The organism is Streptomyces sp. NPDC089799 (genome assembly GCF_040684755.1).
Lineage (GTDB): Bacteria > Actinomycetota > Actinomycetes > Streptomycetales > Streptomycetaceae > Streptomyces.
In genome coordinates this window covers 113172-275282 of record NZ_JBFBGR010000011.1, presented here as the reverse complement: position 1 = coordinate 275282, position 162111 = coordinate 113172, and the positions used below count along the sequence as shown (strand labels likewise).

The 162111-nt window shown below is 74.4% G+C and carries 127 protein-coding genes and 3 pseudogenes (1 of these 130 cut by a window edge); 64 read left to right on the top strand and 66 right to left on the bottom strand.

Annotation, left to right across the window (positions count from 1 at the left end):
• Positions 1–155: 155 nt before the first annotated feature.
• Complete coding sequence (locus AB0O36_RS15455; RefSeq protein ID WP_365109575.1) at positions 156–1025, bottom strand: isocitrate lyase/PEP mutase family protein; 870 nt, start codon at positions 1023–1025, stop codon at positions 156–158.
• A 234-nt stretch (positions 1026–1259) separates the two neighbouring features.
• On the opposite strand from AB0O36_RS15455, the gene AB0O36_RS15450 reads away from it, so the two are divergent.
• A complete protein-coding gene (locus AB0O36_RS15450) occupies positions 1260–1934 on the top strand; it encodes a phosphoribosyltransferase family protein (RefSeq protein ID WP_365109530.1) in 675 nt (224 codons plus the stop codon).
• Positions 1935–1967: 33 nt separating this feature from the next.
• Here AB0O36_RS15450 and AB0O36_RS15445 read toward each other — a convergent pair whose 3' ends face one another.
• Positions 1968–3038 (bottom strand): methyltransferase domain-containing protein, encoded by a 1071-nt coding sequence (locus AB0O36_RS15445; protein ID WP_365109528.1) that lies wholly within the window; start codon positions 3036–3038, stop codon positions 1968–1970.
• Between the two features lie 235 nt (positions 3039–3273).
• On the opposite strand from AB0O36_RS15445, the gene AB0O36_RS15440 reads away from it, so the two are divergent.
• From AB0O36_RS15440 to AB0O36_RS15405, 8 genes are all read left to right on the top strand, one after another.
• Entirely contained in the window at positions 3274–3780 is a 507-nt protein-coding gene (locus AB0O36_RS15440) for a DinB family protein (RefSeq protein WP_365109526.1), read from the top strand.
• A 225-nt stretch (positions 3781–4005) separates the two neighbouring features.
• Positions 4006–4941, top strand: a complete 936-nt coding sequence (locus tag AB0O36_RS15435) for a TauD/TfdA family dioxygenase (RefSeq protein WP_365109523.1) — start codon at positions 4006–4008, stop codon at positions 4939–4941.
• A 96-nt stretch (positions 4942–5037) separates the two neighbouring features.
• Entirely contained in the window at positions 5038–5733 is a 696-nt protein-coding gene (locus tag AB0O36_RS15430) for an NAD(P)H-dependent oxidoreductase (protein ID WP_365109520.1), read from the top strand.
• A 123-nt stretch (positions 5734–5856) separates the two neighbouring features.
• Positions 5857–6495 (top strand): hypothetical protein, encoded by a 639-nt coding sequence (locus AB0O36_RS15425; protein ID WP_365109517.1) that lies wholly within the window; start codon positions 5857–5859, stop codon positions 6493–6495.
• 125 nt (positions 6496–6620) lie between these two features.
• On the top strand, positions 6621–6872 hold the full coding sequence (locus AB0O36_RS15420) for a ferredoxin (RefSeq protein WP_365109572.1): 252 nt from the start codon (positions 6621–6623) through the stop codon (positions 6870–6872).
• On the top strand, positions 6865–8253 hold the full coding sequence (locus AB0O36_RS15415) for an FAD/NAD(P)-binding oxidoreductase (protein ID WP_365109514.1): 1389 nt from the start codon (positions 6865–6867) through the stop codon (positions 8251–8253). The genes AB0O36_RS15420 and AB0O36_RS15415 overlap by 8 nt, the downstream gene beginning before the upstream one ends.
• Before the next feature lie 26 nt (positions 8254–8279).
• Entirely contained in the window at positions 8280–9518 is a 1239-nt protein-coding gene (locus AB0O36_RS15410; protein WP_365109512.1) for a cytochrome P450, read from the top strand.
• A gap of 112 nt (positions 9519–9630) precedes the next feature.
• Positions 9631–10467, top strand: coding sequence for a class II glutamine amidotransferase (locus tag AB0O36_RS15405; RefSeq protein WP_365109509.1), 837 nt, complete (start codon positions 9631–9633; stop codon positions 10465–10467).
• A 93-nt stretch (positions 10468–10560) separates the two neighbouring features.
• Here AB0O36_RS15405 and AB0O36_RS15400 read toward each other — a convergent pair whose 3' ends face one another.
• The 10 genes from AB0O36_RS15400 to AB0O36_RS15355 all read right to left on the bottom strand — a co-directional run bounded on the left by AB0O36_RS15400 (position 10561) and on the right by AB0O36_RS15355 (position 25242).
• Positions 10561–11187, bottom strand: a complete 627-nt coding sequence (locus AB0O36_RS15400) for a hypothetical protein (protein WP_365109506.1) — start codon at positions 11185–11187, stop codon at positions 10561–10563.
• 100 nt (positions 11188–11287) lie between these two features.
• Positions 11288–13360 carry an RICIN domain-containing protein gene (locus AB0O36_RS15395; RefSeq protein WP_365109504.1) on the bottom strand — a complete coding sequence of 691 codons (2073 nt, stop codon included), beginning with the start codon at positions 13358–13360 and terminating at the stop codon, positions 11288–11290.
• A gap of 342 nt (positions 13361–13702) precedes the next feature.
• Entirely contained in the window at positions 13703–16981 is a 3279-nt protein-coding gene (locus AB0O36_RS15390; protein WP_365109501.1) for an amidohydrolase family protein, read from the bottom strand.
• 170 nt (positions 16982–17151) lie between these two features.
• Positions 17152–17772: an L-threonylcarbamoyladenylate synthase gene (locus AB0O36_RS15385; RefSeq protein ID WP_365109498.1), complete on the bottom strand. Its 621-nt coding sequence runs from the start codon at positions 17770–17772 to the stop codon at positions 17152–17154.
• Between the two features lie 36 nt (positions 17773–17808).
• Complete coding sequence (locus AB0O36_RS15380) at positions 17809–18681, bottom strand: glycoside hydrolase family 19 protein (RefSeq protein ID WP_365109569.1); 873 nt, start codon at positions 18679–18681, stop codon at positions 17809–17811.
• A 195-nt stretch (positions 18682–18876) separates the two neighbouring features.
• Positions 18877–19569, bottom strand: a complete 693-nt coding sequence (locus AB0O36_RS15375) for a helix-turn-helix transcriptional regulator (protein WP_365109495.1) — start codon at positions 19567–19569, stop codon at positions 18877–18879.
• A 183-nt stretch (positions 19570–19752) separates the two neighbouring features.
• Positions 19753–21684: a nucleobase:cation symporter-2 family protein gene (locus tag AB0O36_RS15370; protein WP_365109492.1), complete on the bottom strand. Its 1932-nt coding sequence runs from the start codon at positions 21682–21684 to the stop codon at positions 19753–19755.
• Positions 21685–21958: 274 nt separating this feature from the next.
• Entirely contained in the window at positions 21959–22474 is a 516-nt protein-coding gene (locus AB0O36_RS15365) for a hypothetical protein (protein ID WP_365109489.1), read from the bottom strand.
• A gap of 157 nt (positions 22475–22631) precedes the next feature.
• On the bottom strand, positions 22632–23744 hold the full coding sequence (locus AB0O36_RS15360; protein ID WP_365109486.1) for an amidohydrolase family protein: 1113 nt from the start codon (positions 23742–23744) through the stop codon (positions 22632–22634).
• A gap of 124 nt (positions 23745–23868) precedes the next feature.
• Positions 23869–25242 (bottom strand): cytochrome P450, encoded by a 1374-nt coding sequence (locus AB0O36_RS15355; protein ID WP_365109483.1) that lies wholly within the window; start codon positions 25240–25242, stop codon positions 23869–23871.
• 266 nt (positions 25243–25508) lie between these two features.
• On the opposite strand from AB0O36_RS15355, the gene AB0O36_RS15350 reads away from it, so the two are divergent.
• The gene (locus tag AB0O36_RS15350) at positions 25509–26093 is read left to right on the top strand and encodes a hypothetical protein (RefSeq protein WP_365109480.1); all 585 of its coding nucleotides are present in this window, start codon (positions 25509–25511) and stop codon (positions 26091–26093) included.
• 159 nt (positions 26094–26252) lie between these two features.
• On the opposite strand, the gene AB0O36_RS15345 is transcribed toward AB0O36_RS15350, so the two are convergent.
• On the bottom strand, positions 26253–27416 hold the full coding sequence (locus AB0O36_RS15345; RefSeq protein ID WP_365109477.1) for a winged helix DNA-binding domain-containing protein: 1164 nt from the start codon (positions 27414–27416) through the stop codon (positions 26253–26255).
• Between the two features lie 140 nt (positions 27417–27556).
• Between AB0O36_RS15345 and AB0O36_RS15340 the strand changes: the two genes are divergently transcribed.
• Positions 27557–28174 carry a hypothetical protein gene (locus AB0O36_RS15340; protein ID WP_365109474.1) on the top strand — a complete coding sequence of 206 codons (618 nt, stop codon included), beginning with the start codon at positions 27557–27559 and terminating at the stop codon, positions 28172–28174.
• Between the two features lie 394 nt (positions 28175–28568).
• Here AB0O36_RS15340 and AB0O36_RS15335 read toward each other — a convergent pair whose 3' ends face one another.
• On the bottom strand, positions 28569–31202 hold the full coding sequence (locus AB0O36_RS15335) for an FUSC family protein (protein WP_365109472.1): 2634 nt from the start codon (positions 31200–31202) through the stop codon (positions 28569–28571).
• Positions 31203–31341: 139 nt separating this feature from the next.
• Between AB0O36_RS15335 and AB0O36_RS15330 the strand changes: the two genes are divergently transcribed.
• Positions 31342–32970, top strand: coding sequence for an AMP-binding protein (locus tag AB0O36_RS15330; RefSeq protein WP_365109469.1), 1629 nt, complete (start codon positions 31342–31344; stop codon positions 32968–32970).
• A 37-nt stretch (positions 32971–33007) separates the two neighbouring features.
• Positions 33008–33973: a hypothetical protein gene (locus AB0O36_RS15325; protein ID WP_365109467.1), complete on the top strand. Its 966-nt coding sequence runs from the start codon at positions 33008–33010 to the stop codon at positions 33971–33973.
• 22 nt (positions 33974–33995) lie between these two features.
• Here AB0O36_RS15325 and AB0O36_RS15320 read toward each other — a convergent pair whose 3' ends face one another.
• Positions 33996–34631, bottom strand: a complete 636-nt coding sequence (locus AB0O36_RS15320; RefSeq protein WP_365109464.1) for a hypothetical protein — start codon at positions 34629–34631, stop codon at positions 33996–33998.
• A 133-nt stretch (positions 34632–34764) separates the two neighbouring features.
• On the opposite strand from AB0O36_RS15320, the gene AB0O36_RS15315 reads away from it, so the two are divergent.
• The 3 genes from AB0O36_RS15315 to AB0O36_RS15305 are packed head-to-tail and all read left to right on the top strand — an operon-like array spanning position 34765 to position 37280.
• The gene (locus AB0O36_RS15315) at positions 34765–36060 is read left to right on the top strand and encodes a cytochrome P450 (RefSeq protein ID WP_365109462.1); all 1296 of its coding nucleotides are present in this window, start codon (positions 34765–34767) and stop codon (positions 36058–36060) included.
• A gap of 33 nt (positions 36061–36093) precedes the next feature.
• Complete coding sequence (locus AB0O36_RS15310) at positions 36094–36630, top strand: hypothetical protein (RefSeq protein ID WP_365109460.1); 537 nt, start codon at positions 36094–36096, stop codon at positions 36628–36630.
• Between the two features lie 35 nt (positions 36631–36665).
• Positions 36666–37280: a dihydrofolate reductase family protein gene (locus AB0O36_RS15305; protein WP_365109458.1), complete on the top strand. Its 615-nt coding sequence runs from the start codon at positions 36666–36668 to the stop codon at positions 37278–37280.
• A gap of 92 nt (positions 37281–37372) precedes the next feature.
• Here the strand turns inward: AB0O36_RS15305 and AB0O36_RS15300 are convergent, their stop codons facing one another.
• Together AB0O36_RS15300 and AB0O36_RS15295 are read right to left on the bottom strand one after the other, a co-directional pair.
• Positions 37373–38071 carry a hypothetical protein gene (locus AB0O36_RS15300; RefSeq protein ID WP_365109456.1) on the bottom strand — a complete coding sequence of 233 codons (699 nt, stop codon included), beginning with the start codon at positions 38069–38071 and terminating at the stop codon, positions 37373–37375.
• A gap of 113 nt (positions 38072–38184) precedes the next feature.
• A complete protein-coding gene (locus AB0O36_RS15295; protein ID WP_365109453.1) occupies positions 38185–40578 on the bottom strand; it encodes an MMPL family transporter in 2394 nt (797 codons plus the stop codon).
• Between the two features lie 266 nt (positions 40579–40844).
• Here AB0O36_RS15295 and AB0O36_RS15290 point away from each other — a divergent pair, with 266 nt between their 5' ends.
• The 5 genes from AB0O36_RS15290 (at position 40845) to AB0O36_RS15270 (ending at position 49297) form a co-directional block, all read left to right on the top strand.
• Positions 40845–41537, top strand: coding sequence for a response regulator transcription factor (locus tag AB0O36_RS15290; RefSeq protein WP_365109450.1), 693 nt, complete (start codon positions 40845–40847; stop codon positions 41535–41537).
• A gap of 4 nt (positions 41538–41541) precedes the next feature.
• Complete coding sequence (locus AB0O36_RS15285) at positions 41542–43074, top strand: HAMP domain-containing sensor histidine kinase (RefSeq protein WP_365109447.1); 1533 nt, start codon at positions 41542–41544, stop codon at positions 43072–43074.
• A 245-nt stretch (positions 43075–43319) separates the two neighbouring features.
• Complete coding sequence (locus AB0O36_RS15280) at positions 43320–44609, top strand: FAD-dependent monooxygenase (RefSeq protein WP_365109566.1); 1290 nt, start codon at positions 43320–43322, stop codon at positions 44607–44609.
• Between the two features lie 365 nt (positions 44610–44974).
• Positions 44975–48859 carry a hypothetical protein gene (locus AB0O36_RS15275; protein ID WP_365109444.1) on the top strand — a complete coding sequence of 1295 codons (3885 nt, stop codon included), beginning with the start codon at positions 44975–44977 and terminating at the stop codon, positions 48857–48859.
• 39 nt (positions 48860–48898) lie between these two features.
• Positions 48899–49297 (top strand): DUF1992 domain-containing protein, encoded by a 399-nt coding sequence (locus AB0O36_RS15270; protein WP_365109441.1) that lies wholly within the window; start codon positions 48899–48901, stop codon positions 49295–49297.
• A 3-nt stretch (positions 49298–49300) separates the two neighbouring features.
• Here AB0O36_RS15270 and AB0O36_RS15265 read toward each other — a convergent pair whose 3' ends face one another.
• Both AB0O36_RS15265 and AB0O36_RS15260 read right to left on the bottom strand, forming a co-directional pair.
• Entirely contained in the window at positions 49301–50926 is a 1626-nt protein-coding gene (locus tag AB0O36_RS15265; protein WP_365109438.1) for an amidohydrolase, read from the bottom strand.
• A gap of 118 nt (positions 50927–51044) precedes the next feature.
• On the bottom strand, positions 51045–51752 hold the full coding sequence (locus AB0O36_RS15260) for a TetR family transcriptional regulator C-terminal domain-containing protein (RefSeq protein WP_365109436.1): 708 nt from the start codon (positions 51750–51752) through the stop codon (positions 51045–51047).
• Between the two features lie 83 nt (positions 51753–51835).
• Between AB0O36_RS15260 and AB0O36_RS15255 the strand changes: the two genes are divergently transcribed.
• From AB0O36_RS15255 to AB0O36_RS15230, 6 genes are all read left to right on the top strand, one after another.
• Positions 51836–53311: a cytosine permease gene (locus tag AB0O36_RS15255; RefSeq protein ID WP_365109433.1), complete on the top strand. Its 1476-nt coding sequence runs from the start codon at positions 51836–51838 to the stop codon at positions 53309–53311.
• A gap of 111 nt (positions 53312–53422) precedes the next feature.
• Positions 53423–54385 carry an STM4015 family protein gene (locus AB0O36_RS15250; RefSeq protein WP_365109431.1) on the top strand — a complete coding sequence of 321 codons (963 nt, stop codon included), beginning with the start codon at positions 53423–53425 and terminating at the stop codon, positions 54383–54385.
• Between the two features lie 10 nt (positions 54386–54395).
• Positions 54396–55529, top strand: coding sequence for an STM4014 family protein (locus tag AB0O36_RS15245; RefSeq protein ID WP_365109428.1), 1134 nt, complete (start codon positions 54396–54398; stop codon positions 55527–55529).
• A gap of 10 nt (positions 55530–55539) precedes the next feature.
• Entirely contained in the window at positions 55540–56346 is an 807-nt protein-coding gene (locus AB0O36_RS15240; protein WP_365109563.1) for an STM4013/SEN3800 family hydrolase, read from the top strand.
• Positions 56343–57779 carry an STM4012 family radical SAM protein gene (locus AB0O36_RS15235; RefSeq protein WP_365109425.1) on the top strand — a complete coding sequence of 479 codons (1437 nt, stop codon included), beginning with the start codon at positions 56343–56345 and terminating at the stop codon, positions 57777–57779. Before AB0O36_RS15240 ends, AB0O36_RS15235 begins: the two co-directional genes overlap by 4 nt.
• 6 nt (positions 57780–57785) lie before the next feature.
• A complete protein-coding gene (locus tag AB0O36_RS15230; protein ID WP_365109422.1) occupies positions 57786–58712 on the top strand; it encodes an STM4011 family radical SAM protein in 927 nt (308 codons plus the stop codon).
• Here AB0O36_RS15230 and AB0O36_RS15225 read toward each other — a convergent pair.
• Positions 58675–59259: a TetR family transcriptional regulator gene (locus AB0O36_RS15225; RefSeq protein ID WP_365109420.1), complete on the bottom strand. Its 585-nt coding sequence runs from the start codon at positions 59257–59259 to the stop codon at positions 58675–58677. The genes AB0O36_RS15230 and AB0O36_RS15225 overlap by 38 nt on opposite strands.
• 78 nt (positions 59260–59337) lie before the next feature.
• Between AB0O36_RS15225 and AB0O36_RS15220 the strand changes: the two genes are divergently transcribed.
• Entirely contained in the window at positions 59338–60582 is a 1245-nt protein-coding gene (locus tag AB0O36_RS15220) for an FAD-dependent monooxygenase (protein ID WP_365109419.1), read from the top strand.
• Here the strand turns inward: AB0O36_RS15220 and AB0O36_RS15215 are convergent.
• Both AB0O36_RS15215 and AB0O36_RS15210 read right to left on the bottom strand, forming a co-directional pair.
• Positions 60579–61247, bottom strand: a complete 669-nt coding sequence (locus AB0O36_RS15215; RefSeq protein WP_365109417.1) for a TetR/AcrR family transcriptional regulator — start codon at positions 61245–61247, stop codon at positions 60579–60581. The two genes, AB0O36_RS15220 and AB0O36_RS15215, sit on opposite strands and share 4 nt — an antisense overlap.
• Before the next feature lie 87 nt (positions 61248–61334).
• Positions 61335–63398: a discoidin domain-containing protein gene (locus tag AB0O36_RS15210; RefSeq protein ID WP_365109414.1), complete on the bottom strand. Its 2064-nt coding sequence runs from the start codon at positions 63396–63398 to the stop codon at positions 61335–61337.
• A 440-nt stretch (positions 63399–63838) separates the two neighbouring features.
• Between AB0O36_RS15210 and AB0O36_RS15205 the strand changes: the two genes are divergently transcribed.
• A complete protein-coding gene (locus AB0O36_RS15205; RefSeq protein ID WP_365109412.1) occupies positions 63839–64342 on the top strand; it encodes a hypothetical protein in 504 nt (167 codons plus the stop codon).
• Positions 64343–64390: 48 nt separating this feature from the next.
• On the opposite strand, the gene AB0O36_RS15200 is transcribed toward AB0O36_RS15205, so the two are convergent.
• Positions 64391–64888, bottom strand: coding sequence for a GNAT family N-acetyltransferase (locus AB0O36_RS15200; RefSeq protein ID WP_365109409.1), 498 nt, complete (start codon positions 64886–64888; stop codon positions 64391–64393).
• An 87-nt stretch (positions 64889–64975) separates the two neighbouring features.
• Between AB0O36_RS15200 and AB0O36_RS15195 the strand changes: the two genes are divergently transcribed.
• Positions 64976–66259: an Nramp family divalent metal transporter gene (locus tag AB0O36_RS15195; RefSeq protein WP_365109407.1), complete on the top strand. Its 1284-nt coding sequence runs from the start codon at positions 64976–64978 to the stop codon at positions 66257–66259.
• Between the two features lie 72 nt (positions 66260–66331).
• On the opposite strand, the gene AB0O36_RS15190 is transcribed toward AB0O36_RS15195, so the two are convergent.
• The 7 genes and pseudogenes from AB0O36_RS15190 to AB0O36_RS15160 all read right to left on the bottom strand — a co-directional run bounded on the left by AB0O36_RS15190 (position 66332) and on the right by AB0O36_RS15160 (position 72078).
• A complete protein-coding gene (locus AB0O36_RS15190) occupies positions 66332–67531 on the bottom strand; it encodes an aromatic acid exporter family protein (protein WP_365109404.1) in 1200 nt (399 codons plus the stop codon).
• The gene (locus AB0O36_RS15185; RefSeq protein ID WP_365109402.1) at positions 67528–67845 is read right to left on the bottom strand and encodes a hypothetical protein; all 318 of its coding nucleotides are present in this window, start codon (positions 67843–67845) and stop codon (positions 67528–67530) included. The genes AB0O36_RS15190 and AB0O36_RS15185 overlap by 4 nt, the downstream gene beginning before the upstream one ends.
• A 59-nt stretch (positions 67846–67904) precedes the next feature.
• The gene (locus AB0O36_RS15180; protein WP_365109399.1) at positions 67905–68519 is read right to left on the bottom strand and encodes an HPP family protein; all 615 of its coding nucleotides are present in this window, start codon (positions 68517–68519) and stop codon (positions 67905–67907) included.
• Positions 68520–68744: 225 nt separating this feature from the next.
• On the bottom strand, positions 68745–69755 hold the full coding sequence (locus AB0O36_RS15175) for a glutathione S-transferase C-terminal domain-containing protein (RefSeq protein ID WP_365109560.1): 1011 nt from the start codon (positions 69753–69755) through the stop codon (positions 68745–68747).
• Positions 69756–69948: 193 nt separating this feature from the next.
• Positions 69949–70470: a hypothetical protein gene (locus AB0O36_RS15170; protein WP_365109396.1), complete on the bottom strand. Its 522-nt coding sequence runs from the start codon at positions 70468–70470 to the stop codon at positions 69949–69951.
• A 168-nt stretch (positions 70471–70638) separates the two neighbouring features.
• Positions 70639–71108 (bottom strand): annotated as a pseudogene (locus AB0O36_RS15165) (hypothetical protein).
• A complete protein-coding gene (locus AB0O36_RS15160; RefSeq protein ID WP_365109557.1) occupies positions 71101–72078 on the bottom strand; it encodes a transcriptional regulator in 978 nt (325 codons plus the stop codon). Before AB0O36_RS15160 ends, AB0O36_RS15165 begins: the two are co-directional and overlap by 8 nt.
• A gap of 223 nt (positions 72079–72301) precedes the next feature.
• Here AB0O36_RS15160 and AB0O36_RS15155 point away from each other — a divergent pair, with 223 nt between their 5' ends.
• Positions 72302–73225, top strand: coding sequence for an aldo/keto reductase (locus tag AB0O36_RS15155; RefSeq protein WP_365109555.1), 924 nt, complete (start codon positions 72302–72304; stop codon positions 73223–73225).
• 65 nt (positions 73226–73290) lie between these two features.
• Here the strand turns inward: AB0O36_RS15155 and AB0O36_RS15150 are convergent, their stop codons facing one another.
• The 3 genes from AB0O36_RS15150 to AB0O36_RS15140 form a co-directional block, all read right to left on the bottom strand.
• Positions 73291–74622, bottom strand: coding sequence for an LCP family protein (locus AB0O36_RS15150; protein ID WP_365109393.1), 1332 nt, complete (start codon positions 74620–74622; stop codon positions 73291–73293).
• A gap of 125 nt (positions 74623–74747) precedes the next feature.
• Positions 74748–76499 (bottom strand): N,N-dimethylformamidase beta subunit family domain-containing protein, encoded by a 1752-nt coding sequence (locus AB0O36_RS15145; protein WP_365109391.1) that lies wholly within the window; start codon positions 76497–76499, stop codon positions 74748–74750.
• A gap of 166 nt (positions 76500–76665) precedes the next feature.
• Positions 76666–77688: an ArsR family transcriptional regulator gene (locus AB0O36_RS15140; RefSeq protein ID WP_365109388.1), complete on the bottom strand. Its 1023-nt coding sequence runs from the start codon at positions 77686–77688 to the stop codon at positions 76666–76668.
• Between the two features lie 142 nt (positions 77689–77830).
• Here AB0O36_RS15140 and AB0O36_RS15135 point away from each other — a divergent pair, with 142 nt between their 5' ends.
• The gene (locus tag AB0O36_RS15135; RefSeq protein WP_365109552.1) at positions 77831–78994 is read left to right on the top strand and encodes an MFS transporter; all 1164 of its coding nucleotides are present in this window, start codon (positions 77831–77833) and stop codon (positions 78992–78994) included.
• A gap of 10 nt (positions 78995–79004) precedes the next feature.
• Here AB0O36_RS15135 and AB0O36_RS15130 read toward each other — a convergent pair whose 3' ends face one another.
• Together AB0O36_RS15130 and AB0O36_RS15125 are read right to left on the bottom strand one after the other, a co-directional pair.
• A complete protein-coding gene (locus AB0O36_RS15130; protein WP_365109385.1) occupies positions 79005–79229 on the bottom strand; it encodes a hypothetical protein in 225 nt (74 codons plus the stop codon).
• A 997-nt stretch (positions 79230–80226) separates the two neighbouring features.
• On the bottom strand, positions 80227–81126 hold the full coding sequence (locus AB0O36_RS15125; protein WP_365109383.1) for an MBL fold metallo-hydrolase: 900 nt from the start codon (positions 81124–81126) through the stop codon (positions 80227–80229).
• Positions 81127–81339: 213 nt separating this feature from the next.
• Between AB0O36_RS15125 and AB0O36_RS15120 the strand changes: the two genes are divergently transcribed.
• Genes AB0O36_RS15120 through AB0O36_RS15110 form a run of 3 tightly spaced genes read left to right on the top strand, consistent with a single transcriptional unit; the run spans position 81340 to position 87482 of the window.
• Entirely contained in the window at positions 81340–84342 is a 3003-nt protein-coding gene (locus AB0O36_RS15120; protein ID WP_365109380.1) for a peroxidase family protein, read from the top strand.
• A gap of 12 nt (positions 84343–84354) precedes the next feature.
• On the top strand, positions 84355–85773 hold the full coding sequence (locus AB0O36_RS15115) for a hypothetical protein (protein ID WP_365109377.1): 1419 nt from the start codon (positions 84355–84357) through the stop codon (positions 85771–85773).
• On the top strand, positions 85770–87482 hold the full coding sequence (locus AB0O36_RS15110) for a thiamine pyrophosphate-binding protein (RefSeq protein ID WP_365109374.1): 1713 nt from the start codon (positions 85770–85772) through the stop codon (positions 87480–87482). The genes AB0O36_RS15115 and AB0O36_RS15110 overlap by 4 nt, the downstream gene beginning before the upstream one ends.
• 74 nt (positions 87483–87556) lie before the next feature.
• On the opposite strand, the gene AB0O36_RS15105 is transcribed toward AB0O36_RS15110, so the two are convergent.
• From AB0O36_RS15105 to AB0O36_RS15095, 3 genes and pseudogenes are all read right to left on the bottom strand, one after another.
• Positions 87557–89662 (bottom strand): xanthine dehydrogenase family protein molybdopterin-binding subunit, encoded by a 2106-nt coding sequence (locus tag AB0O36_RS15105; protein WP_365109371.1) that lies wholly within the window; start codon positions 89660–89662, stop codon positions 87557–87559.
• Positions 89663–89689: 27 nt separating this feature from the next.
• Entirely contained in the window at positions 89690–90682 is a 993-nt protein-coding gene (locus AB0O36_RS15100) for a xanthine dehydrogenase family protein subunit M (RefSeq protein WP_365109368.1), read from the bottom strand.
• A 119-nt stretch (positions 90683–90801) separates the two neighbouring features.
• A pseudogene (locus tag AB0O36_RS15095) lies at positions 90802–91239 on the bottom strand ((2Fe-2S)-binding protein); the annotation flags it as partial.
• A gap of 202 nt (positions 91240–91441) precedes the next feature.
• Here AB0O36_RS15095 and AB0O36_RS15090 point away from each other — a divergent pair.
• A complete protein-coding gene (locus AB0O36_RS15090) occupies positions 91442–93181 on the top strand; it encodes a protein kinase (RefSeq protein WP_365109365.1) in 1740 nt (579 codons plus the stop codon).
• Between the two features lie 52 nt (positions 93182–93233).
• Here the strand turns inward: AB0O36_RS15090 and AB0O36_RS15085 are convergent, their stop codons facing one another.
• Entirely contained in the window at positions 93234–93695 is a 462-nt protein-coding gene (locus tag AB0O36_RS15085; RefSeq protein WP_365109362.1) for a MarR family transcriptional regulator, read from the bottom strand.
• Positions 93696–93785: 90 nt separating this feature from the next.
• On the opposite strand from AB0O36_RS15085, the gene AB0O36_RS15080 reads away from it, so the two are divergent.
• The 5 genes and pseudogenes from AB0O36_RS15080 to AB0O36_RS15060 all read left to right on the top strand — a co-directional run bounded on the left by AB0O36_RS15080 (position 93786) and on the right by AB0O36_RS15060 (position 97590).
• On the top strand, positions 93786–94526 hold the full coding sequence (locus tag AB0O36_RS15080; protein WP_365109359.1) for an SgcJ/EcaC family oxidoreductase: 741 nt from the start codon (positions 93786–93788) through the stop codon (positions 94524–94526).
• A gap of 99 nt (positions 94527–94625) precedes the next feature.
• Positions 94626–95123, top strand: a complete 498-nt coding sequence (locus tag AB0O36_RS15075) for an SgcJ/EcaC family oxidoreductase (protein ID WP_365109356.1) — start codon at positions 94626–94628, stop codon at positions 95121–95123.
• A gap of 12 nt (positions 95124–95135) precedes the next feature.
• A complete protein-coding gene (locus AB0O36_RS15070) occupies positions 95136–95876 on the top strand; it encodes an SDR family NAD(P)-dependent oxidoreductase (RefSeq protein WP_365109353.1) in 741 nt (246 codons plus the stop codon).
• A 52-nt stretch (positions 95877–95928) separates the two neighbouring features.
• A pseudogene (locus AB0O36_RS15065) lies at positions 95929–96939 on the top strand (hypothetical protein); the annotation flags it as partial.
• A gap of 99 nt (positions 96940–97038) precedes the next feature.
• Positions 97039–97590, top strand: a complete 552-nt coding sequence (locus AB0O36_RS15060) for a GNAT family N-acetyltransferase (protein ID WP_365109550.1) — start codon at positions 97039–97041, stop codon at positions 97588–97590.
• Positions 97591–97637: 47 nt separating this feature from the next.
• On the opposite strand, the gene AB0O36_RS15055 is transcribed toward AB0O36_RS15060, so the two are convergent.
• Positions 97638–98066: a nuclear transport factor 2 family protein gene (locus AB0O36_RS15055; RefSeq protein ID WP_365109351.1), complete on the bottom strand. Its 429-nt coding sequence runs from the start codon at positions 98064–98066 to the stop codon at positions 97638–97640.
• 334 nt (positions 98067–98400) lie between these two features.
• Here AB0O36_RS15055 and dacB point away from each other — a divergent pair, with 334 nt between their 5' ends.
• Both dacB and AB0O36_RS15045 read left to right on the top strand, forming a co-directional pair.
• Positions 98401–99918 (top strand): D-alanyl-D-alanine carboxypeptidase/D-alanyl-D-alanine-endopeptidase, encoded by a 1518-nt coding sequence (gene dacB / locus AB0O36_RS15050; RefSeq protein WP_365109348.1) that lies wholly within the window; start codon positions 98401–98403, stop codon positions 99916–99918.
• Positions 99919–100346: 428 nt separating this feature from the next.
• On the top strand, positions 100347–101921 hold the full coding sequence (locus tag AB0O36_RS15045) for an MFS transporter (RefSeq protein ID WP_365109345.1): 1575 nt from the start codon (positions 100347–100349) through the stop codon (positions 101919–101921).
• Here the strand turns inward: AB0O36_RS15045 and AB0O36_RS15040 are convergent.
• On the bottom strand, positions 101861–102709 hold the full coding sequence (locus AB0O36_RS15040; protein ID WP_365109342.1) for an AraC family transcriptional regulator: 849 nt from the start codon (positions 102707–102709) through the stop codon (positions 101861–101863). The two genes, AB0O36_RS15045 and AB0O36_RS15040, sit on opposite strands and share 61 nt — an antisense overlap.
• Positions 102710–102758: 49 nt before the next feature.
• Here AB0O36_RS15040 and AB0O36_RS15035 point away from each other — a divergent pair, with 49 nt between their 5' ends.
• Complete coding sequence (locus tag AB0O36_RS15035) at positions 102759–103148, top strand: cupin domain-containing protein (RefSeq protein ID WP_365109339.1); 390 nt, start codon at positions 102759–102761, stop codon at positions 103146–103148.
• A 23-nt stretch (positions 103149–103171) separates the two neighbouring features.
• Here AB0O36_RS15035 and AB0O36_RS15030 read toward each other — a convergent pair whose 3' ends face one another.
• Entirely contained in the window at positions 103172–104203 is a 1032-nt protein-coding gene (locus AB0O36_RS15030; RefSeq protein ID WP_365109336.1) for an alpha/beta hydrolase fold domain-containing protein, read from the bottom strand.
• Between the two features lie 113 nt (positions 104204–104316).
• Entirely contained in the window at positions 104317–104880 is a 564-nt protein-coding gene (locus tag AB0O36_RS15025) for a TetR family transcriptional regulator (protein ID WP_365109333.1), read from the bottom strand.
• Between the two features lie 140 nt (positions 104881–105020).
• Here AB0O36_RS15025 and AB0O36_RS15020 point away from each other — a divergent pair, with 140 nt between their 5' ends.
• From AB0O36_RS15020 to AB0O36_RS15000, 5 genes are all read left to right on the top strand, one after another.
• The gene (locus tag AB0O36_RS15020; RefSeq protein ID WP_365109331.1) at positions 105021–105815 is read left to right on the top strand and encodes an SDR family NAD(P)-dependent oxidoreductase; all 795 of its coding nucleotides are present in this window, start codon (positions 105021–105023) and stop codon (positions 105813–105815) included.
• A gap of 199 nt (positions 105816–106014) precedes the next feature.
• On the top strand, positions 106015–106554 hold the full coding sequence (locus AB0O36_RS15015) for a hypothetical protein (protein WP_365109328.1): 540 nt from the start codon (positions 106015–106017) through the stop codon (positions 106552–106554).
• Positions 106555–106882: 328 nt separating this feature from the next.
• Positions 106883–109231 carry a PIG-L family deacetylase gene (locus AB0O36_RS15010; RefSeq protein ID WP_365109325.1) on the top strand — a complete coding sequence of 783 codons (2349 nt, stop codon included), beginning with the start codon at positions 106883–106885 and terminating at the stop codon, positions 109229–109231.
• A 71-nt stretch (positions 109232–109302) separates the two neighbouring features.
• A complete protein-coding gene (locus AB0O36_RS15005; RefSeq protein ID WP_365109322.1) occupies positions 109303–109800 on the top strand; it encodes a hypothetical protein in 498 nt (165 codons plus the stop codon).
• Positions 109801–109907: 107 nt separating this feature from the next.
• Positions 109908–111506 (top strand): hypothetical protein, encoded by a 1599-nt coding sequence (locus tag AB0O36_RS15000; protein ID WP_365109319.1) that lies wholly within the window; start codon positions 109908–109910, stop codon positions 111504–111506.
• Between the two features lie 40 nt (positions 111507–111546).
• Here AB0O36_RS15000 and AB0O36_RS14995 read toward each other — a convergent pair whose 3' ends face one another.
• Positions 111547–112140, bottom strand: a complete 594-nt coding sequence (locus tag AB0O36_RS14995; RefSeq protein ID WP_365109316.1) for a DinB family protein — start codon at positions 112138–112140, stop codon at positions 111547–111549.
• 68 nt (positions 112141–112208) lie between these two features.
• The gene (locus AB0O36_RS14990; RefSeq protein WP_365109313.1) at positions 112209–116963 is read right to left on the bottom strand and encodes a hypothetical protein; all 4755 of its coding nucleotides are present in this window, start codon (positions 116961–116963) and stop codon (positions 112209–112211) included.
• A 211-nt stretch (positions 116964–117174) separates the two neighbouring features.
• Here AB0O36_RS14990 and AB0O36_RS14985 point away from each other — a divergent pair, with 211 nt between their 5' ends.
• Entirely contained in the window at positions 117175–117390 is a 216-nt protein-coding gene (locus AB0O36_RS14985; protein ID WP_365109310.1) for a hypothetical protein, read from the top strand.
• 193 nt (positions 117391–117583) lie between these two features.
• On the top strand, positions 117584–119566 hold the full coding sequence (locus AB0O36_RS14980) for an amino acid transporter (protein ID WP_365109308.1): 1983 nt from the start codon (positions 117584–117586) through the stop codon (positions 119564–119566).
• A gap of 68 nt (positions 119567–119634) precedes the next feature.
• Here the strand turns inward: AB0O36_RS14980 and AB0O36_RS14975 are convergent, their stop codons facing one another.
• The 6 genes from AB0O36_RS14975 to AB0O36_RS14950 form a co-directional block, all read right to left on the bottom strand.
• Positions 119635–122169 (bottom strand): acyl-CoA reductase, encoded by a 2535-nt coding sequence (locus AB0O36_RS14975; RefSeq protein ID WP_365109306.1) that lies wholly within the window; start codon positions 122167–122169, stop codon positions 119635–119637.
• On the bottom strand, positions 122166–123344 hold the full coding sequence (locus AB0O36_RS14970) for an acyl-protein synthase (RefSeq protein ID WP_365109303.1): 1179 nt from the start codon (positions 123342–123344) through the stop codon (positions 122166–122168). The genes AB0O36_RS14975 and AB0O36_RS14970 overlap by 4 nt, the downstream gene beginning before the upstream one ends.
• The gene (locus AB0O36_RS14965; protein WP_365109547.1) at positions 123341–124585 is read right to left on the bottom strand and encodes a GNAT family N-acetyltransferase; all 1245 of its coding nucleotides are present in this window, start codon (positions 124583–124585) and stop codon (positions 123341–123343) included. The genes AB0O36_RS14970 and AB0O36_RS14965 overlap by 4 nt, the downstream gene beginning before the upstream one ends.
• Positions 124586–124590: 5 nt before the next feature.
• Positions 124591–125922, bottom strand: coding sequence for an MFS transporter (locus AB0O36_RS14960; protein WP_365109300.1), 1332 nt, complete (start codon positions 125920–125922; stop codon positions 124591–124593).
• Positions 125919–127223: an AMP-binding protein gene (locus AB0O36_RS14955; protein ID WP_365109297.1), complete on the bottom strand. Its 1305-nt coding sequence runs from the start codon at positions 127221–127223 to the stop codon at positions 125919–125921. The genes AB0O36_RS14960 and AB0O36_RS14955 overlap by 4 nt, the downstream gene beginning before the upstream one ends.
• A gap of 212 nt (positions 127224–127435) precedes the next feature.
• Positions 127436–127969: a putative immunity protein gene (locus tag AB0O36_RS14950; protein ID WP_365109294.1), complete on the bottom strand. Its 534-nt coding sequence runs from the start codon at positions 127967–127969 to the stop codon at positions 127436–127438.
• 93 nt (positions 127970–128062) lie between these two features.
• On the opposite strand from AB0O36_RS14950, the gene AB0O36_RS14945 reads away from it, so the two are divergent.
• Positions 128063–128884, top strand: coding sequence for a MerR family transcriptional regulator (locus AB0O36_RS14945; RefSeq protein WP_365109291.1), 822 nt, complete (start codon positions 128063–128065; stop codon positions 128882–128884).
• Here the strand turns inward: AB0O36_RS14945 and AB0O36_RS14940 are convergent.
• Complete coding sequence (locus tag AB0O36_RS14940) at positions 128835–129446, bottom strand: hypothetical protein (protein WP_365109290.1); 612 nt, start codon at positions 129444–129446, stop codon at positions 128835–128837. The genes AB0O36_RS14945 and AB0O36_RS14940 overlap by 50 nt on opposite strands.
• A gap of 54 nt (positions 129447–129500) precedes the next feature.
• Complete coding sequence (locus AB0O36_RS14935) at positions 129501–129761, bottom strand: DUF6296 family protein (RefSeq protein WP_365109287.1); 261 nt, start codon at positions 129759–129761, stop codon at positions 129501–129503.
• 389 nt (positions 129762–130150) lie between these two features.
• Between AB0O36_RS14935 and AB0O36_RS14930 the strand changes: the two genes are divergently transcribed.
• The 3 genes from AB0O36_RS14930 (at position 130151) to AB0O36_RS14920 (ending at position 132110) form a co-directional block, all read left to right on the top strand.
• Positions 130151–131464: an MFS transporter gene (locus tag AB0O36_RS14930; protein WP_365109284.1), complete on the top strand. Its 1314-nt coding sequence runs from the start codon at positions 130151–130153 to the stop codon at positions 131462–131464.
• A gap of 132 nt (positions 131465–131596) precedes the next feature.
• The gene (locus AB0O36_RS14925) at positions 131597–131872 is read left to right on the top strand and encodes a DUF6400 family protein (protein WP_365109283.1); all 276 of its coding nucleotides are present in this window, start codon (positions 131597–131599) and stop codon (positions 131870–131872) included.
• Positions 131859–132110: a hypothetical protein gene (locus tag AB0O36_RS14920; protein WP_365109280.1), complete on the top strand. Its 252-nt coding sequence runs from the start codon at positions 131859–131861 to the stop codon at positions 132108–132110. Before AB0O36_RS14925 ends, AB0O36_RS14920 begins: the two co-directional genes overlap by 14 nt.
• A gap of 12 nt (positions 132111–132122) precedes the next feature.
• Here the strand turns inward: AB0O36_RS14920 and AB0O36_RS14915 are convergent, their stop codons facing one another.
• From AB0O36_RS14915 to AB0O36_RS14900, 4 genes are all read right to left on the bottom strand, one after another.
• Positions 132123–134720, bottom strand: a complete 2598-nt coding sequence (locus AB0O36_RS14915; protein WP_365109279.1) for an FtsX-like permease family protein — start codon at positions 134718–134720, stop codon at positions 132123–132125.
• Positions 134721–134794: 74 nt separating this feature from the next.
• Entirely contained in the window at positions 134795–135688 is an 894-nt protein-coding gene (locus AB0O36_RS14910; protein ID WP_365109276.1) for an ABC transporter ATP-binding protein, read from the bottom strand.
• Positions 135689–135883: 195 nt separating this feature from the next.
• A complete protein-coding gene (locus tag AB0O36_RS14905; protein ID WP_365109273.1) occupies positions 135884–136567 on the bottom strand; it encodes a response regulator transcription factor in 684 nt (227 codons plus the stop codon).
• Positions 136564–138429, bottom strand: coding sequence for a histidine kinase (locus tag AB0O36_RS14900; protein WP_365109270.1), 1866 nt, complete (start codon positions 138427–138429; stop codon positions 136564–136566). The genes AB0O36_RS14905 and AB0O36_RS14900 overlap by 4 nt, the downstream gene beginning before the upstream one ends.
• A gap of 253 nt (positions 138430–138682) precedes the next feature.
• On the opposite strand from AB0O36_RS14900, the gene AB0O36_RS14895 reads away from it, so the two are divergent.
• Positions 138683–139720, top strand: a complete 1038-nt coding sequence (locus AB0O36_RS14895; protein WP_365109267.1) for a DUF4344 domain-containing metallopeptidase — start codon at positions 138683–138685, stop codon at positions 139718–139720.
• 37 nt (positions 139721–139757) lie between these two features.
• On the opposite strand, the gene helR is transcribed toward AB0O36_RS14895, so the two are convergent.
• The gene (gene helR, locus AB0O36_RS14890; protein ID WP_365109264.1) at positions 139758–141905 is read right to left on the bottom strand and encodes an RNA polymerase recycling motor ATPase HelR; all 2148 of its coding nucleotides are present in this window, start codon (positions 141903–141905) and stop codon (positions 139758–139760) included.
• Between the two features lie 144 nt (positions 141906–142049).
• The gene (locus AB0O36_RS14885) at positions 142050–143681 is read right to left on the bottom strand and encodes an ADP-ribosyltransferase domain-containing protein (RefSeq protein WP_365109261.1); all 1632 of its coding nucleotides are present in this window, start codon (positions 143679–143681) and stop codon (positions 142050–142052) included.
• 307 nt (positions 143682–143988) lie between these two features.
• Between AB0O36_RS14885 and AB0O36_RS14880 the strand changes: the two genes are divergently transcribed.
• Positions 143989–144666: a macro domain-containing protein gene (locus AB0O36_RS14880; protein WP_365109258.1), complete on the top strand. Its 678-nt coding sequence runs from the start codon at positions 143989–143991 to the stop codon at positions 144664–144666.
• 116 nt (positions 144667–144782) lie between these two features.
• Here AB0O36_RS14880 and AB0O36_RS14875 read toward each other — a convergent pair whose 3' ends face one another.
• Positions 144783–146144, bottom strand: a complete 1362-nt coding sequence (locus AB0O36_RS14875; protein WP_365109256.1) for an FAD-dependent oxidoreductase — start codon at positions 146142–146144, stop codon at positions 144783–144785.
• Positions 146145–146406: 262 nt separating this feature from the next.
• Here AB0O36_RS14875 and AB0O36_RS14870 point away from each other — a divergent pair, with 262 nt between their 5' ends.
• From AB0O36_RS14870 to AB0O36_RS14850, 5 genes are all read left to right on the top strand, one after another.
• Positions 146407–147345 carry an amidohydrolase family protein gene (locus tag AB0O36_RS14870; RefSeq protein ID WP_365109253.1) on the top strand — a complete coding sequence of 313 codons (939 nt, stop codon included), beginning with the start codon at positions 146407–146409 and terminating at the stop codon, positions 147343–147345.
• A 99-nt stretch (positions 147346–147444) separates the two neighbouring features.
• Positions 147445–148311 carry a CPBP family intramembrane glutamic endopeptidase gene (locus AB0O36_RS14865; protein WP_365109250.1) on the top strand — a complete coding sequence of 289 codons (867 nt, stop codon included), beginning with the start codon at positions 147445–147447 and terminating at the stop codon, positions 148309–148311.
• A 68-nt stretch (positions 148312–148379) separates the two neighbouring features.
• Positions 148380–149678 (top strand): sensor domain-containing protein, encoded by a 1299-nt coding sequence (locus tag AB0O36_RS14860; RefSeq protein WP_365109247.1) that lies wholly within the window; start codon positions 148380–148382, stop codon positions 149676–149678.
• Entirely contained in the window at positions 149642–150292 is a 651-nt protein-coding gene (locus AB0O36_RS14855) for a response regulator transcription factor (protein WP_365109245.1), read from the top strand. Before AB0O36_RS14860 ends, AB0O36_RS14855 begins: the two co-directional genes overlap by 37 nt.
• Before the next feature lie 147 nt (positions 150293–150439).
• A complete protein-coding gene (locus AB0O36_RS14850; protein WP_365109242.1) occupies positions 150440–151261 on the top strand; it encodes a class I SAM-dependent methyltransferase in 822 nt (273 codons plus the stop codon).
• On the opposite strand, the gene AB0O36_RS14845 is transcribed toward AB0O36_RS14850, so the two are convergent.
• Complete coding sequence (locus AB0O36_RS14845) at positions 151236–152654, bottom strand: MFS transporter (RefSeq protein WP_365109240.1); 1419 nt, start codon at positions 152652–152654, stop codon at positions 151236–151238. The genes AB0O36_RS14850 and AB0O36_RS14845 overlap by 26 nt on opposite strands.
• A gap of 48 nt (positions 152655–152702) precedes the next feature.
• Here AB0O36_RS14845 and AB0O36_RS14840 point away from each other — a divergent pair, with 48 nt between their 5' ends.
• The gene (locus AB0O36_RS14840) at positions 152703–154421 is read left to right on the top strand and encodes a WG repeat-containing protein (RefSeq protein WP_365109237.1); all 1719 of its coding nucleotides are present in this window, start codon (positions 152703–152705) and stop codon (positions 154419–154421) included.
• 40 nt (positions 154422–154461) lie between these two features.
• Here AB0O36_RS14840 and AB0O36_RS14835 read toward each other — a convergent pair whose 3' ends face one another.
• Both AB0O36_RS14835 and AB0O36_RS14830 read right to left on the bottom strand, forming a co-directional pair.
• A complete protein-coding gene (locus tag AB0O36_RS14835; protein ID WP_365109234.1) occupies positions 154462–155631 on the bottom strand; it encodes a PP2C family protein-serine/threonine phosphatase in 1170 nt (389 codons plus the stop codon).
• Positions 155632–155921: 290 nt separating this feature from the next.
• Positions 155922–156197 carry an isoamylase early set domain-containing protein gene (locus tag AB0O36_RS14830; RefSeq protein ID WP_365109231.1) on the bottom strand — a complete coding sequence of 92 codons (276 nt, stop codon included), beginning with the start codon at positions 156195–156197 and terminating at the stop codon, positions 155922–155924.
• Between the two features lie 291 nt (positions 156198–156488).
• Here AB0O36_RS14830 and AB0O36_RS14825 point away from each other — a divergent pair, with 291 nt between their 5' ends.
• Positions 156489–157268: a class I SAM-dependent methyltransferase gene (locus tag AB0O36_RS14825; protein WP_365109228.1), complete on the top strand. Its 780-nt coding sequence runs from the start codon at positions 156489–156491 to the stop codon at positions 157266–157268.
• Between the two features lie 270 nt (positions 157269–157538).
• On the opposite strand, the gene AB0O36_RS14820 is transcribed toward AB0O36_RS14825, so the two are convergent.
• The 3 genes from AB0O36_RS14820 to AB0O36_RS14810 all read right to left on the bottom strand — a co-directional run.
• Positions 157539–158492: a CorA family divalent cation transporter gene (locus tag AB0O36_RS14820; RefSeq protein WP_365109225.1), complete on the bottom strand. Its 954-nt coding sequence runs from the start codon at positions 158490–158492 to the stop codon at positions 157539–157541.
• Positions 158493–158710: 218 nt separating this feature from the next.
• The gene (locus AB0O36_RS14815; RefSeq protein ID WP_365109545.1) at positions 158711–160681 is read right to left on the bottom strand and encodes a hypothetical protein; all 1971 of its coding nucleotides are present in this window, start codon (positions 160679–160681) and stop codon (positions 158711–158713) included.
• An 83-nt stretch (positions 160682–160764) separates the two neighbouring features.
• Positions 160765–162111, bottom strand: partial view of a DUF5682 family protein gene (locus tag AB0O36_RS14810; protein ID WP_365109542.1) — the 3' portion only. Its footprint extends 2340 nt past the window's final position; the window shows 1347 of its 3687 coding nt (coding positions 2341–3687); the start codon falls outside the window, past its right edge; the stop codon is at positions 160765–160767.

Below are 162111 nucleotides of genomic sequence, written 5' to 3'. Positions count from 1 at the left end.
TTTCAGGTTGTGCCCCACACCCCACATTTGGGGGCGGGGGTTGTTGTCCTCGGCGCGGCGCGGCCCCCCCCCCGCCCCCGGCCCCCCCGCCGGGGGTGCTGCGGCACCCCCGGCGAGCACGGCGGCGAGCACCCCGGCGGCCGCCCCGGCCACCCTCACACGCGCACCCTCTCCCGCACCGGCACCGGACGGTGCCGCGCGATGTTCCGCGCCAGCAGCCGGGTGGACTCGCCCACCCCCACGTCGCCCCCGGACCCCGGGGCCGGCAGCCGCCCGTCGGAACCCTTGAGCTCGCTCAGGGCCGCGTCCATCGCGTGGTGCGCGGCGAACAGACAGGGCGTGCTGTAGATCGCGACGTCGACGCCCAGGTCCGCCAGCTCGCCGAGCGACAGGCGGGGCGACTTGCCGCCCGCGATCTGGTTGAAGAGCAGGGGCTTGGTGCCCGTCACCTTCCTGATCCGGCGGATCCACTCCACGCTCCGCACCCCGTCCACCAGCACCACGTCCGCGTCGGTGGCCGCCAGCCGCTCCGCGCGGTGCAGGATGTCCTCCTCGTCGGTGGCGTCGGTCCGGGCCACCACGACCAGGTCCTGCCGGGTGGCCAGCACCATCTCCAGCTTCTCCAGGTACTCCGTGAGCGGCAGCACCTGCTTGCCGTCGGCGTGCCCGCAGCGCCGCGGCCGCTTCTGGTCCTCCAGGATCACCCCGGACGCGCCGATCCGCTCCAGGCCCTCGACCACGTGGCAGGCCACCTCCGGGTCGACGTACCCGTCGTCGATGTCCACCAGCAGGTGGTGCCCGGGGAACGCACCGCGCAGCCGCTGCACGAAGGCCACCATGTCGGGCCAGGCGATGAACCCGATGTCCGGCAGCCCGTAGTAGGACGCGGCGAAGCCGAAGCCGGAGACGAACATGCCGTCGTAGTGCTCGGCGGCGATCGACGCCGAGTACATGTCGTACACCCCGATCAGGGGAGTGGTGCCCGGCCCGGCGATCTGCGCCCGGAGCTTGTTCCCGTACGTCAAAGCCGTCAAAGCGTTGCTCCTCGAAAGTAGGTTCCGCATGCACACCGGCAGAGGGGGTGCCGTGCCGACACGGCATTCCTTTACCCAAAACAGATCATTTCTAGAGTTTGGGCAGTCCATTCACATGCACACCCTTTACTCACCCGGACGGCGGAAAGTGTTCACCGAGGAAACGTCACTGGGGGTTTAGCCGGGGCGGGCCGGGACAGGTGCCGGGCGGCGGGAGGTGACGCGATGCGCACACTGCTGAACAGGCGGGCGGCCGGACGGCGGCTGGCCGAGGAGATCGGACGGGCCGGCGGCCCGATGGTGCACCCCATCGTGCTGGCCCTGCCCCGCGGCGGAGTGCCGGTGGGGCACGAGGTGGCCCGGGAGACCGGGGCGCCGCTCGACGTGCTCGTCGTACGGAAGATCGGGATGCCCGGCAACCCCGAGGTCGGCATCGGGGCCGTCGTCGGGGACGCCCCGCCGCTGTTCGACGACCGCGCCATGGAGATGTTCGGGCTGACCGAGGACGAACTCGCTGCCGACATCGCCCGGGAACGGGCCGAGGCGCACCGCCGCGAGGTGATCTACCGGCGGCACCGGCCCGAGCCGCTGCTGGCGGGCAGGACGGTGATCCTGGTCGACGACGGCCTGGCCACCGGGGTCACCGCGCGGGCCGCGGTCCGGGCGGTGCGGGCCCGCGTACCCGGCCGGGTGGTGCTGGCCGTTCCGGTGGGGGCGCGGCAGGCGGTGGCCGACCTCGGCCGCGAGGCCGACCTGGTGGTCTGCCCGTACCAGCCGTACCCGTTCCGGGCGGTGGGCCAGTGGTACGACCACTTCGACCAGGTCTCCGACCAGGAGGTGATCGACGTCCTCGACCACCAGTGGGCCGTCCACGAGACGACGGCGGGAGCGGGCATCTGACCGTCTTACGCCACGACACCCGCGGTGCCCGCCCTACGGCCTGATGTCGTAGAGCACGTTGAAGGGATCGTCCTTCGTCGACCTGACCACCTCGCCGAACCCGGCGCCCGCACACAGTTCGCGCACCACGGACTCCGGCAGCCCGCAGGTCCCGAGCCCGGCCCCGCCGTCGGCGAGCGAGGTGGTCATGCAGTAGAAGACGCTGAAGCCGTACTTCAGCGAGGCCACCGGCCCGGTGTTCTCCCCGGGCGAGTCCCCGGAGCCGATCTCCAGCATCAGGTAGTCGCCGTCGTCCCGGAGGGCGCCCCGGACGGCGGAGAGGATCCGCTCCGGTTCCGCGGAGTCGTGGATCACGTCGAAGGTGGTGATCAGGTCGTACCGGCCGGGCAGGCCCCGAGCGGCGTCCACCGTCCCGAAGGACACCCGGCCGGTGACGCCCGCCCGTTCCGCGGCCGCGCGGGCCCGCTCGACCTGGGCGGGGAAGTTGTCGAAGCCCGTGAACCGCGACCGGGGGAAGGCCCGCGCGAGCACGATCAGCGCCCGCCCGGCCCCGCAGCCCACGTCCGCGACCTCGATACCCTCCTCCAGCCGCTCGACCACGTGCGGGAAGGTGGCGAGCCACTCGTCGATCATCACGGTCTCGAACCAGCTGCCGGTGAACCGGCTCATGCCGTCCCACAGCGACGGCGGGTAGTCCTCCTGCCGGACCCCGCCGCCTTCCCGGAACGCCTCCGCCAGCCGCTCGTACGGAGCCCACAGCCCGGGCAGCATCTGGTAGAGGCCGCCCAGGAACAGGCTGCCGGAGTCGTCGGCGAGCGCCGGGACGTGCTCGGCGGGCAGCATGAACCGCCCGCTGCCGAGCTCCTCCAGGTACCCGGACGCGGTCAGGCCGCGCAGCCACTCGCGTACGTATCGCTCCTGCAGGCCCAGCCGGTCCGCGAGCTCGGCACTGGTGGCCGGCCCGTCCTCGGCCAGGCTCCGGAAGAGTCCGAGCCGGTCGCCGAGAGCGCAGAACCCCGCGGCCATCGTCCCGCTCAGGTCCCCGAGGGCCTTCTCCATGAACGCCTCGACCTTCGCACCGTCCGGTGGGGGCGGCGTCGCCATCCTGGACCTCCTGACCTCGCACCGGCCGCGAACGGCCTTGGGGACCGGACCCGGGACCGGACCCGGAGGGCTCCCGCCGCGCGACGGGGCCGGGAACCCAACCAACCACCCGGGCCGCTCTCCGCCCACCCGCCACCACCGGCGACAGCCGGAATCCACCCCCCGGGGGCGACCTCGCCCGGACACCACGGGTCGGTTGCCGCCCGGCCGCCGGCGGAACGGGCAAGCTGGGCGCATGAAGGCCACCCTCCTCCTGACCGACGGCTTCCAGCGCGTGAACGACGTGGTGCACGAGGCCGTGGACGGCCTCGCCGCGGAACAGCTCAACGCCCGCGTCGGCGCCAGGGCCAACTCCATCGGCTGGCTGGTCTGGCACCTGACGCGGATCCAGGACGACCACGTCTCCGAACTCGCCGGCCGCGAGCAGGCATGGCTCGCCGAGGGCCACGCCGACCGCTTCGCCCTGCCGTTCCCCCCGGAAGCCACCGGATACGGCCACACCGCCCGGCAGGTGGCGGCGGTCAAGGCGTCCGGCGAGCAGCTCCTGTCCTACTTCGAGGCGGTGCACGCCCGCACGGCCGCCTACCTGGCCACCCTGCCCGCCGCCGACCTCGACCGGGTCATCGACACCCGCTGGGACCCGCCGGTCACGGTGGGCGTCCGGCTGGTCAGCGTCCTCTCCGACGACCTCCAGCACGCCGGCCAGGCGGCGTTCGTGCGCGGCCTCCTCGAACCGGCCTGATCCGGGCGGCGCGCCGGCCGCGCGGCGCCTCACGCGGGACGACCCGGGCGGCACCGCAACCGGCACGATCCACGCGGCGCGGAACCCGCCCGCCCCGGGAGACCGCCGGGTACCGGCCACAGGACCCGGCAATTCCGGCCATTGCCCCGACTCCCCGCCGGCCGCTGCGGTCGGCCTGGCCATCCTGGGCGCAGCACCGGGCCCAGGAAATCGAAGGAGTCCCGCATGGCACCCATCGAGGTGAAGCCCGTCGCGGGCCACATCGGCGCCGAGATCTCCGGAGCCGACCTGGCCGCACCCCTCGCGGAGGAAGACGTCGAGACGATCCGGGCCGCGCTGCACCGCTGGAAGGTGCTCTTCTTCCGCGAGCAGTACCTGGACCACGCCGCCCACGTCGCCCTCGCCCGCCGGTTCGGCGAACCGGTCGTCCCCGGCTCCCGCGGCAGCGCCTCGCCGCCGGACCACCCGGAGGTGGAGACCACCGCCGACCGGCTGGAACTCGGCGGCCGCTTCGGCATGGACCACGCCGAATGGCTGAGCCGCCGCCGCCACACCCTGCGCCGCGGCTGGCACTGCGACCACGGCGCCCGCATCGACCCGCCCGCCGCCACCATCCTGCGCGCCGAGACCGTCCCGCCGTACGGCGGCGACACCACCTGGTCCAACCTGGCGGCCGCCTACGCGGGGCTCTCCGCGCCGCTGCGCGCCTTCGTCGACACCCTCCGGGCCGAACACCGGCTCGGGGTCGGCTACCAGCCGCGGGCCGGGGAGGACGCGTACGTACGCCACCTGCTGGCGCACCAGACCGCCACCGTGCACCCGCTGGTCCGGGTGCACCCGGAGACCGGCGAACGGCTGCTGTCCGTCAACGGCTACTACGTGGAACGGATCCTGGACCTCAGCCGCACCGAGAGCGGCCCGCTCCTGGAGCTGCTGCTCGACCAGGCGACCCGTCCCGAGTACACGGTCCGCTTCCGCTGGGAACCGGGCAGCGTGGCCTTCTGGGACAACCGCGCCACCATCCACCTGGCCCCGGGCGACACCGCCCACCTCGACCACCCCCGGATCATGCACCGGGTGATGCTCGCCGGGGAGGTCCCGATCGGCGTGGACGGCAAACCGTCCGAGCCGCTCACCGGCCCGGAGCCGCGCCACTGGTAGCCGCCCCGGCGTCCCGGCGCGTCAGCGGCCGCAGCCGAAGCCGCCTGTGCGACGCTCGGGACGAGCAACGAGGCGTACCGGCAAGGGAGACACACCATGGCCAGCCAGCCCGACGCAGCCCCCGGAGCCCCCGGTACGCCCGGGGAATCCCGCGCCTCGCTGCGCGTCCTGGTGCTCTCCGGCTCCTCCCGCGGGGGCTCCGTCAACGGCATGCTGGCCGCGCTCGTCGCCGGGCTGGTCGAGCGGGCGGGGGCGACGGCCGACCTGGCCACCCTCGGCGAGTTCCCCATGCCCGCCTACGACGGGGACTTCGAGACGGAGAGCGGGCAGCCGCCCGGCGCGGTCGCCCTGCGCGACCGGCTGGAGACGGCGCAGGCCGTGGTCATCGCCTCGCCCGAGTACAACGCGTCCGTGCCCGGGGTCCTGAAGAACGCCGTCGACTGGGTGTCCCGGTTCCGGCCGCAGCCGTTCAAGGACAAGCAGTGCCTGCTCGTCTCGGCCTCCCCGTCCATGGTGGGCGGCAACCGGGGCCTGTGGGCGCTGCGCGTCCCGCTGGAACACCTCGGCGCCCGCGTGTACCCGGACATGTTCAGCCTGGCCATGGCCCACCAGGCGTTCGCCGAGGACGGCACCCTCACCGACGAGGGCCTCGGCGAACGCCTGGGCGCCACCATCGAGGCGTTCCTCGACCTGGTGGAAGCCGACACCCGCTACCTGTGCCTGCGGCACCGCTGGTACGAGTTCCTGGGCGACCGCTCGGACGCCCCCGTCACCGCCCGCGCCCAGGACTGAGCACGCCCCTGCCCCTGCCGCAGGTGCCCCTGCCGCACGTGCCCCTGCCGCACGGGGGAGCCCGTCACCCGACCGGCCGCGCCCACGGGGCACAGTGCCTCCCGGCACGGCTTTCCTGGAGGAATGAGCGAGCGCGCACCGCGGGCGACCCCCGGCGAGGACTTCCTGACCACCCCCCGCGCCGCGGGGGTGGCCGGCATCGTCTTCGCCCTCCTGATGGCCTCGACGATCGTGCTGTCCCGGATCGCACTGCCGCACGGCACCGGCGGCGAGATCCCGCTCGACGCCGACCAGCGGCAGGCCCTCAGCTGGTCGCTGCAGATCGTCCCGTTCGCCGGGATCGCCTTCCTCTGGTTCACCGGCGCCGTACGCGCCCACACCGGCCAGGCCGAGGACCGGTTCATCGCCACCGTCTTCCTGGGCAGCGGGCTGGTCTTCACCGCCACCCTCTTCGCCTCCGCGGCAGCCGCCGGCACCGTCCTGAACAGCGGCGTCAGCTCCGAGTTCGGCCGCGGCTACGCGCACACCCTGCTGGTCACCTACGCCCTGCGGATGGCCGCCGTCTACGTCGCCTCCGCCTCCGCCATCGGCCGCCGGCTCGGGGTGATGCCGCGCCCGCTGATCGCCTTCGGCTTCCTGGTGGCCCTGGTGCTGCTGGTGGCCGCCTCCACCGTGCCCTGGCTGGAGCTCCTCTTCCCCGCCTGGGCCCTGGTCGTCAGCCTGTACATCCTCGGCTCCGCCCGGCGGCGGCCCGCCGCATGAAGCCGCCGAGGGCCGGCCGCGCGCCGGTCCCCCCGTCACTCCACCGGACCACTCGCCGCGCCCCGGCCGCCGCCCGGGTCCACGCTGGTCGGGAATGGCCGGGGTCACGAAAGGACCGAACCTTGCTGAGGCTTGTCGTCGATCTCAACCGCTGCCAGGGCTACGCGCAGTGCGCGTTCCTCGCGCCCGACGTCTTCGCGATGCACGGGGAGGAGGGGCTGCTCTACGACCCCCGGGCCGAGGAGGCCCAGCGGGCCCGTGTGAAGCAGGCCGCTGCCGCCTGCCCCGTCCAGGCGATCCTCGTGGACGAACTTGACCTGGCGGCCGAGCCGTCCGCAGCGGACGGGCCCGCCGGCGAGGAGGAGTCCGATGGCTGACACCGCCCTGGACCAGCTCAAGCGCGACGGCCGGATCGTGATCGTCGGCGCCTCGCTGGCCGGACTGCGCGCCGCGGAAACCCTCCGTGAGGAGGGCTTCAAGGGCACCCTCACCATGATCGGTGACGAGCCCTACGAACCCTACGACCGCCCGCCGCTGTCCAAGGGGGTCCTGCTCGGCCGCGGCGCCGCCGAGCACACCGCGCTGCCCCGGCGCCGGGCCGTCGATGCCGAATGGCGGCTCGGCGCGGCCGCCACCGGCCTCGACATGGCCGCCCGCAGGGTCCGCCTGGCCGGCGGGGACGAAGTCCCGTACGACCGGCTGCTGATCACCACCGGCGTCCACGCCCGGCCCTGGCCGAACCCGGCGGAGGCCGCGCTCGACGGCGTGTTCACCCTGCGCGGCCGCGACGAAGCCGCCGCGCTGGCCCGCCGGTTCGCCGAGGGACCCCGCCGGGTCCTGGTCATCGGCGCCGGGTTCACCGGATCCGAGATCGCCTCCGCCTGCCGGGAGCGCGGCATCGAGGTCACCGTCGCCGAACGCGCCTCCGCCCCCCTGGTCGGCGCCCTCGGCGGGGTGATCGGCGAGGTCGCGGCCTCCCTCCAGCGGGAGAACGGCGTCGACCTGCGCACCGGGGTGATGGTCACCGGCCTGGAGGGCGACAGCACCGGCCGGGTCCGGGCCGCCCACCTCTCCGACGACACCACGATCGAGGCCGACGTGGTCGTCGTCTCGCTCGGCGCCGTCCGGAACACCGGCTGGCTGGAAGGCTCCGGCCTCGGCGCCGGCCCCCGGGGCATCGCCTGCGACGCCGGCTGCCGGGCCTTCGACTTCCGCGGCATCGTCACCGACGACATCTACGTCGCCGGGGACGTGGCCCGCTCCCCGCACCCCCTGTTCGGCTACCAGTTCCTCTCCCTGGAGCACTGGGGCAACGCCGTCTCCCAGGCCGAGACCGCCGCCCACAACATGCTCAGCGAGAGCACCGACCGGCGCCCGCACATCTGGGTGCCCGCCTTCTGGTCCACCCAGTTCGGGGTGAACATCAAGTCCGTCGGGGTGCCCCCCATGGGCACCGAGATCATGATCACCCAGGGTTCCCTGGACGAGCGCCGATTCACCGGCGTCTACGGGTACCAGGGCCGGATCATCGCCGCCGTCACCTTCGACAACGCCCGCTGGCTGCCCTTCTACGAGAAGCAGATCGAGCAGACGGCGCCCTTCCCGCCCCCGTTCGACACCGTGGACCGGCGCGCCGACGGCCGGCACCCGATGCCCGCCGACTTCCCCGACCCCTCGGTGCCCACGCACGGCCCGACCGTCACCGTCAGCGGGTACTCCCCGGCCGACAAGCGCATCCACTTCCGTCCCGGCCGCTGACCGCCAGGCCCCCGGAGGAGCCGTCCATGACCGAGCAAGACATCCTGCGCCGCATCCTCGATCCGGCCAGCCGTCCCAACCCGTACCCGCTGTACGAGGAACTACGGAAGACCCCCGTCCACCACATGGAGGGCGGGCCGTACGCCATCAGCCACTACCACGACATCCTCGGTCTCCTCCACGACCCGCGGATCAGCTCCGACGCCCGCAACCTGGCCTCCACCGCGGGCGACCCGCTGGCCGGCGAGGAAGAGGACTCCACCACCCTGCCGCCCAGCTTCCTCAAGCTGGACCCGCCCGAACACGACCGGCTGCGGCGTATGACCAACCGGCCGTTCGGGCCGCCGCACTCCCCGCACCGGGTCGAGGAGATGCGCGGCGACCTCGACGGGATCTTCAAGGAGCTGGTCGACGGCGTCACGGACCCGGGCAACTTCGACCTGGTCGAGCAGGTCTCGTACCCCTTCCCGGTGACCGTGATCTGCCGGCTGCTGGGCGTGCCCAAGGAGGACGAGCCGCGCTTCCACGTGTGGGCGGACACCCTCGCGGCCAGCCTGGACCCGGACCCGGACGCTACCCCCGAGGAAAAGGCCAAGGTCGGGCAGGACGCCCGGATGGAGCTCGGGATGTACCTCGCCGGACTGATCGAGGAACGGCGCAAGAACCCCGGGCCGGACATGCTCTCGCAGCTCGCCGTCGGACACGGCAAGGACGAGACCATGACCACGATGGAGCTGCTCAGCACCGCGGCACTGCTGCTCATCGCCGGGCACGAGACCACCGTCAACCTGATCACCAACGGGATGCTCACCCTGCTGCGCCACCCCGAGGTGCTGCGCGACCTGCGGAAGAACCCGGATCTGGCGGTGCCGCTGGTGGAGGAGCTGCTGCGGTACGAGCCGCCGGTGCAGCTCCTGCCGCAGCGCACCACCCTGACCGAGATCGAGGTCCAGGGGGTGACCATCCCCAAGGGCGCCTCCATGTGGCTGATGCTGGCGGCCGGCAACCGGGACCCGGCGAGGTTCGAGAACCCCGAGAGCTTCGACCCGTACCGCAAGGACATCGAGCACCTCGGCCTGGGCAGCGGCATCCACAGTTGCTTCGGCGCCCCGCTGGCGAGGCTGGAGGCGCAGCTCGCCCTGGCGGAGCTGGCCCGCCGCCTGGAGAAGCCCCGGCTGATGGAGGACCCGCCGCCGTACCGGCAGAACGCGGTGCTGCGCGGGCCGCGCCACCTGCGGATCGCCTGCGACGGCATCAGGCCGTAGCCGGTCGGACGCGCCCTTTCGGGTGCCGGGGGCGTGTGCGGTCGGGCCGCACACGCCCCCGGCGCACGCTCGGAGCTACCCTCGTACGGGGGCGGGGAAGGGATGGCCCGTCATGTGCCGCTGGCTCGCCTACTCGGGATCGCCGATCCTGCTGGACTCGGTCCTGTACCGCCCTGAACACTCGCTGATCAACCAGAGCCACCGTGCCCGCATGGGCGTGGAGACGGTCAACGGCGACGGCTTCGGCATCGGCTGGTACAGCGCCGAGGGCGACGGCACCCCGGCCGTCTTCCGGGACATCGGCCCGGCATGGAACAACCGCAACCTGCAGGAACTCTCGGCGCACGTCCGCTCGCGGCTGTTCTTCGCGCACGTACGGGCCTCCACCGGCACGGCGATCCAGCAGAGCAACTGCCATCCGTTCCGGCACGGCCGCTGGATGTGGATGCACAACGGCGCCATCACCGACTTCCACCGGCTCCGCCGGGACCTGTGCATGGCCGTCGATCCGGTGATTTTCCCGTCGATGGAGGGGTCCACGGACTCCGAGGTGATGTTCTACCTGGCGGTCACCTACGGGCTGGACCAGGACGTGCCCGGGGCCGTGGCCCGGATGGCCGGGCTGGTGGAGCGGCTCGGCAAGGAGCACGGCGTCCCCCACCCGCTCCAGATGACGATCGCGGTCTCCGACGGTGAACGCACGTGGGCGTTCCGCTACTCCAGCGTCAGGAAGTCCCGGTCGCTCTTCTACAGCAGCAAGGCCGAAACGGTTCGGCAGCTGCACCCGGAGCTCGAATACCTGCGCGGGGTGTCCGACGAGACCCGCCTGATCGTCTCCGAGCCGCTGGGTGACCTGCCGGGGGTGTGGAACGAGCTCCCGGAGGCCAGCTACGCGGTCATCCCCTCCGGCACCGAGGACTACCTGCCCTTCGTCCCCGAGCCGGTATAGGGCCCGTCCGGCGGATCAGGGTCGGACAGGCCCTGGCCCGGAGCGCCGTACGGCGGGGCCCGGCCCCATGGGGGAAGGGCCGGGCCCCGCCGGTCAGGCCCCCCGCCGCGTGCGGGTGCGGCGTACGACCGCCCACACACCGGCGCCGGTCACCGCGAGCGCCGCGGCCGCGGCGGCGGTCACCGGGAGGCGGGGGGAGTCCTCCGCGTCACCGGCGGGCTCCGCCGCAAGGGCGGCCGACGCGGACGCGGAGGCGGCCGGGGGCGGGGGCGTGGCCGGGCCGGCGGCGGTCGGTCCGGCGGCGGTCGGGCCCGCCGTGGCGGGGGCCGCCGGATTCACGGTCAGCTCGCGCTCCGCGCGCCCGAGTTCGGGGAAGCCCACCTCCACGGTCACCTTCCAGGTCCCGGAGGGGAGCGCCTCGGCCGTGGTCCAGTTCTTCGGCCCGGCGGGGTCGCGCACCAGCCGCCACGGACCCGCGGTCCGGTTGCCGTCGGGGCTGACCGCGTTGACCGTGGCGGCGACCGTCTCCTCCACCGCGTCCCCGTCGTTCTCCCAGGTCACCTCGGTGACGACGTGTCCCTCGCGCTGCCCGACGACCACCACCTTCAGGCCGTCGCCGTGGGCCGCCGCGGGCAGCGCGGTGCCGAGGACGGCACTGCCGGCCAGTGCGAGGAGGAGGACGCCCGTCCTGGTGCGTCCGTAGGGAACTGCCCTGTGCATGCCAGTGCTCCGATGCATGTGCGAGGGGTGAGCGGTGGAGTGAGGGGACGGGCGGGCCGTCCGGTGGACGGCCCGCCCGCGTGCGTCGCGCGGCCGGGTGTCAGCCGGCCTTGCGGACCGCCCAGCTCTGGGCGGGGCGGCCGTCGGCGCGCTGCAGGTCGAGCAGCCGCGCACCGTAGTACGGGCGGCCGCTGACGGTCAGCGCCCAGGCGCCGCTGCGGTCGGTGACGGCCATCGAGCCGTCCTTGGAGGTCAGCTTCCAGGCCTGCGCGGCGGAGCCGTTCGAACAGGGCTGCTGGGCGACCCACATGCCCGCGCCGGGGGTGCCGCCGGGCTGGAGGCACTTGCCGGAGGCGGCGGACCGGATCCGGACCAGGCCGCTGCCCGCGTCGTCGAAGTACCACTGCTGGGGGGCGTACCCGTCGGCCTGCGAGCCGACGAGGACCGTGCCGTCGGCGCTGCGGCCGCCCCAGACGGCGGCGTTGAGCCCGGTGCTGCCGTTGGCCAGGGTGTACTTGCCGCCCGGGGCGGTGGTGGTGGTGCCCGCGCCGCTCGTCTTGAAGGTCGCGCTCTTGCCCGGACCGCTGTCACGGCCCTGCGCGTCGCGCACCGAGACCGCCACGGTGTACGAGGTGCCCGGCCGCAGGTTGTAGATCCGTACGGCGGTGCCCTGGACCCAGGTCAGGTGCTTGCCGTTGAACATCACCTGGTACCAGGCGGCCCCGGTCACCCGCGGCCAGCTGACCACGGCCGAGTCCGACTGGATCTGGCCGACGGTGACGTCCGGTCCGCTGCCGGGCTTCGGCTTGGTCGGGGACGGCGTGGGCGTCGGCTTGGGGCTCGGGTTCGGGTTGGGATTCGGGTCGGTGCCGCCCCTGTTCTTCATCAGGAACTGGTTGTTCGCGATGTTCCAGTGGGTGGCGAGGTAGCTGCCCGCCTTGGGATTGGTGTGGAAGTAGTCGTCGTGGTTGCAGTCGAGGATGTTCTCGTTCGCCTGGTCGGTGCAGACGTTCCGCATCTTCGGGTAGTACGGGGTGTCCGAGTAGCACATCACGTCCCACTCGTCCGTGCAGTGCGCACCCTTGCTGGTGTTGGGGGCGCTGTTGTTGACCGCGCCGAGGTTGTGGCCGAGCTCGTGCGCGGCGGTGTGCCCGCCCCAGCAGCCGGTGTCCGTGCGCCCGTAGGAGGGGCCGAAGTTGCTGAGGTTGTCCTGGCCGGGCCGCTCGTCCCCGTTGAAGGTGCCGATGCCGCAGTAGACCTGGGCGTCGGCGAAGAGCATGTACTTGCGGTCGCGGCGGTCCAGGCCCTTGGCGGCCAGCGCCCGGTTGGTGGCGCTGAACTCGGAGAGCGCGGAGTCCGGGAGCTCGATGTTGAGGACGGTCGGAGTGCAGTCCGCCGCCGTCACGTAGCGGATGTGGCGGACGCCGCCGGTCTGCTGGGCGCTGGTCGAGTAGATCAGGTCGGCGTCGGCGGCCCACTTGCGGAAGGACGCGGCGTACTGGGAGTACCGGTCCTTGCCGGGGCCGTGCACGTAGACGACCTGGACGCGGTTGCCGCTGCTGCCGTCACCGTCGCACTGGACGGTCTGCCCGGCGGGGCCGGCGGCCGCGCTCTGCCCGGGGGAGGGGGTGCGGGGCGGAGCGGAGGCGTCGGTCGGCGCCTTGGCGTCGGCGGCGGGCGTGGCCTGAGAACGCCCGTCGGCCGGGTCCGGGGCCGGGTCCTTGTCGGCCGGCTTGGCCGGGTCGGCCGCCGCGGCCACGGTCTTCACCGAGGGTGCGGTGTCCTTCTTGATGTCGACGCCCTTGGGCGGCTCGTCGGGGCCGTGGCTGCAGGCCCCCGCGTCCGTGCGGTACACGCCGACGCACTTGTCGCCCTTGGGGGCGGTGTTCAGTCCGTCGTAGACCATGCCCCGGGCCCGGTCGTTGGACGGCTTCTTGTCCAGCGGCTTGGGCTCCTTGTCCCGGGCCGGCGCGGAGGCCGGCGCGGTGGCTATCTCCGAGGAGTGCGCCCCGAGTTGCGCGAGCGTCGTCTCGTCCTTGGAGTTCGCGAGGCCGGCCTGGTAGGCGAAGCCTCCGGCGACCACGGCGCCCACGGCCAGGGCGGCGGTGATGCCCTTGAACCTGCCGCGGCGCGGCGGCTCCTGAGGCTCCCTCAGTTTTCGATGTCTGGACATGCGCACCTCAATTCTTTGGTCAGAAGACGGGGTGCGCGGAAGCCTGCCAGACCCTTGGGGCGGAGAATTCGGACAAAGCGGAGCCGGGGTCGGAGAATCCATTCCGTTACCTACCCGACCGTTTCTGATGAAACATCAATTCCCTTTGTTTTCAAGGGAACTACGCGCGTGGACCGCCATTGGTCCAGGCTTTTCGGCGGGACTCCGTTATCGAATCGAAATCATCTCTGAGGTTTTGAGCGCTGCCTGTTGACGGCAATTCAGTACGGGATTCACTCTTCTCTCACCTCATGAATTCCTGCGGTCACCGCCGGTGAACCGCCGGTGGCCGAGCCGGTGCGGTCACGGCACCGGGTGCTGCCCCGGGTGGCAGCAGCCGTCACGGAGCATCTGGTCGAGGACCGCCTGCCAGTGTTCCGGCGCCGCCGGGGGAGTGGCGTGTGCAGGGGCGGTGGACCGGGCGGCAGCAGGTTCGTGGAGGGTGCCGCCGCGGAGGGTGGCCCGGGTGCGGATCAGGGCGGCGAAGTCCGTGAAGGGGTCGCCGCCGACGATCGTCAGATCGGCCAGCCGGCCCGGTTCCACGGTGCCCAGGTGGTCCTCGACGCCGAAGATCCGCGCCGGGGTCCGGGTGACGGTGGTCAGGGCCTCCGCCGCGCTCAGGCCGAAACGGTGCAGGGCGCGCAGGCCCAGGTGGAGGTGGAGGCCGGTGGGCACCAGCGGGGCGTCGGTGCCCAGGGCCACCAGTCCGCCCCCGTCCAGCACGCGCCGGTACGTGGCCACCTCACGCTCCAGCAGGGCCAGTTGCTCCGTGCTCGGCGGCCGTAGCGCGGCCGCCTCGACCGCCTTCACGTCCCACGGCGGCATCAGCTCCCGCACCCGCCGGTCCGCCGCCGCCCCCGGGTCGGCGCCCAGCAGGGGCAGCGCCGTGAACGGCGTGGCGACCAGGTGGAAGCGCCCCCGCGTGTAGAGCTCCACCGTGTCCTGGTGGGTGTGGTTCTCCGGGGTGCAGCCGTGCCCGTACTCGGCGCGCTCGGTGGCCGTCAGATGGGTGGTCAGGTCCTGCCCGGACTGGATCCCGGCCGCGCACAGGTGCGAACCGGCCGTCACCCCCAGCCCGTGCGCGAACTCCGCCGCCTCCGCCATCAGCCCGAACGGGGCCCGCACGTACGTCTTGACCAGGTCCCAGTCCAGCTCCGCGGCCCGCACCAGGCTCCGGGCGAACCCCTCCCGGGTGCGGTGCGCGCGGCCCATGGTGTAGGCCACCCGGGACCCGTCCAGGAGCTCCCCGCCCGCCAGCAGCCGGGGCGCCGCCAGCCGTCCGGCCCGCACGTCCTCGCGGAGCCGGGCCTGTTCGTACGCCGACCCGCCGAAGGAGACCGCGGTGGTCACCCCGTACGCCAGCTGCAGTGCGCCGAGCCGGGCCCCGTAGGTGTAGGGGTACGAGTGCACGTGCGCGTCCCACAGGCCCGGGAGGACGGTGGCGTCCGAGGCGTCCACGGTGCGCGCCGCCCGCCGCGGCCGGCCCGCCCGGTGCGGCTCCACGGCGGCGATCCGGCCGCCGCGGACCAGCACGTCGACATCGGCGCGCGGCGGCGTTCCGGTGCCGTCCCACAGGAGTCCGGCCCGCACCACCGTGTCCACGGGCGCCGGCCGCCGGTACCCGAAGGACACCGGTACCGTACGGGCCGGCCCGGCGGGGGAGCCGTCCGCGCCCAGCCGGAGGAGCCGCAGCCGCGCGCCCGACTGGTAGAGCAGCGTCCGCGAGTCCCCGGACCAGGAGGGGTGGTCGGCCGGTTCGTCGGTCAGCCGGCGGGCCGGACCGTCCGGAGTGCCGTCGGGGCGGACCGGCAGCAGCCACAGCGCGGACTCGCTGACACAGGCCAGGTGCCTGCCGTCCGGCGACCAGACCGGGCCGGCGGCGTACCGGTCGGAGAGCGAGGCGTGCGGCGCGAGGGCGTGGAGGCGGTCCGCCCCGGTCAGGGTGTCCACGATCCGGATCAGGTTGTAGCCCTCGCGGAAGCGCCGGTTGAGCCGGTTCCGGTCGCACAGTGCGAGGTACCGGCCGTCCGGCGACCAGCTGGGCTGCCCGGGCAGGCCCCCGCCGCCGAGCGCGGGCACCAGCGGGGTGTCGGTGCCGGCCGCGGGATCGTGGACGTGGAGCCGCCCGGCCAGGTCGAGGGCGGCCAGCCGGGTGCCGTCCGGCGAGAGCACGCCGTACACCCGGCCGCCCCCGGCCAGCAGCCGGTCCCGCCCGGTGGCCGGGTCGAGGCGGCGTACGGCGTTCAGTCCGTCCCGGTCATCGGTGTACACCAGATCCCGCCCGTCAGGGGTCCACACCGGGCCCTGTACGTAGGCGGATTCCGGGCAGCGCAGGATCCGGCGCGGGGCCCCGCCGGTGACCGGCGCGGTCCACAGCGAGTTGAGGGCGGCGAAGGCCACGGTCCGGCCGTCGGGCGAGAGCCGGGGCTGGTGGATCCCGCGCACCGGCAGCGTGCGCTCCGCCTCCAGGACGTACGCCTTGATACGGCGGCGGGGCCGGCGCACCTCCAGCGTGGCGTCGAGGACGATCTCGGTGCCGGAGTCGGAGACGGACGCGGTGGGGGTGCCGGTGCCGTCCCGGTGCGGGCGGATCACCCGGAACCGGCCGTCGAGGGTGACCAGGAGCCGGTCCTCGCCGATCCAGCGCGGCGGAGCGGGGGCGAGCTCGCCGTCGAGGGCCACCCGCCGCCCGTCCACCACCAGGGTCACGGTCTCGGCGCGGCGCGGGCCGGGGAGGGCGCACAGCCAGGCCGTACGGCCGGCCGGGGACAGGGCGGGGGCCATCAGCCGGCCCTCGGTGACGGTGTGCTCCACGCGTACGGCACCCGTGGAGGCGGAGGCGCCCGCGGCGGGAACGGCCACCGAGGCGAGGGTCCGCGCGACGAGCGCGTCCCCGTCCGCGGTGCCCCGGACGAACAGCACCCGGGAGCCGTCCGCGGACCAGGCCGGGTCGTAGTCCTCCCAGGCGGAGTCCTGGCCGGGACCCGGCCGGCCCGGCAGCCCGGTCAGCCGGCTCAGCCGCCCGTCGCGCACGTCCACGGTCCAGATCCGGTACGGGCAGCCCGCCACCGGATCACCGCCGCGCTCCGAACAGAAGGCGAGGGTGCGGCCGTCGGGCGACCAGGCGGGAGCCCGGTCGTCGAAGGGGCCGTCGGTCAGCGGGCGCAGCCCCGAGCCGTCCGGCCGCATCAGCCAGATGTGGAAGCCGCCGCCCCGGTAGGCGCTCATGGCGACCCAGCGGCCGTCCGGGGAGAACACCGGGCGGCACGGCTCCAGGTCCGGCGGGGTGAGCGGGGTCGCGGCCGTGCCGTCCAGGGGGACCGACCAGAGGATGTTCTGGACCTCGGCGATGACCCGGTCGCCGGAGGAGGTCGCGGTGGCCGTGCCGTTGGTCGCGGCGGTCAGGCGCAGCCGGACGAGTTCGCCGGCACCGTCGGAGGCCCGACCGCTCCCGGCGGCGGCAGCGCCGACGGGCCCGGGGTCGCTCGCCGCGGTCCGGCCGCCGGCCGCCGCCGGGCCGGAGAGCGGGAGCGCCGCCAGCGCACCGCCCGATGCCGCCTTCAGTACCGCCCTGCGCCCCATCCGCACCGCGACCACCCGTCCCGCCCGTCCTCGTCCCGCCGACCGCCGTCAGCCCCTGAACGATCAAGGGGCCGTCCGGGCAACGGGCGACGGGGCAGGTGACGGGCGGGACGGCGGGGCGGGTGACGGGCGGGTCGCCGGCGGCACCCGACGGGACGCCGCGCCGCCGGTCATTCGAAGCGCGTGGTGTCCCCGGCCCCGTACCGGACGATCTCCGCCTCGCCGCCGGAGAAGTCGATGACGGTGGTCGGCCGGGTGCCGCAGTCCCCGGAGTCCACCACGGCGTCCACCACGTGGTCGAGCCGCTCCTTGATCTCCCAGCCCTGTGTCATGGGCTCCTCCTCGCCGGGCAGCAGCAGCGTGCTGGACAGCAGCGGCTCCCCGAGCTCGGCCAGCAGGGCCTGGGTCACCACGTGGTCGGGGATCCGGACGCCGACCGTCTTCTTCTTCGGGTGCATCAGCCGGCGCGGCACCTCCGAGGTCGCCCGCAGGATGAAGGTGTACGCGCCCGGCGTCGACGCCTTGACGGCCCGGAACACGTCGTTGTCCACGTGCACGAACCGCCCCAGCTGCGCGAAGTTCTCGCACATCAGGGTGAAGTGGTGCCGGTCGTCCAGGTCCCGGATCGACCGGATGCGGTCGATCCCGTCCTTGTTGCCCAGCTGGCAGCCCAGGGCGAAGCAGGAGTCGGTGGGATACGCGATGAGCGCGCCCGCCCGCAGACTGTCCGCCACGTTGCCGATGGCGCGTCGCTGCGGGTTCTCCGGGTGCACGTCGAAGTACTTGGCCATCCGCCGAGCCTACGCGCCCGGCGGACGGCCCACGCGTCAGCAGCCGAGGCCGGACCCCGGGGTCACTCCCAGGACCTGGGTGAACTGCTGGTACTTCGAGATCCTGCTCTGCACCTGTGCGGGGTTGCCGCCGTTGCACTCCAGGGCGCCGTTGATGGAGCGGATGGTCTCGCCGAAGCCGGCTCCGTTCACCATCGCCGCGTGCGCGGTCATGGTGCCGGGGCCGTTCTGGGTGTTCCAGTACCAGAGCGCGGTCTTCATGGCGACGGCCGGATCGCGCTCGACGAGGTAGGGGTCGGCCAGCAGGTTGATGCCGAGGGCGTCCCCGGCGGCCTTGTAGTTGAAGTTCCAGCTGAGCTGGATGGGGCCGCGGCCGTAGTAGGCGGCCTGCCCGGCCGGGCACCCGTACGGCTGGGCGGCGTCGCAGTAGTGCGGGTAGTTCGCGGTGTTCTGCTCGACGATGTGGACCAGGCCACCGGTCTCGTGGGAGACGTTGGCGAGGAAGGCCGCGGCCTCGCGGCGCCGGGTGGTGTCGTCGCCGGTGCGGGTGAAGCCGGGGTACGCGGAGAGGGCCGCGACCAGGCCGTCGTAGGTGTAGAAGGGGTTCCGGTTCGGGAACATCTGCTCGAACTGCGCCCGGCTGACGACGAAGCCGGACGGGTCGGGGTCCTGGCCGCCCCCTCCGGTGCCGCAGCTGCCCCGGTCGGCCCAGACGCCCCATTCGCCGGTGGTACCCGGGGTCTCGTTCCGGGTCCACCACTTCGCCTGCCAGTTGCGGCCGTTGTACGAGGCGGTCGCCCCTCCGGTGTACACGGCGCCCGGCGACCAGGCGGCCGCGCAGGCGTCGGCCGCGGAGGCGGGCGAGGGCAGGGTGAGGGTGAGTCCGGCGGCCAGGCCGAGGGCCGTCAGGGCGGACGCGGTCAGTGCGAGGGTACGGCGGCGGAAGGCACGTATCACGTAACTGCTCCTTGAGTGGGGGGAGTCGCGGGGCGGAGACGGCAACTCCCCCCGCAGTTCCTCCACTCAACCGAGAATGGTCTGGACCTGTCAAGGTCCAGACCATTCCGGATGTGGGCGTGTGGTGTCCCGCGGTGTGCGCTCCGGTCAGCCGCCGTGGGCGGCCATCAGCCGGAAGCGCTCGGGCAGGTCCCGCAGCCACCGGGCGCGTTCCACGGCGATCTCCTTGAGGCGTACGTCGCCGCTGCGGGCGACCAGGTGGCCCATGTAGCGCTCGTTGAAGAGGGAGTACTCCCGGTGCAGGGTGCGCAGGGCCTGCGCCACCGCGCGGTCGTCGGCCCGGGCCAGCTCCGCGAGCGGAGCCACATAGCTCTTCCAGCGGCCCTCGACGGCCTCGTGGAGCAGGGAGACCAGCTCGGCGCCCCGCTCGACCAGGCCCAGCAGGTCGTCCACCCGCATGCCGAGGGCGTCCGCCAGCATCAGGGTCTGGCGGTCGTTCCCGAACCACCGGTGCTCGGCCTCGGCGCGGGCGTAGTCGTACGGGTCCATGCCGATGCGCTGGGCCAGCCGATCGGCCGTGAACTGCCGGGCCAGCCGGTGCTCGCGCAGGGTGCTCGGCACCCGTGCCATCAGTGCCTGGACGGGGCACCACAGGGCGTCCGCGAGCGCGAAGAGCTCGATCTCGGACGGCGCGACGGTGCCCGATTCCCAGGCGTGGACCGCTTCGGGCGGCCGGTCCATGCCCAACTGCGCCATCGCGGCGACGACCTGATCGGGGGACATACCGACGCGCAGGCGGGCGGCCCTGGCCTCGGTGGGGGAGAACGGCGGTCTGGACACGGGCGGATCACCTCGGTGGGGCCCCGCGGAGCGGCGCGGTGCGGCGCGCTGCGTGCGGGGTGGGCGGGGCGGGCGGAGTCGGTGGGCCGGCCTGGCGGAAGCGCAGGCCGTGTCGTGCGGATCGTGCCGGGCCCGCGGCGTCCGGTGCCGCAGGCGGATCGGGCCTGATCCGAAGGGCACGAACTACCGGCTGCCGTCCCAGCCGTCGGGGTCCGCGCCGCGGCCGTACCCCGGGTCACCGCCGTACCCCGAGTCGCCGCCGTAGCCGGCGGTCCGGCCGGGGTCGCCGGCGTCGTTGCCTGCGCCCGGGTACACGTCCGCAGCGCCTGTGCCGGGAGCGCCGGCAGGGCTGCCGTAGCCCGGGTTGCCGGCGTACCCGGAGTACCCGCCGTGAGTGCCGTGAGTGCCGTGCGCGCCGTGCCCGCCGCCGGCCGTGTACCCGGGCTCGCCGGGGGCGGCGCCGGCATGGCCACCGCCGGAACCCGGGCGGGCTGCGTAGCCGCCCCAGCCGCTCCGGGTGCCCCGGTCTCCGCCGCGGGATGCCTGGCCTGCTGGGGCGTCCTGACCGGCGCGGCCGTCCTGGTCGTCGTAACCGGTCCGGGCGTCCTCGTCGGCGTGGGCGCCCGGCCCCTCGTGGCCGCGGGACCGGGGGGCCCAGGCGTTCCAGTCCTTGCCGTCGTCCCGGCGTCCGGTGCCGCCGCCGGCGTCCGCTGCGTCCGCGTCCGCGAGCCCGTCCCAGTCGATGTCCTCCCGGGTCCGCCGGTCGCCGAACGAGTGGAAGAACAGGTTGAGCAGCATCGCGGTGAGGCTGCCCAGCGTGATGCCGCTGCCCAGCACCGCCCGCACCTCGGTCGGCATCCGCTCGAAGAGCGGTTCCACCGTGGTGGGGAGCATGGCCGCGCCCAGACTGACCGCCAGGATCAGCGCGTTGCGCTCCTCCCGCAGGTCGACCTTGGAGAGGATCTGGATGCCGACCGTCGCCACCATGCCGAACATCGCGATGGCCGCACCGCCGAGCACCGGGTGCGGGACGGAGGCCACCACGGCGCCCGCCTTCGGGACCAGCCCCAGCAGGATCATGAAGACGCCCGCCGCGACCACCACGAACCGGCTGGTGATCCGGGAGATCCGCACCAGGCCGATGTTCTCCGCGAAGGCCACGTAGGGGAAGGAGTTGAAGACGCCGCCGAGCACGGTGGCGAGGCCGTCGGCGCGCAGGGCCCGGCCGACGGTCTCGCCGTCCACCTCGCGCCCGGTGATCTCGCCCATGGCGTACACGTCGCCGGTGGTCTCCACCATGGTGATCATCATGACCACGACCATGGCCAGCATCGGGAAGACCGAGAACTCCGGCACGCCGTAGTGGAAGGGGGTGCTGATGCCGACCCAGTCCGCCTGCTCGACCGCGCTCAGGCTGGCGTCGCCGAGCAGCCAGGCCGCCGCCGTGCCACCGATGAGGCCGATCAGCACCGCGATGCTGCGCAGGAACGGTCCGCCGAACCGGGTCACCAGCAGGATCAGTGCCAGGGTGCCGCCGGCGTAGGCCACGTGGGACGGTTCGCCGTACCCGGACTGGCCGACCAGGTCGGGGCCGCCGCCCACGTCCTGCAGGGCGACCGGGATCAGCACGATGCCGATGACGGTGAGGAGGGTGCCGGTGACGATCGGCGGGAAGTACGCGGCCAGCCGCCCGACGAACGGGGCGAACAGGAACGTGGCGATGCCGCCCGTGATCACCGCGCCGTACACCACGAGCAGGCCGGCCGTGCCGCCGCCCGCGCCCTGGCCGATGGCGATCATCGGGGAGACGGCGGTGAAGGTGGCGCCCTGGACGAGCGGCAGGCGGGCGCCGATCCGCCAGAAGCCCCACGCCTGGATGATGGTGGCGATGCCGGCCGTGACCAGGTCGGCGTTGATCAGGTAGACGAGCTCCTGGGCCGAGAGCCCGAGGCTGTTGCCCAGGATGATCGGCACCAGCACCGCGCCGGCGTAGAACGCCAGGACGTGCTGGAACCCGTACAGCGACAGCCGGGAGAGGGGGAGCACCTCGTCCACGGGATGCACGGGGTGCTCGGTGCCGGCCGGAGTCTTCCGGCGCGCGGCCAGTGGTGCCATCTCTGCCTTGCCTTCGAGGTAGGTGAATGAGAAGGAGCGCGCGACCGGGGTCGGGGGAACGCGGGGTCGCGCGGCGGGGTGGAGCCTCGAGGGAAGGCGCAAGCGGCCGGCCGCGCGGATCGGGCGGCTCGGCAGGGGCAGCTCGGCAGGATGACGGCACGGGATTACCGGTACGCGTCCGGGCGTCGAGGCGGAACGCGGCCGATACTGTCGAAGGAACCCCGGGTTCCGCAAGTGGTGAACCGTGATTTGGTTGGCAAAACCGGACGGTAACTTAGGAATCCACGGCCAGACGGGCCGTCAGCTGCGGATTTCGTTGCCGGAAGGGGCGATGGCTACGGGCTGCCCCTGACCGCTCACGCTCCTGGCGGTGAGGGACATCCTCGCCCGGCTCCATCGGGTCGGGGTATTGGGTGACCTGCTCGGGCGCGAGCACGCACGGCACGGGCACGTACTCCTCGAACTCCACCGCGACCGGTTCCGGCGGTGCCGCGAGGACGTCGGTGACGGCGGCTGCGGACCGCCAGACCAATGCGGTCCTGGGCATGTACCGATCCGGGTGGTCGAAGGGGCGCCACAGCACCTGCAGCAGATCGGCCCCGGACCGCCGGGGCGGACACAGCACGGGGACGTCGCGCACGTACAACCGGGCCAACGGCAGCATGGGGACCGGTCCGTCGGGCAGGCCGGCGTCCCGGTCGATCCCCTCCAGGACCGCTCTCTCCTCCGCGGTATACCCCGGCGCGCCCTCCGGGTGCATCGCGGTCCGCGCCCGGAGGCTCCGCTCCACCCGCAGCACCTGGAGCAAGCAGGCCCCGGCCGTGTGCGGGACCGTGCAGGGCGGCCAGGGCTCGTCGGCGGGCCACAGCAGCGGCCCGCCGACCGAACTGTCGTGCGGTGACGGATCCCCGGGGCGGGGATGCAGCCGGGTCGAGTCCGATCCGCGGTCAGACCGTCGCCAGTTGGGGAATCAGGCGGAGGGCGTTGTCGTGGTAGATCCCCTGCAGCTGCTCCGGGGTGAAGGACGGGTCCGCGTCCAGGGCCGGGAGGGCCAGGTCGAGGACGGTGTCGGCGGGGGCCGCCGGATAGTCGGTGCCGAACAGGATGTGCTCGGACGGGACATGGTCGAGCAGGGTGGCGGCCGGCGCCATCGGGCCGGCCGTGTCGTAGTAGAAGCGGCCGAGGTACTCGCGGACGGCGCCGGCGTCGACCGGCGGGTCGCAGAACCTGCCGAGGGCCTGCAGCCGGTTCGCGATGTACGGCAGGAAGCCGCCGGCGTGCGGCAGCACCACCGAGATGTTCGGGAAGCGGTCCAGCGTCCGCTTGCTGATCATGTTCACCGCGGCCCGCGTGGTGTCGAGCAGGAAGTCGCACATGAAGTTCGGGATGCCGGGGACCGTCGCCGCACCGGGCCCCGTGGCGGCGCCGGGCGGGCCGCCCGGCAGGTTGTGCGGATGGGTGTCCACCACGGCGGCGGCCTCGTCCAGCTCGTGGAACACCCGGTCGTAGGACGGGTCTCCCAGGTAGACGCCCCCATAGTTGGCCGTCAGGTTCACCCCGACCGCGCCGAGCCGGTCCAGGCCGCGGCGTACCGCCCAGGAGGAGGCGTCGAGGTCGTCCAGGAACAGCGGGACGTAGAACGAGAACCGGCCCGGATGGGAGTGGGCCGCCTCGGCCATCGACTGGAGCGTGATGGTGATCGCCTCGCGCAGCTGCGCCGAGGAGTGGTAGCGCGCGGGCAGCATCGGCTTCAGGACCGCGGTGCTGATCCCCGCACGGTCCATGAAGCGGATCGCGTCCTCCGTGTCCAGGCGTGCCCACGGCGGCAGTTGCTCCGCCCGGATCAGCTCGTGGCGCACCGCCCACTCCCGCCATTCCGGCGCGCAGTAGTGGTGGTGCATGTCGATCCGGGCATGCCCCGAGTGCGTCTCGGGCGTGCCCGGTGCGGCCGCGTCCCGCGCCGGCGCGGCGGGTACGACGGTGCCCGCGGCCGAGATCCGCAGCTCGTCCACCGGCATGCCCAGGAGGCGCAGTCCGGAGGTACTGGGAGATTCCGCCATGCCGATCCACCGTCCGTGGGGTAGGGGTGCGGGTCGCCGAGCGGTCCCGCGCTGCAGAGTGGGCCCGCGGCGGGTCCGCCGCCGCGGGGAGGGGAGAGGGAGGGGAGAGCAGTGTGTGCGGCGGTCAGTTGCCGCGGGTGGGTACGCCGGTCGGCGGCGGGGGCACCGAGGAGATCACCGAGGAGATCGTGTCCGCGGCCTGCTCCCCGGAAGGGCGCGACGGGTCCAGGACCAGCCGGAGCCGTTCCAGACCCCGGAACGCCGCCATCCGCCCCTTGACCCACGCTCCCCGGGCGTCCTCCGGGTCCTCCAGCCGCATCTCCGGGAACTCCCGCAGCAGACTGGTGAGCGCGACCTCCAGCTCCAGCCGTGCCAGCGGCGCGCCCAGGCAGTAGTGCGTCCCGTGGCCGAAGCCGAGGTGGGTGCTCTGCAGGCCCTCCCGGGTGACGTCCAGGACGTCGGGGGCGTCGAACTTCGCGGGGTCCCGGTTCGCCGAGGTGATGGCGATCTGGACGAGCGAGCCCCTGGGGATCAGCGTGCCGCCGATCTCGGCGTCCTCGGCGGCGTACCGGAAGGTCGACGTCTCCACCGACCCCTCAAAACGCACCATCTCCTCGACCGCCGCCGGGATCAGCCCCGGGTCCGCCTTGAGCCGCGCCAGCTGCTCGGGGTGGAGCAGCAGGTCCAGCACGCAGTTCCCGATCTGGTACGCGGTCGTCTTGTGGCCCGCGAAGAAGATCACCCAGAGCGAGGACAGCAGCTCGGCGTCGTCCAGTCCCTCCTCCGCCCGGACCAGGTCGCCGAGGAAGGAGTCGGTCCGGTGCTCCCGGGCGTGCGTGATCAGCCGGGCCAGCCGGTCCTGCAGCCACTCCTCGGCTGCCTTGAGCTCGCTGCGGAGCCCCGGGTCGAAGCGGGCCCGCGTCACCACCGAGAAGTGCTCCAGGATCTCGGGCCGGTCGGCCTCCGGGATCCCGATCAGCTCGCACAGCACGGCGATCGGCAGCGGGAACGCCAGTTGCGGCATCAGGTCGACGGAGTTCCGCCGCCGGCACTCCGCGAGGAGGTGCTCGGTGATCTCGGTGACCCGCGGCCGCATCTCCTCCACCCGCCGCGGGCTGAACGCGCTGCGCAGGGAACGCCGCAGCCGGGTGTGCCGCGGCGGGTCGGAGTTGAGCACGTTGTCGTCGAGGTCGTCGAAGAAGCTGCCGTACACGGCGTGGTAGACGTCGGCGCCGGCCCGCAGGTCCTTGCTGAAGCGCGGGTCGGACAGGGCTTCCCGCGCGTCCTCGTACCGGGTGATCAGATACGTGTCGACCCCGTGCGGAGGGGTCAGCCGGCAGACCGGGGCCTGCTCGCGCAGCGTCGCGTACGCGGCGTGGGGGCAGGTCCGGTACTCCGGTGCGCCCCTGGACACGGACGCCACGAGGTCGTCCAGCGATCCGCCGTACGTGCCGCCGCCGCTGCCGGCCGTCGTGTGCTGCTGGTGCTCCTGCGCCATGGTCCGCGCCCTTCCGTGTACTCGGGTTCTCGCGGTCACACCGGTTCCCCGTGCCCCGGGACGGCGAAACGGTTGGTGGGGCGTCCGGGTGACGGCGCGTCCGGGAACCCCGTCCGGGGGTCGGCCGACCGGCCGTCACCCGTCCGGGGCGGGCGGGTGGGAACACCGCCGGAACGGGGAACCGCTGCTCGTGCAGCCGGCCGCCCCCGCTCGTACCAGGCCCGTCTCCCGCTCGTCTGGCCGGCCCGCCCCCAAGGAGTCCGCGCATGGCCCGTCATCTCGCCCTGACCCTCAGCACCGCCGCCGCGCTCGCCGTGACGGCCGCGGCGGCCCCGGCCGCGGCGGACACCGCGGCCGGCCGCGCCGGCACCGACGCCGCGAACGCCGCCGTCCAGCTCACCACCGTGTACCGGGCGACCGCCCCGTACCTGCTGCACGCCAACGCGGTGAAGGCCGGCTACGTACCGGACAAGTACTGCGTCACCGACCGGGCCGGCGGCACCGGCTCGCTCGGCTACCCGCACTTCAACCACTCGCTCGACAACTCCCTGGACCCGGCCAAGCCCGCCGCCCTGTACTACGAGGACGACGGCCGCGGCGGCAAGCGCCTCGTCGGGGTGCAGTGGGTGGTCTACGACCGCGACCAGAACCCGGCGACGGACGACGACCGGCCGTCGCTGTTCGGCGTCCCCTTCAAGGGCCCGCTGCGCGGCAACTTCCCCGGGCAGCCGGTCCATTACGGGCTGCACCTGTGGCTGTGGAAGAAGAACCCCAAGGGGGTCAACGAGACCTTCAACTCGGCGGTCACCTGCCTTCCCGGCACGACCAGGCCCCTCAAGCCGGCCTCCTGACCGGGCGCGCGCGGGTCCGGTGACCCCGGCCGGCGGCCGACCCGCGCGGCGGGCCGTCGGCCGGGGCGCCGGTGCGCGGGTGTGGGCGTGGTGTGGGTGCGGGCGTCGACATCGCTGTCGGCGTCGGCTTCGGCTTCGGTGTCGGCTTCGGCTTCGGTGTCAGGGCCCGGGGAGCAGCCTGACCTCGTGGCCGTCCGGGAGCGCCGGCGGCTTGCTCCGCCAGTGGTCGTAGCGGCCGTACACCCGCGGCTCGCGGTCGGCCAGGAAGGCCGTCAGCCGCGCCGCCTCGGCGGCCAGTTCCTCCCAGACCCCGTCCGGCAGGCGGTGGAAGGCGGTCGCCTCGATCCCGCCCTCGGCCGGGCGCCACACCCCGGCCACGTACCCGTCGACCAGCAGGGCCGGCAGTACGTCCCCGTTCCGGCGGATGACCAGCGGGCGGTAGCCGGCCGGGAGGACCCGGCTCCGGTCCGCGTGGGCCAGCAGGACGCTGTCCCACATCGCCATCAGCCGGGGCGGTGCCGGTACGTCCGCGTCGGGCCGCGGTGCGCCCGGGACGTCGAACAGCTCCTCGCCGTCGGGCCCTTCCAGCCGTTCCAGCGGTGCCGGCCCTTCGGCCAGGGCCGACAGGGCCTTCCGCACCCGGCCCCGCCCGACCAGCGCGAACTGCGCCACGTCGGCGACCGAGGCAGGCCCGAACCCCTCCAGATGGCGCAGCACCAGTGCCCGCAGCGAGGCGTCCGACACCTCCGGGTCCCCGAGCGCCGGTGGCATCGGGGGAGCGACGTACGACGGGCGCTCCCCGAAGGACCACGGTGCTCCGGTGGGTGCGTGCAGCAGCGGGGTCAGGTGCCGCAGTCCCCACCAGGCCCCCGGTCCGGGCGGCGGGTCCAGACGTCGGCCGAGCCATTGCTCGTACTCCGCGTTGGTGCGCGGGCGATCGGCGAAGGCGAGCAGCTCGGGTACCAATGCGTCGGCGTCCTGCGCGGTCAGCCCGGAGGCGGTGAAGCGGTCCCCGAGCCGGGCGGCCCGCACCGTGGGGTGCACGGCCTCGCGGAACGCCCGGTAGTCGTCGGCGTGTACGGCGTGCAGCGTGATGCGCATCAGGGTGGACTTGACGACGGTGCCATCGGAGAAGGCGGCGTCGAGCTCGGCCGGATCGAACCCTGCCAGCCGGTTCCACAGCGCCAGGTAGGGCGAGGCGGGGTGTTGTGCCTGCAGCGCGACCACGCGCCGTACCGCCTCGGCGGCCCCGACCGTCTCCCGGCGGAGCAGCAACTGGCGGGCGAGCGTGGCCCGGTTGAGCTGCTGACGTGTCACCTTCATGCCCTGCCCCGCCCTGCCCGCTCCGCCCCGGAGCCCCCGCCGGTCCGGTTCCTCCGGCCGTCCGGTCACCCTAACGGCCGGGTCCGACAGCGGAGTCGGTGCCGCCGGTGCTGTCGGTGCCGCCCCGTACCGTACCGGTCATGGGCATCCACCTCACGAGTGTGGCCGGGGAGGACTGGACCGATCCCGGGGAGGGCGGCTGGGCGGAGGTGGCGGCCGCGCTGGACGCGGACCTGGTCCGGCGCGGCCTCGCGCCGTTCCGGGCGGCCGGTGCGCCGGAGCGGTTCGAGGAGAAGTCCGTCGCGGGGATGGCGGGCTTCGGCGACCTCTGCCGCAGGGTGCTGACCCGGGAGGAGGCGGACCTGGTCGGAGGCTGGACGGTGCTGGTTCCGGTGCCGCTGCCCGAGCCCCTACGGCTGCCGTTCGAGACTTCGTACGACGACGAGGCCGTGGTCGCCGGCGCCCCCGAGGTGCAGAGGGCCGCGGAGCGGCTGGCCTCGGCCATCGCCCTGCCGCCGGAGATCGGGGGGAACGGGGGGCCCGGAGGGATCGGGGGAGTCGCGGGGCCGGGAGCCGTGCCGGGGGCAGCGGGCGCGCTCCGGCTCACGGGGTGGTTCCTGGACGGCGGGGCGGAACGGGCGGCGGCCGTCCGGCCCGGCCCGTGGAGCAGGGACCGGGACACCGCGTTCCACGTGGCGCTGTACCTGCGGGCGGCCCGGCACGCGATCCGGCACGGCTGTCCGCTGGTTTACGGCTGAGACGGCGTGCGGGCGGCGCACCCGGCGTACCCGGTGTGCCCGGCGCCCCCGACGCATCGGCGTGCTCGGTGTGTCTGGCGTACCCGGTGTGCCTGGCGTGCCCGGCGTACCTGGTGTGCCCGGCGCGTCCGGCGTACCCGGCGCACCGGCGTACCTGGGGCCTCGGCCTGCCCGGCGTACCTGGCGCACCCGGCGTACCTGGCGTGCCCGGCGCGAACCGGCGGCCTGCGCACGTGAGGCAGTCGGTCCCGGTCACCCGGTCGAGGCTCCCCCCGTGCGACGGCCGGAGCCGTACCGGCGCAGGCACGGATCCGTGCCTGCGCCGGGGCCCGGGCCGGGCGCCGAAGCCGGACCGGAGCCGGGCCTGCGCCGGGCCGACGCCGGGCCGAGAGGGTCAGCCGTGGACGGAGTCCGGGCGGGTTTCGGTGGCCGTGGCGCCCGGTCCGGCCAGGTCGGCCGTGATCCGGTCCAGGTCCGCCTGCAGTCCGGCCAGCCAGGACACCGCCGCGTAGTAGCGGCGGGGCGCACCGGCGGGATCCGGCGGAGTTCCGTCCGTCCTGCCCGGCCCGTCAGCCCCCGCCTCCGCGCCGTCAGCCTCCGCGCCGTCAGTCTCGGCGCCGTCAGTCTCGGCCGCCGTGCCGCCGGCCCCGCCGTCCGCCGCCGGAGTCAGCCGCGGCACCAGTGCGTCCAGTGCGTCCGGGGCGTCGCCGAGGGGGTCCAGGACCGCCGACATCAGCAGCATGCGCCCCGCGACCCGGTCCGAGAAGGCCGTCAGCGCGGCGGCCGCCTCCGGTGCCATGGGTGGCAGGGGGGCGGACACGTCCGGCAGCCCTTCCGGGCCGCCTGCGCTCCCACCCGCCGACCCGCCGTCCGATGCGAGCTCCACGGCATCTCCGGCACTCCCGGCACCCCCGCTACCTCCGGCACTCCCGCTGCCTCCGGCACTCCAGGCACCCGCCGTACCCCCGTCGCCGGTACCTCCGCCGCCCCCGGCCGCCCCCGCCGGTGGCGCGGTCGGCGCCAGGTCCGTCGGCGGTGGCGCCAGCAGCAGCCGGTCCGCGCCCCACAGCGCGTGGTGCCCGGTCATCAGCGCGGCCTGCCAGTCCAGCGGGCGCAGCTCCCCGCCGTCCGGTCCGGCCCCGCCCGCCGTGGCGTGGAGGAACAGCCTGGGCTCGCTCTGGTACTGCGCGAACGCCGAATCGGCCAGCATCACCATGTGCCGCAGCGACCGCAGCCCGGGCGGGTCCCGCCGCTGCTTCCCCGACCCGGTGACGATGGTGGCCGTCGTGATCACCACCACGGCGGCGGCACTCCGCATCAGCTCGGCGCCCGACCGCGCCACCTCCAGGTGTGCTCCTCGCGGCCAGGCCAGCAGTGCGAACACCGAACCGATCGTGCTGCCGATCAGGACGTCCAGCAGCCGGAACTCGGCCAGCTGCCAGGTGACCGGCGACAGCTGTGCGAAGACCATGGAGATCAGCACGGTGAACAGCCCCTGTGCCCAGCCGACCCCCTTCACCGGCCCCACGGTGAACGCGACCAGCATCAGCGGCGGCAGCGCGATGGCGAACACGTCGATGTGGGTCCCGAACAGGGCGAGCAGCACCGCCGCGGCCACCGCTCCGACGAAGGTCCCGATCAGCGCCTGGCGGACGGTCGTCCGCGTCGCGCCCACCGTCGTACGGGTCAGCGTGAGCGTGGCCAGCATCGCCCAGAAGCCGTGCGGCAGGGTGTCCACGCCCGCCACCACGCGGGCGGCCGCCAGCGCCAGGCTGATCCGTACGGCGTTCTGGAAGAAGACCGACCGCCGCCCGGCGTGCCCGGCCACCCGCCGCCACCACAGCCGGGGCGCCCGCATCCGCGCGTACCAGAACCGTCCGACGGGCGGGCCCGGGGCCGCCGCCCGTCCCCGTACGCCCAGCCGGGCCGCGGTCGACAGGACCAGCGCGGAGTCCGCCAGTTCCAGCAGGGCCGCGTGCCGGCGCAGCGCCGCGGGGGCGCCGGGTCCCGCCGTGCCCGCCGAGAGTTCCGCGCGTACGCGGGCCAGGTCCGCCCGCGCGGTGGCCGCCGTGGATCCGTGCCGCAGCACCTCGGCGGTCTCCGCCGCCGACCGCTCGACGGCACGCAGGACCTCCAGGTCGATCCCGGAGTGCCGGCGGCCCGTCGCCATGACCGGTGCCCCGCCGAGTGCGCCGGCCGGTGTGTCACAAGGCGCTGCGCCGGCCGGTGTGTCGGCAGGCGGTGCGCCGGGCGACCTGGCCGGCAGCCGGGTGAGCCGGTTGAGCAGGGTCCGTGCCGCCAGCCCGGTGTGGGTCAGCCCCCGGGCCCGCACCCCCGGTCCGGACGGCCGGTCGGCCTCCGGCACACGGGTGGGGCGCAGGGCCTCGCCCGCCGCCGTCGCGGCCGCCGCCGCACCGCCGCCCAGGGCGTACGGGATCGCCGCCAGGTCGGCGGCGCAGCGGGCGGCCGTATCGGCCGCGCGGGCCGCGAGTTCCCGGTAGGGGACGGTCGGCGGATCGGGGAACAGGAAGGCTTCGGCCGCGATCAGCAGCAGCAGCCCGACGGTGGTCCCGGTCAGCCGCTCCCCGAGGGTGTCGGGAGCGTACGGCGGGAAGGAGGGCAGGATGTACAGCAGCTGCAGGCCGGGTGCAGCCCCCGCCGGGCGGGGACCGCCCACCGCGACGAAGCCCAGCGCGAAGCCGATGACCAGCATGCCGGCGACGGCGGTCCAGGTCCGTACGGCCAGGAAGGTGCCGGCCGCCACCAGCAGCCACGCCGCGGGCAGCACCCGGGCCACCACCAGGGCGCGCTGCCGGCCGGTCCCCGGGATCCGGGACAGCCCGGCCAGCGACACCGCGCCGAACAGCGCGTACGTGGCGCCGACCGGCTGGTCCAACCCGTACAGGAACAGGTAGAACCCCCCGCCGGCGGCCACCGTGCACCGCGCCGCGCGGCGTCCCGCCGCGGCGTAGGCCGCGGGCAGCCGGGGCGGGCCGCCCGCCGTGCGCCCCGCCCGTTCGGCACCCATGACACCAGCATCGTTGATCTCCCTGACCGCGCCACCCGGCGGACGGAGCCGCCAACAGCACCCCGCCGGGGTCTGGCCCGGGCCCCGCCCGGCGTGGATCATGGGCTCGGAATCCGACCGACCGACCAGGAGGTACGTCGTGCCCACCGCACCGAGCCACGCATCGGGTCCGTCCACGGTCCCGCTGCTGGGCGACACCATCGGCGGCAACCTCGACCGCACCGCGGCGGCCTTCCCCGGCCGCGACGCCCTCGTCGAGACCGCCACCGGACGGCGCTGGACGTACGCCGAATTCACCGCGGACGTCGACGCCCTCGCCCTCGGCCTGCTGGACCTCGGCATCGGCAAGGGCGACCGGGTCGGCATCTGGGCACCCAACCGGGCCGAATGGACCCTGGTCCAGTACGCCACGGCGAAGATCGGCGCGATCCTCGTCACCGTCAACCCGGCCTACCGCTCCCACGAGCTGCGGTACGTACTCAACCAGGCGGGCGTCCGCCTGCTGGTGGCCGCGGACCGCTTCAAGACCTCCGACTACGCCGCGATGATCGGGGAGGTCCGGCCGGACTGCCCCGGGCTGGAGTTCACGGTGCTGCTCGACGGGCCGCTGTGGACGGACCTCCTCGACCGCGGCCGAACCGCCGATCCGGCTGCCCTGGCCCGGGTCGCGGCCACGCTCACCCCCGACGATCCGATCAACATCCAGTACACCAGCGGCACCACGGGGTTCCCCAAGGGCGCGACGCTCTCGCACCACAACATCCTGAACAACGGCTACTTCGTCGGTGAGCTCCTCCACTACACCGAGCAGGACCGGGTGTGCATCCCCGTCCCCTTCTACCACTGCTTCGGCATGGTCATGGGGGCCTTGGCCTGCACCAGCCACGGCGCCGCGATGGTGATCCCCGCACCGTCCTTCGAACCGGCCGCCACCCTGGCCGCCGTGGAGGCGGAGGCGTGCACCTCGCTCTACGGCGTCCCCACGATGTTCATCGCCGAACTCGCCGAGCCCGGCTTCGACCGCCACGACCTGAGCAGCCTCCGCACCGGCATCATGGCCGGCTCACCCTGCCCGGTGGAGGTCATGCGCCAGGTCATCGACCGCATGGGCATGGCCGAAGTGGCCATCTGCTACGGCATGACCGAGACCTCGCCGGTGTCCACCCAGACCCGCTCCGGCGACTCCCTCGACCGCCGCGTCTCCACGGTCGGCCGGGTCGGCCCGCACCTGGAGGTCAAGGTCGTCGACCCGGCGACCGGGCGCACGGTGCCCCGGGGCGAACCCGGCGAACTCTGCACCCGCGGCTACTCGGTCATGCTCGGCTACTGGGAGCAGCCCGAACTCACCGCGGAAGCCGTGGACGAGGACCGCTGGATGCACACCGGGGACCTCGCGGTGATGGACGAGGACGGATACGTGGGCATCACCGGGCGCATCAAGGACATGGTGATCCGCGGCGGCGAGAACCTCTACCCGCGCGAGATCGAGGAGTTCCTCCACAGCCACCCCGACGTCCTGGACGTCCAGGTCATCGGCGTCCCGGACGACAGGTACGGCGAGGAGCTGATGGCCTGGCTCCGCATGCGGGACGGCGCGGAGCCCCTCACCGCGGACGCCGTCCGCGCCTACTGCGGCGGCCGGCTCGCCCACTTCAAGATCCCGCGCTACGTCCATGTGGTCGACGCCTTCCCGATGACCGTCACCGGAAAGATCCGCAAGGTGGAGATGCGCGAGATGGCGGTCCGCCTGCTCGCGGGCGAGTCCTGACCCGCCCCCGGCCCGCGGACGCGGGACAGTGGCGGACGTGGACGTGGAGAAGGATTTCGAGGCGGTGGCGCACGAGCTGTACGGGCTCCGGCCCGCGGAGTTCACGGCGGCCCGAAACACCCGCGCGGCCCGCGCCCGCACGGCCGGCGACAAGGAGCTCGCCGCGCGCATCGCGGGACTGCGCAAGCCCTCGACCGCTGCATGGGCGGCCGGACTGCTCGCCCGGCAGCGGCCGGCCGAGACGGAAGCGCTGCTCGCCCTGGGCGGGGCGCTCCGGGACGCGCACCGCACCCTGGACGGCGTACGGCTGCGGCAGCTGTCGCACGACCGGCACCGGGTGATCGCTGCCCTGGCGCGGACGGCCGGCGAGCTGGCGGCTGCGGCGGGCCAGGCGGTCGGCGGGACCGTGCTGCAGGAGGTGGAGCAGATCCTGCACGCGGTCCTCGCCGACGAGTCCGTCGCCGCGGAATGGGCAGCCGGCCGGCTGGCGAAACGGCCCGTGGCGGCAGTGGGCTTCGAAGGGCTCGAACCGGAGCCGGGAGCCGTACCGTCCCCGCCGGAGCCGGCGTCGGCGTCGGCGCCCAGGACACCGGCAGCAGACCGTCAGGACCGGGAGAAGCAGGAGTGGGAGCGGGAGCAGCAGAAGAAGCGGCGGACGGAGCAGCGGAAGGCGCAGCTGAGGCGGCTGCGGGAGGCACAGCAGGAGCAGGCCCGGACCCGGGCGGAGGCGGAAAGGCTGGAATCCGAGCTGGCAGCCCGGGCAGACCGGCTGCGCAGCACCCGCGATGCGGTCGCGGAGGCCGAGCGGGAGCTGCGCGCGGCGACCGGCCGCCTGGACGCGGCCCGCGCGGCGCACACCGAAGCCGCCACCCGCCACGACGAGGCGTCGCGGGCGGCCGCACGGGCCCGTACGCGCGCGGAGGCCGCGGACGCCGGGGAGGCCGAGGCCGGGAAGGCGGCGGAACCGGGCGGGCCGGAGGAACCGGGCGGCGTGGAGGACTGACCCCGCCGCGCGGCACGTCCGCCTACCTGCCGCCGAACGTGCCGTGGCAGAGCCGGGTGATCGCCGGGTCGGTCACCCCCTGGGAGGAGCGGCACAGCCCGGCCATGTCGATGTGGCCGGGCGACGGCGCGTGCGGCTTCGGCCCGGACCTGGTCTTGGCCTTGGCCTTGATCTGGGTCCTGGGTTTGGCCTTGGCCTTGGCCTTGGTCTTGCCCTTGTGCTTGCTGTTGCCCTGGACCGTTCCGCCGTCCCACGCCCCCCGCTTCGGCTTCGACCGCGGCGGGTGCGCGTGCCGGTGCTCGTGCCGTCCGGCATCCGCCGCCGCAGGCAGGTGGGAACCACCCTTCCGGGGCGTGGGACGGGCATGCTCCCCCTGTGCTTCCGTACCGGGCCCGGCACCGGAGGAGGCCGCGCCGTCCCCGTGCGGACCCGCCACGCCGACGGACTCCGCCTCCGGCCCCGCCCCCGGCAGCGGCGCCGACGGCAAGGACCCCCGTCCGCCCTGGCCCGTACCCGGCACGGGCCGGGCCGCGGGCGGTCTGCCGTCCCGGGGAGCTCCGTTTCCGTCGCCGCCGGCGCCGGTGCCGGACACGGAAACGCACCCCGAAACGGCCAACAGGGCGGAGAGCAGCAGGAAGAGAGCAGGTCGGCGGCGCATGCGGACACTCTGCCGCACCCGTGAGCCCGCCGGGCGGCGGGCGCGCTGCGATCACCACCCAGGGTGACCGGGCGGCCGGATGCTGACACCCCGCCCCGGGTGTGCGCGGGCGGTCGGCGGGTAGGCGCCGCCCATGCACCGGACCAAGGTCGACAGCACGGTGTTCCTGCTGGCCGAGGGCTACACCTGGGCTCCCGGGCTGCTGCGGCGCGCGGGCACCGACGCGGTCCGCACCCGCCTGACGGGCCGGCCGGCCGTCCTGATCCACGGCCGGGAGGCGGTGCGCTTCTTCTACGACGAACAGCACGTCCTGCGCCGGGGAGCGCTCCCGGGCCCGGTCCTCGACACGCTCTTCGGCCGCGGTGCCGTCCACGGCCTGGACGGATCCGAGCACCGGGCGCGCAAGCGGCTCTTCGCCTCCCTGCTGATGTCCGCGGAGGGCGTCGCCGCGCTCACCGGCCGCTTCGAGGCGGCCTGGGCCGACGCCGTACCGGGCTGGGCCGGGCGCCGGGTGGTCCTGTTCGACGAGGTCGGCACCGTACTCGCGCGGGCCGTCTGCGACTGGGTCGGCCTGCCCGTTCCGGACGACGCGGCACGCGAGATCGCCGAGGACTGCATCGCCATGGTCGACGGCTTCGCCACCCCCGGGTCCCGCCACTGGCGGGCCCGCCATGCCCGGCGGCGCCAGGAGGAAGCCCTCGCCCGCGCCGTTCTCGACGTCCGCGGAGCCGGGCCGCACGCCGACGGCCCCTTCGCGCCCTCCCGCCACCACGGAGTCGACCGGTCCGCCCTGGCGGCGGTCGCCCGCCACCGCGAAGCGGACGGCACGCTCCTGCCCCCGCACACCGCCGCCGTCGAACTCCTCAACATCGTCCGGCCCACGGTCGCCCTCGCCTGGTACACCGCCTTCGCCGCCCACGCCCTGCACCGCGATCCCGCACAGCGGGACCGGCTCCGCACCGCCGGCTTCCCGTACGCGCGGGCCTTCGCCCATGAACTCCGGCGCTTCTACCCCTTCGTGCCGTTCGTCGGCGGACTCGCCGCGCGTGACCTGCGGTTCGGCGACGTCGACATCCCGGCGGAGAGCCTGGTGCTGCTCGACGTGTACGGGCACCACCACGACCCGGAACTGTGGGAGCGGCCGAACCGTTTCGACCCCGGGCGCTTCCTCGGCCACGAGCCCGACCCGGCCGCGCTCATCCCCCAGGGCGCCGGTGACGCCCGTACCGGACACCGCTGCCCCGGCGAGGACATCACCCTCGCCCTGCTCACCGCGATCGCGCAGACCCTGGCCCACCTGGACTTCGGCGTTCCCCAACAGGACCTGTCGATCCCGCTGCACCGCATCCCCACCCGCCCGCGCAGCGGCTTCGTCATGGACGACCCGCGCCCGTCCCGCAGCCACGCGGGCCGCATCGCGGCAAGATGACGGTCCGACAACCGACCGGGCACGGGAGACCGCATGCCGAAGAGCACCACGGACAACACCAACACCAACGCCGACACTTGCACGGACTCCACGGGAGCCGGCAGCAGCTGCCTCGCCTGCGATCTGACGGCGGGGACGGCGCCCCTGCCGGGCGGCGCGATCCACCGCACCCCCCACTGGGTGGTGGAACACTGCGTCGGCCCGCTGGGCCTCGGCACGGTGGTGGTCAAACCCCTCCGCCACGTCGTGCACGTCGCCGCGCTCACCGCCGACGAGTCCGCCGAACTCGGTCCGCTGCTGCAGCGGGTCAGCGACGCCGTGACCGCCGTGACGGATCCCGAGCAGGTGTACGTCTGCCTCTGGTCGCACGCGGGGGCGGTGCCCGGCCACATCCACTTCGTGGTGCAACCCGCCCGCGCCGAGGACCTCGCCGAACACGATGCCTTCGGCCCGGCGCTGCAGATGGCCATGTTCCGCGCCGACCGCCGTCCGGCCGAGGCGGAGGTGACGGTGGTCTGCGAGCGTCTGCGCGGCGCGCTCGACTCGTCGGCGCACCGTCCCCTTGGATGAGTCCGCATCCGCACGACCGCACTTCGGGAGCCGGCATGAGGAAGATCAAGGCGCAGCTGTTCATTTCGCTCGACGGTGTCGTCGAGGCACCCGACCAGTGGCACTTCCCCTACTTCAACGACGAGATGGGCGCGGCCGTCGACGCCACGCTCGGCCGCGCCGACACCCTGCTGCTCGGCCGCCGGACCTACGACAGCTTCGCCGGAGCCTGGCCCGGCCGGGAGGCGGCCGGCGGCGAGGACGCCCCGTTCGCCAAACTGCTCGGGGACGCCCGCAAGATCGTGGCCTCCCGCAGCCGCCAGACCTTCACCTGGCGCAACTCGGAGCAGCTCGCCGGGGAGCTCGCCGACGGGGTCGCCGCCCTCAGGAACGAGTCGGGCTCGCCCGTGTGGATCAGCGGTTCGGTCTCCGTGGTCCGGCAACTGCTGGCCGCAGGGCTCCTGGACGAACTGAACCTGTTCGTCCATCCCGTCGCGGTCCGCAGCGGGACGCGGCTCTTCGACGAGGCGCCGTTGCCGCTTCCGCTGGAGCTCATCTCCTCCGACACGTTCCGGACCGGAGTGCTGAACCTGTCCTACGCCCCCGCCACCGCCCCCGGGGAGGGAACGTACGAGGACGCCAAGGCCCACCTGAAGCGGCGGGAGGAGTGAACTCTGTGCATCCCATGCATCCGGCGCATCCGCGGTGAACTCGGCCACCAGCCGCCCCCCGGCGGCCGGTGGCCGAGCAGCCGGACCCGGGGTCAGCCCCGGGGGACTTGGCCGCCGAGGCGGACGTTCCGGCCGCGGACCTCGATGTCGAGGCCCCCGTCCGTGACGTGGACGGACTCCGCCGTCATACCGGGGAGGGCGGCGTCGGCGTCCGGTGCCGACCGCTCCTGACGGTCGGCCAGGCCCTCCCGGACCGCCGAGACGAGGCGCTCCGGGGCCGGGCGGCCCAGCAGCGTGGCCTCCACGACCGTGAACGACAGCCGTCCATGGCGCAGTTCGGGCCGCAGCCGTACGGTCGCCGCGCCGCCCGGACCGACGTCGAGCCGGACCGTACCGGAGGCCGGGTCCGTGGACACCGCACTCACCGGCAGTCCGCCACCGCCCGCCGACAGTGAAGCCCGCACCGCGTCCACCGGGACGGTGATCCGGCCCTCCACCGAGTCGACGGTGCCACCGCGGCCGTCCTCGCCCGTGGCGATGCCGGTCAGGGTCAGCCGTACGGACGCCCCGGAGATCCGGCCGACTTGAGCCTCGTCCCCGCTGACCCGTGCCGTGCCGACCCGGCCCCGGGCCACCGCCAGCAGCCCCGACCCGGCCGCATCCACCTCGGTCGCCCCCAGCCGGGGTCGGAGTGCGTCCGCTATCCGGTCCTCGACCATCAGCTCCGCGGCGTACTCGGCACAGCCGGCGAGCAGCACCGCGGCCGCGGTGCCGCACGCCACGACCGTCACGAGGTTCCTGCGGCGTCGTGCGCGGGCCGCGTCGGTCGTCCGCCCGGCACCGCTCCCCGCACCGGTCCGGGGCGCGGTCGTGCGCGTCCGCCCCGTCGTTCGTGCGTCCGTGGTCATGCCCGTACCCCCGACTCCGCGCCGATCTCTCCGTGGACGTCTCCGTCCCCGCCTTCCGGGTCGAAGTGCGGCAGCAGCCGGTCCAGCCACGCGGGGATCCACCAGTTGGCCCGGCCCATCAGGTGCATCGTCGCGGGCACCAGCAGCAGCCGGACCACCGTGGCGTCCAGCACCACGCTCACCCCGAGGCCCAGTGCCAGCATCTTCACCACCGGGTCCTCCGCCAGCAGGAACGCCAGGAACACGCTGGTCATGACGATCGCGGCACAGGTGATGACCCGGGCCGTGGACGCCAGCCCGGCCGCGACGCTCTCCTGGTCCCCGTGCCCGGCCAGCCAGTGCTCCCGGATCCGCGACAGCAGGAACACCTCGTAGTCCATGGAGAGCCCGAAGACGATCGCGAACATCATCATCGGTACGTACGACTCCACCGGCACCGGCCCGTCCACGCCGAGCAGCGAGCCGCCCCAGCCCCACTGGAACACCGCCACCACCACGCCGAACGAGGCGCCGATCGACAGCAGGTTCAGCAGTCCCGCCTTCAGCGCGACCACCGGGCTGCGGAACACGATCAGCAGCAGCGCGAACGCGGCCGCCACCACCAGCCCCACGACCAGCGGCAGCCGCTCCGCCAGCACGTCCCGGAAGGTCTGCTGCGCCGCGACCTGCCCGGTCAGGTATCCGGTGGCCCCGTACGGGCCGAGGGTGTCGGGCAGCGTACGGTCCGTCAGCCGGTGGACCAGGTCCGCCGTGGCCCGGTCCTGCGGGGCACCGGCCGGTACCACCGTCGCCACCAGCAGCGTCCCGTCCGGGGTCGGCGCGGGTACGGTCGCCGAGGCCACGCCCGGCGTGCGCGCGAGCGCGTCGTGCAGGCCCCGGGCGATCTCCGTCCGCCGCTGCGCGGTCGTCCCGTCCTTGTCGAGGGTGACCACGACCGTGAGCGGCCCGTTCGCCCCCGGCCCGAACCCGTCGGAGACCAGGTCGTAGGCCCGGCGCTCGGTGGAGCCGGCAGGTGCCGCGCCCGCGTCCACATGGCCGAGGTGCATCGACGCGGCCGGTACGGCGAGCACGCCGAGCAGCAGCGCACCCGCCACCAGCGCGGTCCACGGGCGGCGGCCCACCGTCGCCGCCCAGCGGTGCCACACGTCTGCGGCCCCGTCGGGCTCGTCGACCGGCCGGCGGACGCGGAACCGGTCGATGCGCCGGCCCGCCAGGCCCAGCAGCGCGGGCGTCAGGGTGAGCGCGGCCAGGGCGCCGGTCAGCACGGTCGTGGCGGCGGCGACCCCCAGCATGCCGATGAATCCCACACCGGACGCGAACAGCCCGGCCAGCGCGACCGTCACGGTCATCGCCGCGACGAGCACGGCCCGGCCGCTGGTCGCCACGGCACGGCCCGCCGCCTCCGCCGGGGCCGCGCCGTCCCGCAGCAGCCGGCGGTGCCGGGTCACCAGGAACAGCGAGTAGTCCAGCCCCACCCCCAGGCCCATCATCACGGCCAGGGTGGGGGAGACGGCGGCGAGGCCGACCTGTGCCGCGACCAGCCCGAGGGCGGCGAGTCCCGCCAGCAGCCCGATCACCGCGCTGAGCAGGGGGAACGCGGCCGCGGCCACACTGCCGAACCCGATCAGCAGGACCAGCACGGCCGTGGCGATGCCGATGGCCTCGGACGCCCGGTCGGCGCCGCCCGACCGGGCCAGCTTGCCCAGCGGGCCGCCGTACTCGACACCGACCCCGTCGGCGCGCAGCGGTGCCACCGCCTCGTCGACCAGGCCGACGTACGACTTCTCGAACCGGGCGGGATCCGACGCGAACCGGACGGTGAAGCAGCCGGTGCGTCCGTCCCCCGTGACGGCCCCGGGCGTGGCCGTCGGATCCGCGACCGAGATCACCCCGGGCAGCGCCGCGAGCCCGGCCCGCGCCGACTCGATCGCCGTGCGGTGCGCGCCGAGACCGGCCTGCGGTCCCTGACCGCCCGGGGCGGCCGAGAGGACGATCTGCGCGGGGACGCCCCGGGCCGCCGGACCCCCGTGGGCTTCGAGCAGGTCGGCACCGGTCTGCACGGAGGTGCCGGGCAGGGTGAAGTCGTCCTCGTACGTCCCGCCCCAGGCCCGGTCCGCGCCGACGGCGGTCAGCAGGACGAGCAGCCATACGGCGATCACCAGCCAGGGCCGCCGGGCACAGCCGCGCCCGGTGCGGAACAGCAACCCGGGGCGGGATCGGGGGCGCGGACGGGGAACCCGATCGCCCCGGCCGGTCTGGTCGGCCCGGTCGGCGGGATCAGACAGGTCGGCGAGGTCGGACAGGCCGGCCTGATCAGCCCCATCGGTCTGGTCGGCCCCATCGGTCTGGTCGGCCCGGTCGGTCTGGTCGGCCTGGTCACTTCGTGTCATCGGGGAAGGTCCTTGCGGGAGGAGGCGACGGGACGCCGCACGTGGCGGGCGGCCGGCCCGCTCGTGCTCGTCCTGATCCTCGGTGCCGAATGCCAGCGGATCATGAGCGGATTGTTAGGGCTCCGTAAGGCTCCACCGGCGCCGTGCCGCGATCGGCCGTACGCCCCTCCGCGCTGGCTAGCATGTGACCGCATCCAGCCCGCCCCGCGGCTCCGTACCGCGCGCACCTTCCCCGGAGCCGTCGTGATCCCCATGAGCCGGCCGTCGTGAACCCCCGCAAGGGACTCGTCCTGATCGTCGAGGACGACCGGAACATCGCCGCCCTGCAACAGCTCTACCTGGAGCGGGACGGCTACCGCACCGAGGTGGCCGGAGACGGACCCGCCGGGTTCGACGCGGTGCGGAGGCTCGCGCCGGGCGCGGTCGTGCTCGACGTAGGACTGCCCGGCATGGACGGGATCACGTTCTGCCGGCGGCTGCGCGAACGGGGCGACTGGACGCCGGTGCTGCTGGTGACCGCCCGGGGCGAGGAGGCGGACCGGATCCTGGGACTGGAACTGGGCGCCGACGACTACCTGACGAAACCGTTCTCACCGGGCGAGCTGGTGGCCCGGGTCAACGCGGTGCTGCGGCGCGCGGCAGGCCCGGCCCGGGGCACCCCCGCCGTACACACCCGGGGCCCGCTGCGGGTCGACCCCGGGCGGCGCACGGTCCAGGTGGACGGCGTACCGGTGGAGTTCACCGCGCTGGAACTGGACCTGCTCAGCCATCTGCTCCAGCACCGCGGCCAGGTGTTCACCCGCCTGCAGCTGCTGGACCAGGTGTGGGGCGACTCGGCGCACCGCGACCCGCGGGTGGTGGACGTGTTCGTCTCCCAGATCCGCGCCAAGCTCGGCAGCGCCAGCCCGATCCGTACGGTGCGCGGCGTGGGCTACAGCGCGACCGACGACGGGGAATGAGTGCATGGCCCCCCGCCTCCGCCCCCGCTCTCGTGCCGTCGCCCGCCGTCGCCGCCGCACGCTCGCCCGCGAACTCGTCCTGTTCGGGGCCTTCGTCGCGCTCGTCGCCGTCCTGCTCAGCGGGGTCACCGCCTGGTACACGGCCCGCGGCAACGCGGAGGCCCAGGAGCGGGACAGACTGGGCCGCCAGGCGACCGTGCTCAGCCGGATCCCGAGACTCTCGGCGGTGCTCGTCGAGGGCGAGCAGCTGATCGCCGGGGCCAACGGGGTCGAGCCGGCGGTGCTCGAACCCTCCGGCACCCTCCGCGGCCCGGCCGCCCCGGCCGTCTCGAACGCCCAGCGCGACCTGCTGCTCGCCCGCAAGCCCCTGTCCGCGACGGGGACGCTGAACGGACGGGAGGTCATCATCGAGGGCCGGGCCCACCTGGCGGGCGGAGTCATCCTCACCAAATCCACCGCCGAGGTGGACGAGGCGGCCGCCCGGATCCGGCGCAACCTGGTCCTGCCGCTGTGCGCCGGACTGCTCGGGGCGGGCCTCGCCGGGCTGCTCCTCGCACGCCGCATCGCCCGCCCGCTGACCCGCGCGGCCGTTCTGGCGGGCCGCCTCGCGGCCGGCGAGCGGGGGATCACGGAGTCCGGCCGGCCGGACGGGTCCGGCGGGCCGGGAGGCTCCGGTGAGTCCGGTGAGTCCGGTCAGTCCGGCGTGTCCGGTGCGGGCGGCCCGGCGGGGCAAGGCGCGGGACCTGACCCATCGGCAGGACCCGGCCCCCTGGAAGTGGCCGAGGTGACCCGGGCCCTGGCCGTCCTGGACCGGGAACTCACCCGGGCCGAAGGCCGCCGCCGGGACTTCCTGCTGTCGGTCTCGCACGAGATCCGCACCCCGTTGACCACCCTGCGCGGTTACGCCGAAGCCCTGGCCGACGGCGTGATCCCGGCCGAGCGCGTCCCCGAGATCGGCGGCGTACTGGGCGCCGAGGCGCAGCGGCTGGACGGTTTCCTCCGCGACCTCCTGGACCTGGCCCGGCTGGAGGCGGACTCCGGGGACTTCCGTATCACCCCCACCGACACCGACCTGTCGGACCTCGTCACCCGGGCGGCCGCGTCCTGGCGGGAACGCTGCGCCCGTCACGGAGTCGAGTTCCGCCTGGAAGAAACAGAATCCGGAACTCCGGTCGTCGTCCGTACCGACTCCTTCCGGGTTCGCCAGCTGCTCGACTGCCTGCTGGAGAACGCGCTACGGGTCACCCCCGCGGGCCGGCCCGTCGTCCTGGCCCTCGCCGCCCCGCCCGCAGGCGGCGGCGCGCGCCTCCAGGTCCGCGACGGCGGCCCGGGGCTCACCGGGGAGGACGTCGAGGTCGCCTTCGAACGGGGCGCGCTGCACGACCGCTACCGCGGCGAGCGCCCGGGCGGCAGTGGACTCGGCCTCGCCATCGCCCACCGCCTCGCGACCCGGCTCGGCGGCACCCTCACCGTGCTCGGCCGCGGACCCGAGGGCGGCGCGGCATTCACCCTGGACCTCCCCGCCGCTCACCCGTAAGGCGGAAGCACCGTCAATTCCCGGCCTCTTACGGCCCATCCGGGCGCCATCTTCCGCCCGCCCCGCGCGTACCCGGTGCGCCGCCGCCGACAATGGTCCCGGCGCAACGGCCCACGGTGACCCGGATACGTCCGGCACTCCGGGCACCGGTGACAGCTCGGGCAGCTCTGGCTCTCACCGGTACTTCCGGCACCCACGGCCCTTCCTGTGCCATGGGCACTTCGGGACGGAGACACGACGTGGCGATGCGGGGCGGAACGGTCGCGGTGGTCGGCGGGAGCATCGCGGGCTGTGCGTTCGCCTCGGCCGCGGCGCGCGCCGGCGCGGACGAGGTCGTGGTCATCGAGCGCACCGGCGGACGGCTGGCGGACCGCGGGGTGGGGCTGTGCATCCACAACGACCGGGCCGCCGAGCTCGCCGCCGTCGGCACCCTGCCCCCGGGCATCGCCGCACACCGCCTGACCCGGCGCCGCTGGGTGGTCCGCGACGGTGGCGACGCGGCCGGACGGCTGTTCTGGGAGCAGCCGTTCCCCTTCCACTCCTACCACTGGGGCCTGCTCTGGCAGGGGCTGCGCGAAGCGACCCCGGCCTCCGTGGTCTACCGGCAGGGCACGGCGGTCACGGGCGTGTCCGCCCCACCGCCCGCCCCGCTGCCCGGCCCGGGATCCGCCCAGGACGCCGCCCCGGGCGGCACCCCGTCCGCCACCCCGAACGGCCGCGCGGCGGTCACCCTGGCCGGCGACTCCGTCGAGCACTACGACCTGGTCGTCGGCGCCGACGGCTACCGCTCGGTGGTCCGTGAGGCCCTCAGCCCCGGTTCCCGTCCGCACTACGCCGGCTACGTCTGCTGGCGCGGCAACTTCGACGCCCGCGCGCTGGACGGCATCGGCGAGGACCCCTGGCCGTCCGACGCGGCCATGACCGTCGGCTGGCCCGGCGGGAGTTGCGTCATCTACCGGATCCCGGGCCCGGACGGCACCCGGGTCAACTGGGTCCTCTACGCCGTGCCCCCGCAGGACGGCACCCTGCGCTTCGACGACCCCACCAGCTTCCCGCCGGGCGCCCTCACGGCCGAACTCTCCGACCACCTGGCCCTGTTGCTCGCCCGCGAGTTCCCGCCGTACTGGGCGCGGGTGCTCGGACTGACCGCCCCCGCGGACACCTTCGTCCAGCCCATCTACGACCTGGAGGTGACGCGTACCGGCGCCGGCCGCCTCCTGCTGGCCGGGGACGCCGCCACCGTGGTGCGCCCGCACAACACCAGCGGCGCGGCCAAGGCCATGCAGGACGCGACCGCCTTCGAGGCCGCCTGGCGCAACGCCGCCTCCTGGGAGCACCTGACGCACGCCTACCAGGCGGCACGGGGCCCGGTGGGCCGCGAACTGGTCGCCCTGGCCCGCCGCCTCGGCCGGGCCCAGGTGGAGCGGACCCCGGAATGGACCGCGATGGACCGGCCCGCCGCCGAGTCCTGGTGGCGGGGCCAGCTCGACGGAGCATCCGGCATCGGCGGCCAGGCCCTGCCGGGCACGCCCTGACCGGCACGCCTTGACCGACAGGCTCTGACCGGCAGGCCGCGACCATGCGCTGACCGGTACGCCCGGCCGCCGGTCCGCCCGGTGTGCGACGCCCGGTGCACGGCGCCGGCGACACGGCGCAGCCGGGCGCCGCCGGGGCGGGCCGTACCCCCGTTGACGACGGCCCGCCCCGGCAGCTGTCCGGCGCACAACCAGCTTCGGGCGCCGCCCCGTTGTTGCGCAGCCCAGGTCAGCGCACGAAACAATCCGCCGCCGACGCTCCGCCCTCCGGCCGGGTCGGCGTGAAACCTCCTTGTCACCCTCCCGCCCGGACCGGTTGGGTTCGGCTTGATCGTGATCGACAACGACCACACGGGGGGCATCGGGTGGGGCGTCAGGAAAAGCCGCTGGACCCTCTGGCAGGGCCGGTCGCGGAGTTCGCCGTGGCGCTGCGCAAGCTGCGTCGGGAGGCGGGCGGACCGACGTACGCCGCCATGGCCCGCCGTGGCCCGTACTCGGTCGCCACCCTGTCCCGGGCCGCGGCCGGCGACCAGCTCCCCACCCTCCCCGTCGTCCTGTCCTACGTCGCCGCGTGCGGCGGCGACCCCGCCGACTGGGAGGGCCGCTGGCTCGATGCCGTCGAGCGGCTCGCCCTGCACGACGCGGATGACGGCGAAGCCTCCCCGTACCGGGGACTGGCCCGCTTCGAACCCGTCGACCGGCAGCTGTTCTTCGGCCGGGAACGGCTCGTCGACGACCTCGTGTCGCTCGTCGCCGCGCACCGGATCACCACCGTGTTCGGCCCTTCCGGAAGCGGCAAGTCATCGCTGCTGCGCGCCGGCCTGGTGCCCCGGCTCCCGGAACTCCCCGAACCGCCGGCGGCGATCCGCCTGCTCACCCCGGGCCGGCGGCTGCCGGCCGGGCCCGCCGGAATCCTCCGCCCGGCGGCCGGGGACGGCGAAACGTGGCTCGTCGTGGACCAGTTCGAGGAGGTCTTCACCCTCGGCCACGACGCGGCCGACCGCGCGGCGTTCATCGCCGCGCTCCTCGCGGCCGACGATCCCGGCAGCCGACTGCGGGTGGTGCTCGGCATCCGGGCCGACTTCTACGCCCGCTGCCTGGAGCACCCGGGCCTCGCCGCCGCCGTCCGCACCGCGAGCCTGCCGGTCGCCCGCATGACGTCCGCCGAACTCCGCCAGGCGATCACCCGGCCGGCGGCGGCCCACGGCCTCACCGTCGAGCGGGCCCTGACCACCACCCTCCTGGAGGAGGTGTCGGCCCAGGCCAGTGGCCTGCCCCTGCTCTCCCACGTGCTGCTGGAGACCTGGCGGCGGCGCCGCGGCCGTGCCCTCACCCTGGAGGCGTACGAGCGGGCCGGCGGCATCCGCGGAGCCATCGCCCAGACCGCCGAGGCCGCGTACGGGCAACTGGACCCGGACCAGGCCGCGACCGCGCGGCGGATCATGCTCCGGTTGATCGCCCCCGGCGACGGGGCCCCGGACACCCGCCGCCCCACCCGAAGACCGGAACTCGAAGCCATCGGCACGGGCCACGACGCCGCGGCCGTCCTCGAACTCCTGGCCCGCGCCCGGCTGATCGCCCTCGACGGCGACACCGTGGAGCTCGCCCACGAGGCCCTCATCACCGCCTGGCCGCGGCTGCGCGCGTGGATCGAGGAGGACCGGGAGCAGCTCCGTCTGCACCGCTGGCTGACCGAGGCGGCGGATGCCTGGGACACCCTGGGCCGCGACCCCGGCGTACTCGCCCCGGCCACCCGCCTGGCCATGCTGCGCCCCTACGCCACGGGCGGCGCCCGGCGTACCGAACTCACCGTCCTGGAAGCCGAATTCCTCGACGCGAGCACCGCCGCCGAGCACCGCACCCGGCGCGGCCGGCGGACCGTACGGGCGGTGGTGTCGCTGCTGGCCGTACTGGCCGTCCTCGCGGGATCGGTGGCCTGGCAGCAGAGCCGGGCCGAGGCCCAGCGGCGGCTGGTCGGCGCCGCCCTGCGCGCCGCGGCCCTCGCCGACAGCCTGCGCGACACCGACCCCGTCACCGCCGACCGGCTGAGCGTCGCCGCGTGGGAGCTGGCGCGGACGACCGAGACCAGGGCCGCTCTGCTGGGTTCGCTGGAACCCCGGCCCCGGGTGCGGTTCACCCCCGTGCGGGGCGGCACCCGGGGGTACGGCGCCACGCTCGGCCGGGACGGGCGGACGCTCACCCTGCAGAAGGGCAACATCCTGGAGCGGTGGGACGTCGACACCGGCCGCCGCACGGCCTCCCACGCACTGCCGGGGGCGCCCGGGGCGCCGCCCCGCAACCCCGACGGAACGGTCAGCGCCCCGTCGGCCTGGCTGCGGGTGAGCCCGGACGGGCGGCGCGCCGTCGTCGCCGACGACGGCGAGATCCGCCCCGACGAGTCGGAGGTGCCGGGTACGGCGCGGGTGTGGGACGTGATCACGGGCGAGAAGCGCACGCTGCGTCCGGGCCCCGGGGGCATGAACTTCGACAGCGTCGGCTGGGGAGCGGACGGCCGGTGGCTGGTGTGGAACCTCGACGGCAACGCCGAGTTGTGGGACACCGTGAGCGGGCAGCGGGTGTTCACGGCGCAGGGCCGTTCCGACGCGCGCGCGGCGGCCGTCAGCCCGGACGGGAGCCGGATCGCGCTGTGCGGACGGGACGGCCGGATCGAGGTCTGGTCCGTGGCCGACCGGCGGAAACTCCCCTGGGGCCATCCCTACCAGCGGTGGGACGAGGGACCGCAGGCGTGCGGGGAGGACCGGTTGGCCTTCAGTCCCGACGGCAGGAAGCTTTCGGCCCGGCTCGACTCCGGAATCGTGCTCATCGACCTGGAAGCCGGCCGCGTCAGCATGGCGTCCACCGAACAGGGGGTGACCGGGCTGGTGTTCAGCAGCGGCTCCCGCTTCATCGCCGCGGTCCGCAACGGCGCGGTGGCGGTGTGGCGCACCGACGTCGTCCACCCCGACGGCACGGGCCTGTCGGAACAGCCGGTGTACACGGGGGAACTCCCGAACGAGAACCCCACCGGCCTTGCGGTGGACGAGGAGGGCCGCTCGCTCCGCTACCTGGGTGCCGACGGCGTCACGGTGTACTCCATCGACCTCGGCCCGGTCCTGGAGGCGTCCTGGGCCCCGGTCCCGGGCGACCTGGACCACCTCGTTCCCGACGGTCGGCACGTCATCCGGGGGAAGCGGGCCGGGGGCAGGATCGAACTGGCCCTGTGCGACCTCCGGACGGGGACCCCGCTGGCCTCGCTGCCCGCCCTGGGTCTGGGCGGGCGGGAGCCGGCTGCCGTGACGGGCGGGTTCAGCCCGGACGGCCGGCTCTTCGCCTACACGCTCACTTTCGGCGACGAGGACGGACGCACCGTGCACGTCTGGGACCTGGCCGAACGCCGTCCCGTCGCCGAGCTCACCGTGCCCGGACAGGTCGGGCGGGTGCCGGACCTCGTGCCGGACCGACGGGCGGGGCAGCTGCGCGTGTACGCCACCACCGAAGCGGACGGCGGGGGCCTGTGGGAGCTGTCCTCGCGCACGAACCGCGTGTCCGGGACGGAGATCGGTCCGGTCGGGATCGATCCCGCCGGTGTCCTGGCCGTGCTCGGGGACGGCTCCGTGCGGAGCCTGCCCTCCTTCGAGCCCGTCGCCATGCTGAACGAACACGGCATCACAGAGCTTGCGTTCAGCCGCGACGGCAGATTCCTCGCGGTGGCCGACGCCACCGGACGGGTGACGGTGCGCAACCGCCGCGGTGACCACGTCCTCGGAGTCCTCTCGCCGGAACGGGGCGTGGTCCCGCCGGGCAGTTCCGCGACCGTGCGGGCCATGGCCTTCTCCGCCGACGGGAGCACGCTGGCCACCGGAGACGCGCTCGGCCAGGTGCGGCTGTGGGACGTCGAGACCCTCAAACCCCTCGGCGGCAGCCTGCCGGCGGCCGGTGATCCGGTCCGCGCCCTCGCCTTCGGCGACGACGGCCTGACCCTGTGGCGGCTGGGCGAGCACACGCCGGTCCGGGCGCACGACCTCCGGCCCGAGTCGATCGTCGGGTCCCTCTGCGCACGCGCCGGCGGCCCGCTGCCGCGCGACCAGTGGCACGACCGCATCCCCGACGTTCCGTACCGCGCCACGTGCGACGCCGGGGCCGGACCGGACGGGAGGACGGGACCGGACGGGAGGACCGGACCGGACGGGAGAACCGGACCGGACGGGCGGGCCGGGAGGGACGGGCGGGCCGGGAGGGACGGGCGCTGAGCCCGCCGTACGGCTTCGCCCCTTCGGTAGGCTGGACACATGACCGAGCGCAAACCACCCGGCGTCAGCTTCGAGTCATTCGTGGAGAAGCAGATCCGCGAGGCGGAGGAACGCGGCGACTTCCGGAACCTGTCCGGCTTCGGCAAGCCGCTTCCCGACGACACCGCCCCCTACGACGACCTGTGGTGGGTCCGGCAGAAGCTGCACCGCGAGGGCGTCTCCGTGCTGCCGCCCGCCCTGGCCCTGCGCAAGGAGGCCGAGGACGCCGTCGAGGCGGTGGCCGAGGCGCGCACCGAGGCCCGGGTCCGCGAGATCCTCACCGCCGTCAACGAGAAGATCGCCGCCGCGGTCCGCCGGCCGCCGCCGGGTCCCCCGCTCAACGTCAAGCCGTTCGACGTGGACGCGGTGGTGGGGGAGTGGCGGGCCGCGCACACCTGAGGACTACACCCCCGGGTCCCGGTGCGTGGGCGCTCCGTCCACCACCGTGAGCAGGACCGGGACCTCCGGCAGCTCGGTCGCGGAGACCGCGAGGGGGTCCTCCGCGAGCACCGTGAGGTCGCAGCGGTAGCCCACGGCGATCCGCCCCGCCTCGTGCTCCTCGCCCGCCACCCAGGCGGCGTTGACGGTCATCCCGCGCAGTGCGTCGAGCGCGCCGAGCGCCTGCTCGGGGCCGTGCGGGGGTTCGCCGAGATCGCGGCTGGGGCGGCGGTGCCGGGCCCCGGCCATGACACCAAGCGGCGGGTAGGGCGCGATGGGCCAGTCGGAGCCGAGGACCAGCGTGGCGCCGGAGTCCAGCAGGTCGCGGCAGCGCCAGGCACGTGACGCGCGCTCCTCGCCGAGGCGCTGCGACCAGTTGTCGGTGTGGTCCGCCCGGGTGAAGTCGCAGCAGTGCGTGGGCTGCATGGACGCGGCGACACCGAGTTCGGCGAACCGGCGCAGGGTGTCGTCCGGCACGGTTTCGATGTGCTCGATCCGGTGCCGTACCCCGTTCCGTGCACCGGCCTGGGCCCGCTCGACCGCATCGAGGGCGTGCCGTACGGCCGCGTCCCCGATCGCGTGGGTGGCGGTGGGCACGCCCGCGCCGTGCAGCTCGCCGATGATCCGCGTGTACGCCTCGGGGTCCGGCCAGAAGGCGTGGTCGGACCGGCCGTCCCGGTCCGGCCGCTCCAGCCAGGCCGTCCCGTTGTCGATCGTGCCGTCCATGAACAGCTTCACGCCGGCGGTCCGCCACAGCCTGCCGCCCGTGCCCTGCTGCTCGATCAGCGCTCGTACGGCGTCGGCGTCGGCGCCGGGCTGGCACCAGGGCGCCACCCGCAGGCGCAGCGGAAGCTGTCCGGCCAGGTCGAGCTCGGAGTAGAAGGCGAGACTGTCACCGTTCGCGTCCATGACGTGGCCGCCGGTGAGCCCGGCCGCGGCCATGGCCCGCAGGGCTTCGGCGAGCAGGAACCGGCGGGCGGCGCGCGTGGGCTGAGGGGCGACCCGCTCCACGAGTTCGCAGGCCGCGTCCTCCAGCAGCAGCCCGGTGGGCCGGCCCGCGGCGTCGCAGACCACCTCGGCACTGGCCTGCTCGAAGGCGCGCGGTCCGTCGACACCCGCCAGTTCCAGGGCCCGCTCGCTGGCCAGCAGGGAATGGGCGTCGAACAGCAGCAGCATGGCCGGTACGCCGTCCAGGACGGGGGAGAGGGCGGCGGCCTCGACCGGGCGGTCGCCGAACACGTTCGGGTCGAGTCCCCAGCCGCGCAGCCACGCGCCGGGGCGCAGGCCCCGGACCTCCCGCGCCAGTGCCTCGCGTACGGCCGCCAGGTCCGTGCAGCCCGACAGGTCCAGGCCGTGGGTCAGCTCGGCGCCGGACACGGGGTGGAGGTGCCCGTCGGTGAGCCCCGGGGTCACCACGGCCCCCTTGAGGTCGATCACCGTGGTGTCGGGGTCCGCGAGGGCGCGCATCTCGCGGTCGTGCCCCAGCGCGAGGATCCGGCCGCCGCCGGCCGCGAGGGCGGTCTGTGGCAGCAGCCCGCCGGTGACGGGATCGAGCAGGCGGGCGGAGTGCAGGACGAGCCGGGTGCGCACGGGATTCCTCCAGAGGGCCGGTACGGGGAGGTGAAGGGAGGGGAGGTGAAGGACGACGGGACGGGACGGGAGGGGAGGGGCCGGCAAGGACCGGCGGGTGCGGCGGTGTGCCGAGGGATCAGTCGGTGGCCCGCTCGGTGGCGGCCTGCTCGGTGGCGGCCCGCTCGGCCGCGCACTGCGAGGCCGCGGCCCGCTCGGCGGCGGCCACCAGGCTGCCGGCGGGCAGACCGAGATCCTGTTCCGCCGTGGTCACGGCCATCAGGGTGACGGCCTCGGGCCGGCCGGAGGTGTCGGTGTTGGCATGGGCGCCGAGACCGTCCAGCACCACCAGGATCCGAATGGCCGTCACATACGGGTCCGCCGTGCGGAACCGGCCCTGCGCCACACCCTCGCGGACCACCTCCTCCAGCCGCCCGCGCCAGGCCGCCTCCTGTTCGGCGACCCGGTCGCGGAGCACCGGCCGGTACCGGCTGAGGTGCCGCGCGTTGATCCACAGCCGACTGATGTCGTCGTACGCGGGACCCGTCGCACGCGCGAAGAACCGGGCCAGACGGGCCTCGGCGGTGTCCCCGGCACGGTCGGCCGGAAGGAGGGCTTCGAGCTCGGAGGCCGCCGCACTGCCGAACGCCTCGGCGACAAGATCCTCCACCGCGGGGAAGTAATGGCTGATCAGACCCGGCCGGACGGTGAGCTCTTCGGCGATCCGCCGCAGGGTGACGCATTCCAGCCCCTCGGTCAGGGCGACCGAGGTGGCGGTTTCGACGATCTCCGTACGACGGGCCTCGGGAGATTTGCGAACTCGTTTGCGCTCAACGCTTGACGACATGCCGACGATGTTATTGAGTGTGCGACCAATAAGCAAGCAAGCGGGCGGGTACGACCAGCACCGACCAGCATCCGGAGGGCCTCATGGCGTCCACGAACCCCCAGCCGCAGCCACAGCCGCGCCCCGGCCCGCACCAGCCGGCCGGGGCGACCGCGGCAGGACCGGCCCCGGACACCCCCGGCCGCATCGAGGCCCACGGCATCGACCACATCACCGAGGCCGAGCGGCACGGCCGCCCCCGCGAGCTCTTCTCCATCTGGGCCGCGGCGAACGTCAACTACCTCAGCCTGGTGATCGGCGGCGCGCTCGTCCTGATGGGCCTGAGCCTGTGGCAGGCCTTCGCCGTGATCGTGGTCGGCAACCTGTTCTGGCTGCTCACCGGCTACCTCGCCATCTCCGGCCCGGCCTCCGGCACCCCCAGCGAAGTGATCACCCGGGCGATGTACGGGATCCGCGGCAACCGGGTGAACAACGCGGTCACCGGCTGGACGATCTCCGTCTGCTACTTCGCCCTCAACCTGGCCGCCGCCGCGACCGCCGCCGTCGCACTGATCGAGAAGACCGGTCTCTCCACGGGGGCGGCCACCAAGGCCGCCGTCGTCGTGGTGATCGCCGTCCTCACCCTGGCCATCAGCGTCTACGGCCACGCCACGATCGTCCGGCTCTACCTGCCGATGACCCTGGCGCTCACCGCCGCGTTCGCCGTCGTCGCGGCCGCCGTGCTCGCCCGTACCGACTTCTCCTACGCCCCCGCCGAGCCGCTCACCGGCACCGAGCTGTGGGCCACCCTGCTGGCGGGGGTCACCCTCATCGCCTCCGGCCCGCTCTCCTACACCACCAGCGCCGACTTCTCCCGCTACCTGCCCCGTACGACGCCCGCACGCGCGACGGCGGGATGGACCGCCCTCGGCGGCTTCCTGCCCGGCGTCGTCGTCTGCTTCCTGGGCGCGTGCGCCGCCACCGTCCTGGACATGAGCAACCCGCAGAGTGCGCTGGAAGGGATCCTGCCCTCCTGGTTCGGCCCCGTCTTCCTGCTCGCCCTGGTCCTCGGCACCATCGCGGTCAACGCCATGACCGCCTACAGCGCCGGCCTCGCCCTGCAGGCCGTCGGCCTGCGCATCCGCCGCTCCCTCAGCGTGATCGTCGACGGGGTGGTCGCCGTGTCCCTCACCCTGTACGCCCTGCTGGTCTCCGACTTCCTCGGCACCGTCAGCGACGTCCTCCAGCTGACCGTCATCCTGCTCGGCCCCGCCACGGCCGTCTACGCCACCGACATACTGCTGCGCCGCTGCCGCTACGACGGACGCCAACTCACCGACGAGAGCCCCGGCAGCCCCTTCTGGTACACCGGGGGAGTCAACCCGGCCGGCGCCGTCGCACTCCTGGCCGGCGCCGCCGCCGCGGCCCTGTGCGTCGACACCCTCTACACCGGCCCGCTCGCCGAAGCCCTCGGCGGCCTCGACCTCTCCCTCCCCACCGGCCTCCTCGTCTCCTCTGTCCTCTACGCCCTCCTCTCCCGCCGCACACCGCCCGCCCAGCCGACCGCGTCCGGCACCTGACCGGCGGGATACGAGCCGTGGGCCTTCCGGCCGCCCCGGCGCCAGGGCTGTCAGTGCTCCTTGCTACAACTTGCAGCGCACCGGAGACGACCGACGAGGAACGGCGGCGACATGACGTACGCGAGGCACCTGAAGGAGTCGTACGGGCTGCCCGTCTTCGACTTCCCCGGACCGGACGACGGGGACCGGACGACCCCGCTGCCCGATGCCGACGCCGTGGCGTGGCGGATCTCCTCCGACACCTACGACGCCGAGGAGTCCTGGACGGAGGCGTTCGCCCGGTTCACCGCGGCCGTCGACACCACGCGCGTGCGCGCGATCGTGGTCGGCGCGTGGGAAGAGGCGTACGACAGCGGGCCCGAGGAGATCGTCGCCGCGCTGCTCGACGCCCGTCCGCACCTCCCCGCCCTCCGGGCCCTGTTCCTCGGGGACATGGAGTCCGAGGAGTGCGAGATCTCCTGGATCAACCAAGGCGACGTCGGTCCGCTCCTCGAAGGCTTCCCGGAACTGGAGGAGTTCGGGATCCGCGGCGGAACGGACCTCGTCTTCCCTCCCTTCACGCACGGGCGGCTGCGCTCGCTGACCGTCCAAACCGGCGGCCTGAGCGCCCGGGTGGTCCGCAACATCGCAGCCAGCAACCTGCCGGCCCTGGAGCACCTCGACCTCTGGCTCGGCACGGACAACTACGGGGGCGACAGCACCCCCGACGACGTGCAGCCCATCCTCGACGGCTCCCGCCTGCCGCGCCTGCGCCACCTGGCCCTGCGCAACAGCGACGTCCAGGACGGGATCGCCGCCGCCGTCGCCTCCGCGCCGGTCGTCGCCCGGCTGGAGGGCCTGGACCTGTCCATGGGCGTGCTCACCGACGCGGGCGCGACCGCGCTGCTCGACGGTCAGCCGCTCACCCACCTCAAGAGCCTCGACCTGCACCACAACTACATCGGGGAGCCGCTGCGGCAGCGCTTCCGCGACGTGCTGGAGAGTGCCGGCGTGGCCCTCGACCTGGACCGCGGCCACGCCGACGAGGACGAGTACGACGGCCGCGTCTGGCGCTACGTCGCGGTCGGAGAGTAACGGGACGACGATGACGGGACACCACGCGCCGCCGCGCTGGGCGGTCGTCGGCAACCCGGAGAACCGTCGCGTCGGACTGTTCACCCGGGCCGTCCTCGACGCCGGACTGCCCGCACCCCGTGTGGTGCCCTGGGCCGCCGTCCTGCGCGACGGCGGCGCGGACTTCGCCGCCGACGAGCTCGTCCGGCTCGACTCACCCGGCGAGAACGCCGAGGTCGACCGGACCCTGCGGGGCCTGGACGACCCGACCCGGGTGGAGGGCGGCGCCCGCTGGCACGCGCGGTTCACCGCCGCCGTCGGCACGCTCCGCGGCGGCATCCGCCTCGACGACCCGGCGGAGCTCGCCGTCCTCTTCGACAAGCGGCACTGCCACCGAGCCCTCGACCGGGCCGGGGTACCGGTCCCGCAGTCCCCGACCTCCGGGGCCGCCGTGCCGGTGCGCGGCTGGGACGACGTACGGGCCCTCATGGCCGCGCACCGGATGCCGCGCGTGTTCGTGAAGCCCGCCCACGGGTCCTCCGCGTCCGGGGTCATCGCCGTGGAAACCGCCGGCCGGGGCAGGATCAGGGCCACCACCTCCGTGGAGACCGCCGGGGACGGCAGCCTCCACAACTCGCTGCGGCTGCGCCGCATCACCCGCGAGCCCGAGCTCGCCGCCCTGGTGGACGCCCTCGCACCCGAGGGCCTGCACCTCGAACGCTGGTGGCCCAAGGCATCCCTGGACGGGGTGACGGCGGACCTCCGCGTCGTCGTCGTGGCGGGCCGCGCCACCCACGCCGTCCTCCGCACCAGCCGCTCGCCCATGACCAACCTCCACCTCGGCGGCCGGCGCGGCGACCTGGCCGCGGCCGTCGCGGCGGCCGGCCCGCACTGGGCCGACGCCCTGCGGACCTGCGAACGGGCCGCGGCCTGCTTCCCCGGCACCCTGTGCGTCGGCGTCGACCTGCTGCCCGCCGTCGGCTGGCGGCGGTACGCGGTCGCCGAGGTCAACGCCTTCGGGGACCTGCTGCCCGGCCTGACCGGCCTGCCCGGCAGCGGGGCCGAGGGCCTCGACACCTACGCCGCCCAGATCGCCGCCGCACCCCGCCACGTACAGCAGCTCCACACGAGGAACCACCACCGTGCACCAGCACCATCCCGCTGACCAGCCCGACATGAACGAGGTCGTCGGGCGCGACGACCTGCTCCTGGTCACGCTCGACACCCTCCGCCACGACGTCGCCGCCGAACTGGCCGCCGCCGGGCGCCTGCCGAACCTGGCCCGCCACCTGCCCGGCGGCGCCTGGGAGGAGCGGCACGCCCCCGGCAGCTTCACCTACGCCTCCCACCAGGCCATGTTCGCCGGGTTCCTGCCCACCCCCGCCACGCCCGGCTCGCACCCCCGGCTGTTCGCCGCCCGGTTCGCCGGCAGCGAGACCACCGCCGGGCGCACCTACGTCTTCGACACCCCCGACCTGGTGTCCGGCCTCGCCGCAGCCGGGTACCGGACCGTGTGCATCGGCGGGGTCGGCTTCTTCAACCGGCAGGGCGCACTGGGCGGCGTACTGCCCGGCATGTTCCAGGAGAGCCACTGGGAACCCGGCTTCGGCGTGGCCTCGCCCACCTCCTTCGAGGCCCAGGTCGAACGGGCCGAGCAGGTCGTCGCCGCCCTTCCCGCCGACCGCCGGCTGTTCCTCTTCCTCAACGCCTCGGCGCTGCACCAGCCCAACTGGTTCCACCTCCCCGGCGCCACCCGCGAGGCCGGGGACACCCGCGCCAGCCACGCCGCCGCGCTGGAGTACGTCGACCGGCACATCGGCCGGCTGTTCACCGCGATGAGCTCCCGCCGCCGCTGCTTCGCCATCGTCTGCTCCGACCACGGCACCACCTACGGCGACGACGGCTACACCGGCCACCGCCTGGCCCACGAGGCCGTGTGGACCGTTCCGTACGCCCACTTCTTCCTGGAGCCGTCCGCATGACCGCCCCCGCCACCCCCGCCACCCCCGCCACTCCCACCGGCCCCACCGCCGCCGCCCCCGCCGCGCCGGCCGCCCCCGCCGCGCCGCAGCACGTCCGCCCGTACCGGAGCTACGTCTACGCCTACCCCCACAAGACGGCGTACCGCCCGCTCCCGGACCGGCCCGCCCTGCGCGACCTGTGGCGCGGCGAGCGCAAGGACGCCCTCTCGCTCTACCTCCACATCCCCTTCTGCGAGGTCCGCTGCGGCTTCTGCAACCTCTTCACCCGCATCGGCGCGCCCGACGGGCTCACCGGCCGCTACCTCGACGCGCTCGACCGGCAGGCCGCCGCCGTGCGCGAGGCCCTCGGCGACGACGGGCCGGTGCGCTTCGCCAACGCCGCCTTCGGCGGCGGCACCCCCACCTTCCTGACGGCCGACGAGCTGACCCGGCTCTGCGACATCGCCGAGCACCGCATGGGCGCCGACCTGCGCGCCGTCCCGCTCTCCGTCGAGGCATCGCCCGCGACCGCCACCGCCGACCGCCTCGCCGTCCTCGCCGAACGCGGCACGACCCGCCTCAGCATCGGCGTGCAGAGCTTCGTCGACGAGGAGGCCCGGGCCGCCGTCCGCCCCCAGCGGCGGGCCGACGTCGAGGCCGCGCTCGGCCGGATCCGCGACGCCCGCATCCCCGTCCTCAACATCGACCTCATCTACGGCATCGACGGCCAGACCCCGGCCTCCTGGCGCACCTCCCTGGACGCGGCCCTCGCCTGGCAGCCCGAGGAGCTGTACCTCTACCCGCTGTACGTCCGCCCCCTGACCGGTCTCGCCCGGCGCACCGCCCACACCGACCGGGACTGGGACGAACAGCGCCTGGACCTCTACCGGCGGGGCCGGGACCACCTCCTCGCGCACGGCTACGAACAGGTGTCGATGCGCATGTTCCGGCGCGCCGGCACCGCCCCGCAGGGCCCCGACGACCACGCCTGCCAGACCGACGGCATGATCGGCCTCGGCTGCGGCGCCCGCTCCTACACCTCCGCCCTCCACTACTCTTTCGACTACGCCGTCGACATGGGCGAGATACGCGCGATCATCGACGACTACACGGCCACCTCCGACGCCGCCTTCGGCCGCGCCGCACACGGCCGGTACGTCGACGGCGACGAGGCCCGCCGGCGCCACCTCCTGCAATCGCTCCTCCAGGCCCGTGGCATGCCGCTCGCCGACTACCGCGACCGCTTCGGCACCCACCCGCACCGGGACTTCCCCGCCGAACTCGACGCCTTCGCCGCCCGCGGCTGGCTCGAAGGCCCCGCCGACGACGCGGACGGCGGCACGGGACCTCTCCTGCGCCTCACACCCGAAGGACTCGCCCACTCCGACGCGCTCGGCCCCGAGCTGTTCTCGCCCGCCGTCCGCGCGGCCATGGCCGCCTACGAACCCAAGTAGCCGGCCGTGGACCTCACCCTGCTCTACCGCGGCCCGCTCGCCTCCTGCGACTACGACTGCCCCTACTGCCCGTTCGCCAAGCGGCGCGACACGCCGGAGCAGCTCCGCACCGACCGGGCGGCCCTGGAGCGCTTCACGGCCTGGGCGGCCTCGGCCTCCCGCACCGGGGACCGGCTCTCCCTCCTCTTCACCCCCTGGGGCGAGGGACTGGTCCGCTCCTGGTACCGGCGGGCCCTGACCGAGCTCTCGCACCGGCCGCACGTCCGGCGCGTGGCCATCCAGACCAACCTCAGCTGCCGCACCGACTGGCTGGCCGCCGCCGACCCCGGCACCCTGGCGCTCTGGTGCACGTACCACCCCGGCCAGACGCCGTACGAGCGCTTCCTGGCGAAGCTGCGCCGGCTCGACGCCCTCGGCATCCGCCACAGCGTCGGCATCGTCGGCCTGCCCGGGAACCTGGACCACGCCCGCCGGCTGCGCGCCGACCTCCCCGACCACGTCTACCTCTGGGTGAACGCCGCCGAGGGCCACACCTACACCGACGCCGAGGCGGACACCTGGACCGCCGTGGACCCGCTCTTCCCCTACAGCCGCCACCCGCACCGCTCGGCCGGACTGCCCTGCCGCACCGGGGAGTCGGTGCTGTCCGTGGACGGGGACGGCACGGTCCGCCGCTGCCATTTCGTCCCCGCCGAGCTGGGCAACCTCTACGACGGCTCCTACCGTGCCGCGCTCGCCCCGAGGCCCTGCCCGCTCGCGGTCTGCGACTGCCACATCGGCTACGTCCACCTGGAGACGCTGCCGCTCCACGACGTGTTCGCGGGCGGTGTCCTGGAACGCGTCCCCGCGTCCCTGCCGCCCGCCCCGGCACCCGCCGGACGTACCCCCCTGCCCCTCATCCGTCCAGGGCGGCGTCCAGCATCCGACGGGTGACCGCGGCCAGTTCGGCCGGGTCGGGGGCCGGCCGGGTGCGTGCCGTGGCCCCCGCGAGCCGATCGAAGAGGAGCCCTTCCGTCCAGGCGACCAGCAGGTCCGCCGAGGCTCCGGGGTCCTTCGCGCCGAGCGCGGCCAGGACGGCGGCCGCCCGGTCCCGGGAGGCCCGCCCCGCGCGGTGCAGCCCCGGCCCCAGTCCGGGATTGCGGGCGGCCTCCAGGGTGAGTTCCCAGCGGGCCAGCTGACGCTCCCGGCCCACCGTGAGCCACCGGTGCAGCAGGGCCGCGAGCGCTCCCGCGGCCGCCTCCCGTCCGGTCGGGGGGAGGGCGCCGCCGTCCGAGTCGAAGTCCGCGAGGTCGAGTGCGGCCAGCCGCTCGTAGCAGGCGTCGATCAGCGCCGTACGCGTACGGAAGTAATACGAGGTGCTGCCCGCGGGCAGCCCGGCGGCGGAGTCGACCGCCCGGTGCGTCAGCCCGCGCAGCCCCGAGGAGGCCACGAGGGCGATGGCGGAGTCGGCGATCAGGATCCTGCGGTCTGGGGTGGACATGCCCCCACTCTACAGCTGTAGAGTGCCATCCATGCGGCTCTACATCTGTAGAGCCGAGAGTGAGGAGAGGAGTGCGCCATGGCGAAGGGCACCAAGGGCCACGCGGTCATCGCGGGCGCGGGCATCGGCGGACTGACCGCGGCGGTCGCCCTGCACCGGGCCGGCTGGAGGGTCACCGTCTGCGAACGCGCCGCCGGACCGTCGGCCGCCGGCGCCGGGATCGTGCTCGCCCCCAACGCACTGCGGGCCTTCGAGGCCATCGGCTTCGGCACCGGCACCTGGGCCGGGGACGCCGTCGCCCCGGCCATGGGGACCCGGAACACCGACGGCCGCCCGCTGATGCGCGCCGACACCGACGCCCTGGCCGCCCGGTACGGCCGCCCGCCGCTGGCCGTGCACCGCGCGGCCCTCTCGGCCGCCCTGGCCGACGCCCTCCCGGCCGACGCCCTCTGCTACGGCACCCGGGTCACGGGCGTGGACCACGCCGACCCCGCCGGTCGCGTCGGCGGTGCCGGCCGCGCCGACGAGGCCCCGCGCACCGGCGCAACGGCCGGTCGGCGCCCCGTCGTGCGCACCTCCGCCGGGGACCTGACGGCCGACGTGGTGCTCGCCGCCGACGGCATCCACAGCCCGCTGCGCCGGCTCTTCTTCCCCACCCACCCGGGCCTGCGCTACAGCGGCGAGACGGCCTGGCGCACCGTGGTCCCCGGCGAGGGCCTGGCACCGGCGGAGGCCGGCGAGACCTGGGGCCGCGGCATGCGCTTCGGGGTGGTCCCCCTCGCCGACGGCCGCGTCTACGTCTACGCCACCGCCCGGGTCCCCGAGGGCACCCGGCCCGCCGACCCCAAGGCCGAACTGGCCCGCCGCTTCGGCACCTGGCACGCCCCGCTCCCCGCCCTGCTGGACCGGATCGACCCCGCGGCCCTGCTCCAGCACGACCTCTACGACCTGGCCGCACCGCTGCCCCGCTACCACCACGGACGGATCGCCTGGCTCGGCGACGCCGCCCACGCGATGACGCCCAACCTGGGCCAGGGCGGCTGCCAGGCCATCGAGGACGCCGTCGTCCTCGCCCACCTGCTGGACGCGGCCCCGGACCCGCAGGCCGTCCCGGCCGCCCTCGCCCGGTACACCGCGGCCCGCCACCCCCGGACCAACGCCATCCTGGTCCGCTCCCGCCGGGCCGGCACCGTCGCCGGCCTCACCCACCCGCTGGCCGTCGCCCTCCGCGACGCCGCCCTCCGCGCCACCCCCGCGCGCGCCGCCCACCGCGCCCTGGACGGCCTGTACGGCGGCTTCCGGCTGCCGCCGGCCGCCGCCTAGCGGGGCCCGGCCGGGCGGGACCCGAACCCGTGGGCCGCGGCGAACCCCCCGCCCCCGGCGGCCACCCCGCCCCCGGCGAACGCGGCCACCTGGTCCGTGACCATGTCGAGGATGGCCGCCGCGGCCGCCGGATCGTGGCCCAGCACCAGGAAGTTCAGGGTCAGGCCGTCCGTCACGGCGGCCAGGTAGCGGGCCAGCACGGGCACCGGCACCCGCAGCTCGACCCCCATCGTCTCGCCGAGCTGGCCGATCAGCTCCTCGTAGATCTCGGCGTACCGCTCGTACTGGCGGCGGGCCAGCGGCTCGAACCCCGGCGTGCGCAGGGCGTACTGGGTCAGCTCGTAGGTGAGCATGTGCTCACCGGGCTGCGCGCACACGTGCTCCCAGTACGCGCCGAAGCCGGCCCGCACCGTCTCCCGGAACGTGCCGCGCGGTCGCAGCGCCTCCTTCACCCGCCCCACGTAGTGGTCGGTGATCGTGGTCATGACCGACTCGATCAGGGCCTGCTTGGAGTCGAAGCAGTAGTGGAAGACGCTGAGGGACACGCCCGCCTCGGCGGCGATCGACCTCGTCGTCGTCCTGGGGACGCCGTCCCGGGTCATGGCCCGGATCGCCGCCTCGGTGAGCTGGAGGCGCCGTTCGGCGAGCGGCCTGCGGCTGGTCATCGCTTCCGTCGTTCCCTTCGTGCGCAAAACACCGCGCCCGCGCCGGCGGTCCCGTCGGACCGCCGGCGCGGACGCACGGCCGTACGGTCAGGCGCTGTACACCCCGACCTCGTGCAGTGAGTAGCCCCAGCCCGTACCGCGGACCACGCCGTGGACGCGGACGTACCGGGCCGTGGTGCCGGGGAAGGTGACGGTGTCCAGGCCACCGTCACCGGCGGTGGTGGACCACGCCGTCCGCCACGTGGAGCCGTCGTCGGACACCTCGATGCGGTACGACCTGCCGTACGCGCGTTCCCAGTCGAGGGTGACCTTGCCGACCCGCTGCGTCGAGCCGAGGTCGATCCGCAGCCACTGGTCGTCGCTCCACTCGCTGGCCCAGCGGGTGCTCCGGTCTCCGTCCACGGCCCGGCCGGACGCGTAGGAGGTGAACGGGTTCCACCACTGGGTGGTCGAGGCCGAGGTGGGCCTGCCCGCGGCGAGGTTGACCCCGGCCCGGTGCGCCTCGGAGCGGCCCCAGGTCCTCAGGTAGGACTCGGCGCCGCGGAACATGTCGTCCACCACGCCCTGTCCGCCGACGATCCGGATGTCCTCGATCCAGTCCGGGACCATGCCGTTGTGGGCGGCGCCGTCGGTGTTGAGGTCCCAGGTCCGCTGTCCGGCGGTCAGCTTGTCGATCACCGAGCCGCCGTCGGTGCTGGTGAACGGGTAGCGGACCGGATTGGGGGTGTTCGCGCCGCGCGGGCCGGGCCAGCCGCCGACGCCGTTCATGTCGGTGCCGTAGCCGTACCCCACGTCGTACTTCTCGCGGAGGGCCTTGGTGCGGTTGGCCTCCGAGCTGAAGCCCTCGGCGCCGTTCATGTACTGGGCGATGAAACCGCCCAGCTTGTAGACCCGCTCCGACCAGGCCATGTCCATCCAGCTGTGCGAGGAGATCACACCCGGGTAGTCCTGGGACTCCAGGATGTCCAGCGCGCGGCCCGCGGCCTTCACGCCCATGTGGTCGATCTCCAGCATCATCTTCCGCTGCATCATGCCGCGGACGGCGTACTCCCCGAGGTCGGTCAGCCCGCGGCTGTTGCAGCGGGCGCCGGAGGCGTACGAGGGGACGGTCACGCCGGCCGGCAGCTCCTTCTGCGCGCTCGGAGCGGCGGCCAGACCGATCGGGTTGTCCTGCTGCGGACCGGCGCACTGCTCGGTCTTCCAGAAGGTGCCGGTCGACAGGAACTGCCCCACGTTGATGGCCGTGCCGAGGGCGCCCGTGTCGAACCGGACCCCGCACAGGGCGTTGTCGAACTTGTGGCAGAGGAACATGCTGCGCACGCCCAGCCGGTACAGCTCGTCCAATCCCTTGTCGATGTCGGCCCGGCTGCACTGCGCCACGTCGAGGATCATCTTGCAGCCGAAGGGCTCGGAGGTCTCCACGCCGAGGACGACGGCCAGTTTGCCCTCCTCGACCACCTCCCGGGCCTGCGCGCTGTCGGTGACGATCCGGAACCAGCCCTTGCCCGGGCCGCCGTACATCCTGTCGACGTAGTCCTGCATCTCGTACGTCTTCTGGGCCTGCAGGCGGATCGAGGTCATCTCGTCACAGCTGCGGTCCTTGAAGAAATACACGGAGCAGATCACGCCGTTGGTGACCAGGTCGTTGACGAGCACGCGCTGGCCGCCCCGCCAGGCCCGCTCGACCCACGCGTAGTAGTTCTGCTGGTGGGTCAGCGAGTCGTGGGCGGGCCAGTCCTTGAAGGTGGGCCAGCCGGTCGGATCGTGCTTGCCGTCGCCGCCCTTGGTGATGTAGTCGAAGACGGCGAGCGTCGGGTGTTCGGGGCAGTCCTTGAGCGCGTCGGCGACACCCAGCTCGGAGAACGGCTTTCCGCAGATCAGCCGGCCGCCGAACGCCTCGTTGGACATCAGGTGGTTGTGCGCGTCGACAAAGCCGCGCACCTCGCCCTTGTCGTTGGTGCCCTTGAACGGTTCGCCGGTGACGTTCACACCGGAGTCGGGCTGCGGCCGGGCCGTCGGGTTCCACCAGTCGCCGCCGGTGTCGGCGGCCGACCCGGGCACGGGCCCGAGCAGTGCGACCAGGGTGGCGAGGAGCAGGGACAGCACGGCGAGCGGCCCGCGGCGCCGCCGCTTGTGCCTGGTACGGGTCATGGACATCACCCACGTCTTCGTCGGTGGCGGACGGCGCATTCTTGACATGCTCCGCGCAAAAGTTGTGTCAGAGAATCCCTACTGGCGCGTACGGAGTCAAGGGTCCGGGACAAGTGACCTGATGGCCCGTCGGATTTGCCCGGGCGTTTCCGGGGGTCTGCCCACGAGTGCGCGGAACCGGCCGCGGACCGGCCGAACGTGGAGAACCGGCCAATCGATTGTTCGGTACATGACAACTCAACCGGCCTGTGCGACCCTCCCTGACGTCCGGGTCCGTATCCCCGCCGCTCCGCCAGACGGTGGCAGCCGGCCCGGGCGCGCACGCTCTCTCCCCCTGCCGGCACGGCGCGCGAATCCGTCGCGGTGCGGGCGGGGCGCACTCCCGCGGAGCCCGCAGGAGCTCCGCGTCACCCCACAAGGACGTGGCAAGGAGGAGCACCATGAACCGCATCTCCCGGATGTACGGCGTCACCGCCCTGGTGGCCGTGCTGTTCGCCGGCGGGACCGCCACCGCGGCGCACGCCCGCCCGGCCGCCGAGCAGCGGCTCGACGGCAGCATCGTGGTCGCCGGCCAGACCTGTACCTGGACCAACGCCGCCACCAGCGCCAACCCGCCCGCCGCGCTGACCGTCGACCGCTCCACCATCAACGCGCCGGGCGGCAACCTGGCCTGTACCGGCGGCATCACCGCGAGCCTGAACAACAACCCCGCGTTCACCTTCGACGACACCGCGGGCACGGCCCGTACGGACGCCATCGACATCACCGGCCGGCAGAGCTTCATCTCCTGCCGCTACAAGGCCACCAACATCGCCTGGAACCGCGAGGGCACCACCCGCAAGTACGTCAACCAGGCCTTCACCGCGACCAAGACCTCCGGCAGCTTCCTCTGCCCGGGCTCGGTCACCACCCCCGCGGGCGGCGCGAGCATGCTCTTCCGCTGACCCCCGCCGTACGGCCGGTCCGCGGGCACCCCCCACCCGCGGGCCGGCTCAGGCCAGGTCGAGGTGGAAGGAGATCCGGTCCAGCCCCGGCCCGTCGTAGTCGGGCAGGACCCCCGAGGCCGTGAACCCCAGCCGGGTGTGGAAGGCGCGCGAGCCGGCGTTGCCGGGGCTGGTGATGCAGCCGACGCTCCGCACGCCCCGCGTGCGCACCTGCTCGAAGAACCCCTCGTACAGCAGCCGCCCCACGCCCCGCCCCTGCAGGGCGGGATCCACCCCGGAGAAGTGGACGTACGCCGTCCGGGGATCGGTCTGGGAGACGAAACCGATCAGGAAGCCCGCGAGCCGGCCGTCGCCGTACTCCGCCAGCGTGCTGGTGGCGGTGAAGTGCCGGAAGTACAGCCGGGGCAGCAACAGCGCCCGCTCGCGCGAGCCCTCGGCGCCCTTGAACCCGCCCCACCAGTCGTCCAGTACGGCCAGGACGCGGGCGTGGTCGGCCTCTCCGGGGCGGCGGAACGTCAGAGCGGGGTACGCGGCACGGGTGGTCATTCGACCATTCTTGCGCCCTTGCGCCCCAATGCCCCAGCCGTTTTGGTGATCACGTCACCTCAGGGGCGAACGGGAAGGCGGCCACCGATGGCGGACAGCAACCGGACCGGAACCGTGGCGGGCGGACGGGACACCCCCGCACTCCGCACGGCGGGTCGGCGGTCCATCGGCCCGGGGATCGTGGTCGCGGCGACCGGGGTCGGCGCGGGAGGCCTGGTCGCCACCCTCATCGCGGGCAGCAGGTTCGGCTACACCCTGCTCTGGGCCGCGGTGATCGGCTGCCTCGTCAAGATCTCGCTCGCCGAGGCCGCCGGCCGCTGGCACCTGGCCACCGGCCGCACCCTCTTCGACGGCTGGCGCAGCCTCGGCCCCTGGACCACCGCCTACTTCGCCGGGTACGTCGTCGTCTGGGGCTTCGTCTACGGCGCCGCCGCGATGTCCTCCAGCGCCCTGCCGCTGGCCGCGCTCTTCCCGGGCACGATGGACCTGAAGGCGTGGGCCGTGCTGTGCGGCCTGGGCGGGCTGGTCTTCGTCTGGTTCAACCGGTACGCCGTCTTCGAGAAGGCCATGACCGTCCTGGTCGGCGTGATGTTCGTGGTCACCGTCTACCTCGCGGTCCGGGTCACGCCCCACCTCGGCTCCGCCCTCGCCGGGCTGGTGCCCGTCCTGCCGGACGGCTCGCTCGTCTACACCCTGGGCCTGATCGGCGGCGTGGGCGGCACCATCACCCTGGCCGCCTACGGCTACTGGGTCAACGCCAAGGGGTGGACGGACGCCGGCTGGATGAAGGTGATGCGCCTGGACAACCGCGTCGCCTACCTCACCACCGGCATCTTCGTGGTCTCCATGCTCTTCGTCGGCGCGGAGCTGCTGCACTCCTCCGGCGTGGCACTGACCAAGGGCGACCGGGGGCTGCTCGACCTGAGCACCGTCCTGGAGGAGCGCTACGGGACGGCCACGGCCAAGCTCTTCCTCGTCGGCTTCTTCGCCACCTCGTACACCTCGCTCATCGGGGTCTGGCACGGGGTGAGCCTGATGTTCGCCGACTTCGCGGGCAAGTTCCGGCCGTCCCTCACCGCCGGGGCGCCGTGCCCGGAGAAGTCCCGGCCCTTCCGGGCCTACCTGCTCTGGCTCACCTTCCCGCCGATCAGCCTGCTCTTCCTCGACCAGCCGTTCGCGCTGGTCGTCGGGTACGGGGTGATCGGTGCGCTCTTCATGCCGTTCCTGGCCCTCACCCTGCTGTGGCTGCTCAACTCGGCGCGCACACCGGCCGAGTGGCGCAACGGGCTGCTGAGCAACGCGATGCTCGGCGCGGCCGGCCTGCTGTTCGTGGTGCTCTGCGTCCAGCAGCTGCGGGAGCAGGCCCGGTAGGGGGCGCCTTTCGGAACCGGCCCCTGGCAACGCCCCTCCCGGTGCCGGCGGCCGTTCCGGGCCCGCGGCCGGTCATCCCGGTGACGCCGGCCCGGGCCGGAGCATGCCGCGCAGCGAGCGCGGCCGGCGGCTGCGGGCGTGCCGGTCGAGCTCCTCCATCAGCCGTTCGGTCCGCTTCTCCACGCCCAGTTCGTCCAGCACCCGGTCGATCTCCGCCAGCAGGGCGCCGTACAGCTGCCACTGGGCGGGGGTCTGCCGGATCCGGTCGAGCAGCAGGTCGGCGAACCGGTCGCGGCTGCTCCTGGCGACGGCCAGTTCGCGGGCCAGCCGGGCTTCGGCCTCCTCGGCGTTGGCGCTCACCTGTGCCGTGATCAGTTTGGCGAAGCTCACGACCGCCAGTGCCGTGTGTTCGAGCACCTCCCGGAGGGCCGCCGTGACGCCCGCCTCCGGGACGGCCGGTTCCGGCCCCTCGGCCCACGCCTTGGCCAGGTCGGTGGTGGTGCGGCAGGCCACCCGCAGCACCACGGCGCAGATCTCCAGGGTGTCCAGACCGGTGCGCAGCACCAGGCGGAACAGCACCGCCTCCCTGACCCGCGGATTGAGCCGGAGGCTGTCCTCGGCCTGCCTGAGCGCCGCGTCGACGTGCGCGATGTCGTTGTCCAGGCGGCGTGCCTCGTGCAGGCGCGCCGCGGCCCGGGCGACGTCGGTGTGCCCCAGGGGGGCCTCGCCGAGATGGGTGAGCAGCCGGCTCATCCGGTCCGCGAGGTCGGTGATGGCGGCGCCGGCCGGACCGACCCACACCGGCGGTGCCACGAGCAGGTTGACCAGCAGGCCCACCGCGGCGCCGATGAGCGTCTCCAGGATCCGGTCCCAGGCGGTGTCGGCGACCTGGGTGACGCCGAGGACCAGCATGGCGCTGATGGCCACCTCGGGGACGAACTCGTCGACCCGGACCAGGTGCCCCACCACGAGCGAGGCCAGGATCAGCAGCCCCAGGCTCCACCAGCTCAGCCCGACGAGCGCGCTGAAGCCGATGGCGATCAGGACGCCCGCGACCACCGAGTTCATGCGCCTGATGCCGGTGGTCAGGGTGGAGTAGAGGGTGACCTGGACGACGAGCAGTGCGGTCAGCGGGGCGGTGAGCGGCACCGGCTCGCTGCTGAGGCGGAGCGCGACGACGTACGAGAGGACCGCCGCCGTGGTGGAGCGCAGCGCTTGGACGACCAGGGGCTCGCGGAGCAGCCGGACCCACCGGACCAGGATGTCGATCACTCGAAGTTGTCCCGGGCCAGCTGCAGTGCCAGGTCCTGCAGGATCGCCTCGACCGGCGGTTCGGCCCCGCCGTCGTCGTGGGCGTCCGCGACGGCCTGGAAGGCGAGGATGAATCCGTCGACCAGCGCGCTCAGCGGGTCCGACAGCTGCTCCAGGACCGCCAGCCCGGCAGCCTCGGGGCCGCCCCCGGCGGGCACCGTGAACTCCGTCGGGATCACCTCGCCCAGCAGGTCCGAGACGAGTCGCTCGTCGACTCCGGCGCGCAGGGCGGTCAGTGAGGCGATGGCCTTGAGCTTGATCTCGTTCTCGGTCATGTGCCGAGGCTAGAGCCATTTGCTCCGGATCGGGCGGGATCCACGCGCCCCGGCCGGTCTCACCACCAGTACACCGGGTACCTGGGGGCCGTACGGCGCGCCCGCGAGGCCGCCCAGCCGGCCAGCACCAGCAGCAGGGTCGAGCCGGCCAGCAGCGGCAGGAACCGGGCGGGCGCGGGGGACTGCAGGACGACGACCACGGTGGTGGCGGCGGCCGGGGAGTGCGGGGTGCGGGCCAGTGCCATGACGGCCAGCGACACGCCGGCGGCGAGGGCGGCCGTCCACGGGGAGCTGCCCAGCAGGTGCAGGGCCGCGTACCCGAGGCCGGCGCACAGCAGGTGTCCGGCGACCAGGCTGCGGGGCTGGGCGAGCGGCAGGCCGGGGACGCTGTGCACCAGCGCGGCGCTGGCGGCGAGCGGGGGTATCAGGACGGGCTCGTGGATCAGCGTGCCGATGCCGACGAGGGCCAGGAGCACGGCCGTGGCGGCGCTCATGTTGTGCAGGGCCGCGGCGGGGGCCGGAGGAGCGGGAGCCCGTCCGGCCAGCGGGCGCAGCAGCCGGGCCAGGCGGGCCGGCCCCGTCCGGGGCCGGTCGCCGCCGTCCGCCGGCAGCGCTGGGGTCGTGGTCGGGGCCGGGGCGGCGGGGGATCCGGTCAGGGTGTCTTCGGAAGGCACGGGGCGGGTTCTGTTTCGGGCAGGGCCGACCGGCCGGCCGGGCGGCGTACACGGACAGGAGCGTCGGACCGGCGGTGCCCGTGGCCGACGGATGGTCGACGGGGAGGCCGGTCGCGCCCTCCGGTCCCGGTCGGGCCCGACGGGGCGTTCCGTCGATGATACGGAATGGGACGATTCGCCCCGCACCCGGGTCCGCCCGGCGGTCTCGCGGCGCGGACCGCGCGATCAGGCCGGCCCGCCGCCCAGCGGTGTGTGCCCGGGCGGCACCCGCTCCTCCGGGGGAGCGGGCGGGGGCGGCGTGCCCGCGCCGAACGGCCGGCCGCCGAGCGAGGCCCTGCCGTGCGGCTCCAGCCAGCCCGACAGGTCCGGTCCCGCCGGCACGATCCCGGTGGGGTTGATGTCGTCGTGGACCAGGTGGTAGTGCCGCTTGATGTGGTCGAAGTCGACCGTGTCGCCGAAGCCGGGGGTCTGGAACAAGTCCCTGGCGTACGCCCACAGCACGGGCATTTCGGTCAGTTTCCGCCGGTTGCACTTGAAGTGGCCGTGGTAGACGGCGTCGAAGCGGACCAGTGTCGTGAACAGTCGCACGTCCGCCTCGGTGATCGTGTCGCCGACCAGGTAGCGGCTGTCCTCCAGTCGGGCCGACAGCTGTTCCAGCCGGGCGAAGAGGTGCCCAAAGGCCGTTGCGTACGCTTCCTGCGTCCCGGCGAAGCCCGCCCGGTAGACGCCGTTGTTCACGTCCTCGTAGACCACCGCGTTCACCGCGTCGATCTCGTCCCGGAGGGCGGTCGGGTACAGATCGGGGGCGCCCGGGCGGTGATGGGCCCTCCACTCCGAGGAGAGGTCGAGGGTGAGCCGCGCGAAGTCGTTGGTGACCACCCGGCCGGAGGGCACGTCGACGATCGCGGGCACCGTGATGCCCTTGTCGTAGCCGGGGTCGAGGGCGAGGTACGCCTCCCGGAGCCGCCGGATGCCGAGCACCGGGTCGCGCCCGCCCGGGTCCAGGTCGAACGCCCAGCTCCGCTCGTCGTGCACCGGACCGGCGATCGCCATGGACAGCACCGGTTCCAGCCCGAGGAGCCGCCGTACGGTCACCGCCCGGCTCGCCCAGGGGCAGGCCCGGCTGACGACCAGCCGGTACCGCCCGGGTTCCACGGGGAAGCCCTCGCGGCCGTCCGCGGTGATCCGGGTGGCGAGGTACCGGGTGTCGCGGGAGTAGTCCCTGCCCCGGTTCACGTAGCCCACGCGGGGCCCCTACCCCGGGCGGCGCGGCGGATGCGTCCGTGGCGCGGCGGATGCGCCCGCGGGCCGGCGGACGTGCCCGCGGGCCGGCGGACGCGCCTGCCGCTCCTGTGTGGTCACCCCCTCGCGGTCGCCCTGCGCGGTCGCCCCGCACGCCCGCTCCCGCCGGGGTCCGCTCCGGGGCGCCTCAATAGCGCACGGCGCGCTCGGTCTCCGCGGTGACCGATCCCGGCAGGCGGTGCGTGCTGCGCGCGGTCCCGCGCCCGGTCGCCTTGCCGGCCACGTCGTCGATGGTGACGATCACCGTGTCGACCTTGTTGCCGCTCTCGTCCTTGAAGTTCACCTGGACGGCGAAGGACTTCTTCGCGGCGTCGGTGTTCTGCACCGTCACCGGAACCTTCACGTAGCCCTCGCTGTCGGCGGACGGCTCCCCGAGCGCGACCTCGTCCTTCGCCTCCACCCCGTTCTTGATCTCGTCCAGCTTGTTCTCGGCCACCCCTGCCGCCGAGGACGCGGCCCCGGCGGCCTTGGACGCGGCCGCCGACACCTCAGCGCCCGCCGACTGCGCCGCCGACGCCGCCTTCGAGGCGGCGTCCGAGGCGCTCTCCTGCGTGCCCGAGCATCCCGCCGAGCCCAGCACCGCCATCGCGACCAGCGCCGCGCCGGCCAGTCCGCGCCCCACCCCGCCCGTAACCGCCACATCTGCCATGCCCACCGTGCCCGCCTCTCGCCCGTTGCCGGTTGTCCCGTGACCTTCGCGCCGTACATACCATACGGGGCAAAAGCAGACATAACCCCGAAACAGGAAATAACACCTCTCTCGTCCTGACGTGTGAACGCCCGGGTGCCCCGGGCCCGTACCGCTACCCCGTTCGGTTCATCCGGGGCGACGGGCCAGGAAGACGAGCTCCAGGCCAGGCCGGTCGGGAGCGCCGCGAGCCTCCTCCACCGCGAACCCGCACCCCGTCAGATCCGCCTCCACCTCGCGCCGTTCGCGGAACCGGAGCGTCGACTCGGAGGGCAGCACCTGCCCGTCCGCCGTGAACACCCCCGTCTCGCGGTACGTCACCAACGGCCCGTCCACCCGCGTCACCTCCGCCCAGCTCTCCACCGCGCCGGCGCCGGGCACCGCCGTCACCCGGTACGTGGACCCGCGGTGCCACCGCTCCCAGGCAGGGGCGGCCGGGTCCCTGGTCTCGAACACCAGCAGCCCGCCCGGCCGCAGCGCCCCGTACCCGCCCCGTACTGCTCCGCCAGTCGGACGTACGCGTCGAGGTCCCTGCGGTCCGCGTCCAGGGCGTCGTAGACCGCCGCGAGCCGCGGTTCCCGGTAACTCCCGTCAGCCATGGGCCGGAAGCCACCCCGGACCCGCCGGCGCGGCGAGCAGGTTTTCGGCGGCCGCCGTGCGGGCGTAGAGCACGGACCGCCCGGCCCGGTGGGCGCTGACCAGGCCGGCGCCGTGCAGTGCGCGCAGGCACTGCGACACCCCGGGTGCCGACAGGGCCGTACGGCGGGCCAGTTCGGTCGTGGAGGCCGGTGTCTCCAGCTCGGCCAGCAGCAGGGCCCGGGAGCGGCCCAGCACCGCCGCGAGCGCGGCCGTCCCGCCCGCGGCCACCGGCCGCCGCTCCCACAGACTCCCCGTGCCGCGCGCCGGATACGCCAGCTGCGGGGGATCCGGCGGCGTCACCCGGGTGAACGGCACCGGCCCGGTGAACACCGAAGGGATCAGCAGCAGTCCCGCCCCGGACGCCCCCGCCGGCAGCGGGCGCAGCCGGCGGGGCAGCCGCAGCCCGGTGCCGTTCCACCCGACCGCCGGATGCAGTTCGTCGAAGAGCCGTGCCGTGCCGTACTCGGCGGCCTGCCGCGCCCGGTGGAACACGTCGGCGTCGAGCACCGCCCGGATCCGGGCCCAGTACGGGGCCAGCGCCAGCTCCCAGTACGCCTCGATCTCCTCCGTGAGCCGGACCAGCTGCGCCCGCGGATCGGCGTACAGGCCCCGGGCGCGGGATCCGAGCGCGCCCTGTTCCGCCCGCAGCCGGTCGAGGTCGCGGCGTACGTCCGCCTCCGGGGCCGCCCGGATCCCGGCGAGCTCCTCCGCCCGCGTCGGCGCCGGCCCGGACGGCACCGGGTTGAGGAAGTCGGGCACGTAACCGCGGGGCGGCACCAGCTCGGCGAGCAGGCCCCCGTCCAGCCCGGCCGCCGCCAGCCGGGGCCGGACCTGCTCCGCCCACGGCCCGTGCACCGGGTGCACGGCCCCGGACCGCAGCAGCCGCATGCTCGGCCCGACCTCCCACATCGGGGACACGCAGAACCGCATCCGCGTCAGATCCCCCACCGACAGCACCAGCTCCGCCGACGAGCCCGCCCCCGCCCCCACAGTCCTTCGCCCTCTTCCCCTCTGCCCTCTGCTCGCGAGGATTCATACATGTGTTAATCAATGGCCGGGCAGCCTACCGCGCCTGGATCATCGCGCCATGACTTCTCAGATCACCTCATCGACGCCCTCATCGACGCCCTCGCCCTCGCCCACGCCCTCGCCCATGCCTCCGGCCCGGGCGGGCGGGGCGGCGGCAGCGGGCACCTGGAAGCTCGGCGACCTGGAGGTGAACCGCATCGGGTTCGGCGCGATGCGCCTCCCGCAGACCGGTGAGGCGCTCGTGCCCCATGCCGTGCCCCGGGACCGGGACCGGGCGATCGCGGTGCTGCGCCGCGCCGTGGAGCTCGGCGTGAACCACATCGACACCGCCGCGTTCTACTTCTCACCGCTGCGTTCCGCCAACGAGCTGATCAACCGGGCCCTGGCGCCCCACTACGACGACCTGGTCATCGCCACCAAGGTCGGCCCCGCCCGGGACGTGCACGGGAGGTGGGCCGAGCACGCCGGCCCGCGGGAGCTGCGCGGTCAGGTCGAGGAGAACCTCCGCCAGCTCGGCCGCGACCACCTCGACGTGGTCAACCTCCGCGTCGTCGGCACCGCTTCGCTCGCCGAGCGCTTCGGCGCCCTGGCCGAGCTCCGTGAGGCGGGCCTCATCCGCCACCTGGGCGTTTCCAACGTCCGACCCGAACAGCTGGCCGAGGCCCGCGCGATCGCCCCCGTGGTGTGCGTGCAGAACCCGTACGGCATCGGATTCCACGCCGAGCAGGACGAGTTCGTGCGCCACTGCGGGGAGCAGGGCATCGCCTTCGTCCCCTTCTACGCCATCGCCGCCGCGGCCCGCGAGACGGGTACCGCCACCGCGGCCCACACCGACGCCGAGGAGATCCGCTCCGTGGCCGAGGCCCACGGGGCGACCCCCGCCCAGGTGCGACTGGCATGGACCCTCCACCGGGGGCCGCACGTCCTGGCCATCCCCGGCACCGGCGACCCCGTCCACCTGGACGCCAACGTGGCCGCCGGCGCCCTCCGGCTCTCCCCGGCCGACCTGGACCTCCTGGACGCCCTCCACCACCGCCCCCAGGACTGACCGGGCTGCCCGGGGCTCGACGGCTCGGCGGCCCGGCGGCCCGCCGGTCCATCGGGGCTGCGGGGTTACGGCTGCGCGGCCGTGCCCGCGCACCCGAGGACGTCGCCGGTCACCGGCGCACCGTCCGCGACATTGCGGTCGTAGGTGACCGTCCGGACCTCCACGGGGGCGGTCCCGACGGCCACGTCGAAGCCCGTGCCGTGGCCCGGGACGGCCTCCAGCCGCGCACCCGGCAGGGCGGCCGCCAGGGTGGCGGCGTCCTCCTCCCGGCCCGGGGCGTGGCGGATGACCGGCGGGCCCACCGGACGGACCGACGGCGCCGCGGCCGACGTGTCGGTGACCTCGAACCTGTCGCGGCGCAGCGCCTCGGCGACGGCCCGGTCGTCGACGCGGACCTCGATCCCGGCCGGATTGGTCGTCACCGGGGTCTTCGGGGCGGGCTGGACACGGGTGTCGCCCACGAGCGGACGGTCCGCGGCCAGGGCCTCCCACATCGCGGCGGAACGCGCCTCGTGCCACACCAGCGTGGACCCCACGCCCGGCACCCGGTGGTCGAACAGCCGGATCGGCACGGTCGCGAACTCGGTGCGTTCCGGCTCCAGCCGGCCCAGGGCCAGCCCGATCCGGACCAGGTCGATGATGCGGGTCCCGTCCCCGGTCCGTACGGACCTCAGCAGGGCACGGGCCGTCCGGGCGGTCCGCGCCGGGTCGGACAGGGCTCCCTCGGCGGTGAGCCGGGTCAGCAGGTCCGTCACCACGCGCTGCTGACGGCGCATCCGGCCGAGGTCGCCGGGGCGGTTGGTGACGTGCCGGGCCCGGACGTAGCGCAGGGTGTCGTCGCCGTTCGTGCGGTGCACGCCGGCCGCGATGTCCAGTCCGGAGTTCTCGTCCCGGAGCGGCCTGTCGGTGCAGACCGTGGCACCGCCCAGCCGGTCGACGGCGTCCTCGAAACCGGTGAACCCGGTCTCCAGGTAGTGGTCGATGTGCAGCCCCGTAGCCTTCTCCACGGTCTTCACCGTCATCGGGCCGCCGCCGATCGCATACGCGCCGTTGATCTTGCCGCGCTGCCCGGTGGCGGTGCCGGCGGCATCCGCGTACTCCACGTAGGAATCCCGGGGGAGAGAGACCACACTGGCCCTGCGCCCGTCCTCGGACAGGTGCAGCAGCAGCATCACGTCGGTGCAGTTGCAGCCCTTGCCGCCCACGTGGAGCCGGCGCTTCTCGGCGGCGGACAGCCCGGCCCGGCTGTCGATGCCGACGACCAGGACGTTCGTACCGTGTCCGCCGGCCGTGCGACCCGGCGGTTCACCCTCGGCGGGCACGGCCCGCGCACTGCCCAGGAAGGTGCCGGAGGCGAGGGTGGCCAGCAGGGACAGGGCAACGGTGAGACGACGCAACGCACATCCCCGAATCGTCCGAGAACTGCCTGGAGGAAAGAGCGAAAGAGCGAAAGAGCGAAAGAGGGGGGAGGAGGGAGGAAGCTTGCAGCGGACCGTAACCCTTCCGCGGCGGCCCGCCACGGCTACACGCCGGACCGGGCCGCCGGAGCCGGGGCCGCCTCCCCGTAATGGGCGAGCACGTTGTCCAGGGCGGGCCTGGCCCGCCCCGCCGGGCCCCGGGCGAACGCCTTCAGCACGTTCTCCGTGACCACGCGGGTGAACCTGCCCGCGTCGCCGCCCAGCCCGTGGTTCCCCTTCCCGCCCGGCGGACCGCTCGCGTCCAGGGCCTCCACCCACCGCATGGTGCCCGTCGCGAACACGCCCGCGCCGCCCGGCAGCGAGACGTAGGCCGTGTCCGCGTACGAGGCCCGGCCCTTGCAGACCACCGGCGAGTGGGCCAGGATCTCGACCGGCCGCGGGGTCGGGTAGCCCGTGTCGACCCGGTCGTACTCGACGCCCACCAGGTGCGGGAACGCATCACCCGCCCGCACCCCGGTCCCCGCCAGCAGCCAGTGCCCGGCGTGGGACACCACGTACGGCGCGTCCACCGGGTAGCCCTCGTAGATCACGCCGAGCAGCGAGCTCTCCGGGTCGGGGGCCGGCTGCCGCCGGAAGTCGGTGGTGGGCGGAAGGCCCCGGCGGTACCCGGGGTCGGCGGCGTAGTCGTCCTTCCAGCACACCACCACCCGGTCGGCGCCCAGCGCGGACGGCTCGTAACGTACGCGCCGGTAGCAGCAGTTGGCGCCGAACACGGCCAGGTTCGTCCCCGTGTCCCGGGCGAGGGTGACGTGCCGGCGCTGCTCCGGGGTCCAGTACTCGTCGTGCCCGGGGGAGACCACGGCCGCCGCCCCGCGCAGGAGCTCCGGCTCGCGGGCCACGTCCACCCCGGTGGCGTAGGCCAGCGGCAGTCCGAGGCGTTCGGCCAGCGCGATCAGGGGCAGCTCGAAGAACAGGAACTGACCGGCTCCCAGCCTGTTCGCGTACGGCCGGTCGAAGGCCACGGCGAGCGACCGCGAGTCCTTCTTGCCGGTCGCGCCCTGGTACATGTCGGCACCGCCCCACCGGTTGTACGCCTGCCAGGTGGCGACCGCGTTGACGACGACCACGCGACCGGCGAGACCGGGGTGTGCGGCGTCGGCGGCCGCCACGGGCGCCCCGGCCGCCCCGGCCGCCCCGGCCGCCCCGGTCGACGCGGTCGACGCGGTCGACGCGGCCGGGTCTGCCGACCCGGCCGGGCCGCGGACGGTGACCGGCACGTACCGCTGGGCCCGGCCGTCCGTGGTGTCCAGCCGGAGCAGGTAACAGCCCTCCGGCCAGCCACGGGTGTCCACGGCCGCCGACCGCCGCCACGGGGCGTGCACCATCCGCGTGACGGGATCCCGCACCGCCGCGGGCTGGCGCTCGCCGGGGAGCGCGGCCGAACGCCACACGAGGCGCGCGCGGGCCCCGCCGTACCACCCCATCCGGTAGGCGGAGACGGTGTAGGAGGCGGACGTCGTCGACACGTGCAGCCCGAAGACCTCGCCGGACCGCACGCTCACCCGGTCGGTGAACCCCTCGACGGCCCCGACCGGACCCGCGTGCCGGATCCGCCAGTCCGGCGCGCCCGGCAGGGAGTTCTCCGCGCGTACGTCGAGCCCGTACGCCGGTGACGGCGCGCCCCCCTGCGGCCGGGGGCGGGCGGGACCGGCAGGACCGGCGGCGGCCGTGCCCGCCCACGGCCGAGAGGAGGCGAACGTGGCGGCGGCGAGTCCCAGGACCCGTCTGCGCGCCGGTCCCCGTCGCACCGGCCGCCGTGGTTCCTCCGGCCCGCCGGGAGCCGTGCCGTCCACCATCACATCACCTCGGCCGTAGCGGTTGGCTTCGGGGCGGAAGATGCGGAACGCCACCCTCCGCCCGCCGGCCTCCTGTGTAGCCGACCGGCCCGGCCGAGCCCCGCACGCGGCCGTGCCCGGGCGCGCCGCCGCTCCCGTCGCCCGTGGTGCCCCGCCGCCCGGGCGCTTACGCGTCCCCCGCCGCGAGCCGGTCGCCGAGCGGACTGCGCCGGTACAGGACCTGCCGCCCCTGCCGGGCCCGGGTGACCAGCCCGGCGCCGTGCAGCACGCGCAGGTGCTGGGAGACGGCACTGGGAGTGACGCGCAGCCGGCGGGCGAGCTCGACGGTGGCCAGGGGCTCCGCCACCAGCCCGAGCAGCCGCGCCCGCGGAGCCCCGAGCAGCGGGACGAGGGCCGCCTCACGGGCCGCAACGGCGGGACCGGGCGGGGGAGCGGGGGCCGTGGCCCAGAGCGTCGCCACACCCCGGCTCGGATAGAGCAGCGTGGGCGGTTCGCCGGGGCCGACCGGGGGAGCCACCTTGTGCGCGAACACGGAAGGCACCAGCAGCATCCCCCGGCCGGACGCCTTCGCGTGGTACCCGGCCCCGATGGTCCGGGCCACGCGCAGCACGCCCCGGCTCCCGGCGTCCTCCCAGCGGAGCTGGGGGTGCATGTCGGCGAAGAGCAGCCGGGCGCCGCCCCGGGCCAGCTGCCGTGCCCGGTAGGTCATGTCCGCCTCCACCACCAGGCGGATCTGCGGCCAGACCGGCCGGACGGCGATCTCCCAGTAGCGGTGCAGGAGTTCACAGATCCGGTCACGGAGCAGGAGAACGTCCCCGTCGCGATCGGCGTTCGCCGCGTGCAGGGGCGCGGGCAGCGGATCGGGCGCGTGCGCGGCCGGCAGGTCCCGGCGGACCACCTCGGGCGGCGTCCTTCGGACGGCGGCGAGTTCGGCCTCGAAGTCGGGCTCGAAGACCTCGGGCCTCGGTGTCAGGAAGTCGGGGAGGGTGAGCCGGTCCGCCACCAGGGACATCAGCAGCCCGGTGTCCAGCCCGCCGAGCCGGCCCACCACCGACCGGCGCCACGGCAGGTGCAGGGCGGACAGCCCCGGATCGCGCAGCACCCGCAGGCTCAGCACCGTCTCGCCCAGCGGCGAGAAGGCGAACCGGGTGAGCGCGAGGTCCTCCACACCGAGCTCGAAGCTGATCATTAAGCCGCACGCTACATCAATTGGCAGGACCCGGCCGGTGCCGTGGACTTCGCCCATGACCTCCCCGACCCTCCCGGGCCTCCCGAGCCTCCCGGACCGTCCGGCCCGGCCGGCCGAACCCGGTGACCGGCCCAGCCGCCGTCTGGTGCTGCTGCTGGCCGTCACCTGCGCCGTGGCGGTGGGCAACCTCTACTTCCCGCAGGCCATCGGCCCGCTGATCGCCGACGGACTGCACGTCCCGGCCGGCACGGCCGGCCTGGTCGTCACCGCCACCCAGATCGGCTACACCGCCGGGATGGTCTTCCTCGTCCCCCTCGGCGACCGGATCCGGCACCGTACGCTCCTGGTCGTCCTGCTCGCCCTGACGGGCCTGGCCCTGCTGGGCGCCGGCTGCGCCCCGTCCCTGCCGCCCCTCGCCCTGGCGAGCGCCCTGGTCGGACTGACCACGGTGGCCGCCCAGATCATCGGCCCGATGGCGGCCGGTCTCGTCGCACCCCGGCACCGGGGCGAGGTCCTCGGCACCCTGCTGTCCGGATCGACCGCCGGCATGCTGCTCGCCCGCACCTTCAGCGGGTTCCTCGGCGAACGCCTGGGCTGGCGCGCCCCCTACCTGGCCGCTGCCGCCGTCGCCCTGGTCCTCGCGGCCGTCATGGCGTACGCCGTACCCGCAACGACCCCGCCGCCCTCCGCGACCCGCCTCCCGTACACCGCCTTCCTGGCCGAACCGCTGCGGCTGCTGCGCGCCGAACCGGAGCTGCGCCGCTCCTGCTGGTACCAGGCGGCCGTGTTCGGCGGGTTCTCGGCCGCCTGGACCAGTGTGGCCCTGCTGCTGACCGGACCCGTGTACGGCCTGGGTGCCGAGGCCGTCGGCCTGCTGGCCCTGGTCGGCGGGGCCACCGTGCTGTGCACCCCGTACGCCGGCCGGCTGGTCGACCGGCACGGGCCCGGCCCGGTGAACCTGGCCGGCCTGCTCGGCGTCCTGCTCGCGGCCGCGGTCCTCGCCGGGGGTGCGCTGGGCGGCCCGGCCGGACTGGTCGCGCTGACCGCGGGCACCCTGCTGCTGGACGTCTCCATGCAGTCCGGGATGGTCGCCAACCAGACCCGCGTGTACGCCCTGCGCCCGGACTCCCGCAGCAGGCTCAACACCGCCTACATGACCTGCGCCTACCTCGGCGGCACCGCGGGCTCCTGGCTCGGCGTCCGCGCCCACACCGCCTACGGCTGGCCGGCGGTCTGCGTCCTCATCGCCCTCCTGGCGGCGACGGCCCTGGCCCGCCACCTGGTCCCGCGCCGCCGGCGGGGGTGACGGGCGAGGCTCAGGCCGGATTCGCGCAGACGACCCAGGCCTTGATGTCGGCGGCCGTCTGGCCGGTGTTCTGGGCCGACACGACCCACCCCGTGGGCGGAAACGCGACGGGTGGGCGGTCGTCGTAGATCTGCCACGTGGTCTGGAGGCCGAGGGAGATGCCACCGCCGGTGGCGACCTTCCCGTCCGGGCAGGCGGCGAACGCGGAGTCGAAGGCCCCCGGCTGGATGGTCACGGGCAGCGAGTCCCTGAACTCCACCCCGCTGAGTCCCCCACCGGAGCCGGAGGCGCCGGTCGGTCCGGCGGGACCGGTTGCTCCGGCGGGACCGGTTGCTCCTGCCTGTCCGGCCGGCCCCGTCGCTCCGGCCGGCCCCGTGGCCCCGGTGGGCCCCGCCGGGCCGGTGTTTCCGATCGCTCCGGCGGGCCCGGTGGCTCCGATCGGCCCGGTCGCTCCTGCGGGCCCGGTGACTCCCGTAGGCCCGGTCGCGCCCGTCGCGCCGGCAGCCCCGTCCGCCCCGGTGGCCCCGTCCGCGCCTGCGGGTCCGTCGGGACCGGTCGGCCCGGCAGGTCCCGCGGGTCCCGTCGGACCGGGGGAGCCCGTCGGGCCCGTCGGCCCTGCCGCCCCCGGCGGACCGGGTGGCCCGGCGGGACCGGGGGACCCCGTAGGGCCGGCCGCACCGCTCGGGCAGTCGCCGCCGCCTCCGCCCGCTGCCGACTTCTTCGCGCCGGATGTTCCTGACGTGCCGGACGTGCCTGACGTGCCGGACGCGTCGTACGTGCCGGATGCGCCGCGACCCTCGGGCCGGCCGGGCTCCGACCGGGGCCGCCTCGGCCCGCAGTCGTCTCCGCCGCCGGCCACTGTCCGCCGTCCCGCCGCCTCCGGTCCCCGCGGCGCGCCCATGGCCGGGTCCGCCGCGCCGGCGGCCGGGCTCACCGTGCCCAGAAACACGAGTGCCAACGACGCCACGGCGCCAGAGGCCGCCGCACGGCGGGACCTCGCCCTGTGCTGTGAACCCATGCACCGCTCCCCGGGAACCCGAACCGCATCGAGCGAGCGATGCGGGAAGCGCCTTGCCGCTTCCCGCGGTGCATCGGCCCGCGGCAGCACCGCCTTGAGCGCCTTCCGGGAAGATCAGCGTATTGGCCTACGGATACCGGACCGCACGGCACCGGCTGCGCGGCGCCGGCCGGCCGGGGCCGGACGCCGCACGGCGCCGGACGCCGCACGCCTGTCAGTCAGGGCAGAGGATGAAGTCGGTGCCGGCGTGGCGGCGGGGGGTGTCGCCCAGTTCCGCGATCGCCGCGCGGATCGCGTGCAGGTGCCCGGTCGTCAGCTCCAGCGGCGGCTCGTCGGGCTGGTACGTCGTACGGATCGGGTAGTCCACGCCGGGATCGCGGGTCATCTCGATGTGGCAGCCGAGCACATGGGTGACGGGCCGGCTCGCCGAGAACTCGATGAGGCGGTCGATGGTGCGGGTGAACGCCGCCCAGTCCTGGATGTAGAGCCGGCCGGGGTAGACCGTGTCGCCGGTCAGCAGGAAGCCGGTCCACGCGTCGTGGAAGGTCACGGCGGTCTCGTGGTGGCCCGGGGTGGCCAGGCATTCCAGCACCCGGCCGCCGAGGTCGACCCGGGCCACGGCGTCCGGGTCCGCGGCGAAGCCGAAGAACTCCCAGGCCGTGGCCAGACCCGCGCCGACGACCGTGGTGTCCGGCCGGTCCGCGAACTGCGCGTCGCCCGCCACGTGGTCGCCGTGGGCGTGTGTGTGCAGCACCAGCAGCCCGTAGCCGTCCCGCGGGTGGCGGGTGAGCCAGTCCTTGACGAGGCCGTCGACCACGCGGCGCAGGGGGAAGAACGCGTCCGACTCGGTGGCGCCGGTGTCGATCAGCACCGCCCGTTCGTTCCCGAACAGCAGGAACAGGAACGGCCCCTCGTAGTTGACGGCCATGTTCTGCCGCAGGATGAACGTGTGCTCGTCATAGGCGTGGACCTGGATGTCCGGGTCGGTGTTGTGCTTCGCCGACGGCGAGCCGTGGATCCACCGGACGTCCAGCCCGCGGGACCGGGGTGCCCCGGAGAAGTCGATCGGGGAGACCTGGACGGAACCGGCCCGGTTCCCCTGCTGACCGCTCATCGACTCGTCCCTCCCGCGCTGCCCGCCCACCTCGAACGGCAGCCTAACCAACGACCGTGGGGGCCGCCCGGGCCGGGGCGCGGGTCCGGGGCCGCACCACGCCTGAACCGCGTGAACCGGGTGGGCCGTATGGACCGCTCCCCGCGCGCCCGCCCCCGCGACGGGTCACAGTGGCGGTCTGTGGAGTGGATCCCCTCGCGCGAAGAGGCACGCATGCACCAGGCCAGGCAGTACGAGCGGTACGTCGGAGGCACCCCGGAGGCGGAGCGGCAGGTGTTCCGGCGGCTGGTGGACGACCTCCTGCGGGTACAGCTCAAGCTGAAGAAGCGCAGCCGTGCCGCATCCATCGAACGGACCTTCCACGCCAAGGCCGTGCTCGGCGTCAACAACGCCCGGCTGCGGTTCCGCGACGACCTCCCCGAAGCCCTGCGCAGCGGCTTCGCCCGGCCCGGTGCCGAGTATCCGGTCACCCTCCGGCTGTCCAACGCCAGCGGCGTCCGCCGGCCCGACTTCGTCCCCGATCTGCGCGGAGCCGCACTGCGCGTCCACACCGGCCCCGGCGAGGTCCACGACCTGCTGATGACGAGCTTCCCGGTGTCCCACGCCCGTTCCGCGCGCGAGTTCGTCGCCTTCGCCAAGGTCATGGCGGGCGCCGACACCCGGATCCGGCAGGGTGCCGCCCTCTTCCTCGAACTGCCCCTCGCCGTCGGCTGGTCCACGGCCGCACGGATGCGCCGCAACGTGATGGCGGGCACCCGGCACCCCGTGAGCAGCCTGGCCCTGGAGACCTACTGGAGCCGCGGCGCGATCCTGTGGGGCGACTCCGGGCCGGTCCGCTACCGGCTCCGCCCCCTGTCGGACCCCTCCGCGCCGGGTCCGGCCCCGGCCCTGGTCCCGGCCCCGGACCCGACCGGTACGGACCCCGACCACCTGGAACGCGAGCTCGCCCGGCGCCTCCGCGACTCCGACGTACGGTTCGAACTCTGCGTGCAGCGCTACGTGGACGGCCGGAGCACCCCCATCGAGGACGGCGCCGCCGAGTGGAAGGAGCAGGACGCGCCCGTCGTGCCGGTGGCCGTCCTGACCGTCCCGCGCCAGGACATCCGTACCGTCGTGGCACGTGCCGTGGCCTCCCGGATCGACGGGATGGAGTTCAACCCCTGGCACACCACGGACGGCTTCCGCCCCCTCGGCAATCTCAACCGCGTCCGCAAACTCGCCTACGAGGCCAGCGGCGCCCACCGCCGGGGCCTCCGCTTCGTGACCGTCCCGCCCCGGCGGAACACCCTGCTCGGGGTGCCGCTGCGGGCCGGGTTCCGGGCGGTGAACCGCGTGGTGCCGTGGCACCGGCTGCCCACCCAGCCCGGGCTGCTCAACCTCATGGCCTTCCGCCAGGAGCTGCGCCGCAGCAACCTCATCGACACCGACGTCCACGAGGCGCCGCCCACGGCGAGCCCGGAACCGCCGCCGCCCGTGGACGAGGAGCTGCGGGTGCGGCGCAGCTACGACGGCTCGTACAACGACCTGTCGGCGCCCCGGATGGGTGCCGTCGGTGCCGTGTTCGGCCGCAACCTCAAGCCCGTGCACCGGCCCGACCTGCACGACACGCCCAACCCGGTGACCGTCAGCCGGGAACTCCTGCACCGCGACGTCTTCGTCCCGGCGCGCTCCCTGAACGTCCTCGCCGCCGCCTGGATCCAGTTCCAGGTGCACGACTGGGTCAACCACCGCCGCCACCCGGTCGGGACCCGGGACGTGGAGGTGCCCCTGCCGCCCGGCGTCACCTGGCGCAACACCCCGGGCGGGCCGCCGGAGAAGGTCATGCGGTTCGCCGAGAACGAGGCGGTGCGACTGCCCGGGGCAGGGGCCGCAGACCGGCCGTCGCTGCTCTTCGAGAGCGCCGTCTCCCACTGGTGGGACGGATCGGAGGTCTACGGCGGCGACGAGTCCGTCGCCCGGTCCCTGCGCGAGCCGGGCGGCGGAGCGGCCCTCCGCCTGGAGGACGGCCACCTGCCGTACGTCAACGGAGCGGGCGGACCCGGCGGGGCCGGCGGGGTGAGCGGACTGCCCCTGACCGGCTTCAACGAGAGCTGGTGGCTCGGGCTCAGCTCCATGCACACCCTCTTCGCCCGCGAGCACAACGCGGTGTGCACGGCGCTGCGCGCCGAATACCCGGCGATGGACGAGGACCGCGTCTACCACACCGCACGGCTGGTGGTCTCCGCACTGATCGCCAAGATCCACACCGTCGAGTGGACCCCCGCGATCCTCGCCACCGAGACCCTCGACATCGGCATGAAGACCAACTGGCAGGGCCCGCCCAGGTCATGGCTCAGCCGACTGGGCCTGTGGCTGTTCGAGGAGCACGGACTGGAGGGGATCCCGCACACGCTCCCCGACCACCACGGGGTCCCGTACTCCCTCACCGAGGACTTCGTCACCGTCTACCGGATGCACCCCCTCCTCCCCGACGACTACGAGCTCGTCGACCACCGCTTCGGCCGCCGCCTGGACACCCTGACCTTCAACGACCTGCAGGGACCGGCCGCCGAGCCGCTCATCCGCAAGACCGGCCTGGTCAACACCCTCTACTCGCTGGGCATCGCGAACCCCGGAGCGATCACCCTGCACAACTACCCGCGCGCCCTCCAGGCCTTCGAGCGCGACGGCGAGGTGATCGACCTCTCCGTCGTCGACCTCGTACGCACCCGGCGGCGCGGGGTCCCGCGCTACAACGACTTCCGGGCGGGACTGCACAAGCCGCGCATCCGGCGCTTCGAGGACCTCTCCACCGACCCGGAGACGCTCGCCCGGCTCAAGGGCGTGTACCGCTCGGTCGACGAGATCGACACCATGGTCGGGCTGTTCGCCGAGAACCCGCCCGAGGGATTCGGCTTCAGCGACACCGCCTTCCGGATCTTCATCCTGATGGCCAGCCGGAGACTGCAGAGCGACCGCTTCCTCACCGTCGACTTCCGGCCCGAGATCTACACGCCGCTCGGCATGGACTGGATCGCCCGCAACGGCATGACGAGCGTCATCCTGCGCCACTGCCCCGAACTGGCCGGCGTACTGCCCCGCACGACGAGCGCCTTCGCACCCTGGCGGACGGTCCCGCCCGCCGGCAACGGAAACGGCAACGGAAACGGCGGCAGTGCCGGCAACGGCACGGACAGCGGCGCGCGCACCGGCGGCACCGGAACCGGCCACCGCTGAGCGGGAGGAACCATGTCCGCACCCCCACCGGGCGGCGGGAAACCCGGCCCCGGCCACCCCGGCCCCGCGCACCCCGGCCTGGAAGCCCTCCTCTCCCGCCCGCTGTGGGAGACGGTCTTCAAGCGCCGCACCCACCGGGTCGGCCGCGGCGCCTCCGTGCCCGCCGGGTCGATGAGCTACCGCTCCCCGCACCGCCCGCAGCCGCTCGGCGAGCTGGAGGAGGCGGTCCTCATCGCCCTCACCGGCAGCTCCGGACTCACCATGCCCGACCGGCCCTTCGAGGACCCGCGGAACCACGACCCCATCATGGCCAAGCCCAACCTGAACATGACGGGACGCACGGCCGGCAGCCCCGACAACGCCCAGGCCACCCACTTCTTCATGATCAACGACAGCGGCACCTACTTCCTCCGGAAGCTGCCGCCCTCCCCGGAACCCGCTTCCGACCCCGCCACCCTCATCGAACGGGCCCGCCGGTCGAAGGTCCGCGTACTGGACCACCGGCTCGACGTCGCCGAGGGCCTGCGCGACTTCCCCGCGTACCTCGACTCCAACCGCTTCCTGTCCAACCTGGAGGGCAGCACGCTCTTCCTGCCCGTCGTCGACCTCTCCCACCAGTACATCAACGCCCTGATGTACCTGCTCACCCAGCCCGACGGGGCCCGCCCCACCCTCGTCGACGACCGGAACTTCTACCGGCCCGCCGGGGTCCGCAGATGGATCAGGAACGGATTCCTCAACCCCGCCGTCAAGCTCCCGCTCGGCGCCCTCGGCCCCATGCGCACCCAGATCGAGGCCGACCTCCTCCTCCAGAACATGATGCTCGTCGCGGACGCCATGGGCCTGGGCGCCTGGATCCACGCGAGCATCAACCCCCCGATCATGCTGGGCGACCCCAAGTTCTCCCGCACCTACGGCCGCATGCTCGGCTTCGACTTCGTCACCCCCCGCTTCCGGCCCGCGGACGTCCTGCGCTGGCAGGTCCCGCTGCCCCGGCACGCCCGGCTCCGCTCCCACCCGGTGGGCCTGCGCGCCGGCGGCGAGCACCTCATCAAGGCGGCCTGCCCGCCCAACCACCCCTCCATGGAAGACGCCGTCGACGAGGTGATCCGCTCCAAGTTCGGCGAGGGCGGCATCTACACCGACACACCGCTCTTCGCGCGCATCTACAAGGACGACTTCGCCCGCCGCTACCTCACCGAGGCACGCGCGTACGACCAGGACGTCATCGACTGCGCCCGCGACATCTGCGTGTACGTCCACGCCACCCACGGCCGCTTCCCGGCCCACACCGACGCCATCCACGTGCCCGGCGTCTGGCTCCAGACCCACCACGTCGAATCCGAGTACTACGACCGCTTCTTCACGGCCGGCCTGACCGACGCCCACCGCCGGCACACCGCACTCTGGGAAGCGGAGGACACACCGTGAGGGTCTACGAAGCCATCGTCAGGGGACTGGAGGGCATCGGGGTGCGCGCCGCCTTCGGCGGCGCCGGCGAGAACGCGGCCGGCCTGATGGTGGCCCTGAAGCACTCCAAGCTCATCCGGCCGGTCATCACCCGCAACGAACAGGCCGCCTCCTTCATGGCCTGCGGCTACGCCATGTACACCGACCGGCTCGGGTTCTGCTTCGCCACGGCCGGCCCCGGCGCGTTCAACCTGTTCTCCGGACTGGCCGTCGCCCTGTCCGACTCCTACCCCGTCCTCGCCGTCTCCGGCTACGCGTCGCGGCACTGGCAGGGCTGGGGCTCCCTCAACGAGACCTCCGGCCTGAGCGGCACCCCCGACTCGCGGGCCATGTTCGCCGCCACCACCAAGAAGTCCTTCCTGCTCACCGACATCGCCGACACCTGCGACGTGCTGGAGGAAGCGGTCAACACCGCCTTCGAGGGCAGGCCGGGCCCCGTCCACATCCACGTGCCCGAGGACCTCACCGTCCGCGGGGCCGAGGTCACCGCCTTCCGGCCGATCCGGCTCGACGTGGCCCCGGTCCTCCCCGACCCGGACCGGGTGGAGAAGATCGCCTCCGTACTGGCCGAGGCCGTCGAACGGCGGCAGCGGATCGTGCTGCTGGCCGGCTTCGGCGCCGTCCGCAGCGGCGCCGGACCCGAGATCCGGCACTTCGTCGAACGCTTCCAGGTGCCCCTGCTCACCACGCTCGACGGCAAGGGCATCGTCTCCGAAGGACACCCGCTCTGCCTGGGCGTCTTCGCGGACAGCGGCCACGCCGCCGCCTGGAAGGCGTTCCGCGAGGCCGACGTCGTGCTGTGCGTCGGGAACTCCCTCAACCAGCACGCCACCTTCAACTACCGCGAGGACCTGTTCGAGGACAAGGTGCTCATCCACGTCAACATCGCCGAACGCGAGTTCCGCAAGGCCTACCGTCCCGACCACGCCCTGCTGTCCGACGCCCGCCCGGCGATGGCCGCCCTCACCCGGGCCCTGGAGGAGCGGGTCGGCGAGGTCCCGCCCGCCGAGGTCGAGGGCCGCGCCTACGAAACCCGCCACATCACCCACCTCACCGGGAAGATCCACCCCGGCGAACTCGCCCAGGCCATCGGACGGATGCTGCCCCCGCGGGCCGTCCTGCTCGCCGACGCCGGCGCCCACCTGGCCTGGCTCGGCTACTACACGGAACTGGAGGAGGGCCAGAACTTCCGCAAGGCCGGCTCCTTCGGGCCCATGGCCGGCCACGTCAACGGAGCCATCGGGCTGAAGGCCGCCCACCCCGACCGGACCGTCGTGGTCGGCTGCGGCGACGGCTGCTACGCCCTCTCCGGCTTCGAGCTCATGACCGCCGTCGAGAACGACCTCCCCGTCATCTGGGTCATCTTCGACGACGGCGAATTCAAACTGATCAAGCTCTTCCAGCTCGTCACCTACGGCGAGTCCGCGCTGACGGAGTTCAGGAACCCCGACTGGGCCGCGTACGCGCGGGCCTGCGGCGCGGACGGCCACCGGGTCGAGACGCTCGAGGAGTTCGAGGACGCCTTCCGCACGGCCCTGGCCTCCGGCCGGCCCACCGTCATCGACGCCCGGATCACCCGCTGGGCCGTGCCCCACTACAGCCCGTCCCCGGACGGCGTGATCGCCGGCCTCGTCGAGACCATCGAGGACCGCCTGCGCGGCGACGGATGACGGGACGCACCGCCGGCGCGGGACGCGGCCCGCGCCACCCGACCGCGAGAACGACCGCGCGCCCCCCGCGTCGCTCACCCCAGCGCCGCAAGGACCCGGTCGGGCGTCAGCGGGAGCTCGCGGATCCGCCGGCCCGTCGCACGGTGGAAGGCGTTCCCCACGGCCGCCGCCGTGCCCACGATCCCGATCTCCCCGATGCCCTTGCTGCCCATCGGGTTCAGGTGCCTGTCGTGCTCGTCCAGCCAGTGCACCTCGATGTCGGGCACATCGGCGTGCACCGGCACGTGGTACGAGGCGAGGTCGTTCTCGGCGAAGTCCCCGAAGGCGGGATCCACACCTCCGTGTTCGGTGAGGGCCATGCCCAGCCCCATCACCATCCCCCCGACCAGCTGCGAACGCGCGGTCAGCGGGTTGAGGATGCGCCCGGCGGCGAAGACGCCCAGCAGCCGGCGTACCCGCACCTCGCCGCTCACCGTGTCCACCTGCACCTCGGCGAACTGCGCGCCGAAGGCGTGCCGCGCATACGGCGACCGCTGCCGCGCGGATGCCGTCGTATCGGCCGTCACCGTCAGCCCGCCCGCCGGCAGCGGACCCTCGTGGCGCTCCAGCAGCCCCGCCAGGTCCGTACACGCGTCGTGCACGGCCCAGCCCCACGACGCCGTCCCCGCCGATCCTCCGGCGACCCACCCCGCCGGCAGGTCGCTGTGCCCGATCTCCAGCTCGACCCGGTTCGCCGGCGCCCGCAGCGCGTCCGCCGCGATCTGCCACAGCACGGTCCGCGCACCGGTCCCCAGGTCCGTGGCGTTGATCTGGACCAGGTAGCTGCCGTCCGGCCGGACCCGGGCCCGGGCCGAGGACGGGGCGATCCACACCGGATAGGTGGAGGCGGCGACCCCGCTGCCGATCAGCAGCGCGCCCTCCCGCCGCGGTGTACGCCGCTCCGCCCAGCCGAACCGGGCCGCCCCGTCGTGCAGGCACTCCACCAGATGGCGGCTGCTGAACGGGCGGTCGCTGTCGGGTTCGAGGGCCGGCTCGTTGCGGACCCGCAGTTCCACCGGGTCCAGGCCGAGCGCCTCCGCCAGCTCGTCCATCGCCGACTCCAGCGCGTACATGCCCGGAGCCTCCCCGGGCGCCCGCATCCAGGACGGCGTGGGCACGTCGAGCGGGACCACCCGGTGCGTGGTGAGCAGGCCGGGAGCCGCGTACATCACCCGCGCGGGCACGGCGGCCTGCTCGACGAACTCCCGCACCCGCGAGGTGTGGGTGGTGACCTCGTGCGCGACGGCGGCGAGCGTGCCGTCCGCGGCGGCGCCCAGCCGCACCCGGTGCAGGGTGGGCGGCCGGTGACCGACGACCGCCGCCAGCTGCCGCCGCGGCAGGGAGAGGGTCACGGGACGCCCGGTGTGCAGGGACGCCATCACCGCCAGCACCACGTGCGGGCGCGGGGTGCCCTTGGAGCCGAACGCGCCACCGACGTGCTCGGAGACCACGGTGATCCGGTCCGGCGGCAGCCGGAACAGGCCCGCCAGCACGGTGCGGACCAGCCCGGAGCCCTGGCTGGAGTCGTACACGGTGAGCGTGTCCGCCTCCGCGTCCCAGTCCGCGGTCGCGGCGTGCGGCTCCATCGGCTGGTTGTGCAGGGCGGGCACCGCGTACGTGCAGTCCACGCGGACGGGCGCCGCCTCGAACGCGGCCACGGCGTCACCCCGTTCGCGGTGCCCCGGGTAGCCGCCGTTGACCTTCTCGGGGGCGTACGCCCCCGGATGGTCGTCGCGGAGCACCGTGTCGAACGGCTCCGCCGCATAGCCGACGCGCACGGCGGCGGCCGCGGCGCGCGCCGCCTCCAGCGTCTCGGCCACGGCGAGCGCCACGAACCAGCCGCGGTGCGGCACCTCGGAGTCCTGCAGGACCCGGAGCGTGGGATCGTCGGTGGGACCCAGCCGCGGGGCGTTGCCGGGGGTGAGCACGGCGAGGCACCCGGGCACGGCGAGGGCCTCCGCGGTGTCCACGCCGGTGACCCGGCCCCGGGCCACCGTCGCGGGCACCGGCCAGGCGTACGCCCGTCGCGCCGGGGCGTACTCGGCGGCGTAGCGGGCCGTTCCGGTGACCTTCTCCCGGCCCTCGCGGCGCGTGGCGGACCAGCCGACGGCGCCGGCCCGGTCGGCGAGGCTCGACTTCATGGCGGCTCTCTCTCGTCGTCCTGCAGGTCAGGGGCGTGGGCTTCGGGCGAGGGTGCCGAGCACCTCGCAGGCGAGGTTCCGGGCGAGCGGCACCTTGAAGGCGTTGTCCCGCAGCGGCTCCGCACGGTCCAGCTCCGCCTCGACCGCCGCCCGTACGACGTCCTCGGTGGGCGCGGCACCCAGCAGCCGCGCCTCGGCCGCCTCCGCCCGCCAGGGCCGGTGCGCCAGCCCCCCGAACGCCAGCGCCACCCGCCGCACCCGCCCCTCGTGGACGTCGAGCACGGCGGCGACGGACGCCAGGGCGAAGGCGTAGGAGGCGCGGTCCCGCGCCTTGCGGTACCGCGAGGGCAGTCCGGCGCTCCCCGGCGGCAGCACCACGGCGGTCACGATCTCGCCGGGCGAGACGACGGTGTCGCGCTCGGGATGGGCTCCCGGGAGCCGGTGGAACGCGGTCACCGGCACGGTCCGCGGCTCCTCGGGCCCCTGCAGTTCGACGACCGCGTCGAGCGCGGCGAGCGCGACCGCCAGGTCGGACGGGTGCGTGGCGATGCACTCCGGGGAGTGGCCGAGCACGGCGTGGTCGCGGTGGATCCCGTCACGGGCGGCGCAGCCCGCGCCCGGCGACCGCTTGTTGCAGGGCTTCGACACGTCCTGGAAGTAGGGGCAGCGGGTGCGCTGCAGCAGGTTGCCGCCCGTGGTGGCGGCGTTCCGCAGCTGCCCGGAGGCCCCCGCCAGCACCGCCTGTGCCAGCACGGGATACCGCTCCCGGACCAGCGGATGGCCGGCCAGCGCGCTGTTGCGCACACCGGCGCCGATCCGCAGCCCGCCGTCCGCGGTCCCGGTCACGAAGTCCAGCGGCAGCCCGGTGAGGTCGACGAGCGTGTCGGGCACCTCCACGCCGAGCTTCATCAGGTCCACCAGATTGGTGCCCCCGCCCAGGTAGCGGGACCCGGGCCGCCCGCCGTGTGCGGCGACCGCCTCGGCCACGCCCGAGGCGCGCACGTACGCGAAGGGCTTCACGCGACCGCCCCACCCGTCCCGCCGGTACCGGAGGACATGCCCGTATCACCGGTACCGGCGGCCCCGCCGATCCTGCCCGTACCGGGGGCCCCACCGGGCCCGCCCGTACCGGGGGCCGTCACGACGTCGCGGACGGCGTCCAGGATGCGCGGGTAGGCACCGCACCGGCACAGGTTCCCGCTCATCCCCTCGGCGATCCCCTCCCGGCTCAGATCGCCGCCCTCGCCCAGCAGCCCCACGGCGGAGCACAGCTGACCCGGTGTGCAGTAGCCGCACTGGAAGGCGTCCCGCTCCAGGAACGCCTCCTGCAGCGGATGCAGGGTCCCGTCCGCCCCCGCGAGCCCCTCGACGGTGGTGACCTCGGCTCCTTCGCACGCGACCGCCAGCAGCAGGCAGCTGTTGACCCGCTTCCCGCCGACCAGCACGGTGCAGGCCCCGCACTGCCCGTGGTCGCACCCCTTCTTCGCCCCGGTCAGCCCCAGGTGCTCGCGCAGCAGGTCGAGGACGGTGACCCGGTGGTCCACATCGGCCTCGCAGCCCTTGCCGTTGACGCGCATCCGGACGACGGACCGCGTCACCCCGGTCGGACCCACCACAGCCACCCCTTCCACGGAGAACCGGAACGAACAAGACCGAACCGGAGCAAATACGTATGCACACCGCATAACCGCTGATCACACATTTCACACGCCCCCGCCCGGGTCAACCGGGGGCGTCCTCTAGGGTTGCCCGCAACGACCAGCAGAACCGGGGGAGTCGGTGGAGTCTCTGAAGCCCGGCGATCCGCCGGAAACCGGCGGGTACCGCCTCCTGGCGCGTCTCGGCGAGGGAGGAATGGGCGAGGTGTTCCTCGCCCGCACGCCCTCCGGCCGCCCGCTGGCCCTGAAGACCGTGCACCGGGACCTGAGCCTGGACCCGGGCTTCGCGGAACGGTTCGCCCGGGAGATACGCACCAACGACCGCGTCCGCTCGCCGTGGACGGTCTCGGTGGTGGACTTCAGCCCGCCCGGCGCGTCACCGCAGTGGCTGGCCACGGAGTACGTCGCCGCACCCTCGCTGGGCGACTGGGTGCGCGAGCACGGCCCGCTGCCGGAAGCGGCCGTACGGCGCCTGGGCCGGGAGCTGGCCGCCGCGCTGGTCACCGTACGGGCGGCGGGGGTCGTCCACCGCGACATCAAGCCGGCGAACGTCCTGCTGGGCGCCGAACGCCCCTTCCTCATCGACTTCGGCATCGCCCGCGCGGTCCTCGATCCGCGCCGTACGCAGACCGGGACGGTCATCGGCACCCCCGGCTACCTGGCGCCGGAGCAGGCGACCGGTGCCGTGGCCGGGGCACCGGCGGACGTGTTCTCCCTGGCCGCGGTCCTGGTGTACGCGGCCACCGGACGCAGTCCCTTCCTCGGGCCGGACGAGGAACTCGGGCTGCCCGCCCTGCTGTACCGCATCGTCCACGACGAGCCCCGGCTCGGCGGAGTGCCGGAGTCCCTCGCCGGGATCGTGCGGGACTGCCTGGCCAAGGAGCCGGACCGGCGACCGGACGCCGAGCAGGTGGTGGCGGCACTCGGGGCCGACGGCGGACCGGACTGGAGCGGTGCGGTGCCGCCGTCCCTCCTCGCGGACGTGGACCGCCGCCAGGCGCGCCTGCGGCAGATCATCGAGGCCTCGCAGGTCCCGGCGCCCGGGCCCGGTACGGCAGCGGACTCTGCGTCCGCGCCGGCCTCCACCTCTGCGCAGGAGTCCGCGCCGGCCTCCACCTCTGCGCCTGCGTCGGGGGGCTCCGTGCCTCCGGGCTACGGACCGCCGGCGGCCTTCGCGCCTGCCGCGTCCGGATCCGGGGCGGCCGTGCCCCCGGCTCCGCATGGCCTCGCCACCCCACCGCTGTACCCGGCCCATCTGCCGACCCCGCCCCCGACCCCGGCCGCCGCCGCGGTCCCGCCCGGCCGGAGGCGGCTGATCGCGGTGACCGCCGGGGCGGTGGCCCTGGCGGGTGGCGCGGTCGCACTGCTGCTCACCACCCACCCCTGGTCGGGCGACGGCGACCGCGACGGGGCCGAGCCCCGCGCCTCCTCGTCCGCGCCCGTGCCCGCGCCCTCCGGGTCCTCCCTGCCGGCTCCGTGGGCCGGCACGTGGAGCGGGGTCGGCCCGGGCACGCCGGACGCGGACGGTGTCACCCAGGCCAGGACACGGGACTTCGCCGTCACCGTCACCCTGCAGTCAGGGGCCGTCGGGGACCTGGTGGGCCGCCAGGTCAGCGATGTCAAAGAGGTCACCACCGGACGGAACGTCGGCTGTACCGAGGCCCTCGAACTCCGCCAGGTCCGCGGGAACACGGTCGTCCTGAAGGCCGTGACCAGCCATCCCACCGACCGGGAGTCCCCCTTCCTCTGCCCCCAGGGCAATCTCTACGTGGTCACCCTGGCGGCTGCGGACCGCATGACCCTGGAGTCGGAGGGGGCCCAGTCGGCGGGGGCGCCGTCCTCGCTGGCCCGCCGGAACTGACCCGGCCGGGGGCGGCCCGGCCGGAGTCGAGCGGGCCGGAGCCCGTCCGCCCTCAGCGGGAGTCCTCGGCACGCAGTTCGTCCGCGGCCTCCTGGTAGGCCGCGGCGGCCCGGCCGAAGTAGTCGAAGAGCACGTCGAGCTGCTCGGGGGAGTAGCCGCCGAGGATCTCCCCGATCTTCCGGCGGGCGGGAGCCATGACCGTGTCGAGGTCGGCCGGCTTGCCGAGCGGCTCGACGATCACCTTGCGCCGGTCGTCGGGCGACGGGGCGCGGCGTACGTAGCCCGCTTGCTCCAGGCGGTCGATGAGCCGGGTGGTCGGTCCGGTGGTGAGGCCGGTGCGGGTGCCCAGTTCGCCGGGGGTCATGGGGCCGGTCAGCAGCAGGATGTTGAGCGCGTACAGGTCCGTGGCGCCGAGTTCGCACGCCCTGGCGCTGGCGTGGCCGTGCAGCATCACGGCACTGAGGTAGCGGCGGTAGATCCGGCCGGCATCGGGGTGTATGGCAGGCGTTGACACGGGCTTCCCCACTCCCTAATCTCTTCCTCAACGAAGAGAAATCTTCGACGCAGAAACTTCTTCAAAGAAGTTACCATGGGAGGGGAGACCATGAACAGCGCCGTCACCAGCGAGAACACCACCGCGACCGCCGCCGGATCCGCCGCCGAGGGCGGCGCCGGTGCCATGGACGGGGCCGCAGCCGCGGCCGCACCCACCTCGCGCCGCCGCACGGTCAAGCGCGTCAAGCGCGTCCTGGGCTTCGGCACGCTGGCTCTCGCCGTCACCGCCGCCGGCGGCTACTTCTGGCTCGACGCCACCTCCGAGGTCAAGAACCTCGGGCGGAGCGACTGCACGGCCGTCACCCCCGTCCTCACCGCCACACCCGCCGGTGTCCCGACCGCCGCCGACCACCGCGCCGTCTGCGACACCCTGCGCGCCCTCACGGAGGCATGGGGCCGCGGCGACGCCACCGCGTACGGCGAGCAGTTCACCGCCGACGCCACCTACACCACGTACGTCGGCACCCACTACCAGGGCCGCCAGGACATCGCCGAGGGGCACCGCGCACTCTTCGGCGGCTTCGTCAAGGGCACCAAGCTCGCCGACTCCTTCCTGGACGTCCGCTTCCACGGCCCCGACACCGCGATCGTCACCAGCCGCGGCGACACGTACAGCGGCGCCGGCGCCCCGAAGGCCACCGACCTGACCAAGACGCAGACGTACACGCTGGTGCGCGAGGCCGACCGGGGCTGGCGCATCGCCGCCTTCCACAACACCAAGCGGCAGTCGGTCATGGAGCGCCTCTCCTTCCTCTGGGACCCGGCGACCAGGCCGGCGGCCGAGAAGTAACGGCGACGACGGCAACGGCAACGGCAACGGCAACAGCAGCAAAAGCAGAAGCAACGGCACCCCGTCCCGCACCACCGGAACCGCACGGAGGAACCCGCCATGACCGAGACCGCACACCAGGACCGCCCGGCCGACACCGAGGCCATCCACGCCCTGCTCGCACGCGGCTGCGCGGCCTGGGCGGCCGGCGACGGCGCCGCGTACGGCGCCCAGTTCACGCCGGACGGCACCGACGTCACCTACGCCGGCACCGTCTACCACGGCGCCGACGAGATCGGCCGCGCCCATCAGGACCTGTTCGACAGCTTCCTCAAGAACACCCGGCTGGTCGTCGAGATCACCGACCTGCGTTTCCACGGCCCGGACACCGCGGTGGCCGTCACCCGGGGCGACGTGCGCAAGGGCGGCCCGAAGGCCCCCGGTGCCGGGGCCGGGGGCCGGCTGGGCAAGCTCGCCACGTACACGCTGGTCCGCGGGACCGACGGCGCATGGCGCATCGCCGCGGTCCAGAAGACCCGGCACAAGCGCCTGACGGAGGCGTTCTCCTTCCGCCTCCGGCCCGCCACCCGGCCCGCACCCCACCCCTCCGAGCGCTGAGGGACACCGGAGGTGCCCACCGACGACCGCCCCACCGCCCTGGTCACCGGAGCCACCGCCGGCATCGGCCGCGAGTTCGCCCGCCGCCTCGCCGCGGACGGCCACCGCATCATCGCCGTCGCCAGGAACGAGGACCGGCTCCGCGCCCTCACTAGCGAACTCGGGCCCGCCCACACGTACGTTGCCGCGGACCTCGCCGCCCCCGAGGGCCTCGCCCGCACCACCCGAACGCTCGCGGAGCGCCGCGTCCACCTCCTCGTCAACAACGCCGGCACCGCCACCGGCGGTCCCTTCGCCGACCGGCCCCTCGACCGCACCGAGGAGATGCTGCGCCTCAACGTCCACGCGCCCGTCGCCCTCGCCCACGCCTTCCTCGCGCGGGCCCGCCCCGGGGACGCCCTGCTCAACGTCTCCTCCACCCTCGCCTACGCGCCGCTGCCCGGCCTCGGCGTCTACAGCGCGACCAAGGCGTTCGTGGCCTCCTTCTCCGAAGCGCTGTGGGCGGAGCACAAGGACTCCGGCGTCTACGTCCTCGGCCTGTGCCCCGGCATGACCGCCACCGAGTCCCAGCCCCACACCGATGCGCCCGCCGCGCTGGTCCAGACCCCGGCCGAGGTGGTCACCACCGCCCTCGCCGCGCTCCGCCGCCGCGCCCGGCCCACGGTCGTCCCGGGCACCGGAAACCGCATCCTGGCCACCCTCGTCCGCGCCCTCCCGCGCCGCACCGTCCTGGCCGCCCTCGCCCGCGGCTGACACCGCAAATCCACTGGCACGCGCCCGCCGTCATGCACTACCAAGGTCCCTGATGAAGCTTCACCACCCTTCAGCAGGTCCGCCCGGGCGCGGCGCGCGACGCCCCCGGGAGACCCGGGACGAGTTCCGCCACCACCTCCACGGCGAGACCCTGACACAGACAAGGCTCGCCGTGACCCCCGTACGCACCGCCCGCCCCGAGGAACTGCCCGCACTGGTCGAACATCCCGGCGACCCCGACCGCAACGCCGCGACCCGCGCGTACCTCGCCCAACTGCTCGACAGCGCCTGCACCCGTCCCGAGTGGTGTCTCGTCGCCGAGGGCCCCGACGGCCGGCCCGTCGGCAGCGCGGTGCTGTGGACCATGCCCGGGCACGGGATCCCGCTCGCCGTGGTCCTCTTCGAGGCCCCGGCGGACTCGCCGGACACCGGGACCGCGTTGCTCGACGCGGCCGCGGCCACGGCACGCGAGCTCGGCGCGGGCGAACTGGAGCACGTCGTCGACTCCCCGGCGCAGGCCCCGCAGTTCCAGCGGGACCCCGAGCGCCGGTACGGGCTGCTGCGTCAGGCCGGCTTCCGGCAGGTCCGCGACGGACGCCGGTTCGGCCTCCGGGTCACCCCGGAGACCCTCGCCGCGCTGCCCGCCGACGACCCCCGACTCACCTACCGCACGCTCGTCGACCTCGGCCCCGAACCGTTCGTCGCCCTGCTGGAGGATCTCCTCGCGGACACGGCGGACGCCCGCCTCGCCGCCGACGTACGCCGGCACGGTGCGCGGCGCGCGGCCGAGCTGCTCTTCGAGGACACGGCAGGACTGGCACACGACCCCGAGTGGTGGGAGATCGGCTTCGACGCGGACGGCACCCCGGCGGTCATCAGCCTGCCCGCCGAGAACCCCGGCGTGCCCGTGATCGGCTTCGTCGGGGTCGCCCCCGCCCACCGCGGCAAGGGCTACGCCACCTCCGTGGTCGTCCGCGGCACCCGCATCCTGGCCGCGAACGGAGCCTCCGAGATCCGCGGGGACTGCGACGCCGCCAACCCGGCGATGGCCAGGGCGTTCGCACGGGCGGGATACGGGAACTTCGCGTCCCGCCTGGAGTTCCTCCGCCCCCTCACCGGTGGCGACGGCGGCCACGGGGGCGGTGCCGGTGAGGCGGACGAGCTGCGCACCGAGCGCCTCCTCCTCCGAGCCTGGCGGGAGTCCGACCTCGGCCCGTGGGCGGCCATGAACGCCGACCCGGAGGTCCGGGAGTACTTCCCCGGCGTCCTCACGCGCGAGCAGAGCGAGGCTTGCGCCGCTGCCTTCCAGGCCGACCTCGAACGGCGGGGCTGGGGATGGTGGGCGGTGGAGGTCCGGGCCACCGGCGAATTCATCGGCTTCGCCGGACTGGACCCCGTGGACGAGGGCATGCCGTTCACCGGGGTGGAGGCCGGCTGGCGGCTGGCCCGTACGGCCTGGGGGCACGGCTATGCCACCGAGGCCGCCCGCGCCGTGGTCGCCCACGGCCTTGAGTACCTCCGCCTGCCGGAGGTCCTCGCGGTGGCGGCGGCCGGCAACCGGCGGTCACGGGCGGTGATGCACCGCATCGGCATGACCCGCGACCCGGCGGAGGACTTCGACGACCCGACCGTGCCCGCCGGGCCCCTGCGGCCGAGCGTGGTGTACCGCCTCCGGGCCGGGGACCACCGGCCGGAGCCACCCCCGCGGGGCTGACGGGTGCCGGGGTCGGGGCCCCGGTCAGGGCCCCGGCCGGCGGTGGCTCAGGCGAGCCGGTCGGGGATCGGGGCCAGGTCGTAGTTGGCCCAGACGTAGGCGTCCATCTGGTGCTGGTCGCCGGAGAGGTTGTGGACGCGGTCGACCTTGCCGTCGGCGTCGAAGTGCCAGACCAGCGCCCAGAGGGTGTCCACCTTGCCGACGCCCCCGGTGGTCCAGCCCCGGTGGATGTCGACCACGTAGTCGCCGCCCGACTCCAGGAACAGCGGCTCGGCCTGGAAGCCGGCCTTGCCCAGCTGGGTGAAGAAGGCCGCCACCTCCTCCACGCCCCGCTTGGTGCCCGACAGCGGGTGGTGGCCGGGGATGGTCCATTCGATGTTCTCGGCCAGCACCGCCCGCATCCCGTCCAGGTCGTAGACGGCGTAGGCGGCGAAGAACGCGTTGATGGCCTCGATCTTGGAGTCGTTGAGCGTCATCCTGCTTCTTCCTCAAGAGAGTCGGGGCGGCCGCACGAGCCGCTTGATCAACACTCCCAGCGCGCGAGCGGACCCGTCCAGCACCACTTTCCCCACCGCCGGGCGGCCCCGTCGGGGGTGCTGTGCCACGCTGGTCACAGGAACCGGACCCCCTGGGAGAAGGCAGCCGCGACGAACGGAGCGCGCTGTGGACATTCCGATCCGTTGCGCGGCGCTGCGGCGCCGCGCGGCCGCCGGCAGTGCGGCGGCCCTGCTGCTGGTGGGGCTCGCCTCCGGGACGGGTGTCCGGGCGGCTCCCTCACCTCCGCCCTCACCCTCGCCCTCAGGTTCACCCTTGCCCTCGCCGTGGCCCCTGCCGTCCGGCGTGGGGGATCCCGGCCGGCTCGACCCGCGGATCACCGCGATCATGCGGAAGCCCGAGTACCGCAACGCCCAGTGGGGGCTCCTGCAGACCGAACCGGCCGGCGGGCGCGCGCTGCACAGCCTGTTCCCCGCCCAGTTCTTCATCCCCGGATCCACCGCCAAGCTCTTCTCCGTCTCGGGTACCTGGCGGACCCTCGGGGGCGGTCACCGCTTCGTGACCCCCGTCTACGCGGTCGGGCAGCGGAACGGCTCCACCCTCACCGGCGACCTCGACCTCGTCGCCCAGGGCGACCTCACCCTCGGCGGCCGCACGCGCCCCGACGGCACGGTCGCGTACACCGACCTCGACCACACCTACGCCAACGACTTCCCCGGCGCGACCCTCACCCCGGAGAACCCCCTCGCCGGGATCGACGAGCTCGCCCGCGGGATCCGTGCGTCCGGCATCACCCGCGTCGAGGGCGACGTGATCGTCGACAGCCGGATCTTCGCCCCCGACCCGGTCCTCGACCCCCTCCCCACCCCCCTGATCATCAACGACAACCTCGTCGACCTGCTGACCACGCCCGGGGACCGGCCCGGCACCGACGCCCGGCTCGACTGGCGGCCGAAGGTCGCACCGTACGAGGTCACCTCCACCGTGCGGACCGTCGCGGCCGGGAAGCCGACGGACATCACGGTGGCCGCCACCGCCGGCGGCACCCGGATCCGCCTCTCCGGCACCATCGCCGCGGACGCGAAGCCGCTGCTGCGCACCTCGCCCGTCACCGACCCGGCCGCCTTCGGCCGGACCGCGCTGATCGAGGCGCTCGCCCGGGCCGGGGTGACGGTCACCGCCGCCCCGACCGGCCCCAACCCGGCCGCCCGGCTGCCCCGCGACTACGACGGCCGGCCGCGGGTCGCCTCGTACACCTCGCCCCCGTACGAGCAGTACGCCAAGCTGATCCTCAAGGTCAGCCACAACCTCGGCGCCAACCTGGGCATCTGCCTGATGGCCGTCACCACCGGAAGCCGGCAGTGCGAGGACGGCTTCCCGGTGCTCGCCGCCTTCCTGGACCGGGCCGGCGTCGACCGCGAGCAGGTGCAGCTCATGGACGGGCGGGGCGGAAACCCCGCCGACCGCGCCACGCCGCAGGCGCTGGTGCAGATGCTGGCGTACTGGCAGAGGACGCCGGACGCGAAGCGCTTCCGGGAGGCCCTGCCCGTTCTGGGAGTGGACGGTCTGCTGGCCGGGAACTGCCGGACCTGCCCGGCCCGCGGCAAGGTGTTCGCCAAGACCGGCGCGGCCGTCGGAGGCGACTCCCTCAACGACCGGCTCGCCGTCGGCGCCATCACCATCGCCGGCTACCTGGACAAGGGCGGCGGCCGCTTCGACACCTTCTACGCAGGCGTCAACGGTGCTTCCACGCCGACCACCGACCCGGCCGGTGTCCTCTCCATCGCCAACGACCTCGCCCTGATCTCCGCCTACCTGCAGGAGTCGCCCTGACGGCGGTCGGGCTCCTTCCCGTCGGGCTGTCAAGCCCCGGGATCGAGTGGCGTGACGCCGCCCCCGGTACGGCGGCTCAATGGAGGTACGAGGCCACCCAGCGGATCCGGACCGGATGCCGGACCGCACCTCGCACCCCCAAGGAGCCCGCCATGACCCGCCTGCACCGCCCCTCCCTCCTGATGGCCGCCGTCGCCGCGGGAGCCGTGTCGATTTCCCCCGGGTTCGCCGGAGCGTCCAGGGTGATCGCCCCCGGGAGCGGGTTCTCGGCCCCGACGGACGTCCGTCCGCTCGCCGCGCCCCGGGACCAGGCGGAAACCGGAGGAGACACGCCGGCGGGCGAACCTCCGGCACGCGGCCCTCTGGCGCGCGATCCCTTGACACCCACCCGAGTAGACAGTGTCTACGCACCATGGTAGACACTGTCTATGCCATGTGATCAAACCGAGAAGACCGTGAGCACCGTGCGGCGCCGTTCCGTGCTGGTGGCCTGCGTCGCCGGAGCGTCCCTCGTCGCCCTGGACGGCACCGTGCTCATGGCCGCGCAGCCCGGCCTGCAGCGCGGACTGGGCGCCACCGTGGCCCAGGCCCAGTGGGTGAGCACCGCCTACCTGGTCGCGGTCGCCGCATTGCTCGTCGTCTGCGGCCGCCTGGGCGACCGGTACGGCCACCGCCGCATGCTCGTCCTCGGCGCGCTCGGCTTCGGCGCGGCCTCGGCCGGCATCGCCCTCGCCCCCGCCACGGGCTGGGTCATCGGACTCCGCGTCCTGCAAGGGGTGTTCGCCGCGGTGCTCCAGCCGGCCACGCTCGCCCTGCTGCGCACCGCCTGTCCGGCGGACCGGCTCGCCGGAGCCGTCGCGGTCCGCACCGGCGCCATCGGCATTGCCTCGGCGGCCGGACCGGTGCTCGGCGGCGCCCTCGTCGCCCTCCTCGGCTGGCGCGCGGTCTTCCTCCTCAACCTGCCCTTCGCCCTGGGCACCGCGGCGCTGGCGCTGGCGGTCCGTACCCCGCCGCCCGACGCCGCCGGCCGCGCGGGCGGGCCTTCCGCGGAGGGCCCGGCCGTGACGGGAACACGGCTGAACACCGGAGGCGCCGCCCTGCTCGCGACCACCCTCGCGCTGCTGGTGGCCACCCTCGTCGAGGTGCCGGCCCGCGGCTGGACCTCCGCGCCCGCACTCCTCGGGTTCGCCGTGACCCTGGGCGCCGCCGTCCTGTTCGTGCTGTCCGAACGCAGCAGCGGCAACCCCCTGGTCCCCGCCGCAGTCGCCCGGTCCGTTCCCGTGGCGGCCTCCATGGCGATGCTGCTGGTCATCGCGGCCGGTGTGTTCGGCGCACTGTTCGCCGTGACGTACCAACTGCAGACCGTCGCCGGACTGGACGCCTTCACCGGCTCGCTGCACGGGCTCCCGCTGCCCCTGCTCATGGTCGTCGGCGCGCCGCTCACGGGGAGGGCGCTGGGCCGGATCGGAGCGCGCCGCACCGCCACGGGCGGTGTGCTCCTCACCGTGCTCGGCATCGCGCTGCTCTCCCGGGTGGGCTCCGGATGGGTGGAGGCGGCGGGCTTTGCAGCCGTCGGTCTCGGCTTCGCCGCGGTGATGGTCACCGCCACCGGAACCGTGGTCGGTGACGCGCCGGCCGGATACGCCGGTGTCGTCGGCGGGCTCAAACAGACCGCCGTCAACACCGGTTCGACGCTGGGCGTCGCCGTGGCCGCCGGACTCATGCCCATGGCCGCCACGAGCATCGCCGCCACGACCACGACCACGACCACGGCCACGGCCGCTGCGCCTGCCGCCGCGATCGCCACGGGCCCGACCCTGCTCACGCTGGCGGCCGTCGCGGCCCTGGCGCTCGTACCGGCGCTCCTGCTGCCGCCGCGCCGCCGGTCGCCGGGGGATCCGGGGGATCCGACGGATCCGACGGATCCTGCGGATCTGCCGGATCAGGAAGGCCGGGAAGGCCGTGGACCGAGGCCGCGGTGTGACGCGGCCGCGGCCGCGTAGCGTCCGGGCGCGATGCCCACATGGCGGGTGAAGTGCCGGTTCAGGTGCGCCTGGTCGTAGAAGCCCACCGCCGTCGCCACCTCGGCCGCGCGCCGGCCCGTGAGCAGCAGCCGGCGCGCCCGGTCGATCCGCCGGGCCGTGAGGTAGGCGTGCGGTGGCAGCCCGTACGCCTGCCGGAAGGAGCGGACCAGGTGCGTGGGGTGGGCGTGCAGGAGCGCGGCGGCCTCGTCCAGGGTCACTCCCGCGGACAGCCGGGAGTCCAGCAGCTCGCGCAGCGCGGCGGCGGTCCGTCCGGCCCCGCGCTCCGGATTCGCCGTTCGGACGTCCCCCAGATGGCCGAGCAGCCGTTCGCGTACGAGGGCCAGCCGGGACTCCGCCTCGAACTCCTCGCCCGGTGCGGCGAGGGCCCGGTGCAGCCGGTGGACGCGGTCCCGGAGCAGTCCGTCCCCGTGGACCGGCCGGTCGACCGCGGCTCCCGCCAGCCGTTCGGGCAGGACACGCGTGTCGAGGTAGAGCACCCGTTTGCGGAACCCGGACGGGAGGACCGTCTTCCCGTCGTGGGGTACGCCGGGCGGCAGCAGGACGACCGTGCCCGAGCCCGCGGCACCGTGGCGGCGGCGGTCTACGGCGAAGTCCACCGCGCCGTCGTCGAGGATCATCAGGTCCCAGGTGTCGTGGACGTGGACCGGGTACGCGTGATCGGTGAAGTCGGCGTGGAAGACCTCCGCGATCCCGGCAACCGCCGGGCTCCAGGCGCTGATCCGCGTACGCGGCCGGTCGTCGGTCATGCCAGGAACGTACAAGACCGGGGGACGGCGGCAGCGGCAGGCTGATCGCATGACGCAACCGAAGGCACCGAAAGCACCGAACGCACCGATCGACCTCGCCCGCCAACTCGCCCGGTTCGACGAGCACTGGGCCCCGAAGAAGATCGCCGGCCTCAACGACTACGAGGTCAAAATCGTCAAGGTGAAGGGCGAGTTCGTCTGGCACCACCACGAGGACACCGACGAGCTGTTCCTCGTGCTCAGCGGCCGGCTCACCATCCGGCTCAGGGACGGGGACGTCGTCCTCGGCCCGGGGGAGCTGTACGTGGTCCCCCGGGGCGCCGAACACTGCCCGGTGGCCGAGGAGGAGACCGCGTTCCTGCTGCTGGAACCGGCCGGCGTGCCCAACACGGGTTCTGCGGGCGGGCCGTTGACCCGGGCCGCCGAGTCCCTGGACTGACGCGCAGCAGGCGGCAGGAGGCCTCAGGCATGCTGCCCGGCGCCGCCACCCGCGCCCGGCTGCGCGAGGAGGCGCCGCAGCCAGCGGATGCGGGCCTCGCGGGCGTCCCGGCTGACCGCAGCCCCCGGCACCAGACCGTCGAAGCCGTGGAACGCCCCCGGCCAGACGTGCAGTTCGGCCGGGACCCCCGCCCTCCAGAGGGCGTCGGCGTAGGCCACGTCCTCGTCCCGGAAGGTCTCGGCCGACCCCACGTCGATGTAGGCGGGGGGAAGCCCCGACAGGTCCTTCGCGCGGGCGGGCGCCGCGTACGCCGGCAGGTCGGCGGCGCCGTACAGGTCGCCCAGCGCTGCCCGCCAGCCGGTCGCGTTGGAGGTGCGGTCCCAGACGTCCACCCCGGCCATCTGCCGCGAGGAGAACGTCCCGCCGCGGTCGTCCAGCATCGGGCACAGCAGCAGCTGCCCGAGCGGCACGGGCCCGCCCCGGTCCCGGGTGAGCAGGGCCAGGGCGGCGGCGAGACCGCCGCCGGCGCTGCGCCCCGCGATCACGATCCGGTCCGGGGCGATGCCCAGCGCGTCCGCCTCCCCGGCCGCCCAGACCAGGCCCGCGTAGCAGTCCTCCAGCGGTCCGGGGTACCGGGTCCCCGGTGCCAGCCGGTACTCGACCGACAGGACGGCCAGCCCCAGGGGCAGGGCCCATTCCCGCAGCAGCTGGGGGAGCGCGGACGCCGCGTTGCCCATGACCAGACCGCCGCCGTGCAGGAAGTAGAGCAGCGGCAGAGGTCCGGCGGCGCCGGCCGGCCGGGCGCTCACCAGCGTGACGTCCGGCCCGCCCGGCGGTCCGGGTGCACGCACCTCGGACACCTCGAAGCGGCCGCCGTCCCGGAGTTCGCCGAGCGTGGGCCGGGGTCTGGCCGCGGCGTCCAGCTCCACGCGGGCCGTCAGGTTCTCCGGGGTGAGCGGATTCCTCACCCATTCGCCCAAGGAGGCCAGCACCACGTCCAGTTCGGGATCGATGGGCGGCGTGCCTGCCGGTGATGCGTCCGCGCGGTCATCCATGCCACTCAGTGAACCAGTTGCCGGACGCCCCGGGTGGTCCGTCCCGGAGACCGTCCCGGAAACGCAGCCCCGTAAGGCTCTCGCCCCCCTACGGCTCCCGCCCCGTGCGGCTCTCAGGCCGGGGCGCGCCGCGTCAGGACGAGCAGGGCGTCGACGAGGTCCTCCACGGGCGCGCCGGTGGCCAGCCGGCGCAGCTGCTGCCCGAAGACCACGGCGACGACGGCGCCGGCCAGGCGCTCCGCGTCCGGCAGGCCGAGACGCGTCAGGATGCGCGCGGCGAGGCGGTCGTAGGCGGCGAAGCACTCGGCCGCGGCGGCCCGCAGCCGTTCGTCCCGGCCCGCCTGGACGTAGAGTTCGAAGGGGGCGATGTGGCGGCTGTCGAAACCGTCGCCGCCCGCGACCGAGGCCACCACCTCCGCCGCCTGCCGGATGTCGAGGCAATCGTCCGTGCACTCGTCGGCGAGCGCGGTGAAGTGCCGGGTCTCCTCCGCCACGAACAACAGCAGGCTCTCCCGGAGGAGTTCGTGCTGGGTGGCGAAGTGGTAGGTGATCGAGCCGAGCGAGACCCCGGCTTCCTTCGCGATCCGGCGGTTGGACACCGCGGCGATCCCGTCCTGGCCGATGATCCGCAGTACGGCGTCGATGATGTTCTGGCGCGTGTCGGAGGAAGCGGGCATGACCGCATTCTGCCCCAGCGCCCGACGGCGCCGGCCGGGCGGCCCCGGGACGGACGGATCCGGCGGCTCCGCGCTCTGGACAGGCCCGGCCGACCTCCCTACTGTTCGTTCGAACGAACAGGCCGAGAAGGGGAGTTGTCGTGGACGTACGCGGATCGAAGGTTCTGCTCACCGGTGCCACCGGAGGGATCGGGACGGCCCTGGCCGCGGCCATGACCGCCCATGGCGCCGACCTGGTGGTCACCGGACGGCGGGAGGAGGCCCTGAAGGCCGCCTCGGACGCGTACGGCGCGCGCACGGTGCTCGCCGATCTGGCCGACCGGGACGACGTGGCCCGCCTCGCCCGGACGTGTGCCGACACGGACCTGCTGATCGCGAACGCGGCCCTGCCGGCCAGCGGCGAACTGCTCGACTACAGCGAGGACCAGATCGACCGCGCCCTGGACGTCAACCTGCGCGCCCCCGTGATGCTGTGCCGGGCGCTCGCCGAGCCGATGGTGGCGCGCGGCCGGGGCCACATCGTGCTGGTCGGCTCCATCTCGGGCAAGGCCGCGACCCGGTCCTCCTCCCTCTACAACGCGACGAAGTTCGGGCTGCGGGGATTCGCCCTGGCCCTGCGCCAGGACCTCGCCGGCACCGGGGTCGGGGTGTCCCTCGTCCAGCCCGGATTCGTGCGCGACGCCGGCATGTTCGCGGCGACCGGCGCCGCCACGCCGAACCGCATCCGGACCGTCAGCCCCGCGCAGGTGGCCGAAGGTGTCGTACGGGCCGTCCGCCGCGACCTGTGCGAGGTCAACGTGGCACCGCTGGAGCTGCGGCTGCTCAGCGCGATCGCCGGGCAGTTCCCCCGGTTCGCCGAGCGGGTCCAGGCCCGGGCGTCCGGGGTCGAGGACTCGGTCCGGCAGATCGTCGAGGCCCAGCGGGCCTCGCGCTAGCCGGCGGCCGGCGTCACGCCCGGCGGGTGCCCGTGGGGGCGCGGCGTCACCTTCACTCCCTCAACTCCTGTTTGCAGCAGAACCGTCACAGTCCACAGCAGAACCGTCACAGTCCACGGGCCCGGCAACCGCTATGGTGACGTGCGCTCGTCAAGGCGGGCGGTAACTCGATCACCAGACTTTGCAACGGGAATTGAACGTGAAACTTCGTCACGTCCGCGCCATAGCCGTGTTCGGCATCGCGATCGTCGCCCTCACCGGAGCCCGCGGCTCCCACGGCGGCAGCTGCGGCGGCGGTCACAGCAGCAGCGGCAGCCACGGCTCCGACTCCGGCTCCGGCGGCTCCACCGGGGGAACCACCGGCGGCAGCCACGACAACGACAGCAGCACCGGCGGCAGCACCTCGGGGGGCAGTTCCGTCACCGGCGGTTCGCGCGGCGACAAGGCCGAGCGGGACATCCGGATCGACGCGTGCAAGCTGGACGACTCCAGGAAGAACCTGGTCGCCCGGCTGACCGTCACCAACAACGGCTCCCTGGACTACACCTACGACATCACCATGAAGTTCCGCGGCAAGGCCGGCTCGGACGCCAACCTCGCCCTGGCCACCGTGGACAACCTCAAGGTCAAGGCCGGCGCCTCGCAGCAGGTCGAGGCCAAGACGCCGTACACCGGCAAGGGTGACGGCAGCGAGTACAAGGAGTGCGTCGTCCAGCTCGCGTCGAAGAGCGCGTTCTGATCCTCCGGGCGGCGCACCCGCGGTGAGGCGCGACACGGCGCGGTGCGTTGCGGGCGGCGGTGTGGTGCGGGCGGCGGTGTGGTCAATGCCACATCGCCGCACGGGCGATGCGGCGATGTCGGAATTGCCCAAAGATTGGCAATTGGGGCAAATCGTGACAACCATCACGTAACTCACCTTCCTTTCATATGCCCCTTGAGGGTGTGTCAGTCGAAATCGGGCGGGGCATAATCGCCGCCGGTCGCCTCTGCACACGGTGGAGCCGTCGGGGCACCGACCGACCTCCACGGCGGACCCCGCACCGCACCGATCCTCAAGGCGTTCTCAGATGTCCCTGGCCAGCCGCACCCGCCTCGCGGCCCTCCTCGCGACGCTGTCCGTCGGTGCGGCCGGGCTCACGACCTGGGCCTACGGATACGGGTCGGACGGGGCGTCCGGGACCTCCGGGCGGCCCTCCGCCCCCGCGCCGGCCTTCCGCCCGAGCGTCACCGAGGGATCCGTCGTCCAGGTCGTCGCCCATCCCGACGACGACCTGTTCTTCATGAACCCCGACATCTCCCGCTCCATAGCGGCCGGCATCAGGGTCACCAGCGTCTACCTGACCTCCGGCGAGTCCGACGGCAGGAACGAGGCCCACGGCCCGCACCTGGACGACACCGCGCGGCCCGCCGACCGCGCCGCCTACGCCGAGGCCCGCCAGAACGGCATCCGGGGCGCCTACGCGCAGATGGCCACCGGCGACCGCACCAGCGCGTGGCAGCGGAAGTCCATACCCACCGCCGGCGGCGGGAGCGCGGAAGTGGACGTCCTCGTGGCCCGCCCCGAGGTCAATCTGGTGTGGATGCAGCTGCGCGAGGCCCGCAGCATCTCCGACGACAACCCCGACAGCCTCCGCGGCCTGTGGGACGGCGACACCGCCGCCCTGGGCGCCCAGCTGACCTCCGGCACCCCGGTCAAGGGCTGGTTCTCGTACACCAGGGACCAGGTCGTGGAGGCCGTGGCCCAGGTGTTCGCGACGTACCGGCCGACCACGATACGGACGCAGGACCCGACGCCCGGCCTGTACCCGGGCAGCCACGTCCTCGCCGACCACCAGGACCACATGTACGGCGCCCGCTTCGTCCAGGCGGCGGCCGAACGCTACGCGAGGTCCACCGGCCGGCCGCACTTCTCGGTCCAGAACTACGTGAGCTACCCCAACACCGGGCTGCCCCCGACGCTCGCCCCCGAGACCGCCGAGGAGAAGCTCGGCTACCTCAAGACCTACGCCTGGCTCGACGACCTGAACTGGTGCGGCAGCCCCGCCGGCTGCGGCGACCGCAAGGCCGCCACCCGCCCCACCGGCGCCGGATGGAACCAGACCATCCGCTACAGCCGCGGCGAGGGCACCTCCTGGATGGCCGAGGGCCGCTCCGGCCGCCTCTGGGCCTTCGCCGTCCTCGACGGCCGGATGGCGTACTGGTCGCGCGGCGGCCCGCGGGCCGACTGGCAGGGCCCCCGCTTCCTCCCCGGCACCGGCCTCGACACCGGGGCCACCGCCGCCCGCCTCCCCGACGGCCGGATCGCCGTCTTCGGCACCCGTACCACGCTGGGCGCGACACCGAGTGGATACGGCCGGGAGGTCGTGTACGCCGTCCAGGCCGGGCCCGACGGCACGTTCGGCCCCTGGCGGTCCCTGGGCACCCCCGACACCGGGGACACGGCGGTCACCTCGGCCCTCGGCGGGCCCGCCGTCGCCGTGGACCGTACCGGCCGGATGACGGCGTACGTGCGGGACTCCCGGCGGACCCTGCGCAGCAGTACGCAGGAGACCCCGGGCGGCGCCTTCGGGCCGTGGCAGTCCCTCGGAGGCTCCGGCCTCCAGGGCGACCCGGTCACCGCGACGGACGCCTCCGGGCGCCGGCACGTCTACGCGACCACGCTCCGCGGAGTGCTGGCCTGGGTCCAGCCCGCACCGGACGCCCCGCTCGCCGGCCCCTTCCCGACCGGGCTGCCGCAGACCACCGGCCCGCTCTCGGTGAGCCCGGAGGGCGAGGGCGTGCGCCTGTACTTCCGCCGGCCCGGCACCGGCACCGTCGACACGAGCCTGGCCACTGCGGCCACTGCGGCCACTGCGGCCACTGCGGCCACTGCGGCCACTGCGGGCACTGCGGGCACGACGGCCACGGCGGGCACGGCGGGCACGGCAGGCACGGCAGGTACGGCGGACGCGGCGAACCCGCAGTCCGCCTCGCAGTCCGCCCCGCAGTCCGCGCCGCGGTTCTCCCCGGTGACCGACGCGGGCGGCCGGGCCGGCTACGGCGCCGTCGGCGCGGCCGACGGCCTGCTCGCCGGCCGCGCGGACACCGGCACCGTCGGGACCTCGGCCCTCCCCGGACTGCCCGACGCACCCGGCGGCGCCGGGACCGGCGGTCCGGGCGCGAGCGTTCCGCAGCCCTGGCACGAGTCCGGGATGCTGTACACGGGCGCTCCGGTCCTCGTGGCCGGAGCCACCGGGGCCGCGGCCGTCGCTGCGGCGGTCGGCCTGGACGCGGCCCTGCACGTCGCGACGGCCTCCCCGTCCGGTGCGGGGCACCCGGGCGGCGGACCCGCCTCCGTGTGGCAGCGGGCGGTCCCGCCCTGGAAGGGCGGCCGGGCCGGCATTACCCCGGGTGGCGGGCCGGGCCCACGGGAGTGAGGATGGCGGCCGGACCGCAGCGGCACCGCCCGGCGGCGGCCCGCTCCTGACCCGCGGGCGATCGGGGCGCCATGACTCCCTGTTCCGGCTCCACCGGGCGCGCTGGACCGGGAACGGCCCGCGCCCTGCTCTCCGTGCTCTCCCTGGCCGCGGTCGCGGCCTTCGCGACCGGGTGCCGGAACGATCCCTCACCGGCATGGGGGTACCCGGAACTCAAGGCCACCCTGGAGTCGTTCGCCGGCGCGCTCGCCGAACCCTGCGACCGGACCGCCCCCGAGAGCTGCACGGCCGGCCTCGACCGGACCGGCACGCTGGCGGAGCGCGCCTTCGACGAGGTGCTCGGCCATGGACTCCTCGACGACGGGTACGCCGAGGCGAGGAGCCGCGCCGACCGGGCCAGGGCCGCCCGCCTCGCCGCCGCCCGGGAGGCCCGCTCCCGCCGCGATCCGCAGCACCCCCCGTTCCGGCGCGCGGTGGCGGAGGAGCGGCGCGCGTACGAGCACCTCCTCGCGGAACTCCGGCGCCTCCGCACCGCACCGCCACCGGGCGACGGCACCGACCCCGTCTGACCCCTCGCCGGGTTCCCGTGGCGGTGCCTCCCGGATGCCGCCGCGCACGAACCGTGCACATCATGGGATTTCCCGGCCCGCCCTCGCTGCAACGGGAGGAACGACCAGTGCTCCGACCGAGGGAGAGCACCGCCGGAGACGACGCTCCGCAGCCGGCGGCACATCCCGCCGCCCCGCGGTCCACCCCCACCGGATTCCGCTCCGCCCTCCGCCGGGCGCTCCTGCCTGCGGCGGGCGGCACGCTGGTGGCGGCGGCCGGAGCCCTGGTCGCCGTCGGATGCTTCCTGGGGCTCTACCTGCGGCCCACCTCCGACGACTGGTGCGCCGGCTGGAAGGCCCGTGACCTGGGGGTCCTCGGCATCACCGCCGACTTCTACACCACCCAGAACGGCCGGATCGCGAACGCCTTCCTCAGCGGTCTCGTGTACGGGGACGGCCTGGCCGGAGTGAAGGTCCTGCCCACGGTCATCGCCGTCACCTTCACCCTCGGCCTGGTCCTGCTGGGACGGGAGGCGGTGCGCCTCCTCGGCGGACGGCCCCGGGTGCTGCTCCTGGTCGCCTGCGCCCTGGTCCTCCAGGCGCTCCTCTACTACGCGGGACCGCGCGCCTACCAGGTACTGCTGTGGGCCCCGGCCACCATCTCGCACACGGTGCCGAGCGTCATCGGCGTGTGGGCGCTCCTGCCGGCCATCGCCACCGTCCGCCGGCCGCGGACCGGGCCACGCATCTGCGGATACGCCGCGGCCTTCCTCATCGCGGCCGGGCTCGGCACCCTGAGTGAACCGTTCGCGCTCGTCAGCGGACTGCTCGCGGCCGCGGTCGGCCTGGTGGCGCTGCCCCGGCTCGGTCTGGCGCGGACCCGGCGCGCGTCCCTCTGGTGTCTGTTCTGGTGCTCCGGCCTGGTGTGCGGCCTGATCGTGCTCTACACGTCCCCCGGCGCCCGCTGGCGCCGCGCCCAGCAGCCGGCCGGGGAATCCCCGCTCTCCGGGGCCGGCCTCCGGGGCACCCTCGACGGCTGGCTGCACATGTGGGGCTCCATCGCCGGCCAGTGGGCGTACCTCGGCGCCGCCGCGGTCGGGATCCTCCTGGGCCTGGGGTGCCGGCTCCGCGCCCCCGCCAGGGGCGGGCGGGAGGCGCGACCGGCCGTCCCCCGGCACATGCTGCTCGCCGTACTGCTGCTGCCCGTACCCGTCGTGCTGCTCGGGTCGTTCGCCGTGGCGCTGGGCCTGCGCAGCGGCTACGGGCCGGACGGATGGACGTACGCCCGCACCTGGACGAGCCACCTCGCCCTCATGGAACTGGCCCTGTGCGGCTACGGCGTACTGCTGGGGGACCGGCTCGGGCGGCTCCGGGCCGGCCGCCCGGCCGCGGCGGCGGGCCGCGGGGCGGCCGGGATCACGGCGGCGGGGATCCAGGCGGCCGGCATCCTGGTGTCCGCCTGCGTGGCGCTGGCCTCGCTGGCCGTGCTCGTCCCGGGCCTCCAGCGGCTGACGACCGCCACCGTCACCCGGTCGGTCGCCTGGGACGCCCAGAACGCCCGCATCCGCGCGGAAGCGGCACGGGGCGCCACGGACGTGGGCTACCGGCCCCTGTACATCGGGAACCTGGCCGAACCCTTCTACACCTCCCGCTACGACCGCGACTGGGTCGCCGCCTGCGTGTCGAAGTGGTACGGCGTCGACCGCATCCACCGCCTCCGCCGCTAGGGCCCGTCCGACCCCGACCCGCCGGACGGGCCCCGGCCGGTCACGAGAGCCCGGCCGCCTTCCGGGCAACCTGCTCCAGGCGGCCCCGGTACTCCTTCCACCACGCGGGGTCGTCCGACGGCATGCTGTCGTTCCCCTCGTTCATGCCCGCGGCGCCGTCCGTCAGTTCCCGGAGGATGTCGGCGTGGCCGGCGTGCCGGTGGGTGTCGGCGATCACCCGCACCACGGCGTGGTGCAGGGTGACCTCGTCCCTGCCGTCCGGCCACCACGGCACCCTGCCGACGGTGTCCAGCGGCAGCGCGTCCAGCGTCGCGTCCGCGTGCGCCCACGCCCGGCGGTACAGGGCGAGCACGTCCTCGCGCGACTCCTCGGCCGTGGCCCACATGTCCGCGTTGGCCTCGGCGCCGACCCCGAACCAGGACAGCGGCTCGCCCGGCGGCCGTCCGAACGTGTCGCCGAGATAGCCCAGCTCCACGCCCGCCGCATGCTTCACCAAGCCCAGCAGATTGGTGCCGGTCGGTGTCGCCGGGCGGCGGACGTCGTACTCCGAGAGCCCTTCGAGCTTCCACAGCAGGGCGTCACGGGCGGACTGCAGGTAGAAGCGGAGGTCGGCCTTGGCATCAGATGCACTCATCCGACCAGTCTGCGGTTCGAGGCGATCTTGACGCACCCCGTTCGGCCGAACCCCGCCCCCCTCGCCGCTCAGTCCTGCGCGTCACCGTCCTGCGGGTGCAGGCGCTGCCACGCCGCGGCGAACATCTCGTGCAGCGGAGCGGTCGGGAGCACCCGGCCGAACGGCGAGCGGATGCTGTTGCCCCACAGCGGGCGCACCTCGTGCGGGGCCAGCTTCACCGTCTCCAGCGGCAGGTGCGGAGCCTTGAGCTCCGTCCACTCCCCGGGCAGGAACAGGGTCCGCCCGGCCCGCGCCCGCTTGGCCTCCACCACCGCGCCCGTGCCGAGCAGTTCCGCCCGGACCTCGGCGTGCCGTTTGGTCGTCCAGCCGTTCCACCGCCGTACGTTCCGGTCGGTGGGCGCTGCCAGCGTCGCCAGCTGGAGGTACAGCGCTGCCGCGTCCGCGCCCGCTCCCAGCCGCTCCGCCACCCGGGCCACCAGCTCCGGGCAGGACTGCCGCGGATCCGCCTCGTACGCCCCGGCCGGCACCACTCCCGAGCCGGCCCGGCGCATCATCCGCTCCAGGCCGCCGCCGGCCACCAGCGGCGCCACCCGGTCCAGTTCCTCGGTCAGATCGGTGAGCTCCCGCACCCGCTCCCACACCTCGGGATCGGCGACGGCCGCCGGCCGCAGGAAGGAGGCCCCGCCGGGCGCGCACACCACCAGCGGCCCCGAGTCGTACGCGGTCAACGGGACGGGCCCCTCCTCCTTGCGGGAGTCCATCGCCACCGGCAGCCGCCCCGGCCCGAACCGCTCCTCGATGTCCGCCGAGGTGTCCTTGACCCGTCCGCCGCCCAGCGGCAGCAACAGCTGTGGGCGGTCCAGCTCGGCCCGCAGCCGCTCGTACAGGGCCGCCGCACCGGCCACCGCCGGATCGCCCGCGGGCCGGTCCGTCCACGCCCACACCAGCGCGCTCGCGATCTGCCCGAGGTCGAGGCCCACCGGGGTGCGGTACGGCAGCTCCGGCCCGGCCGGGGGCACGGCGCGGACCTCCACCCCGATCCCGTACGGGGTCGCCGCCAGTTCCCAGCCGGCCGCCTCCACGGTGGAGTCCGCGGCCGCCCCGTACCCGCCGGCGAGCCGCCGGGCCCACACCTCGGAGAGCCCGAGCGCGTCCTCCAGGGCGTCTGCCGCCTCGTCGTGGACAGCGGGCAGCACACCCACGAGCTCCCGCCACACCGCGGCCATCCGCTCCACCGCCGCCTCGATCCCGCCGGGCCGCCACAGCTCGGCCGGGTCATCCGGAAGGGCTGCCGCCAGGACGGCCCTCCGGCCCGCGCCGCCGAGCCGCGCGCGCAGCCCGTCGTACTCCTCGGCCGTCATCGGCGTCGCCTTGTAGGGGGCCTTGCGCACCAGGGAGCGGTCCTCGTCCCGGTCGAACCGGCCCACCAGGCCGGCCACCACGAGCCGGGCCACCGCCCGCCGCACGCCGGTCAGCGCGGCGAACCGGGCCGCCGCCGACTCCGGCACCGGGAGCGGGCCGTGCTCCTCGACGGCGGCGACCAGAGCCCGCAGCCGGGCTGCGTCGTCCCGTTCCACCACGACCGGCCGGGCCTGCGGAACCGCCGCCGGCACCGGGTCGTCCGCCCCCTCCGCGGCGGGGGCCACGAACCAGCACTCCGAGCCCCCGTGCCGCACCGCGGCGGACACCACCGTGATGCCGTCCGCACGCAGCCCGTCCAGGACCTCGGCCGCCGCCCGCCCGGCCCACCACCGGCCGCCCGCCCGGGCGAACGGCTGGTCGGCCCAGGTGTCCAGCAGCGCGATCAGCGCGGCCCGTTCCCCGTCCGGGGTCGGTGCCACCGCCGCCCGCCAGGCCGCCGCGCCGACCGTGCCCAGCAGCTGCGACCAGTCCTGCGGCGGCGCCGGCGGCGACAGCCGCCGCACCTCCTCCACCAGGGTCCCCGCCAGGCAGGCGCCATCGGCCGCCAGAGCGCTCAGCGTCGCGGCCAGACCCACGTCCGCGGTCCGCCGCCACGCGTCCCTCTCCCCGTACGACACCAGCCCGCACAGCGCGGGCATCAGCTCGCTGTCCGGCACGGACCGGCGGGGCAGGGCCGGCGGTGCCTCCGCGAGCAGGGTCACCCGCCGGTGCAGGGCGAGCCGGCGCTCCTCCACCCGGAGGGCCCGGGCGGCCACCGCCGCCACCGCCCCGGCCAGCACCGGGTCGGTGACGGCCGGCAGCTCGCGGGCCACGGCGGCCCGCAGCGCCTCCGCTCCGGTGCGGGCGGCCGCCAGCAGCGCCTCCGCCGTCTCCCGTCCCACGGCCCGCAGCGCCCGGGACCCGGCCGCGTCCCGGGTCCGCAGCAGGTACCAGAACGCGGGCGGCAGGGCCACACCGCCCGAGGCGGTGGCCTTCCGGACCGGCTTGACCCGCGGATGGCGGGGCGAGGCGTGCCCGTCCAGCTCCCACAGCAGCACGCCGTCCGCCGCGTACGCGCGCACCCCCGTCCGGGTCTGCGCCTCGGCGAGCACCACGTCCTCCACCGCTCCCTCCGGCGGTGCCCACAGCCCCCACGGCTCCTGCCCCGCCCGGTCGATGTCGAAGAGGGCCTTGCGCCCGTCGATGCTCTCCACCAGGTAGTGGTCGGGTGCGTTGCCGCGGTGCCGGGTGCGGAACAGGATCCGGGTCCCGACCAGCCCGTCCCGGCTGCCCAGTGGGGAGCCCGTCAGGCCCTCGGGCAGCGGCGCCAGTTGCAGGGCCTCCCTGGCCACGCTCATCCCGGCCTCGGAGGGCTCCGCGGCGGGATCGGCGCCCGCCGGGCGGCCCGGGAAGTCCGGCAGGGCCACCGCGCCGCCCGGCTGCCCGGTGACCGGGTCCACCACCTCCCACGCCCGGTCGTTGTAGATGCCGTTGCTCCAGATCCGCTTGCCGTCGCCGAGCTGCAGCTCGTCCCCGTCGATGCCCTCGCGGCCGCCCGGGCGCAGGACCCGCTGCCCGGAGTGCCGCCCGCCCCCGTCGGCGGTCTCGAACTGGAAGCCGTACGCCCCGTCCAGGCTGCCGCCGAACGGCAGCAGCCCGCCCAGCTGCTCCGGGGCAAACGGCTCCTCGGGCCGGTCGGACCACACGGCGGTGTCGCAGAAGTAGGGACTCGGTTCGACGGACCAGCTGACCAGGAAGGAGCCGCCCACGTAGTGCACCGCGAACATGGTCGCGTCCTCGGGCACCGTGAACCGGCAGGAGCCGCGCACCCCGTCCGGGGCGACGGCCACCGCCCGGTCCCGCCCGAACACCGTCAGCACCGGCCAGGTGGTGGTCACCCCCTCCACACCCGGCAGCGGCCCTCCGGCCCCCTCCGGGCCGGCTGCCGACGCGAACCCGGCGTATACCGACTCCAACTCGGGCCAGGCCAGTTCCTCCGGCAGCCCACCGGTCAGCGAACGCTGCAGGGCCCCCGCCGCACCCGCTCCGGCCAGCGCCTCGACGATGCCGCCGAGCGCCGTGACCGTGGGCCGGTCCAGCAGGGTCTCCAGCTCCGCCAGGGACTCCTCGGCCCCCGCCATGCCCCCGCCGCCGACGGTGTCCACCAGCTTGCCCACGCGCGCCGCGACCCCCTGGGCGATCCCCTCGTTGCCCGGCAGCAGGGTGATCGCCGTCCCGGCCCGGCGGACCCGGGCCGGGGACCAGTTCGGCAGCAGGTGCTCGTGCACCGTGCCCTCCAGCCGGGGGCCGAACACCGGGTCGGCGGCCAGCGCGACCAGGTCGCGCCGGGACCGCTCGCCCCAGAACCGCATCCGCATCTCCGGGCCCGGGTCGACGACCGCCACCCCCGCCGCCAGCAGGGCGTCCAGCACGTCCGCGTCGAAGCCCTGGTAGTGGTGCCGGGTGGTGTGCACCGTCACCGGGCCGCCCTCCGCCCGCAGTCCCGGCCCCAACGCGCCCACCAGGTCGAGGAACTCGCCGGGCAGCGGCTGTCGCGTGACACCGCCACCGCCGGCCCGGGTGTACTGGTACATGTGCACGAAGTGCCCCACCCAGCGGTGCAGTCCGCCCTCCGGCACGACCCGCCCCTCGGCCATCGCCGCGGCCGCGCCGCAGCCGTCCAGCAGCCGCAGCCACGCCCCGCCGTCGGTCACCCCCTCCGGGAACACCTCCACCAGCCCGGCGGACACCGTGTCCGTCGGCGGATGGGCCGTCAGGACCGTGCACGCCGCGTCCAGCAGGGCGTCCGGCACGGACTTCTTCCGGGTGACCGACAGGATCGCGCCGGTCATCCGCGCGATCTCCGCCTCCCCGTGCCCGGCGGCCTTGGCGGAGGCCCGGACCCGCCGCACCAGGTCCGCCGGCAGGTCCGCCCGCGAGCCCGCCCACGCCGTCAGGAACCTCTCCAGCTCCGTGTGCGCCCCGGCCGGGTCCAGCGTCGCGGTGAGGAACCGCTGATGGGCGCCGAACTCCTTGGCGGGCATGGCCCCGCCCGCCGCGAACAGCAGCGCGTTCGCCCGGCGGTAGCCGGGGTCCACCGGCAGCCCGTGCTCCGCCTCGGCCGCCCGCGCCGCCGCATAGGCCCGCCCGCCCGGCCGGCTCCCGTACCCGATCAGCCGGTGGCCCACCGTGTCCCAGAACCACGGCAGGTGCGCCGGGGGGAGCTGCCGCGCCCGGTACGCCATGGTGTCCACGAAGCCGCCGGGCTTGTCGTAGGACCGGCCGAGCTCGGCGCGCATGAAGTCGATCAGGTCGCGCGCGACCTCGGCCGCGTCCGGGTCGTGGGCGGTGACCCAGTCGGCGTAGGTGGTCGAGGCGTGCGTACCACCGGTGGGCAGCAGGGATTCCAACGAGACGATCATGCCTCGGATCGTCGCACGGTCCACTGACAGCCCGTCGGCCGCCCGGACGGGCTGTGGACAACGGCGACCGAGGCGGCGCCGCACGGGTTTGCCGGGCCGCCTTCCGGTCATACGCGTGGAGTGCGGCGGTGGATCCCCCCGGCGGCGGCTGCTTCAGCAGGCGCACCCGGGCACGGGCCGGACGACCCGATCGGAAGAGGAGGCAACGCGGATGGCCGGCATAGGCGGTTGCATCGCGCTGATCACGGTGGGGGCCGTCCTCACCTTCGCCAGCGACTGGAAGATGGAGAGCGTCGACCTGGACGCGGTCGGACTGATCATGATGGGCGTCGGCCTGCTCGGCCTCGGCGTGTACGCGAGCGTCCTGCGCCGGCGCCGGGTGTCGACCGCCCTCCCGGTGGTCGACGAGACCCGCGACCGGACCTGACGGTCACGCAGGGAGCAGAGCACGCACCGGACGGCGGACCGGGGACGCTCTTGTGCGGCGCGCCGCGCAGGAGCGCCCCGGACGCGGTCGTCTACCGTGAGGGCGGGTAGATCACGGCAAATGTCCGGGTTCTCGCTTGCGGACACCGTTCCGTGCCGGCGCACCCGGTGGGTGGCAAGGGCGGAATCGGGACATGGGCGGAGCGGAACAGCCGGCGGTGCCGGAGGTGGTCGACACCCCTCACCGGCGCGGACAGCCGACCGGCCGACTGGCCCGGTGGCTGCTGCGCCACCAGGTCCAGCCGGTGGGGCCGGCGGCGGAAGAGAGCCACGCGCAGCCGCACGCCTGGTGGAAGGTGATGTGCCTGACGGGCGTGGACTACTTCTCCAGCCTGGCCTACGTGCCCGCGATCGCCGCCCTCGCCGCCGGAGCGGTCTCCCCCCTGGCCACCCTGCTGATCGTCGCGCTGACCCTGCTCGGCATGCTGCCGATGTACCGGCGGGTGGCGAAGGAGAGCCCGCACGGCGCCGGGTCGGTGGCGATGCTGGAGGACCTGCTGCCGTTCTGGTGGGGCAAGCTGTTCGTGCTGGTCCTGCTGGGTTTCGTGGCCACCTCCTGGATCATCACCATCACCCTGTCCACGGCGGACGCCACCGTCCACGTGATGGAGAACCCGTTCTTCCCCGCGGCACTGCACGGCCACGAGGTCGGCCTCACGATCGCCCTGCTGCTGGTGCTCGGCGGCGTGTTCCTGCTCGGCTTCAGCGAAGCGGTCGGCGTGGCCATCCCCCTGGTCGCCGTGTTCCTGGTGCTCAACGCGGTCGTGATCGCCGTCGGCCTCGCCCACGTGATCACCAGTCCGACCGCCTGGCCGGACTGGACCGACGCCCTCACCTCGACCGGAGGAGGCTTCGGCCACCTGATCGGCCCCGCCCTGCTCGCCTTCCCCCTGCTGGTCCTCGGCCTGTCGGGCTTCGAGACCGGAGTGAGCATGATGCCGCTCGTCGAAGCCGGGGGAAGCGACGAGGAGCAGCGGCTCCGCTCACGCATCCGCAACACCCGCAAGCTGCTGACCACCGCCGCCGCCATCATGAGCGTCTACCTGCTGACCGCGAGCTTCGTCACCACCCTCCTCATCCCGCACGAGGCGTTCGAGCCGGGCGGCGCCGCCAACGGCCGTGCCCTGGCATGGCTGGCCCACGAGCAGGTGGGCGAGGGCTTCGGCACCGTCTACGACATCAGCACCATCCTGATCCTGTGGTTCGCCGGCGCGTCCGCCATGGCGGGACTGGTCAACATCGTCCCCCGCTACCTGCCCGACTACGGGATGGCCCCCGAATGGGGCCGCGCCGTCCGCCCCGTCGTACTCGTCTACACCGCCCTGTGCATCGTCATCACGATCGCCTTCAACGCCGACGTCGACGAGCAGGCCGGCGCCTACGCCACCGGCATCCTGGCCATGATGGTCTCCGCCGCCTTCGCGGTGACGGTGTCCTCCGCGCGCCGCCGCCGGCGAGGGGCCGCCGTCGGATTCTCCGCGCTCACCCTGGTCCTGCTGTACGCGCTGGTCGCCAACATCGTCGACAAGCCCGACGGCATCCTGATCTCGGGGTTCTTCATCGCCGGCATCGTCGTGGTCTCCCTGGTCTCCCGGGTCTCCCGCACCACCGAACTGCGCGCCGACCGCATCGTCTTCGACGCCGACGCCCGCCGGTTCATCGACGAGACCCTCGCCCACGACAACGCCGTCAACCTGATCGCCAACCGGCGCCAGGCCGGTGACACCGCCGAGTACAGCGCCAAGGAAAGCGAACAGCGCGGGGTCAACCCGGTCCCCGGCTTCGCCGACGTGATCTTCCTCGAGATCGACGTCGTCGACCCTTCCGACTTCAGCGACACCCTCACCGTGCACGGCGTCGAGGTGGGCGGGCACCGGATCCTGCGGGCCGACGCCCCGGCCGCCCCCAACGCGATCGCCGCCGTCCTGCTCGCCCTGCGCGACGCCACCGGGGTCCTGCCGCAATGCCACTTCGCCTGGGCGGAAGGCAGTCCGCTGGTGCACATGGTCCGCTACTTCCTCCTCGGACGCGGTGACACGGCGCCCGTCACCCGCGAGATCATCCGCAGCCACGAACCCGACCCCGGGCGCCGCCCCGGCATCCACGTCGGGGGCTGAACCGGAAGGGACCACAGGAGGCGCGGGGCCGGCCGGCACCGGCCGGCCCCGCGCCCGCAACCCCCGGCTCAGCGCCGCGCGTCCACCACCGCCCGGAGCTTGCCGCTCGCCGGGGTGCGTTCCAGCGCCGCCCCGTCGACCGCCTCCACCACCAGCTCCAGCAGACCCTCCGCCACCGCGGACCCCAGCTCCGGGTAGCCGGACAGGAACACCTCCCGCAGCCGCTCCGGATCCGTTCCCTCCGTCCGCTCCACCCGTACGGTCAGCCGCTCGCGCGCCTCCGTCAGCCCCAGCAGGATCTGCAGCTCCCCGCGGTGACCGCCCTCCTCCCCGGCCAGCGTCACGAAGCGGCGCCGGTCGAGGAAGTACGTCGCCACCCGCATGACGTCGCCCGTCCGCCCCTGGAGCTCGAAGCGCGGCGCCAGACTGCCGCACCCGCAACGGCCCGGGACCTCCCGGCCGAGGTCGCCGATGACGTACCGGCCCAGCTGCTGCCCGCGCCGCGCGTGCGTGCCGAACACCAGCCGGCCCGTCTCGCCCGGGGTGACCGGCCGGTCCTCCTCCGGGTCGAGGATCTCCAGGGCGTGCAGGTCGGCGTGCAGGTGGTGGACGCCGCCCTCGCCGTGCGCGCACTGGTAGCCGAGCGGACCGAGGTCGGTGCTGCCGTAGGTGATCGAGCGGATCACCTCGATGCCGAACTCCTCCTCCAGGGTGCGCCGCTGACCGGGCGTGAAGTGCTCGCCGCCGTAGAAGACCTTGCGCAGGCCGCCGTAGGCGCGCAGCGCGTCCGCCTCCGCGTGCAGCAGCTGCCACAGGTACGAGGGCATCCCGAAGAGGGTGTCCGCCCGGTGCTCGATCAGCGTCCGCGCGGTGGCCGCGTGGTCCGGCCCGGCCGCCAGCGGCAGCTGCACCCCGCCGAGCCGCTCCAGCACCGAGAAGAAGCTGATGAAACCGCCGTACATGCCGCCGCAGTAGAAGAGGTTGGCGGTACGGTCGCCGGCCGGGTCGTAGCCGGCGGCGAGCAGGCCGCGGGCCGCCGCGTGCATCTGCACGTCGTAGTCCTCGTACGTGAACAGCGACACCGCGGGCGCGCCCGTACTGCCCCCGCTGTGGAAGTACAGCTCGGCGTCGGCGGCCGCCACCAGCCCGTTGAGCTCCCGCACCTCGTCCTTGCCCAGCAGCGGCCCGTCCGGCCGGGGCAGCACCACCGGCCGCACCAGGTCGTCCAGGCAGGCGGTGGCGGAGAAGCGGTCCGGGTCGGCCTGCACCGCGACCCGGCGGCTGTACCGCTGGAGCGCGTACACCCCGTCGTGCGGCTCGCCCGGGTAGCTGTCGAGCATGGCGCCGACCGGAGTGACCCGGGTGACCCCGGCCGCCAGCACCGCACGGGACAGCTCCGCGACATCGGCGCGACCGCCCGCGATCCCCGCCGTCTGGAGGTAGCGGCGCATCGGCCGCAGGGTGGCCATCAGCCGCTTCCGGGGCAGGGGTTTGACCCACAGGCTGCGGTGCAGCGGCGAGGCGGTCAGCGGGGAGCGGGTGTCGGCCATCACCCGCCACGCACCGTCCGGTGCCGCGAACACCCGCGTCAGTCCCAGGTGTTCCTCCAGCCGCGCAACCAGCTCGGTCGTGGTCAGCTCGGCCTCCTCGGCCGGGTCCCGCGGGGCACCCGCGGCCGTCGTCCCGACCAGCGCCGGCAGCCGGGCCCCGAGCACGGCCGCGAACCGCTCCGCGAACGCGAACACCTCGCCCTCGTCCTCGGTGTCCAGGTAGACCACCTGAGGGCTGGAGCAGGCCTGCTGGTCCAGCAGGCACACGTCGTCCGCGAGCGCCTGCAGCGTCGTCCCGTCCGACCAGGCGTCCGCCGTCAGATAGGCGAAGGAGATCCGGTGCCCCCACTCCACCAGCCGGCAGCCCGCCGGGACGTGCGCCGCGACCCCTTCGACGGCGGCCTCGCCGCCCCATACGGCGACGGCGTCGGCGGGCGCGCACATCAGCCGCAGCCACTCCTGCCGGGAGGACGGGAACCGCAGCACCACGATCCGCGCGGCGAGCGTCCCCCCGGGGTCGCAGCCGACCAGCTCGGCCATCAGGTGCTGCGCCAGCAGGGTGTCGGAGCCGCTGGTCTTCAGCACGTTGACGTTCCCGGCGAGCAGCCCCTCCACAATGCCCAGCGGGGCCACCGTGGAGGCGTTGCCCGGGGCGATGTGGGCGACCATGCCGACCGGCGCCCACGCCTCGTACACGGTCTCCCGCGGATCGGGCCGGTCGAGCCGGCCGGGCGCGGCGCTGCCGAGCTCCCGGCGCAGCTTGCGGGTGAGCGCGCGGCGGGAGAGCAGCCGGCCGAGTTCGGCGAGCAGCCCGGGGTCCTCGCCCTCGGGCAGGTGCGGGGCGAGCCGGGCGTGCACCGGGTCGTCCGGGTCGAGCAGGGCGGCCGACAGGGCGTCGCAGGCCGCGAGGACCGCCCCGGTCTCCAGCGGTTCGGACAGTGCTGCCTCCACCGCGGCCGGCAGGCCGGCCAGCAGCCGGCCGGCCTCCTCGTCGCCGACGAAGGAGCCCTGCCAGAAGTGCGGCGCGGCGGGAATCGTTCCGGTCGTGGTCATCGGGCCATACCCTTCATCAGTTCCGCCGCGGCCACCGCGCAGCTCCGGTTGCGGCTCACCCCGGCACGGCCGTGCACGGTGAACCACGGGGTCCCCAGTCCGCACCCGCAGGCGTCCCCCGGCCGCAGCGAGGCCAGGTCGCCCATCAGGACGCTCTGCGCCGGAACCGAGGTGATGTACGGGGACACCAGGTGCAGGTAGCCCGGCTCCCCGTACGGCAGCGGCTCCAGGGTGCGGGTGGAGCGGATGGTCACCCGGGACCAGACGGGCGCGTGCAGCCGGTGCCGGTCGCACTCGACGTACGGGACGCAGTGCTCCACCGAGCCGAAGGTGTCGCGGATCCGCTCGCCGGGCACGCCGAGCTGGTCGGTGACCCGCGCGTACAGCTCCTCCTTGGCGATCCGCCGGTCGGCGTGGCCCTTCCAGCCGCCGCCCAGCACCACCAGGGAGCCCTCGGGCAGCCGCAGCGGCGGCAGGCCCATGGCCCGCATCCGCTCCAGGGTGAACCACAGGAAGGCGGGGAAGCCGAGGATGCGCACCGGCGCGTCGTCCCGCTCGAAGCGCTGCAGCGCGGCGATGCAGCCGAACGGGTCGAACTCGTGGCCGCCGCCCGGTCCTTCGCCCCCGCCGCCGGTGTTGCGCAGGGCGTACGCCACCGCGCGCGCGGGGGCGAAGTCGCAGAGGTAGTTGTCGGTGAAGGCGGTGCCCAGGTTCAGCGAGGGCGACGGTTCGTAGCTGTACAGCAGGTAGTTGACCTCCTGCGCGGGGGTGATCCAGCCGTTGCGCTCGAAGATCCGGGCGACCATGCGCTGCGCGGAGCGGATGGTCCAGTGGTCGAAGAACATCTGGGACTTCTGGCCGGTGGTGCCCGAGGAGGTCAGGTGCAGTTCCACGTCCTCGCGCGGCACGGACAGCACCTCGTGGCGCTTGAAGAAGTTCGCGTGGACCAGCGGGGTGCGGTACAGCTCTCCCGGCACCGGCGGCGTCGCCTCGTGGAGCGAGCGGTAGAAGGCGGAGCGTTCGGTGTGCCAGGCGTTGATCTCCGCCATGGCCGCGGCGAACAGCTCGTCCTCGGCGGGCCCGCAGGCGTACGGGTCGGTCAGGTCGCAGAGCTGCTGTACGTGCGGCAGCCGGGCCGGGTCGGGTACGGCGACCGGCGCGAGATGGGGGTTCATGGGGCAACCTCGGTTGGTGTGGGCAGGTGCGTCGACGCCCAGGCCGACACGTAGCAGTCCAGATAGGGCTGGAGGGGCGGTTCGACCGCGACGCCGCGGAAGTCGATCCGCTCCGTGGAGCGGGACAGCACGGCGTAGTCGTGGAAGACGTCGCCCTCCGCGCGCATCGCCGGGTAGACCGCCCCGGCCACGAACCCCTGGGCCAGGAAGGCCGCCAGGGCGTCGTGGTGGGCGAGCGGTACGAGTGCCTCCACGTAGCCGGCACCCGCCCGGGACAGGGCGCGGGTGACGGCTTCGAGGTGGTCGGCGGCCGCCGCCGGACCGGGATGGGCGGTCAGCAGCGAGCAGTACCCGCCCGCGCGGTTGAGGTAGGCGTACACCTCGAAGGCGCCGTCCTCGGGGGTGAGCAGCACGTTCGGGGTGTGCAGCGGATAGAACCAGCCCTCCCGGCCGGGGAAGCGTTCGCGGAACCGGCGGCGGACGAAGGCCGGGGCCTCGATCAGCTCCAGCGGCCCGACCGGAGGGTGGGCCGCGGCCGGGGCTGCGGCGGGACCGGAACCGGGGTCGGGGGAGGGGAGTGGCGCCGGGGCCGACGCGCGGACGTCCTCGTAGCCGATGCCCAGCGTGCGCCCGGCGGTGCGCAGCAACGGCAGCAGCGGGGCCGGGACTTCGGCGACCGGAAGCCGGCGGTCGAGCACCCCCGCGGAGTGACGCGCGTAGAGTGCGAGGCTCTCGCGGCTGCGCAGATCCACGGCGTTGGGCAGGATGCCCAGCGGGCGGAAGCCGTTGCGGGCGACGACCCGCTGGGGTCCGGCGCTGACCGTCCGCACGGTCGCGTAGACCGAGTCCAGCCGGCCGGTGCCCAGCATCCCGGCGCACAGCGCCTCGGTGAGCGCGGCGGCCAGGCCGGCGGAGCGGTGCCCGGGGTGGACGGCGATGCCCTCCAGCCGGCCGATGCGGCTGCCCGGCTCGCCGTGGATGGCGGCCGAGGCGGTGAGGGCGCCGGTTCCGGGGCAGCGGGCGACGAGCCACAGGGAGTGGGGGTCCTCGATGAGCCGGGCCATCTCGGCGGGGTCGGTGCCGAGCGCGACCGGGTAGTGCGGCCCGTAGACGGCGTAGTAGAGCTGCCGGAGTTCGGCGATGTCGGCCTGTACGGCGCGGCTGATCACGGGATTCTCGGGGGCTTCGGGGTTCGCGGGGTGCATGGGATCCGCTGGGTGCTTGGGGTGCTTGGGGTGCATGGGGCTCACCGGGCACCTCCGGCCGCCCGCGCGCCGACGGCGGCGGCATCGGTGGACTCGGGCTCCCGCCCGATCGCGGGTTCCTGCCCGATCCCGGGTTCCGGTTCCGGATCCGCGGGGGCGTCACCGCCGAGCACGGCCAGGGCGCAGGCGGCCGGGAGCAGGCCGATGCCCTGCACCAGACACAGCGTCTGCGGCGAGAGCAGGTCGCCCGCGGAGCCGAAGACCAGCGAGGCCACCGGCAGGGAGGCGCCGAGCACAGCCTGCATCACCGCGAAGAACCCCGGTTTGTCGGCCGGGGGCACCAGCCGCTGGAACAGCGCCACGAAGCGGACGCTCACGGCCCCCGCGCACCAGCCGGCCACGGCCAGGCAGACCGCGACCGCCGGAAGGGAAGAGGTCAGGCCGGGCCCTGCCAGGGCGAGCGCCATCAGCGCGAGGCAGCAGGCACCGGCCGTGGTGGGCCGGCCCGGGACGCGCGTGCCGGTGAACGCGCCGACCAGCGCACCCGTCCCCAGCGAGGCTTCGAGCACGGCCACCGTGCCGCCCGAACCGTGCAGCACGGACCGGGTGTAGAGGGGGATGATGACGAACACGGCCGCGGTGAACAGGTTCGCGGCGGTGAAGCACACCAGGACGCGCCGCACGTAGGGCAGTTCGGCCAGGACCCGGCGGAGCGCACGCGGCTCCCCTCCGGCGCCCGGGACACCGGGTCCGGGCTCGCCGTCGGGCACGGGCGCGGGCTCCGGGCTCCGGAACCGGGCGGCCGAGACGAGCAGTGCGGCGCCGAAGTAGGCCGCGGCACAGCCGCCGGCCAGTCCGGCCACGCCGATCCGGTCCACGGCCAGGGCACCGAGCAGCGCCCCGCCGAGCCCCGCCAGGGACTGGGTGGACAGTTCGAAGCCGGTGGCCGTCTCGATGTCGGCGTCGTCGACGAGTGAGGGCACCGAGGTGGTCAGGCAGGGGTCGAAGAACGCCTGGCAGCCGGCCAGTGCGAGGGCGGCGGCGTAGACGGCGGGCAGCGGCAGTCCGCTGCCGTACGCCCACAGGCCGAGCCCGGACGCGGACAGTCCCGCCAGGGCGGCCGAGTTCCGCAGCACCGCGCGGTGCGGGAACCGGGCGACGATCCTGGCCACCACGGCCGCCAGGGCCACGGCGGGCAGCGTGCACACGGCCATGAACAGCCCGGACGCCGGTCCGGCGGATTCAGGAACGGCATCGGAGACCAGCCACCAGGACACCCCGACCTGGAACATGCGCACCGCGGCCTGGGTCAGCACCTGGCCCAGCCACACCGCGCCGAAGGCCCGGTTCCGCAGGACGAGCGGGGCGGTCATGAGGTCGGCCTCTCGTCGAGGACCCGGACCAGCTTGCCCGTGCGCGGGTTGACGGCGAGGTCGCGGTGCCGCACCCACTCCACCGACAGCGGGTGGACGAACCCGGCCCGGACGCTGTCCGGGTACAGCGGCCGCACGGCCTCCAGCTCGGCGACGACGGCCTTGGCCAGCACGTCCGGCACGTCCCGTGTGTCCGGGGCGCCGGGTGAGTCCGGCGCGCCCGGTGAGGCGTCCGCGGCGGTGGCGAGCCGCAGGACGAGACCGTCGCGGCCGTCCCACCGCCGCACCACGAGCTGCGTGCCGACGACCACTCGGTCGGTGTCCGCCGTGGTGACGGCGTCCTGTACGTCCTGGGTGTACAGCGATACGGGCCCCACCCGCACGCCCTCCTCGGCCCGGCCGAGGATCCGGAAGTGCCCGGGCCCGGTGCCGGTCCATTCGGCGCGGTCGCCGGCCGGGTAGCGGATGACCGGCATGAGCCGCCGGAAGAGGCTGGTGACGACGACGCGTCCGGGCCGGCCGGGCTCGGTGATCGGCTCGCCGGTGGTGTCGTCGAGGATCTCGACCACCGAGTACGGCTCGAAGGCGCGGTGCACCCGGGTGTCGGGGCCGGGTACGGGCCGGCCGAGCAGGCCGGCGTCCACGCTGGCGTAGCCGATCGACCGCGCCCGGGCGTTCGGGAACGCCCGGGCCAGCAGCCGTCGTTGGTCGTCGAAGAGGGCCTCGCCGCCGAACAGCAGCAGTTCCGCGGAGTCCAGCCGCTCGCCCGTGGCGACCAGGTGCTCGGCGAGCCGGCACAGGGTGGTCGGCGTACCGGTCACGACCTGCGCGGAGAGGTCCCGCAGGGTGGGGACGGTCGACTCCGGCGGTGCACCGCCGCCGATGGGCAGCCGTACGTTGTCCACGGGCGCGTGGGCGAGGGAGTCGAGGACGAACAGGAAGCTGGCGTACAGCTCCCCGGCGTAGAACAGGTCGGCGACCCGGTGCCCCGGCCGCAGTCCGGCGTCCAGGAGGCCCTGCCCGAAGGTGGTGACGAAGGTCCGCCACTCGTCGCGGGTGTAGACCGAGAACTTGGGGGAGCCGGTGGTGCCGCCGGTCTTGAAGACGGTGGCCTCGCTGAGCGGGCCGGTGAGCACCCGGCTGCCGGGGAGGGAGTTGGCGGCCCAGAACTCCTTCTGGTCGACCACCGGCAGGTCGGTGAGGCGGTCGGCGTCCGGCGGAAGGGACGCGTAGAGGTCGCGGTAGAAGGGGGAGTTGCTTCGGGCGAAACGTATGAGGTCCGAGAGTTGCTGGGCGGACATGAGCCTTTGCCTGGAACGGAACGGGAATTGACGTGCAGTCATGATGATGAAACATCAGTGCGGAAGTCGCAAAACCGAGCAAGAATTTCCGGCCAATGGAATGTCTTTCAACAATTTCTCCATCGAACCCTGAAGTGCCTTTGCTCTCGCACCGTGCCGGCCAGGCATCCCGGTCAGCGGCGCCCGTCAGCCGCGCCCGTCATCCGTGCCCCTCATCCGCGCAGCTCCGCGTCGAGCAGCCGGTGCAGCGCGCCGGACCGGCTGCGGCCGTACCGCCCGGGCGGCAGTTGCCGCGCCACCCCGCGCACGGCCGGCCCGGCCCGCCCGGCCGCCCACCGGATCTCCGCGTCGCCGACGGAGGGATCGCCGCCCGCGGCGATCTCGCGGGCCAGGGCCTGGTGGACGGCCGGCCCGAGGACGTGGTTGATCTGGTGGGGAGTGGCCCGGGCGTGCAGGTACGGGGTCGCCGCCGCCAGGCCGGCCGAGCGGGCGGCGGAGGCGACGGCCGGGGCGGACGCCTCCCGTGCGGCCGCGAGCGCCGCCCACGCGGCGGACCGGAGGTGCTGCGTCCGCCGGCCTTCGCGCACGTAGGCGCGGGCGCCCTCGACCGCCTCGCGGGGACGGGCGTCGGAAGGGGACGCCGCCTCGAACAACGGCAGTACCCGTTCGGCGCAGTCGGCCGCCCAGAGGGCGAGGAGGCGCCGGTCTTCACCGCTCAGGATGATCTCTGGAATGTCCTGGTTCACGGGCCTCAAGCGTATCCTTGAAAGCCCGATTGAAGCTTCCCGGCCATCGGCTGCCGCTCCTGCAGGGCACGGGTGACGTAAAGTCTCAAACCCATGACCACCCTCCGGCCGGCGGACCCCGCACGCGAACACGGCATCTCGGCCCAGGCCGTCCGCAACCACGAGCGCGACGGGTTCATCCCGCCCGCCGAGCGCACGCCCAGCGGCTACCGGATCTACACCGAGGTCCACGCGGCGGCACTCCGCGCCTTCCTCGCGCTCGTCCCGGCGTACGGGCACGCGACCGCCGGCCGCATCATGCACGCCCTGCACCACGGCGGTCCGGACGAAGCCCTGGCGCACATCGACCGCGGCCACAGCCAGTCCCTCCGCGACCGGGCCACCCTCGATGCCGTACGGAGCGCGGTCGCGGCGGTGGACCCGGCGGCGGGCGCGGCCGCGGTCCCGGACGCCCCGGCCCCGGGGTCGGGGCGGGCTCCGGACTCCGGGTCGGTCCCGTCCGGCGGCGCCGGCGCCAGCACCGGCACCCGGACCGTGGGCGAGGTCGCCCGCCGGCTGGGCGTCACCCCGGCGACCCTGCGGGGCTGGGAGGCGGCGGGCATCCTGGCGCCCGCCCGGGACCCCGGCACCGGATACCGCGTCTACCGCGCCGAGGACGTCCGCGACGCCGAGCTCGCCCACCTCCTGCGCCGCGGCGGATACCCGCCGGCCCACGTCTCCACCGTGCTGCGCCAGGTCCGGACGGCCGGCGGCACCGGTGCCCTGGCGGCCTCCCTGGCCGACTGGCAGCGCCGGCTGACCCTGCGCGGACTCGCCATGCTCGACGCCGCCGCCCTGCTCAGCCGCTACCTGGACCTGCTCCCGGTCACCAGGGAAGCCCTACCAGCCCCCACCCGCGCCGATCCGCCCCGGTGACGACCTCACCCCACTCCCGGAGCAGTGCGGCCATGGCGTCGAAGGTCTTCGGCCGGCCGCCCCAGCGGGTGGTGGCCTCCGACTCGAACGGCGCCCGGAGCTCCTCCAGCCGTGGCCCGGCCCGTTCCCAGGACCGGGCGAGCAGGCCCGCCCTCTCCGGCGGGCAGTACAGCAGCAGCCGGCCGGGCCAGGACTCCGGCGCGTCCCCGGCCCCGTCCTCACCGCTGCCGGAGTCCTCTCCCACGATCCCGCCGAGGAACGTGTCCAGCGTTCCGCGCAGACCGGGCTCGGTGAACGGGCGCATGCTCTCCCACGCGCCGTCCAGTTCGGCGTGCCACTTGTACGTGCCGGTCGTACCGAAGAACCGGTACTCGGCACACCACGGCTGTTCCCGGTCCCGCGGCCACACCCACCCGCCCGGCACCGCGAAGTCGGCGTCCCAGCACGCGTCGCAGCAGAAATCCGGGTACGCGGAGTCCGTCAGCGCGTCCAGCCGCTCCGCGGCCGGTATCCGGGAGAGCCGATCCCAGTCGGCCATGAGCACGGTGATGTCCAGTCCCATACGGGCAGCCTACGTACGCACGCAGGCTGCCGGGCCGAGCCGGGTGAGGGAGCGTCAGCCGACCGCCCGGACCCGCAGCACGCGGGCAGGCTCCTGCCCGCCCCCCGTCGCCAGCAGCCGTACCTCGCCCGCGTCGCTGATCTCCGCCCGGACGATGCCGGTGGGGTCCTCGTAGACCGGATGGCCGCCCGGCCCCGCCGCACTGGTGCGGGTCATCCGGACCACGTCCTCGCCGGCCTCGCCGACGACCGCGAAGACCACCTCGTAGACCTCGGCCGGTGACCGGGGGCCCTCGGACCGCTGCACCGTGCTCATGCCCGACCTCCTGCCCTGACGTCCGCCGTCCGGCAGGCCGCCCGTTCGCTCGGAGACTCTCTCCTCATCTGCCACGCTATGCCCCGTGCGGCGCTCTGTCCTCAGCGGACGGCAGCCGGTGGAACACGACGTCACGCAGTGAGCCGTCCGGCACGGTCAGGCTCAGGAAGGTGCGGTGGGGCTGTCGCCGCCGCAGCCCGGGCCCGTCGTTCTCGCCGTGGACGGCGACCGGACGCCGCGCCCGCGGAATCCCGTGTACGGGCGCACGGACGCGGGGCTAGCATCGGCGCATGAGCCGTCGACGACATTGATCCGTACGCACCCCCTCCCGCGGGCCGCCGCGGACGCCCGGTATCCGGCGTCCGAACCACATCCCCGCGGGAAGGCCCATGACCCCCTCACCTGTGCGCGTGCCCGGCACCCGGGCACGGCGGCGGCTCGCAGCCGCGCTGTACGGCTACTCGTTCCTCGACGACTTCGTCCTCCTCTACCCGGTGTACACACTGCTGTTCAGCGACACCGGGCTGTCCGTGTGGCAGATCTCCTCGCTCTTCGTGCTCTGGTCGCTCACCGGCGTCCTGCTCGAACTCCCCTCCGGCGCCTGGGCGGACGCCTTCTCGCGGCGCGCCCTGCTGTGCCTGGGCCCGCTGCTCACCGCCGCCGGCTTCGCGCTCTGGGTGCTGCTCCCGTCCTACGGGGCCTTCGCCGCCGGCTTCCTGCTGTGGGGTGCCAAGGGCGCACTCGGCTCCGGCGCCCTGGAGGCCCTCGTCTACGAGGAACTCGAACGGCTCGGTGCGGCCGACCGGTACGCGCGCACCATGGGCCGGGCCAGGGCCGCCGGGACCACGGCCGTGGCGGCCGCCATCGGTCTGGCCGGGCCGGTTTTCGCCGCGGGCGGGTACCCGGCCGTCGGAGCCGCGAGCGTACTGGCCTGCCTGCTGGCGGCGGCGGCCGCCGCATGCCTGCCGGAGCACCGGCCCGGGCCCGGCGCCGTGCCCGAACCCCCGGCCGGCGCGGTGCACAAGGCCGGCCCGGAGCCCGACCCCGACCTCGGGCCCGACCCCGATCCCGGGCGCCGGGCGTGGCTCACCGCGCTCCGTGCCGGGGTGGCCGAGGTCCGGGGCGACCGCGCGCTGCGCGGCGCGGTGTGGCTCGTGCCGGCCGTCACGGCGGTCTGGGGCGCCCTCGACGAGTACGCGCCGCTGCTGGTCCGCGACACCGGCGTGGCCGATGCGACCGTGCCGTACCTGCTGCTCCTGCTGTGGGCGGGGGTCGCGGCCGGCGGTCTGCTCGCCGCTCCCGCCGAACGCCTCGGCCCCCGCGCCCTGGCCGCCGTACTCACCGCCTCGGCGCTCGCACTCGCCGTCGGCGCGCTGCTCGGCACCCCGGCGGGCATCACCCTGCTCGCACTCGCCTTCTGCGGCTTCCAGGTGGCGAGCGTGCTCGCCGACGCACGCCTGCAGGACCGCATCGGCGGACCGGCCCGGGCCACCGTGACCTCCCTGGCCGCCATGGCCACCGACCTGGGCACCATCGCCGTGTACGGCGCCTACGCGGCCGCCGCGAGCGCCCTCCCGCACCGCTGGGTGTTCGCCCTCTCCGCCGCCCCGTACCTGGTGACGGCACTGCTGCTGTCCGCCCGCACGGGCGCGGGGCCGGCCCCCGCCCGAACCCCCGCCCGAGCCCGCACCCGAACCCCGTGAAGGGCCGGGCACGGCCCGTCATCCGCCCCCGCCGCTTCCCGCGCACACCCCCGGCGGCGGGGGCCGGGTCCGGCTGTGACTCTTCCCACCCGGCCTTGACCTGCGAAAAAAGGCTTACCTAACTTCGATTGCATGGCCCTCCACGACACCCCCGAACCCGCCCGCCCGGCCGGCCCGGCCGACCTCGTCGACTTCTCCGTCGACCTGACCTCCCACGAGGTGCACCGGCGCGCGCAGGTACTGGCCGCGCTCGGACCGGACTGGGACCCCATCGAGGCCCTGCTCGGCGAGGAGGCCGCGTACGACCTGCTCTACGGCAACCTCGACGCGGAGCAGCAGCGCATCCACGACGAGCTGGTCGCAGCCGGGGTGCTGCCCGCGCGAGGAGGCGGCCGTGCTGCCTCTTGACCCACAGGCCGACCCCGGGCGCCGCGCCTGGGCGGACTGCCCGAACTGCGACGACACCCGGGGCTGCGACCCCTGCGCGGAACAGCGGAACTGCTCCGCGCACTGGCGCTACCTGCTCACCAACACGGGGAGCCTGCTCCACCTCCAGTGCCCCGCGTGCACCCACGTCTGGGCCCACGAGACCGGCTTCGGCGCCACCCGCTCCACCTGGAGCCGCCCCCACACCGGGCCCCACTGACCCGCCGCGGTACTAGCCCGCGGCCACCGCTTCCAGTGGGCCGAGCGCGGCCGCACGGCGGGCCGGGACGGCGGCGGCGAGGACGCCGACGCCCAGGGACAGCGCACAGACCAGCAGCAGCGTCCCCCAGGGCACGGCCGGCGCGTACTGCGCCACGGCACCGTTGGCCAGAGCCCCCACCGCCCAGGCGGAGAAGACCCCGCCGCCCAGGCCCAGCAGCGTGCCGAACGCGGCGATCATCAGGGATTCCAGCCGGATCATGCGCCGGACCCCGGCCCGGTCCATGCCGAGGGCCCGCAGCACGCCGATCTCCCGGGTGCGTTCCGACACCGACATGGCCAGCGTGTTCACGATGCCCAGCGCGGCGACCGTGACACCGAGCGCGAGCAGCCCGTACACCAGCGTCAGCAGGTTCCCGACCGTCCCGGCCGCCTCCCGGACGATCTCCTCCCGGTCCCGGACCCTCAGCAGCGGATTTCCGCCCACGGCCGCGCGCAGCCGCTGCCCGGTGGCGGCCGACACGGCACCGTCCCGGGTCCGCACCAGGACCCGCTGCACGGATCCCGGCAGGAAGCCCGCCCGCTGCACCGCGTCCCGTGCACCCACCGCGTCCTGCGCCGTCGGGTTGTCCCGGTAGACGCCGACGACCGTGTACGGCGCGGCCTCCTGCCCCACCCCCACGACAAGGCTCGTACGGCCGCCGGCGCGGACGCCGAGTTCCCGGGCGAAGCTCTCCGAGAGGGCGATCCGGCCCGGCCCGAGGTCCTTCGCCGATCCTCCGACGAAGTCGAGTTCCATGGCCGTGTCCACGGCCCCCGGGTCGACGCCGGAGATCCGCCCGACCCGCCCGCCCGCGAACAGCGACGCGTCCGCGACGGCATGGGCGCTGCGCACCCCGGGGGTGTCGGCGACCCGCCGTACGGCGTCCGGGTCGATGCCGGCGGTGAGGTCCGGGGTGCCGATCACGTAGTCCGCGCCGAGACCGGCCGCGGCCTGCCGGTCGAGGGCCTGCCCGGTGGAGTGGCCGATGACGGCCAGCCCGGAGACCAGCGCCGTGCTCATCATCAGCGCCGACGCGGTGGCCGCCGTACGCCGCGGGTCGCGCAGCGCGTTCTCCCGGGCCAGCAGACCGACGACGCCGGAGCGCCCGGCCGTCCGCCCGGCGAGGCGGATCACCGGCCCGGACAGCAGCGGAGCGAGCACGATCATGGCGGCGGCGAGCAGGCCGCAGCCCAGCATCGCCAGCCGGAGGTTCTCCTCCGAGGCGTCCTTCGCCCCGGTCAGCGACACGAGCAGTCCGGCGCCGGGCAGGAGCAGCACCGCACCGGCCGCGCCGCGCAGCCGCGACCGGACCCCGTCCCCGGCCGGGGACCCGGACGGGGACTGCGCGGCCGCGCGCAGCGCCTCGACGGGGGCGATCCGGGACGCGCGCCGGGAAGGCAGCCACGCGGCGAGCACCGTGACGCCCACGCCCACGCCGAGCGCGGCGACGACCGTGCCCGGGCCGATCACCAGCGGGCCGTCCGGCAGGGTGTTCCCGTCGGTGCTCAGCAGGGCGGGCAGGGCGGCGGCGATGCCGAGTCCGAGCAGGAAACCGGCCGCGGACGCGGCCAGCCCGATCAGGACCGCCTCCAGCAGTACCGAGCGGACCACCTGGCGGCGGGCGGCGCCGATCGCCCGGAGCAGCGCGATCTCACGGGTGCGCCGCGTCACCAGCATGGTGAACGTGTTGACGATCAGGAAGGAACCGATGAACAGAGACACGCCCGCGAAGACCATCGGCAGCTTGGTGTAACCCCGGGTCAGGGTGTCCAGGAGGACGGTCTGCTGTGCGGCCAGGGCGGCGCCGGTGACGGCCTCGGCACGGTCGGCGGGGAGGAGGGACGTCACCCGGGCGGCGAGGGCGTGCGGGTCGGTGCCGGGCGTGGCGGACAGGTCGATGCCGGTGTAGTGGCCCGGGGACGCGAACAGCCGCTGGGCCGTCGCCCTGTCGAACACGGCGAGGGTGCCGCCGGCCGTCACCCGGGTGTCCCGGGTGGAGACGATGCCGACGAGACGTTTCCTCAGCACCAGGCCGTCGGTGGCGAGGACGACGGTGTCGCCGACGCGGTAGCGGCCGGCGGCGGCGGTCCCGCGGTCCACGGCGAGTTCGTCACCGTTGCGGGGCGCGCGGCCCTCGACCAGCGGGAGGCGGCCGTCCTTGCCGTCCGGGCCCGGCACGTAGGCGGATGCCAGGTTCGACCGGGCGGTCGTGGACCGGAGCGGCGTCCCGTCCTTGGCGGCCAGGGTCGCGGACCCGTCGGCGGACGGGCGTACGGCGGCCACTCCGGGTACGCCGGCCAGCTTGCGGGCCAGGGCGTCGTCGAGCACCCCGGTGCGGGAGCCGGGGCCTCCCGCCGTTCCGGCGGTTCCGGGCGGTGGGTCCTTCGGGGTGACGGACACCGCGATGTCCGCGAAGTCCTTCGACGCCGCGCCACGGTAGGCGGCGGCCGAGGAATCCGCGAAGACGAGGCTGCCGGTGACGAACGCGACGCCGAGGCAGACGGCGAGGACGGTCATGGCCAGACGGGCCTTGTGCGCAAGGACGTTGCGCAGGGCTGTTCGCAGCATGGGGAGGAGTCGGCTTTCGGGAACGGGACGGGAAAGATGACGGGGGGAGGGGGGACCGGGCCGGGGCCGGGACCTCAGCCGGTGTCGCCGCCGTGGGCCTCGAACCGCAGCATCCGGTCGAGCACGGCATCGGAGGACGGCGACGAAACGTCGTCGACGATCCGGCCGTCGGCCAGGAACACCGCCCGGTCCGCGTGGGCGGCGGCCACCGGGTCGTGGGTGACCATCACCACCGTCTGGCCCAGCTCCTGCACCGAGTCGGCGAGGAACCCGAGGATCTCGGCACCTGACCGGGAGTCGAGGTTGCCGGTGGGCTCGTCGGCGAAGACGATCTCGGGCCGGGAGACCAGGGCGCGCGCCACCGCCACGCGCTGCTGCTGTCCGCCGGAGAGTTCGGCGGGCCGGTGACCGAGCCGTCCGCCGAGCCCGACGGTGGCGATGACGGCGTCCAGCCAGGCCGGATCGGGCTTCCGTCCGGCCAGCCGGAGCGGCAGCGTCATGTTCTCCAGCGCGGTGAGGGTGGGCAGCAGGTTGAAGCCCTGGAACACGAAGCCGACCTTCTCCCGCCGGAGGGCGGTGAGCTGCCGTTCCGACAGGGAGGAGAGTTCGGTGTCGCCGATCAGGGCGGAGCCGGACGTCACCGAGTCCAGGCCGGCCATGCAGTGCATCAGGGTGGACTTGCCCGACCCCGAAGGGCCCATGACGGCGGTGAACCGGCCCCGGCCGAACTCGACGGACACCGCGTCCAGCGCGGTCACCCGCGTCTCGCCCCTCCCGTAGACCTTGGTCAGGCCCGTGGCACGGGCGGCCGGTGCGGCGGGGGAGGCGCCGGCGGTCCCACGAGCACCGGGCGAGGGGAACGACCGGGGCTGGTGCTGGTGCTGGTGCTGGCTCGGGGACTGGGCCGGGCTCAGGGACTGCGGCTGGGCCGGGGACCGGGACATGGAGTGGGACATGGAGTGGGTCATGGACGCTCCGCCTGGGGGACGACGGTCCGCGGGGCGTGCCCGGGACCGGGGGACGCATCCATCCTTACGGCGCTCACCTGCGGAAACGTCGTTCCGGAGGCGGGAGTTGAGCTCTGCCGGAAGGCAGGCCCCGACCTTCCCCCCTCTGCCCTTCGGCAGAGGGCCGGCGGTCCGTCCTCCACCCTCCGGCAGAGGTCAGCCGGCCAGGCCCGCCCGATGGGCGAGCAGCGCCGCCTGGACCCGGCTGGCCGTGCCCGTCTTGTCGAGGACCGCTCCGACGTGCGTCTTGACCGTGCCGATCCCGATGCCGAGCCGCACGGCGATGTCCTGGTTGGACAGGCCTTCGCCGAGCATCGACAGGACCTCCCGCTCGCGGCCGGTGAGCCGGGCGATCCGTTCGTCCTCGGGCCCGGCTCCGGCTCCGGCCGCGTTCCGCTCACCGCCGCGCAGCATCCGGGCGATGACCGTCCCGGTGACGCCGGGCGAGAGCACCGCGTCCCCCACGGCGGCCGCCCGTACCGCGCTGATCAGTTCCTGCGGGCCCTCGTCCTTCAGCAGGAAGCCCGCGGCGCCCTCCCGCAGGGCCCGGAGCACGTTCTCCTCGTCGCCGAAGGTCGTCAGCATCACCACCCGCGGCGCCGGGTCGAGGGCGAGCAGCGGCGCGATGGCCGCCAGCCCGTCGCACACGGGCATCCGGATGTCCACCAGCGCCACGTCGGGACGGTGGGCGGCCGCCTCGGCCACCGCCTGCCGGCCGTCGGCGGCCTCGGCGACCACGTCGATGCCCTCGGCGTGCCGGAGGATCAGCCGGACACCGGCCCGGATCATCTCCTCGTCGTCGGCCAGCAGGACACGGATCGGAGCGGCGGGGCGGGTCACGGTGTCTCCCAGGGTGTGGTGTCCCGGACCGACGGGACGGCGAACCGGTCGATGGAGATGAGGCGGTGGGCGTCGTCGAAGCAGTAGCGGGCGACGAACAGGGCGCCGGGGACCTTCTCGGTGGCGCCGTTGAAGGGGTAGATGCAGCCGGCCGTCCCGGCGGGCCGGGGCGGCTCGCGCCTGGCGGCGGCGGCCCGGACCGCGGCGTTGTCCAGGACGCCGGTGCCCTCGACCTCCTCGTACGTCATGCCGATGCGGGGCAGCGGGGGCGGCCCGGACGGCTGCTGCGGGAGGGAGGCGTACACGAAGGTGATCCCCAGGACCATCAGCAGGCACAGGCCCACCAGTCCCGAGGCGAGGGTGAGCGCCTCGACCGTCCGGCGTCCGGCCGGAGCCGTCTCCCGGTCCGCGGCGTGGTACCGCACCGGAGGACCGGCCGTGGCGGCATGACCGACGGGATCGGCGCGACCGGCGGCACCGGCACCGGCTGGACCGGCGGCACCGGCGGCACCGGCATGGTCATCGGCATCGGCAGGGCGACCGGCACCGGCATCGGCGGGATCGGTGGCACCGGCACCGGCAGGGCCACCGGCATCGGCATCCGCATCGGCGTCGAGGTCGGCATCGGTATCGGCGCGGGCCGGGAAGCCGTGCGGCCCGGCGGCCGGAGCGGCGCCGGGTTCGCCCGGCAGGACGGCGTCCAGCCGGAACCCTCCGCCCGGCAGCGGCCCGGCGGTGAACGTGCCGCCGAGCAGCTCCACCCGTTCCCGGAGCCCGGCCAGTCCGCGCCCGGTGCCGAGGCCCGTGTCCGGGCCGGGGGAGGGGGCGGGCACCGGCCCGGGCCCCGTTCCCGGCGCCGGCGCCCTCGGCGGGGCGCCGTTCCGGACCGTGACCCGGATGCCGGTGAGGTCGTGCCGGACGTCGACCCCGACGTGCGAGAGGGCGGCGTACCGGTGCACGTTGGTCAGGCCCTCCCGCACCACCCGGTGGACCGCGCGGCGCACTCCGGCCGGGCGGCCGTCGAGGTCCGGGCCCGTCCAGTCGAGGCGTACGGCGATGCCGCCCGCGCGGGACTCCGCCACCAGCGCCTCGACGTCGGCACGGGTGCCGGTCGCGTCGGTGAGCACCTCCGGTCCGGTGTCCCGGCCGAGCGGACCGAGCACCCCGAGCGCCTGCCGCAGCTCGCGCATCGCGTCCCGGGTGGTGCGCCGCACCAGCACGGCCTCCCCGCTCAGCTCGGGGGCGGCCCGCTCCAGGGCCAGCTCCAGCCCGCCGGCGTGCAGCGAGATCAGGCTGAGCCGGTGGCCCACCAGGTCGTGCATCTCGGCGGCGATCCTGGACCGCTCGTGGATGCGGGCCTCGCTCTCGGCGAGCCTGCGGGCCCGTTCCGCCGCGTCCCCGCGCTCGCGCAGGGCCTGCATCAGGCGCCCCTGCTGTCCGTACGCGGTGCCGGCCAGGCCGGGGACGATCACCACGGCCGGCACCAGTACGAGCCCCAGGGCCAACCCGTACGGCACCGGTCCCGGCCCCGTCCACGGCGCGCCGACCGCCGCGGCCACCACCAGGAGGACCGCGGCCGCGGTGAGCAGCCGGGTCCGCACCCGGGAAGCGGCCGTCCGCCGGGCCACGGTGTACGCGGCCGCCGCCGTGACGGGTCCGGCACAGGGCGCCAGGCCGGTCAGCACGGCGAGGGTGAGCAGCACCGGCGCGGGGAAGCGGGTGCGCAGGGGGAAGAGCGCGCCGGCGGCGAGGAGCGCGGCCGCCTGGAAGCGGGGGTGCGGCAGCTGATCCAGATGCCCGGCCACCGCGTACACGCCGAGGCCCGCGAGCAGCACCCCGGCCGTCCCGGCCGCGCCGCTCACCGCCGGACGGCGGGTCCTCCCCGGGGGAGGACGAAAGCGGGCGTAACGGCGGAAGGGGCTGATGGGTGGCACGAGCACCAGTATCGGCATCGGACGGCGGCCGGCCCTGCGCCTTGGGGAGGATCCCCGGCTATGCCGGAAGGCAGAGGCCGGGCGAGGGCGGGCCGACGGCCAGGACGGGCTGATGCCCGGGGCGGGCCGATGCCCGGGTGGGCAGAGCGCGAGTGGCGGGCCGGTGGCGCATGGCGGGCTAATGGGAAGACGACCTCCCCGAAGGACGGAGCTGATCACGGTGCTGATCACGGTGCTGAGCAGGTGTGGCGGGCACTCCGCCCTGTCGAGGGGGGCCGTGGCCGGGGCGATGCTCGTCGCCGGCCTGGCGACCGCCGTGCTGCGCGGCGGCCCGGTCAACGCGGCCACCGGCCCGGCGGACGATGCGAACGGCAAGGTCACGGTCGTGTACGAGGACGACACGATCAAGCCGGAGGACCGGCACGCCGTGGACGTGGTCCGGAAGTCCCGCGTCCTGGAGCGGACGGCCGACTGGGTGAACTCCACCGTCGCCCTCCCGCACGACATGGTCGTGAAGGTCACCGGCAAGGTCCCGCCGGGAGTCACCGACGCGGTCACCCAGCCCGACGGCCGGACGATCTACATGACCGCGTCCTTCCTGACCGAGCTCCGGGGTGCCCTCGCCGACGTGGCCAAGAACGTCAAACGGCCGGCCGCCTTCCCCGCGGACGAGTACAACGCGGACGACCTGACCGCGCTGTCGACCCGGTTCGTCTTCGGCCACGAGATGGGCCACGCCCTCCAGCGCCAGCTCATGCTGCCCAACCTCGGCCTCGAAGAGGACGCCGCCGACGGGTTCGCGTCGTTCCAGACCGTCAACACGGCCGGAGCGAGCCCCTCGCTGGCCGCTGCGCTGCTCTTCGACGAGATCGCCCGCAAGGAGGGCGAGCTGACGCTGGAGGGACTGTCGAGCGACCATCCCGTCACCCAGCAACGGGTCTTCAACTTCCTCTGCTACCTGGAAGGCAGCGACCCGAAGAAGTACGAAGGTCCGCTGGTCGGTGCCGGCTACCTGCCGAAGACCCGTGCCCCGCTGTGTCCGCAGGCGTGGGCGATGCTGGACCACGGCTGGTGGTCCCAGCTCCGGCCCCACTTCCGCGAGGCGTTCAGGAAGCAGGGTGATCAGGAGCAGGCCGCTGCCCGCGCCCGGCTGATCACGGAGACGGAGGCCTTCGCGAAGCAGCTCGACGAGCTCCGCAGCCGGCAGTCAAGCCCCTGACGGCCCCTGACGACCTCCCGAACAGCCGGGCGTGCGGTCACGAGCTCCTCAGGACGACGAGCTGCCGGGTCGCCCGCGTCATCGCCACATAGCGGTCGACCGCCCCGCCCACGCCCTCGCCGAAGGCCTCCGGGTCCACGAGGACGACCAGGTCGAACTCCAGGCCCTTCGACAGCGCGGGGGTCAGGGACCGGACGCGCGGCCGCGCCCGGAACGCCGGGCCGCCGATCACACAGGCAGTGCCCTCGTCGTGCTCGGCCAGCCACCCGTCGAGGATCGCGTCCAGCTCGTCCACGGACCCGTGGACGACGGGAACGCCGCCCGCGCGGATGGACACCGGGACGTTGGCGTCCGGGATCGCGGCCCGGATGACCGGCTCGGCCTCCGCCATGACCTCTTCCGGCGTGCGGTAGTTGATGCTCAGGGAGGCCACCTCGATCCGGTCGAGCCCCACCCGCTCCAGCCGTTCCCGCCACGACTCGGTGAACCCGTCCCGGGCCTGGGCGCGGTCGCCGACGATCGTGAAGCTGCGGGACGGGCAGCGGAGCAGCAGCATCTGCCATTCCGCGTCGGTCAGTTCCTGGGCCTCGTCCACGACGACGTGTGCGAACGGGCCGGCCAGCAGGTCCGGTTCGACCCGGGGCAGCGCGTTCCCGTCGATCAGGCTGTCCTGCAGGTCCCTCCCGTGCAGCATCGTCACCGCACCCTCGCCGTCGTCGTCGGCCGCGAGCACGTTGTCGATGACACCGGCCAGACGCTCGCGTTCGGCGGCGACGGCCGCCCGGCGCCGGCGCGCCCGCCGGGCCGCCTCCGGGTCGCCGAGCCGCTGGCGGGCCGCGTCCAGGAGCGGCAGGTCGGACACCGTCCACGCCTGCGCTTCGGCGCGCCGCAGCGTCCGGACCTCGTCGGGAGTCAGCCACGGAGCGCACAGCCGCAGGTAGGCGGGCACCGACCACAGGTCGCCGACCAGATCGGCCGCCTCGATCAGCGGCCATGCCCCGTTGAGCGCCGAGACCAGTTCCCCGTCGTGTTCCAGCACCTTCCGGAACCGGTCGGCCGGGACGCCTTCGCCGTGCTTGTCCAGCAGGATCGTCAGCAGCTCCTCCCAGATCTGCTCGCGGGCCTCGTTGTGCGGCGTCCCGGGTTCGGGCGCTTCGAACGCCTCCGCCCAGTCGTCGGCGGTCAGCCGCACCTCGGACCACGGGGTGGTGACCGTCATCCCCTCGGTGGGCGGGGTCTCGTAGAACCTGACGGCCGTCTCGACCGCCCGCACCATGTCCGCGGACGACTTCAGCCGGGCCGCCTCCGGATCGCTCTCGGCCACGGCCGAGGTCCCCTCGGCCACCAGGTCCCGCACGGTGCAGGTCTGTACGCCCTCCTCGCCGAGACTGGGCAACACGTCGGCGACGTAGGAGAGGTAGGGCTGGTGCGGGCCGACGAACAGGACGCCGCCCCGGCGGTGGCCGAGCCGCGGGTCGGAGTAGAGGAGGTAGGCGGAGCGGTGCAGGGCGACCACGGTCTTGCCCGTACCCGGTCCGCCGTCGACGACGAGCGCGCCCCGGGAACCGGCCCGGATGACGGCGTCCTGGTCGGACTGGATGGTGGTGAGCACATCACGCATCCGGGGCGAGCGGCTGCTGCCCAGACTGGCGATGAAGGCCGACTGGTCGTCGAGGGCGGCGTGCTGCTCCAGCCCCTCGGCGGTGAACACCTCGTCCCAGTAGTCGCTGATCCGGCCGGCGGTCCAGCGGTACCGGCGGCGGCTCGCCAGCCCCATGGGGTTGGCGTGGGTGGCTGCGAAGAACGGCTCGGCGGCGGGAGAGCGCCAGTCGAGCAGCAGACGGCGCCCCTCGCTGTCGGTCAGCCCGAGCCGCCCCACGTACACGGGCTCGGGATCGTCCTCGCCGACGATGTGTCCCAGGCACAGGTCCAGGCCGAAACGGCGCAGGGCACGCAGGCGACCGGTCAGCCGGTGGATCTCCATGTCGCGCTCCATCGCCTGTCGGCCGACGCCGCCGGGGGCCCTCCGTTCGGCGTCCAGGCGCTCGGACAGTTCGGCGATCGAGGCCTCCAGGCTCTCCGCGATCGCGGCGAAGTGCCGCTCGTCCGAGGCGATCAGGGCCGGCTCCGCCTTGGCGGAGAGGCGGTCGGGCAGGGCGAACGCGGTGGTGGTCAGAGGCTTCATGATCGAGGATTCTGCGGCACCGGGGGGCCCTTGCCACAAGCCCCCCGGTGCGCTATAAGTTGAGAGTGGAAAGAGGTGGGTCGTCCCTCTCCACTCCCGCACCGGCCGCTCGGCCGGTCTTTTCGTTTCAGGACACCGTTCGTTTCAGGACACCAGGGGCGCGTCCTGGAGTTCCGTCAGCCGTACGGTCGTCAGGCCGCCGCGCTGCGTCTTCACGTCCGTCACCTTCAGCTGCGTACCCGGCGCGAGGATGAACTCCTCCTCGTGCGTGAACGCCGAGAAGTCGCGGATGCCCACCGCCCGCACCGGAACCACCTCGAACAGCGTGCGCTTGCCCCGGCTCCCGAGGAAGGCCCGCGCCACCCCGAGCTCGGGCGTGCACGAGGACACGCCCCACCAGGTCACCGTCCGGCCGAGCGGGTACTGGGAGCGCAGGTCCAGGGACACGCCGCGCCACAGCGATTCCGTACGCGCGGGAAGCTCCGACATCGCCGAGAACAGCAGCCGGAGGTAGGGCAGATAGGGAACCACCCTGGACCGGTCTGGGGAACGCAGTACGGCGTTGATCTCGCGGTAGAACGCGGACTCGCAGGTGTAGAGGTGGAGCGCGGCGATCGCCTCCGCCGACGGGCCCCCCGCCGCAGCCGCGTCCGCCCGCCGCTTCCCGAACTCGTGCGAGCGCAGGACGTGTCCGTCCAGCCCGGACAGCAGCCGGGCGACCGGCTCGACGGCGTCCTGGAAGTCCATCAGCGGGGTGTCGAACACGCCCGTGATCTCCGGGAGGACGAGTCCCTCGTCCTTGACGCTCGCGAGCCGCTCCAGGTACAGCTGGTGCAGCTCCATCGTGGACGCGATGAACGAGCCCATGCGCGCGGCGACGTCACCGTCCGGGCCGGCGCTCTCCGCCGCCGCCTCGTTCCACCCCTTGCCGGGCAGCCAGTCGATCGGGTCGGTGCCCAGCGACGCCAGGGCGTCGTTCACCATCGCGAAGTGGTCGCCCTCGCAGAAGATGTCGCCCTGGGCCGCCGGGTTGGGGTGGTCGATGTGCCGGACCTCGACGCCGGGGTACTTCTTCTGGAGCCGCAGCACGACCCGCTTCAGGTTCCGCGCGTGGGCCCCCCACCAGGCGAAGACCACACCGCGCTCCTCCTCGGCGGCGTCCTGCTTGGCCCTGAGGATCTCCTCGACGATGCGCTCCGCGACCGGGCGCCAGAACGCGGTGTGCCGGTCGGCCCCCATGGAGCCGTCGGCGCTGGCGGTGAGCGAGGCGTTCAGCAGCAGCACGCCCTGCGTGAGCATCGCCTGGAACCACTCCGGCGGCTGGACGGTGTCCCGCTCCTTCAGCAGCTTGCGGACGTCGGCGATCGGCGTCTTCTTGGGGATGCCGTACTTCCACATCGCCGCGGCCTTGATGATGCAGCGGATGCTCACCACCCGGCCGAACTGGCTGTCCTTCCAGTCGTGGAAGGTGTTGTCGAACATGGCGATGCCGGTGGCGCTCTCCGGCCGCGGGTACGGGTTCTGGCCGAACACCACCACCTTCCACTTGTGCGGCGGGTGGGGCTTCAGCGCCTGGAAGGTGAGTTCGCGGACGGGAACGACATCGGGGCCGCGGCCCGGGCCGATGAAGGTGTCCGCCTCCGCCTGAGCCTCGATGGCCGACTTCAGCAGCGGGAGCCAGGGCTCGCCGCCGCCCTTGAACAGGTCGGTGAGGGCGAGGGGGTCGTTCGGGTCGTACGCGGAAGGGGAGCCGGCAGTGCTGTCGGTGTCGCTCATGGTTCGGGTACTCCGAAGGATCACGCCGCGGCCCGGAACGGGGACACGGCTGTGGCGAGAGTGGTCCACGGCGCCCCGGCGAAGGCCGTGGACGGCGGAAACGGACCCGGAGGAACCATGCGGCGGGGCGGGTGGGCACACGTCGCCGGAGGTTCGCTCGTCCGGGATCCGGCGGCAGGCTAACACCGGTCGACAGCCCTGGCAATCATGACGGCCGATCAGGGATCGCTGCAGGCAGGGGCGTTGTCAGTGGTGGCCGCTAGCGTTTTTCCCGGTGGGCGGAACCCGTGATGACAGGAGCCGAATCATGATCGTGAACCGTGTACAGCCGCCGCTCAGGGTGGTCCTGACGGACGTCGGCGCCAGGGTGGTGGAGTCGTGGCGGGCGGCGTTCGCGGACACTCCCGGGATCGAGATCCGCAAGGGTTCGATCCTTGGCGTGGAGGCCGACGCGTGGGTCAGTCCGACGAATTCCCGCGGCCGGATGGACGGGGGCGTGGACGCGGTGATCAAGCGCCATCTCGGCGCCGGCATCCAGCTCCGCGTGCAGCGGGCCATCCGGGACGGCTTCGCGGGCAGCCTGCCCGTGGGCAGTGCGGTGTGCGTTCCCTCGGGGGCGGTCAACCCGAAGTTCCTGATCTCGACGCCGACGATGGAGACGTCATCGGAGAACGTGAGCGAGACGCTGAACGTGGCCCTGGCGTGCGCCGCCGCCTTCCAGGCGGTCCACCGGCAGAACGAGGAGACGCCGGGCAGCATCGGTTCGGTGGCGCTGGTCGGCATGGGCGCCCAGACCGGACGGGTGCCGGCGCGGGTGTGCGCCAACCTGATGTGGACGGGCTACACCCTCTTCAACGACCACCGCTTCGAGGACTACGACGAACTGCGGAGCACCGTCCTCGCGCAGCTCCACGACATAGACGAGGTGCCCGCAGAGACCCGGATACGCGTCGCGCCGCCCACGCGCGGGGCCACCCGGCGCTGACGCCCCCTGGCCGTAGCGTGGCCCGGTCCGCCCGGTGGCCCGGTACGGGCCACCGGAGGGGAAGCGGCGGGGGGAAAGAGACGGGGAAGGGACGAGCGAAGGTGGGGCGGGGCGGGTCAGGCGCCGCTGGCGTCCAGCATGGCCTCGCGCTCGACGATCTTCACACGCTCACGGCCCTGCGGCTCACCCAGCGCCTTCTCGGCCGCGTCCAGGCGGTGCCAGCCCTCCCAGGTCGTGTAGCGCACGCCGCGCTCGGCGAGGAAGGCGTCGACGGCCTCCGGCTGCGGCGAGGAGGGCGTGAGCAGCCGGCCCTCGGCGTGGTCGGCCAGCAGGTTGGCCACGGTCTCGTTGGCGTCGCCCTTGGTGTGCCCGATCAGACCGATGGGGCCGCGCCGGATCCAGCCGGTGACGTACGTCGACGCCAGGTGCCGGCCCGCCTCGACCACCCGGCCGCCCTCGTCCGGGACCGTGCCCGACTCGACGTCCCAGGGGAGCTTGGGCAGCTCGTCGGAGAGGTAGCCCACGGCGCGGTACACCGCCTGGACGTCCCAGGTCGTGAACTCGCCGGTGCCCTTGACTCCGCCGGTGCCGTCGAGCGCGGTGCGCTCGGTGCGCAGGCCCGTGACCCTGCCGTCCTCGCCGATGATCTCGGCCGGGGACTCGAAGAAGTGGAGGAACAGCTTGTGCGGGCGCTCGCCGATGTCGCGTATCGCCCAGTTCTCCAGGGTCTTGGCCACCATGTCGGCCTGCTTGTTGGAGCGGCGCGTGCTGATGGAGCCCTCGTCGTAGTCGATGTCCTCGGGGTTGACGATGACCTCGATGTTGGGGGAGTGGTCGAGCTCGCGCAGCTCCATCGGGCTGAACTTGGCCTGGGCCGGGCCGCGGCGCCCGAAGACGTGCACCTCCAGGGCCTTGTTTGCCTTGAGGCCGTCGTACACGTTCGGCGGGATCTCGGTGGGCAGCAGCTCGTCGGCCGTCTTCGCGAGGATGCGCGCCACGTCGAGGGCGACGTTGCCGACGCCCAGCACCGCCACCTTCTCCGCCTCCAGCGGCCAGGTGCGCGGCACGTCCGGGTGGCCGTCGTACCAGGAGACGAAGTCGGCCGCACCGTAGGAGCCGTCCAGGCCGATGCCGGGGATGTCCAGCGCGCGGTCGGCGGTGGCACCCGTCGAGAAGACCACGGCGTCGTAGAAGGAGCGGAGGTCGTCGAGCGAGACGTCCGTGGGGTAGTCGACGTTGCCGAAGAGGCGCACCTGCGGCTTGTCGAGCACCTGGTGCAGCGCGGTGATGATGCCCTTGATCCGCGGATGGTCCGGCGCGACGCCGTAGCGGATCAGGCCGAAGGGCGCCGGCATCCGCTCGAAGACGTCGATGGACACACCGGGTTCGGTGGCAGCCTCGGACTTGAGCAGCGCGTCTGCGGCGTAGATACCCGCGGGTCCGGCACCGACGATCGCTACGCGCAGGGGGCGAGGCATGACTGGTTCCCTTCGGACGTCAAGGACGTGATCAAGACGAACCCTAAACTAAGGCTTACCTAACTCGATACCCGCCTCTTCTTTATGACCTCATAAGCGCGACTTATGGGCCGGACGGGTGGACCGGCCGGTGCCGCGCCCCCGGGCGCCGCGCCCCGCCCCTGCCGATGCACTCTCATGGACTGCGGCCGGCCCGGCGGTTCCGTACGACCCCGCCGTGTACCGGCCGCCCCGGAAGCGGCGGGAGGAGACCCGGACCGGCATGAACGACCACGCACGTATCGACGTCCACCAGCACGTCATCCCGCCCGACCGCAGCCGCGCCATCGCCGACCGCGCCGCCGCCCTCGGCTGGCCGGTTCCCGCCTGGGACCGGCAGGGCGCGCTCGCGATGATGGACCGCCGCTCGATCGCCACCGGCATCCTCTCCTACGCCGCTCCCCTCGCCGCCCCCGACGACCCCGAGGGGGCCCGCAGCACCGCCCGCGCCGTGAACGAGTTCACCGCCGAGCTCGTCAAGGACCGGCCCGACCGCTTCGGGAACTTCGCCGTCCTCCCCCTGCCGGACGTCGACGCGTCGCTCGACGAGGCCGTCCACGCCCTGGACGAACTGGACGCCGACGGCGTGATGGTCCTCTCCAACGCCCAGGGGCGCTACCTCGGCGACCCCGCGTTCGAGCCGCTCTGGGCCGAACTGGACGCACGTGCGGCCGTGGTCCTCGTCCACCCCACCGCACCGCCCGGCGCGATGGTCCCCGGCCTGCCCAGCCCGCTGGTTGACTTCCCGTACGACACCGCCCGCACCGCGCTGCACCTGGCCGTCGCCGGAGTCCCGGGCCGGTACCCCCGGCTGAAGATGATCCTTCCCCACGCGGGCGGCTTCCTGCCGTACGCCGCCCACCGCTTCGCGGCCGCCGCCCGGCTGCGTCCGGGCACCACGCCCGAGGACCTCCTGGCCGAACTGCGCCGCTTCTGGTTCGACACCGCCTTCTGCGCGGGCCCCGCCTCGCTGCCCTCGCTCCTCGCCTTCGCCGCCCCCGGACACGTCCTGTACGGCAGCGACTTCCCCATGGTCCCCGAGGACTGGTGCGCCGGCTTCGACGACGGACTGACCGGCTACCCGCACTGGCGGGACGGCGACCTCCACGCCATCCACCGGGGCAACGCCGAACGCATCATCCCGCGCCTCGCCCGCGGCTGACGGCGGACTACGGCGGACATCCGGGGTGTACCTGGGTACACCCCGGTCGGGGCCCTCGGTGCAATGGCCGGAGCGGTGCCGGGCGGCATCGTCGGAGTCATGCGAATGACATCCGTGGACATCAAGGTGACGGCCTCGTTCCTCACCGTCGCCTTCCTGGCGGCCGGCGCGCTGGGAGCCGTACAGCCCATGACGGGCATACCCGTCGAGGTCATCCAGCTGACCCAGTTCGGACCCGCCCTCGGGGTGGGCCTCGCCGCACTGCTGTGGCCGCGCCGGGTACGGGAGTTGCTCACCGGCACCGGCACCGGCACCGGCGGCATCGTGCTCGGCGGCGTGCCCGGCTCCGGCAGCGGCCGCGCCGGACGGGCCGGCCGCGCAGCGCTGCTGATCGCGACCGCACCGCTGGTCATCGCCGTGAGCACGGCCGCGTACGCGGCACTCGGCGGGGACGCGCGGACCGCCGCCACGGACCACCCGCTCGCGCTGATCGCCGCGGCGCAGCTGCTCGGCGCCTGCGGTGAGGAGATCGGCTGGCGCTGCCTCCTGCAGCCGGTGCTCCGCACCCGCTTCGGCCCCCTCACCGCCTCCGTCACGGTCGGCGCGGTGTGGGGCGTCTGGCACGTCCAGGTCTTCGCCCAACACCCCGTGTACGCGGCGGCGTTCCTGACGGCGACGGTATCCATGTCGGTGGTGATGGGCCTGGCCCTCGACGGGGCTCCCTCCCACCGGCTGCTGCTCGCGGGCGGCTTCCACACCCTGGTCAACCTCGGCATGCTGCTCTTCATGGACGAGGAAGCCGGCACGGTGCTGCCCATGGTGCTCTTCGGCGGGTCCTGCCTGACTGCGGCGGCGCTGTGGACCGGGCCGCTCGTACGCCGGGGCCGGGGCCGGAAGCGGGGGCGGCCGGCTCAGACCCCGCCCGCACCGGCTAGGGTCGACACGATCATGGAAGACCTCCGCTGAACCGCGCACCGAGCGCCGCCCCGGTGCCCACCGTCCCGCCGCCCACCGGCCCCCGGCGCACGGGGCCGGTGCGCACCGGGACCGCGCGCACCGGCCCCGTGCGCGTGCGCACCGCGCTGGTCCGCTCCTGCGTCGCCCTCGGCCGGTGCCAGCTGGCGAGCCTGCACGCCCTCGCCGCGTCCGCGGCCGGCTCGCTGGTGGTGCTCGCCGTACTGCTGCTGCCCGTGGGCGCCGGCTTCCTGCTGCTGCCGCCCGCCGCACGGGCCCTGCGCGCGCTCACCGACCGCTCCCGCACCCGCGCCGGGACCTGGACCGGCCTCCGCACCGGCCCGCCCGACCCGCTGCCCGCGGCCGCCGACGCCACCCCCGGCCGGCGGTCCCGCGCCATCCTCGCCGACCAGGGCTTCTGGCGGGATCTGGCGTGGGCCTGGCTGGAACCGGTGACCGGCGGCCTCCTGGTCGCCCTCCCCCTCGCCCTGGTCGAGTACGGGGCGTTCGGCGCGCTCGTGCAGCCCTTCGTCTGGCGGTACCTGGGCGACGGCAACTGGTACGCGTTCGTCCCCGTCCACACCACCGCCACCATGCTCGCCGCCCTGCTGCTGGGTCTCGTCCTCGCCGCCGCAGGGCTGCTCGCGGCACCGGCCGTGCTCCGCCTCCATGCCCGCCTCGGCCGGCGGCTGCTCACGGCACCGCGCACCACCCGCCTCACCCGGCGGATCGAGCGGCTCACCGAGACCCGGGGCCAGGCCCAGGACGCCCTCGCGGCCGAACTGCGGCGCGTCGAAAGGGACCTGCACGACGGTGCGCAGGCCCGGCTGGTCGCCCTGGGCATGACCCTGGACCGGGCCACCCGCCTGCTGGACGCGGATCCGCCGACGGCCCGCGCGCTCCTGCTCGACGTCCGCAGCACGGCCGAACGGGCCCTGCAGGACCTGCGCGACCTGGTCCACGGCATCCACCCGCCGGTCCTCGCCGACCGCGGCCTCGGCGACGCGGTCCGCTCGCTCGCCCTCGACAGCTTCCTCGACGTACACGTCGAGGCCCTGCTGCCCGGCCGCTTCCCGGCACCCGTCGAGTCCGCCGCCTACTTCGCGGTGAGCGAGGCGCTGGCGAACGCCGCCCGGCACTCCGGAGCCCGCGAGGTCCGCATCGACCTGACGTACGGGGACGGGCTGCTGCGCGCCCGCGTCACCGACGACGGCCACGGCGGCGCCGACCCCTCCCGGGGCACCGGACTGTCCGGCGTACGAAGGCGGTTGGGTACCTTCGACGGGACCCTCGCCCTGCACAGCCCGCCGGGCGGACCCACCACCGTGACGATGGAGATTCCGTGCGCGTTGTCCTCGCCGAAGACCTCTTCCTGCTGAGGGACGGGCTGAGCCGCACCCTCCGGGAACACGGCTGCCAGGTCGTCGAGGTGGACAACGGCCCCTCCCTCCGGCGCGCACTGCAGGAGGAGGGGGACGCGGCACCGGACATCGCCGTGGTGGACGTACGGCTCCCGCCCACCTTCACCGACGAGGGCCTGCAGGCAGCGCTGGAGGCCCGCCGCCGCCGGCCCGGCCTGCCCGTCCTGGTCCTGTCCCAGTACGTCGAGCAGCTGTACGCCAACGAACTGCTGGCCGGGGGAGAGGGCGCCGTGGGATACCTCCTCAAGGACCGGGTCACCCACACCGGGCAGTTCGTCGACGCGGTCCGCCGGGTCGCCGCCGGCGGCACCGTGATGGACCCGCAGGTCATCTCCCGGCTCCTGGCGCGCGGGGACGCCCGCGGAACGATCGACGGACTGACCCCGCGCGAACGCCAGGTCCTGGAACTGATGGCGGAGGGCAGGTCCAACGCCGCGATCGCGGCCGGCCTGCACATCAGCGAGAGCGCCGTCGCCAAGCACACGGCCGCCATCTTCACCACGCTCGAGATCGCGCCGTCGGCGGACGACAACCGCAGGGTGCTGGCCGTACTGGCCTACCTCAAGCGCTGACCTGCCGTCCCTGCCGTCCGCCCCGCCCCCGTCCCCCCACGCCGTCCGGCCCCGCCGCCCGCCCGGCGAGGCGGCGGTCCGGGTGATCCCGGACCGCCACGGCGTGTTCCGGCGCCCGGCGGGAGCCCGGCCCGAGACCGTGGCCGCATGAGCCGAGAACGATTCGACACCTGGGCCGCCGGCGACGCCTACGACCGCTACATGGGTCGGTGGAGCCGCGCGGTCGCGGACCGCTTCCTGGCGTGGCTCGGCTGCCCGGAGGACCTGCGGTGGCTGGACGTCGGATGCGGCACGGGCGCCCTGACCTCCGCCGTCGCCGCCCGGTGCCGGCCCCGCACGGCGCTGGGAGTGGACCGGTCCGCCGGCTTCGTGCGCGCCGCCCGCGCCACCGCTCCGGCCCCCGCCCGCTTCGCGGTGGCCGACGCGCTGTCGCTGCCCGTACGCGACGGAGCCTGCGACGTGGTCGTGAGCGGACTGGCACTCAACTTCCTTCCCTCACCGCGGGCCGCGGTCGCCGAGGCGGCCCGGGTGGTGGCGCCGGGCGGTCCGGTCGCCGCCTACGTATGGGACTACGCCGCGGGCATGGAGTTCCTGACCGCCTTCTGGGACGCCGCGGTGGCCGCGGATCCCGCGGCCGCCGCCCTCCACGAGGGCCACCGCTTCCCGGACTGCCGGCCCGAACCGCTCCGGGACCTGTGGGCCGGGGCGGGGCTGACCGACGTGGCCGTCGCGCCGGTCGAGGTGCCCACCGTCTTCACCGGGTTCGCGGACCTGTGGGAGCCGTTCCTGGCCGGCCAGGGCCCCGCCCCCGGCTATGCCGCCTCCCTCGCCCCGGAGGCCCGCGACCGGCTGCGCGACACCCTCCGGGCCTCCGTCCCCACGGGGCCGGACGGGACGGTCGCGCTCACTGCACGCGCCTGGGCGGTCCGCGGCAGGCGCCCGCTCAGCGCCGCCGTCCCGGCAGCATGACGACGGCCAGCAGCAGCGCCACCACCAGCACCCCGCCCGCCAGGACGAACCCGGCGTGGACGGCCGACGAGGTGACGATCCCCGCCGCGTCGGCCGCCTCGTCGTCGACCGACAGGACCAGGGCCCCCGCCGCGGCCAGCCCGAGGGCCCCGCCGAGCTGCCGCAGCGTCTGCCGGAGCACCGAGGCGTCGGCCCTCTTGTGCACGGGCACCACCCGCATCAGCTCCGCACTCAGCGCGGGGATCGGCACACCCAGCCCGAAGCCCGCGAGCACCATCCCGGGCACCTGCCAGGCGTACGCCTGCGACGACTGCGCGGCCGCCCACAGCGCCACGCCGACCGTGGCACTCACCAGTCCGCACAGCACGGGAACCCGGACCGATCCGGAGCGCTCCAGCAGGAACCCGGACGCGAACGTGCCGCACGCCAGCGCCGCGACGAGCGGCAGCAGGGACAGACCGGTGGCCACCAGCGAGAGGGCCATGGACTGACGCAGGAACAGCGTGCCGTGCACCAGCACGATCAGCTGCGGTGCCTGCACCAGGAAGGTGAGCGCCACGGCGACGGCGTACGGCCGGATGGTCAGCAGCCGCACGTCCACCAGGGGCTCCCGGGACCGCAGCGTCAGGCGGACGGTCGCCGCCAGCAGGAGCGCACCCCCCGCCAGCGCGGCGAGCGTCCTGGGGTCCGTGATCCCCCAGAACCCGCACAGGCACAGCCCGAGGACGAGCGCGCCCAGCGAGACGACCACGGCCGCGGGCTGGAGCGCCGACAGCGACCCGCCCGGCGCCTCCACGGCGATCCGCGTCCTGCCGAGCAGCCACAGGATCACCACCCCCACCGGCACGTTGACCAGGAACACCGACCGCCACCCGGCGAACTGCACCAGCACCGCTCCCACCACCGGCCCGAGCACGAAGAACACCTGCGCCAGACCGGCGTAGACCCCCAGCGCACGCCCGCGTTCGCGCTCCTCGAACACATCGGTGATCACCGTCGTGGCCACCGGGAGCATCAGCGCGGCCCCCGCTCCCTGGACCGCCCGCGCGGCGAGCAGGAACGGCTCCGCGGCAGCACCGGCCGGTGTGAACCCGCAGCACCCGGACGCCACGGTGAACACCACCGTCCCGGCCAGGAAGGTGCGCCGGAGGCCGAACCTCCTGGCCGCCATCGCACCGACGGGCGCCAGCGAGGCCAGCGCCAGCACGTAGACCAGCACCACGCCGTGCATCATGAACGCCGTCAGCCCCAGGTCCTTCGCCATCGGATCGAGGGCGACGGCGACCACGGTCTGGTCCAGCATGACCATCCCGCCGGCACACCCCATCGCCGCCAGGACGAACCGCTTGTGGGGGCCGGGCGGCACTCCGGGGGACTGCTCCTGCGCAGGCAACACCCACTCCCGACGACGGCGTTCCCGACCTGCCGGACAATGATCTCCGTGATACGCCGACAGCCCGCCCCTGCCACGCCGTACGCCGTCCCCGTGGCGGGCGCCGCGCCCTTCGGGACGAGGTGGGCCCTCGTCGACGGCACCGGACGCCTGATACGCCCGCCGGACCTCACCGCCGTGGGCCCGTTCCACGAGGACGGCCGGGGCGGAGCCGTCGCCCCCGCCGCGGATCTGACCGGCCGTTGGGGATACCTGGACGGGCAGGGCCACTGGCTGTCCGCGCCCGCACGGGAATGGGCCGGACCGTTCGACGGGGAAGGGCTCTCCCGGTTCCGGTCCGACGGCCTGTGGGGGTACGCGGACACCGCCGGCACCCCGGTCGTGCCCGCCCGCTTCACCGACGCCCACCCCTTCCACCACGGGCTGGCCGTGGTGCACACCGAGGAGGAGGGCGCGGGCTTCGCCGACCCGTCCGGCCGGGTGGTGATCAGCGGCGGATTCCGGGCGGCCGGGCCGTTCGGCCCGGTGGGACTGGCCGGCGTACGGACGGCCGACACCGGCCGGTGCGGGTACGTGGACCGCGAAGGCCGGCAGGTCATCCCCGCGAGGTTCGACGGGGCGCGGCCCTTCGGCGCGGGAGGGGCGGCCCCGGTCCGGATCGGCGACCTGTGGGGTCTGGTGGACACGGCGGGGGAGTGGATCCTCGAACCCTCCTTCCCGGTGCTGGAAGCCTTCGACGAGAACGGCCTCGCCCATGCCGTCGGCGGCGAGGGCGGCGACGTGTTCCGGGGCTTCCTCGACTGCCGCGGTGCACGCGTGCTGTGCCGCGAGAACGAGATGGCCGAGGAGCTGCGCTGCGGCCTGCTGCGGGTCGGCGACGGCTACGCGCGCGGCTACGTCGACGCGGCCGGGCGGCAGGTCATCGAGCCCCGCTACGCCTGGGCGGAGTCCTTCTCCCGCGGCGGTGCCGCCGTGGCCCACGGCGGCGGCCCGGAGCGGTGGGGAGTGCTGCGGACCGACGGCACCTTCACCCCGTCCCCGCACCCGGAGCCCCTCACCGACGACGACGGCTGGGTCGTCGGCTTCGACGACGTCACGGGCCTGGCCCCGTTCCTCGGCGGCGACGGCTCGGTCGTCCACGTCGACCGGGACGGCCGCGACGTGTGCCGGGTCGAGCCCGCCGCCGACGGTGCCGCCGTCACCCTGAAGGACGCTCAGGGCCGGACCGTCTGGGAGGCCACGGCGGAGCCCGGCACCTTCGAGCGGGAGTGGCCCCACCTCACCCGCGACGCCCGCTTCTACGTCGACCACGCCCCCGCCTGGGACGGCGACACCGCCGCCGTTGCCGGCGAGCTACTGGAGCAGCCGGCGAGGCCGTTCCGGCCGCGTTCGCTGATCTTCGACCCCACCGGAGACCCGTACGACCTGTCCACCCTGGACGAGGACGAGGCGGACCGGGTGTGCCACGGCGCGATGCACGTCGTCGCGAGCGTCTTCCTCTACGCGGAGTCCCTGGCCGAGTACCCCTTCCTCCAGGACTGGACGAACGACCGCTTCGAGGAGGTCTTCACCACCCTCCGGGCCCGCCTCGACGCACGCTTCGGACCCCGGCTGCCCGACGACCGGGCCGTCGTCCTGCGCACCGCCGACGGAGAGCGCTCCGCCACCTGGCGGGTGGGGGAACGCCTGCTGGTCCTGCAGGAGTACGCGCTCGTGGGTGACGGAGACGTGGAGCTCCAGATCTGGCTCGCCGCGGTGGACGCCTGACGCACCGGCCCCGCACCGTCCGCCGGCCTGCCCCGGCCGCTCAGGGATGCCATTCGGTCAGCAGGATGGTGGCGTCGTCGTGGAGCCGCTGGTCCTGGTGGTGGAGGAGGTCCTGGAGGAGCCGGCGCAACGCCTCGGGGGCGGTGTCGCCGGAGGCGGTGGAACGGATGACGGTGTCCGTCAGCCGCTGCTCGCCGAACAGTTCGCCGTCCCGGGAGCGGGCCTCGGTGACACCGTCGCTGTAGAGCAGGACGCGGTCGCCGGGCTGCAGCCGGGCCCGGTGGAGCGTGGGCGGGGCGCCGGAGTGGAAGCCGAAGCCCAGGGGCAGCTGCGGATGCCGTTCCAGGGCACGGGGGACGACCCGCCCCTCACGGATGAGCAGGGGCGGCGGGTGACCGCAGTTGACCCAGGTGAATTCCCCGTCGGCGGAGTCGAGGTGCCCGAAGACCGCCGTCATCAGCCGCTGCGGCATCCACTGGTTCAGGGTGCGGTCGATGGCGGTGGCGATGTCCGTGAGGGACCCGCCCGCACGCCGGGTCGATCGGCAGGCGGCCAGCCCCACGGCGCTGGCGCCGCCCGAGGCCAGGTCGTGGCCCATGGCGTCCAGCAGCGTCAGGTGCAGCACCCCGTCGGTGAAGCTGTGGTCGAAGGCGTCACCGCCGATGTCGTACGCGGGCTCCAGTACGGCACTGGAGGTGATCCTGGCGGTCCCGACGGTGCGCGGGGGCAGGAACGCCCACAGCAGTTCGGCCTGGATGCTCATCCGCCGGGTGCGCGCCCGCTCCACCAGGAGATCGCTGTAGGTCCCCTTGGACACCACCAGCAGGGTGGCCAGCCCGGCCAGGCCCCGGCACGCCCGCAGTGCACCGGGGGTGAACCCGGACGCCGTCGCCCTCATGACCCCCACGCGCTCGATTCCGTCGGTCATCGGCACCCAGGCGGTGGTGCCGTCGCGTGACAGCCGGACCTCCTCGGTCCGGTAGGCGAGACCGCCCAGCGAGGAGTCGATCGGCAGCTCGGCGTCCTGTTCCGTGTCCGCGGGCTGGGGCAGTGCGATGAGCAGCGTCTCCTGTACGTCGCTCACGTACAGCCGGGTGTGGTGAAGGCCCAGGCGCCGGGCGGCGGTGTCGACCAGAACGGGGACGTCCCGGGCCGAGGCCTGCCGGGACTCCTCCAGGAGGGCCGTCAGCACGGAATCGTCCACTGTCACCGGGCCTCCCGGTCCTGGCCCGGCCGACCGGGCCGCCGGACGCGACCATAACCGCCGACACGTCCACCGGCCGCCTGCGACACGGCCGCCTGCGACACGGCCGCGCCGGCCGCGCACGGCACGGCGGCGATCCGGATCGGGTGACCACACAGCAAGGCCCCGGGACGGCTGTCCCGGGGCCTTGCCGACTTCGCTCGACCTGCTTCCTCAACGACCGGCCCGGCGATTCGTCACGCCCGGTGTGCCAGACGTGCCCGGTGTGCCGGCGGCGCCGGGTGCGGCCGGGGCGGTCAGGTGTGGAGGCGGCTGTTGGTGCCGTCGTGGCTGTCGGCGCCCTCGTCGTCGAACCAGTAGTCGCCGGCCGCCAGGTAGCGGAACGCGTGCGTGGCGTGCGCCGGAAGGGTGACGCAGACCGCGCGCGTACCGTCTCCCCGCGCCTCCAGCGGGTGGGCGGCCGGATTCCAGTGGTTGAAGTCCCCGACCACGCTGACGGGCCCGTGCGGAGTGTTCTCGGGGAGGATGAAGGTGACCTGGGTGCGGCCCTTGAGCTGCTTGCGTTCGAGCACCGAAAGACTCCGGGGGCGTAGCAGGAGTGGGGCAGTTGAACCCGAGCATCCTCGCCCGCCCGCCCCGTCCCCCGCCCCCGTACACGCCGCCGCCCGCCCGACCGTCACTCGGTCGGAGGCCGGGCCGGCCGGGTCGCCCGGGCCCCGGAGGGCCACCGCGAACCGTGGCGCGTCGCGGGAGTGTCGCCGACGCACCGCCGACGCGTCACCGGAGTGTCCGGGGGAGGAGGGGGCGGCACCGGAGTGTCGCGGTGGTGGCGGGACGACGGCGGCGCCGATTAGCGTCCACGCATGGATCAGGACACACACGAGCTTCACGCCTCGTCGTTCGGTGCGGCCGCGGCCGCCTACGCCGAACACCGCCCGGACTATGCGCAGGCCGCCGTGCGCTGGGCGCTCGAAGCCGCTCCCGGCCCGCGCGTGCTCGACCTCGGCGCCGGGACGGGCAAGTTGACCGCCACGCTCGTCGCGCTGGGAGCCGAGGTCGTCGCGGTCGAGCCCGACCCGGCGATGCTGGCCGAGCTGCGCCGCGCCCTGCCGACCGTACGAGCCCTGCCGGGCAGTGCCGAGGCGATCCCGCTGCCGGACGGGTCCGTGGACGCCGTCGTCGCCGGGAACGCCATGCACTGGTTCGACATGGCCGTCGCGGGACCCGAGATCGCCAGGGTCCTCGCCGAAGACGGCGTCCTGGCCGGCCTGTGGAACGTCATGGACGACGAGGTCGAGTGGGTCGCCGGGCTCGCCCGGGTCAGCGGGAGCGAGGCCGTCGGCCCGCGTGACACGCCCGCGAGCTGGCGTGCCGAAACGGCGGACATGCACCTGGCGAAGACCGGCGGGGCCGCCCGTTTCGGCTCGCCGGAACAGGCCGGATTCCCGCACGGGCAGACCCGTACCGCCGACTCCCTCGCTGCGACGCTCGCGACGCGCGCGGGGATGCTCGTCATGCCGGCACCGGAACGGGAGGCCAGGCTCGGCGAGATCCGTGCCTTCCTCGGGAGCCGGCCCGAGACCGCCGACGGCGAGTTCAGCCTCCCGATGCAGACCGGCGTGCTGCGCGTACGGAGGCTGTGACGCGCAGCACCGCGCCGGCCGGCGCCCGAGCCCGCGATCCACACCGTGGTGGTCGAAGTGGCCACGGACCACCCGCGCCGCCGAGTGCCCGATCAGTCCGGCGCCCGTGCGGAGCGTCCGCGGCAGCGAGACCGGATCCAGAGGTGCCCGCGGGACCTGCGGGTCGTCCGGAAGGAAGTGGACCTGGGTGGCCGGACCGGCCGGAAGCCCCAGGTAGCCGGGCGCTCCGGCCACCCCCATGCCGGCGAAGGCGAGCGTCTCGGCCGCCCTTCAGTCGTCCTCGCGCAGCCGCCGCCAGATCCGGGTGCGGTGCAGCATGTAGAGGGAGACGCACAGGACCAGCCCCTGGAGGCCGACGGCCAGCAGCCAGAACTCGTCCCTGGTCTCCAGCTTGTCGGTCAGGAAGGTGAAGTTCATGCCGAAGAAGCCGGTGATGAAGGACAGCGGCAGGAAGACCACCGACACGATGGCCAACCGGTTGATCACGCCGTTCTGTTCGCCCGCGATGAGCGAGGAGTAGCTGGCGAACGCCCGGCGGGTGGCCTCCTGGAGGGACTCGATGTCCGCGAGGACCATGCGGGAGCCGGTCTGGAACTCGCGTACGAGCCGCTGCCGCTCCTTCGGCATGTTGCGGCTCATCATCCGCCGGGACAGGACCTCGTCGGTGACCTCCAGGAACGGCCGCAGGAAATGGTGCAGGCGGGCGGAGTGACGGCGCAGCTGCGCCAGGCGGTAGACCTGCTCGGGGCGGCGCCCCTCGAACATGTCGTCCTCCAGTTCCTCGGACTCCAGCAGGGCGCGCACGGCGGCCCGGCGGAAGGTGCCCAGTGCGTCCCCGAGCAGGATGAAGAGCACGGCCACGCTGTCGGGGGGCCGCTCGTGGACCAGGCTCCCGGTGAGCGCCGTCGCCAGGCCGGCCACACCCCGGTGCACGACGGTCAGGGAGCGCTCGGTCACCACCACGTGGATGTACACGACCTCTTCGCCCTGGACCACGGGGACGACGAAGCCCGCCCTGTCGCCCAGGAACTCCGCCCGCGCCGGTTCGTCCGCCGTCCCGAGCCAGTCCAGCGTCTCGGGGTCGAAACCCAGCTGCTCGGCGACCGCCCCGCTTTCCGGCTGCTGCTCCTCCGGCAGCTCCACGATGACGAGGACGAAGGGGTCCTCGGCCAGCCGCGCACGGGCCTCCGCCACGTCCGTACGGGTGACGCTCATCTCCGGCATCGACACCACCGTTACGATCATCGCCCCTCGCCGTTCGTCCCGAAGCCCGCGGCCTCCAGGTTCGGTGCGGTGCTCCGTCCCCGCACCCGCAGGCACTCGTGTGCACCGCTCGGCGACCCCGAACGGAGGACGGCAGCGGGGACGGTGGCCCCGGTCACACCCGGGGCCCGTCAGGAGCGGGTCCGGTCACGACCGGTGCCGGTCGGGGCGGGGCCGGATCATGACCAGGACGCGGCGACCAGGGACCGCTCGGCCGTTGCCAGGTGGACGGCCGTGGCGAGCCAGGCCCGCGCGTACGGCTCCGCCGAGGCGTCCGTGAGCCGGCCGAAAGGGTCCCGGGGACGCCGGTCGGCTTCGGCGGCCAGCGCGTCCGCCAGCTCGGCCGCGGTCCCGAAACCGACGCGGCGCAACAGGTCCGGCCGGGTCAGCGGCTCCGTGCCGCGGGCGGCCTCGGCCACCGCGCGGCGCCCGCCGTCCACACCGGTCTCCAGCAGCCGGCGTACGCGCCACAGGGGCGAGTCGGCCAGCGGGTCCGGACCCGGCACGACCGGTGCGGGAGGATCGGCGGGCGCTCCGGGCGGCAGGTGGACCCCTTGCAGGAGGTCGTACCCGAGGTCGGCCCGGCCCAGCCACTCCTCCGGCAGCCGCAGGGTGTGGTCGGCGCCCGGCACCGGACCGACCGCGAGCGGGCGCAGGGTGGCGGCCCGGTCCAGGTCGGGCCGGCCCAGGACGCGCAGCCGCAACCCGGGGCGGCCCGCCAGCCTGCGCAGGTTCGCCAGGTGCGGCAGCTCGGGATGCGGATGGGCGGGCAGCAGCCTCAGCAGCGCCGCCCCTTCCCGCACCGAACCGTCCGACGACAGCTCGCGTACCAGCAGGTGCTCGCCGGCCGCACCGACGACCTCCACGTCGCAGCCGAGCAGTTCGCCGTGGGCGCCGGGGCCGCCGCCCGGTGCGCCGCCTCCGGTGTCCGCCGCGGACTCCGCGTCCAGCAGGGCCGTCACCCGTTCGGCCGCCGGGCGGGCGAACAGGGCGACCGCCGGCTCATCCGTCCAGGACACCCCGCGCAGGGGCGTCGCCTTGACGCCGCGTCCGGCACCGAGTCGCCCGTCGGCCGACACGGTGGCACCCACGATCAGCAGCCCGCCGCGCGCCAGCCCCGCATGGTCGAGGGCCGCGCCGCCGAGCGCGACGGACGCCGAACCGGCCCCCTTGGCGCGGGCCAGACCGCCCGGCCTGACGTCGGAGACCGACAGCCGTACGCCGTCCGGTGTCAGCACGTGGGTGACCACCCCGCCGTATCCGGTGGCGGAGAGCACCGGTTCCCGGCACAGGCCGTACGTGTGCAGGCTGCCGCCGGGACGGTAGGCGCGCCGGCCGCTGCCCACGAGGGCCGGGCCGGCCGTGCCCGAGGACAGGACGGAGCAGATCCACAGCAGTTCGCGGAAGGCGCCGCTGAGGTCGGCCAGGCGCCGGCCGGAGCCGCGGTCCCGGGCGGCGCGCAGCCCGCGCACCAGCCGCAGGGCGGCCGCCTCGGCGCGCGCGAGGCCGGCCACCCGGGCGGCGTGCGCGGCCCGCAGCAGCTCGGCCTGCACCACCGCGCCGGCAGCGGGCACCCCGCCCGCGAGCGCGGTGGCCGCGGCCTCCCACAGGGCTCCGGCGGCTGCGGTCTGCGCGGCGGTGAGTACGTGCTGCTCCGGAGCGGCGCTTCCCGGGAGCACTTCCGCCCCACCGGGAGGGGTCCCTTCCCGGGCCGAGGCCCGGGTGTGGGACGCAACGCCGGAAGCAGCCGCGGTCGCATCGCCGTTCACAGCCCCGGTGGCAGCGCCGGACGTCGGCCCGTCAGCCGGTTCCCCGGCAGCCGGTGCCCCCTCGCCCGGTTCCCCGTCAGCGGGTTCCGGCCCGGCCGAGGCGTCGGCGATCGGAGCCGCACCGAGTACGGCGGCCCGGTGCAGGCACCGCGGTGCCAGCAGGCAGCTGCACACGGCCCGGTCGGCGGACGTGACCGCCCCCGAGGGCCCCGGTCGCAGGGTGACCAGGGCGTCCTCGCCGAAGCGGAAGGCGACCGAACCGTCGTCGGCGAGCGTCAAGCCCGCCGGGTCGGCGCCGCAGGCGGCGATGGCGGCGTCCAGCTTCTTGCGCAGCCGCGCGGTGAGCCCCTCCACGGCATCGGCGAAGACCTCGGGCGCCACCGGCGGCAGCGACGGGACCGACGGCGCTGAGGGGTCGGTCGGGACCGACGGGTCGGTCGGAACGGTCGGGACGGACACGGCGGTCAACGGGCATCTCCCCGGAGGCGGTCGCCCACCCAGCGGGCGAGGGCGAGAGGACTGAGTGCGGCCACCGGCATGCCGGCCGCGACGACTTGGCGGGCGATGGGGACGGAATACCGGGGGGTCCCGGTGTCGTCGAGGGCGGCGCACCCCAGCAGATGGGCTCCCGAGCCCGCCAGCGCCCGCACCTCGCCGAGCAGTCCGCCCACCGGCATGCCCTCCTCGAAGTCGCTGACCACGACGACGAGCGTGCGGCTCGGCACGGTGATCAGCGAACGGGCGTGCGCGAGAGCGGCCGCGATGTGCGTACCGCCGCCGACCCGCACCTCCAGCAGCAGCGACAGCGGGTCGTCGACCCGCTCGGTGAGGTCGACCACGCCGGTGGAGAAGGCGAGGAAGTGCGTGGAGAGCGTCGGCACCCCGGCCAGGACGGCGGCGGTCAGCGCGGACCAGATCACCGATGCCTCCATCGAGCCCGACACGTCGACGACGAGGATCAGCCGCCAGTCGGCCTCGCGGTGCACCCGGGTGCTGAACACCGGCCGTTCCGGTACGACCCGCACCCGGCCGTCCTCCAGCCGGCGCGCGTGCGCCAGGTTGGCCCGGAGGGTGCGGGCCAGGTCCAGCCGCCCGCCGGGACGGCGGGTCGGCCGCGGCGTGGCGAGTCCGGTCAGCGCGGGGCGGGTCCGGGTGGCCAGCTCCCTGGTCAGTTCCTCGACCAGTCGCCGGACCAGGGGCCGCAGCCGCGCCAGCCGGTGCTCGGGCATGCCCCCGGCCAGGGACAGCACCGAGGTGAGCAGCTCCACCGAGGGGCGTACGGCCGCGGGGTCGAGCCGTTCCAGCACATCGGTCCGGCCCGCGTCGGCCGCCGCGGCGAGCACCTCTTCGCGCACCTCGGTGCCGAAGAGGGCCGCCAGCTCCTCGGCCCATTCGCGGGCCGTGGGGAAGGACGGATCCTGCCCGCCGCCGGGACCGGCGGCGCCGCCCCGGTCCAGGTCCGAAGAGCCCTCGCCCCGCCCCGCCCCGTACAGCTCGTCCAGGGCGCGGGCATGGCGGCGTACGCCGGAGGGGAGCCGGTCGTGCTCACGGCCCAGCAGCAGTCGCCAGCGGTCGGCCGGGCCGATCCGCCGGGCCCCGGCCACGGCGGAACCGGCAGATGTGCCGCCGCCCGAGGGGTCTCCGGCGCCGACACCGGCAGGACCGTCCTGCCCGGCCCCCACCTCCGCGCCCCGCACCTCGGCCTGTGCCATCCCGGAATCCGCCCCCGACAGCGCGCCGGGGACCGACTCCGTCACCGCTCCCGGGCCCGCTTCCGCCCCGGGGCCGGCTGACCCCGGGCCGCCTGGGGC

What these genes read in the sequence shown, in the direction of transcription:
- AB0O36_RS14850 (WP_365109242.1), top strand. Translation starts at nt 150,440, where the DNA reads ATGAGCCGAGAACGATTCGACACCTGGGCCGCCGGCGACGCCTACGAC.
- AB0O36_RS15240 (WP_365109563.1), top strand. Translation starts at nt 55,540, where the DNA reads ATGAACGAGGTCGTCGGGCGCGACGACCTGCTCCTGGTCACGCTCGAC.
- AB0O36_RS14965 (WP_365109547.1), bottom strand. Translation starts at nt 124,585, where the DNA reads ATGCACCCCAAGCACCCCAAGCACCCAGCGGATCCCATGCACCCCGCG.
- AB0O36_RS15155 (WP_365109555.1), top strand. Translation starts at nt 72,302, where the DNA reads ATGCCTCCGGCCCGGGCGGGCGGGGCGGCGGCAGCGGGCACCTGGAAG.
- AB0O36_RS14925 (WP_365109283.1), top strand. Translation starts at nt 131,597, where the DNA reads ATGGCCCTCCACGACACCCCCGAACCCGCCCGCCCGGCCGGCCCGGCC.
- AB0O36_RS15425 (WP_365109517.1), top strand. Translation starts at nt 5,857, where the DNA reads ATGAGCGAGCGCGCACCGCGGGCGACCCCCGGCGAGGACTTCCTGACC.
- AB0O36_RS14995 (WP_365109316.1), bottom strand. Translation starts at nt 112,140, where the DNA reads ATGAGTGCATCTGATGCCAAGGCCGACCTCCGCTTCTACCTGCAGTCC.
- AB0O36_RS14865 (WP_365109250.1), top strand. Translation starts at nt 147,445, where the DNA reads ATGCGAATGACATCCGTGGACATCAAGGTGACGGCCTCGTTCCTCACC.
- AB0O36_RS15010 (WP_365109325.1), top strand. Translation starts at nt 106,883, where the DNA reads ATGTCCCTGGCCAGCCGCACCCGCCTCGCGGCCCTCCTCGCGACGCTG.
- AB0O36_RS14870 (WP_365109253.1), top strand. Translation starts at nt 146,407, where the DNA reads ATGAACGACCACGCACGTATCGACGTCCACCAGCACGTCATCCCGCCC.
- AB0O36_RS15105 (WP_365109371.1), bottom strand. Translation starts at nt 89,662, where the DNA reads ATGAAGTCGAGCCTCGCCGACCGGGCCGGCGCCGTCGGCTGGTCCGCC.
- AB0O36_RS15205 (WP_365109412.1), top strand. Translation starts at nt 63,839, where the DNA reads ATGAACCGCATCTCCCGGATGTACGGCGTCACCGCCCTGGTGGCCGTG.
- AB0O36_RS14895 (WP_365109267.1), top strand. Translation starts at nt 138,683, where the DNA reads ATGGGAAGACGACCTCCCCGAAGGACGGAGCTGATCACGGTGCTGATC.
- AB0O36_RS15005 (WP_365109322.1), top strand. Translation starts at nt 109,303, where the DNA reads ATGACTCCCTGTTCCGGCTCCACCGGGCGCGCTGGACCGGGAACGGCC.
- AB0O36_RS15440 (WP_365109526.1), top strand. Translation starts at nt 3,274, where the DNA reads ATGAAGGCCACCCTCCTCCTGACCGACGGCTTCCAGCGCGTGAACGAC.
- AB0O36_RS15245 (WP_365109428.1), top strand. Translation starts at nt 54,396, where the DNA reads ATGACGGGACACCACGCGCCGCCGCGCTGGGCGGTCGTCGGCAACCCG.
- AB0O36_RS15210 (WP_365109414.1), bottom strand. Translation starts at nt 63,398, where the DNA reads ATGACCCGTACCAGGCACAAGCGGCGGCGCCGCGGGCCGCTCGCCGTG.
- AB0O36_RS15250 (WP_365109431.1), top strand. Translation starts at nt 53,423, where the DNA reads ATGACGTACGCGAGGCACCTGAAGGAGTCGTACGGGCTGCCCGTCTTC.
- AB0O36_RS14980 (WP_365109308.1), top strand. Translation starts at nt 117,584, where the DNA reads ATGGGCGGAGCGGAACAGCCGGCGGTGCCGGAGGTGGTCGACACCCCT.
- AB0O36_RS14990 (WP_365109313.1), bottom strand. Translation starts at nt 116,963, where the DNA reads ATGATCGTCTCGTTGGAATCCCTGCTGCCCACCGGTGGTACGCACGCC.
- AB0O36_RS15270 (WP_365109441.1), top strand. Translation starts at nt 48,899, where the DNA reads ATGACCGAGCGCAAACCACCCGGCGTCAGCTTCGAGTCATTCGTGGAG.
- AB0O36_RS15035 (WP_365109339.1), top strand. Translation starts at nt 102,759, where the DNA reads ATGACGCAACCGAAGGCACCGAAAGCACCGAACGCACCGATCGACCTC.
- AB0O36_RS15410 (WP_365109512.1), top strand. Translation starts at nt 8,280, where the DNA reads ATGACCGAGCAAGACATCCTGCGCCGCATCCTCGATCCGGCCAGCCGT.
- AB0O36_RS15385 (WP_365109498.1), bottom strand. Translation starts at nt 17,772, where the DNA reads ATGGCCAAGTACTTCGACGTGCACCCGGAGAACCCGCAGCGACGCGCC.
- AB0O36_RS15120 (WP_365109380.1), top strand. Translation starts at nt 81,340, where the DNA reads ATGCACCAGGCCAGGCAGTACGAGCGGTACGTCGGAGGCACCCCGGAG.
- AB0O36_RS15390 (WP_365109501.1), bottom strand. Translation starts at nt 16,981, where the DNA reads ATGGGGCGCAGGGCGGTACTGAAGGCGGCATCGGGCGGTGCGCTGGCG.
- AB0O36_RS15445 (WP_365109528.1), bottom strand. Translation starts at nt 3,038, where the DNA reads ATGGCGACGCCGCCCCCACCGGACGGTGCGAAGGTCGAGGCGTTCATG.
- AB0O36_RS15415 (WP_365109514.1), top strand. Translation starts at nt 6,865, where the DNA reads ATGGCTGACACCGCCCTGGACCAGCTCAAGCGCGACGGCCGGATCGTG.
- AB0O36_RS15310 (WP_365109460.1), top strand. Translation starts at nt 36,094, where the DNA reads ATGCCGAAGAGCACCACGGACAACACCAACACCAACGCCGACACTTGC.
- AB0O36_RS14875 (WP_365109256.1), bottom strand. Translation starts at nt 146,144, where the DNA reads ATGCCTCGCCCCCTGCGCGTAGCGATCGTCGGTGCCGGACCCGCGGGT.
- AB0O36_RS15145 (WP_365109391.1), bottom strand. Translation starts at nt 76,499, where the DNA reads ATGGTGGACGGCACGGCTCCCGGCGGGCCGGAGGAACCACGGCGGCCG.
- AB0O36_RS15200 (WP_365109409.1), bottom strand. Translation starts at nt 64,888, where the DNA reads ATGACCACCCGTGCCGCGTACCCCGCTCTGACGTTCCGCCGCCCCGGA.
- AB0O36_RS15400 (WP_365109506.1), bottom strand. Translation starts at nt 11,187, where the DNA reads ATGCACAGGGCAGTTCCCTACGGACGCACCAGGACGGGCGTCCTCCTC.
- AB0O36_RS15195 (WP_365109407.1), top strand. Translation starts at nt 64,976, where the DNA reads ATGGCGGACAGCAACCGGACCGGAACCGTGGCGGGCGGACGGGACACC.
- AB0O36_RS15170 (WP_365109396.1), bottom strand. Translation starts at nt 70,470, where the DNA reads ATGGCAGATGTGGCGGTTACGGGCGGGGTGGGGCGCGGACTGGCCGGC.
- AB0O36_RS15185 (WP_365109402.1), bottom strand. Translation starts at nt 67,845, where the DNA reads ATGACCGAGAACGAGATCAAGCTCAAGGCCATCGCCTCACTGACCGCC.
- AB0O36_RS15220 (WP_365109419.1), top strand. Translation starts at nt 59,338, where the DNA reads ATGGCGAAGGGCACCAAGGGCCACGCGGTCATCGCGGGCGCGGGCATC.
- AB0O36_RS15025 (WP_365109333.1), bottom strand. Translation starts at nt 104,880, where the DNA reads ATGCCCGCTTCCTCCGACACGCGCCAGAACATCATCGACGCCGTACTG.
- AB0O36_RS15260 (WP_365109436.1), bottom strand. Translation starts at nt 51,752, where the DNA reads ATGTCGTCAAGCGTTGAGCGCAAACGAGTTCGCAAATCTCCCGAGGCC.
- AB0O36_RS15345 (WP_365109477.1), bottom strand. Translation starts at nt 27,416, where the DNA reads ATGAAGGTGACACGTCAGCAGCTCAACCGGGCCACGCTCGCCCGCCAG.
- AB0O36_RS15140 (WP_365109388.1), bottom strand. Translation starts at nt 77,688, where the DNA reads ATGATCAGCTTCGAGCTCGGTGTGGAGGACCTCGCGCTCACCCGGTTC.
- AB0O36_RS14915 (WP_365109279.1), bottom strand. Translation starts at nt 134,720, where the DNA reads ATGCTGCGAACAGCCCTGCGCAACGTCCTTGCGCACAAGGCCCGTCTG.
- AB0O36_RS14820 (WP_365109225.1), bottom strand. Translation starts at nt 158,492, where the DNA reads ATGCCGGAGATGAGCGTCACCCGTACGGACGTGGCGGAGGCCCGTGCG.
- AB0O36_RS15370 (WP_365109492.1), bottom strand. Translation starts at nt 21,684, where the DNA reads ATGGCACCACTGGCCGCGCGCCGGAAGACTCCGGCCGGCACCGAGCAC.
- AB0O36_RS15280 (WP_365109566.1), top strand. Translation starts at nt 43,320, where the DNA reads ATGCGGGGCGGAACGGTCGCGGTGGTCGGCGGGAGCATCGCGGGCTGT.
- AB0O36_RS15450 (WP_365109530.1), top strand. Translation starts at nt 1,260, where the DNA reads ATGCGCACACTGCTGAACAGGCGGGCGGCCGGACGGCGGCTGGCCGAG.
- helR (WP_365109264.1), bottom strand. Translation starts at nt 141,905, where the DNA reads ATGAAGCCTCTGACCACCACCGCGTTCGCCCTGCCCGACCGCCTCTCC.
- AB0O36_RS15320 (WP_365109464.1), bottom strand. Translation starts at nt 34,631, where the DNA reads ATGCGCCGCCGACCTGCTCTCTTCCTGCTGCTCTCCGCCCTGTTGGCC.
- AB0O36_RS14955 (WP_365109297.1), bottom strand. Translation starts at nt 127,223, where the DNA reads ATGTCCGCCCAGCAACTCTCGGACCTCATACGTTTCGCCCGAAGCAAC.
- AB0O36_RS14975 (WP_365109306.1), bottom strand. Translation starts at nt 122,169, where the DNA reads ATGACCACGACCGGAACGATTCCCGCCGCGCCGCACTTCTGGCAGGGC.
- AB0O36_RS15125 (WP_365109383.1), bottom strand. Translation starts at nt 81,126, where the DNA reads ATGAGCGGTCAGCAGGGGAACCGGGCCGGTTCCGTCCAGGTCTCCCCG.
- AB0O36_RS15350 (WP_365109480.1), top strand. Translation starts at nt 25,509, where the DNA reads ATGGCCCGTCATCTCGCCCTGACCCTCAGCACCGCCGCCGCGCTCGCC.
- AB0O36_RS15040 (WP_365109342.1), bottom strand. Translation starts at nt 102,709, where the DNA reads ATGACCGACGACCGGCCGCGTACGCGGATCAGCGCCTGGAGCCCGGCG.
- AB0O36_RS15225 (WP_365109420.1), bottom strand. Translation starts at nt 59,259, where the DNA reads ATGTCCACCCCAGACCGCAGGATCCTGATCGCCGACTCCGCCATCGCC.
- AB0O36_RS14910 (WP_365109276.1), bottom strand. Translation starts at nt 135,688, where the DNA reads ATGACCCACTCCATGTCCCACTCCATGTCCCGGTCCCCGGCCCAGCCG.
- AB0O36_RS14970 (WP_365109303.1), bottom strand. Translation starts at nt 123,344, where the DNA reads ATGAACCCCCATCTCGCGCCGGTCGCCGTACCCGACCCGGCCCGGCTG.
- AB0O36_RS14985 (WP_365109310.1), top strand. Translation starts at nt 117,175, where the DNA reads ATGGCCGGCATAGGCGGTTGCATCGCGCTGATCACGGTGGGGGCCGTC.
- AB0O36_RS15360 (WP_365109486.1), bottom strand. Translation starts at nt 23,744, where the DNA reads ATGGCGGAATCTCCCAGTACCTCCGGACTGCGCCTCCTGGGCATGCCG.
- AB0O36_RS15435 (WP_365109523.1), top strand. Translation starts at nt 4,006, where the DNA reads ATGGCACCCATCGAGGTGAAGCCCGTCGCGGGCCACATCGGCGCCGAG.
- AB0O36_RS15340 (WP_365109474.1), top strand. Translation starts at nt 27,557, where the DNA reads ATGGGCATCCACCTCACGAGTGTGGCCGGGGAGGACTGGACCGATCCC.
- AB0O36_RS14880 (WP_365109258.1), top strand. Translation starts at nt 143,989, where the DNA reads ATGATCGTGAACCGTGTACAGCCGCCGCTCAGGGTGGTCCTGACGGAC.
- AB0O36_RS15285 (WP_365109447.1), top strand. Translation starts at nt 41,542, where the DNA reads ATGGCCCCCCGCCTCCGCCCCCGCTCTCGTGCCGTCGCCCGCCGTCGC.
- AB0O36_RS15075 (WP_365109356.1), top strand. Translation starts at nt 94,626, where the DNA reads ATGACCGAGACCGCACACCAGGACCGCCCGGCCGACACCGAGGCCATC.
- AB0O36_RS15405 (WP_365109509.1), top strand. Translation starts at nt 9,631, where the DNA reads ATGTGCCGCTGGCTCGCCTACTCGGGATCGCCGATCCTGCTGGACTCG.
- AB0O36_RS15255 (WP_365109433.1), top strand. Translation starts at nt 51,836, where the DNA reads ATGGCGTCCACGAACCCCCAGCCGCAGCCACAGCCGCGCCCCGGCCCG.
- AB0O36_RS15115 (WP_365109377.1), top strand. Translation starts at nt 84,355, where the DNA reads ATGTCCGCACCCCCACCGGGCGGCGGGAAACCCGGCCCCGGCCACCCC.
- AB0O36_RS14885 (WP_365109261.1), bottom strand. Translation starts at nt 143,681, where the DNA reads ATGAGCGACACCGACAGCACTGCCGGCTCCCCTTCCGCGTACGACCCG.
- AB0O36_RS15080 (WP_365109359.1), top strand. Translation starts at nt 93,786, where the DNA reads ATGAACAGCGCCGTCACCAGCGAGAACACCACCGCGACCGCCGCCGGA.
- AB0O36_RS15430 (WP_365109520.1), top strand. Translation starts at nt 5,038, where the DNA reads ATGGCCAGCCAGCCCGACGCAGCCCCCGGAGCCCCCGGTACGCCCGGG.
- AB0O36_RS14825 (WP_365109228.1), top strand. Translation starts at nt 156,489, where the DNA reads ATGGATCAGGACACACACGAGCTTCACGCCTCGTCGTTCGGTGCGGCC.
- AB0O36_RS15215 (WP_365109417.1), bottom strand. Translation starts at nt 61,247, where the DNA reads ATGACCAGCCGCAGGCCGCTCGCCGAACGGCGCCTCCAGCTCACCGAG.
- AB0O36_RS15395 (WP_365109504.1), bottom strand. Translation starts at nt 13,360, where the DNA reads ATGTCCAGACATCGAAAACTGAGGGAGCCTCAGGAGCCGCCGCGCCGC.
- AB0O36_RS15315 (WP_365109462.1), top strand. Translation starts at nt 34,765, where the DNA reads ATGCACCGGACCAAGGTCGACAGCACGGTGTTCCTGCTGGCCGAGGGC.
- AB0O36_RS15305 (WP_365109458.1), top strand. Translation starts at nt 36,666, where the DNA reads ATGAGGAAGATCAAGGCGCAGCTGTTCATTTCGCTCGACGGTGTCGTC.
- AB0O36_RS14935 (WP_365109287.1), bottom strand. Translation starts at nt 129,761, where the DNA reads ATGAGCACGGTGCAGCGGTCCGAGGGCCCCCGGTCACCGGCCGAGGTC.
- AB0O36_RS14960 (WP_365109300.1), bottom strand. Translation starts at nt 125,922, where the DNA reads ATGACCGCCCCGCTCGTCCTGCGGAACCGGGCCTTCGGCGCGGTGTGG.
- AB0O36_RS15045 (WP_365109345.1), top strand. Translation starts at nt 100,347, where the DNA reads ATGCCATGTGATCAAACCGAGAAGACCGTGAGCACCGTGCGGCGCCGT.
- AB0O36_RS14945 (WP_365109291.1), top strand. Translation starts at nt 128,063, where the DNA reads ATGACCACCCTCCGGCCGGCGGACCCCGCACGCGAACACGGCATCTCG.
- AB0O36_RS15160 (WP_365109557.1), bottom strand. Translation starts at nt 72,078, where the DNA reads ATGCGGTTCTGCGTGTCCCCGATGTGGGAGGTCGGGCCGAGCATGCGG.
- AB0O36_RS15295 (WP_365109453.1), bottom strand. Translation starts at nt 40,578, where the DNA reads ATGACACGAAGTGACCAGGCCGACCAGACCGACCGGGCCGACCAGACC.
- AB0O36_RS15055 (WP_365109351.1), bottom strand. Translation starts at nt 98,066, where the DNA reads ATGACGCTCAACGACTCCAAGATCGAGGCCATCAACGCGTTCTTCGCC.
- AB0O36_RS14930 (WP_365109284.1), top strand. Translation starts at nt 130,151, where the DNA reads ATGACCCCCTCACCTGTGCGCGTGCCCGGCACCCGGGCACGGCGGCGG.
- AB0O36_RS15355 (WP_365109483.1), bottom strand. Translation starts at nt 25,242, where the DNA reads ATGGCGCAGGAGCACCAGCAGCACACGACGGCCGGCAGCGGCGGCGGC.
- AB0O36_RS15235 (WP_365109425.1), top strand. Translation starts at nt 56,343, where the DNA reads ATGACCGCCCCCGCCACCCCCGCCACCCCCGCCACTCCCACCGGCCCC.
- AB0O36_RS15030 (WP_365109336.1), bottom strand. Translation starts at nt 104,203, where the DNA reads ATGGATGACCGCGCGGACGCATCACCGGCAGGCACGCCGCCCATCGAT.
- AB0O36_RS15335 (WP_365109472.1), bottom strand. Translation starts at nt 31,202, where the DNA reads ATGGGTGCCGAACGGGCGGGGCGCACGGCGGGCGGCCCGCCCCGGCTG.
- AB0O36_RS14940 (WP_365109290.1), bottom strand. Translation starts at nt 129,446, where the DNA reads ATGGGACTGGACATCACCGTGCTCATGGCCGACTGGGATCGGCTCTCC.